The 230,686-nt window shown below is 43.7% G+C and carries 195 protein-coding genes, 2 tRNA genes, 1 other RNA gene, 1 pseudogene, 2 riboswitches and 2 other annotated features (3 of these 203 cut by a window edge); of the genes and pseudogenes, 172 read left to right on the top strand and 27 right to left on the bottom strand.

Translation table 11 applies throughout. From position 1 onward, the window contains the following. Positions 1–5 carry the 3' end of a competence type IV pilus major pilin ComGC gene (comGC, locus tag ACSYSH_RS03200; protein ID WP_252774427.1) on the top strand. The gene continues 319 nt to the left of window position 1, outside the view, so 5 of the gene's 324 nt are visible here — the last part of the coding sequence; the start codon falls outside the window, past its left edge; its stop codon occupies positions 3–5. Then, positions 1–387: the 3' portion of a hypothetical protein gene (locus ACSYSH_RS03195; RefSeq protein WP_252773595.1), read on the top strand. 12 nt of this gene lie to the left of the window's left edge; only the last 387 of its 399 coding nucleotides appear in the window; the start codon falls outside the window, past its left edge; its stop codon occupies positions 385–387. Before comGC ends, ACSYSH_RS03195 begins: the two co-directional genes overlap by 17 nt. Positions 388–421: 34 nt before the next feature. Then, positions 422–622 carry a hypothetical protein gene (locus tag ACSYSH_RS03190; protein ID WP_252773596.1) on the top strand — a complete coding sequence of 67 codons (201 nt, stop codon included), beginning with the start codon at positions 422–424 and terminating at the stop codon, positions 620–622. Next, positions 603–1,067 carry a hypothetical protein gene (locus tag ACSYSH_RS03185; protein ID WP_252773597.1) on the top strand — a complete coding sequence of 155 codons (465 nt, stop codon included), beginning with the start codon at positions 603–605 and terminating at the stop codon, positions 1,065–1,067. Before ACSYSH_RS03190 ends, ACSYSH_RS03185 begins: the two co-directional genes overlap by 20 nt. Next, entirely contained in the window at positions 1,057–1,377 is a 321-nt protein-coding gene (locus ACSYSH_RS03180) for a hypothetical protein (RefSeq protein ID WP_252773598.1), read from the top strand. Before ACSYSH_RS03185 ends, ACSYSH_RS03180 begins: the two co-directional genes overlap by 11 nt. Before the next feature lie 37 nt (positions 1,378–1,414). Then, on the top strand, positions 1,415–2,419 hold the full coding sequence (locus ACSYSH_RS03175) for a class I SAM-dependent methyltransferase (protein WP_252773599.1): 1,005 nt from the start codon (positions 1,415–1,417) through the stop codon (positions 2,417–2,419). 42 nt (positions 2,420–2,461) lie between these two features. After that, positions 2,462–3,694 (top strand): acetate/propionate family kinase, encoded by a 1,233-nt coding sequence (locus tag ACSYSH_RS03170; RefSeq protein ID WP_489815924.1) that lies wholly within the window; start codon positions 2,462–2,464, stop codon positions 3,692–3,694. 171 nt (positions 3,695–3,865) lie between these two features. Further along, positions 3,866–5,083, top strand: coding sequence for a glycoside hydrolase family 73 protein (locus tag ACSYSH_RS03165; RefSeq protein WP_252773601.1), 1,218 nt, complete (start codon positions 3,866–3,868; stop codon positions 5,081–5,083). 126 nt (positions 5,084–5,209) lie between these two features. Beyond that, positions 5,210–6,154, top strand: coding sequence for a GRP family sugar transporter (locus ACSYSH_RS03160; protein WP_252773602.1), 945 nt, complete (start codon positions 5,210–5,212; stop codon positions 6,152–6,154). A gap of 143 nt (positions 6,155–6,297) precedes the next feature. On the opposite strand, the gene greA is transcribed toward ACSYSH_RS03160, so the two are convergent. Continuing rightward, a complete protein-coding gene (gene greA / locus ACSYSH_RS03155) occupies positions 6,298–6,789 on the bottom strand; it encodes a transcription elongation factor GreA (RefSeq protein ID WP_252773603.1) in 492 nt (163 codons plus the stop codon). Positions 6,790–6,851: 62 nt separating this feature from the next. Then, positions 6,852–9,482 (bottom strand): YfhO family protein, encoded by a 2,631-nt coding sequence (locus ACSYSH_RS03150; RefSeq protein WP_491702396.1) that lies wholly within the window; start codon positions 9,480–9,482, stop codon positions 6,852–6,854. 99 nt (positions 9,483–9,581) lie between these two features. On the opposite strand from ACSYSH_RS03150, the gene ACSYSH_RS03145 reads away from it, so the two are divergent. Then, positions 9,582–11,621: a peptidoglycan D,D-transpeptidase FtsI family protein gene (locus ACSYSH_RS03145; protein WP_252773605.1), complete on the top strand. Its 2,040-nt coding sequence runs from the start codon at positions 9,582–9,584 to the stop codon at positions 11,619–11,621. An 80-nt stretch (positions 11,622–11,701) separates the two neighbouring features. Here the strand turns inward: ACSYSH_RS03145 and ACSYSH_RS03140 are convergent, their stop codons facing one another. Continuing rightward, a complete protein-coding gene (locus ACSYSH_RS03140) occupies positions 11,702–12,106 on the bottom strand; it encodes a Fur family transcriptional regulator (protein ID WP_252773606.1) in 405 nt (134 codons plus the stop codon). Positions 12,107–12,362: 256 nt separating this feature from the next. Between ACSYSH_RS03140 and ACSYSH_RS03135 the strand changes: the two genes are divergently transcribed. From ACSYSH_RS03135 to ACSYSH_RS03115, 5 genes are all read left to right on the top strand, one after another. Beyond that, positions 12,363–13,037, top strand: coding sequence for a VIT1/CCC1 transporter family protein (locus tag ACSYSH_RS03135; RefSeq protein WP_491702397.1), 675 nt, complete (start codon positions 12,363–12,365; stop codon positions 13,035–13,037). 14 nt (positions 13,038–13,051) lie between these two features. Continuing rightward, on the top strand, positions 13,052–13,768 hold the full coding sequence (locus ACSYSH_RS03130) for a VIT1/CCC1 transporter family protein (protein ID WP_252773608.1): 717 nt from the start codon (positions 13,052–13,054) through the stop codon (positions 13,766–13,768). 122 nt (positions 13,769–13,890) lie between these two features. Then, on the top strand, positions 13,891–15,258 hold the full coding sequence (locus ACSYSH_RS03125) for an FAD-dependent oxidoreductase (RefSeq protein ID WP_420842361.1): 1,368 nt from the start codon (positions 13,891–13,893) through the stop codon (positions 15,256–15,258). Positions 15,259–15,339: 81 nt separating this feature from the next. Beyond that, on the top strand, positions 15,340–16,203 hold the full coding sequence (locus ACSYSH_RS03120) for a YihY/virulence factor BrkB family protein (RefSeq protein WP_491702398.1): 864 nt from the start codon (positions 15,340–15,342) through the stop codon (positions 16,201–16,203). Next, on the top strand, positions 16,196–16,789 hold the full coding sequence (locus ACSYSH_RS03115; RefSeq protein ID WP_252773611.1) for a DUF1054 family protein: 594 nt from the start codon (positions 16,196–16,198) through the stop codon (positions 16,787–16,789). Before ACSYSH_RS03120 ends, ACSYSH_RS03115 begins: the two co-directional genes overlap by 8 nt. Before the next feature lie 88 nt (positions 16,790–16,877). Here the strand turns inward: ACSYSH_RS03115 and ACSYSH_RS03110 are convergent, their stop codons facing one another. Beyond that, positions 16,878–18,950: a cation:proton antiporter gene (locus tag ACSYSH_RS03110; RefSeq protein ID WP_489815922.1), complete on the bottom strand. Its 2,073-nt coding sequence runs from the start codon at positions 18,948–18,950 to the stop codon at positions 16,878–16,880. Positions 18,951–19,140: 190 nt separating this feature from the next. Here ACSYSH_RS03110 and ACSYSH_RS03105 point away from each other — a divergent pair, with 190 nt between their 5' ends. Further along, positions 19,141–21,693, top strand: a complete 2,553-nt coding sequence (locus ACSYSH_RS03105) for a M1 family metallopeptidase (protein ID WP_491702399.1) — start codon at positions 19,141–19,143, stop codon at positions 21,691–21,693. A gap of 356 nt (positions 21,694–22,049) precedes the next feature. Here ACSYSH_RS03105 and ACSYSH_RS03100 read toward each other — a convergent pair whose 3' ends face one another. After that, complete coding sequence (locus ACSYSH_RS03100) at positions 22,050–23,396, bottom strand: HD domain-containing protein (RefSeq protein WP_252773614.1); 1,347 nt, start codon at positions 23,394–23,396, stop codon at positions 22,050–22,052. An 81-nt stretch (positions 23,397–23,477) separates the two neighbouring features. Between ACSYSH_RS03100 and ACSYSH_RS03095 the strand changes: the two genes are divergently transcribed. The 3 genes from ACSYSH_RS03095 (at position 23,478) to ACSYSH_RS03085 (ending at position 24,661) form a co-directional block, all read left to right on the top strand. Next, on the top strand, positions 23,478–23,918 hold the full coding sequence (locus tag ACSYSH_RS03095; protein WP_491702400.1) for a YwiB family protein: 441 nt from the start codon (positions 23,478–23,480) through the stop codon (positions 23,916–23,918). A gap of 25 nt (positions 23,919–23,943) precedes the next feature. Next, positions 23,944–24,504: a DNA-directed RNA polymerase subunit delta gene (gene rpoE / locus ACSYSH_RS03090; protein WP_489815919.1), complete on the top strand. Its 561-nt coding sequence runs from the start codon at positions 23,944–23,946 to the stop codon at positions 24,502–24,504. An 83-nt stretch (positions 24,505–24,587) separates the two neighbouring features. Beyond that, a tRNA-Lys gene (locus tag ACSYSH_RS03085) sits at positions 24,588–24,661 on the top strand. A 148-nt stretch (positions 24,662–24,809) separates the two neighbouring features. On the opposite strand, the gene nadE is transcribed toward ACSYSH_RS03085, so the two are convergent. Beyond that, on the bottom strand, positions 24,810–25,631 hold the full coding sequence (gene nadE, locus ACSYSH_RS03080; RefSeq protein ID WP_489815918.1) for an NAD(+) synthase: 822 nt from the start codon (positions 25,629–25,631) through the stop codon (positions 24,810–24,812). After that, complete coding sequence (locus tag ACSYSH_RS03075) at positions 25,628–27,070, bottom strand: nicotinate phosphoribosyltransferase (RefSeq protein ID WP_491702401.1); 1,443 nt, start codon at positions 27,068–27,070, stop codon at positions 25,628–25,630. Before ACSYSH_RS03075 ends, nadE begins: the two co-directional genes overlap by 4 nt. Positions 27,071–27,340: 270 nt before the next feature. Here ACSYSH_RS03075 and nrdD point away from each other — a divergent pair, with 270 nt between their 5' ends. The 32 genes and pseudogenes from nrdD to udk all read left to right on the top strand — a co-directional run bounded on the left by nrdD (position 27,341) and on the right by udk (position 61,869). Beyond that, positions 27,341–29,551 (top strand): anaerobic ribonucleoside-triphosphate reductase, encoded by a 2,211-nt coding sequence (gene nrdD / locus ACSYSH_RS03070; protein WP_491702402.1) that lies wholly within the window; start codon positions 27,341–27,343, stop codon positions 29,549–29,551. Next, a complete protein-coding gene (nrdG, locus tag ACSYSH_RS03065; protein WP_489815915.1) occupies positions 29,487–30,068 on the top strand; it encodes an anaerobic ribonucleoside-triphosphate reductase activating protein in 582 nt (193 codons plus the stop codon). Before nrdD ends, nrdG begins: the two co-directional genes overlap by 65 nt. Before the next feature lie 231 nt (positions 30,069–30,299). Next, entirely contained in the window at positions 30,300–31,088 is a 789-nt protein-coding gene (gene sufC, locus ACSYSH_RS03060) for a Fe-S cluster assembly ATPase SufC (RefSeq protein WP_489815914.1), read from the top strand. 1 nt (position 31,089) lies between these two features. Beyond that, positions 31,090–32,280, top strand: a complete 1,191-nt coding sequence (gene sufD, locus ACSYSH_RS03055) for a Fe-S cluster assembly protein SufD (protein WP_491702403.1) — start codon at positions 31,090–31,092, stop codon at positions 32,278–32,280. Next, positions 32,261–33,475: a cysteine desulfurase gene (locus tag ACSYSH_RS03050; RefSeq protein WP_491702404.1), complete on the top strand. Its 1,215-nt coding sequence runs from the start codon at positions 32,261–32,263 to the stop codon at positions 33,473–33,475. The genes sufD and ACSYSH_RS03050 overlap by 20 nt, the downstream gene beginning before the upstream one ends. Further along, on the top strand, positions 33,472–33,975 hold the full coding sequence (gene sufU, locus ACSYSH_RS03045; protein ID WP_489815911.1) for a Fe-S cluster assembly sulfur transfer protein SufU: 504 nt from the start codon (positions 33,472–33,474) through the stop codon (positions 33,973–33,975). Before ACSYSH_RS03050 ends, sufU begins: the two co-directional genes overlap by 4 nt. Before the next feature lie 2 nt (positions 33,976–33,977). Beyond that, positions 33,978–35,408, top strand: a complete 1,431-nt coding sequence (gene sufB, locus ACSYSH_RS03040; protein WP_491702405.1) for a Fe-S cluster assembly protein SufB — start codon at positions 33,978–33,980, stop codon at positions 35,406–35,408. A gap of 3 nt (positions 35,409–35,411) precedes the next feature. After that, complete coding sequence (locus tag ACSYSH_RS03035; RefSeq protein WP_489815909.1) at positions 35,412–35,720, top strand: metal-sulfur cluster assembly factor; 309 nt, start codon at positions 35,412–35,414, stop codon at positions 35,718–35,720. 400 nt (positions 35,721–36,120) lie between these two features. After that, positions 36,121–37,137, top strand: a complete 1,017-nt coding sequence (locus ACSYSH_RS03030; protein ID WP_491702406.1) for a HoxN/HupN/NixA family nickel/cobalt transporter — start codon at positions 36,121–36,123, stop codon at positions 37,135–37,137. 84 nt (positions 37,138–37,221) lie between these two features. Then, positions 37,222–37,443: a binding site (T-box leader), on the top strand. Positions 37,444–37,493: 50 nt separating this feature from the next. Then, positions 37,494–38,873: an amino acid permease gene (locus ACSYSH_RS03025; protein WP_491702407.1), complete on the top strand. Its 1,380-nt coding sequence runs from the start codon at positions 37,494–37,496 to the stop codon at positions 38,871–38,873. Positions 38,874–39,231: 358 nt separating this feature from the next. Continuing rightward, complete coding sequence (pyrG, locus tag ACSYSH_RS03020; RefSeq protein ID WP_491702408.1) at positions 39,232–40,851, top strand: CTP synthase; 1,620 nt, start codon at positions 39,232–39,234, stop codon at positions 40,849–40,851. Between the two features lie 106 nt (positions 40,852–40,957). Next, positions 40,958–42,751, top strand: a complete 1,794-nt coding sequence (gene uvrC, locus ACSYSH_RS03015) for an excinuclease ABC subunit UvrC (RefSeq protein WP_489815905.1) — start codon at positions 40,958–40,960, stop codon at positions 42,749–42,751. A 274-nt stretch (positions 42,752–43,025) separates the two neighbouring features. Then, entirely contained in the window at positions 43,026–44,342 is a 1,317-nt protein-coding gene (gene obgE, locus ACSYSH_RS03010; protein ID WP_491702409.1) for a GTPase ObgE, read from the top strand. Between the two features lie 142 nt (positions 44,343–44,484). After that, positions 44,485–45,855 carry a DEAD/DEAH box helicase gene (locus ACSYSH_RS03005; RefSeq protein ID WP_491702410.1) on the top strand — a complete coding sequence of 457 codons (1,371 nt, stop codon included), beginning with the start codon at positions 44,485–44,487 and terminating at the stop codon, positions 45,853–45,855. A gap of 294 nt (positions 45,856–46,149) precedes the next feature. Then, positions 46,150–46,980, top strand: a complete 831-nt coding sequence (gene mutM, locus ACSYSH_RS03000; RefSeq protein ID WP_491702411.1) for a bifunctional DNA-formamidopyrimidine glycosylase/DNA-(apurinic or apyrimidinic site) lyase — start codon at positions 46,150–46,152, stop codon at positions 46,978–46,980. Positions 46,981–47,107: 127 nt separating this feature from the next. Continuing rightward, complete coding sequence (locus ACSYSH_RS02995; RefSeq protein WP_489815901.1) at positions 47,108–47,818, top strand: DUF975 family protein; 711 nt, start codon at positions 47,108–47,110, stop codon at positions 47,816–47,818. Further along, entirely contained in the window at positions 47,815–48,417 is a 603-nt protein-coding gene (coaE, locus tag ACSYSH_RS02990) for a dephospho-CoA kinase (RefSeq protein ID WP_491702412.1), read from the top strand. The genes ACSYSH_RS02995 and coaE overlap by 4 nt, the downstream gene beginning before the upstream one ends. After that, a complete protein-coding gene (locus ACSYSH_RS02985) occupies positions 48,417–49,919 on the top strand; it encodes a DnaD domain protein (RefSeq protein ID WP_491702413.1) in 1,503 nt (500 codons plus the stop codon). Before coaE ends, ACSYSH_RS02985 begins: the two co-directional genes overlap by 1 nt. Positions 49,920–49,927: 8 nt before the next feature. Then, positions 49,928–50,884, top strand: a complete 957-nt coding sequence (gene dnaI / locus ACSYSH_RS02980) for a primosomal protein DnaI (RefSeq protein WP_489815899.1) — start codon at positions 49,928–49,930, stop codon at positions 50,882–50,884. 97 nt (positions 50,885–50,981) lie between these two features. Continuing rightward, positions 50,982–52,070 carry a YibE/F family protein gene (locus ACSYSH_RS02975; RefSeq protein ID WP_489815898.1) on the top strand — a complete coding sequence of 363 codons (1,089 nt, stop codon included), beginning with the start codon at positions 50,982–50,984 and terminating at the stop codon, positions 52,068–52,070. Beyond that, positions 52,067–52,846 (top strand): YibE/F family protein, encoded by a 780-nt coding sequence (locus ACSYSH_RS02970; protein ID WP_489815897.1) that lies wholly within the window; start codon positions 52,067–52,069, stop codon positions 52,844–52,846. Before ACSYSH_RS02975 ends, ACSYSH_RS02970 begins: the two co-directional genes overlap by 4 nt. Then, on the top strand, positions 52,830–53,132 hold the full coding sequence (locus tag ACSYSH_RS02965; RefSeq protein WP_489815896.1) for a hypothetical protein: 303 nt from the start codon (positions 52,830–52,832) through the stop codon (positions 53,130–53,132). Before ACSYSH_RS02970 ends, ACSYSH_RS02965 begins: the two co-directional genes overlap by 17 nt. 86 nt (positions 53,133–53,218) lie before the next feature. After that, positions 53,219–53,289, top strand: a tRNA-Cys gene (locus ACSYSH_RS02960). 377 nt (positions 53,290–53,666) lie between these two features. Beyond that, the gene (locus tag ACSYSH_RS02955) at positions 53,667–53,981 is read left to right on the top strand and encodes a SemiSWEET family transporter (RefSeq protein WP_059393695.1); all 315 of its coding nucleotides are present in this window, start codon (positions 53,667–53,669) and stop codon (positions 53,979–53,981) included. 240 nt (positions 53,982–54,221) lie between these two features. Then, positions 54,222–56,255, top strand: coding sequence for an ATP-dependent DNA helicase RecG (gene recG, locus ACSYSH_RS02950; RefSeq protein ID WP_491702415.1), 2,034 nt, complete (start codon positions 54,222–54,224; stop codon positions 56,253–56,255). 42 nt (positions 56,256–56,297) lie between these two features. Continuing rightward, positions 56,298–57,326 carry a phosphate acyltransferase PlsX gene (gene plsX / locus ACSYSH_RS02945; protein WP_252774428.1) on the top strand — a complete coding sequence of 343 codons (1,029 nt, stop codon included), beginning with the start codon at positions 56,298–56,300 and terminating at the stop codon, positions 57,324–57,326. Positions 57,327–57,389: 63 nt separating this feature from the next. Beyond that, entirely contained in the window at positions 57,390–57,638 is a 249-nt protein-coding gene (locus ACSYSH_RS02940; protein ID WP_252773634.1) for an acyl carrier protein, read from the top strand. 109 nt (positions 57,639–57,747) lie between these two features. Continuing rightward, positions 57,748–58,194: pseudogene (locus tag ACSYSH_RS02935) on the top strand (SprT family protein); the annotation flags it as partial. A gap of 57 nt (positions 58,195–58,251) precedes the next feature. Further along, complete coding sequence (locus tag ACSYSH_RS02930) at positions 58,252–58,467, top strand: hypothetical protein (RefSeq protein WP_489815893.1); 216 nt, start codon at positions 58,252–58,254, stop codon at positions 58,465–58,467. A 99-nt stretch (positions 58,468–58,566) separates the two neighbouring features. After that, the gene (locus ACSYSH_RS02925; RefSeq protein ID WP_491702416.1) at positions 58,567–59,583 is read left to right on the top strand and encodes a substrate-binding domain-containing protein; all 1,017 of its coding nucleotides are present in this window, start codon (positions 58,567–58,569) and stop codon (positions 59,581–59,583) included. 123 nt (positions 59,584–59,706) lie between these two features. Further along, positions 59,707–61,050, top strand: coding sequence for an MFS transporter (locus tag ACSYSH_RS02920; RefSeq protein ID WP_489816525.1), 1,344 nt, complete (start codon positions 59,707–59,709; stop codon positions 61,048–61,050). A gap of 183 nt (positions 61,051–61,233) precedes the next feature. Beyond that, a complete protein-coding gene (gene udk, locus ACSYSH_RS02915; RefSeq protein ID WP_252773636.1) occupies positions 61,234–61,869 on the top strand; it encodes a uridine kinase in 636 nt (211 codons plus the stop codon). Positions 61,870–61,958: 89 nt separating this feature from the next. On the opposite strand, the gene ACSYSH_RS02910 is transcribed toward udk, so the two are convergent. Next, entirely contained in the window at positions 61,959–62,810 is an 852-nt protein-coding gene (locus ACSYSH_RS02910; RefSeq protein WP_252773637.1) for a MurR/RpiR family transcriptional regulator, read from the bottom strand. A 152-nt stretch (positions 62,811–62,962) separates the two neighbouring features. Between ACSYSH_RS02910 and gnd the strand changes: the two genes are divergently transcribed. From gnd to ACSYSH_RS02830, 16 genes are all read left to right on the top strand, one after another. Then, entirely contained in the window at positions 62,963–63,871 is a 909-nt protein-coding gene (gene gnd, locus ACSYSH_RS02905; RefSeq protein WP_252773638.1) for a phosphogluconate dehydrogenase (NAD(+)-dependent, decarboxylating), read from the top strand. A gap of 153 nt (positions 63,872–64,024) precedes the next feature. After that, positions 64,025–65,563 carry a gluconokinase gene (gene gntK / locus ACSYSH_RS02900; RefSeq protein ID WP_489815890.1) on the top strand — a complete coding sequence of 513 codons (1,539 nt, stop codon included), beginning with the start codon at positions 64,025–64,027 and terminating at the stop codon, positions 65,561–65,563. A gap of 48 nt (positions 65,564–65,611) precedes the next feature. After that, positions 65,612–66,994 carry a gluconate:H+ symporter gene (locus ACSYSH_RS02895; protein WP_252773640.1) on the top strand — a complete coding sequence of 461 codons (1,383 nt, stop codon included), beginning with the start codon at positions 65,612–65,614 and terminating at the stop codon, positions 66,992–66,994. A gap of 144 nt (positions 66,995–67,138) precedes the next feature. Further along, a complete protein-coding gene (locus ACSYSH_RS02890; RefSeq protein WP_489815889.1) occupies positions 67,139–68,749 on the top strand; it encodes an APC family permease in 1,611 nt (536 codons plus the stop codon). A 191-nt stretch (positions 68,750–68,940) separates the two neighbouring features. Beyond that, positions 68,941–70,368: an APC family permease gene (locus ACSYSH_RS02885; protein ID WP_489815888.1), complete on the top strand. Its 1,428-nt coding sequence runs from the start codon at positions 68,941–68,943 to the stop codon at positions 70,366–70,368. 99 nt (positions 70,369–70,467) lie between these two features. Continuing rightward, positions 70,468–71,802, top strand: a complete 1,335-nt coding sequence (locus tag ACSYSH_RS02880; RefSeq protein WP_491702417.1) for an aspartate aminotransferase family protein — start codon at positions 70,468–70,470, stop codon at positions 71,800–71,802. A gap of 279 nt (positions 71,803–72,081) precedes the next feature. Next, positions 72,082–74,763, top strand: coding sequence for an alanine--tRNA ligase (alaS, locus tag ACSYSH_RS02875; RefSeq protein WP_491702418.1), 2,682 nt, complete (start codon positions 72,082–72,084; stop codon positions 74,761–74,763). A 135-nt stretch (positions 74,764–74,898) separates the two neighbouring features. Beyond that, positions 74,899–75,150, top strand: coding sequence for an IreB family regulatory phosphoprotein (locus ACSYSH_RS02870; protein WP_252773645.1), 252 nt, complete (start codon positions 74,899–74,901; stop codon positions 75,148–75,150). After that, entirely contained in the window at positions 75,150–75,581 is a 432-nt protein-coding gene (gene ruvX / locus ACSYSH_RS02865; protein WP_252773646.1) for a Holliday junction resolvase RuvX, read from the top strand. The genes ACSYSH_RS02870 and ruvX overlap by 1 nt, the downstream gene beginning before the upstream one ends. A 45-nt stretch (positions 75,582–75,626) precedes the next feature. Beyond that, on the top strand, positions 75,627–75,926 hold the full coding sequence (locus tag ACSYSH_RS02860) for a DUF1292 domain-containing protein (RefSeq protein WP_252773647.1): 300 nt from the start codon (positions 75,627–75,629) through the stop codon (positions 75,924–75,926). A gap of 444 nt (positions 75,927–76,370) precedes the next feature. Continuing rightward, entirely contained in the window at positions 76,371–77,303 is a 933-nt protein-coding gene (locus ACSYSH_RS02855; RefSeq protein WP_491702419.1) for an aspartate carbamoyltransferase catalytic subunit, read from the top strand. Continuing rightward, positions 77,300–78,568 carry a dihydroorotase gene (locus ACSYSH_RS02850; protein ID WP_491702420.1) on the top strand — a complete coding sequence of 423 codons (1,269 nt, stop codon included), beginning with the start codon at positions 77,300–77,302 and terminating at the stop codon, positions 78,566–78,568. Before ACSYSH_RS02855 ends, ACSYSH_RS02850 begins: the two co-directional genes overlap by 4 nt. A 4-nt stretch (positions 78,569–78,572) precedes the next feature. Further along, positions 78,573–79,658 (top strand): carbamoyl phosphate synthase small subunit, encoded by a 1,086-nt coding sequence (locus ACSYSH_RS02845; RefSeq protein WP_491702421.1) that lies wholly within the window; start codon positions 78,573–78,575, stop codon positions 79,656–79,658. A gap of 1 nt (position 79,659) precedes the next feature. After that, positions 79,660–82,830, top strand: a complete 3,171-nt coding sequence (gene carB, locus ACSYSH_RS02840; protein ID WP_491702422.1) for a carbamoyl-phosphate synthase large subunit — start codon at positions 79,660–79,662, stop codon at positions 82,828–82,830. Between the two features lie 3 nt (positions 82,831–82,833). Continuing rightward, positions 82,834–83,769, top strand: a complete 936-nt coding sequence (locus ACSYSH_RS02835) for a dihydroorotate oxidase (RefSeq protein WP_489815881.1) — start codon at positions 82,834–82,836, stop codon at positions 83,767–83,769. Between the two features lie 158 nt (positions 83,770–83,927). Further along, positions 83,928–84,584, top strand: coding sequence for a glycoside hydrolase family 73 protein (locus ACSYSH_RS02830; protein WP_491706154.1), 657 nt, complete (start codon positions 83,928–83,930; stop codon positions 84,582–84,584). Positions 84,585–84,678: 94 nt separating this feature from the next. Here the strand turns inward: ACSYSH_RS02830 and ACSYSH_RS02825 are convergent, their stop codons facing one another. After that, positions 84,679–85,857, bottom strand: coding sequence for an ATP-binding protein (locus ACSYSH_RS02825; protein ID WP_489815879.1), 1,179 nt, complete (start codon positions 85,855–85,857; stop codon positions 84,679–84,681). A 199-nt stretch (positions 85,858–86,056) separates the two neighbouring features. Between ACSYSH_RS02825 and pcrA the strand changes: the two genes are divergently transcribed. The 3 genes from pcrA (at position 86,057) to ACSYSH_RS02810 (ending at position 91,652) form a co-directional block, all read left to right on the top strand. Next, the gene (gene pcrA / locus ACSYSH_RS02820; RefSeq protein WP_491702424.1) at positions 86,057–88,306 is read left to right on the top strand and encodes a DNA helicase PcrA; all 2,250 of its coding nucleotides are present in this window, start codon (positions 86,057–86,059) and stop codon (positions 88,304–88,306) included. A gap of 82 nt (positions 88,307–88,388) precedes the next feature. After that, the gene (gene ligA / locus ACSYSH_RS02815) at positions 88,389–90,428 is read left to right on the top strand and encodes an NAD-dependent DNA ligase LigA (RefSeq protein ID WP_491702425.1); all 2,040 of its coding nucleotides are present in this window, start codon (positions 88,389–88,391) and stop codon (positions 90,426–90,428) included. Positions 90,429–90,506: 78 nt separating this feature from the next. Continuing rightward, the gene (locus tag ACSYSH_RS02810) at positions 90,507–91,652 is read left to right on the top strand and encodes a CamS family sex pheromone protein (protein WP_252773656.1); all 1,146 of its coding nucleotides are present in this window, start codon (positions 90,507–90,509) and stop codon (positions 91,650–91,652) included. A 54-nt stretch (positions 91,653–91,706) separates the two neighbouring features. Here the strand turns inward: ACSYSH_RS02810 and ACSYSH_RS02805 are convergent, their stop codons facing one another. Then, complete coding sequence (locus ACSYSH_RS02805) at positions 91,707–92,585, bottom strand: hypothetical protein (RefSeq protein ID WP_489815875.1); 879 nt, start codon at positions 92,583–92,585, stop codon at positions 91,707–91,709. A 64-nt stretch (positions 92,586–92,649) separates the two neighbouring features. Beyond that, a riboswitch (SAM riboswitch) is annotated at positions 92,650–92,734 on the top strand. 80 nt (positions 92,735–92,814) lie between these two features. Between ACSYSH_RS02805 and metK the strand changes: the two genes are divergently transcribed. Next, a complete protein-coding gene (gene metK / locus ACSYSH_RS02800; protein ID WP_489815874.1) occupies positions 92,815–93,972 on the top strand; it encodes a methionine adenosyltransferase in 1,158 nt (385 codons plus the stop codon). Positions 93,973–94,085: 113 nt separating this feature from the next. Here metK and ACSYSH_RS02795 read toward each other — a convergent pair whose 3' ends face one another. The 4 genes from ACSYSH_RS02795 to ACSYSH_RS02780 form a co-directional block, all read right to left on the bottom strand. Next, positions 94,086–94,979, bottom strand: a complete 894-nt coding sequence (locus ACSYSH_RS02795; RefSeq protein ID WP_489815873.1) for a hypothetical protein — start codon at positions 94,977–94,979, stop codon at positions 94,086–94,088. A gap of 480 nt (positions 94,980–95,459) precedes the next feature. Continuing rightward, positions 95,460–96,977, bottom strand: a complete 1,518-nt coding sequence (ppcA, locus tag ACSYSH_RS02790) for a phosphoenolpyruvate carboxylase (protein WP_489815872.1) — start codon at positions 96,975–96,977, stop codon at positions 95,460–95,462. 150 nt (positions 96,978–97,127) lie between these two features. Continuing rightward, the gene (rnjA, locus tag ACSYSH_RS02785) at positions 97,128–98,810 is read right to left on the bottom strand and encodes a ribonuclease J1 (protein ID WP_489815871.1); all 1,683 of its coding nucleotides are present in this window, start codon (positions 98,808–98,810) and stop codon (positions 97,128–97,130) included. Then, on the bottom strand, positions 98,810–99,025 hold the full coding sequence (locus ACSYSH_RS02780) for an RNA polymerase epsilon subunit (RefSeq protein ID WP_252773662.1): 216 nt from the start codon (positions 99,023–99,025) through the stop codon (positions 98,810–98,812). The genes rnjA and ACSYSH_RS02780 overlap by 1 nt, the downstream gene beginning before the upstream one ends. A gap of 355 nt (positions 99,026–99,380) precedes the next feature. Between ACSYSH_RS02780 and efp the strand changes: the two genes are divergently transcribed. From efp to ACSYSH_RS02710, 14 genes are all read left to right on the top strand, one after another. Beyond that, entirely contained in the window at positions 99,381–99,941 is a 561-nt protein-coding gene (gene efp, locus ACSYSH_RS02775; protein ID WP_047975283.1) for an elongation factor P, read from the top strand. A gap of 78 nt (positions 99,942–100,019) precedes the next feature. Next, a complete protein-coding gene (locus ACSYSH_RS02770) occupies positions 100,020–100,469 on the top strand; it encodes an Asp23/Gls24 family envelope stress response protein (protein WP_489815870.1) in 450 nt (149 codons plus the stop codon). Next, entirely contained in the window at positions 100,469–100,879 is a 411-nt protein-coding gene (gene nusB / locus ACSYSH_RS02765) for a transcription antitermination factor NusB (protein WP_252773664.1), read from the top strand. The genes ACSYSH_RS02770 and nusB overlap by 1 nt, the downstream gene beginning before the upstream one ends. 199 nt (positions 100,880–101,078) lie before the next feature. Continuing rightward, complete coding sequence (locus ACSYSH_RS02760; RefSeq protein WP_491702426.1) at positions 101,079–101,873, top strand: TatD family hydrolase; 795 nt, start codon at positions 101,079–101,081, stop codon at positions 101,871–101,873. Continuing rightward, on the top strand, positions 101,866–102,450 hold the full coding sequence (rnmV, locus tag ACSYSH_RS02755; protein WP_489815868.1) for a ribonuclease M5: 585 nt from the start codon (positions 101,866–101,868) through the stop codon (positions 102,448–102,450). Before ACSYSH_RS02760 ends, rnmV begins: the two co-directional genes overlap by 8 nt. Further along, entirely contained in the window at positions 102,434–103,321 is an 888-nt protein-coding gene (rsmA, locus tag ACSYSH_RS02750) for a 16S rRNA (adenine(1518)-N(6)/adenine(1519)-N(6))-dimethyltransferase RsmA (protein ID WP_491702427.1), read from the top strand. The genes rnmV and rsmA overlap by 17 nt, the downstream gene beginning before the upstream one ends. Positions 103,322–103,418: 97 nt before the next feature. Further along, entirely contained in the window at positions 103,419–103,649 is a 231-nt protein-coding gene (locus ACSYSH_RS02745) for a Veg family protein (protein ID WP_252773668.1), read from the top strand. Positions 103,650–103,718: 69 nt separating this feature from the next. Then, a complete protein-coding gene (locus tag ACSYSH_RS02740) occupies positions 103,719–104,441 on the top strand; it encodes a metal ABC transporter ATP-binding protein (RefSeq protein ID WP_489815866.1) in 723 nt (240 codons plus the stop codon). Further along, positions 104,434–105,219 carry a metal ABC transporter permease gene (locus ACSYSH_RS02735; RefSeq protein ID WP_489815865.1) on the top strand — a complete coding sequence of 262 codons (786 nt, stop codon included), beginning with the start codon at positions 104,434–104,436 and terminating at the stop codon, positions 105,217–105,219. Before ACSYSH_RS02740 ends, ACSYSH_RS02735 begins: the two co-directional genes overlap by 8 nt. 155 nt (positions 105,220–105,374) lie before the next feature. After that, on the top strand, positions 105,375–106,208 hold the full coding sequence (purR, locus tag ACSYSH_RS02730) for a pur operon repressor (RefSeq protein WP_489815864.1): 834 nt from the start codon (positions 105,375–105,377) through the stop codon (positions 106,206–106,208). A 6-nt stretch (positions 106,209–106,214) separates the two neighbouring features. Beyond that, positions 106,215–107,591, top strand: a complete 1,377-nt coding sequence (gene glmU, locus ACSYSH_RS02725) for a bifunctional UDP-N-acetylglucosamine diphosphorylase/glucosamine-1-phosphate N-acetyltransferase GlmU (RefSeq protein ID WP_252773672.1) — start codon at positions 106,215–106,217, stop codon at positions 107,589–107,591. 124 nt (positions 107,592–107,715) lie between these two features. Beyond that, on the top strand, positions 107,716–108,318 hold the full coding sequence (locus ACSYSH_RS02720) for a YdhK family protein (protein WP_491702428.1): 603 nt from the start codon (positions 107,716–107,718) through the stop codon (positions 108,316–108,318). 27 nt (positions 108,319–108,345) lie between these two features. Further along, entirely contained in the window at positions 108,346–109,689 is a 1,344-nt protein-coding gene (locus tag ACSYSH_RS02715; protein ID WP_489815861.1) for a dihydrolipoyl dehydrogenase family protein, read from the top strand. Positions 109,690–109,765: 76 nt separating this feature from the next. Continuing rightward, on the top strand, positions 109,766–110,287 hold the full coding sequence (locus ACSYSH_RS02710; protein ID WP_491702429.1) for a hypothetical protein: 522 nt from the start codon (positions 109,766–109,768) through the stop codon (positions 110,285–110,287). A 59-nt stretch (positions 110,288–110,346) separates the two neighbouring features. Here ACSYSH_RS02710 and ACSYSH_RS02705 read toward each other — a convergent pair whose 3' ends face one another. Continuing rightward, positions 110,347–110,598 carry a hypothetical protein gene (locus tag ACSYSH_RS02705; RefSeq protein WP_252773676.1) on the bottom strand — a complete coding sequence of 84 codons (252 nt, stop codon included), beginning with the start codon at positions 110,596–110,598 and terminating at the stop codon, positions 110,347–110,349. 376 nt (positions 110,599–110,974) lie between these two features. Here ACSYSH_RS02705 and xseA point away from each other — a divergent pair, with 376 nt between their 5' ends. Genes xseA through recN form a run of 5 tightly spaced genes read left to right on the top strand, consistent with a single transcriptional unit; the run spans position 110,975 to position 115,882 of the window. Beyond that, on the top strand, positions 110,975–112,243 hold the full coding sequence (xseA, locus tag ACSYSH_RS02700) for an exodeoxyribonuclease VII large subunit (RefSeq protein WP_491702430.1): 1,269 nt from the start codon (positions 110,975–110,977) through the stop codon (positions 112,241–112,243). A 1-nt stretch (position 112,244) separates the two neighbouring features. Further along, entirely contained in the window at positions 112,245–112,472 is a 228-nt protein-coding gene (locus tag ACSYSH_RS02695) for an exodeoxyribonuclease VII small subunit (protein WP_252773678.1), read from the top strand. Beyond that, the gene (locus ACSYSH_RS02690; RefSeq protein ID WP_489815858.1) at positions 112,465–113,343 is read left to right on the top strand and encodes a polyprenyl synthetase family protein; all 879 of its coding nucleotides are present in this window, start codon (positions 112,465–112,467) and stop codon (positions 113,341–113,343) included. Before ACSYSH_RS02695 ends, ACSYSH_RS02690 begins: the two co-directional genes overlap by 8 nt. After that, positions 113,344–114,174, top strand: coding sequence for a TlyA family RNA methyltransferase (locus ACSYSH_RS02685; RefSeq protein ID WP_491702631.1), 831 nt, complete (start codon positions 113,344–113,346; stop codon positions 114,172–114,174). Positions 114,175–114,199: 25 nt separating this feature from the next. After that, a complete protein-coding gene (gene recN / locus ACSYSH_RS02680; RefSeq protein ID WP_489815857.1) occupies positions 114,200–115,882 on the top strand; it encodes a DNA repair protein RecN in 1,683 nt (560 codons plus the stop codon). A 73-nt stretch (positions 115,883–115,955) separates the two neighbouring features. Here the strand turns inward: recN and ACSYSH_RS02675 are convergent, their stop codons facing one another. Together ACSYSH_RS02675 and ACSYSH_RS02670 are read right to left on the bottom strand one after the other, a co-directional pair. Continuing rightward, positions 115,956–117,263 (bottom strand): NCS2 family permease, encoded by a 1,308-nt coding sequence (locus ACSYSH_RS02675; RefSeq protein ID WP_491702431.1) that lies wholly within the window; start codon positions 117,261–117,263, stop codon positions 115,956–115,958. A 261-nt stretch (positions 117,264–117,524) separates the two neighbouring features. Beyond that, a complete protein-coding gene (locus ACSYSH_RS02670; protein WP_489815855.1) occupies positions 117,525–118,046 on the bottom strand; it encodes an HdeD family acid-resistance protein in 522 nt (173 codons plus the stop codon). Between the two features lie 307 nt (positions 118,047–118,353). Between ACSYSH_RS02670 and ACSYSH_RS02665 the strand changes: the two genes are divergently transcribed. From ACSYSH_RS02665 to ACSYSH_RS02620, 10 genes are all read left to right on the top strand, one after another. Next, positions 118,354–119,631: a collagen binding domain-containing protein gene (locus ACSYSH_RS02665; RefSeq protein ID WP_491702432.1), complete on the top strand. Its 1,278-nt coding sequence runs from the start codon at positions 118,354–118,356 to the stop codon at positions 119,629–119,631. A 183-nt stretch (positions 119,632–119,814) separates the two neighbouring features. Beyond that, on the top strand, positions 119,815–120,888 hold the full coding sequence (gene pepA, locus ACSYSH_RS02660; protein WP_491702433.1) for a glutamyl aminopeptidase: 1,074 nt from the start codon (positions 119,815–119,817) through the stop codon (positions 120,886–120,888). After that, positions 120,888–122,072: an FtsW/RodA/SpoVE family cell cycle protein gene (locus tag ACSYSH_RS02655; RefSeq protein WP_489815852.1), complete on the top strand. Its 1,185-nt coding sequence runs from the start codon at positions 120,888–120,890 to the stop codon at positions 122,070–122,072. The genes pepA and ACSYSH_RS02655 overlap by 1 nt, the downstream gene beginning before the upstream one ends. Positions 122,073–122,082: 10 nt before the next feature. Beyond that, positions 122,083–122,550 (top strand): YlbG family protein, encoded by a 468-nt coding sequence (locus ACSYSH_RS02650; protein WP_489815851.1) that lies wholly within the window; start codon positions 122,083–122,085, stop codon positions 122,548–122,550. Beyond that, a complete protein-coding gene (gene rsmD / locus ACSYSH_RS02645) occupies positions 122,550–123,116 on the top strand; it encodes a 16S rRNA (guanine(966)-N(2))-methyltransferase RsmD (RefSeq protein WP_489815850.1) in 567 nt (188 codons plus the stop codon). The genes ACSYSH_RS02650 and rsmD overlap by 1 nt, the downstream gene beginning before the upstream one ends. Positions 123,117–123,124: 8 nt before the next feature. Continuing rightward, positions 123,125–123,601, top strand: a complete 477-nt coding sequence (gene coaD, locus ACSYSH_RS02640; protein ID WP_489815849.1) for a pantetheine-phosphate adenylyltransferase — start codon at positions 123,125–123,127, stop codon at positions 123,599–123,601. A gap of 110 nt (positions 123,602–123,711) precedes the next feature. After that, positions 123,712–124,431, top strand: coding sequence for a helix-hairpin-helix domain-containing protein (locus ACSYSH_RS02635; RefSeq protein WP_491702434.1), 720 nt, complete (start codon positions 123,712–123,714; stop codon positions 124,429–124,431). Next, the gene (locus tag ACSYSH_RS02630) at positions 124,431–126,767 is read left to right on the top strand and encodes a DNA internalization-related competence protein ComEC/Rec2 (protein ID WP_491702435.1); all 2,337 of its coding nucleotides are present in this window, start codon (positions 124,431–124,433) and stop codon (positions 126,765–126,767) included. The genes ACSYSH_RS02635 and ACSYSH_RS02630 overlap by 1 nt, the downstream gene beginning before the upstream one ends. Further along, positions 126,736–127,731, top strand: a complete 996-nt coding sequence (gene holA, locus ACSYSH_RS02625) for a DNA polymerase III subunit delta (RefSeq protein ID WP_491702436.1) — start codon at positions 126,736–126,738, stop codon at positions 127,729–127,731. Before ACSYSH_RS02630 ends, holA begins: the two co-directional genes overlap by 32 nt. A gap of 286 nt (positions 127,732–128,017) precedes the next feature. Continuing rightward, positions 128,018–129,751 carry a BspA family leucine-rich repeat surface protein gene (locus tag ACSYSH_RS02620; RefSeq protein ID WP_491702437.1) on the top strand — a complete coding sequence of 578 codons (1,734 nt, stop codon included), beginning with the start codon at positions 128,018–128,020 and terminating at the stop codon, positions 129,749–129,751. Positions 129,752–130,003: 252 nt separating this feature from the next. On the opposite strand, the gene ACSYSH_RS02615 is transcribed toward ACSYSH_RS02620, so the two are convergent. Continuing rightward, the gene (locus ACSYSH_RS02615) at positions 130,004–130,963 is read right to left on the bottom strand and encodes a Dyp-type peroxidase (RefSeq protein WP_489815844.1); all 960 of its coding nucleotides are present in this window, start codon (positions 130,961–130,963) and stop codon (positions 130,004–130,006) included. A 214-nt stretch (positions 130,964–131,177) separates the two neighbouring features. Here ACSYSH_RS02615 and ACSYSH_RS02610 point away from each other — a divergent pair, with 214 nt between their 5' ends. The 30 genes from ACSYSH_RS02610 to ACSYSH_RS02465 all read left to right on the top strand — a co-directional run bounded on the left by ACSYSH_RS02610 (position 131,178) and on the right by ACSYSH_RS02465 (position 172,390). Beyond that, positions 131,178–131,978, top strand: coding sequence for a RecX family transcriptional regulator (locus ACSYSH_RS02610; protein WP_491702438.1), 801 nt, complete (start codon positions 131,178–131,180; stop codon positions 131,976–131,978). Positions 131,979–132,085: 107 nt separating this feature from the next. Beyond that, entirely contained in the window at positions 132,086–132,655 is a 570-nt protein-coding gene (gene ntdP, locus ACSYSH_RS02605) for a nucleoside tri-diphosphate phosphatase (RefSeq protein WP_047975116.1), read from the top strand. Between the two features lie 73 nt (positions 132,656–132,728). Next, positions 132,729–136,334: a PD-(D/E)XK nuclease family protein gene (locus tag ACSYSH_RS02600; protein ID WP_491702439.1), complete on the top strand. Its 3,606-nt coding sequence runs from the start codon at positions 132,729–132,731 to the stop codon at positions 136,332–136,334. Further along, complete coding sequence (gene addA / locus ACSYSH_RS02595) at positions 136,327–140,451, top strand: helicase-exonuclease AddAB subunit AddA (RefSeq protein ID WP_491702440.1); 4,125 nt, start codon at positions 136,327–136,329, stop codon at positions 140,449–140,451. The genes ACSYSH_RS02600 and addA overlap by 8 nt, the downstream gene beginning before the upstream one ends. A 97-nt stretch (positions 140,452–140,548) precedes the next feature. Then, complete coding sequence (locus tag ACSYSH_RS02590; RefSeq protein WP_491702632.1) at positions 140,549–140,794, top strand: YqgQ family protein; 246 nt, start codon at positions 140,549–140,551, stop codon at positions 140,792–140,794. Positions 140,795–140,985: 191 nt separating this feature from the next. After that, a complete protein-coding gene (locus ACSYSH_RS02585; RefSeq protein WP_252773701.1) occupies positions 140,986–141,966 on the top strand; it encodes an ROK family glucokinase in 981 nt (326 codons plus the stop codon). 140 nt (positions 141,967–142,106) lie between these two features. After that, entirely contained in the window at positions 142,107–142,682 is a 576-nt protein-coding gene (locus tag ACSYSH_RS02580; RefSeq protein ID WP_252773702.1) for a GTP pyrophosphokinase, read from the top strand. 62 nt (positions 142,683–142,744) lie between these two features. Then, positions 142,745–143,554 (top strand): NAD kinase, encoded by an 810-nt coding sequence (locus ACSYSH_RS02575; RefSeq protein WP_489815839.1) that lies wholly within the window; start codon positions 142,745–142,747, stop codon positions 143,552–143,554. A gap of 89 nt (positions 143,555–143,643) precedes the next feature. After that, on the top strand, positions 143,644–144,549 hold the full coding sequence (locus ACSYSH_RS02570; RefSeq protein WP_491702441.1) for an RluA family pseudouridine synthase: 906 nt from the start codon (positions 143,644–143,646) through the stop codon (positions 144,547–144,549). Positions 144,550–144,631: 82 nt separating this feature from the next. After that, positions 144,632–145,999, top strand: a complete 1,368-nt coding sequence (mgtE, locus tag ACSYSH_RS02565; protein ID WP_491702442.1) for a magnesium transporter — start codon at positions 144,632–144,634, stop codon at positions 145,997–145,999. A gap of 194 nt (positions 146,000–146,193) precedes the next feature. After that, a complete protein-coding gene (locus ACSYSH_RS02560) occupies positions 146,194–146,613 on the top strand; it encodes a hypothetical protein (protein WP_491702443.1) in 420 nt (139 codons plus the stop codon). Positions 146,614–146,628: 15 nt separating this feature from the next. Beyond that, positions 146,629–148,929, top strand: a complete 2,301-nt coding sequence (locus ACSYSH_RS02555; RefSeq protein ID WP_491702444.1) for a GH25 family lysozyme — start codon at positions 146,629–146,631, stop codon at positions 148,927–148,929. A 116-nt stretch (positions 148,930–149,045) separates the two neighbouring features. Beyond that, positions 149,046–150,080 (top strand): acyltransferase, encoded by a 1,035-nt coding sequence (locus ACSYSH_RS02550; RefSeq protein WP_491702445.1) that lies wholly within the window; start codon positions 149,046–149,048, stop codon positions 150,078–150,080. Positions 150,081–150,112: 32 nt separating this feature from the next. Next, complete coding sequence (locus ACSYSH_RS02545) at positions 150,113–151,555, top strand: flippase (RefSeq protein ID WP_491702446.1); 1,443 nt, start codon at positions 150,113–150,115, stop codon at positions 151,553–151,555. A gap of 64 nt (positions 151,556–151,619) precedes the next feature. Then, entirely contained in the window at positions 151,620–152,252 is a 633-nt protein-coding gene (locus ACSYSH_RS02540) for a sugar transferase (protein ID WP_491702447.1), read from the top strand. Between the two features lie 34 nt (positions 152,253–152,286). After that, complete coding sequence (locus ACSYSH_RS02535; protein WP_491702448.1) at positions 152,287–152,913, top strand: YveK family protein; 627 nt, start codon at positions 152,287–152,289, stop codon at positions 152,911–152,913. 5 nt (positions 152,914–152,918) lie between these two features. After that, positions 152,919–154,310, top strand: a complete 1,392-nt coding sequence (locus ACSYSH_RS02530) for a hypothetical protein (protein WP_491702449.1) — start codon at positions 152,919–152,921, stop codon at positions 154,308–154,310. Continuing rightward, positions 154,307–155,077 (top strand): DUF4422 domain-containing protein, encoded by a 771-nt coding sequence (locus ACSYSH_RS02525; RefSeq protein WP_491702450.1) that lies wholly within the window; start codon positions 154,307–154,309, stop codon positions 155,075–155,077. Before ACSYSH_RS02530 ends, ACSYSH_RS02525 begins: the two co-directional genes overlap by 4 nt. Continuing rightward, on the top strand, positions 155,077–156,267 hold the full coding sequence (gene glf, locus ACSYSH_RS02520; RefSeq protein ID WP_489815830.1) for a UDP-galactopyranose mutase: 1,191 nt from the start codon (positions 155,077–155,079) through the stop codon (positions 156,265–156,267). Before ACSYSH_RS02525 ends, glf begins: the two co-directional genes overlap by 1 nt. Before the next feature lie 59 nt (positions 156,268–156,326). Next, the gene (locus ACSYSH_RS02515; protein WP_491702451.1) at positions 156,327–157,268 is read left to right on the top strand and encodes a glycosyltransferase family 2 protein; all 942 of its coding nucleotides are present in this window, start codon (positions 156,327–156,329) and stop codon (positions 157,266–157,268) included. 1,307 nt (positions 157,269–158,575) lie between these two features. Continuing rightward, positions 158,576–159,481: a glycosyltransferase family 2 protein gene (locus ACSYSH_RS02510; RefSeq protein WP_491702452.1), complete on the top strand. Its 906-nt coding sequence runs from the start codon at positions 158,576–158,578 to the stop codon at positions 159,479–159,481. A 153-nt stretch (positions 159,482–159,634) separates the two neighbouring features. Beyond that, positions 159,635–161,356, top strand: coding sequence for a hypothetical protein (locus ACSYSH_RS02505; protein WP_491702453.1), 1,722 nt, complete (start codon positions 159,635–159,637; stop codon positions 161,354–161,356). A gap of 32 nt (positions 161,357–161,388) precedes the next feature. Further along, positions 161,389–163,149, top strand: a complete 1,761-nt coding sequence (locus tag ACSYSH_RS02500) for a hypothetical protein (protein ID WP_491702454.1) — start codon at positions 161,389–161,391, stop codon at positions 163,147–163,149. A 210-nt stretch (positions 163,150–163,359) separates the two neighbouring features. After that, positions 163,360–163,794: a GtrA family protein gene (locus tag ACSYSH_RS02495; protein ID WP_491702455.1), complete on the top strand. Its 435-nt coding sequence runs from the start codon at positions 163,360–163,362 to the stop codon at positions 163,792–163,794. Between the two features lie 185 nt (positions 163,795–163,979). Beyond that, the gene (locus ACSYSH_RS02490) at positions 163,980–164,705 is read left to right on the top strand and encodes a hypothetical protein (protein ID WP_491702456.1); all 726 of its coding nucleotides are present in this window, start codon (positions 163,980–163,982) and stop codon (positions 164,703–164,705) included. 804 nt (positions 164,706–165,509) lie between these two features. Continuing rightward, entirely contained in the window at positions 165,510–167,045 is a 1,536-nt protein-coding gene (locus tag ACSYSH_RS02485) for a glycoside hydrolase family 68 protein (RefSeq protein ID WP_491702458.1), read from the top strand. 1,509 nt (positions 167,046–168,554) lie between these two features. After that, entirely contained in the window at positions 168,555–168,719 is a 165-nt protein-coding gene (locus tag ACSYSH_RS02480) for a hypothetical protein (protein WP_491702459.1), read from the top strand. 214 nt (positions 168,720–168,933) lie between these two features. After that, the gene (locus ACSYSH_RS02475) at positions 168,934–169,101 is read left to right on the top strand and encodes a hypothetical protein (RefSeq protein WP_491702460.1); all 168 of its coding nucleotides are present in this window, start codon (positions 168,934–168,936) and stop codon (positions 169,099–169,101) included. Positions 169,102–169,384: 283 nt separating this feature from the next. Beyond that, positions 169,385–170,725: a DUF3329 domain-containing protein gene (locus ACSYSH_RS02470; RefSeq protein WP_491702461.1), complete on the top strand. Its 1,341-nt coding sequence runs from the start codon at positions 169,385–169,387 to the stop codon at positions 170,723–170,725. A 741-nt stretch (positions 170,726–171,466) separates the two neighbouring features. Next, entirely contained in the window at positions 171,467–172,390 is a 924-nt protein-coding gene (locus ACSYSH_RS02465) for an aldo/keto reductase (RefSeq protein ID WP_489815818.1), read from the top strand. 141 nt (positions 172,391–172,531) lie between these two features. Here the strand turns inward: ACSYSH_RS02465 and rpsT are convergent, their stop codons facing one another. Then, positions 172,532–172,783, bottom strand: coding sequence for a 30S ribosomal protein S20 (gene rpsT, locus ACSYSH_RS02460; protein WP_047974211.1), 252 nt, complete (start codon positions 172,781–172,783; stop codon positions 172,532–172,534). Between the two features lie 46 nt (positions 172,784–172,829). Further along, the gene (gene rpsO / locus ACSYSH_RS02455) at positions 172,830–173,099 is read right to left on the bottom strand and encodes a 30S ribosomal protein S15 (RefSeq protein WP_047974261.1); all 270 of its coding nucleotides are present in this window, start codon (positions 173,097–173,099) and stop codon (positions 172,830–172,832) included. A 298-nt stretch (positions 173,100–173,397) separates the two neighbouring features. Between rpsO and gatC the strand changes: the two genes are divergently transcribed. The 23 genes from gatC to ACSYSH_RS02340 all read left to right on the top strand — a co-directional run bounded on the left by gatC (position 173,398) and on the right by ACSYSH_RS02340 (position 202,773). After that, the gene (gene gatC, locus ACSYSH_RS02450) at positions 173,398–173,706 is read left to right on the top strand and encodes an Asp-tRNA(Asn)/Glu-tRNA(Gln) amidotransferase subunit GatC (RefSeq protein ID WP_489815817.1); all 309 of its coding nucleotides are present in this window, start codon (positions 173,398–173,400) and stop codon (positions 173,704–173,706) included. Further along, the gene (gene gatA / locus ACSYSH_RS02445; protein WP_491702462.1) at positions 173,706–175,169 is read left to right on the top strand and encodes an Asp-tRNA(Asn)/Glu-tRNA(Gln) amidotransferase subunit GatA; all 1,464 of its coding nucleotides are present in this window, start codon (positions 173,706–173,708) and stop codon (positions 175,167–175,169) included. The genes gatC and gatA overlap by 1 nt, the downstream gene beginning before the upstream one ends. 11 nt (positions 175,170–175,180) lie before the next feature. Further along, on the top strand, positions 175,181–176,632 hold the full coding sequence (gene gatB, locus ACSYSH_RS02440) for an Asp-tRNA(Asn)/Glu-tRNA(Gln) amidotransferase subunit GatB (protein ID WP_489815815.1): 1,452 nt from the start codon (positions 175,181–175,183) through the stop codon (positions 176,630–176,632). Positions 176,633–176,785: 153 nt separating this feature from the next. After that, positions 176,786–177,850, top strand: coding sequence for a diacylglycerol kinase family lipid kinase (locus ACSYSH_RS02435; RefSeq protein WP_489815814.1), 1,065 nt, complete (start codon positions 176,786–176,788; stop codon positions 177,848–177,850). A gap of 2 nt (positions 177,851–177,852) precedes the next feature. Then, positions 177,853–179,238: a 23S rRNA (uracil(1939)-C(5))-methyltransferase RlmD gene (rlmD, locus tag ACSYSH_RS02430; RefSeq protein ID WP_491702463.1), complete on the top strand. Its 1,386-nt coding sequence runs from the start codon at positions 177,853–177,855 to the stop codon at positions 179,236–179,238. Positions 179,239–179,307: 69 nt separating this feature from the next. Then, positions 179,308–179,904, top strand: a complete 597-nt coding sequence (locus ACSYSH_RS02425; protein ID WP_489815812.1) for a GNAT family N-acetyltransferase — start codon at positions 179,308–179,310, stop codon at positions 179,902–179,904. A 93-nt stretch (positions 179,905–179,997) separates the two neighbouring features. Continuing rightward, positions 179,998–182,730, top strand: a complete 2,733-nt coding sequence (gene mutS / locus ACSYSH_RS02420) for a DNA mismatch repair protein MutS (protein ID WP_491702464.1) — start codon at positions 179,998–180,000, stop codon at positions 182,728–182,730. Further along, positions 182,723–184,882 carry a DNA mismatch repair endonuclease MutL gene (gene mutL / locus ACSYSH_RS02415; protein ID WP_491702465.1) on the top strand — a complete coding sequence of 720 codons (2,160 nt, stop codon included), beginning with the start codon at positions 182,723–182,725 and terminating at the stop codon, positions 184,880–184,882. Before mutS ends, mutL begins: the two co-directional genes overlap by 8 nt. A gap of 86 nt (positions 184,883–184,968) precedes the next feature. After that, a complete protein-coding gene (locus ACSYSH_RS02410; protein WP_489816523.1) occupies positions 184,969–185,454 on the top strand; it encodes a YehS family protein in 486 nt (161 codons plus the stop codon). 129 nt (positions 185,455–185,583) lie between these two features. Continuing rightward, positions 185,584–186,462: a UDP-N-acetylmuramate dehydrogenase gene (gene murB, locus ACSYSH_RS02405; RefSeq protein WP_489815809.1), complete on the top strand. Its 879-nt coding sequence runs from the start codon at positions 185,584–185,586 to the stop codon at positions 186,460–186,462. Between the two features lie 3 nt (positions 186,463–186,465). Further along, positions 186,466–188,565: a cation:proton antiporter gene (locus tag ACSYSH_RS02400; protein ID WP_491702466.1), complete on the top strand. Its 2,100-nt coding sequence runs from the start codon at positions 186,466–186,468 to the stop codon at positions 188,563–188,565. A 2-nt stretch (positions 188,566–188,567) separates the two neighbouring features. After that, positions 188,568–189,392 (top strand): diadenylate cyclase CdaA, encoded by an 825-nt coding sequence (gene cdaA / locus ACSYSH_RS02395; protein WP_489815807.1) that lies wholly within the window; start codon positions 188,568–188,570, stop codon positions 189,390–189,392. After that, positions 189,389–190,402 (top strand): CdaR family protein, encoded by a 1,014-nt coding sequence (locus tag ACSYSH_RS02390; protein WP_489815806.1) that lies wholly within the window; start codon positions 189,389–189,391, stop codon positions 190,400–190,402. The genes cdaA and ACSYSH_RS02390 overlap by 4 nt, the downstream gene beginning before the upstream one ends. Positions 190,403–190,459: 57 nt before the next feature. After that, positions 190,460–191,824, top strand: coding sequence for a phosphoglucosamine mutase (gene glmM, locus ACSYSH_RS02385; RefSeq protein ID WP_252773733.1), 1,365 nt, complete (start codon positions 190,460–190,462; stop codon positions 191,822–191,824). 119 nt (positions 191,825–191,943) lie between these two features. Then, entirely contained in the window at positions 191,944–192,645 is a 702-nt protein-coding gene (gene rnc / locus ACSYSH_RS02380) for a ribonuclease III (protein WP_489815805.1), read from the top strand. Positions 192,646–192,669: 24 nt separating this feature from the next. Then, positions 192,670–196,227, top strand: coding sequence for a chromosome segregation protein SMC (gene smc, locus ACSYSH_RS02375; RefSeq protein ID WP_491702467.1), 3,558 nt, complete (start codon positions 192,670–192,672; stop codon positions 196,225–196,227). A 19-nt stretch (positions 196,228–196,246) separates the two neighbouring features. Then, the gene (gene ftsY / locus ACSYSH_RS02370; RefSeq protein ID WP_491702468.1) at positions 196,247–197,563 is read left to right on the top strand and encodes a signal recognition particle-docking protein FtsY; all 1,317 of its coding nucleotides are present in this window, start codon (positions 196,247–196,249) and stop codon (positions 197,561–197,563) included. A 3-nt stretch (positions 197,564–197,566) separates the two neighbouring features. Beyond that, the gene (gene ylxM, locus ACSYSH_RS02365) at positions 197,567–197,908 is read left to right on the top strand and encodes a YlxM family DNA-binding protein (RefSeq protein ID WP_059393500.1); all 342 of its coding nucleotides are present in this window, start codon (positions 197,567–197,569) and stop codon (positions 197,906–197,908) included. A gap of 40 nt (positions 197,909–197,948) precedes the next feature. Beyond that, positions 197,949–199,424 carry a signal recognition particle protein gene (gene ffh / locus ACSYSH_RS02360; RefSeq protein ID WP_489815803.1) on the top strand — a complete coding sequence of 492 codons (1,476 nt, stop codon included), beginning with the start codon at positions 197,949–197,951 and terminating at the stop codon, positions 199,422–199,424. A 115-nt stretch (positions 199,425–199,539) separates the two neighbouring features. After that, entirely contained in the window at positions 199,540–200,349 is an 810-nt protein-coding gene (locus tag ACSYSH_RS02355) for an HAD-IIB family hydrolase (RefSeq protein WP_491702470.1), read from the top strand. Between the two features lie 262 nt (positions 200,350–200,611). Next, complete coding sequence (locus tag ACSYSH_RS02350; RefSeq protein ID WP_489815801.1) at positions 200,612–201,373, top strand: class A sortase; 762 nt, start codon at positions 200,612–200,614, stop codon at positions 201,371–201,373. 36 nt (positions 201,374–201,409) lie between these two features. After that, positions 201,410–202,033 (top strand): Holliday junction branch migration protein RuvA, encoded by a 624-nt coding sequence (ruvA, locus tag ACSYSH_RS02345; RefSeq protein ID WP_252773740.1) that lies wholly within the window; start codon positions 201,410–201,412, stop codon positions 202,031–202,033. 107 nt (positions 202,034–202,140) lie between these two features. Then, positions 202,141–202,773, top strand: a complete 633-nt coding sequence (locus ACSYSH_RS02340; RefSeq protein ID WP_252773741.1) for a deoxynucleoside kinase — start codon at positions 202,141–202,143, stop codon at positions 202,771–202,773. A gap of 50 nt (positions 202,774–202,823) precedes the next feature. Here ACSYSH_RS02340 and mscL read toward each other — a convergent pair whose 3' ends face one another. From mscL to rpmF, 3 genes are all read right to left on the bottom strand, one after another. After that, complete coding sequence (mscL, locus tag ACSYSH_RS02335) at positions 202,824–203,276, bottom strand: large conductance mechanosensitive channel protein MscL (protein WP_491702471.1); 453 nt, start codon at positions 203,274–203,276, stop codon at positions 202,824–202,826. A gap of 40 nt (positions 203,277–203,316) precedes the next feature. After that, a complete protein-coding gene (locus tag ACSYSH_RS02330; protein ID WP_491702472.1) occupies positions 203,317–205,029 on the bottom strand; it encodes an Rqc2 family fibronectin-binding protein in 1,713 nt (570 codons plus the stop codon). Between the two features lie 132 nt (positions 205,030–205,161). Further along, positions 205,162–205,335: a 50S ribosomal protein L32 gene (gene rpmF, locus ACSYSH_RS02325; RefSeq protein ID WP_047974236.1), complete on the bottom strand. Its 174-nt coding sequence runs from the start codon at positions 205,333–205,335 to the stop codon at positions 205,162–205,164. A gap of 224 nt (positions 205,336–205,559) precedes the next feature. Between rpmF and ACSYSH_RS02320 the strand changes: the two genes are divergently transcribed. The 7 genes from ACSYSH_RS02320 (at position 205,560) to tuf (ending at position 212,290) form a co-directional block, all read left to right on the top strand. Beyond that, complete coding sequence (locus ACSYSH_RS02320; RefSeq protein WP_252773744.1) at positions 205,560–206,210, top strand: DUF1361 domain-containing protein; 651 nt, start codon at positions 205,560–205,562, stop codon at positions 206,208–206,210. 61 nt (positions 206,211–206,271) lie between these two features. After that, positions 206,272–206,396: a sequence feature (ribosomal protein L20 leader region), on the top strand. A 33-nt stretch (positions 206,397–206,429) separates the two neighbouring features. After that, positions 206,430–206,948: a translation initiation factor IF-3 gene (infC, locus tag ACSYSH_RS02315; RefSeq protein ID WP_047974237.1), complete on the top strand. Its 519-nt coding sequence runs from the start codon at positions 206,430–206,432 to the stop codon at positions 206,946–206,948. Positions 206,949–207,007: 59 nt separating this feature from the next. Continuing rightward, a complete protein-coding gene (rpmI, locus tag ACSYSH_RS02310; protein ID WP_047974238.1) occupies positions 207,008–207,205 on the top strand; it encodes a 50S ribosomal protein L35 in 198 nt (65 codons plus the stop codon). 43 nt (positions 207,206–207,248) lie between these two features. Continuing rightward, entirely contained in the window at positions 207,249–207,668 is a 420-nt protein-coding gene (rplT, locus tag ACSYSH_RS02305; protein ID WP_252773746.1) for a 50S ribosomal protein L20, read from the top strand. 277 nt (positions 207,669–207,945) lie between these two features. Then, a complete protein-coding gene (locus ACSYSH_RS02300) occupies positions 207,946–209,856 on the top strand; it encodes a ribonuclease J (RefSeq protein ID WP_491702473.1) in 1,911 nt (636 codons plus the stop codon). A gap of 161 nt (positions 209,857–210,017) precedes the next feature. Further along, positions 210,018–210,929, top strand: a complete 912-nt coding sequence (locus ACSYSH_RS02295) for a type I restriction endonuclease subunit R (RefSeq protein WP_252773748.1) — start codon at positions 210,018–210,020, stop codon at positions 210,927–210,929. 173 nt (positions 210,930–211,102) lie between these two features. Then, positions 211,103–212,290, top strand: coding sequence for an elongation factor Tu (gene tuf, locus ACSYSH_RS02290; RefSeq protein WP_059393490.1), 1,188 nt, complete (start codon positions 211,103–211,105; stop codon positions 212,288–212,290). A 123-nt stretch (positions 212,291–212,413) separates the two neighbouring features. Here tuf and ACSYSH_RS02285 read toward each other — a convergent pair whose 3' ends face one another. Both ACSYSH_RS02285 and ACSYSH_RS02280 read right to left on the bottom strand, forming a co-directional pair. After that, positions 212,414–212,545 carry a hypothetical protein gene (locus ACSYSH_RS02285; protein WP_256470326.1) on the bottom strand — a complete coding sequence of 44 codons (132 nt, stop codon included), beginning with the start codon at positions 212,543–212,545 and terminating at the stop codon, positions 212,414–212,416. 63 nt (positions 212,546–212,608) lie between these two features. Continuing rightward, on the bottom strand, positions 212,609–213,133 hold the full coding sequence (locus ACSYSH_RS02280; RefSeq protein WP_491702474.1) for a hypothetical protein: 525 nt from the start codon (positions 213,131–213,133) through the stop codon (positions 212,609–212,611). Between the two features lie 317 nt (positions 213,134–213,450). Between ACSYSH_RS02280 and leuS the strand changes: the two genes are divergently transcribed. From leuS to guaA, 6 genes are all read left to right on the top strand, one after another. Continuing rightward, a complete protein-coding gene (leuS, locus tag ACSYSH_RS02275) occupies positions 213,451–215,883 on the top strand; it encodes a leucine--tRNA ligase (RefSeq protein ID WP_491702475.1) in 2,433 nt (810 codons plus the stop codon). 114 nt (positions 215,884–215,997) lie between these two features. After that, positions 215,998–218,154, top strand: coding sequence for a putative polysaccharide biosynthesis protein (locus ACSYSH_RS02270; protein ID WP_491702476.1), 2,157 nt, complete (start codon positions 215,998–216,000; stop codon positions 218,152–218,154). 178 nt (positions 218,155–218,332) lie between these two features. Beyond that, positions 218,333–219,307 carry a YitT family protein gene (locus ACSYSH_RS02265; protein ID WP_252773752.1) on the top strand — a complete coding sequence of 325 codons (975 nt, stop codon included), beginning with the start codon at positions 218,333–218,335 and terminating at the stop codon, positions 219,305–219,307. A gap of 76 nt (positions 219,308–219,383) precedes the next feature. Then, positions 219,384–219,480: riboswitch (purine riboswitch) on the top strand. Between the two features lie 88 nt (positions 219,481–219,568). Next, the gene (gene guaB, locus ACSYSH_RS02260) at positions 219,569–220,681 is read left to right on the top strand and encodes an IMP dehydrogenase (RefSeq protein ID WP_491702477.1); all 1,113 of its coding nucleotides are present in this window, start codon (positions 219,569–219,571) and stop codon (positions 220,679–220,681) included. A gap of 35 nt (positions 220,682–220,716) precedes the next feature. Further along, positions 220,717–221,676 carry an IMP dehydrogenase gene (locus ACSYSH_RS02255; RefSeq protein WP_489815793.1) on the top strand — a complete coding sequence of 320 codons (960 nt, stop codon included), beginning with the start codon at positions 220,717–220,719 and terminating at the stop codon, positions 221,674–221,676. Between the two features lie 3 nt (positions 221,677–221,679). Next, the gene (guaA, locus tag ACSYSH_RS02250; protein ID WP_489815792.1) at positions 221,680–223,221 is read left to right on the top strand and encodes a glutamine-hydrolyzing GMP synthase; all 1,542 of its coding nucleotides are present in this window, start codon (positions 221,680–221,682) and stop codon (positions 223,219–223,221) included. A gap of 462 nt (positions 223,222–223,683) precedes the next feature. On the opposite strand, the gene ACSYSH_RS02245 is transcribed toward guaA, so the two are convergent. Continuing rightward, entirely contained in the window at positions 223,684–224,718 is a 1,035-nt protein-coding gene (locus ACSYSH_RS02245) for a branched-chain amino acid aminotransferase (protein WP_491702478.1), read from the bottom strand. 146 nt (positions 224,719–224,864) lie between these two features. On the opposite strand from ACSYSH_RS02245, the gene recU reads away from it, so the two are divergent. The 5 genes from recU to ACSYSH_RS02220 all read left to right on the top strand — a co-directional run bounded on the left by recU (position 224,865) and on the right by ACSYSH_RS02220 (position 228,865). Continuing rightward, a complete protein-coding gene (recU, locus tag ACSYSH_RS02240; protein ID WP_489815790.1) occupies positions 224,865–225,572 on the top strand; it encodes a Holliday junction resolvase RecU in 708 nt (235 codons plus the stop codon). After that, positions 225,569–226,126, top strand: coding sequence for an SLOG family protein (locus ACSYSH_RS02235; RefSeq protein WP_491702479.1), 558 nt, complete (start codon positions 225,569–225,571; stop codon positions 226,124–226,126). The genes recU and ACSYSH_RS02235 overlap by 4 nt, the downstream gene beginning before the upstream one ends. 259 nt (positions 226,127–226,385) lie before the next feature. Next, on the top strand, positions 226,386–226,769 hold the full coding sequence (locus ACSYSH_RS02230) for a DivIVA domain-containing protein (RefSeq protein WP_491702480.1): 384 nt from the start codon (positions 226,386–226,388) through the stop codon (positions 226,767–226,769). Positions 226,770–226,825: 56 nt separating this feature from the next. After that, positions 226,826–227,194, top strand: an RNA gene (gene rnpB, locus ACSYSH_RS02225) — RNase P RNA component class B. Between the two features lie 183 nt (positions 227,195–227,377). Beyond that, positions 227,378–228,865: an ABC transporter substrate-binding protein/permease gene (locus tag ACSYSH_RS02220; RefSeq protein WP_489815787.1), complete on the top strand. Its 1,488-nt coding sequence runs from the start codon at positions 227,378–227,380 to the stop codon at positions 228,863–228,865. Between the two features lie 117 nt (positions 228,866–228,982). Here the strand turns inward: ACSYSH_RS02220 and ACSYSH_RS02215 are convergent, their stop codons facing one another. Continuing rightward, positions 228,983–230,014, bottom strand: a complete 1,032-nt coding sequence (locus ACSYSH_RS02215; protein WP_491702481.1) for a lactonase family protein — start codon at positions 230,012–230,014, stop codon at positions 228,983–228,985. A 229-nt stretch (positions 230,015–230,243) separates the two neighbouring features. On the opposite strand from ACSYSH_RS02215, the gene ACSYSH_RS02210 reads away from it, so the two are divergent. After that, positions 230,244–230,686, top strand: the beginning of a protein-coding gene (locus tag ACSYSH_RS02210) for an AI-2E family transporter (protein WP_489815785.1). 718 nt of this gene lie beyond the right edge of the window; 443 of the gene's 1,161 nt are visible here — the first part of the coding sequence; its start codon is at positions 230,244–230,246; its stop codon lies beyond the right edge, outside the window.

Genomic DNA, 230,686 nt, shown 5'->3' with positions numbered 1-230,686 from the left:
TTTAAATCGTTTACCTTGGTCGAATCCGTGATTGCCCTCAGTCTGGTATCACTTTTGCTCGGACTTGGGTTGGCCTTACGACCGAAGCAAAATCAGCAGAGTTTTGAAGATTTTCAACAGCAATTTGCTGCCTATTTTCAACGAGCCCGTCTATTAGCACAAGCACAAGAGATTGAAAGTGTTCTCAATTTTCAATCAGACCGCTTGGTGATTGGTCAAGAAGTGCTTTTTTATCCAGACAACAGCAAAATTGGTCAAACAACAAAAGTCGTGATTAAGCCCAGTGGCTATGTGGCCCCAGGTCATATTTCCTGGTCTCAGGGGCAAGTAACCTGGCGTCTTATTTTTCAATTTGGAGGTGGTACCTATCGTTTTGAGAAAGTTTAGCAAATCGTCAGGGTTTGTCCTCGTTGAGGGAATCATGGCACTGACGTTAATGACAGGTGTCGTCGTTTTTGAACTAGAAACATTGCACAATTATCAGCAAAAGCAGCAGGAATTAATTTTGCAAAATCAGGTGGCCAATCAAGAAAAAAGAAAAGCATTAGAGAGATGGCAATCTTTTGTTGACCAAACACAAAAACGGAAGGAAGAGGGCAATCATGACGGTCATTGCCAGTAAAAATAACCAAAGTAGCTTTACTATGGTAGAAGCAATCATGGCCCTGGCGGTGGCCGCAATGGTCTTTGAAGCGTTAATGGTCATTTTGCCACAAAGGAAGAAGGGGCAGACACAAGATTTATCGACTGATGTTCAGGCAGCTTTAACCCAGTTAGGTCGGCAACACTATCAATTGGATCAAGTTCAAACTCGTGAAATTCATTTGAGGAAAACTAGTGGTAAGCCGGTAACGTTGAGAGTTTTCAAGAATTATTTAGTTTTGGATGGGCCACATAACGGTCGCGTATTTTTATTACGAGGAATTGACGATTTACGGGTTGAAAATTTTGGAACCTACCAGCGTTTGACTGTTTTGTCTCAGGGACACAAGAAAGCGAGCGGAATCCTCTTTTTACCCAAGACCAAGCAGACTATTGTAAGTAGAGAGGGAAAAGATGGTCAATAACCGACAACGCCAGCATCGAAACCGTCAGCCGGCTTACTTATTGTTACCCACCATTTTGACATTGACACTCATTGGCTTGATGTTTTTTTTACAAACAAAAATTTTTCACCAAAAGCTGCATACGCAATTATTGCTGCTGAAAATAACGACTATCGATACGAAACAAATTGAAGCATCACGATTGTTTTGCCAAGATAACCAACAATTTGGCCAAATTCAGGGTGATTCTTGGGTAATTGAGCCGGAGAAAAGGCAGATTAAAATTACTTCGAAAAATCAGGATTACTATCGGCCACTTTTAACCCCTTAGCCTTGTCTAGACCAGCAAAAAGGGCTAGAATAAGACCATGATAAATCGACAAATTCCTGCATATTTTGAAAAAATTGATCGAGCCGTCATGACGGTGAAAGATCAAGAAAAAACTACCAATCGAGTAGCCCTTGTAATGGCTTTAGAGAGGCTGAATAAAAAAGAAATTCTTAGCTCCGACCATGACCAATTAGCTGCTGATTCTAAAAAGGCATTACAGTCGTTAGAGGAAGTTGACTGGACAAGCTTGCCTTTTAGCGACCGACGGAACATCTTGCAACTTTTGGTTCTGAAAGCTGATCGAGAGGATAAGTTACCAGCTAACCTTCAGTTAACCCCAGATGGGATTGGTTATCTCTTGGGCGAGCTGATTTACCAAACAGCTAACCCTAATGAACAAACGAGTATCACGGACATGGTCGTTGGCACCGGCAACCTGCTATGGACAATCGTTGAAAGCTTTAGTCGCCATGGCCTTTCGGCTACCGACTCAACCGGCATTGATAACGATGAGAGTCAGCTTGCTTTGGCCAGTGAATTAGCGACCGCACTGCAAGAAGATCCAACACTGCTTTTTGGGGATGTTATTAGCTTGGCAAAAGAGAAAATCGCACCAGCTGATGTTGTAATTGGTGACTTACCAATCGGTTACTACCCGCAAGCGGCGCCGGAAAGTTTTGTCACAGCCTTTTCGGAACAAGATGGGAAATCTTATGCTCACTATTTGATGATTGAAAAATCATTAGACTTAGTGAAGGATGATGGCTGGATTTATCTCATTGTGCCAAATGATTTATTAACAGGGTCACGGCATGAGTCTATCTTGAAATTATTCTCAAAAAAGGCTCAATTAAAGGCCTTTTTAACACTGCCAGCTGAGTATTTTCAAAATCAGGAACAGGCGAAAGCTTTCTTGGTTTTGCGGAAGAAAAATGCGCTGCCAAAGCAAGAAGTTTTGATGGGACAGTATCCCTCTGTTAAGGACCAAAAGGCCTTGCAAGAATTTTTGCAAGATATCCGAGCCTGGGGTAAACTAAAGTAAGTTAGAAATGAATTAAAAAATAAAGATAGGTGGATTTTTTTCATGGCAAAGATTATGGCAGTGAATGCCGGTAGTTCTTCATTGAAGTTTCAGCTCTTAGAGATGCCACAAGAGCAAGTAATCGCCCAAGGGTTAATTGAACGAATTGGAATGGATGACGCCATTGTAACGATCAAGTTTGCAGCCAATGATCAAGCGGCTAAAAATGATGACGTTGAGGTATCTGGTGACAAGGCTAAGTTTAAGACTGTTACTGCCATCAAGGATCACCAAGTTGCCATTAACTTGATGCTTGAAAAGTTATCAGAGTTGGATATTATTCAAGACTTTAACGAAATCGTTGGTGTTGGTCATCGCGTTGTTGCTGGTGGTGAATACTTTGATAAGTCTGTTTTGGTTAACGATGATGTCTTAGCTAAAATTGATGAATTGGCTGATTATGCACCATTGCACAACCCAGCAAATGCATTGGGAATTCGTGCCTTCCAAAAGTTATTGCCAAACGCAACTTCTGTTGCCGTCTTTGATACTTCTTTCCATCAGACAATGCCAAAGGTCAACTACCTTTATTCATTGCCTTATGAATACTATGAAAAGTATGGTGCACGTAAGTATGGTGCTCATGGAACTTCACACCGCTACGTTGCTGGCCGCGCTGCTGATATCTTAGGTAAGGATTTGAAGGACTTGAAGTTGATTACCTTGCACCTTGGGGCCGGCGCTTCAATCACGGCTGTTAAGGGTGGTAAGTCATTTGATACATCAATGGGCTTCACACCATTGGCAGGCGTGACGATGGCGACTCGTTCAGGTGATGTGGACGCTTCTTTGGTGAACTTTATTCAAACCAAGGAAAACTTGTCAAATGAAGAAATGTTGACCATTTTGAACAAAAAGTCAGGGTTGCAAGGGATTTCACAGGTCTCAAGTGACATGCGTGACCTTTTGGCTGCTCGTAAGGATAATGAACAGGCTGACTTGGCCATTAAAATCTTTGTTGACCGTGTTGTTCGCTACATTGGTCAGTACATTGCTGAAATGGGTGGTGCTGATGCCCTGGTCTTTACTGCCGGAATTGGTGAAAATGCTGATTGGGTTCGAGAAGAAATTGTTGACCGTCTAGGGTACTTTGGTATTAAGATTGACCAGGATAAGAACACTGGTTGCCGTGAAGAGGCTGATGTTTCAGCTGCCGATGCAAAGATTAAGACACTGGTTGTGCCAACTGATGAAGAGTTGATGATTGCTCGTGATGTGCAAGAATTGATGGCCTAATTGTATAATGACTTAGCCAAAAGAAAACATAATGAGTACAGCGTTATCGCACTCATTATGTTTTTTATTATATTTTCTTAGCAAGGGGAGTATACTAAGAGTTACTGGTTAAATTCCCGTACAAATCGAGTTGACCAGGCGAAATAAGATTGAAGATTGGAAACATTACAAATGGAATTTGAAAAACGTCGGCAATCGTCAAAGAAAACAAAAAAACATAGTTGGCGGTTCCGAATTATCATGATCCTATTCGTTTTGCTATTGGCAGCAGGTGGGGTCTTCTGGTTCAATCGCCAAGGATATCAGGCTAAGAATCCAAATGACACCACGGTAACAATGGTGACAGTCAAGGATAAGGCGAGCGTCAAGCAAATCGGTGCCCAGTTACAAAAAGAGGGGATTATCCGCAACAGTCACTACTTTGTTAGTTATGCAAATAAGTATGGGGCTAAGAATATTGCGGGTGGCACTTATCCGTTGTCACAGGTTCAAGATATCGCTGAGATTTATCAAGAATTAACAGAGGGTTCTGGAGCTGAACCGGTCTTGTCTTCTGACTATACCTTTATTTCAAATACGAAGACAGCAGATCAGACAGCACAAACGATTGCTGATGCCGCTGGTGTATCAAAGTCTGATTTATTGGCTGCCTATAGTGATAGTGATTTGATGGCGCAGGCTAAGAAGGAATATCCACAGTTATTCTTAAACGCCAAGAGTGACCAAACTTTGTATGATTTCGTTTACCCAGGAATCTATCGTTTCAAGAAAGAAAAGTCGGCTAAAGACTTGGTCATGACCATGTTGAAACAGACGAATAAGACCTTAAAGCCGTACTATGCCCAGTTGAAGGCCAATAAAATTCCAGCATCAACTGCTATTTTACTGGCAGAAAATGGTGGTAAGAAAGAATTTGATCGTCGTTTAGCCTTTATTAAAAAGATTGCGCCATACAGCCAGAATCTGCAATCCCAGTATGGGATCTTGGCATCAATTTCAATCGCTCAGGCCATCCATGAATCAAACTGGGACGATTCTGCGTTGTCATCAAAGTATAATAATTATTATGGTGTGAAGACGGATGATACTACGGCTGGTAAATCAGTCGTTTTGCAGACTCAAGAAGTTGAAAACGGTCAAACGGTGACGAAGAATGCTCGCTTTGCAGTTTATGATTCTTATCAAGATTCGATGAAAGCGCACGCTAAGACAATCGCCAATGGCAATACTTGGAATGCTAACCAGTTTGCTGATGTTTTGGCCGCTAAAAATTACAAGGATGCTGCTCAAGCATTGTCAACTGATGGTTATGCTACAGACCCTAGTTATCCAAAGCTGATTATCCAAATTATTGAAAATTGGAACTTAGCTCAGTACGATAAAAATTAACCTTTGAAAGCCTGCTTTGTCAGGCTTTTTATTATTTTTTGAAATTTTTTTGTAAAAAAAGTTGTGTAACCGTTTACATTCGTGTAGAATATAGCTTGTAAGATAAGTGAAAGGAACTTAAACATTATGAACTTTGCAATTTTAATTGCCTTGCTCCCAGCTTTATTCTGGGGTTCAGTTGGGCTTGTATCAACAAAGATGGGCGGATCAGCCTCACAACAAACTTTTGGAATGTCAATCGGAGCATTGATTTTCGGAATGCTGACACTCTTCGGTTTTGTATTGCCACATGGCTTCTACCTTGGTTCTGAAATTTGGGTTGTTGGTATTTTATCAGGATTGGTTTGGGCCATGGGAATGGTTTTCCAGTTTTTGCTCTTCAAAGAAATGGGTGTTTCATTAGGAATGCCTTTGTCAACAGCCGGCCAAATTATCATGAACGCCTTATTGGCTGCCACTCTCTTGGGCGAGTGGGAGAACGCAGCTATGTGGATTGTCGGGGTTATCTCGATTGCCCTAGTTGTGACTGGTGCGACCTTTATTTCAAAGCCAGATAAGACTGCAGCAACGCCTTCAAAAATCGATGCTAAGGGAATCTTCTACTTAGTCATGTCAACTGCGGGCTTCATGCTTTACTTCGTTTTGCCTAACTTTTTGTCAAAGATTGGTTATATCTCAGAAGATATTAAGTCTGCTGGCCATGGCTTGAATTATATGACGGCGATCGTTGGTCCTCAGGCCATTGGTCAGGTTATTGGTTCACTGATTATCGTGCTCTTTGTTTTCCGCGAAGGAAAGCAAATGTTCTCAAAGCCAACTTGGAAGAACTTGCTAACTGGTTTGGTTTGGGCCTTTGGAAATATCTTCATGTTCGTTTCATCTGCTAACCCAGCCGTTGGTCAAACAATTGCCACTGCTTTGTCACAGTTGAGTATCGTAGTTGGTACCTTTGGTGGTATCTACATCCTGCATGAAAAGAAGACTTCTACTCAAATGAAGTTTATCATTGCCGGAACGCTCTTGGTGTTGGTTGGTGCCATCTTGATTGGTAACATTCACTCCTTTTCATAATTCATTAATTGATTACCATCAGCAACATAATATAAATCAAAAAGGCAGGCGCTTCCAAGAAGGGAAGGGCCTGCCTTTTACTTTGCTGATTTTACCTTAATATTAGAAAAAACCACTCAAAGCAAATTGAGTGGTTTTTTGACTTAGTCTTGCTTTGCCTTAACAGACAAGATTTCAACTTGAATTTCAACGTTGTTAGGTAACGGCACCTTGACAGTGTCGCCCTTATGCTTGCCAAGCAAGGCAGCAGCCATTGGTGATTCATTTGAAATTTTACCAGCCATTGGGTCTGCTTCAACAGAACCAACGATGGTATAGGTTTCGGGATCTTCATCTGGCAGTTCCTTGAAGGTTACTTCCTTACCCAACGTTACTTCATCGCTGTCAGAGTTGTCAGCTGAAATGATTTCAGCGTTTTCAATCATCTTGCGAACAGTAACAATCCGTCCTTCAACAAAGGCTTGTTCGTCCTTCGCTGATTGGTATTCAGAGTTTTCAGACAAGTCGCCGTAGGAACGTGCGATTTGAATGCGGTTAGTAATTTCTGGACGTTGCTTGGTGATTAAGTCGTCAAGCTCCGCTTGCAATTTGTCACGACCTGCGGCCGTCATTGGGAATTTTTTTTCTTCCGCCATGGTTCTCTTCCTTTCAGTGCCATGTAGCACAAAAAATACAGCACGTTGAATATATCACGGTCCTAGCCTCGGCGCAAGGTTTCTCGTCGATTCTTTTTAAAGGATGCAGCGGCAGCGATTAAGAGGGCTGTTAGGATTGATAAAAAGAGACCGGGAACTAGCAGCGGTGGTGTATAGCTTAAGGTCAAACGATGTTTACCAGGGCTTGTTGGGATCGCAATCAGACCTTGGAGCACCGTCTTTGTTTTGACCACCTTGCCATCAACCTTGGCCTGCCAACCCGAGGCAGCTGGAATACTAGTCATAATTAAGGGCTGGTCGGCTGTTGTGACAATCGTACCACTAATTTTGCGTGAGTTGGCTTTTTTAATGGTCAGTGAGTGCTGCTTTAGTTTTGCTAGATCCTGGTTAACGGCTTGCTGATCGAAGTAGTAGATGGCAAAGTCGTCAAGGTAACGCGAATCGGCGCCAGCATTTAAGGTAATCGTTAAGATTTGAGTCTGGCCCTGCTTGTTGGTATTGAGATTCAAGGCCACAGTATGGTCATATGAACTTGACTGGGTCAGAAGTTCACCATTTAGTCGGAGGTCGACTGAATCGAGGTTGATTGCACCACCAATATTAAGATAGTAAGAATCATTAGTTGTTGGTGTGTAAGCTAAGGTTAAGACGGCTTTCTGATCTTTATTGACCTTTTGAATTGTCCCACCGGTCAAATCTGCTGTCGTTGTTAGGTTTTCAGTTTTGAGTACTCGGAAAGGCTCTCGGTATAGTAATTGCTGCTTTGATTGACCGGCAAGATTGGCGAGGAGGTTGGCTTGGTTGACTAGGGGATAACGTAGGGATAGTGGGGTAGTCAAGGCTTGATTTGAAGCTGCATAGGCGAGGCTGAGAGCTGTTGGATTCTCTTTTAGCGCCCAATTCTTGCCATTGGCAACGGTTTTTTGTTGATCGTAGTCGGGCCGATTGCTTTGCTTCAAATAAGCAGCACTAGTATTTAGGTGGCCAGTTGTTTTGATGAAGTATTTAAAGGCTAGCAGGGAATCTGTGATGGTCGTTCCATTAACATAGGAAATTTTTGAATCGCCTTCGATTTGGCCGATGTTTTGGTAAAACTTACCTGTAGTGGCAGGGAGCAGGGATGAAAAATGGCTGCCGGCCTTAAAATTAGCCGAAAAGCCATCGTTATTGGTCCGACTGAGGCCCTGGCTAATGCGATACCAAGAATTATCGTGTTGAGTGGCTGCCTTGGAAACCGCTGTGAGTCGAGTGACACCAGCCTCATAGGTGGCCTTTGTTAGATAGGAAAGATTGTTTAACGTTTTACCGGCATTGAAAATCAGGTAACCCGTGGTCACAATCAATAGGAGTAACATCTTCACTTGCTTATCGTCGTCTAGCACAATTAAAATTAGGATTGTTAAAAGATAACCGCAGAGAAAGCCGAGAAGGGCGTTTTTATCTAGGTAAGAAACTTTCAGCAACTGGCTAGATCCCCAAATTGTCAGCGCTAAAACAGCCACAAGGTAAAAAGTACGGGCGAGCAGGCCGGGCTGCCAAGTTGGTTGAAAACCCTTGGCAGCTAAGACAATTAAAAAGAAAGAAATTAAAAAAGAGAACCGAGCTGGATACCAAACGGGGTACTGTCCGCCATGGAAAAGTAAGATCAATGGCGCAAAGGTCGTTGCCAAAATTAAAATCACTAAGATGAGGCCGGCCATCAATTTCTCGCGAAGTAAAACCTTCTTGCTAGCAAAAAAGGCCCAGAGGGCAATTAAAATTAATGGTGCTACTAAAAAATTAGCTTGACCGGTTTGCATTTGATCAAAATCAAAGGACCCCGGCATTAACTTCAGAAATAATAAGAGCGGGTTATTATCAAATTTGAATAACCAGGTGGAATTGTGGGTCGTTTTCCCCATCTTTAGTTGGGCATAGGTTGGTAGCCAGAGCCAAGCGGTTAACAAAATGCTTAAGAGTCCTGATTTTACCAATGTGAAAATGATTTTTAGCCGATTTTTGTTTTGACTATCAAGGAGGCGAAAGGGCACGTAAAGAAATAAGAAGAGCCCCACCATCCAAGCAATGTAATAGTTGGTGATAATCGTTGCCACCAACATTGCTAAAAAGGCTCCAGAACCATGGTGAGCCAGAAGTCGTTCCAATGAAAGAATCAGCAAAGGGAAAATGGCAGCGGTATCCAGCCACAGCAAGTTTAAATCGTTAGCGATAAACCAGGCTGAGAGCGGGTAATTAATGGCGAAAATCAGAATCCAGTAGCCCGATAACCAATTCATCTTCTTAATTAAAAGCGCCATGGAAAAGCCGGCCAAACCAATTTTTAAAACGGTAACGACTAGAATCCAAATCGGCATGGTCTTCGTTGAGGCGAGTAAGAAGAGTAGGTTAAATGGTGACATTAAATAATAAGACCACTCACCAACCATGTCACCACCAATTCCGGATGAAAAGGAATAAAAAAAGGCAGATGGGTCAGATAGAAGTGTATGCTTAAACTGAATAAAGTAATCCAGGTATTGCTGGCCTAAATCAACCGTTAAAATGGTTGATGAACCAAAGGGGGTCATCCCGCGACCAGCAAAATAAGCAGTCATTAAAATAACTGGAATCAGAAAAGAAAGTGTGACTGGAGAAAAAAGGTATTTTTGAGCGATTTGTCTGTAATTATTCATGCCTCTAGAATAACAAAATTCGGTTGAAATTTAGCGATAAATTCGCTTTTTATGGTAAAGTAGAGAGAATCATAATGAACATAAATGGAAAGAATTCAAATGAAGCGCAATCCTTACCTTGAAGACCGTGATAAAAATGATGCTCGAGCAAACTTGCCGTCCCGGCTAAAGTTACTTTTAGGCGTCGTCATTGCTTTAACATTGGCATTGATTATTCAATTGGCCTTTTTGACAATCAAACAGGGGCCAGCCTTTGAAACAGAGGTGAGCAAGTCTGATGAAACAGTTGAATTAGGCAGTGCTCAGCGTGGCCTGATATATGATAGTACCGGAAAGGTCATTACCGGCAATAAACCCGAGGCAGCTATTACCTATACGAGAGGTAAATTAACGACTTCGACCCAGATTGCTAAGATTGCCAAGACGCTATCAAAGTATATTTCAATCGATACTAGTCGTTTAAGTGACCGGGCGAAGGCTGATTACTACCTCGCGACAAACCCAACACAAGCGACAAAGATTCAAACGAAGTTACAAAAGCAATATGGGAAGACTGCTGATAGTTGGTCGTCTACTCAATTAAGTACTTACCAAGCTCAGTACGTGATGAATCATAATCTGGACAAGGATATTGATGCCAATCAGGCAATGATTTTCCAAAAGATGTCAGGAGCCTATGCGCTATCGACAACTTATATCCAAGAATCAGGTGTTTCTGATAAGGCTCAGGCTGAAATTGGCGAACGGTTGTCCGATATGCCTGGTATCAAGATTGGTGAGTCTTTCTCTCGTGATTATCCTGAAGGTAATGATTTCGAACCAATGGTTGGTACGGTAACCAATGAATCGACTGGTTTGCCGGAAGACAGGTTGCACATACTATTGGCACAGGGTTATTCACAAAATGAACCAGTTGGTAGCTTTGCTCTTGAGAAGCAGTATGAATCGTTATTGAAGGGCTCACCGTCGCAAACGGTCATTTCGACGATGAATGGTGTCAAGAGTTCTGATATTAAGTACGAGGGGCAGGCTGGTGACTCTTTGAAGTTGACGATTAACTCTGCCTTTCAAAAGAAAGTACAACAAATTTTGGAAGATAATTTACCTGGTGGTGATGTGCAGGGGGCTTATGCGACTGTTATTAATCCCTATACTGGCGCAATTTATGCCATGGGTGGGGTTAGTCGTGATAGTAAAACTGGAACGAAGACGGCTAATCCGTTAGGAAACATTAATGCTGCCATCGTCATGGGGTCTGTTGTGAAGCCAGCCATTCTAGCCACTGGTTTCCAAAAGGGTGTGGTCACACCAACAAACAATACGATGTATGATCAGGCGATTAAGATTCAAGGAACGCCAAACATTACTTCGTACTGGAACCAGGGCGGTAGTCCGGTTGCCGTTGATGCACCAACGGCCTTGGAGCGGTCTTCGAACACCTATTTCGTTCAATTAGGAATGAAAATTGGTGGCCAGACTTATTCTCCCGGTGAACAGTTGAAGCTTCGTTCGGATGCTTTCCAAACGTTGCGCAATGGTTTGGCACAGTTTGGCTTAGGGACAAAGACTGGGATTGATATTGATGGCGAAACAGCCGGTTATCGTGGACCGACAAGTGGTGCTAATATTGGAAAATATTTGTACGAATCATTCGGGCAGTACGATTCCTACACGACAATGCAATTGGCCCGTTACGTTTCGGTCATCGCCAATGGTGGCTACTTAGTTCAGCCACACTTGGTTGGCTCGGTCTTGCAAAGTGATGTTTCGGGTAAGAACCAAAAGACCGTTTGGACGGCGCAGCCACAACTTCAAGGTCAAGTTTCTTTGACGACTGACCAGTGGAACGTCATTAAGAATGGAATGTACCGAGTGGCCAACGGTTCGGATCCGCATAACACGGGCTCTAGTTTGCATGGCTTGTCGCCAGAGGTCTATGCTAAGACCGGAACTGCTGAAACAACGACCAATGGTCATTCAACTTATACTGAATCAATGGTGGCTTATGTTCCTGGTCAACCATTTGCTATGTCTTTGGCTATTCCAGGATTGAATTCCTATCTGGATGGAACGAATGGTCGTATCTCAAAGGAAATTATTAATGCCTTCTGGGATACTGTCATGAATAAGCCAAGTTAAAATGACTTAAAAGACAAGCGGCATCAAAAAAACCAGTACTGAAATTTTTCAGTACTGGTTTTTTGTGTTGCAATTGTTAATTAGTCGTTTACATTTGGTTTGACGCCATACAAGTCAATTCGATACTCAGTAATTTTTAAACCGGTTGCAGCTTGGGCAGCCTTGATCAAGGGCGCAGGGTCAAAGTTAGCTGCATCGATAATCTCGTTAGTCTGCGTATTAATGACGTGATAATGGGGATGAGAAGCGGCATCATAGTGACGCTTACCATCTGAAATTCCCTCAATCACGACGACTAATTTAGCATTAACAAATTTCTCTAAAGTATTATAAACAGTTGCTAGAGAAATATCTGGTAAATCATTATGAATCATTTCCGCCGTAGGGTGGGTATCGTGACTCATCATGTACTCTAGTAAGGTCAACCGTTGATTAGTTGCCTTAAGTTTGTGTTCTTGTAAAACGGATTTCAGCTGATCAAGCATATTTTCCCCTCCTAATGTATCGAATACATTACGATTATAACATGTGCTTAGAACAATTCAAAGACTTCTTGTCAAATATTTTAAAATTTGTAGTTATTTGCCAGAATTATTCTTAACTAATTATATAAATAAGAATAAAGTGGACATTAATGACTTAGAAAAGATACTTATTTGAACTGATAGATATGCTTGACAAACGAAAACGGAGCTGATAAACTATATTAGAACCATTCTTAATTAAGGAGGATTATTGAGAATGAAAAAGAAATCATTAATGGCCCAAAACAACTTGGTTCGTGCGGGCGTCATGGGAGGCAATGATGGGATTTTATCGGTTGCCGGGATCATTATTGGTGTTGCCGGTGCGGGCCAGAGCTTAACGGCCGTAATGCTATCTGGTTTTGCCGGAACGCTAGCCGGTATGGTCTCGATGGCGATGGGGGAGTATGTCTCGGTTGAATCGTCCAGGGATGCTCAGGATCGGGCTCGAAAAGAAGAATCGAAGATTTTAGACCAAGATTACGACAAAGAATTTAATTTTGTCAAAGACAAGTATCAAGCTGATGGCATTTCAGCTCAGATGGCTTTGCAGGCGACAAAAGAAATGATGGCAAAGGATCCTTTAGAAACAATGGTGCGTGAACGCTTTGGCTTTTCGTTAAATTCCAAGGTTTCTGCGGGTGGTGCTGCTATCGTCTCTTTTTTCGCCTTCCCAACCGGAGCAGCCTTTCCAATGACATTGATGGGCTTAGCAAAACCAGAGTGGCGGATTGCAGCGACCTTTTTAGCAGTCTTAGTGGCATTATTAATTACGGGTTATTTAGCTGCCGTGATTAATGGTGCTAACCGCTTGCGAGGCGCCCTAAGGAACCTTGTCGCGGGAATATTAACGATGGCTGTGACGTTAGCAATCGGTTCACTCTTTCGCTAATGGAGGAGAAAAAGATGAAAAATGTTTGCAGTAGAGTTACTGATCGTTTTGAGAAAAAAAAGAACGGTCAAACCATGGAAGAGCGGCTAAATGCGATTCGAGCCGGAATCCTCGGTTCAAACGACGGCATCTTAACCGTTGTTGGGGTTGTTTTCTCAGTTGCGGCAGCGACAACCAACCGGCTGGTCATCGTCATTGCCGCCTTGTCGGACTTACTGGCCTGTGCCTTATCAATGGGATCGGGTGAGTTTGCAGCCGTTTCCTCGCAGTCTGATAGTGAGCGGGTTGCCGTTGATCGTGAACGTGTGGCGCTAAAAGAAGACTTTGATGAACAGTTGACAATAGTTCAAGCCTATTATGAAGACCGGGGTGTGACAACCGTAACAGCCAAGGCCATTGCGATTGAATTGTTAGCACAAAAACCATTAGAAACGATTTTATCCGTTAAATATGATATGACCCTTGGTCATTACGTTTCACCAATTGAGGCCTCTTTTGCTTCAACATTCTCGGCAGCTCTTGGTGGTGCCTTACCATTGCTGGCGTTACTCTTATCACCAATGAAGTATCAATATATTGCAGCAATTTTGGCAACGGTAATGGCGGTTTCTTTGACCGGTCTTATTTCGGCTCTCTTATCGAAGGGAATGGTGAAACGAGCGATTATCAGAAATATTTGGATTGGGCTTTTAACGATTGTGATTCACTTTAGCATTGGTCAGCTATTTTAAAACAAGGGGTCCTAAAAATGGTCTAACTGAAATTTTTTAAAAAAGTCTTGGCTTCACGCTGAAAAAATTTTATAATGTATGTGAAGTTTTGTTATAGCAAATTGATGTTATTTTAACGGAGGATGAAAATGAAAGTTGTTGTTGTTGGTGCCTCTCATGGTGGTCATGAAGCCGCACATGAAGCTTTAACTAGGTACCCAGATGCACAAGTTACTGTTTATGAAGCAGGCGACTTTGTGTCCTTTATGTCTTGTGGAATGGAATTATTCTTAGAAGACAAGGTGACAAACCGTGATGATGTTCGCAACTTTAAGCCGGCTGATTTGGAAAAGTTTGGTGGCAAAGTTTTGACGCAACATGAAGTGACTGGGATTGATACGGATGCTAAGAAGGTAACCGTTAAGAACTGGGCGACCGGTGAAGTTTTGGAAGACTCATATGATAAGTTGATTTTGTCTTCTGGTGTAATGCCAGCGACAATCCCAGTACCTGGTGCTGATTTGGATAATGTTTATCTGATGCGTGGTCGTGATTGGGCAACTAAGATTTACGATAAGTTGCACGATGATGCTGTTTCTTCCGTTGTTGTCGTTGGAACTGGTTACATTGGAATCGAAGCTGCTGAAGTCTTTGCGAAGGCAGGCAAGCAGGTCACAGTCATTGACTTGATTGACCGCCCATTGGGGAATTACCTTGATGCTGAATTAGCTGAAAAGGTCCGGGTTGAATTGGAAAAGAATGGAGTGAACTTGCACCTCGGTCATACGGTTGCTGCTTTTGAGGGTGATGGTACGTTGGCCAAGGTCAAGGACGATGCCGGTCAAGTGTTTGATGCTGATTTGGCAATTGTTGCGGCTGGGGTGAAGCCAAATACGAAGTACTTGCAAGGAACAATCGACTTAGACCAACGTGGTTGGATTAAGACGGATCCATACTTGCGAACATCTGCCGAGGATGTCTACGCGATTGGTGATGCAATCTTGCCACTCTTTGCTCCAGCTGGCCAGCCAGCACCGATTGCTTTGGCTTCAACTGCTCGTCGCGAAGCACGCTATGTAATCGAAACGATGACGATGGATAAGCCTGCTCGTTCATTTGCTGGTGTTAATGGTTCATCCGCTTTGCCAGTCTTTGATTACAACCTGGCAACAACCGGTGTGAACGCCAATAATGCCGCTAAGATGAACTTAGAAATTGCTTCCTCATTGTATGAAGCGACCATCCGACCTGAATTCGTCAAGGAAGGGAACCCAGAAATTAGTGTTAAGCTGATTTTCAACCCTAAGACGCATGCGATTTTGGGTGGCCAGGTCTTGTCAAAGGCCGAAGTTACCGCCCATGCGAACACGATTGCCTTAGCAATTAAGGGCAAGATGACCTTGGAAGACTTGGCCGAAGCCGACTTCTTCTTCCAGCCTGGTTATGACCGTCAATGGTCTGTCTTAAACTTGGCAGCCCAGACTGCTTTGGGTCAAATTCCATCTGTTTAACTTTAAAATTAGCTTTTTTCAACTTAAAAAGACCTCAAACTGTGAGGTCTTTTTGCTTGTAATTATGGCATAATAGGATTTATGAAAAAACGTTTAAAAAAAATCTGGGCTTATCTGGACCACCGTTTTCGGGCTGATGCTCTAGTGACTTATTTTACCCGTGCACAGTTAACGTTAGTTGGGCCAACTTTTGCCTACTATGTGGTTTTGACACTGATTCCACTGTTGATCATGTTCGTGTTGACAATTGCGGCATTGAATTTGAAAACAGAGCATGTAGTGGTTGTTTTGGCACAGATGTTGCCTTCTTCGATTGCTAACTTTTTAACACCAATTGTGAATTCGGTTGCCCATACTAATACAAAATCTTATCTTTCTTTTTCACTAATTTTTATTGCTTGGTCGCTATCACAAGTTTTGGCCGTTTTGCGCAGTACCTTCAACAAAATTGCTGATAAGGAAGAAGTGGGGTTACCAATTCTTTCAAGACTTTGGGCCTTTCTATGGTTAATCGTCATGTTGGTAACCGTTGCCGCCATCATTTTGATTGGGAATATTACGGCATTGCTGATTAACCATTGGACCGGGATTGTGATTGCCTCACCAACTCGCTGGCTGGTCATTATTGGCTTGTGGATTTTTTTGATTTGGGTAAACTACCGCTTACCGGTAAAGGCTGCCCGTCCGTCCTTTTTAGCAGTGATAGTGGGGACATTGATTGATCTATCGTTATTAATGCTCTTAAACCGCGTTTTTGTTTGGTTTGCTGATATCCAGTTCCATCGATCCGGTGTTTACCAGTCCTTGGCGTCGATTGCTGTTTTCTTGATTTGGTTGGACCTTTTGGCAACGATTTTGGTCGTGGGCTTTATTCTAATGACATGGTTAACGGAATTCCCGTTCTTTAGTAAGGACGATCAGGAAAAGGAGAAAGAAAATGTTTAACCAACAGGATTTTCTTGTTTTTGCCGATCCAACTTTGGATGGACGGATGGATAAAATTCGCGCAATTATTGATCCGAAGTTCGAGGACTTTGCCGATTTGGCATTACCAATTTTAAAAGAAGATGGTCAGGAGTGGTATGCACACGTCGCCAAGCATAAAATGCGTAAGACCAATGCACCAGATAATACTTGGGTGGCCTTTGCCCCGAATAAGCGGGGCTATAAGATGATGCCCCATTTCGAGTTGGGTTTGTGGGCGGATAACTTGTATCTTTACCTGGCCGTTGAGGAAAATATGAAGCCCAAGGATTTGGCTAACATTTTGCCAAAGCTGCGGACGGTGGTGGACCAAGTGACTCAGCTACCAAGAGAGTATTGCCTATCATTAAACCATATGGTAAATGAAAATCAGGAATTGGCCAGCTATTCGAATGCGGTGGATCGCTATGAAAAGGTTAAGGCGGCTGAGATTTTGGTTGGCTTGAAGGTACCGGCTGATTCGCCATTAATGGGCCAGGAGAAGCTAACAGAAACCTTGATTCATGCCCTAAAGACGCTGCTACCAATTTACGAAAAATTGCGCTAAGGGCCAAGTAGGGCAATTAGAAGAATAAAAAAACCAGGCGTTTTGCTTTATTGCAAAGTGCCTGGTTTTTTATGTGCGATGCTTAGTCTTAATTAGCAGTGAAGTCCATTAATTGGAGAGTCTGGGCTTGGTTAATTTCGTGATAAAGTTGGTCACCAAGGGCTGGTGAAATTGCTTTTTTCTCCAATTCGCTAGTGACAAAACGGTATTCATGTCCGAATGCGTGAATGTAAGCTTCGGCAGGCACCGTGACATTAACGTGTTGATAATCATGCGCAACCAAATCAAAGAAGCGATCTAAGAGGGTCCTGACCTGGTCGATATTGCCGGTTTCTTGGCCAGCAATCATTTGTTCTGCCAAGTGCTTGGCGAGCAGCTGGTCAGCATAACTTTGGGTATCAGCGTTTAAGGCCCAAACAGCGTGACGGTTATCACGGAAATTAGCCATCATTCGTTGCTGTTTGGGACGTGCTTTAAGGTGCTCTTGCTGATAACGAGCACGTTGTTTACGGGTAAAGGTACGAGTCTTTATGTGGAACCGGAGTTCCCCTTGCAACCGTCGGAGTTTACGGACCAAGTGCATCAATGGATGCCGCTTGGTAGCTGGGTTAATCAGGCCACGTTGAATAATCTTAGAATAGATGGCAATCGTGTTCTCAGCAAAGTTCTGTTGAACGTGATCGGAATCCAAATAGTCGTTCAATTCATCGAAGACAGCGTTCATGAGTGGCAGGACGGCCGTCGTAAAATCAGCTTGAGCCAATCGACGACCATTGGTAAACTTTTGCGTTTGCAAGGTTTGACTGAGCGCTTTTTTAATGGCGTGTTTTGCTGAGGACTGTTCGACAGCAATAATGGCCGTGTCAATCATTTGCTTGCGGACGCGATCGAGATCCTCCGGGCTAAACTCTGCCGTTTCTGGTTTCAGCAAAAGGGGCAGAGACACGCTGGCAACAGCAAGGGAAAGCAAAATCACGAGGGTGGCCACAATTTGAATTTCATCTAAGAAAGGCAGGGGGCGACCATTGATTTTGGTTGGTAATGACATTGCCAAGGCCAAGGTAACGGCCCCGTGGACGCCAGAAAGGCCAAAGAGACGGGCGCGAATTCGACGGTTTTTTGTATGTTTTTTACCAAAGAACTCGGTTAGGTTTTGATCACTTTGGAGTGTCACCCAAAGAAAGCGACCTAAAAACATCGCCAGGTAGATGGCTGCAGCCAGGGCAAGCAAAATCAGTGAGCCGATCCAGCCAAAGTGGGTCATCGTTTTGAAAATGGCTGGTAGTGCTAGACCTAAAATTACAAAGACGATCCCGTTCAAAACGGTTGTTGTGGTCTGCCAAATGGTAGCGGTCACGATTTGACTTTCGGTGGCGATGAGCTGCAGTTTTGAATGTTCCCAGTTATGCACTAAGCCGGCCGCAACGACGGCTAAAATACCGGAAGTGCCAAGGTGCTCAGCGACAATATAAATAACAAAGGGAGTTAAGAGGTTTAAGGGAATGGTTGTTGCCTGAGCAGAAGTTGCGTGGAAGTTTAAATACATCCGTAACCCAACTACTAATAAAGAAAGGATAGCGCCAACTAACAGGCCTCCTAAGGATACAAAAAGAAAATAGCCGATACCTGTCATCGGTGACAAAGACCCCTTAGTAAAGAATGAAAGGGCTAGGTCCAGTAAAACAATTCCGGTTGCATCATTAAAAAGCGACTCTAGTTCAAGTGACTTATTTAATCCCTTAGGCATGGTTAGGCCCTTGGTCATTGACTTAACGGCCACGGCATCCGTTGGGACAACGATCGCTGCCAAAGCAATCGTTAAGGCCAATGGCCACTTAGTGGGGAAGTTGGCGTTGACTAAGGCAACTAAGACCATCGTAAAAAGCGCCAATACGACTGACAGTTGGATAATGGTCTTGGCGTGTTTGCGGATGGTATTGTAAGGGTGGCTTTGTCCCTCTTGAAACATGATGGGAGCAATAATCAAGAATAAAAAGAACTCGGAATTGATTTGAAAGCCGTGAAAGGTTGGTAGGATGGAAAAAAGGGCACCGATTACAATTAAAATCAGTGCTTCTGGAATACGCTTGACAAAGGGTTGAACAATGTTAGCCGCAACAACGGCACCCACGAGCAAGGCGATAATCAATAAAATCGACATGGGCTTCTCTTTCTCATAAATGGATTGACCATTGAAAGGTCTTCTTCTTAATAATTATAGGGCTTTCCAGATTATGAGGCAAGCGTTCGCCTTTCCGCATTTGCTTACTATCTTTTATCTCATTTTTTAGTTATAATGGCATTGTTGTTAATTATATATTAATAAATTTTTAATAAAAGGTAGGTGCCTCATGGCTGCAATTCCACGTCTTTATGAAACATTCCAACCCAATCATTATGATTTGTTTTTGGATATCTCACGCGAAAATAAGTTGATTGTTGGAAAAACGACAATTACGGGTCACGTGACGACGACTGATTTAGCATTACATCAACACGACTTAGTGGTGGAAACATTAAAAGTCAACGGTCAAGCGGTTGACTTTACAATGGACAATGACCAAGATCAAGTGACTTTTAAGGCTGATCAACCTGGTGAAATTGAAGTTGAGGTTACTTACCATGCTCCCTTAACGGACAATATGAATGGAATTTATCCATCTTATTACAATGTTGATGGCCAAGCCAAGCAATTGGTTTCCACACAATTTGAAACTTACTTTGCCCGCCAGGCTTTTCCAAGCATCGATGAACCAGAAGCCAAGGCAACGTTCTCTTTGGCCATTAAGTTTGATGAAAAGCCAGAGGAATCAGTTATCTCAAACATGCCAGAGCAAAAGGTCGAAGAGGGCGTGCATTATTTTGACAAGACAGTCAAGATGTCTACCTACCTCCTAGGCTTTGCCTTGGGTGACTTGCAAAGCAAAAAGACCAAGACGAACTCTGGTGTTGAAATTGGGGTTTTTGCTACCAAGGCTCACCCTGCTGATAACTTGGACTTTGCACTTGACATTGCAAAGCGGTCAATCGAATTCTTCGAAGACTTCTATCAGACACCGTATCCATTGCCACATTCTTGGCAAGTGGCCTTGCCTGATTTTTCGGCTGGCGCCATGGAAAACTGGGGTGTTGTGACTTATCGTGAAGCTTGCTTGCTCGTTGATCCAAAGAATTCTTCGACGGCAACCAAGCAATATGTGGCGACCATCGTGGCTCATGAATTGGCTCACCAATGGTTTGGTGACTTGGTGACCATGAAGTGGTGGGATGAGTTGTGGCTGAATGAGTCCTTTGCCAATATGATGGAATACGTAGCGACAGACTTCTTGGAACCTGACTGGCATATCTGGGAATCCTTCAACGCTGTTGAAGTTCAAAAGGCGCTTCACCGTGATGCCATTTTGGGTGTTCAGCCCGTTCACGTCGAGGTACATCATCCAGAAGAAATCGATGCACTCTTTGACCCCGCCATTGTCTATGCCAAGGGTGGGCACTTGTTGGTCATGGTCCGTGCCTTGATTGGAGACGACGCCTTGCGCAATGGTTTGAAGCAATACTTTGCCAAGAAGAAGTACGGCAATGCGACTGGTGATGACCTCTGGGCCGCCTTGGGTGAAGCATCTGGCAAGAACATTGGTGCGATCATGCATTCTTGGTTGGAACAACCAGGTTATCCAGTTGTTTCTGTCAAGGTGGAAGATGGTCGCGTTAAGGTTAGCCAAAAGCCATTCTCAATTGGTGGTGACAAATCAGCTGTGCCAAATGCCGATAGCCGGATTTGGCAGGTACCGTTGGCTGCCTCTGCCGTCTCGGCACCAGATTTGTTGACGACTGAAACCATGGATTTAGGTGATTACGAAACACTGCAACGTGAAAGTGATGGCGCCTTTACATTGAACGTTGGCAATACTGGTCATTATATTGTGCAATACGATGACACACTTTTGGCCGAACAGGTGGCAAATTTGGAAACGGCCAACGCCATTTCGCAAGCCCAATTCTTGCAAAACAACTTGTTGTTGGCCCAAGCTGGTCAAGGCTCCTTTGCTGATTTGCTTTGGGTCTTGCCAAAGTTGGCAGACTCAACGTCTGAATTGGTTCAGTCACTGATTTATCAAGTAATTGCTCAGGTCAAAGCCTTTGCGACAGATGGTTCTGATTTGGAAAAGAACTTGCAGACCTTTGTCAATGACCTTTCAAAGCAACAATTGATTCGTCTTGGCTTTGACAAACGTGCTGGTGAAAGTGTTGACGATGAAATGGTACGAGCTGAAGTCCTGTCAGCAGCCCTCTTTGCCAAAAATGCTGATTTGGTGGCTCATGCTCACCAAGTCTTTGAAGAGACTGGTGGGGATGTTACGAAGTTGCCTGCCAATGGTCGGGCAGTGATTTTGAAAAACGAAATCCAAAATTTCAACACGCAAGAAAAGTTCAACCAATTCTTGACGGACTACCAAAAGACGGCGGAAGCGGCCTTGAAGTCTGATTTGGAAGCCGCTTTGGTAACGAGCCAGGATGAAAGTCAGTTGGAAACCTTGGTTGCCAACTACCAGAATGCTGATGTGATCAAGCCACAAGACCTCCGTGGCTGGTTCCAAGGTATCTTGGGCAATGACAAGGGTCAAGCTTTGGCCTGGGACTGGGCAAAGAATAACTGGGACTGGTTGGAAGATCGCCTCGGTGGTGACATGTCCTTCTCATCTTACGTAACGGTGATTTCGCGGATTTTCAAGACAGCGGAAAACTTGGCCGAATTCAAGGACTTTTTCACGCCTAAGTTGGGTCAGCCAGGTTTGGCTCGTGAAATCGTGATTGACCAAGCGGTGATTGAAAACCGGGTGAAGACGATTGCCGACCAGACAGCTGACGTTGACCGCGCTTTGGCCTTGTTGGCACAAAAGTAAGCCTTTAAGCACAAGCAAATTTGCATAAAATAAAAAGTGTTGCCCTTTGATATGAACCCCGAAATTTAGAAAAAATTTCGGGGTTTTACTAGGTCCAAGTAATCAAAAAGACAAAATTACAAGTGGTTATCTTTAGCAAGGGTCGGATGATGGTGCCAAACAGATTACTCAAGAAGACAAAATGGATTAAGTGCAAAGAAAAAGGACTGTCACCAATCGAATAGCGGGTGTCAGTCCTCAGGTCACTCAATGATCTGCTTTGATTTTTGATTTCCAGCAGACCATTCATAGATAAAATGGGTTTGATTGTGTGGAAAATCTGTGGTAGACAGCGATTTTTTCACCGTCATTGCTTTTTAATGTTCACCAGGGATGAATGTATCATTTTTAATTAGTGAGCGAAAATTTTGGTGAACCTGGGAGAAGAGGTCGTCTGGGCCATTGTTGAGCATTTCCTTTGGGAAAAAGAAGCGTTGGTCCAAGGAAGCACGCCCCTTAATGGAGGCAACAAGGGCCGAGAGTTGTGATAACTCACGGTGGCTACCGTCGCTTAAGACAAGCTCGATTTGGGTCCGTGGCTTCTTCTCGCTTGGCTTATAATCATCGTAAGGAAGGTCATAGGCGTCATTTTGAGCGGTGTAGTAGTCTGGGTCGAAGCCGGCATCCTTAACGATTTGCTCGAGTTCAGCTAGATAGGGTGCCGACTGGTCGTTAATTTGGATGGACTTGAACGGCCGACGGTTTAAGAATCGAGATGAGAGGTCTGCTAAGATTTGGTCAGGATAGTCCTGCCAACCATTGATGGCCGTCATAAAGAGGTTGTCATCAAGGCGTAGGTACTCATCAATGGTTAAATCATGGTCGGGCTGAAAGACAGGCGCCAGCAAAGGACCAACCAAATCGCCAGTATTGTGTCCCTGTGAAAGAAGCTCTTTGACACGCCCTAAGAGATGTTCTAGGATAACTTCCATCCCCCGTGAAACCGGGTGGAAGTAGACTTGCAGATACATCTGGTAGCGGGAGACGATGTAGTCTTCGACAGCATGCATACCAGCAATATCGTAGACAATGCCGGTTTTGCAAGGCTTCATCGTGCGCATTATCCGGTCGATATCGAACTCACCGTAAGTTGCACCGGTGTAATAGGCGTCGCGGAGAAGGTAGTCCATTCGATCTACGTCTAATTGGCTGGAAATTAGTTGGACGATCTGTGGGTTTTCATAGGTTTTGGCAATCACTGAGGCGACTTTGTTGGGGAAATCAGGACTGTATGACTGCAAAATCCGATTAATCTCGGTGTCGCCAGTAATAATGTCCTGGGTCATCTGTTCATGGTTGGTGTGGAAAAGGTGCTCAAAAGTGTGTGAAAAGGCACCGTGGCCAACGTCATGTAAGAGAGCGGCGACGACCGTCAGCATCTGTTCCTCTGGGTTCCAAAGGCCGTCACCGGGTGTTTTGCTGCGATAGTATTCGTTAAAGTAATCGGTAATCCGTCGAGCTAGTTCGTAGGCACCGACTGAATGGCCGAAACGGTCATGGACGGCCCCGTGGAAAACAAAGGCAGTGACGCCAAGTTGTTCAACCCTGCGGAGTCGCTGAAACTCAGGCGTATTAATCAGGTCTAAGACTAATTGGTCTTGGATGTGAATGAATTTGTGAATTGGATCGCGGAGAACTTTTTCGTGTGCTAATTTTTCCGACATATTTGACCTTTCCCTTCGTACTTTTTCTTATTATAATAGACTTTAGCTGTTTGTGAAAATATTAGGAGCAATTTTAGCCAAATGAGCCAAAAAGAAGTACAAGTAAAAATTAGTCACCAGGTCTTTCAAGATGCAGGTGACGAGCGGTATGAAATTGAAACAACCGGTGTATTAACCATCAAGGGTGATAGTGTATACCTGGCCTACACCGAAAAGATTGACGATCAAGGTGAGACCAATGTCGTCTTTAAGTTTAGCGAAAATCAAATCAGCCTCAGCCGCCACAACGTGACGAAGACCCGGATGGTCTTCCAACCTGGTTTGGTTGAACACCAACCCTATCAAACAGTGGCAGGCATGATGCTGCTTTCAACCAATACCAGCCAGCTTGACTTTACCTTTGATGAAGTTCAGCTAGCCGGGTCTTTAGATTTAGCCTATGCCTTGTCTGCCAATGATCAAGTGGTTGGTCAATACCAGGTTGCCTTGCAATTTGGGCCAAAATCCAGTATACTCAACTAGTTAGAAGCGCGAAAGGACGAGAGCCATGTCAAATTTAGAAAACGGTCAACTCAAGGAAGAGATGTCCTTGGTGGAAATCGCTACGGCCATTTTAGCAGAAGAAAAGAAGGCCATGGCCTTTACTGATTTAGTAACGGCCATCCAAAACTTTTTGGAAATCGATACGGATGCGTTCCAAAGTCGATTGTCACAATTTTATACGGACTTGAACACTGACGGTTCGTTTATTTCCTTGGGAAATAACGAATGGGCTCTGCGTTCATGGTATCCAGTCGATGCAATCGATGAATCAATTCACGAAATTGATGATGAAGAAGAAAAGCCAAAGAAGAAGAAGGCCTCTAAGAAGGTTAACGTCTTTGCTGATTCTGCATCAGCCGATGACGACGTGATTGACTATAACGATGATGATCCAGAAGACGATGACTTTGATGACCTTGAAGGTCACAATGCTAAGACTGGTGATGGCAATGATGCCGAAGATGACGACGATGCTGAAAAGGACGAAGCCATCGAAGATAACCTGACGGAATTAGCCGGTTCAGATGACTTGGATGACTTATCTGATGGGGATGAAGAGCAATAAAAAAAGTAAAAATATTTTTTAAAAGGTATTGCTTTTTTACTCTTGCTTCGGTAATATATATAAATGTGCTAAGGCACAGGATTGCTTCCGTAACTCAGTTGGTTAGAGTAGGGGATTTTTAATCCCAAGGTCCTCGGTTCGAATCCGAGCGGGAGCACTGAGTTAATCAGGCGACCTTGGGAGATTCCAAAGAAAAGCAAAACTTGAAAAAGTTTTGCTTTTTTTTTGCCGAAAAAAAACAGTATAAAAGGACTTCAGAATTTACCATGTGGTAGAATCTGGAGTCCTTTTTTTGCTGTTAATGATTAATAAAACCAAGTGTCATAAATCGTAATTGGTTCATGTCGCTTTTGCTGGCTATTTAAGTAGAGTGATTCAATTTTTTCGGCATCACTAGTTGCAACCTGCTTGCCTTCCAAATAGTCGTCTATGGCCTTGTAAGCAACCCCTAGGGCAACTTCGTCTGGTAGCTGTGGCCGGTCGTCTTCTAAATCAGCTGTTGGTGTCTTTTCATACAAATGAGTCGGAGCTGAAAGAGCTTCAAGCAAGGACCGTCCTTGGCGCTTATTTAACCGCCAGAGGGGGTTGATATCCGTGCCACCATCACCGTACTTGGTGAAAAAGCCGGCAATGGCTTCGGCCGCATGATCGGTACCAATCACAACTGCCTGGTGTTCTCTGGCAACCGCATACTGAGCAATCATACGCATCTTGGGCTTAATTGAACCCCGGCTTAAGTCATCAACGACTAAACCAGCCGCGCGTAAAGATGTCACCATGGCATCGGTCGCTGATTTGATATTGGTTGTAATCGTCTGATCAGGATTGATGAAGGCAAGCGCTGCTTTTGCGTCGTCTTCATCTTGCTGCTGCCCGTAAGGCTGGCGGATGGCGATGAATTGATAATCTTCTTTTGTTTCTTCTCTTAGCTCGTCAATGGCCATTTGGCCTAATTTACCAGCCAATGTTGAATCCTGCCCACCAGAAACGGCCATGACCAATCCTTGATAGACACTATGGGTCAAATACTGCTTTAAGAAGTCAACCGACCGTCTTATTTCGGCCTGCGGATCGATCACGGGTTGTACGTGTAGTTCGGCGATAATTTTGGCTTGAAGAGGTCTCATGCTTTCATCTCCTTGATTTGTTGACGGATGGTTTGAATTAAGTCGTTTTTGGCATCGTAGAGGTCCTGTGCCAAATCAACTGGGTAGGTTTCCGGATTTAAGATGCGTTTGTACTCATCCCACAGATTATCCAGTGAGTTTTTGGCGTAGGCCTTAATTTCTTTGATAGTAGGCAGGTCGTAGACTAATTTTCCATTGACGAAAATGTCATGGAGAATAGGCGTTGCCTGAAAATCAGTGACCTCTTTGGAAAGAAGGGGATGGTTCGGATCAAACATGTGGAGTGTCTCGACTTGATTTGGATCCTGGCCAAAGAAGGTCAAATAATCACCTTCTGACTTGCCATCCTTCTTATCAGTAATCCGCCAAATTTGTTTTTTACCGGGCGTGGAAATTTTTTCGACGTTATTGGACAACTTAATGGTGTTTTGCCCATCGATGTTGACCATTTTGTAAACGGCACCAAGGGCTGGTTGGTCGTAGGCGGTAATCAGTTTCGTACCGATGCCCCAAACATCAATCTTGGCCCCCTGACTTTTCAAATTCAAGATGGTATTTTCGTCCAGGTCATTGGAGGCGTAAATTTTGGCATTGGGGAAGCCAGCTTCATCGAGCATTGTCCGAACCTTCTTTGATAGGTAGGCCATATCACCTGAATCAATCCGGACTCCTTGGAAGTTGATTTTGTCGCCAAATTCCTTGGCCACCTTGATGGCATTTGGCACGCCTGATTTTAAGGTGTCAAAGGTATCAACCAAGAAAACAACATCATGGTGGGTCTTCGCATAGGCAAGAAAACCTGCATAGTCACTTTGGTAGGCCTGAATCAAAGCGTGAGCATGCGTCCCTGAGATTGGAATCTGGAAAAGTTTGCCCGCCCTGACGTTTGAACTGGCATCAAAACCGCCAATATAAGCAGCTCGAGTTCCCCAGAGAGCAGCATCAAGTTCCTGGGCCCGTCTGGTTCCAAATTCAAGCAAGGGCTGACCATCGGTAACTGAAGCGATTCGGGCTGCTTTAGTTGAAATCAGTGTCTGGAAGTTGATGATGTTCAATAAGAGAGTTTCTAACAATTGGGCGTCCACTAACGGTCCATCGACTTGGATTAATGGTTCGTGGTTAAACATGACCTCGCCCTCGATAGCCGAGCGGATGGTCGCCGTTAACCGCCAATCCTTTAAATAGTGCAAAAAGCCCTCTTCATAGAGGTTTAAAGACCGTAAGTAATCAATATCAGCATCAGTAAAGTGAAGGTTTGTTAGCGCCTTAACGAGTCGTTCCAACCCAGTGAAAACAACGTAGCCGTTGTCAAAGGGCATCTTGCGGAAATAGGCTTCAAAGACCACTGGCTTTTGATCGATTTTGTCTTTCCAATAGGTGTAAATCATATTGATTTGGTATGCATCAGTATGCAATACCAGTGAATCGTCTGTGTACATAGTTCCGTCCTTTTTTCTCCTATTATACGCAGAATTGGTTCATTGTTAAAAAAGTTTTGTGAAGAATTTCAATAACAAATAGTTATTTTTTTGTTGCTAATTTTTTCTGATTGTAAACAAAAAGTAATTATCATTCTAAACTCCTTGTGCCCTAAGACTAAGAGCACTTGAAGGGACTTTTTTCACAAGCGAACATCTGTTCTAAAAAACGAAATCGTTGTAGTATTTGAGTTACCCCAAAAAACAAAAAACAGGAGGGAGTAATTTAGAATGGTACAGACAATCGAAAAGAATCAATTGAAACAACTAACCGTGATCAAGCAAAGTGGTGAAGCAATGGCCTTTTATGCTTATAAGATTGATTTTATCTTGGATCACCTGAATTTATCGATCGAAACTGCTCAAGCCATTATGGCAGAATTGACCAAAACTTTGGCCAAGACCAAGAAAGTCACAACTGCAGAAATTCGAACGCTTTTGAATGCTTGTTTAGAAAAGTATGGTGAAGAAGAGGCCGTTAACCAGTATCAAACATATTGGGAAAAAGACAAACAAAAGTTCGCTGATGCTTCCAATGTTCAAAAGCGAATTGAAAAATTATTCGATCAGGATGCATCCGTTGTTCATGAAAATGCGAATAAGGATAGTCGGGTCTTCAATACCCAGCGTGATTTGGAAGCTGGTGCCGCTAGTCGCGCATTAGGAATGCAAATGCTACCAAAGATGGTTGCCAAGGGTCACATGCGTGGTGACATTCACTGGCATGATTTGGACTATTCGCCCGTGACCCCTGCTACTAATTGTTGCTTGATTGATTTTGACAACCTTTTGAACAACGGGTACAAAATTGGTAATGCCTGGGTTGACTCACCCAATTCCATTCAAACGGCAACGGCACAGATGTCACAAATCATTGCCAATGTTGCTTCCTCCCAATATGGTGGTTGCTCGGCTAACCGAATTGACCAATTGTTGGCCCCCTTTGCCAAGAAAAATTATGACAAGCACTTAGTCGATGCGAAAAATTGGGTCACGGAAGAAAAGCAAGCGGCGTATGCCAAGAAAAAGACCGAAAAAGACATTTATGATGCCATGCAGGCTTTGGAGTATGAAATCAATACTTTGTATTCTTCCCAAGGACAAACGCCCTTTACAACGATTAATTTTGGCTTAGGAACAAACTGGATTGAACGAGCAATTCAAACGGCCATCCTGCAAATTCGAATCAAGGGGCTTGGTAAGGAACGACGCACAGCAATCTTCCCTAAGCTGACTTTTACGGTTAAGCGCGGTTTGAACCTTAATCCCAATGATCCCAATTATGATATCAAGCAATTGGCACTCGAATGTTCAACGAAGCGGATGTATCCTGACTTGCTGATGTACGACAAGATTATCGACATTACTGGCTCCTTTAAGACGCCCATGGGTTGTCGGTCCTTCTTACAGGGTTGGGAAGATGAAACCGGTCAGGAAGTTAATTCCGGCCGCATGAACCTGGGTGTTGTCACGGTTAACCTTCCTCGGATTTCACTTTTTGCGAAGCAAAATCGGGAACTTTTTTGGCAAATCTTTGATGAAAAGATTGCCTTGACCCATCAGGCCTTGGCTTATCGAATTGAACGAACGAAGGAAGCCGTGCCAGAAAATGCACCACTCTTGTACATGTATGGTGCTTTTGGCAAGCGCTTGAAGAAGACTGATAGCGTTGATGAAGTCTTTAAGAATGGTCGGGCTACGGTTTCGTTGGGTTATATCGGCCTGTATGAGACGGTTGCTGCCTTTTATGGTTCTAACTGGGAAGGAAATCAAGAGGCGCACGACTTTGCCGAGGAAATTGTTAAGCGAATGCATGACTACTGCGTTGAATGGGAAAAGGAGAGTGGTTACCATTATAGTCTCTATTCCACGCCAGCCGAATCGCTGACGGATACTTTCTGTGAGGCTGATATTGAAAAGTTTGGCAGGATTGAAGACATCACGGAAAAGGAATACTACACGAATAGTTTCCACTATGATGTCCGTAAGCACCCAACGCCTTTTGACAAAATCAGCTTTGAAGAAGCCTTTCCTAAGTACGCTGCTGGCGGCTTTATTCACTACTGCGAGTACCCAAATTTGCGTCAAAATCCCCAAGCTTTAGAAGCTGTTTGGGATTGGGCTTATGACCATGTTGGCTATTTAGGAACTAATACGTCAATTGATAAGTGTTTCAAGTGTGGTTTTTCGGGTGACTTTCAGGCTACTGCCAAAGGATTTGCCTGTCCACAATGCGGTAACCATGATCCGCAGCTGTGTGATGTGGTCAAGCGGACCTGTGGTTACCTTGGTAACCCACAACAACGTCCAATGGTTCATGGCCGTCACGTTGAAATTGCAGCCCGAGCAAAGCATTTAACACAGGAGATGATTACAGATGTCGCAAGCTACCAGAAAACCAAACAATCCGATGCCCAAAGAATGGACCGCAGCAGAGCTTAGTCAAGGATTTATTGCGGACTACAAAGCCTTTAACTTTGTTGACGGTGAGGGTGTGCGGTGTTCCTTATATGTTTCTGGCTGCAAGTTTATGTGTCCGGGCTGTTATAACGTGGTTGCACAAAACTTCCATTATGGTCAGCCCTATTCAATGGCACTCGAAGACCAAATTATTGAAGATTTATCCAAGGATTATGTTCAAGGTTTGACACTATTGGGTGGGGAACCTTTCTTGAACACTCAAGTCTGCAGCCAATTGGCCAAGCGGATTCGCCAGGAATTTGGTCATACAAAGGATATCTGGTCTTGGACCGGTTATACCTGGGATGAGTTAATGAAAGAAACCGATGACAAGCTAGAATTATTGTCTTTAATTGATATCTTAGTGGATGGTCGGTTCTTAGAAGAAGAAAAGGACCTCACTCTTCAATTCCGTGGTAGTGCTAACCAGCGCATTATCGATGTGCCAAAATCACTTGCTTCGGATGAAGTGGTTATCTGGGATAAATTAGTGCACTGATTTTTTTGGTCAGCGGATTGAGCAGATTAGCTGATCGTAATCTTTGAAAATGAGTGGCTCAACAGTTTCTAACTTTTGGGAGCAAAATAGTGATCTTTAGGGGACTGCAACACCCTGCTGGTGGGGAACAGTGACATGGTGTTGTGGTTCTTGTCATCTCGTCTTAGATTTTGTTCCAAGTAAGTTGATGATAATTAGAAAATAATGATATTTATGGGGATGCGATGACCAATGCAGACGCTAAAAATTGAAGACCTTCACGTTCAAATCGATGGCAAAGAAATTTTAAAGGGTGTTAACCTCACGGTTAATACGGGCGAAATTCACGCCATTATGGGACCCAACGGTACCGGAAAATCAACCTTGTCGCAAACCATTATGGGCCATCCGGCTTATCAAATTACCCAGGGGACCATCGAACTTGATGGCCAAGACTTAAGTGAAATGAGCGTCGATGAGCGCGCTCGAGCGGGCTTGTTTTTGGCGATGCAATATCCGGCTGAAATTCAGGGCATTACGAATTTTGAGTTTATGCGCTCGGCCGTGAATGCCAGGCGTGCCGATAACGACCAAGTGGATGTGATGACTTTCATGAAGGAACTGGAAGAAAAGCGAAATTTTTTGTCGATGAACGCTGAGATGGCCAGTCGCTATTTGAATGAAGGCTTTTCTGGTGGAGAAAAAAAGCGGAATGAAATTCTGCAAATGTTGATGATTAAACCAGCGATTGCGATTTTGGATGAAATTGATTCTGGTTTAGATATTGATGCCCTAAAAGTCGTTTCAAAGGGTGTCAATAGCATGCGCTCGACTGATTTTGCCACCTTGATGATCACGCATTACCAACGCTTGCTTGACTACATCGTGCCAGATTATGTGCACGTGATGATGGACGGTAAAGTCGTGAAGACAGGTGGCCCTGATTTGGCCAAGCGCTTGGAGGGTGAAGGTTATGCGGCCCTGCGCGATGAATTAGGCCTTGAAATTACGCTGACAGACGAAGATGTACCGGTGGTGTGAGATGGAAGAGGACAAAAGACAAGCGATTACTGAATTGCCCCTACCAGACTTTCCCAAAGTCCGGTTTCAACACTGGGGTTTGACGGATTTAGTTCCTGGTCAAGGGCAGGTAAATCAGCCCCTGCTGGCCAAATCCGGTGATGTCGGCATCGAGCTCGCGGGTCTGAGCCAAAGCTATTATGATTTGCCAAGTGATTTGGTTCAGGCTGGTGTTTTACTGCTACCACTAAAGCAGGCACAGCAAGACTATCCGAACTTAGTTGAACAAGTTTTTGACCGGATGGCTGAAACAAAGGACCGCTTGACGGCAGAAAATCAGCAAAGCGCCAACACAGGTCTCTTTGTTTACTTGCCGGCCGGGGTGACTGTTAGTACGAACTTGAACCTTTTTTTGGCTCATTTGGGTGCAGACGGTGACTTGGTTGGCCGAGTAGTGATTTATGCTGATCGAAATAGTCAAGCACGAATCGTCAGTCAATTAGAGACGGTTACTGCAGGCATCAGCAATGTTTCCTTAGTGGTTGAGGTTTTGGCCGCTGCCGGTGCCAAACTGACGCTGGTTAACTTCGACCACTTCGACCAGGAGACGACTGGCTTTATTAATCGACAGGCTGTTGTTTTGCATCAGGCGGAGGTCAACTGGGTCAACGCGGCCTTTAATGACGGCAATGTGATTAGCCAATTGACGACCAAACTGGTTGAAGAAGGTGCTCAATCAGAAACCGGGGTCGCCGCGTTTACTTCAGGTAAGCAGGTCCAAGGTTTTAATACGGAAATCCAAAATATCGGTCGGCACACGGTTGGTCATATTTTCCAACGTGGGGTAATTTTGAATCGTTCAAGCCTAATTTTTAATGGAATGGGCCGGATTATTAGGGGAGCCAAGGGGTCCGATGCCCAACAAGAATCACGCGTTTTGATGCTATCAAAGCGTGCCCGTGGTGAGGCCAACCCGTTGCTTTTGATTGACGAAAGTGATGTCACTGCTGGGCATGCGGCCTCTGTTGGTCAGGTCGATGACCAGCAATTGTACTATTTGATGAGTCGCGGTTTGCCGCTAGAAGTTGCTAGACGGTTAGTAGTTCGCGGCTTTGTAGGTGAAATTCTCGCTAAAATTCAGGACCAAAAGGTCGAAAATCAGGTTGTTGCGGCAATTGAAAGAAAGTTAAACAATGAAAACGGTACGAGATGACTTTACAATTTTAAATCGGCAGGTCAACGGTCACCCGTTAACTTACCTTGATGGGGCGGCGACGAGTCAAAAACCAATCCAGGTCTTAGACCAGATGCGGGCCTATTATGTGAAAGAAAATGCGAATGTTCATCGTGGCGTTTATACGCTCTCGCAAGAGGCGACAACTAACTATGAGGGTGCGCGGGCCAAGGTTGCGGCCATGATTGGTGCGACTTCTGCCAAAAACATTGTCTTTACCAGGTCGACGACCGAAAGTCTGAATTGGCTGGCCCAGGGCTATGGACGAAACCGGCTGAAGGTCGGGGATGAAATCTTGTTAACTCAGCTCGAACACCACTCGAACATTGTTCCTTGGCAGGTACTGGCAAAGGCGACCGGGGCTAAGTTACGCTATGTTTCCCTGACAGCCGACGGGGAAATTGACCTGGTTGATTTTAAGAACAAACTCAGTCAGAAAACGAAAATTGTTTCCTTTGCCCACGTTTCCAATGTGCTGGGTAGCCTGGCACCCGTTAAGCCAATGGTAGCGCTGGCTCATGAGGTTGGCGCGACGGTCATTGTTGATGGCGCTCAGGCCGTTGGCCATTTTCCAATTGATGTTTCAGATTTGGATGTTGATTTTTATGCCTTTTCTGGTCACAAAATGCTGGGTCCCACAGGAATCGGGGTGCTGTACGGGAAAGCTGATTGCTTAAAGGCCATGACACCGGTGCAATACGGTGGGGAAATGATTGAACGGGTAACGTTAACAGAAGCAACCTTTCAGGAAGTTCCCTGGCGCTTTGAAGCTGGGACGCAAAACATTGCCGGCGCCATTGGCCTCGGGGCAGCTGTCGATTACTTGACCGAGGTTGGCTTAGAGACAATCGCCAACCGAGAGGAAGAGTTGATGGCAGCTGCTCTGTTAGCCCTGAAAAAAATTCCCGACGTGACCATTTATGGGCCAAAGACTGCTAAAAAACACCATGGTGTTTTGTCCTTTAACCTAGCAGGCATTCATCCGCATGACGTTGCCACTGTTTTGGATATGGCTGGCGTAGAGGTCCGGGCGGGCCACCATTGCGCTCAGCCATTAATGGATTATTTGGGCATTCAATCGGCCGTCCGGGCCACCTTTGCCTTTTACAACAACCAAGAAGACCTTGATCGCTTCGTTTTGGCTTTGCGTCAGGCCCGGGAGTACTTTGCATGAATCAAGCAGACTTAGGAACTTTATACCGGCAGGTCATTTTAGACCATGCCAAAAATCCGCACCATTTCCAGACGCTACCAGCCTCTGTAGGCCAACAGGTTGAGAAATTCAACCCCAGCTGTGGGGATGTTTTACAAGTACGAATGATTGTTTTGGAAAATCAGATTCGCGATATGTCCTTTGATGGAGCGGGTTGTGCCATTTCGATAGCCGCTGCTTCGATACTGACTGAGCAGTTGATTGGGGAAAGTTTGCCGGTGGCCCGGAGAAAATTAGCGGCATTTTCTGAATTATTAGTGGCTGATCGGGACCCAGTCCAAGGTAGTCTGTTTATTGGTGATGGCCAATCCGTTGAGGCTGAAGGTGGCAAAGTCCAGGAAGTTGATCTTGGTGAATTATCAGCTTTGGCCGGCGTTCGTCAGTTTCCAACCCGACTCAAGTGCGCCACTCTCGCCAGCCATGCGGTGACTGATTTAATAGCCAAAATCGAGGGAGAGTAAGAATGGAAATCAATCGACAAGAAGACCTGCAGCGAACGCGGTCAGCAATTGGAGCCGATGAGGAGTATGCTCATGGTTTTCATGATGACTACCAGGCAGTCTATTCGACCGGGCAGGGGCTTAATGAAGACGTTATTCGTAAAATTTCAGCTAAGAAACAAGAACCAGCTTGGATGCTTGATTTTCGTCTTCAGTCTTACCAGGCTTATTTGAAAATGCCGATGCAGGATTGGGGCCCAGACCTGTCCGAGTTAGATTTTGATGAAATTTATTACTATAACAAGCCAACCAATGGTAAATACCGGGATTGGGATGCAGTCCCCCAAGAATTAAAAGACACATTTGAACGGTTGGGCGTTCCGGAAGCCGAGCGAAAGTGGCTGGCCGGCTCGTCTGCCCAATATGAGTCTGAGGTGGTTTACCACCGGATGAAAGAGGAGTTCGAGAAGACGGGGATTGTTTTCACGGACACCGACACGGCTGTGCAGGAATATCCCGAACTAGTTCGAGAATACTTGGGTTCATTGGTGAAACCTACCAATAATAAATTAGCCGCTTTAAACTCGGCCGTCTGGTCCGGGGGAACCTTTATTTATGTACCAAAGGGGGTTCATGTCACGACACCCATCCAGTCTTATTTCCGGATTAACACGGAAAAGGAAGGCCAGTTTGAACGCACCTTGATTATTGTCGATGAGGGCGCCCATGTTGATTATGTTGAGGGGTGCTCTGCACCAACTTACTCGCAAGATTCCCTACATGCGGCCGTGGTTGAAGTTATCGTGAAAAAGGACGGCTATTGCCGCTATACGACTATTCAAAACTGGTCGAACAACGTTTATTCACTGGAAACAAAACGATCAGCGGCCGAGGAAAACGCCACAATGGAATGGGTCGATGGTAACTTTGGTTCAAAGACAACGATGAAATATCCATCGGTTTATTTGAATGGTCAGGGAGCCAGGGGAACCATGCTTTCGATTGCTGTTGCCGGTGCAGGGGTTAACTTAGATTCTGGTGCCAAGATGATTCATAATGCTCCCAATACGTCCTCTTCGATTGTGTCCAAGTCGATTGCTCATGATGGTGGCTCAACTGATTACCGGGGAACAGTCAAGTTTAATCGGAATGCGGCCGGTTCTTTTGCTCACGTTGAATGTGACACCATCTTGGTTGACGACCAATCGTCAGCAGATACCATTCCATACAACACTGTCTTGAACGGAAATGTCTCGATGGAACATGAGGCAAAAGTTTCCAAGGTTTCCGAAGACCAACTTTATTACCTGATGAGTCGAGGGATTTCGGCTGAAAAGGCAACCGAAATGATTGTAATGGGCTTTGTGGAACCATTTACGAAAGAATTGCCGATGGAATACGCGGTGGAATTGAACCGTTTGATGAAGTTTGAAATGAGTGGATCGGTAGGTTAAAAAATGGATGCAGGAAAAAAAGAAGAAATCATGTTGGCCTTGAGTCAGGTGATTGACCCGGATTTTCGTGTGGATGTTGTTAATTTGGGTTTTATTAACGAAATTGATTTAAATGACCAGGGCTTGTGTACGGTCAATATGACTTTGACAGTGATTGGGTGTCCGATTATGGGTACTTTAGAAGAAATGGTTGTTCATGCCTTGGACGTCCTTGATGGCGTTGAGCAAGTTAAGATTGAATATCGTTGGGAACCGGCTTGGTCGGTTGAAAGGCTCTCACCATACGCCAAAGCAATGTTGGGCCTAAGTTAGAAAATAACGCTAAAACTTAATATTTTAATTGACAGCGTCTGAGCAAGCCCTTTGTAGCAAGCGTTAGTCCAAAAAAGAGTGGAAAAAAGCGCTACAAGAATGATCAAGATGCTGCCAAAGCAAGTGCAATGGAACGGGAATATTCAAAAACCATGACTATTTTGTAGAAAGGTAGGGGGATGGCTCAATTGCCAGCTGACGGTTGCCAAGAATTAATCATGAATCAACAATAGGTAGATTGCTTGATTATCCAATTGGGCCCTTCAAGCGAAAAATGACCAAGGACTTGCGATTAATCAAATGATGGTCAACATGGCGCTGATTTTTACGAGTTTGGCTTAGTACCATGGATTTTATGACTGAAGTAGATTTTAGAAAATAGAAAAGAGGAACAGTATTTATGACAGATAGTCACAGTTGGAAGTTCGATATTAGCCGATATGGGGCCTTTATTCTTTGCATCTTGGCCCTGGGGACCATGTTTTTGAGTACTGGGATGGACAAGTATCCTCAGTTACTCGGGATGGCCGGCATTTCGTTTACCTTTGGCCTACGCCACGCTTTTGATGTTGATCATATTGCTGCCATCGACAACATGACCCGGAAAATGTTAAATGACCACAAGAATACGAGAGGGGTTGGGTTTTCCTTTTCCTTCGGGCATTCTTTGGTCGTAGTGTTGTTAACTTTATTGACGGTACTTTTTGTTGAGTGGGCTGATCATTCTTTGCCAATTTTGGAGTCCGTTGGTGGCATGTTTGGGACTATGATTGCCGCTGTGATGTTGTTAATGCTGGCTTGCTTTAATACCTTTATCCTGCGTGGTATTTGGAAAAATTTTAGGCAAATGAAGAAGGCGGCTTTGGACCCCGATAACGAGCAATTAGCCGCTGAGTCAAAGGTTTACAGCTTGTTTATGAAGATGTTGAACTTAGTTAACCATAACTGGCAAGTGGCCATTGTTGGTTTCTTATTTGGTTTGGGTTTTGATACGGCCACGCAGGTGGCCGTTCTGGCCACCTCGGCGACGGCAACGACTGCCGGTGTTCCCTGGTACGCCATCTTATCCGTGCCCCTGTTCTTTACCGCAGGAATGTGCTTGATGGATACTTTGGACGGCTTCTTCATGTCAACAACCTACAATTGGATTATTTCCACTTCTTACCGTAAGGTCTATTTTAATCTGATTTTGACTAGTATCTCGATTATTGCTGCCGGCTTTATCGGCATTGTTGACTTGATTCAATCGATGGCAGCTATGTTCCACTGGGAAAACTTCTTGACCAAGTGGGCGGGAGCCCTTGATTTCAACGAATTGGGTATTATTTTAGTGGTTATTTTCGTTGTTGCCTGGGCGATTGCTTTGCTGATTTGGAAGTTGATGAACCTGTCGAAATATGAGCAAGCTGGATCGTAATCTTTGGAAAAAACAGGATGACAATGGCTACCGCCGGATTGTCTTTGATAAAAGTACTTGCAATTTTTTTCAGATACGCTTACAATTATCACATTCATGAGGACGAGTAATCGGTACAAGTCTGCTAGAGACGTCACGGTTGGTGAAAGTGATGGGCGAAGCCGGTGAAAACTCCCTCAGTAGTGGCCTTTGAGTAATGCGTGAAATGAAGCCCGGTTGTCAGCCGTTATCTTGGCAAAAGAGTGTTGTCTAGGTCTTTTTACTTAGGCAAAACACGGGTGGTACCACGCAACAAGCGTCCCTAGAGATTTCTAGGGGCGCTTTTTTGTTTGGCCAACCGCGTGAAGGAGAAACAGATGGAAAATGGAAAAGAATTAAAGCGGTCATTGTCGTCGTTCCAGATGGAAATGATTGCCCTTGGTGGAACGATTGGTGTTGGACTCTTCTTGGGGTCATCATCGACCATCAAATGGACGGGGACGTCCGTCCTGCTGGCTTACCTATTGGCCGGTTTGGTCTTATATATTGTGATGCGGGCATTGGGTGAAATGCTCTACGTGAAACCAATTGTTGGATCATTTGCCAACTATGCAACGAAGTATATTCATCCGGTTGCTGGTTATCTAACCGTATGGGCGAATGTCTTTCAGTGGTTGACGGTTGGAATTTCGGAAACAATCGCCGTTGGCGATTACATGCATTACTGGTGGCCGGGTGTGCCAACCTGGGTAACGGGTGTGATTGTCTTAATCCTGTTGACGTTAACGAACTTGGTGACGGTGAAGGCCTATGGTCGATTGGAAGCCTGGTTCTCAATTATTAAGGTTTTGACGATTGTCTTTATGATTATCTTGGGTCTGTTGATGATTGTCTTTGGCTTTGGTAACCATGGCCATGCAATTGGCTTTTCAAACCTTTGGTCACACGGACCATTCTTTGCCCATGGCTTCAAGGGCTTCATGTTTGCCTTGTCAATTGTGGTCACTTCTTACCAAGCCATCGAGATCATTGGTATTACGGCCGGTGAAGCGGCCCATCCACAAGAAGCAATCGTCAAGTCGATTAAGTCGATTGTTGCGCGAATCTTGATTTTCTACGTTGGGGCAATCTTTGTGATTGTGACGATTTATCCTTGGGACAAATTAGATACGGTTGGTTCACCATTCGTTGAAACTTTTGCCAAGGTCGGTATCACGGCTGCTGCTGGAATCATCAATTTTGTTATGTTGACGGCGGCTGCATCGGCTTTGAATTCCGGTCTATTTTCATCATCACGAATGCTGTACACATTGGCACAGCAAAAGGAATTGCCACCAGTCTTCTTGAAGTTGTCAAAGAACCGCGTGCCAGACGTTTCCGTTTTGGCCATGTCTGTTGGAATTCTGCTGGGAATTGTTCTAAATGCCGTCTTACCAATTTTCTGGAAGGGGTCTGAGAACATTTTTGTCTTGGTCTACTCGGCTTCAACCTTGCCTGGCATGGTGCCATGGTTTGTCATCTTGATTTCGCAAATTAAGTTCCGGAGGGAAAATCCAGACCTGATGAAGGGGCATCCGTTCATGTTGGCCTTGTCACCATGGTCGAACTACTTTGCAATTTTCTTCCTATTAATTACTTTGGTTTTCATGGTGATTAACCCAACGACTCGGGTACCACTGGCCATTGGCTTTGCTTTCTTGTTCTTCATGGGGCTCTTGTACTTCTGGACGCACCGTAACCAGCAAGAAGTTAAGTAAAAGTTGGCTTTTCTGACAGGGACTTTTTGTTTGCTGAAAACCTCAAGATTGATAGTGTTATACCAAACACCGATTGCTTGCCTGTCAGCCTTTCTTTCAAAACACTTTAGCCCTGGTGTTGTTGTGAATGGTTGGGTATCTTCTGCCTTGAAAACTGCAATGCTTTGGTCTAGATAATTATTTTATCTAGTGTTGACATTCAAGGGGGCAGTCTGTAATATATATTAGGGCTCACATTTAATGTGAAAATCTTTTATGGCTCCCAAGCTACCGCTTGGGAGCCTTTCTATTTTATTTAATGAATTTTGGCTAAAACCATAGCAAAATTCAGTGTGTCAGGCAAAACATAGGAGGCATTATGGCAAAGAAGCAAACCAAGTATATTTTCGTTACCGGTGGGGTCGTTTCGTCCCTTGGAAAAGGGATTGTAGCAGCTTCTTTGGGTCGTTTGTTGAAAAACCGCGGCTTGAAGATGGCAATTCAGAAGTTGGATCCTTACATCAACGTTGACCCAGGTACCATGTCTCCATACCAACACGGGGAAACGTATGTTACGGGAGATGGCCTTGAAACTGACTTGGATATGGGTCACTATGAGCGGTTCATGGACATCAACACCAACATATACTCAAACGTGACGACTGGTCGAATTTATTCAGAAGTTTTGGCCAAGGAACGTAAGGGTGATTACCATGGTGCAACTGTCCAGGTCATCCCACATATCACGAACGCTATCAAGGAGAAGATTGTTAAGGCTGGTGAATCAACTGATGCTGATGTGGTCATCGTTGAAGTTGGTGGAACGGTAGGCGATATCGAATCATTGCCATTTATTGAAGCCTTGCGTCAGATGAAGTCAGACTTTGGTAACGAAAACGTCTTCTACCTGCACACATCATTGATTGTTTACTTACAAGCTGCTGGTGAAGCAAAGACAAAGCCAACGCAACATTCTGTGACGACACTGCGTTCATTGGGTATTCAGCCTGATATGTTGGTTCTGCGGACGCAAAACCCATTGACGGATGAAATGAAGGAAAAGTTGGCAACCTTTACGGATGTTAACCCACAAGCGGTGATTGAATCACGCGATGTGGATACTTTGTATGAAATTCCTTTGAACTTACAAGAACAAGGAATGGACCAAGTGGTTGTCGACAAGTTGAAGCTGGACGTTCCTGAAGCCGACATGACGGAATGGAAGGCCATGGTTAATGCCATCGAGAATCCAAAGAAGACCATCCATGTTGCCGTAGTTGGTAAGTATACTGACTTGCAGGATGCTTATATTTCAGTGAACGAGGCTTTGAAGCACGGTGGTTATTCACAAGACACTGATGTTCAAATTGCCCATATTAATTCTGAAACGGTGACAAAAGAAAACGTTGCTTCCTTGTTGAAGGATGTCGATGGTATCATGGTTCCCGGTGGCTTTGGTCCTCGCGGAACAGAAGGTAAGATTCAAGCAATTCGCTATGCCCGTGAAAACAACATTCCATTTTTGGGTGTTTGCTTGGGAATGCAATTGGCCTCTGTTGAATTTGCCCGTGATGTCTTGGGTTATGCAGATGCCAACTCAATCGAGTTGAATCCTGAAACAACCCACCCTGTCATTGCCTTGATGGATGACCAAAACCAGGTTACCGATTTGGGTGGTACACAACGTCTTGGCTTCTATCCAACTTGCTTATTGGAAGATACCAAGACTGCTGCTGCTTATGGTAACAAGTCCGAGGTTGATGAGCGTCACCGTCACCGCTATGAATTTAACATTAAGTACCGGGACGAATTTGAAAAGGCTGGTATGGTCTTCTCAGCAACATCACCTGATAACAAGTTGATGGAAGTTATCGAATATCCAAAGAACGATTTCTTTATTGCTGCCCAATACCATCCAGAATTTATTTCACGGCCAAACAAACCAGAAGGTTTGTACAACAGCTTTATCACTGCGGCTGTGGCCTATAAAGAAAAGTAAGCACCAAGCTAATTTCTTAATGAATGCTTTGTTTTGAAAATAAAAAGGTCGCCAAATTGTTTGGCGGCCTTTTCGTACATAGAAGTCACGGGGGTATAATAAAGTTATGTTAGCCAATATCTCAAAACACCTTGAACAAAAACTGCTCCTCTTACCAGCCGAACCAGGTTCTTATCAAATGAAGGACCGCTTAGGCAAGATTATTTATGTTGGTAAAGCCAAAAACTTGAAGAACCGTGTGCGGTCATATTTTAAGCAGGACCATACTGGTAAGACGGCCGAATTGGTTGCCAACATTGTTGATTTCGACTTTATTGTGACCAATTCCGATAAAGAAGCCTTCTTGTTGGAAAACGAGTTAATCAAGAAGTATAAGCCTTATTACAACATCCGTCTCAAGTATGGAACAGGCTATCCATACATCAAGATTACCCGCGAAACTGATCCACGAATGGCTTTGGTTTCAGAAGTTAAGAAGGATGGGGCCTTTTATTTTGGTCCCTATCCTAACGTTTATGCCGCCCAGGAAACGCTCCATTTCTTGGAGAAAAATTATCCACTAAGACGGTGCAAGGGCCGCCAAGGGCGCCCTTGCCTTTACTATTCGATGGGCCAGTGTCTTGGTGCTTGTTTTCGGGATGTCCCTAAGGCAGAGTATACAGCTCAGGTTGATCGGATTAAGCGCTTTTTGTCAGGCGATACTAAGGTCGTTAAGCGTCAAATTGAAAAACAAATGGGCCAAGCAGCTGAAAATTTGGAGTTTGAGCGCGCAGCTGATTTACGCGACCAACTGAAGTACATCGACGAAACGGTTGAAAGTCAGCGGATTTTGTCGAATGATTCAACGCCACGTGATATCTTCAATTTTTACCTGAACAAGGGCTGGATTACAGTTTCCGTGATGTTTGTTCGGCAGGCTCGCTTAATCCGCCAAAGTAAGCAAACCTTTGCCGTTGTTGGTGACGGAATCGATGAATTTACGACTTTTATTCAGCAATTTTACCTACAGAAAAATATTCAAAAGCCAAAGGAAATTTTGGTACCACAGGGTGTTGACCACGACCTTTTAGCTGCTGCCTTGGATGTTCCGGTACGAACGCCCGTCCGCGGTGAAAAGAAGGATTTGTTAGACTTGGCAGAAAAGAACGCGAAGATTGCCTTAGATGAAAAGTTCCGCCTGATGGAACTCAATGAGCAGAAGACTTCGGGGGCAATGAAGGAAATCACCGATGTTCTTGGAATTTCGATGGGCCATCGAATTGAGGCTTTTGATCATTCTCATACCCAAGGGGAAGAAATTGTGTCGGCAATGGTGGTTTTTGAAGATGGGCGGCCAAACAAGGATATGTATCGGAAGTACAAGATTAAGTCGACCGACCATGCTGATGAGTGGTTGGAAACGCAGGAAGTCATTCGTCGACGTTATTCTCGCCTATTGAAGGAGGGAGCTGAAATGCCGGACTTAATTTTAATGGATGGAGGGATTATCCAGCTCCATGCGGCCAAGGAAGTTTTGGAAGATGAGTTGGGCCTGGATTTACCAATTGCAGCTATGGTTAAAAATGATAAACACAAGACTGCTGATTTGATTAATGGTCAGACTGAGGAGGTCGTGCGTTTAGATCACCAGTCCCAGGGTTTCTTCTTGGTTCAACGAATCCAAGATGAGGTCCACCGTTTTGCCATTACTTTCCATCGTCAGTCGCGGTCGAAAAAGTCATTGTCCTCGCGTTTGGATGCGATTACGGGTGTTGGCCCTAAAACCAGGCAGAAGCTGTTGACGAATTTTGGCTCCATTACCAAGATTGAAGCGGCAAGCATCGAAGAGTTGGAAGCCTTGGGATTGTCGTCTAAGGTTGCTCAGCTGGTCCATTGGTCACTTTCCGAGCAAAAGTCTTAGGAAAAATCAGTTTGATTGGCCAGTGAAATGAGCGTGTTTTGAAATCATGTTGGCGGATCATTGGCGCTTTACCTTTAATTTGCAGTATATTGGTAATGTTGATGCATTTGGCGCTCACCGTCAAAATTTTACTACGGCGAAAAAATTGGGTCGTTTTTGTCCTGATTTATCGTCTTAGAGACAGAAGTGTAGGCAAAGAGAACTTTCTGTGATACACTTAACTCTCTAGATTCATTGGATTAAAAAAGGAGTAGCGCATTGCGCGCGAATACAGATGGCGTTTGTTGATCAAGCACAAGTTGAGCTAAAAGCAGGTAAGGGTGGCGATGGAATTGTTTCCTTCCGTCATGAAAAGTTTGTGGCCATGGGTGGTCCCTTTGGTGGGGACGGTGGTCATGGTGGATCCATCATCTTAAAAGTGGATGAGGGGCTGCGAACTTTGATGGATTTCCGTTATAATCGTCACTTTAAGGCCCAGTCTGGTGGCAATGGTGGGACCAAAGGGATGACCGGTGCGTCTGCTGACGACCGGGTTATTAAAGTTCCCCAAGGGACTATTGTGACCGATGTTGATACCGGTGAGGTATTAGGTGACTTAGTGCGCCCTGATCAGACACTATTGGTTGCTCGTGGTGGTCGTGGTGGTCGCGGAAACATCCGCTTTGCCACACCAGCTAACCCAGCTCCTGAATTATCAGAAAATGGGGAACCGGGTCAAACGCGACAAATTAAGTTAGAGCTGCGGGTTTTGGCTGATGTTGGTTTGGTTGGCTTCCCGTCCGCTGGGAAGTCAACATTGTTGTCCGTGGTTTCAAATGCGAAGCCAAAAATTGCAGCTTACCACTTTACCACCATTGATCCCAATATTGGGATGGTCCGCTTAGGTGATCACCGTGACTTTGTAATGGCTGATTTGCCAGGATTGATTGAGGGGGCTTCGCAGGGTGTTGGCTTAGGTTTCCAATTCCTACGCCACGTTGAACGTACGCGTGTGATTTTACACCTGGTTGATATGTCTGGCATTGAAGGACAGGATCCTTATATACAATATAAGAAGATTTTGACTGAATTAAAGGAATATGATCCAACAATTTTGGACCGACCACAAATCGTTGTTGCCACTAAGATGGATATGCCTGACTCCAAGGATTTGTTTACGAAGTTCCAAGAACAGGTTCAAGCAGATTCTGGTTTGGCCAAGACGCCTGAAATTGTGTCAATTTCAGCTGTCACTCACGATGGTGTTGACACACTTTTGCGTAAGACAGCGGACTTGTTGGATCAGGCACCAGTCGCAACGGCTTACCAGCAGGAAGAAGAGACAACGGAAGAGAAGATTTACCAGTACAAGAAGCAGGTTCCTGTCATTTCCGTTGACTGGGATGATGAGCTGTCTTGCTGGTTGATTTCTGGACCGGAAGTCGAAAAGCTTGCCGCAATGACGAACATGCAGCGTGAAGCAACGATTATGCGTTTTGCGCGTCAACTTCGCCATATGGGTGTGGATGATAAGCTGCGTGAAGCTGGCGCCGAAGATGGCGACGATGTTCGAATTAATAATACAAACTTTGTCTTTGAATATTCTGAATAGGCCAAACAATCTTGGCTACCATTCAGTCGAAAAAGCCCACCTACAAAAATCGTAAGGCGGGCTTTTGTTATAATAGAAGTCAATGCTAACAATTGGCCGCTTGCCGTCAAAAGGTAGTCGTCAAAAATAAGGAAAATAAAGAATGATTTTACCGGAACTTGCTAATTTATTTTATGAACACTTTCAGGAAGAAACGCCAATTCAAAAGGCTCTTTTTGACCGAATGACTGCTGGTGAATCCGTCTTTGGCCTGGCACCGACTGGTTCTGGAAAAACGCTGGCTTTTGCTTTGCCGGTGCTGTCTAAGATTGATCTCACAGCCAAGCAGAGTCAGGTTCTGATTTTAGCACCGTCACAGGAATTGGGCGCTCAGTTAGCCCAGGTCATTCGCCCGTATGCCAGTGAGGTCGGTGTGAAGGTTGCTGCCTTAATTGGTGGGGCCAATGGGAAGCGGCAGGCAGATAAGTTGAAGAAGGAGAAACCGGCAATCGTGGTTGGTACACTTGGCCGGATTTTGTCGATGATTGATGGTGGGGCGTTGAAAACCAAGCACCTGAAGACCCTAATTGTCGATGAGGCGGATGCCACCTTGACTGAAGAACACCAAGAAGACTTAAACATCTTAGCAAATGCCTTGCCTGAATTGGACCAAGTTGCTCTGTTTTCAGCCACCTCGGGTGTCGACTTGGCCTGGGTCAAGGAACTCTTTGGTCACTCTGTGAAGCCGGTTTCCGTGGAAAATCAGGCACCGAAAACCATTGATCACACATACTTGCACGTTGATGCCAAGGCTAATCACAAAGTTTTAATTGAGTTAGCTCGCCGACACCAACAAGCCTTAGTTTTCTTTAACACCATTGGGGCATTGGTGGCCGCCCAGGCCGCCCTACGTCATGAACATGCATCCGTCATGTCCGTTGGCAACAATGAGAAGTCACATTTAAAGCGGGCAGATGCCCTCCAATCATTTAAGAAGGGCAAGCTCGACTTGTTGCTGGCGACTGATGTTGCTGCCCGTGGTCTGGATATCCTGGGCTTGCCATTAGTCGTCAACGCACAAATTCCGAATAACTTGACCACCTACCTCCACCGGACTGGCCGAACAGGGCGCGCGGGCCTTGCTGGTCAAGTATTGAACCTTGGTAACGATCATGATATCCGAAAGTTAAAGCAGTACTTACCAGAAGAAATCAGCCTGGAAAAGTTCGACTGGGCCAAAGCCGATGAAAAGCAGCAGGAAGCCAAAAAATTGCAGAAGGCCAGCGCAACGGTGGCTGACGATGGTGCTGATTTGGATATGAAGCAACAGCTACGCGTTGAAAAGAAGCAGGCTGTCAACCGATTAGATGGCAAAAATCGTAAGGCGGATAAGAAGAATCGTCAAAAGCAGTCCGAAGAAAAACGCGAATTGACTGCTAAAGAAGCTGCTAAGTCGAAAAAGAAGCATCAGGCCCGAAAGAAGAAGAATAAGGGCAAGCCCAAGTGGGCCAGCCGACCTCAGGATTCGAAGTAATTTAAGCGGTTCGCCGTTTTTTCCAGTGTGCCAATGGGTAGATGGCTAACGACAGTCAGTCCAATCGTTGGCAATCGTGCCTGTGCTATAATGAAAACAATATGAACTTTATTGACAGATTATCCAAAAGATAGTCGGGCAATTGTGCCTGGCTATTTTTTGTTATAATATTTCTTGAAAAATATTAATGAATTTGTTGATTTAACCAGGAATTGTCAAGGTTAGGCTAAAAGTTAGCCCAAGAGTCAGTCCATGAAATTAAAAACGTTGCTATGAAGGGAGTTATAAACCCAAATGCCAGAATTACCTGAAGTTGAAACTGTCCGCCGGGGGCTAACTGCTCTTGTGCAAGGGGCAAAAATTAACAGTGTGGCTGTGCCGTATCCAAAAGCTGTGGTTTCTGATTTAACCGACTTTCAGACCGACTTAGCCGGGGCCACGATCAATCAAATTGACCGGCGAGGCAAGTTTTTGCTTTTCCGGCTTTCAAATCAGAAAACCCTGGTTTCCCATCTACGGATGGAGGGCCAGTACTCGGTTGAGCCTGAAGGAGCAACTCCACATAAGCATACGGAGGTTATTTTTACTCTAGATGACGACCGCGACTTAATGTACAATGATACCCGCCGCTTTGGTCGGATGCAATTGGTGCCAACAGGTCAAGAATACCAGGAGGTTTCTGGCCTAGCAAAAATGGGGCCGGAACCCACTGAAGCCGATCTAGATATTACCTATTTGACTTCGATTTTAGCCAAAGCTCACCGCAAGATTAAGCCTTTTTTGCTCGACCAGTCCAACGTGGCAGGACTTGGTAATATCTATACGGATGAGGTTCTTTGGCAGACCGAGATTCACCCAGAGACCTTAACTGATCACTTAGCGGCTAAAGAGGTAGTAAAACTGCGGCAAAATATTATTCAAGAGATTAACCGGGCGACAGTTCATCATGGCACGACCGTCCATTCTTTCTCTAATGTTTTTGGCGAGGTTGGAAAGTTCCAAAACGAACTCGATGTCTATGGTCGGGCAGGTGAACCTTGCAAACGCTGCGGGACGCCCCTCGTCAAAATTAAAGTTGCCCAGCGCGGAACGACCTATTGTCCAAAATGCCAGGTGCAAAAGTAAGAACAAACCTGGCTTGTCTTTTGGTTTTGATTAAACTATAAAAAACAGCACGATTAATGGCTTTTTCATTTTATTGATCTTTAACAACCCAGCAGGGGATAATTGTGCCTTCTCGCGAAAGGAACTCATGACAGAAATCACACCAATCTCGCAAAACCGTGTTAAGTTGACTGCGAGAATACATCTACAAAAAAATTTTTTTGCAGCCATCAAGGCTAACTGGCTTGTCATTTTATTTAATCTTTTTCAAACCGCTTTAGTGCTGACGACGACCTACCTTGTGTTGCTGAACTATCATCAAACCGGTCAAATGGTTTACCTTAACCAGCGCAGTGCTTATTTTAGTCAGACGATTGCCAGTACAATTGCCTTAGTCTTTTCTTGGTCTGCCAAGTGGGCGATTGTGGACCAATTTCAAGAACCAAAGGCCAAGGTAAAATGGAAGCAGAGTATTCAAGCTTTTCGCTTTGGTCGGTTCTTTGCCACCTTTATGCTTGCTTTCGTGCAAAACATTCTGCTCTTTTTGTGGTCAATATTGGTGATTCCGGGCTTCGTTAAGTCCTTTTCTTACTCACAGACCTATTATGCCTTTAAAATGGATAGCCTGTTTGGTCGTCAGCAGAAATCCTTGACCGATTATATTTCGATTTCTCGGCGAGTTATGTCCGGACGTAAAATGGAATTGTTTCAACTCGAACTTTCCTTTTTAGGCTGGCACTTGCTCGGATTTGTGACTTTTGGGTTAGCCTATATCTACGTGACACCATATTTGAATACGGCACGGGTTGTCTATTCAAGCCAAGTCTTTGCGCAAGCTTTACAGAAGGGGGAAGCATGAAAATCATCGGTTTAACAGGAAGTATTGCTACTGGAAAGTCAGCGGTCACCAAAATTGTGACAGCTGCTGGTTACCGGGTGATTGATGCCGACTTGGTTGCCCGCGAAGTAGTCGAACCAGGGACCTTTACCCTGGAAAAGATTAAGGATGTTTTTGGTCTGAATATCGTTGAAAACGGGGTCTTGAACCGTAAAAAGCTCGGGCAAATAGTCTTTCAGGATCCAGGTAAGTTAAAGGAACTGACAGCGATTACGAGTCCAGCCATTTACTCGGCGATTGAGGATAAGGTCAATTTTTTTAAAAATCGTGGTGAAAAGGTGATTTTTGTCGCTATTCCGCTTCTTTTTGAACAAAAGTACGATGAGTCTGGGTGGTTTGACCAAATTCTGGTGGTCGCAACCGACCCGCGGATTGAGCTTGACCGATTGATGGCTCGTGACCACTTAGATGAATATGCGGCTCAAAGCCGAATTAAGGCCCAAATTCCAATTGAAAAGAAGGTCGAAAGTGCAGACGTTGTTTTTGATAATAATGGCACTGAAGCAGAGCTGAAGGCGCAAGTCGAAAAGTATTTAACTGATTTAAAGAAGGAAGAATAATGGCTGTTTCCAAGCAGACAATTGAATTTCAGGCAAAAGAGTCGGCCTATTTGAGTTTGCAGACATCGATTAGTCTTGCTGATTTGAACCGAGTTTTTAGTTTGTATTTGCCTTTTTTGGGTGCCAAAGCTTATGCCCTTTATCACTTCATGGTTCAAGAGAGTCAGGCCGGTACAAAAAAATGGTCTGATCACTACTTGCTGCTAGATACATTAACCCTCTCATTGCCTGATTTCGTCCATGCCCGCAAGGCGCTGGAGGCAGTCGGGTTGTTGAAAACCTTCTATCAGGAGGTGGGTGGTTTTGCTGGTTATACTTACCAAATTCAGTCACCAATGCTGGCAAAGGACTTCTTTAACGAGGATTTGCTGGCGGGCCTCCTCTTTTACTTTGCCGGTGAGGACCGTTTTCAAGTCCTAGCTGACCGCTTTGCGGGTCAGTCGGCCGGTCAAGTCAGCGGTGCCAACGTTGTTAACCTTTCGGCTAGCTTTTTGGAATTCTTTGATAATCCGGTTGCAGGCCGTCAGCCAAAGGTTGAATTGGCAGGACCTTCGTCGCTGGACGATTTGGACTTTAGTTCGCAGCGTTTTGACTACGATGCAATGGTCGCCCTGATACATGGCACAACGGCCACCAATTTAGCATCTGACCGGCAATTAATCATGACCCAGCAGGTTCTTTACGGGCTGAACGAGGCTGAACTAGCAACGGCCATTACCCGTAGCATTAACCTCGATGACCATCGCTTAAACCGAGCTGCCTTTATGTCTTATTTGCAAAATCAGTGGGGCAAAAGCGCCGAAAAGACAAAATTAGCCAATCGGGGTAACCAAGCCGAAACGACTGCAGCTGGTCGTGGGCAGGGTAATCAAGCAAGTGGTTTAGAAAGCCGGCAAGCTGGTGGAGAAAAGGAGCAGGTGACTCAGAATTTAAACGGTCAGCACCTGACTGGAGTCCAGGGCCAGCCAACAGGTCAGATGTCTGGTAGTCAGAGCCAGGCCAATCAGTCGATACCAAAGCAATCAAGAGCACTGCAATCGCTTTATCAGGCGGCTGATTTCTTAAGCCCAATTGACTTTTTACGGCAAATTAAAGAAAATAATCATGGTTACGTAACGAAGTCCGAGAACCAGTTACTAAGCAACCTGGTCCAACAAAATATTTTGCCAGTTCCAGTGATCAATATCCTGATTTATCAGGTCTTGGTAAATATGGATAATTCGGATTTGAAGCGGAACTTGGTTGATTCGATTGCCAATGACTGGGCGAAAAACCAGGTTGATACTGCGCCAAAGGCGGTGGCTGCTATTAAAAACCACCAGAACCAGCAGAAGGCACGCACGAGCACGAATCAAAGCCGTTATCAAAGTCGGTATAGCCGGTCTGGGCAGAAAGTTGAACCTAAGATGGCTCAAAATGATCAGTTAACTAACCAGGCCAGTCAGGGTGATGATGCAGCGGCCATGATGGCACTGTTGAAGGATCGTAAAACTAAGAATTGAGGTTTGTAATGAAAGATTTAGGGTCAGCCTTAAAAGATTTTCAAAAAAAGTATCCCCAAGTTTCCAATGCCCGTTTGGCACAAACCCTTGAAATTATCAAGAATGATCAAGATGTTCAAGATTTTTGGCAGGCACATCAAAAAGAGTTGAAACCCGATGCTTTTGCAGTAGCAATGATGGACCTGTTTGAGTATGTTAACCAAAAACATCAGAGTAAAAATCCTGCTAGTGGGCTTTTTCCTGGTTACCATCCCATTCTCACGATTGAAAAGGGATACCCACATGTAACTTACCAAGCTAGTCCGAAAACCCAGGAATTTTTAATGCAGAAAAAGATGTTGAAAATGTTTTCGGTGCCAAAGGATGTGCGTCAGGCTGATTTGAAGCAATTAGTTGCAGAGGTGGGCCAACATCCTGGCCGCCAGGCTGCTGTTTCAGCTGCTGTTCGGCTGTTTGACGCCTTGGTTTCACAGGATAAAGGACACCAGCACGACTTTATTCAAGGCCTTTATCTTTATGGGGATTTTGGTGTTGGGAAAACCTATTTGATGGGGGCCTTGGCCAATGCCTTGTCCGCCAATGGCATTTCGGTCATGATGGTCCACTGGACATCGATGATTGAGGATTTGAAGGCTGGCTTCAACAAAAATAGTACTGATCAAAAAACAGACGATATTATCGCCCAGGCTAAGCAGGCTGAAGTGCTGATTTTGGACGATATGGGAACGGATAATCTGACTGCTTGGGCGAGAGACTCAATTTTGTCGGTTATCTTGGAATACCGGATGCAAAATCAGTTGACCACTTGCTTTACTTCTAATTTTGATTTAACCTCTTTAGAGGAGTATTTGAGTCAAACAAGAGAGGCCAAAGAGCCGGGCAAGGCGGCTCGCTTGATGCAACGAATCCTTTTCTTGGCCCAGCCAGTGGCCGTGGCCGGCGAAAATTTGCGGTTGCACCGTTAAAAAAATTCTGTTGGGGCTGGACAGTTACTGTGACAGCCCTTTTCTTTTGTAAGTTCTAATTTTGTCCTTTTGAGGAGGGCAAGAGGGGATATTGATCATGAAAAAACAGCTAGGGCGTTTGGCCATTATTGCTGTTGTAACCATTCTGGCCTTTTTCTTGGCCCGTTTTGATAGCTTTTTGTACGCTGCCCCTATTGGCCAAGTAACAGCTGTCAAGCAGACCAGTCAGGAAACAACGACGGATGAATTTGGCAACCAGGACGGTCAATTTACTCAGAACCTGACGGTTAAACTACTCAACCGCTCGGGCCAAACGGTTAAGATTCAAAATCAGGTGATGGCCTCGCAAACGATGACCACTGATTATCAAGTTGGTGACCAGATTCTGCTCAAGGAGTATTCTGGATCTTATCAAATCGACACGATTAAGCGTGATTCAACACTTTTAGCCTTGATAGTCTTACTAGTCTCAGCCACTGTGATTTATGTTCGTTTTAAAAAAACCAGCTTTTTGTTACTATCGGTTGTATTGAACGCTGCCGTTTTTGTGCTGGCATTGGTTGTTGACGTCCATGTTAAGAGTTTGCCAGTTATTCCCTGGTTTGCCCTGGTGGCGGTTGCTTTAGCGGCTCTTTCGCTTTACCTGGTCTTAGGACGCGGCCGGCAGGCCCATATTACGTTAGCAGCGACTGCTATCACAACTGCCTTGGCGGTTTTCGTCATGTGGTTTGTCCTGCTCATTACTGGTGGAATTGGTGTGCATTTTGAAACCATGTCCTTTGTGACCCAGGTTCCTGCCCCAATTTTTTATGCACAGACGATTATTGGTGTTTTAGGGGCGGTAATGGACGAGTCGGCTGATATTGTTGCCGGCCTCTTTGGCCTTCATCGCGAATCGCCTCACCGGCCCTTCCGAGATTATTGGCAGGCAGGTTTGTCGGTTGGTCGTGAAATTTTGGGCACTTTGACCAACGTTTTGTTTATGATTTTTATTGCTGAGACGATTCCGATGGTGATTTTGATGCTACGAAATGGTAATAACTGGTCGTATATTTTGGATCAGGTCATGAACCTCGGCATCTTGCAGACAGTTGTTTCTGCGCTGGGAATTGTTTGGGCAGTCCCACTCACGGCCGGCCTGACAGCCTGGAAATTACGTCATCAAGAAGAGGAGGCGGCAAAATGAATACAATTTTTGTCTTGATTGTGATTCTTCTTCTTTCATTAATGATTGTCGGTGGTCAGCAAGGACTAAAAACTTTTTTTGGGCTGGTCTTGAACTTTTTCCTGATTTTTACGTTGATTATCCTTGTTAATTGGGGCTTTAATCCCTATATCGTGACGGCCATTATTTCCTTGATGATTCTTTCAGTGGCCATCTACCTTTCGGCTGGCCGAAGCAAGGTCATGGCAATTGCCTGGCAAAGTTCTTTGGTGGTGACGACTGTTGTTGGCTGCTTGTCTTTTTTAACTCAACACTTTGCCCAGGTTCAAGGCTATACTCTCGAAAATTCGGATGAATTAGAGGGCTTGTCGTTAAATATCGGTATCAATTTTAGCCATTTAGTTGTGATTGTGATGGTCATTTCGGCTTTGGGGGCGATTGCTGAAGCTTCGATGGCAATTACTGCTGATTTATTTGAGGTGATTGATCGCTCGCCTGATATTACCAAAGACTCTTTAAGCGAGCACGCGAAAACAATTGGAAGTCAAATTTTAGGAACGGCAGTCAACACGCTCTTCTTTGGGATGTTAGGGGCTAATATTCCGCTCTTAATTTGGTACCTGCGTTTGCATTACACATTGGCAGAATTTATTAATGCTAAGCTTTTAGTAATGGAAGTGGCCACGATGCTACTAGGTATGATTGGGATTTTGTTATCGATTTGGCTGTCAACTTATCTGGTCGAACGCCGTTATCAAAGGGAAGGACGGAACTTGTTAGATGAATCAGACCTTTAATTTGATTGAAGAAATTACTCGTAACGATGGTACGGTTTACTATGAATTAGGAAACATCTCCGAAAACTCTCGAGCAGAGTACGCTGCTGAGCATGGAATGATTAAGGAAGTGAGGATTTTAAAGATGAACATTCCGCGCTCTTCCCACGTGGAAAAAGTGGAAGACTTTATTAATCATCACTATGATTTTTTGCCATTGGAAGCTGATCATTTTGATGAGTGGGTCAAACCAGATAATATTCAAGCGGAGATGAAACAAATTCTCTTGGATAATAAATTAGGTTAAATCAGCTCGTGCAAGCACTTTGATAAAGGTATTGTAATTTAGACCAATTTTCTTTATAATTATAAGCGTTGTTTAAACGCTTTGTTGGTGGCATAGCCAAGTGGTAAGGCATGGGTCTGCAACACCCTGATCGCCGGTTCGACTCCGGTTGCCACCTTTTCGGCCGTTTTCTAGGAATATCTAGAGGACGGCTTTTTTGTCTCTAAATACTGGTATAAAGGCATTTGTAGAACTTTTTTTATTTTCGACAGTTTTCGTCAATATACCCTGATTTTTAGACCATTTAGACCAAATTTAGGCCAAAATAAGCTAATTATAAAAAAGAGATGTACATGCTCAGCATTTTTATAATCTCCTTCATAAGTTTAACCAAGATAACTTAGCTACTAACATGGCCAAAAGTTCTTGCAGATTATTACCTGGCGAATAATTCGCCGAGCCTTTTTTCAATTGTCCTTGCTCTTTTTCTAATTGTGTTATAATTGGCACAATCATTCGAGCGAATGATGGAATAGGAGATACAAAATCATGGGCATGCGTGTTGATAATTATGTTTCACCAGAAGAAAAAAAACAGGTAGATGAGAAGCGGATTAAGATGTTGAAGATCTTTTCTAAGGTCGCAACCGTGATGAACATCTTGATGTACGTTTCATACTTTCCACAGATTGTTTCTAACTTTAGTGGGAATCCAGTTAACTGGCTCCAACCAGCCGTTGCGATGGTCAATGCTACGCTATGGACTGGTTATGGTTGGCTGAAAACTTATAAGGATTGGCCAATCATCATTTCCAACGTTCCTGGAATCTTCTTCGGAGCGATTACGTTCATCACAGTATTTATTCATTAAAAAACAAAAGTCGCCATTGGCGTCTTTTTTTATGGTTAAAAATGAGATGGTCAGTGTTTCTCTGACTAGCAATGATAGAAAAACAAGACAAAAAAATTGGCGGATTTCCTTTTGATTTTGTTGGCAAAAGTGACAGTGTTATTGCCAAAGAGATGATGACCTGCTTACTAGCGGAGGCGATATTTCCTTTCACTCTTGAAAATGGTAAAATATTGTTTATCAAAAAGAGGGGATAGACTCATGTCATTGGCTTTAGAAGACCCGGTTTCAGCACTGTCCGGTGTCGGGGAAAAGAGACAAGCTGCGTTACGCGACTTGGGTATTTTTACAATCGAAGACTTGTTGACTTACTATCCTTTTCGCTACGAGGACTTGGGTGCAAGGAGACCATCGGAAACACTTGATGGGGAAAAGGTCACGTTCAAAGGGGTTGTTTCCACACCCGCCGTGGTTCGCCGCTTTGGAAAACGGTCGCAAACCGTTTTAGGGCTGTTGATTGACCGTGAAAATATTCGCGTAACCTTCTTTAACCAGCCCTGGGTTGCTAAAAACATTGAAGTCGGACAAGAAGTTGCCGTTTATGGAACCTATAACGCAGCCAAGGCGGCCCTATCTGCTATCAAATTAGTTCCGGCCACAACCGATGCCTTGGATCCAATTTATCCGGCCTCCAAGGGGGTCAAGGCGAAGACAATTGCTGACTTGGTTGAGCAGGCCTGGGGGCAATTGCGCGGACAGATGCCAAACCTGGTGCCGCAACACTTACGTGACAAGTACCGTCTGCTTGACAAAAATCAGCAAATCGAGTGGGCTCATTTTCCTAAGGATTCAGCGGAAGCCAAGGCCGGTCGTCGGTCGGCTGCCTTTGAAGAGTTCTTTATCTTTCAGATGCGCCTTCAATTAATTAAACAGGCGGACCAAGCCTTTGGTGGTCAACCACTTCATTATGATAAAGAGGCGGTTTTCACATTGATAGACCGCCTTCCTTATGAGTTAACCGCTGCTCAAAAGCGAGTGGTCGGCGAAATTTTAGCCGACCAACACGACGGACGACACATGAATCGTCTCCTACAAGGCGATGTTGGTTCTGGAAAAACGGTAGTGGCAGCCATCGCCATGTATGCAACGGTGACTGCTGGCTGTCAGGCAGCCTTAATGGCGCCAACTGAAATTCTGGCTCAGCAACATGCTAAGAGTCTGGCAAAGCTCTTTGACCAAGCGGGGATTGACCTGCGGGTGGAACTGTTGACTTCCGGCCTGAAGGCTGGCCAGCGCCGTCAAATTTTAGCCGATTTAACTAATGGCGAAATTGACATTGTTGTTGGTACCCACGCTCTGGTGCAAGATGACGTTTACTTCCATCACCTCGGTTTAGCAGTCATCGATGAACAACACCGTTTTGGTGTGAAGCAGCGATCAAAGTTACGTGAAGGGGGAATGAACCCTGACATCCTGGCCATGACGGCGACACCCATTCCCAGGACCTTGTCTATTACAGCCTATGGCGAAATGGAAGTTTCCGTGATTGATGAATTGCCAGCTGGACGGAAACAGATTATGACGAGTCAGCTTTCTCAAAGACAGTTTGACCAGGCTCTGGCCTTAATGAAGGCGGAATTGGCTAAGGGGGCCCAGGCGTATGTCGTCACGCCCTTGATTGAAGAATCTGAGACTTTGGATGTCCAAAACGTTACCGAAGTATACCAGCGCTTACAGGTGGCCTTACCGGACTATACGGTTGGACTTTTACATGGTCGGTTGAAAAAAGACGACAAGGACACCTTGATGCAGGGCTTCAAGGACAATCAGGTTCAAGTTTTGGTTGCGACAACTGTTGTTGAGGTTGGGGTCGATGTGCCCAATGCTTCAATTATGTTAATATTAGATGCTGACCGTTTTGGTTTGGCCCAGCTCCATCAATTGCGGGGCCGGGTTGGCCGCGGCGACCGCCAGTCTTATACGGTTTTAGTGGCCGATCCTAAGACCGACTATGGTAAGGAACGACTCAAGGCCTTGGTCGATACAACCGACGGCTTTGAATTGGCCCAGCGCGACTTGGAGCTACGGGGCGCAGGTGATATTTTAGGGACGAAGCAGTCGGGGATGCCTGAATTTCAGGTGGGCGATCCGGTCAAGGATTTGACGATGCTGACCATTGCCCAGCAGGAAGCCTTAAGCCTGGTGCGTGAGTCTGGCTGGGATAACCAGGTGGATAATCAGCCCCTAGTAACCTACTTATCCAAAACCATGGCGCAGTTCCGCCATTTTGATTAGCAAATTTAAAAATAAGACGATAATTTTAGGAGAAAAATTGTGATTAAGATTGCCATTGATGCGATGGGGGGGGATTTTGCCCCCGATGAAATTGTTAAGGGAGTTGAAATGGCCCGTGACCGTTATGCCGGTTTGGAATTTCAACTGTTTGGCACTGAAGCTAAGGTCCGTCCATTGATTAAAAATAGTGACCGAATTACGCTGATTGCAACGACAGAGGAAATTGAGATGGGTGAAGAACCCGTGAAGGCAATGAAAAATAAGCCGGACTCTTCTTTGGTGCGCGCTGCAATGGCTGTAAAAAATGGAACGGCCGATGCTCTGTTCTCTGCTGGAAATACCGGTGCCATCCTGTCTTCTGCTATCTTTATTGTCGGCCGGATTAAGGGCGTTGACCGTCCGGCCTTGGCTTCTGCTATTCCATCATTTGGTGGTCCCAATGATTCATTTGTTTTCATGGACTTGGGAGCCAATGCTGAAAATAAGCCAGCGCACCTTTATCAATATGGTATTTTGGGTAGCTTCTATGCCCAGTCTGTTATGGGGATTCAAAATCCCCGTGTTCGTTTATTAAATAACGGGGGCGAAGAAGACAAAGGAGATGAAACCCACAAGGCAGCTCACCAGTTGATGAAGCAGGCAACTGCCTTTAATTTCTTAGGCAATGTTGAGGCCCGTGAAATTCTGGAAGGTACCGCCGATGTTGTTGTCGCCGACGGTTTCTCAGGAAATGCTGCTTTGAAGGCCATGGAAGGAACAGCTTTGACGATGATGGACCAATTGAAGGATTCTATCAAATCAGCCGGATTTCGTGGGCTGTTGGGCGCCCTCATGATGAAGCCAGCCTTGCGCTCCTTGAAGCATAAGATGGACTTTAATGAACAGGGTGGTGCCGTGGTCTTGGGTGTGAAAGCACCCGTGGTTAAGACCCATGGTTCGGCTAAGGCTAATGCTGTCGCCAACACGATGGGTCAGATTCAAACGATGGTTCAAGAAAACTTGGTTGAAAAGACCACGAACTTTATTAAAGAAAATGCCGACGCTTTGAAGGCAAAGAAAATTGAAAAATAAAAATCAGCTTGACGGTCGTGAGTGCTATTGGTCACGCACCGCTAACTGCTGAGGGAGTAACAAATGGCATTTACAAAAGAACAGATTTATGACCGGTTAGCAAAGGAAGCCGCACAACGGTTTTCATTAAAGGCTGAGAAGGTTAGTCCCAATCTGAACTTTGCTCAGGATACATCGGCTGATTCAATTGACGTGGTTGAGTTGGTCTTAGAGGTTGAAGATGAATATAATATGGAAATTCCAGACGAAGCGTTGGATTCCTTGACGACGTTACAAAAGGTCGTGGATTACGTCTATGTTCACCAGGCGTAAGCGTCAGCAGGTTCGCGCGGGGATGCAAGCGTCACGGCCGACAGCTGCATACCGAAAATCAGCAGCGGCTAAAGGAAGTGAGCTTGGTCGTGGCTTTGAATCAGCAGAACTAAGGCAAGACGATTTACAGGCCTTTGTTGAAAAGGTCTCTTTAGAGTCCTTTGGCCGGCCGTTTAGGCACCAAGCAATCTATAATAATCGGTTGCAAACCACCGGTGGTCGCTACCATCTGGCTGATCATCATATTGACTTTAACCCGAAGATGGCGCACCAGGACGATTTTATCGGGGTTGTCAAGCACGAACTAACCCATTACCACCTCCACCTAGCGCACCGAGGCTACCGGCATAAGGATGCTGACTTCAAGTCCCTCTTGCAGCAGGTCGGTGGGTCACGCTATGCACCAGCTTTGGGGCCGACAAAACAGCAGACTGTGAAGTGGCATTATCGTTGCCAAAACGGTCACGATTTTTATCGCAAACGACGAGTGGATACGAAAAAATACCGCTGTGGTCAGTGTCGAACGCAACTGACCTTGGTTGAGGAAATGCGTTAGCGTTTGAAAAAATTGGTCATGAGACCATCATTTTTGCTGAATCAAAGGAAAGAAACCATGACCTTACTTAAAGTTGGCTGGAGTTTGCTCATTTTACTGGCCTACCCAATTGTATTTTTGTGGGCAACTAACCATGGCTGGCCAACCTGGCTGACCCTTGTTGCCGCATTTTTTTTAATGCTTGTTGGTAGCTTTGGCTTTATGGGCATTGCTTACTGGCGATACCGTCAACAAGAATTGGTTGATACGCACCAAGATGAAAATGACTTGTAATATAAATGAAAGTGAAAAGGCCGTGTAAGCGTTTGCACAAGCGGCCTTTTTTTGCTATGATTGAATTTTAGAAGAGGCTTTATATAAGGAGTTATGGCGATGGCAGAGCAAAAGAAAAACGCAACAATTTATGATGTCGCCGAAAAGGTTGGGGTTTCACTGGCCACTGTTTCCCGAGTTGTTAATGGTAATGATAATGTACGTCAGTCAACCAGAGACAAAGTATTGAAGGCAATCGATGAGCTAGCCTACCAGCCCAATGCGGTAGCCCGTGGCTTAGCTTCCAAGAAAACAACCACGATTGGTGTTGTGATGCCGGATGTGACGAATATTTTTTATTCTGAATTGACTCGTGGTGTTGATGACATCGCCCAAATGTACCAATACGATGCTTTGCTAACGAATACCGATGATGAACAGGACCGGGCGGTTACTGCCATTAAGAACTTGTTAACGAAGCAGGTGGACGGTATTATTTATATGGGCACCAAGCTTTCAACTCCAGTTATGTCAGTGATTCAATCAGCTGGGGTGCCAATTGTCTTGGCTGGATCAGTGGCAGAGAATGAGGCTTTACCATCTGTCAATATCGATTATGTGACCGCCTTTGAAACGGTCACATCAAAGTTGCTCGCCCGCGGCCATCGAAGAATTGCCCTGGTCCTTGGTTCAAGGGATCGAGCAATTGATCAAGATTTTCGTTTGGTTGGTTATCAACGTGCTTTGCAAGAAGCAGGAATTGACTACGATGATCAACTCGTTTTTGCTAAGGCACGGACCTATGAGGCCGGTCAGCTACAAGCTGCGGATTTAATGGCCCAGAACGTGACGGCCGTGGTTGCTTACGATGACGAAATTGCTGTCTCCGTCTTAAACTATTACCAGGACCACGGATACAAGGTGCCAGAAGACTTGGAGATTGTGACATCAAACAACACGAATTTTTCAATTGTTTCTCGACCGGAGCTTTCATCAATTAACCAGCCTAAGTACGATATTGGCGCAGTTGCTATGCGGATGTTAACGAAGTTAATGAATGGTGAAAAATTAAAGGAAACACAAATTAAGTTGCCATACACGTTGATTAGTCGAGGATCGACAAGAACTCAATCATGATTGCAGGAAATCCGTTCTAGGGTTCCTTTTTTATTTAGAATCATTATAAATAACTTGCCATTTTTAAATTTTTTCTATAAAATAAAGTGATAATCAACAAAGGGGGAATTTTCCTTGAAAAATATGAAGCGTTTGTCGCCATTTTCATTGGTCTTGTTATTGACATCCTTTACGATGTCAATCTCACAGTCAACGATGACGACAGCCTATCCAATTTTAATGAAGCAGTTTGGAATTAACGCTGCTAATGTCCAGTGGGTGACCTCTGGCTTTATGGTTGCTATGACCTTAGTGATGCCGTTGTCGCCCTGGTTACTAGATAACATTCCGTTGAAAAAATTATTGAATTTAATCGTCGGTGTTTTTCTTATTGGAACGCTGTATGCAATGGTCACACCAAACTTTCTTGGTGTTGTGATTGGTCGCTTACTTGAAGGAGTCGCTGTTGGGGCACTTTTTCCAACTTACCAGGCGGTCATCCTGGAAAATACACCAAAGGATGACCGTGGTGTGGCGATGGGGACCGTTGGTCTGGTCATGGGTTCAGCACTGGCCGTTGGTCCAATTGTTTCCGGTATCGTTTTGCAGTGGGGATCATGGCGGATTTTGTTTGGTTTATTCTTTATCGTTTTGCTGGTTTTGATTACCACAATGCAATCCAAGATTGAAAATACACACAAATTAGAGCCACGTAATTTTGACTTTTTGTCAGCCTTTCTTTTAATCGGCTTTGCGGGTATCCTCTACACAATCTCGGTTTTGCCCGCCACTGGTTGGAATTGGACATTGAGGCTGATTTTACTACTTTCAGTTATTTTCTTGTTAACGTTTGTTATCCGCCAATGGAAGGAAGAAACACCCTTTTTGGATTTACGGGTTTTCAAGTATCGGGGCTATTTACCGGCCATGTTGCTCACAGGAATGTCTTATTCTGGCTTAATTACCGCGACGGTTTTGATGCCGTTGTACTTCCAAAAAGTTTATCATCTGGTACCGGTTATCTCAGGTTTGTTGATGATTCCTGCGGCAGTCTTCTTGTCTTCTATGAACCCACGGGCTGGCCTGTTGCTCGAAAAGATTGGTCTGCGTCCCTTGGTCTTGCTCGGTTCAACGATGATGGTCTTAGGCTACTTGGACTTAGCTGTTTTTGGAACTAAGCACATGTTATTAGCCATCATCGGTGCCATGCTCTTGGAGGGGGGGAACGCCTTCATCATGATGCCAGCGGTTACGGCAGCTAACAATGCCTTGCCTAAGCACCTGGTTTCCCACGGTACAGCTATTATTACGACTATGCGTCAGCTGATTGGGGCAACATCGATTTTGGTTGCCAGCATTCTGATTGGTGTGTTTATCAGGACAACTTCGTATGGAGCTGCTTTGAATCACACGGCTGCCTGGTTTATTTTGATTCCGTTTTCTGGCTACTTATTGGCCAGTCGGATTCGTGTACAAAAAGAAGATTAAAAATTAGAAAAAGGTTTGCCTTAATTTGAAGCCTGAAATTTGACAGACAAATTTCAGGCTTTTTATGTCATAGATTTTCCGTTTTAAAAGAAAATGATACTAGCTTTTAGGGCTGTTATCACGTAAAATAGGTTGGATAAGAAAAAAATGATTGAGTGGGCTTTTTGGCCCTTGGAGGCAATTTTGGCAAAGAAACCGTTACTAATTGGTATTACAGGTGGGTCTGGCTCTGGTAAGACCACCGTTTCCAAGGCGTTAATCACTCGTTTAAGTGCAAACCAGCCAGTTTTGTTGCAGCAAGACGTTTACTACAAGGACCAATCGGACAAGCCAATGTCTGAGCGGGTTAAAACGAACTATGATCATCCGGATTCGATTGAAACGGATCGATTCGTTGCTGATTTGGAAAAGTTGATTGACTACCAGGCAATTGACATTCCAGTTTATGATTATGCACAGCATACGCGGTCAAGCGAAACGGTACATATTGAACCGGCCGATGTGATTATTGTTGATGGCGTTTTGCTTTTCAATGATGCTCGTGTTCGTCATTTGCTTGATTTGAAGGTCTTTGTTGCTACGGATGACGATATTCGTTTTATCCGCCGTCTTCAACGCGATACGCATGAGCGTGGCCGGACAGTTGAAGGGGTGATTGAGCAATACTTGGCAACCGTTAAGCCGATGCATAATCAATTCGTTGAGCCAACAAAGCGTTATGCAGACATTATCGTACCAGAAGGTGGTGCAAACTTTGTGGCAATCGATATGTTGATGAACCAGGCAATTGCGATGGTTGAAAAAGAAGAGCAAGAATAACCAATAAAAACGCACTGTTGATGAAACAGTGCGTTTTTTATTGACTAATGCTGATTTTTTGCAGCGGCAAATTGTTCCGTGCAGTCTGATTAATGAAGGCGAGTGCTTTCGATGACGTCACGCATGGTATCGACGACGTGTTGCGTTTGTGTTGGTAACTTTGATCCAGCAAGGGTGAAAAGTGTGTCGATTATGGTTAGCTGGGCAACCAAGGAAGACATTGATTCTGATCGAAAGTTAATTTCTTCAGCTAAAGAGAGAAAGACTAAATTAGCCATTTCAGCCAAGGGAGAATCAGCGAAGGAAGTAATCGCGATAAAGGGCACTTGATTGTCTTTTAGCTTTTGGGCAACAAAGAGGGTATCTTCGTTGCGACCGGAGTGGGAAATCACGACGGCAGTATCTTGCGGCGTTAACTTGACTGCTTGCATCAATTGGATGTCGTAATCAGGGTGTGAGATGACATCAATTGGGGTACGCAAGAACTTGTGGTAGGCATCAAAAGCGGCAATTGAAGAGCCTCCGATGCCAAAGAAGCCGACGCGCTTTGCCGAAGTCAGCCACTTAACTGCCTGGTCTAATTTTTCGGCGGTCAAATTGTCGATTGTCATTGAAAGGGCATTTTGAGCGCCGGCAAAAACCTTTTTCGTAATAGCGGCAGTGTCGTCGGCATCTTCAATCTCACCAAACAGATCGACTGGAGGTTTTCTTTGATTATAAGAGGCGAGAGCCACCGAAAAGTCGCGATAGGAGGCAAAACCGATTTTTTTAACAAAACGAGAAATCGAAGCGGTGGATACGCCAGTTTCTTCAGCCATTTCACGGATGGTGCCGGTTGCAGCTTCGGCGGGTTTGGCTTTAATATAAGTAATCAGTTTACTTTCGGTCTGATTATAACCGGATGGACTTTGTCCAAGTTTAGCAAAAATTGAATTTGGCATAATTGTCTCTCTTTATTATTGAAGAACCTAAGAATATAAATACTATACCTAAGTTGAAATTTATTTTCAATTATCACTTGCATCATGTAAATGATTTTCATATAATAGAACTTGTAGTTTAAATAGAAGAATTTAAAAAAGAGGTAATACACATGAAGTTTGCCATGATCGGCCTTGGTAAGATGGGTCTTAACTTGGTTAAGAACGCCGTTGACAATGGTCACGAAGTTGTTGCATTCGACTTGAACAAGGATTTTGTTGCAGAAGCAGATGCTTACTCAGACAAGGTTGAAGGCGCCAGCTCAATCGATGACATGTTGGCTAAGTTGCCATCACCAAAGGTTGTTTGGGTAATGGTACCAGCCGGTGTTCCAACAAACTCAACAATCGATACTTTGATTGAAAAGATGGATAAGGGCGACATCATCATTGATGGTGGAAACTCAAACTACAAGGACAACTTGGAACAAAACAAGCGCACTACTGCAGCTGGTTTGAAGTTCTTTGATGCTGGTACTTCTGGTGGAATGTCAGGTGCTCGTAACGGTGGAAACTTCATGATTGGTGGCGATGACGCCCAAGCATGGAAGACAATCGAACCATTGTTTGCTTCAATTGCCTTGGAAGATGGTTACTTGTACACTGGTCGTTTGGGATCAGGTCACTACTTGAAGATGGTTCACAACGGAATCGAATACGGTATGATGCAAGCCATCGCCGAAGGCTTCGAAGTATTGGAAGCTTCACAATTCGATTACGACTACGAAGCAGTCGCAAAGTTGTGGAACCACGGTTCAGTTGTTCGTTCATGGTTGATGGAATTGGCCGAAGAACAATTTGCTAAGGATCCAAAGTTGTCAAAGATTTCTGGACGGATGCACTCATCTGGTGAAGGAAAGTGGACAGTTGAAGAATCACTTGACTTGGAAGTTCCAGCACCAGTTATCTACTTGTCACTTGCAATGCGTTACCGTTCATTGCAAGAAGACACGTTCACTGGAAAGGTTGTTTCAGCATTGCGTAACGGCTTTGGTGGACACGCAATGGACGCTGCTAAGTAATTTAAGATTTGTTTTGAAACTTGCTCCCGTTACTTGGGGGCTTTTTCTTTGAAAAGCTTATTCTTTCAAGCATCTTGCTATTCTAGATTACGTTGATTAATCAGAAAGAAACCCGAGTGGCCTTTTTTCTGGAATTGTGATGGAGAAATAATCATGGATTATATGATTGGTATCGATTTAGGAACGACCTCGACTAAGGCCGTTTTGTTCGATGATCAAAACCAAGTGGTGGCCCAATCGAATGTTGGTTATCCCTTATATCGGGATCAAACGGATATGGCGGAAGAAGACTTAGAAGAAATCTTTGTCGCTTTTACCAACGCCCTAGCTGCTGTTGTTCGTAAGGCCAATTTGAGTGAAGGAAACAAAATTACAGCTGTTTCCTTCTCATCAGCAATGCACTCATTGATTGCTTTTGATAAAGACTGGAAGCCACTGACACGTGTTATTACTTGGGCCGATACTCGTGCCGTTAAGTATGCTGATGAATTGAAGGAATCTGGTCAAGGGATGGAAATTTACCAAAAGACCGGAACGCCAATTCATCCAATGGCACCTTTGTCCAAGTTACTTTGGCTGAGAAATGACCAGCCAGATATTTACAAGAATGCTGCTCATTACTTAGGCATTAAGGAATATTTGTTCTTCCGTTTGTTTGGTGCGAACAAGATGGATATTTCAATTGCCTCAGGAACTGGCTTGTTCAACATCTTTAACTTGGACTGGGATGAGCAAGCTTTGTCAGTAACCGGTTTATCAAAGGATCAGTTGCCTGAACCTGTTTCACCATATGAATATGAAACAAAGATGAAAAGCGATTACGCGACAGTGCTTGGTTTGCCTGCGGATACACCATTTGTTTATGGTGCCGGTGATGGCCCATTGTCAAACCTTGGTGTTGATGCTGTTCAACCTGGTGTCGCAGCAATCACGATTGGAACTTCTGGTGCCATCCGTGTTGTTTCTGATAAGCCCGTTATCGATCCAAAGGGCCGGACATTTACTTATGCCTTGGACAAGGATCACTGGGTTGTTGGTGGACCTGTTAACAACGGTGGCGATGTCTTCCGTTGGGCCCGCGACAATCTCTTTGATGCCGAGAAGTCAACCGCTGCACTGCTTGGGCAAGACGCTTATGACTTGATGACTGAAGTGGCATCAAAGATTCCTGCCGGTTCAGATGGCTTGCTCTTCCATCCATACTTGGGTGGTGAACGAGCACCAATTTGGGATGCAAACGCGCGTGGTTCATTCTTTGGCTTGAACCATTCACACACTCGTGCAAACATGATCCGGGCCGTTTTGGAAGGTATTACCTTTAACGTCTACATGGTCTCTTTGGCCTTGGAAGAAGTTGTTGGTTCATTGAAGTCCATCCAAGCAACTGGTGGTTTTGCACGCTCGCCGTTGTGGCGACAAATGTTTGCTGATATCTTTGAACAACCAGTGACAGTGCCACAAGCCTTTGAATCGGGTGCGTTAGCTGCGGTTGTTGTTGCCCAAAAGGCCTTGGGTCAAATTGATGATTTGTATGAAATCTCAAAGTATGTTGGTAAGTCAAATACTTACCAACCAGACCCAGAAAACTTCGAAGCTTATCGGGAATTGGCACCAATCTTCATTCGCTTGTCACGCCAATTGCAAACTGAATATGATAACATTGCCGACTTCCAGCGTAAGCACATGAAGTAAGGCGCAGAGATAATAGGAGAGAAAGCCAGGTGGCTTTCGTATGGATAAATGGAATTTGTTATGTTATTCGTGTCCATCTTACTCTTGTTGGTTTTAATCACCAAGTTTAAGTTGAATACCTTTGTATCGTTGGTCATTACGGCCTTCGTTTTGGCCCTCTTATTGGGCATGAACCCATCAAAGATCCCAGATGCCGTTTTGGGTGCCCAGGGAATGGGAAATATCTTGGGATCAAACGCCGTTATCTTCATCTTTGGTGGAATGATTGGCCGTTTGGTTGCTGATGCTGGTGGTTCTTATCGAATCGCTAAGACCTTGATTGCTTGGTTCGGTTTGAAGCGCTTGCAATGGGCTGTTTTGTTAGCTTCCTTTATCATTGGAATTTCAATGATTTTCGGAGTTGGCATGGTTTTGTTGATTCCAATCGTTTTTGCCGTTGCCATTGAAGCGGGTGTCCCATTGCTTTATTTGGGAATTTCAATGACGGCTGCCTTGTCATCTGCACAAGGCTTCTTACCACCACAACCAGCTCCAACTGCTGTTGCCTCACAATTAGGCGCAAACGTTGGTTTAATGTTGATTGTTGGTTTGGTTGTTTCAATCATCACAGCTATTGTTGCCGGCCCTGTTTATACAAAGTTGGCGCAAAAGTTTGCCCCTGATGCTTTCCAATTCAAGGAACATATTGAAGCGGTTGGTGAAGTCAAGGAATACGACTTGGATAAGTCACCAAGCTTTGCCATGTCAGTTTTGACTTCTGTCTTTCCATTGATCTTTATGATTATCGCCACTGTTTATAAGTTGGTGGTTTCAGGCGGCAAGGCCCCAGCTAACCCTGACATGGTTTACCGAGTAATTGATTTCTTGGCAAACCCTGCCGTTGCGATGACGATTTCTTTGGTCTTTGCCATCTTTGCGATGGGACCAGGACAAAAACGTTCAATGAAGGAAGTTGAAACTTCATTGACTGAAGGTTTGAACTCAGTTGCCGGCATCTTGTTGATTGTTGGTGGTGGTGGTGCCTTGCGTGGTGTTTTGGTAACATCAGGTATGTCAAACCAAATCGCACACTTGTTCCAATCATCAGGTTCAATGTCGCCAGTCACAATTGTTTTGTTTGCTTGGGCAGTGGCTTCATTGCTGCGAATTGCCGTTGGTTCAGCCACGGTTGCTGGTATCACGGCGGTTGGTGTCGTGAATGGTATTTTAGCTGCTAACCCACACGGTGATTTGTTACTTGTGTTGGTTGCTTTGGCCATTGGCGCTGGCTCATTGATTGCTTCTCACGTTAATGATGCTGGATTCTGGATCTTTAAGGAATACTTCGATTTGACGGTTAAGCAAACCTTCCAAATTTGGACGGTTTTGGAAACAGTTATTTCTGTAACCGGTTTAATTGTGATCTTAATTATTACAGCACTTTTTGTTTAAATTAGTGCAAAAAAACTGTTGGTATGAATAACCAGCAGTTTTTTTATATAATAGAGTTGCAATTTGTAATCGTTCTGGTACAATAGTGACCATTGGTGGTTCACTTGTAAGTGGTCACTTTGATAAATGTGACGGAAGGATATTATGAAATCTCATAAAATTGGTTTACTACAACTTGTTCTTTTGGGACTAGGATCATTGATTGGTTCTGGTTGGCTGTTTGGTTCTTGGGAGGCAACTCGTGTTGCTGGGCCAGCCGCTATTATCTCATGGGTGATTGGGGCAGGCGTGATCGGTGTGATTGCCTACACCTATATTGAATTGGGAACAATGTTTCCGCAGTCGGGTGGAATGTCAAAGTTTGCCCAGTATACTCACGGATCACTCTTAGGCTTTATTGCCTCTTGGGCAAACTGGGTATCACTGATTACTTTAATTCCAATCGAAGCGGTGGCAGCCGTTCAATATATGTCAACTTGGCCTTGGAAATGGGCAAATTGGACCCACCATTTCTTAAGTAATGGTCAAATCACGACACCTGGATTGCTCGTTGTCTTTGGCTTTATTGCGGTTTTCACGTTGCTCAACTACTGGTCTGTGACCTTGTTGACTCGCTTTACTTCAGCAATCTCATTCTTAAAAATTGGGGTGCCATTGTTGACGATTGTAATGTTGACCATTTCAAGTTTCCATCCTGGAAACTACGGTTCAACGGTTCACCAGTTCATGCCGTATGGAACAGCACCAATCTTCGCGGCAACAACTGTTTCTGGTATTATCTTTTCTTTTAATGCCTTTCAAACAATTATTAACTTTGGTTCAGAAGTTAAGGATCCAACAAAAGATATTTCTCGAGGAATTGTGATTTCCTTAGGAATCGCAGCAATTTTGTACATCTTGATTCAATCAACCTTTATTACGGCGATTGAACCGTCTGAAATTGCTAAATTTGGTTGGCACGGAATCGACTTTCAGTCACCGTTTGCTGATTTGGCCATCTTACTTGGCTTAAATTGGTTGTCAATCTTGCTGTATACGGATGCCTTTGTTTCACCATTTGGAACCGGTGTTTCCTTTGCGGCCTCAACCGGTCGTGTCTTGGCTGCCATGGCTTCCGATAAGCACATTCCACAATACTTGGGTAAGATTAACAAAAAGTACGGAATTCCACGAATGGCCATGGTAACGGACGCTATCTTGTCAATGATTATGGTAACGGTTTTCCGGTCATGGGGAACTTTGGCGGCTGTTATTTCAACTGCTACCTTGATTGCCTATTTGACGGGACCAGTTACGGTCATGTCATTACGCAAGATGGCACCTGATTTCAATCGACCATTTAAGTCAAAGAGTATGAAGTACATGGCTCCTCTAGCCTTTGTATTGGCCTCATTAGCAACTTATTGGGCAATGTGGCCAACCACAATCGAAGTTATTTTGATTATTGTCTTAGGATTACCATTCTACTTCTTCTACGAGTGGAAGCAGGGATGGTCAATGGACCGCGCTAAGCAACAAATAAAGGGGTCTTCCTGGTTGCTTTGGTACTTGGTTGCTTTGTCAATTGAGTCTTATATTGGTTCACACGAATTTAATGGAATCGGCCTGGTGAAGTATCCATTGGACTTTGTGATGATTATTGTCGTTGCTTTGGCCTTTTACTTCTGGGGAACTGGTTCACGTTTGGTTACTAAGCATTTCCGCCGCGCCAAGAAGATTAATGATACAGTTGAAGTCGAAGAACCTGAACTTTAATATTGATTTAAACAAAAAGAATCGGTTAATCCGGTTCTTTTTTTTATTCAGCAAGAGATTCTTCTGATAACAAGGCGGTAAATGAGAAAACAGTCAATTTATAAAGTTAGGATTAATAAAGTGTTTGACATTTAAATTAGAAAATGCTAATATTTTTGATAGTTTATAAATTAAGAAAGTAGGAGATGCTTATGGCAGATAAAAGCGGAATGGGCTCTTGGTTTAGGAGAGCTGATCCATCAGCATTCGAACAAAGTGATGCCCATCTGAAAAAAACACTGGGTGTGAAGGAAATGTTGGCCTTGGGGGTTGGAACAATTGTTTCCACGGCCATCTTTACCTTGCCAGGAATTGTGGCCGCCAACCACGCTGGTGCAGCCGTTAGTTTGTCCTTTGTGGTTGCTGCGATCGTTTCTGGTTTGACAGCCTTTGCCTATGCGGAGTTTGCTTCTGTTTTGCCATTTGCCGGTTCCGTTTATTCTTGGGCCAACGTTGTCTTTGGTGAAGTGTTCGGATGGATTGCCGGTTGGGCTTTGCTGGCTGAATACTTTATTGCCGTGGCCTTCGTTGCTTCTGGTTGGTCGGCCAATTTCCACCAATTCTTAGCTAATTTCGGCCTGTCATTGCCAAAAGCCTTGAATGGCTCTTTTGCCGCCGGAAACGGTGGGGTGATTGACCTCTTCTCACTGTTGGCGGTTTTGATTGTGGCCACTTTGCTTTGGAAGGGTACGAACACAACGGCCAAGGTTGAAAATACTTTGGTGGTCTTGAAGGTTTTGGTAATCTTGCTCTTTATCGTTGTGGGGGCCACTGCTATTCATCCTTCAAACTATGCTAACTTTATTCCAGCTCATAAACCAGGAACAACTTTTGGTGGTTGGCAAGGAATTTCAGCGGGCGCTTCACAAATTTTCTTGGCCTATATTGGCTTTGACTCAATTGCTGCTAACTCTGCTGAAGCAAAGAACCCACAAAAGACAATGCCTCGTGGTATCATCGGTTCTTTGGTTGTTGCCACGGTCTTGTTCGTGACAGTTGCCTTGGTTATGGTTGGAATGTTCCATTATACACAATATGCTAACAATGCTGCGCCAGCTGCGTGGGCCTTGGAAAAGGCTGGGCACCCACTTGTATCAAATATTCTTTCTGTTGTTGCCTTGGCTGGAATGTTTACGGCCATTATCGGTATGATGTTGGCTGGCTCTCGTTTGCTATATGCCTTTGGTCGTGATGGTTTGTTGCCAAAGGTCTTGGGTGACGTTAACGGTAAGGGTTTGCCAAACAACGCTTTGTTAGTTTTGACGGTCATTGCCGTTTTGGTTGGTTCTGTTTTCTCATTCAACGAATTGGCAGGTTTGATTTCAGCCGGAACATTGATTGCCTTTATCATGGTTTCTGTTGGAGTTTATGCCTTGCGTCCACGAGAAGGGAAAGATTTGCCAGTACCTGGCTTTAAGATGCCTCTTTATCCAGTTTTGCCTGCTTTGGGTGCCTTGGGTGCCTTTTATATCTTCTGGTCATTGGACATTCAGGCCCGTGTTTATGCTGGCTTCTGGTTCATCTTAGGATTGCTGGTTTATCTGTTCTATGGTTCACGCCATTCACGTTTGCAAAAGTAAAGCAACATGACTCAACTCAATATTTTTTCTTGAAAGCCCGGAATTTTCCGGGCTTTTATTGTATAATGATTAAAAATAAATGAGAAAAAGAGGTTGGGTATGAGCAGAAATTTAGATATTTTAGCCGAAGAGGATCAAAACAGAAATGCAGCGGCCCGGATTAAGTACTTTGATTTAGTCGTGCAATCTGGTTCTGGAGCAACAGTGACGGATGCTGATGGCAAAACCTACATTGACTTGTTGGCCTCGGCTTCTGCCATTAACTTTGGCCATTGCCATCCAAAGGTGGTTCAGGCCATTAAGGACCAGGCTGAAGAGCTAATTTTATATACGCCAGCTTACTTTGCGAATACGACCACGGCTAAACTTTTGGACCGGCTGTCTCAACTGACGCCGGGTAATTTTGACAAGAAGGTCGCGTTGGGAAATTCTGGCTCAGATGCTAACGAGGCGATGATTAAATTTGCTAGGGCTTACACGGGTCGGCCCAATGTAGTGACCTTTACCGGGGCTATGCACGGATCGACTTACGCAGCTTCAATTGCTTCAGCGATTTCATTGAATCAGGTCCGCAAAATTGGTCCGTTGATGCCCGGTTTTTACAAGGCACCCTTCCCAGACAGCCATGACCGATTACAGGGCGAGAATGAGCATGACTTTTCTTTGCGTAAATTTGCTGAATTTAAGCAACTTTTTGAAAGTTATCTACCGGCGGATGAGACGGCGTTGGTTTTAATTGAACCCATTCAGGGTGACGGCGGAATCGTGAAGGCCCCACAAGAATACCTGGACCTGGTTTATCAATACACTAGGGAAAACGGCATTGTTTTTGCTGTGGACGAGGTTAACCAGGGATTAGGCCGGTCTGGCACGCTGTGGTCCATTGATCATTTCGGGATTGTACCCGATTTACTAGCCATTGGAAAATCAATTGCCTCCGGTTTACCATTGTCTGCTGTCGTTGGGAAAGCTGAAATTATGGATGCCTTGCCTGCACCGGGCCACCTCTTTACGACTGGGGGCAACCCGGTAGCGGCTGCAGCGGCCCTGGCTGGCTTAGATGTCTTAAAGGAAGAAGACTTAGTGGGCCGGTCAATGCGGCTGGGCCTGCGAGTGCAAGAATACTTTGATCAAGCTCAGAAACGCTACACCTGTCTTGGTGATGTCCGCATTTACGGTCTTGACGGTGGCATTGATATCGTTAATCAAGATGGGCAACCAGACGCCCAATTGGCGAGTCAAATCATTTTTAGACTCTTTGAGTTAGGGGTCGTTATGATTACGCTTCGTGGCTTTATATTGCGTTTCCAGCCACCTTTGGTGATTACAGACGAACAGCTAGACCAGGTTTTTGCAATCTTTGACCAGGTCTTTACGGAGGCTGACAATGGCACTTTGAAGCCACTGCCAAAAGACCGTGCAATTGGCTGGTAAAGAGACTTTCGCCAAGAAAAAATTGTGCTATAATTATCCTTAGTAACTGGATATGCGGTCTTATAGCTTCTTTTTAGCAAGGTGTTGGTTGATGGAAAACACTAGGAACATGAGGGCGTGCTCCCAGGATAAATGCCAAAAAATGGCCGCATCCTAGCGTTATCAGGAATTAAAGGTAAAGATTTGAAAGATCATTACAAACAGCGGTGGTACCACGGTCACGCGTCCGCTCTTTGTTTTGGTCTTTTTTTTAATTAGCCGAAAACCAAAGGAGAATTCATGAAAGAATTATCATCAGCCGAAATCCGGCAAATGTTCTTAGATTTTTTTGCCAGTAAAGACCACTTAGTTGTACCGGCCAAGTCATTGATTCCAGAAAATGATCCATCACTATTGTGGATTAACTCTGGGGTGGCTACTTTAAAAAAGTACTTTGATGGCTCTGTTGTTCCACCAAAACCTCGATTAACGAACGCGCAAAAGGCCATTCGGACGAACGATATTGAAAACGTTGGTAAGACTGCCCGCCACCATACGCTGTTTGAAATGATGGGAAATTTCTCAATTGGAGACTATTTTAAGGCAGAAGTCATTCCTTGGGCCTGGGAGCTCTTGACGTCACCAGAATGGTACGGGTTGGACAAGGAAAAACTATATGTCACAGTTTATCCAAAGGACCAAGAGTCACGCAAAATCTGGGAAGAAAAGACTGATTTGCCAGCTGGTCACGTTTACGAAGTCGAAGATAACTTTTGGGATATCGGTGAAGGCCCTTCAGGCCCCGACTCTGAAATTTTCTATGACCGCGGTGAGGCCTTTGCCGATTTGCCAGCCGATGATCCTGAAATGTATCCAGGAGGCGAAAATGAACGCTACTTGGAAATCTGGAACATTGTTTTCTCACAGTTTAACCACTTACCTGGATTAACGGACAATAGCACCTACCCGGAATTACCACATAAAAACATTGATACGGGTATGGGACTCGAACGACTGGTTTCTGTTTTCCAAAATGGCCGGACAAACTTCGATACGGACTTATTCTTGCCAATTATTCATGAAACTGAAAAATTAGCTGGTGGGGCCAAGTACGACGAAACCAAGGATACGGCTGAAAACGTTTCCTTTAAGGTAATTGCCGACCACATTCGAGCAATTTCCTTTGCCATTGCTGACGGAGCCAAGCCAAGTAATGAAGGCCGTGGTTATGTTATCCGCCGCTTACTGCGACGAGCTGTTTTGCACGGCCAAAAGTTGGGTATTCAGGGTGAATTCTTGGCAAAATTGGTACCAGCCGTGATTAGTACATTGGACTCTTATTATCCAGAGCTAAAGGCTAATCAGGCTGAAATTGAAAAGACAATTTTGGCGGAAGAAAAGCGCTTTAACAAAACTTTGAAGGCCGGTTTGTCACTCTTGGACGAGGTCATTGCTCAAGCCAAGAAGAATGGCCAAAAGGCGATTGCGGGAGCAGATGCTTTCAAGTTGTCTGATACGTATGGTTTCCCAGTCGAATTAACGGAAGAACAGGCCGAAGACGCTGGTCTGTCAGTTGACTTAGCTGGTTACCAAAAAGCTTTGCAAGAACAGCGTGACCGCGCTCGGGCTGCCCGTTCAACGGAGAATGCGATGGGCGTGCAAAACGCTGCCTTAACGGATTTGAAAGTGCCATCAGCCTATGTTGGTTGGACTGACAAGACGGTTCTTGGCGCTAAGGTCGTGGCCGTTTTGGTTCACGATGAAAATGGTGTGGCCCAAGTAGCAACAGAATCTCATGCTGGTCAAACAGCTTGGTTGGTCTTTGATCAGACGCCGTTCTATGCTGAAATGGGTGGTCAGGTTGCTGATTTTGGAACGGTTAAGGATGAAAATGATCACATCTTAGCCCAGGTGACGGATGTTCAAAAAGGGCCCAATGGTCAGCATATCCATACAGTACAAATGATGGCGGATTTGAAGGTTAACCAGGTGGTTGACTTGGCCATTGATTTGGATCGTAACCGGGCCGTGTCCTTGAATCACACCGCGACCCACATGTTGGATCAAGCGTTGCGGAATGTGATTGGTGGGGATGTCCACCAGGCTGGTTCTTTGGTGGAACCAGAGTATTTGCGCTTTGACTTTAATCATGAAGGACCGGTTGACCAGGCCACGTTAAATCAGATTCAAGACCAAGTCAACGAGCAAATTGCCAAAAACTTGCCGGTTACTTGGGAAGAAATGTCCCTTGAGAAGGCCAAGCAGGTTGGCGCTGTTGCAGTCTTTGATGATAAGTACGGTGACACGGTTCGCGTGGTTTCCATTGGTGACTATAACCGGGAATTTGATGGTGGTACCCACGCTCAGTCAACAGCTGAGCTGGGACTCTTTAGGATTGTTTCTGAATCCGGTATCGGGGCGGGGGTTCGCCGAATTGAGGCGTTGACTTCAATTCCGGCCTTAACTCGCTTTGAAGCAGAGGAACAGACGCTGGCAGCCATTGCTAAGGGCTTGAAAGTACCAAACCTTTTGGCCGTGAAGGACAAGGTTGAAGAAGTACAAGCCGATTTGAAGGCAGCTAACCAGCAAATCGAAGCGATGCAGGCACAATTAGCCGCTCTGCAGGCTGGTAAACTCTTCAATAATCCAAGGCAAATTGGCCAACTGACGGCTGTGATTGCCCAAGTTAAGGTTGATAATGCCGGTGGCTTACGCCAAATGGCAGATGCTTGGCGCGATCAGGGTGCGTCAAACATCTTGGTTTTGGCTGCTGCCATTGGTGACAAGGTCAATTTGCTGGTTGGTGCTGATAAGACAGCCAACGCTTTAGGTATTAAGGCGGGTGATCTGGTCAAGGGGATTGCCCCAACTGTCGGTGGTGGCGGCGGCGGCCGACCTGATTTGGCTCAAGCCGGTGGAAAGGACCAGAGCAAGATTACTGAAGCGCTCGATCAGGCTGAAAAAATTATTGGTCAAGTTTAATATTTTCTTTGATAGCAGGTCGACTAAAGGCAACTGGCAAATTGGTCAGCTTGGAATTTAGTCGGCTTTTTGCTTGGAAACGTGTTAAACTAAAGACACGTAAAAGTGAAAACTATGAAGAAAGGAGTGTGTACGATGAGTGTGAACGATGAGACTGCGATTTTTGACTTCGGTAACCAGGCACCAAAGGATATCCATGAAACGATGGTATTGGTTTATGCCGCTTTGGAAGAAAAGGGTTACAATCCAATCAATCAGATCGTTGGGTATTTAATGTCTGGCGACCCAGCTTATATCCCCCGACTCCATGACGCGCGTAATTTAATTAAGCGCCACGAGCGCGATGAAATCATCGAGGAGCTCGTACACGCCTATTTAAATAAGTAATGCGGATACTAGGACTTGATGTAGGCTCAAAAACAGTTGGTGTGGCCGTTTCGGACCCAATGGGATGGACGGCCCAAGGGGTGGAAATCATCCGAATCAACGAGGACGAAAAAGTCTTTGGCTTAGACCGTTTGGGTGAAATTCTCCAAGAAACAGGCGCAAAAGGCGTCGTTTTAGGTCTGCCTAAGAATATGAATAATACCGAGGGCCCTCGTGCCCAAGCAGCGCGATCGTATGCTAAGATGGTGGAAGACCGTTTTAGTTTGCCCACTGATTTTCAAGATGAACGACTGACGACGGTTCAGGCTGAACGAATGCTAATCGAAGAGGCGGACGTTTCTCGTAAGAAGCGTAAAAAGGTCATCGACAAGATTGCCGCAGAATTCATTTTGCAAAATTATTTGGACGCTAACGGCAAGTTGACCAAGTAAATTTTTTTACTTTGGTGCAATCGTAACAATAACAAAGGATTTTTTATGGCTAAGCAAAACCCAGAAATTGACAAGATTACTCTGATTGATGAGAATGGTGACGAAACTTTATACGAAGTTTTGTTTACTTTCCATTCAGAGGAATTTGATCGTTCATACATCTTGCTCGTTCCAGACGGCGTTGAGGAAGATGAAGAGGTTGATGTACAAGCATACATTTTCAACCCGGCCGAGGATGGTGAAGCAACGGAAGAAGATTTGCTGCCAATTGAAGATGATGCAGAATGGAACATGGTTGAGGAAGTGTTGAATACTTTCTTGGATGATGATTCAAACTTTAATTAAGCATGTTGTTTAGTCACCACATTGTCGTGGTGACTTTTTTATTGGCAAACGTAAATCATTGATGAACCAAAGCTGTTAAGACTAAAAATTAGCAGTGACCATTGTTAGCTTTTCTAACAAAAGACAAAAATTGACCTTTATACCCTTTTCTGTCAGAAAAGCTTGCCAAAGGTATTTACAGGTGCTAAAATACCAACAAGCAAATAAAAGTTGCAATCCTTTAAAGCAGACCGGAGAGTCGCTAAGGTGGACAAGCAGCAAGGTAATGGTTGGAAGAAATTTCAGACCCCTGGGCGAGACCCTGGCAATCCTTGACAAAAAGGCTGACAAAAACGGACGAAGTGCAAGCTAATTGAGTCCAGTCAACCACCACTGACGCTCTGATCTTATGATCAGGGCGTTTTTTATTGGAAAATTGCAGCGGGAAAATCAAGGGGCATTGAGATGACGAATTGGAACAACTGCCTAGACCTAGCAGATTTATCAGCAACGCAATTACAAGAAGTTTTGGACTTAGCCCAAGACTATCAGGCAGGGAAAAAAGCACCAGCGTTGAAGCGTCCGGTATACGGTGTGAACCTCTTTTTTGAGAATTCCACCCGAACCAAGTCATCTTTTCAGATGGCGGAGAAGAAGTTAGGTATTGACCTAATTGAGGTTAATCCGGCAACGTCTTCTGTTCAAAAGGGCGAAACGCTGTCGGATACGTTGCGCACACTGGAAGCAATCGGCGTTGACTTTGCCGTTATTCGCCACGGCCAAACCGGTTGGTACGAAGAATTGATGGAAAATCCTTATGTAACACTGGGGTTATTCAACGCTGGCGATGGCGCTGGAGTCCACCCATCACAAACACTCTTAGATCTATTAACGATTGAAAATGAATTTGGTCGAATTGATGGCCTAAAGGTTGGTATTATTGGTGATTTGGCTCACTCACGAGTGGCAAAATCAGACGCTAAAATCTTAAAGTCGTTGGGGGCAATACTTTACTTTGGTGGACCTGAGTCCTGGTACAGTCGGGACTTTGATGATTTGGGCACATTTGGCACGCTGGCAGAAATTTTACCGGAATTAGATGTGGTGATGATGCTCCGGGTTCAATTAGAGCGCTTCGATGAGGCTAACCGTGATGCCTTCACGGCCGTTGATTATTATCAACAGTTTGGCTTAACACAAAAACGAGCTAAGCTTTTGCCAAAACAAAGCATTATCATGCATCCAGCCCCAGTTAACCGCAATGTTGAAATTGCCAGTGAATTGGTGGATGGCGACAAATCGCGGATCTTTACTCAAATGGGCAACGGGGTTTTTGCCCGGATGGCGATGATGACCAAGGTCCTACAGGCACGCGGCTTAATGGAGGTTGACAAATGAGAGTATTAATCAAGCATGTAGCAATTAACAAGCGCTGCCTGGACATCTTAATTGTGGATGGCAAGATTGCAAAAATTGCCCGTGGAATTGAGGTTCCAGCTGACGAAGAAATTAACGCCCATGGTGCCACGGCCATTCCTGGTTTGATTGATGTTCACGTCCACTTCCGCGAGCCAGGACTAACTTACAAAGAAACCATTGAAACCGGCTCTCAGGCAGCCGCTCACGGGGGGTTCACAACGGTGATGACCATGCCAAATGTCAAGCCGGTCGTTGATACTGCCGAAAAGGTTCGTCACCAGGTTTTGCTCAATCAGGAAAGTAGCCTGGTGAAGATTGGCCAATTTGGTGCACTATCGGCTGACCTGGTTGGCGTTGGCGCAGCTGATTTACAAAAAATGGCTGATGCCGGTGCCATGGCCTTCTCCAATGATGGTCATGGGGTGCAGGATGCACAGACGATGCTGGAAGCCATGAAAGCAGCTCGGCAGGCTGACCGCGTAATTTCGGCTCACTTGGAAGATGATTCCTTAATCCAAGGGGGAGTGATGAATGCTGGACCGCAAGCCAAACGATTGAACTTGCCCGGGATGACAGGTTTATCTGAATCAACTCAATTAGCTCGTGACCTGGTGATGGCACAAGCAACCGGGGTGAAGTACCACATCGCCCATATCTCAACCAAGGAATCTGTTGCTCAGGTTCGTTTGGCCAAGCAAATGGGCCTGGCCGTCACAGCGGAAGTATCACCACACCACTTGTTCTTAGATGACAGTATGATTGAAACTGATGACCCAATGTTCAAAATGAACCCGCCATTGCGGTCAAGAGCAGACCGATTGGCCCTAATCGCTGGACTTTTGGACGGGACGATTGACATGATTGCGACCGACCATGCGCCACATAGCGCAGAGGAAAAATCGGGCTCCATGAACGATTGCTCATTTGGCATTGTCGGATTAGAAACGGCTTTGCCACTAGTTTATACCCGCTTTGTTAAGAGTGGCTTAGTCGACCTGGATACTGTCCTTGATTGGATGGTTCGACGACCAAAGCAAGTCTTTAACCTCGTATCGGCGGGTGAATTACGGGTTGGGGATGCAGCCGATATTGCGCTGGTTGATTTCATTCACCCATACAAGATTAACCCAGCAGAATTTGAATCAAAGGGAAAGAATACCCCATTTACTGGTCAAGAGGTTTATGGCAAGGTCTTAAAGACCTTGGTTGACGGCCACTTGGTCTATCAAGCAAAGAAGGAGTAAGGCAATGCAAGGATACTTAGTATTGAAAAATGGATCAGTTTATGCCGGTGAGCGTTTTGGCTCCGAAAAAGATCTGCTAACAGAAGTAGTCTTTTCAACCGGAATGACTGGCTACCAAGAAACGATGACCGATCCCTCATATTTTGGACAAACAATGGTCTTTACCTACCCTTTGATTGGTAATTATGGCATTAACCTGGACGATAACGAAGGGACAGGCAGCAAGCCCGCAGTTGATGCCATTATCGTCAAGGACCTGGCCCGCCGTCCTGCTAACTTTCGTTCTGTGATGACCCTTGCTGATTTTGCCAAGGAAGAAGATTTGCCAGGGTTGACAGGCGTTGACACACGGAAATTAGCCACGGAAATCCGTGACCATGGCTCCATGCCCGCCGTCTTGGTTTCTGAATTAAATCAGGAAAAGATTGATGCCCTTTTTGCTCAAGATTATCCATCATTGTTGTTGGCCCGGGCAAAGAAGGAAGAGGAAATCGAGACCTTCGTTGGTGAAGTGGGTGGTCCAAAGATTGCTCTGTTGGACTTTGGCTTGAAGGGGTCAATCGTCAAGGCGCTGCAAAAGCGTGGTGCAACCGTAACAGTTTTCCCTGGCACAACGCCAGCGTCTGTTATTGAGGCCAGCAAGCCTGACGGGATCTTACTATCAAATGGACCTGGCGACCCCACTCAGTATGGTTATGCAACGAAGACTATCCTTACATTGCAAAATCAGTACCCAATCATGGGTATTTGTTTAGGACACCAACTTTTTGCCATTGCCAACGGTGCTAAGACTTACAAGATGAAGTTTGGCTACCGTGGCTTTAACCACGCCGTGACGGATGTCGATCACAAGCGGAAATACTTCACCTCACAAAACCATGGTTATGCCGTCGACCGGGCTTCATTGGCCGGGACGAATTTAGAAGTAACCCACGAAGAAATTAATGCTGAAACGGTTGAAGGCGTTCGGTTGAAAGATAAGGAAGCATTTTCAGTCCAATTTCATCCGGATGCTTCGCCAGGACCACACGACGCCGAATATATCTTTGACAACTTCATTAACAAGTTGACGGACAAGAAGGGAGCCTAAGATGCCCAAGCGAAATGACATTCATAAAATTTTGGTAATTGGTTCAGGACCAATTATCATTGGTCAAGCGGCCGAATTTGACTATTCCGGTTCACAGGCCTGCCTTTCATTAAAAGAAGAGGGCTACCAGGTGGTGTTGATTAACTCCAACCCTGCTACGATCATGACGGACCAAGAAGTTGCCGATCAGGTGTACTTGGAACCAATTACTTTGGATTTCGTCAAGGAGGTTTTGTACCGAGAAAAGCCGGATGCCATTTTGCCAACCTTAGGGGGCCAAACCGGCCTAAATATGGCAAAGGACTTAGCCGATTCAGGTATTTTGCAGGAACTAGATATTGAATTGCTGGGGACAAAATTGCCAGCCATCGAACAGGCTGAAGACCGGGAACTTTTCAAGGATTTGATGGAAGAATTGAATGAACCAGTACCGGAATCGCAAATTGCCACAACAGTCGCTGAAGCAGCTGATTTTGCAGGGGAAATCGGGTACCCTGTGGTTGTTCGTCCCGCCTATACGCTTGGTGGAACTGGTGGTGGCTTTGCTAATAATTTGGCTGAATTAGAAGAAATCACCGCCCATGGCTTAGAATTATCACCAGTGACCCAGGTTTTGATTGAAAAGTCGATTGCCGGTTATAAGGAAATCGAGTTTGAGGTGATGCGTGACGCCGCCGATAACGCTTTGATTGTGGCGGGGATGGAAAACATTGACCCAGTTGGCGTGCATACCGGTGACTCCATCGTCGTTTCGCCAACGCAGACTCTATCAGACCGGGACTATCAAATGATGCGGGATTCCGCTTTAAAGATTATCCGAGCCTTGAAAATTGAGGGTGGCGTGAACATCCAAATGGCTTTGGACCCAAAGTCTTTCCAGTATTACATCATTGAAGTTAATCCCCGTGTTTCTCGGTCATCAGCCCTAGCTTCAAAGGCAACAGGTTACCCAATTGCTAAGATGGCGGCCAAAATTGCCGTTGGTTTGCATTTGAACGAAATTAAAAATCCCGTGACTCAAACGACTTGGGCGGCCTTTGAACCAGCCCTTGATTACGTTGTGACCAAGATTCCGCGGTTCCCATTTGATAAGTTTGAACATGCTAACCGCACGTTGGGGACACAAATGAAGGCGACCGGTGAGGTCATGGCGATTGGGCGGACGCTGGAAGAATCATTGTTAAAGGCGGTTCGTTCACTTGAAGTCGATGAAAAGGATTTGAGTGCTGGGTACTTTGACGGGGTTTCAACAGAGGACCTGCAGGCACAATTGATGCCAGCCAAGGACGACCGCCTCTTCGCCATCGCCGAATTGATTCACCGTGGTGTAACGATTGAAGCAATCCATGATATTACACAGATGGACTTGTTCTTTTTGGACAAAATTTTGCACATTATCGAAATTGAACGAGCTGTTCAGGCAGATCCGGACAACTTTGAGAAAATTAAGACGGCCAAGGAATATGGTTTCTCTGATGCCTGGTTGGCGAAGTTGACTGGCAAAACGGAAGCTGATTTCCGTTTTTGGCGCAAGAAACAAGGCTTGTTACCAACCTTTAAAATGGTTGATACGGTTGCCGGTGAATTTGAATCGAAGACGCCCTACTACTACGGCACGTATGAAGACGAAAATGAATCAATTGTCACGGATCGACCTTCCGTTTTGGTGCTTGGCTCTGGTCCAATCCGGATTGGCCAGGGAGTTGAGTTTGATTATGCCACTGTGCATGCAGTGAAGGCCATCCAACAGGCCGGTTATGAAGCCATTATTCAAAACTCAAACCCCGAAACGGTTTCAACTGATTTTGCTATTTCCGATAAGCTTTATTTTGAACCATTAACCCTAGAAGATGTCTTGAACGTGATTGACCTCGAGCAACCCTTAGGTGTGGTTGTGCAATTTGGTGGCCAAACGGCCATTAACCTAGCTGCTGGTTTGGAACAGGCCGGCGTTAAGGTTTTGGGAACAACCGTGGCCGATTTGGATCGCGGCGAAGACCGAGATGAATTTGCCAAAGTGATTGATCAGCTTGAATTGCCAAAGCCAAAGGGTGAAACGGCTACTACCAAAGAGGGAGCCTTGAAGGCCGCCAATGACCTTGGTTATCCGGTTTTGATTCGACCATCTTATGTGATTGGTGGTCGGTCAATGGCCATCATCGATTCCGATGATGACTTGAAGACCTATATGGAACAGGCAGTTAAGGTTTCAAACGACCATCCCGTTTTGATTGATGACTACCTCACTGGTCAGGAAGCTGAAGTTGACCTGATTTCAGACGGCACGGACGTGTTGATTCCAGGAGTGATGGAGCACATTGAACGCTCTGGTATTCACTCAGGTGATTCTTTTGCGGTTTATCCAACGCAACAAATGTCTGCCAACGTGAAGGCACAAATCGTTGAATCTGCTCAAAAGTTGGCTAAGAAATTGAACGTGATTGGCTTGATGAATATTCAGTATGTGATTCATGATGAAATCGCCTACGTGATTGAAGTTAACCCACGGGCATCCCGGACATTACCATTCTTGTCAAAGGTGACGGAGATTCCAATGGCTCAGGTAGCCACACAAATTATGTTGGGCAAGTCCTTGAAAGACTTGGGTTACCAATCCGGTTTGGTTCCGGAACCAGTTACAGTTCACGTGAAGGCACCGGTTTTCTCATTTGCCAAATTAGCCGGCTTGAATTCGACGGTAGGGCCAGAAATGAAGTCAACTGGTGAAGTCATGGGAACTGCTGACAACTATGATCAAGCACTCGCCAAGGCGCTGGTTGGTGCTGGTTTACCAATTTTGCATCAGGGTCGAATTCTTTGGGACTTGGCTAAAGCAGACCAGCAAGAGGGCTTGGCCTTGGCTAAGCGTTTTGCAGCCCTTGGCTTTGACTTGGTTGCTGCTGACGGCAATTGGACTTTCTTGCAGGAAAATGGTGTTGCAGTTGAAGCAGCACCAGTTGATTTGCCAATGGCAATGGCTAAGCAAGAATTGCAAATCATGGTCAACACACTTGACCAGGCTGACCAGGCTTTGGCAGGGGAGAGCCCCGTCCGAGCAGCAGCCATTGTCAACGAGGTGGCCTTATTTACCGCCTTGGATACCGTCGCTGCTTATTTGACGGTTTTGGAATTACCAGAAGAAACACACTTTGTAAAAGCATTGGGAGAATAATTGATGACCGATATTGATTTGAACGCCGACCTCTTTGGGCAAACTTTAACGAGTCCATTGCTCAACGCCTCTGGGGTCCACTGTCAGACCAAAGAAGAATTGAATGATTTGGCACATACGAGCAACTTGGGTGCTATGGTAACAAAATCAGCAACACTTCAGGCTCGTGCAGGGAATCCAAACCCACGGTACTATGATCTCAAAAATGGTTCGATTAACTCGATGGGGTTGCCAAACTTAGGCTATGATTTTTACCTTGATTATGTTTTGCAAGAACAGACAAAGCCAACAATTTTGTCTGTTGCTGCTTTGTCAGCGGCTGATGCGATTACCCTGCTAAAAGACTTGCAGGATTCTGACTATCAGGGACCGACTGAATTGAACTTGTCTTGCCCAAACATTGTTGGAGAACCGCAATTAGCTTATGACTTTGAGGCCACCGACCGGGTCTTAAAAGAAGTCTTCAGTTTTTACACGAAGCCATTGGGCGTGAAGTTACCACCATATTTTGATCTAGTTCACTTTGACAAGATTGCTGCTGTGTTGAACAAGTACCCATTGACCCACGTGAACACGATTAATTCTGTTGGTAACGGCCTGTGGGTCGATATTGAACAGGAACAAGTGGTCACAAAGGCCAAGGGTGGCTTTGGTGGCTTGGGAGGAACAATGGTGCTGCCAACGGCTTTAGCCAACGTTCGCGCTTTGCGCCAACGCTTGCATGACAGCATTAAGGTCTTGGGAACCGGCGGTGTGACTTCCGGGGAAGATGTTTTTGCACACATTCTTTGTGGGGCTGATTTGGTTTCAGTTGGTACTCAGGTGATGAAGGAAGGCTTGGGCGTTTATGACCGTCTTGCTGAAGAATTGCAGGCGATCATGGCCCATAAGGGTTACCAAAGTTTGGCAGATTTCCGTGGCAAGTTAAAAGAACTGTAAGGCGGTTTTGTTAAAAAATAAGTCAGCCTTTCGACTGGTAAAACGATTTAACCAACAGTGATGTTGGTTTTTTCTTTTTTGGCAAATAAAATAGAAAGGCGTATACTGGCTATATTCAATTTCAGACAGCAATGATTCTAATGAAAGGGGGTGTCTAGGTGGCTAAAAAGCGGAAAAAGAAAAAATGGTTTTTTCTGCCAAAAGCGAAGAAAAAACGACGAATGTACTTGATGATCTTGCTTGTTTTTCTAACATTAATTGCTTTGACCGTGGTGATGAGCCGATCAATGACGACTAAAAAAGAGCAAATTATCTATCAAGATGAAGCTAAGCAAAAGCAGCTGCAAATATGGGCCCCCTATGCACAAAAGATGCAATATAAGTACCGCATTTTTGCTTCGATTTCACTGGCACAGGCCATTTTAGAATCGGATTGGAACCAGTCTAGTCTGTCAAAAGATTATAACAATTTGTACGGGATGAAAGCATCGGCAGGCCAGGCCGGAGTGGTCGTTCCAACCAATGAGTATGAGGACGGTCATTGGATTGTAGTGGATCAAAAATTTGCCTCCTACCAGACCTGGCAGGAATCGATGGAAGCCCATGCCCAGCTAATTTCAAAGGGGACCCACTGGAATCCCAACCAATATGAGCATGTGCTGGCAGCCAAAAATTATCAGGCCGCGGCGCAGGCCCTTGTCCAAGACGGGTATGCGACCGATCCAACCTATGCAGCAAAATTGGTGGCAGTGATTGAAACTTGGAATTTAAAGCGCTTTGATTTAACGGTAAAAATGGGCAATGCCAACGCTTAATGGTTTAGTTTAGGAGATTTATTAGAATTGTTTCAATTAAAAAGAGAACCGGATTACGCGCGTTCATGAACGCGAGTACGGTTCTCTTTTTGCTTTATTGTTTGTTTGGGGATGCAAAAATCGTGACGGTTCGATTCGGTTCCTGGCTAACTTTGATTAGTGCTTGCCCAGTTTGTAGCTGACCTAATTTTTGCCCAGCTTTAGCAGAGTTGGCTAGGAGGGGCAATGCTTGCCATTCCTTTTGATTCGTCAGCCGATGGGCAATTGTGGCTGAAAATTGTCCTAGTAGAGCAGTTGGCAGGTCGAGTGGCGACTGGGAAGCAAAGGCCACCTGGAGGCCTTCCTTGCGTCCCTCACGCAGAATTTGCGCTAAACCACTGTCTTTGTCTTGCTCGGCTTGGTTGTTTTTCAAAAGGAAGCGGTGGCCCTCGTCGATTAAGAGGTAAACCGTCGCCTTATGGGTGCTTTTGGCTTGAAAGCTGAGCAGCTGGCGCCAGACGGTGGACATGATGGTGGCTTGGAGGGCACCGAGGTCTTTCAGCTGAGCCAGGTTGATACTGATTTTAGCGCCGAAATCAGCCTTAGCCGTTGCTAATTTGAGCAGGTAAAGCAAGTCGTACTTGGTTGTTTTTACCTGAGTATTTGGTGCAATGGCCTTTAGGCGCGGATCCGCGAGGCGGTCGGCTAGTTGGTCGATGGCCGTCAACAAATCAGGATCAGTGCTGGCCAAATTCTCTTCTTGATCAATAAACCCTTGGTGGGCTAGCAAGCGCAATTGGGGGGCGAGGAGGCTCAATGAGAAAGACCATTGACTTTGATAGAGTTGACTTTTTAAAGCATAAAAGGCATCGGCGGTTAGGGCTTTAGTGTTTAAAATGACCTTTTGCTGTTGGTTAAGATTGTAGTTAATCCGTAAGGCTGTTTGAGCTTGTCCTAGTAGCAGCTGCCACTTGGTTGGCCAGGTCAAACCAAGCGCAGTCAATAAGTCTTTTGGTGCTAACTGGCTGAGATCAAAGTAGACGTTTTGGCCAACGCTGTAGGAAACCTGCTGGTCGTCTGCTCGGCTAAACTCGCCGGTTGGGTCGAAAATGATTTGCCCGAGTCGATTTTCTTGTAACTGTTGGCTAATTTGTTTGAGGGTTGTTGATTTGCCAGACCCAGTTTGCCCAACCAAAAGAAGGTGTGGGGCGAAAAGCGTTGTGGCCGCTGGTTGGTACTTGTTTTTGAACCACCCCGTTTGGCCCAAAGTGAGTAAGTGTTCGCTAGTTTGCATGATTTTTCCACCTTTAATTATAGTTACCTTACCAAAAAATCAGACAGACTGTAAATGGTTAATTGCTGGTAATCAAGGCCAAACTGTTGGTATTTTGTCGACGCACGAATTAGATTAGGGCAGTTTTTTGTCCTAGCCTGATTTTCCTTGAATTATGATAAAATAAGAGCAGTGAACAAAAACGATTTAGGATGGCAAAATGACTGTTGAAGAATTAACCAAGGGTATGAATAGCAAGCAAGCGGAGGCGGTCAGGACGACAGAGGGACCGCTTTTAATTATGGCTGGTGCCGGATCTGGGAAGACCAGGGTTTTGACGCACCGCGTTGCCCATTTAATTGAAGATTTAGATGTGGCGCCCTGGCGGATTTTGGCCATCACCTTTACGAATAAAGCTGCCCGTGAAATGCGGGAACGAATTGGTAAATTAGTCGATGAGCAGCTAGCCCAATCCGTTTGGGTTTCAACGTTCCATGCCCTGGCTGTTCGAATTTTGCGTCGAGATGGTGAACGGATTGGCTTGGGCAAGAACTTTACGATTTTGGATAGTTCTGCTCAAAGGACGCTGGTTAAACGGGTGATTAATGATTTGAATTTGGATTCAAACCAGTATGATCCACGGACAATCTTAGGGACCATTTCCAATGCTAAAAACGATTTGCTAACTGCCAAGGATTACCGAGAGCAGGCCGCTAATTTTTATGAAGAACGTGTAGCAGAAGTTTATTCTGCTTACCAGAAAGCTTTGCGTCAGGCTCAGTCAGTTGATTTTGATGATTTAATTATGTTGACGATTGAACTCTTTGAAAAGGCCCCTGATGTTTTGCAACGCTATCAAGACCAGTTCCGTTACCTCCACGTCGATGAGTACCAGGACACCAATGATGCCCAGTATAAGATTGTCAACATGCTGGCTCAAGGTTCACAGAACTTAGCCGTTGTTGGGGATGCCGACCAGTCAATCTATGGTTGGCGTGGTGCCAACATGCAAAATATTTTAAACTTTGAAAAGGATTGGCCTCAGGCACAATCAGTTTTCTTGGAGCAAAATTATCGGTCAACTCAATCCATTTTGGATGCTGCTAACGATGTGATTAATCACAACAACGAGCGAGTGCCGAAAAAACTCTGGACCGAAAACGGAGCCGGAGACAAAATCACCTATTATCGGGCTCAGTCTGCCCAGGATGAGGCCTATTATGTGTTGGGCCAAATTCAAAAGGGGCAACGCGAAAACCATCAATCTTTGTCCGACTTTGCAATTCTTTACCGAACGAACGCTCAGTCCCGGGCCATGGAAGAGTCTTTGGTCAAAGCAAACATCCCTTATACCATTGTTGGTGGTCATAAGTTCTATGACCGTAAGGAAATTTTGGACGTGATGGCCTACCTGTCTTTGGTCGCAAACCCGGCTGATAATGCGGCCCTAGAACGGATTATCAATGTTCCTAAGCGGGCGATCGGTCAGTCAACAGTTGACCGGCTTTTTACCTTTGCTAACCAAGTTAACTTACCAATGTTGGCGGCTATCGATCAAGTCGAAATGGCCCAGGATATCCGCCCAGCAGCGGTGACAAAGTTGCTTTCCTTTGCCGAAATGGTGCATAACTTCCGCCAACAAGCAGAGTTCTTAACTGTTTCGGAGTTAACGGATTTGATTTTAGAACAGTCCGGCTATCGCCAGGAATTACAGGCAAAATCAGACCCTGAGTCGCAATCACGACTGGAAAACCTGGATGAATTTTTGTCTGTTACCAAGGAATTTGATGACAAGTACGATGCTCAGGCGGACGACGCAGTCAATCCGTTAACTGATTTCTTAGGTTCGACGGCCTTGATGGCCGACCTGGACAATGTCGAGGAAGATAGCGGGGTGGTCACGTTAATGACCTTACATGCCGCAAAGGGGCTTGAATTTCCGACGGTCTTCTTGATTGGCCTAGAAGAGGGCTTATTCCCATTGGGCCGGGCGGCACAAGACGAGGATCAATTAGAAGAAGAACGACGTCTGGCCTATGTCGGTATTACGCGAGCTGAGCAGAAACTTTATTTGACGAATGCTTTCTCCCGTTTGCTATATGGCCGGACACAGGCGAACCAACCTTCTCGCTTTATTGATGAAATTTCACCCGAATTGATTGAGCAGGCCTATCCGGCAAGCGGCTCTGGCGTTTCTGCCGGTTTGTCCTCGAAGTTTCTCCGGGCAACGAGTACTACTTACCAGGGGTCTGCGAAGGCTAGTCCGGTTCAAAAGAAATCAGCTGAAACCACTGGTGCTGAAGGGGTCATGTGGCAGGCTGGCGACAAGGTTTCTCATAAGAAGTGGGGAATTGGGACGGTTGTTTCAGTTACCGGTGACCAAGCTGACCAAGAACTTAAAGTCGCCTTCCCGGAAGATGGCATCAAACAACTCTTGGCTGCCTTTGCACCAATTACACGAGTTGATTAAGCGGCAAGGAAAACACTGATGCTTTTTTCTTGGTACAGCCATTGTGACCAACAGCTAACTGACCGTGTAGAAAGGATTTTTTATGGCAAGTAATCCACAACCAACGAATATGTCGACCAAGGATGCGCAAGTCGCAATCAGTCAGCTACAAGACGAGTTGACCGATTATGGAATTGCCTATTACGAGCAGGATGCGCCAAAGGTTGAAGACCACGTTTATGATGAAAAGTATGCCCGGTTGGTGGCCTTGGAACAGGCCTTTCCACAATTTGTGACACCAGACTCGCCAACGCAAAATGTTGGTGGCGCCCAGACCAAGTCCGGCTTGGAAAAGGTGCAACATCCGGTGCCAATGCTTTCTTTGGGGGATGTTTTTTCATTAGACGAACTTCAAGAGTGGGAGAATCGTACCATCAAAGCGTTGGGGCAACAGCCGGCCTATAACTTGGAATTAAAGATTGATGGCTTGGCAGTTTCTTTGAAGTACGAAAATGGTCGCTTAATGCAGGCCTCCACTCGAGGCAATGGCCTGATTGGTGAAGATGTCACGGCTAACGTCAAGACCATTGCAGATGTGCCCCAAGAATTAAAAGAGCCCTTAACAATCGAAGTTCGTGGTGAGATTTATATGCCAAAGGCTTCCTTTGCGCATTTGAATGAAGAACGGGAAAATCAGGGTCAAGAACCCTTTGCCAACCCACGTAATGCGGCGGCGGGTTCGTTACGTCAACTAGATGCACGCGAAACCAAGAAGCGCCAGCTGTCTGCCTTTATTTACTATACGGCCGAGGCCGATACGTTGGGTGTGACCAGGCAATCAGAAGTCTTGCGCCGTTTTGCCGAACTTGGTTTGCCAACCAACAAGGATAACCGTGTCATTGGCCAGATGAAAGAGATTGCGCCCTATATCGCCGAATACACCGAAAAACGTGACGGCCTGCCTTATGGAATTGATGGCGTTGTCGTCAAAGTGGATGATATCGATTCCGAAATTGACTTAGGCAACACGGTTAAGGTACCCCGATGGTCGATTGCCTATAAGTTTCCACCGGAAGAGGAGCAGACGATTGTCCGTGATATCGAATGGACGGTCGGCCGAACGGGTGCAGTGACACCAACGGCTGCCATGGACCCGGTTTTCTTGGCTGGGACAACGGTGCAGCGGGCTTCCTTGCATAATCCGGACTACCTCGAGGAAAAAGATGTTCGCGTTGGCGATACAGTGACCTTGCACAAGGCCGGTGATATTATCCCAGAAATTGGGCAGGTCATCCTAGACAAACGCCCAGCAGATGCCAAAAAGTATCAAATTCCAACGACTTGTCCTTCCTGTGGCGCTGATTTGGTCCATGTTGAGGGTGAAGTGGTGTTACGTTGTATTAATCCGGCTTGTCCAGCGCAACTGCAAGAGGGGTTGACCCATTTTGCCTCGCGCAATGCGATGAATATTGATGGCCTTGGCCCACAGATTGTTAGCCAACTTTTGGACAAAAAATTGGTGACCGATGTGGCTTCGATTTATTCCTTGACGGTTGAGCAGTTACTATCTTTAGATAAGTTTCAAGAAAAATCAGCCAATAACTTGGTGGCTGCCATCCAGGCTTCCAAAGCCAATTCCGCCGACCGCTTGCTCTTTGGCTTGGGTATCCGCTTGGTTGGGGCGAAAGCGGCGAAAACTATGATGGCAAGCCTACAAGACTTACCAAGCTTGGGACAGGCCAATGCGGAACAAATTGTCGCCATCGATGGAATTGGTCAAGCGATTGCGGATTCGGTGGTGAAATACTTCGCTGAACCCCAGTCGCAAGCCCTTTTGGCCGAATTGGCCAACGCTGGTGTGAACCTGGAATACTTATCCGAAACGGGTCCAATTGATGAAAATTCATTTTTCTATGGTAAAAAGATCGTTTTGACTGGTAGACTAGAACAGAGTTCACGTAGTGAAATTGCTGCCTGGTTAGAAGCTCACGGGGCCAGCGTCACTGGATCAGTTTCGAAGAAGACTGATTTAGTGATTGCCGGTACCGATGCGGGGTCAAAACTGACCAAAGCAAACGATCTTGGGGTCACTGTCTGGAATGAACAAGAATTCTTGTCAGCCCAGCAAAATGAGGCCGGTTAAAGCAGTCGGCCGTGGTCAGAAAAACTTGCCGGTGGTTGTACTTGGCGTTTTCAGCCAAACTGTCAAAGAGGAAGAACAATGTTAAAACGGATTTCAAAGCGGGGCTATATCCTAATCGGCCTCGCGCTTCTGATTATTTTAGGAGCCTTTTTTTACTTTATTAATATCGCTTCGGTCACACCCAGTGTTTCCAAAACAAAGGGTGTTCAGTTAACCCAAAGTTCTGCGGGGGATTATCAAACGGTCATCAAGGATGGGCATTATTTGACATCAGCCGCTCGGGGTATTACTGCAACATCTTTGAACAATTCTTTGGATGTCCAAGATTTTGAAACGTCATTGTTGAATTTGTCTAAGTCGCACTTTAAGACTGGTCGCTACATCTTCCAGGAAGGTCAGTACCTTGATGCTGACACCGTTAATGGTCTCTTAGCCCGTCAAACGGATAGTAATGCAACTGGCTTGAATCCAAAGGATAATGGCAAGACGGATAGTTCGAGAAATCCGATTTACGTTCAGACGTTAACAGAACAAGATTTCATGACCAAGAGCGGCAATAACCTGCAATTAGCTGGAATGGTTGTGGGCGTGGCGATGAATAGTCAAGATGCTTACCAAAAGGAACAGTATGGTGCGACTTATTATCAGACGATTTCAGATAAGGATCGGATTGCTTACGGGCAAAAGATTGCGCCAAAGTTGATCAAGACGATTCGTGAGCAACAAGGTGTTGGCAAGAACATTCCAATTGTCTTGGCCATGTATGACACTGCTTCTCAGGATTCATTGGCTCCAGGTTCTTTCTATGCCGAAGCCACCTCAAAGTCAGGTACTGATATCGGTAGTTGGTCAGATATCAACGAAAAGTCGATCGTTTTGCCAAAAGAATCTGATGACACTTCGAGCCTTGGATCTGATGAAAATACTGGCTTTAATAACTTCAAGACTGATATTTCTAACTTCTTCCCAAACATTGCGGGGGCAACAGCTTCTGCTAAATTTACGAATAATAAGTTGTCTTCTATGAACGTAACGGTGACAACGCAATTCTATTCACCAACCGAAATTGAAGCCTTCTCCAACTATGTTGCCACCTCTGCGATGAAGTTCTTACCTTCATCAGCTCCTGTACAAATCAAGATTCAAACGGCTAATGAAATTCAGGCTTTGCTTGTTCGTAAGGCCGATGATAAGTCCTATACGATTACAAAACTTGATCAATAAGTTTGATTACAAACTAAAAACGCTTAGAATCGCTTCTAAGCGTTTTTTTGTTTTTTAATGGTAGTAGGACATGACGGTAACAATTAGTCCGAAAATGGCCACTAAGGGCTGAATTTGATAGGTTAATGGCCGAATAAAGGTTAAGAGATACGCAGCTATGGCGAAAACGATTGTGATCAAGGCGATTGGTGAGAAGCCTTCCAATATGAGGGCGGCGAGGATAAAAAGTGGACCGGTTATGAGTCCTAATTTTCGTCCTTTAACTGTGGGTAGGAAGAGGGGAGTGAAGTAAAAGGCCGTGGCAAAGACTAAAAGCCATGATTGCTTCAAAAAATCAGGTTCAACATAGTTGTTGGCCAGATAGTTGATGCAAATTGGCACCGAAAAGGTCAGCAAGATGCTCAAACCGGCTAAACCAAGCGGGTTCTTCAACTGAAAGGCTCGAAAGGGTAAAATCAGCAAGAAGCAAATAAAGAGCAGGAGGAGGGCTAAAACTTCAAAGCGCGACCGTAATTGTGAATTGAAAAGCACAATTAAAGAAGCAGCTAAGGAGGCCCAAACATGCCAGTCGGCCTTGGCAAACCGATTTTTAACGAGGAAACCCAACGTCATTGCAGAAAAGATTGAATAGGCAATTAAGGACCAAATTTGCCAGTTACCAGCATTTTGCCAAACTTGATGGTAGATAAGGGGCTGTTGCCACCAGATGATGTTTAAACCGACTGCAATCGCTGGAACCGTATAGCGATGAGGGGCTGGTAGGGCAGCGACTTGGCCTTGGTTAGCTTGTTGGTGCTGTTGTTTTTGTTCTTGGCGGCGTTGTGACCGGGAGAAAAAATCAGCCGTTTTTTCCTGGAGTGGTTCGTCACTTGCGCCATTCAGTGGCGTGCTGGTTTGTTGATCAGGAGTGATTGTTTCATTTTCTTTTGTCATCAGAACCTCGAAAGTCAATTGCTATTTCTTATTCTATCATGTAGAATATAAATTATAAATTACATAACTATCAAGAGCAGGGAAGTGATACAGCACGGTGAACCTGCACCAACCGGCATTTGCACGGTGGTAATTCTGTAAGATAGGCAACTTGCAAAGCGCTTTGGGTTGTCCAAGGTGCTTTTCTTTTGTCTCTATATTGTTAGTTAATTTAAAGGAGAAAAAGAAAATGACAAAATTTTTTACTGCTGAATCAGTTGCCAATGGCCATCCGGATAAGGTAGCGGACCAAATTGCTGATGCCATCTTGGATGCTGTGTTGACAGAAGATCCAAAGGCTCGGGCCGCCATTGAAGTGACCACATCAACGGGCGATGTTTCGATTTTTGGTGAGTTGTCAACGACTGCTTATGTGAACGTCCGTCAAATTGCCGTTGATACGATCAAGGCCATTGGCTACAATCAGCCGGAATTTGGTTTTTCAGCTGATTCAATCAATGTTTCGAACAAGATTGTGGAACAATCACCAGATATTGCTCAAGCTGTTGATGCGGCCGAAGATGATCCAGACCAATTAGGTGCCGGCGACCAGGGAATGGTTTTTGGCTATGCCACCAATGAAACGACTGATTACTTGCCATTAGCTTTGGACTTGTCCCATCAGTTAATGCGTAAAATTCGTCAGGTACGAAATGACCAAGAATTGGCTTACTTACGCCCAGATGCCAAGGGTGAAGTAACACTAGAATTGACGGATGATGGCCAGGTTAAGCGTATTGCGGCCGTTGTTTTGTCAACTCAGCACGATGCAGAAGTAACATTGGAACAATTACGTGCTGATATAAAAAAGTTCGTGGTTGATCCGGTCTTGCCTGCTGATTTGGTTGATGACCAAACGAAGTATTATATTAATCCATCCGGCCGCTTTGTCTTGGGTGGTCCTCAAGCCGACTCTGGTTTGACAGGCCGTAAAATTATCGTCGATACTTATGGGGGGGCAGCCCACCACGGTGGTGGTGCTTTCTCAGGAAAGGATGCCACCAAGGTTGACCGGTCGGCCGCTTACTATGCTCGCTATGTGGCCAAGAATTTGGTGGCTGCTGGCTTGGCTGACAAGATTGAGCTCCAGGTAGCCTATGCAATTGGTGTTGCCAAGCCGGTTTCGTTGAATATTGAAGCATTTGGGACTGAAAAAGTCGCAGAAGACAAGATTGAAGCCATCGTTGAGAAGCTTTTTGACTTCCGTCCTTTGGCAATCATTAATAGCCTAGACCTTCGTCGGCCAATTTATAAGCAAACAGCTGCTTACGGTCACTTTGGTCGTCCTGATTTGGACTTGCCATGGGAAAAGTTGGACCAGGTTGAGAAAATCAAGGCAGAGTTGTAGGCCAAGTTTCTTTAGAAAAATCAAAATTATTTGGATTGAATTTCGATAAGATCAACCAATAAAAGACCTGAATGCAGTCAAAGGACGCATCCAGGTCTTTTAATTTGTGTTGATTAGTTTTCGGCAACTCCCATGATTGGGTAAGTCCCCGCGATTGTCATGGTGAAGGAATAGGCCCCGGATTGAAGGGGGCGGCCATCAGTTTTGACCGACTGAATATCTTTGATATGAAAATCGGCAGGAATGGTTAGGGGAATGGTTGTAAAGCCCTTTCGACTAGGATTTTCCACGCCTTTTTTACCACGTAGATAGGTCAGCATGATTTGTGGCCAAGGCAGTTGGTTAACTAGGCGGATTTCGGCTGTGTTGCCATCTTTGCTCGGAATAATTTGTAAACCGAGTGTCTTGGAATGGTTTTGATAGGTCTGACCAAAACGAAGGGTCCAAGAAAAACTGATTTTGTTTTGGTTGCGGGAAGCCTGGCCCCAAAAAGAAAATATTTGCTGAAAGGCATGTTTCCATGCAAATTTTTGATTGAATTCAGGTAAAATGGCTGAAAAATCAGGACCAACTTGGAAGGTATCCAAGAAGTATTGCTTACCCTGCTTTGGAACAGAGCCCGTTACTAGTCCAAGAGAAACCTGCCGGATAGTTTGGGTATTTAAAGCAGTTAAAATTTGATGCACAAGATGACTGGATGAGTGGTTTTTATCCCCCCAGTTAATTAACAAAAGTGGCCAGCGCAGGGTATCATCAAAGTCTAAAATTGCGGCTAAAGTTGCATTCAAGGAAGCCGAATTACCAATGACGACGATTGGGAGGCTGGCTTCTGTTTGCATGGTCTTAGCGATTTTGCGGGCAAGGCTGTAGACCGAGATGTGCGTAGAGGCCTTTTGAAAACTTGTGACCGCTTGGGCGGCTGTTAATTGACTTTTGATTTGATCCAAGGCTCCAAGATCTTTTGGGCGAATCAAGGTTGTATCAATAATAAAGTGTGCTGATGTCATAATTTTAAGTCTTTGCTATGTCGTTAAAAAAGGCATGCCAGTGCATGCCGGATACCCAAACGGCGGGCATCATTTTACGTTTATCAGAATACGTCGATTATAGCAGAAAATCAAGGTTGGTGATGATTTTTTTCTTGACATTTGTTTTGCTGTCGGTCTTTGGTATAAAGAAATAACGAGCAAAGTAAAAAGACTAAGTTGAGTGATATGATTCCCCAAATTTAGACAGACCAATTGCGGGTATTGACTATATTCAAATGAGTCAAAGCAGACCCGATTAATAGTCATTATCTTTGCAAAGTTAGTATGATTGTGCCAAAGAGATCAATCAAGAAGGTAAAAGCATTCAGAACAAACAAAAAGGACTGACGCCAATTCAATAACGGCCGTTAGTCCTCAAGGCCGCTCAATGAGCTGACCTAATTTTTTTGCTTTAAATCATCAGGTAGTCTTTATGGTGATTGAACTTTAATCGTTTGCTTAACCCAAGAAATGACGCAATTGGGCCATACGATTAATCAAGGCGGTAATGGCCACGGAAGCGCCTTCCTTGAATTCAACAACTTGGAGGGCAATTTCGGCGTGTTGTTGCTCAGCCATTGTTTCTGGTCCAATGTGGAGGTCAAAGGCATCCTTGAGGATGACGATGTCTTCTTCGACATCTTGCCAGGCTGGGCTTTGCGTCTTCAAAATTTGAAGGGCATCCCAATTGATATAGTGAGCTAATTCACCAAAATCAGCGCGCATACTTGGGTAATAGCGGTTCAAGACAGCTAGCTGTTCTTCATTGAGGCTTTCATATGCCCGGCCAAAACCAATAAATTCGGGTGGTACACCGATTGAATAAAAGGCGCCGGTAAAATTAATGGCTCGGGGTAATTCGATGTTATCAACGGAACGGGAATAGCCCAAAACCCCCACGTGCTGACGACGGTCACGGCGCTTTGGGAAGGCCTTGAAGATTGGTTGGACGTCAGGAACTAATTGTTCGAGTGTTTCCTGGTAGAAGGCTGCTGATTTTTGGGCGATATCGGAAAGAATGGCTTCGTCTTCAGCGCTAATTACCAATGGCTTTGCCTTTGGTAATTCTTCTTTCAAGTACTTGATGCCGGCCCTTGTTTCGTCGATGGAGAAGTCATAACGGAATGCTGACTGAACAGTTGCTGTTCTGACACCAGGGAATTCACGGACATAGCGTTTGACACGTTGAGGTGAAAGGCCACCACGGAAGATGGCAGACCCCGTTCCAGAAATTGGGTAGATGGCGATACCTTCCTTCTCGGCAAATTGGTGCAAGCGCGCTAAGGCTAACTTATTTCCAATAATGGAAGACATAAAGCCGGCTGAAAGAGCAGAATCAGAACCGGCTAAAAAGACACGCAGGTGCTTTGGCCGGAAGCCAAAGTGTTCTTCATGTAGGTTCAAGTATTCCTTTAAAATTTCTGGTGCGTGGTATTGCGTTTCAAAGTCTTCGAAGAGTGGAATCATCTCGATGTAAGCCTTGTTGTCTTCCGTGGGTGTAAAGGTTGCATCTTTGAACTGGGCCAGCTTTTCAAACAAAAGCTGCATTTCAATGATTTGATCAGCACGTTGAGCCATTGGTAAAATGGCTTCAAACAAGGGGCGTTGGTCAAAACCAAGGTCATTGGCAAAGTCTTCGGAACTTAAAAAGGCCGTCATGGCTTGCATTAAGTTGTAGCCTTTTTCTTCCCAAATATTTGGGAAACGGAACGTCAAAAATTTGTCACGACCAAGTTGGTGTTCCTTAAAGTATTCATAGTGGGTTGAGAAAAGGCGGTCGATGACTGCCGCATCGGCGTGTTTCCCTTCCCAGTCCCACATGTATTCATCAACATCGAGGGTCTGGTAATTTTGAAAGGCTTCATCAGTTTCCCGGTAAGCACTGATGAAAGGTTGTTGTGCGGTGTCCCAGAAGGGGGCGTTGGCGTTATCAGGGTGTTGTGTTCCCATAATCGCCGGAATCTTGCGTTCTGTCATCTCTTAAAGCTCCTTTTTGGGATAGAAACGGATAATTAATCGTTAAACAAGTAAAACCCTAAACAAAATGTTAACGATACCCTTTAATAATAGCAGATTTTAGTCTGAAAAAAACGTCTAAACGATAAAATCATTTAGACGTTTTGTGTTTTAAATCATAATCAGCATTGGCAAAATCATTGGCTTACGAGCCGTTTCTTTATGCAAATATTTGGAAAGATCATCAATGATGACCTGACGAATATCGGATTCACTAGCATTCTTTGCAGACATTGCCTTACGAATCGTATTGAAAATGACATGACGACCATCATTAATGAGGTCACCAGATTCACGCATGTAAACAAAACCACGGGATAGGATATCAGGTCCGGAAAGGATTTCCTTCTTTTTTAAGTCAATCGTCGCTGTGACGATGACCAAACCATCTTGTGACAATTTTAAGCGGTCGTGTAAGACGATCGAACCAATATCACCAATTCCTGAGCCATCGATATAAGTATCTTCGGCAGGGAAGTGTCCGGCAATCCGTGGTGGATTCACACCGTCAAGAGCGAGGACATCACCGTTTTCTAGGATAAAGGTATGGTCCTTTGGAATATCCAACTCTTCGGCTAGGCCAGCATGGACTTTGAGCATCCGGTATTCACCGTGGACGGGCATAAAGTATTCAGGCTTCATTAATGATAACATCAACTTTTGTTCTTCTTGGCCACCGTGACCAGAAGTGTGGATATTGTTTAACTTACCATGAATAACGTTAGCGCCACCTTCTTCTAGTTTATTAATTACAGCGTTAACAGAGGCTGTGTTCCCAGGAATTGGGGAAGAAGAAAAAATCACGTTATCGTTTGGCTTTAAGCGAACCTGCTTGTGCGTCCCATTAGCAATTCGTGCCAAAGCGGCCATTGATTCTCCCTGTGATCCGGTTGAGAGAATCAAAAGTTCGTCATCTGGGATATTTTTAATCTGTGACTGCTCAATCAGAGCATCGTCCGGGATGTTTAAGTATCCAAGGGCTCGCCCGTTCGTCATGGCTGATTCCATTGATCGGCCGAAGACGGCAATCTTACGACCATGAGCAATGGCTGCATCTGTTGCCATTTTGATTCGGTTCATGTTGGAAGCGAAAGTAGCAAAAATAATCCGGCCGTGCTTGAGTTGTTCAAAAAGTTTTTGAACAGTTTTTTCAACCCAGGCTTCTGATTTTGTCCACTCGGGCCGCTCAGCGTTAGTTGAATCGGACATTAGTAACAAAACACCTTCTTCGCCAGTACGAGCCATTGACCAGAGGTTTGGTTTTTGCTTGGTGGTTGGTGTTAAATCAAATTTGAAATCACCGGTTTCAACAATCGTTCCAACGGGTGTTTTGACTGAAACGGCAAAAACGTCTGGGATTGAGTGAGTGGTGCGAATGAATTCAACTGACATTTGGTTAAATTCAATTACCGACCCATCCGTAATTTCATGGAGTTCAGCGCGGTTTAAGAGCTGCTTTTCTTCTAACTTGTTACGAATTAAGGCCATTGCCAGTGGGCCAGCATAAACTGGTACATTGACGGCTTGTAAAAAGTAAGCAATCGCCCCGATGTGGTCTTCGTGTCCGTGGGTAATCACCAGAGCTTTTACTTTGTCAATGTTTTCGACTAAGTACGAATAGTCTGGAATGACATAGTCAATTCCTAAAAGGGAGTCCTCCGGAAACTTAATTCCGGCATCCACGACGATAATTTCGTCCTGGTATTGGATTCCATATGTGTTTTTTCCAATTTCGCCAAGTCCGCCAAGGGCGTAAACGCCGACTTCGTTTTCCTTAATATCAACTGCTGACATTAGGCGAAGGTTGTTAACTTAAATTCCGGGTTAGCCTGTTCGTACACCAGTGCTGCATCGGATAATTCTTCAACATCTTCGATGTTAAATTCGGTATTTGCTTGCGCAGCTGCGAGCGCGGCTGGCTTTGATTCGGCCTCAATGTAAAAGGCCTCAGTGTTTTCCCGCTTTGGATTGCGGTCGAAATGACTTTGATAGTAAACTTTGTAAACCATGTTTGTTCCTCCAAGTTTAATTTTTAATTGATCACGAACGAAAACCTTAACTTTTATTTTACCACAGCTGGCAGGGGATGGGGCGGTTTCTTAAGAAGGCGTAGCCTTTGTCAAAAAAATAGTTGTTGGTACGAATCGTTTTGTCATTAATAATCAAATTTTTTTGTGTTTAATTTTTAGTAAATACCAAATCAATGTCTTGGAAAGTATTTATATATAATGGAAACTGGTGCTGGTTTAATCTTTTGCTGACAAAGCGAGTTGATATAAAACCGTCATTTTGAAAGAAGAGTGCGTATTGACTAAAAATTTGTTATAATAAAATACAATTACTTAACGAACGAGGGATATACTCATGGCAATTGGCATGAATGATTTGAAGACAGGTTTGACGATTGAATACTCAAACTCAATCTGGCGTGTATTGGAATTCCAACACGTGAAGCCTGGAAAGGGAGCAGCCTTTGTGCGCTCTAAGTTGAAGAACTTGCGGACGGGTGCGGTTAACGAAGTAACCTTCCGTCCTGGTGATAAGTTTGAACAGGCCGAAATTACAACGCGCCCAATGTCATACTTGTACGCCGAAAACGACGGTCGTGTCTTTATGGACACTGAAACTTACGAACAAATCAACATTTCAGATGATAACTTGCAAGAAGCCTTGAAGTTCATGCTTGAAGGAATGGAAGTTAAGATTACGATGTATGGTTCAGAAGTCTTGGGGGCAGAGTTGCCATCAACTGTTACTTTGAAGGTAACGGAGACGCAACCTGGTATCAAGGGCGCAACAGCTACTGGTTCAGGCAAGCCTGCTACTGTTGAAACTGGTGCCACTATTACAGTGCCAGATTTTGTTAACGAAGGTGAAACCATCATTGTTAATACTGAAGATGGGTCCTACAAGGGTCGGGCCTAAGGTTGCTTAGGCTGCTTTCTTGATGAAGCAGTCTTTTGTATTTATTGGTACCGATTTTATCGGTTGATTGGAGGAACAATGGTCAAGCAAGCCAACTTAGCGAATAAGAACTTTTTACTATCCGCTGAAAAAATGGAAGATGGGCAAACAATGGTTGCTCGGCACGCCTTGGAATTGATTGCACAGGCAGCAACCCTTGAGGTTGAGGGTGTCGCGGCCATGCAAACAAATGTCTACGACCATTTTCCAAAATCTTTAACCAATATTGCCAAAACAAAGGGTGTTTTATTGGAAAACGATGAAGATGGTTTGAATTTTGACGTCTCTGTTGTTTTGCATTACGGTGTTGTCGTACCAAAGGTGGCTTTTGCTATCCAACAATCAATCAAGAAAAACTTGGCTGATTTGACTGGCTTAACGGTTACGGAAGTGAACGTGAATATTGCCGATTTGGTCCCCGATGAGACAAACAATACCCTGGACCCAGACCATTTGTTTGATCATGACCTGGCAAAGGAGCCCAGCTAATGACTCAATTATCACGACATGAAGAACGGCAAGCGGCCGTCCAGATTCTCTTTGCTTGCGCCAACAAGACGCCAGATGAAGCTGAAATGGATTTGGTCTATGACTTAGTTGTCGGTGATCAAGATTATCATGCTTTTTTGCCCCAACTGGTTAACGGTGTTTTAGCGCGAAAAACACAATTGGATGCTGATATCGCAAAACACTTAGCCTTAGGCTGGAAGGTTGACCGAATTGCACGGGTTAACCTTGTTATTTTGCGCATCGCAGTTTATGAATTGCAGATGCCAGAACCGGCACCCTACAAGGTTGTAGTGGACGAAGCGGTTGAACTTGCCAAGGAATTTGCTAGCCAGCAAGATGCTCAGTTTGTTAACGGTGTCTTGAAGAATTATGCACCAGTCGGTGCTTAAAATGAGGACTGCTCAGTTCAAAACCTCGCTTTTTGGGGGATAAGTTGCTGAGTAGTCTTTTTTTATCAACAGGCCACTAGTTCACATATCAGCACGGGAATTAGTATTTTTTGGTAATAATGTTTGTCTATTTCCTCACGAATTCAAAAGAAAAATGCCATCCTGTGCTAGAATAGAGGAAGTAAAAAAGGAGGCCATCATGGCGATTTACCATCCAAATGAACAACCAGCACCATCATATGACAGTCATACACATTTGAATGACGATGAACTGTACTTTGATGTGCCAGCATACTTAGCGCGGGCACATGAATTCCAAGTAGTTGAAATGAATGTTGTCGGCTATAACGCAGTTGGCAATCAACGGGCTTTAGCCATTGCAGAAGAAAATGACGGCGTTTACGCTATCTTAGGCTATCAGCCTGAGGATACACCTGATTTTGATGAGTCGGCTCTTGCGACGCTTACCAAACAGTTGGACCAAGATAAGGTTGTTGCCGTAGGTGAAACCGGCTTGGATTATCACTTTGATACCGATAAAGATGTTCAAATGAAGGCCTTTTTAGCACAAATTGGTTTGGCAAAAGAAAAGGATTTACCGGTTGTTATCCATAACCGAGAAGCCTTCGATGATGTTTACCGTGTTTTAAAGGAGCAGAAGGTGAAAAAGGCGGTCATTCATTCCTTCTCCGGTACCAAAGAACAGGCCAAGGCGTTCGCTGATTTAGGTTATTATCTTTCCTTTTCTGGTGTGGTGACCTTCAAAAAAGCGGAAGAAGTTCGAGAAGCAGCCAAGGTTATCCCATTGGACCAAATTTTGGTGGAAACAGATGCACCATACCTGGCGCCAAGTCCAAATCGTGGTAAACGCAACGAACCTGGTTGGACTAAGTTTGTGATTGATGATTTGGCCAAAACACTTTCAATGTCAGCTGATGATCTGGCAACACGAACTAAGCAAAACGCTGAACGGGCTTTTTTGAACCATGACTGACCGACCCAAAATTAAGGCGATGGTTGTCGTGGAAGGGTGGTCGGATACAAAGCGCTTAAGCCAAGCGGTTGATTGTGACACGATCGAAACCAGGGGAGCAGCCCTGGGCGAAGAGGTTATCGTTCGCATTCAAAAGGCGGCTTCAGAGCGGGGGGCCATTGTACTAACTGATCCGGATTTTAATGGAAACCGGTTACGGCGATTAATTACTGAAGCAGTGCCGGAAGTTGCTCAAGCAACAATTAGCCAGGAGCAGGGTCGGGCACAAAAGGACAATCCCCACAAATCATTGGGGGTGGAACATGCACCGTTGAGTGTTTTGTCTGCCTGCCTGGTGGCGGCTGATCGGCAAGTTGGTCGATCTCGACCGAATTCTGACATTGATCGGGACTTTCTGGTGGATTTGGGCTTAATTGGTGGGCCAACTGCCAAGGAACAACGAATTTTACTAGGGCAAAACCTACAAATTGGTTATGCTAATGGCAAACAACTGTATCATCGCCTTTTAGCCTATGGCATTATGCAAAAGCAGGTTGTGGCAGCCTTGAAAGGAAACATTAATGGAAAAGTCAATTAAAATTGCCAATCCAATGCGGACTCAAGCAATTTTAAATCAGTATGGCCTGCGGGCTAAAAAAAAGTTTGGTCAAAATTTTTTGACTGATCAAAATATTCTAACTGGGATTGTAGCTGCAGCAGAGTTGAGTAAAGAGGACGCCGTAGTCGAGATTGGCCCTGGTATTGGTGGGTTAACCGAATATTTGGCCCTGGCCGCCGACGAGGTCCTCGCCTTTGAAATTGACCGGGACATGGTCAAGGTCTTAGGTGAAACCTTGGCACCGTATGAGAATGTCACGGTTCAAAACGATGATGTCTTAGAGGTTAACTTGAAGCAAACGTTAGCTGAACATTTTGGACTGAATCGTTCGGTCAAGGTGGTTGCTAATTTGCCGTACTATATCACGACACCCATTCTTTTAGGTTTATTGCAGGCACAGATTAACTGGTCCCGACTAGTGGTAATGATGCAAAAGGAAGTGGCTGACCGCCTAACGGCTGAGCCGGGGACGAAGGAATATGGTGTTTTGTCGATTACTTTGTCTTACTACGCTAATGTTCAGACTGCCTTAACAGTGCCACGAACTGCCTTTAATCCGTCACCAAATGTGGATTCGGCTGTTGTTTCTCTAACTCCAAGAGAACCTGACCAACCAGTTGATAATCCTGATCAACTGTTCTCGCTAGTTAAGGCGACATTTGCTCATCGACGGAAGTCACTTTGGAATAATCTTCTACAACGTTTCGGCAAGGAAGAAGCAATTAAGGAGCGGCTAAAAAGTGCTCTAGACCAATCGAATATTCAACCGGGGGTTCGAGCTGAAAAACTAACCCTCAACCAATTAACGGACTTGTATTTAGCCCTGATGGAACAGGGATTCTATGCGTGATAACTGTTAACGCCAAAAACCGCAATGTTTGCTAATATTGAACTTTTGTTACTAATGTGTTATAATAGTTCTTGTTTAATGAGAAAGGCGGTCGAAAATGTCAACTTTGGAAGATATTAAGTCGCGCTTGGACGCGCACATAGGCGAAACAGTCACTGTAGTTTCTCAAGCAGGTCGTAAGAAATTTACGGAACGTTCCGGAATCTTGCGTTCTACTTTCCCATCACTGTTTGTGGTTGAACTAGATGAAGAAGCTGATTTTGAGCGTGCTTCATACAGTTACACAGACGTTTTAACGAATAACGTGGAAGTCACGTTTGCCGATTAAGGAAATACATAAAAAGCCCGTCAGGGCTTTTTTTGTTGGTCTGGTTTTAAAACGAAAGAGGAGAATGCCATGAGTGCGCAGATTGTTGTTAAAAACTTTACCGCTGCCTTTGGTGATCGTCTGATTCTAAAGGATGTTTCCTTTAAAATTGATGAACACCGCTTTACTGTCATTGTTGGTGAAAATGGAACCGGCAAGACGACTTTAATTAAGGCCTTGATTCAAGAGGTCATTGGTCAAAAACATTTGGGCCATGAAAACAAGAAACAGAAGGCGATGATTGAGGTCAACAGCCAGAGCTTGGCCTACGTACCACAGTTTCGTGATTTAGGGGATGATTACCCACTGACGATTCGGTCCTTTATCGCCCTAGGCTTAAAATCAGGGCTACGTCCCTGGCTCAATGCTCATGAAAAATCAGCCATTGAACAAGCTTTGAAGCAAGTTGACTTAGCTGATTTAGCCGATCTACGGCTATCGGATGCCTCTGGTGGGCAGAAGCAACGGGCCTATATTGCTCAAGCACTAGTCCAAGAGCCTGATTTGTTGATCTTAGATGAGCCGACCGCTGCTTTGGACGCTAACCATGCCTTAGCATTGGTAAAGAGCGTCCGCGCCTTGCAGCAAAGGCGCCAAATTGGTGTTTTGTGGATTTCACACGATACCTCTTGGATCAAAGAGTATGCAGATGGTTACCTTTGGTTATATGACGGCCAAATTCAAAGTGGTCGAGCAGCTGATTTACCAGATGCGGCTGCTTCACAACACCGCCAGGAGGTAAAATATGTTTGATCAAGTTTTTATGCAAAATGCTTTTATTGCCGGCACGGTGATTTCAATTGTTGCTGGAATCGTGGGAACTTTCGTGGTGGCTCGGTCATATAACTTCTTGAGCCATTCTTTAAGTGAAATTGCGTTTGCTGGTGCGGCCTTTGGTTTCTTTATTGGTTGGCCACCACTCTTGGGGATGGTCATTTTTACCATTTTGGCTGCGTTATCAATTGGGGGGCTTGAAAATGCCAAGGTCCGCCAGGACAACGTGACTTCTGCCGTTTCAGCCTTTGCCATCGCCTTAGGAATTCTTTTCTTGGCCCTTGGCCATACTGCCAACTCGGCGGCAACCGGCATTTTATTTGGTTCCGTGCTGGGGATTTCTCACACTGATTTGCTAATCTTGGCGGGGATGGCTCTGGGAGTCTTTGTCGTTATTTTCTTGTTTTACAAACCATTGCGCTTACTGGCTTTTGACGAGGCAGGACTATTACTTTCACGAGGGAAAAAGACCTGGTTGAAAATCCTTTTCTTAGTAGTGATGGCACTATCCGTAGCCATTTCTTCACAATTAGTTGGCTCATTATTAATCTTTGTCTTGGTTACTTTGCCGGCAGCTTCAGCCCGCTATTATCAGGGTTCTGTTGGTCGTTTGATGGCTTTATCGGTCTTCTTTGCCTTGTTCGGAACTTGGATTGGATTGGCTTTGGCCTACGTAACGAACCTGCCAACCTCTGCCTTTATTGCTGGGATTGAAGTGTTGATTTATCTGCTTTCAATTTGGTTAGCTAAGGAATAAAATGATTAGGTCAACCTTTTTGTAACAAATATTAATAAAAACCGGAGTTAAAAACGAATGTTCGTTTTTAACTCCTGGTTTTATGCTATAATAGTTGCGATGGAAATTAATACTCTGAGGAGGAAAGGGCAGCCTTTTTGCCCACAAAAATACCTATGAAAACACGTCGAGCTGACCGTTTGGTCGATATGTCGCATTATTTATTGGACCACCCGCGCCAACTGATTTCACTGAACTTTTTTGCTGATCGCTATGAAGCGGCAAAATCGTCAATTTCCGAAGATTTGTCAATCATTCGCCGGACCTATAAAGCACGTGGAACAGGTGAAGTCAAAACCTATCCAGGGGCAGCCGGAGGAGTTTACTATACACCCTTAATGGCAGCTGGCGAAGCCAAAGACTTTGTTGATGGTATTTGCCAAATTGTCAATGATGAATCTCGCGTTTTGCCGGGCGGCTATGTTTACTTATCTGATTTGTTAGGACAGCCAAATGTCTTACGACAGACCGGACGATTGATTACAACTCAGTATGTTGGGGAAGAAATTGATGCAGTGATGACCGCTGCAACGAAGGGAATTCCTTTGGCTCAAGCAGTTGCTGACCAGTTAAATGTGCCTTTTGTGATTGTTCGTGATGATGCTAAGGTGACCGAAGGCTCGATGATTTCAGTTAATTACTTGACTGGGTCCTCAAAGCGCGTTGAAAAGATGGCCTTATCTAAGCGGTCTTTGAAGGCCGGCGCCCGCGTCTTGATTGTCGATGACTTTATGAAGGCTGGCGGAACCATTCAGGGAATGCAAACTTTGGTCCGCGAATTTGGTGGTACTGTTGTTGGGACAGCTGTCTTTGCTGAAGGTCGGTCAAATGTCCGTTTGTTAGAGGATTATACTTCTTTGTTGCACGTTGAAACCAACTTGGACTCTGGTCAGTCGATTAGTGTGCAGCCAGGAAACTATTTTGCAGAAATTTATCAAGGTAAGGAATAAGAAACGATGCAAGCCACAAACGTTGTCATTTTGGCGGCCGGGAACGGTTCGCGGATGAAATCAGACCTGCCAAAGGTCTTGCACCAAGTTGCCGGTCGGGCAATGGTTGATTGGGTAGTTGCTGCGGTGGCACCATTGAAGCCAAATAAAATTTTAACGGTCACCGGCGTCGGGGCCAAGCAGGTTCAAGACCACTTAGCCGGGAAGACCGACTTCGTTGTTCAAGAACAGCAATTAGGAACCGGTCACGCTGTCTTGCAGACGAAGCAGGCATTAGCTGATAACCAGGGGGCGACACTGATTTTATCAGGGGATACGCCACTCTTTACAACGGAAACGCTGCAGGCGCTTTTGGATGAGCACGCTCGGACCAAGAATGCTGTTACGGTTTTGACGGCCTTTGCAGAAAATCCAACGGGTTATGGTCGGATTGTCCGTGGTGAGGACGAAATGGTCTTAAAGATTGTTGAGGAAAAGGATGCGTCCGTCACGGAACGCCGTATCCAAGAAATCAATACAGGTGTTTACATTTTCGATAATCAACTCTTGTTTCAAGCTCTTTCTCAGGTTGGTAATGATAATGTTCAAGCCGAATATTACCTGCCTGATACGCTCGACATTTTGCGGGAAATGGGGCAACAGATTGGGGCCTACCAGACGATGGACTTTTCCGAATCGATGGGGGTCAACGATCGCGTTGCCTTGGCTGCAGCCAATAAGATTATGCGAATGAGGATTAATCAGGGACACATGCAAAATGGTGTTGAATTAATTGATCCTGATAATACCTATATCGATGCAGGTGTTCAAATTGGCCAAGACACGGTGATTGAAGGCAACGTGACCTTGAAGGGAAAGACGGTGATTGGTCAAGAAAACGTTTTGACAGCCGGCACCCGAATTGAGGATTCAACAATTGGGGATGAAAACATTATTACTTCCTCGCAACTTGAAGAAGCACTAGTGGGAAACAAGACAACAATTGGTCCCTATGCTCATCTGCGGCCATTGGCTGATATCAAAGACCAAGCACATTTGGGAAACTTTGTTGAAGTCAAGAAGGCAACAGTTGGCCTTGGAGCTAAAGTTGGTCATCTTTCTTATGTTGGTAATGCTCAATTAGGAGCAGATGTGAACGTTGGGGCCGGAACGATCTTCGTCAATTACGACGGCGTGAATAAATTTGATACGATAGTCGGTGACCGTGCCTTTATCGGATCAAATACGAAGATTATCGCCCCCGTGACTTTAGCTGATGAAAGCATCACGGCAGCGGGTTCAACGATCACAGATGATGTTAACTTTCATCAAATGGGTATCGCGCGTAGTCGACAAGCAAATAAAGATGATTTTTGGGACAGAATGCCCCATAAAAAAGGATAGGGAAACCTATTCTTTTTTTATTTGGAATAAAAAGACATTCCTTGCCTATATAATTGAATTTGTTTATAATTAAAACGTTGTTATTTAAACTATACCAATATGAAAGTCGAAGAAGGAGCAGAAAATGCAGAAGAAAACAATTGGTTGGTTATTGGCCCTGGGACTAGTCTTTATCTTGGGTGTGGTGCTGGTTTTGGGAATGGGAAAAAAGGATAAGCGCCATACCCAAAAGATGACCATGTCTAGTAGTCAGATGCAGATGTCCTCATCATCAGCGATGGTCATGTCGTCTTCGATGTCTGGCATGGACATGGATGAAAGTTTACCAACTGATTTACCAAATGCTAATCAACCGAAGTACCCGGTTGGCTCAAAGATTACTTTAGAGGCTGACCATATGACGGGAATGAAGGGCGCTAAGGGAACTGTCGTGGCCGCCTATGCTGTCAAACTCTATGAGGTCGATTACCAGCCAACTAATGGCGACAAAAAGGTCAGCGGTCACAAGTGGTTAACCAAGGAAGACTTTTCTGACATGATGGATCACCAAGTAGGTGATATGGTCACGTTAACAAGTACTCATATGGCCGCAATGAAGGGGGCTAAAGCAACCATCACAAAGGTGGTTAATGGTCCTGCTTATGTAGTTAGCTATCAGCCAACCAATGGTGGTAAGATGGTCATAAATCATAAGTACTTGGTTGAAAGCGAAATCAAGTCTCGATAATCGAGTGAAATGAAAGGATGGAACGCAATGGATTTTTCAGTACTATACATTGGCAGCGGACAGGCAAGCTGGAACGGCGCGGTCCCACTGGCTAAGTCTGGCGCTAAGGTGGCCGTGATTGAAGAAAGCCAATACGGGGGTGTGTGTTCGAATAAGGGTTGCAATGCCAAGATTATCTTGGATAAGCCTTTGGAATTAATTAACCGAGTCAAAGACCTTCAGGGTCGGGGCATTGATGGTGTCCCAACTGTTAACTGGGAAGATTTGATGGCCCACAAGCACGAATTGATTGTGCCACAGGATGCCCACGGCAAGGAACGGTTGGATAACGTTGGCATCACGACAATCACCGGCCATGCCGAGTTTGTTGATTCACATACGGTTGCTGTTGATGGCACAACCTACACGGCCGATAAGATTGTCATTGCTACTGGGTTACGTCCCCACGTCTTGGATGTCCCAGGCCATGAACTTTTTGAAAATTCGACTGACTTTCTTTCCTTGCCACATATGCCCAAGCATGTAACTATTTTGGGTGGTGGCTTCGTGGCCATTGAATTTGCGACGATTGCTAACGCTGTGGGGGCTCAGGTTGATGTGATTACCCGGTCAAACCGTTTATTGCGTCAGTTCCCGGCCAAGTATGTGGCCGAAGTCCAGGCTGATTTGAAGGCCCGTGGTGTTCGCTTTATTCCCGATATGAACATCAAGAGCGCTGAAAAGAGTGCGGCTGGTCAAATTACCTTGACCGGCGACCATGAGTTCCAATTGACAACTGACTATGTCTTGGATGCAACCGGCCGCGTGCCAAACCATGATCAGTTGAACTTGGAGGCAATCGGGGTCGAAGCCAACCAGCGTGGGATTGTGGTAAATGAATACTTGCAAACGTCGGTTGAAAATATTTATGCAGCCGGTGATGCTGTTGACAAGCAGATACCAAAGTTAACGCCAACCGCAGCTTTTGAATCCCGATATTTGACTGCTCGTTTTAAGGGAGACAACGACGGACCAATTGCTTATCCAGCAATTTCAGAAGTTGTCTTCACCTCACCAAGAATTGCCCAGGTTGGGGTTCACCTTGACCAGGCCTTGGCAGAACCTGATCGTTATGAGGTTGTGGAAGCCTCTTATGATGGTGACTGGTATCGTCAGGTAGAAAATGAGCAGGGGGCGAAGCTTTCACTGATTTTTGATCAGAACAGCAAGGCTTTGGTTGGCGCAGCGGAAAAGTCGAATAACGCTGACAATACCATTAATACGATTGTGCCTTACATTCAAATGAAGATGACTAAGGAACAGTTGAACGACTTAGTTTATGTTTTCCCATCAATCGAGTACACTTTGCAACGGCGCTTGCCACTCGTCTGATTTTGATAAAAGTGTTTAATGAGTATAGCGGATTATGCTATACTTTTTTTATTAGAAATAAGGGGAGTGACAGACTATGTCAATCAATGGCCAAGCCATTATCGATCAAATTGAAGAGCAAAATTATGTTCAAGAAACCTTAGCAGTCAAGGATGGCCAGAGCATTGATTTAGATGCCCTTTTTTCAGCTTTTTTGCCTCTAGCCCAAAAAGAAAATTTGGCGATGGCAAAGGCAGATATTGACGGTGGCATTGAGGAGGGGGGCACAACTTTTTCTTTGGAAGTCAACGTGATTAACTTGCCATTGCGTTATGCCAACCAGGAGAAGAAATTGGTTTATACCGATCAGGACTACGACCTGCAGGTTTATACAATCGTTGATAACCCAAACGTCTCCAAGTCACGGTTAAAGATTGCTAAATTGTCTTCATTAGCAGCCCTGCTAGATGACAGTGATGGCGTCTTTGCCAAGGCAGCTGCCTGGTTCGATGACCAGCTGCAGGTTATCATGGAAAATCAGCAACAAGCCGAGCAGGAGGCTGTTGAAGAACCTACTAAAGCAGACGAAGCTGATGCAAAGGGTGTTAGTAAAAAATAAATAAAAACAGCTTATAACACCTGCTTTCTAGCGAAGTACAGATGTTACAAGCTGTTTTTTTACTCCAATCTGATTTTAGCAGACAAGTGGTAGGAAGCATGGTGCTTTTCTACGGTGGCCTTTAGAATCTTTGGATTGGCTGTATGGGCTTGGGAAATTAGTTCACCGAGGTCGTAAGCCTCAATGACTTCCTTGACCAGGTCCTTTGGACTTTGGTCCATGTCGGGGACGGCTAAGTCTTCCCAGTCACGGTCTTTTGCCGGGCCCATTTGGACCAGTTCTTTTGTTTTAATCTGTTCAATGATAATCATGTGCCTATTATACGGTTTGCCAGTTTGCCTGTAAAGCACTGGTTTGGTTGGGGATGCTTGCTTTTTGCCGAGGACTCTGGCATAATGAAAGTATGCGATGAGTCGAATGCGTTTTTAGAACGCACACGCGGCCTACTGTATTAAATTACCAGCCACGGATTTGGCGTAGGTGATAATGGTATTGTGGAATGCCATTATCTCACCATGACTAACAGTCTTTGACTGTGGTGACGTAGACTTACTTGAACTTTGTTCAAGTCGCCCGTCAGAGCGAATCTGGCATGCCAAACTAAGCAGCTAACTTCGGTTAGCTGTTTTTTTATTGAATGATTTCTCTGGTATAATATGAACTAAGAATGCGTTCTAGGAGGCCTTAATGGCAGATTCGTCACAGTACCTGACAGTTGGTGCGTTAACCGGCTATTTGAAAGCAAAATTTAACCGTGATCCATACTTGGCCAAGGTTTATTTAACGGGAGAAATTTCAAACCTAGGCAATCGAAAGGGGCGCCACCTGTATTTTTCTTTGAAGGATCCAGATGGTAAATCAGTCATTCGAGCAACGATGTTTTCCTATGCGTCAAGATTGAAGTTTGAGCCCAAGGAGGGGATGAAGGTTCTGGCAATTGGTCGAGTGCAGATTTATGAACCATCTGGTTCTTACTCGATTATTTTAGACCAAATGACGCCTGATGGTATTGGTGACCTTTTCTTAGCCCTCAATCAGTTGAAGGAAAAATTGAGTCAAGAAGGACTGTTTGCCCAAGAAAAGCAGGCCTTGCCATTACTACCCAAAAAGATTGCCGTGATTACTTCACCCACGGGAGCTGTGGTTGAAGACGTTGCTAAGACGGTTGAACGGCGCTTGCCGGATGCCCAGGTAATCTTGTTACCGGCGGTTGTCCAGGGTGAAGGGGCGGTGCCATCGTTACTGAATCAGCTGAATCGAATTGACGACCTTGACTTCGACACGGTCATTATTGGACGAGGTGGTGGGTCAATTGAGGACCTCTGGGCCTTTAATGATGAAGCTCTGGTACGTAAGGTGGCGGCATTAAAAACACCCGTGATTGCTTCGGTTGGTCATGAAACGGATAATACGCTGGTCGACTTGGTTGCTGACCGCCGGGCAGCAACACCAACGGCAGCAGCAGAACTCGCAACACCGGTGACGCGGCAAAACATCCTTGATCGCTTGTTTGAGTTGAAGACACGCTTGGTGGTTGCTGGACGGCAAACCATTACCCAACGTCAGCAGGTCTTAGACCAAATTGTCAATCGCCCAATTATGCAACAACCAGACCGATTATACGCCGCCTACCAGCAGGAAGTTGACCAATTAACGAGTCGCCTTGGTCGTGGCTTTAATCGTCAGCTCGAACAAAAACAATACCGCTTTCAACAGGCAAAAAATGGCCTAGTCAAAGAGCAAAAGCAATTGTTACGACCTTACCAGGAGGCTCTTTCCCTAGCCAGCACGAAGTTGGACTTGGTGTCACCACTGAAAATCTTAGCGGCGGGTTACACGATTGTGAAGGGACCAAAAGATCAGGTTATCAAGCAAAAAGCTGATTTACAAGTTGGGGACCAGGTCCACTTAACTTTTGCGGATGGTGAAGTGCCCGCTCAAATTACAGGAGAATAAAATGGCTGAAAAAGTATCATTTGAAGATAAGTTAAAACAACTCGAAGTTATCGTATCGGCTTTGGAAAAGGGCGACCGTCCCTTGGAAACCGCTTTAACGGACTTTCAGACGGGCGTTTCCTTGGCCAAGGACCTGCAGAAAACCCTGCAGGATGCTGAAAAAACTTTGGCTAAGGTTATGGATGATGATGGCAATTTGACTGATTTGGAACTAACCAACCATGACTAAATTTAACAATTTTTCAAAAAAATATCAGCCACAGGTTAATGCGGCTTTAAAAGCTGAGGTTGATCAGCAAGGACCAAAAAAGTCCTCCAGTGACTGGAAACAGATGCTGACCTATGCACTCTTAACACCCGGAAAACGCTTGCGACCATTGTTAGCCTTGGCCGTGATTGATTCCTTTGGCCAAGAAATCACGGTGGATGCCATTCAGGCTGCCACGGCCCTTGAGTGGGTTCATGCTTATTCCTTGGTCCACGATGATTTGCCGGAAATGGATAACGATGCCTACCGTCGCGGACAACTAGCTGTTCATGCCCTTTATGGCCCAGCCAGCGCCGTTTTGGTGGGGGATGCGTTGCAGACGGGAGCCTTTGCTCTCTTGACCGCTCTGACGGGCGTGAATGCCGAGCAAAAGGTCGCCATGGTGGCAACGTTAGCTGAAAAAGCTGGTGCTAACGGGATGGTTTTGGGTCAGGTCTTAGATATGCAAAATCATGATATCAATGAGGACCAGGTCGCCTTAGCAGCTGTTTTGGATCAAGTCTACCAAAAAAAGACGGCTGATCTCCTCCAAGCGGCTGCTTTGATTGGTGGCCATTATGTCAACCTTGCTGCAAAAGATTTGAACCATTTGGCTGATTTTGCTGGCGCATTTGGCCTACTTTTCCAAATTCAAGATGATTTGGCTGATTATGATCAAGATCAAGAAGAAGGCGTTGTCTCCTTGGTTCACTTAGTTGGGCGAGACCAGGCGCATGAATTGGTGGTCCAGTTAACAAAGCGGGCTAAGCAGGCTCTTTCTGATTTAACTCAGGAAAATGAAAACTTTGATTCAGAATTATTAACGAGCCTTTTGGCTAAAATTGGAGCGTAAATCGTGGCAGTAGCAAAAGAACGTGTGGATGTCTTACTCGTCCAACAGGGACTCTTTACCTCTCGAGAACAGGCAAAGCGAGCCATTATGGCCGGGCAAATTCTTGGCGAAAATGAGCAACGGCTGGATAAGGCGGGTGAAAAGATCCCGGTTACAACTGAATTACACTTTAAGGGTGAACCATTGCCCTTTGTTTCGCGTGGTGGCTATAAATTAGTAAAGGCAATCGAGACTTTTGGCCTGGCCATGGCCGACCAAATTGTTTTAGACATCGGTTCTTCCACGGGTGGTTTTACGGATGTGTCGCTGCAAAACGGTGCTGCTCATGTGTATGCCTTGGATGTTGGGACCAACCAGTTGGCTTGGAAGCTGCGAATTGATGACCGTGTGACGGTCATGGAAAATACTAATTTTCGCTATGCTAAGTTGGTTGACTTTTTGGAGGGCCAACCTACGCGGGCAACTATCGATGTTTCCTTTATTTCTTTGTCGCTGATATTACCGACCTTGAAGGACATTATTGCCCAGGGTGGAGAAGTGGCAGCCTTGATTAAACCTCAATTTGAAGCGGGTCGAGAAGCAGTTGGGAAGCACGGCATCATCAAGGATCCCGTTGTTCACCGTCAGGTCTTGGCTGCAACTTTGCCAATGATGGTGGAAAATGGCTTTACCGTTGCTGGTTTAACCTACTCACCAATAAAAGGTGGGCAGGGAAATATTGAATTTTTGGCTTGGCTCAAGCGGTCTGATGAGGCTCAAATTGATTCAAGTGTTGCGATTGATGAAGTAGTTGCTGCTGCCCATGGCCAGTTAGACCAGGCTGGCAACTGAAACTGACTGGTAGAAAGGATGCAGGATGCTTGAACAATTAACCATACAAAATTTTGCGATTATTGACCAAGTTGACTTGTCATTTGACGACCAATTAACCGTTTTAACGGGTGAGACAGGTGCCGGAAAATCAATTATTATTGATGCTTTGGCCATGGTCACCGGTGGCCGGGCCAGTACGGAAATGATTCGTAAGGGGGCCGACAAGGCCGTCTTACAGGCCGTTTTTTCCCTTGTAGGCGACCGAGCTGCTGGCTTACGAGAACAATTGAGTGCTGCTGGGATTGAACTAAGTGACGACCAAGTTGTCATTTACCGCGAGTTTAACCATAAGGGGCGGTCAATTGTGCGGATTAACGGGGTGATTGTGCCTCTCAAGGTGCTGTCTGAATTTGGGGCTCAGTTGGTTGAAATCCAGGGCCAGCATGATACCTCACTGCTGTTAAATCAGGACCACCATTTAGACCTGTTGGACCAGTTTGCCGAAACTGATTTAAGCCGGTCTAAAGACGAATATCAAGGGCTTTTTGACCGTTATCGTGATCTGACCCGCCAGATTGATCAACTAAAAAATCGAAGGCAGGATATTAACCAGCGGTTGGACCTGCTGTCTTTTCAGCAAGAAGAGCTGAAAGAAGCCAACCTACAACCGGGAGAAGAAGATCGGCTCTTGGCCGATCGGAGTAAGCTCGCAAACCATAAAAAGATTGCGGATGCCCTAGACCAGGCACAGCAGGCCTTGAATCCAGGTTTGGATGGTGGTGCGATTGACCTTTTGGCTGCCGCTCATCAAGCAATGACCCAGGCTGCCTCCTATGACCAAGACTTTGAAAACTTGGCTCAATCGTTGTCCGAGGCCTACTATGCTGCGCAGGATGCTGGTCGTGATTTAGACGAGGCAGTTTCTGATTTGACCTTTGACGAGGGGGCTTTGGTGGAAATCGATGATCGTTTGCAGGTTATTCATAACCTAAAGCGGAAGTATGGCGACTCTGTCGATGAAATTTTAGCCTTCCAGCAAAAGGTTGATCGCGAACTAGCCGATTTAGATGGTGGCTCTTTTGATTTGGAATCATTGACAAAGGAAAAGGAAGCGATCAAGAAGAAAATTGTTGCCGCTGCTCAAGCACTGACCAACAGCCGACAAAAGGTGGCTAAGAAGTTGGAGAAAGCAGTTAACCGTGAGTTGGCAGACTTACTGATGGAACAAGCCTATTTTGAAGTTCAATTCACCCCCGTTACAGGCTTTTTGCCTAGCGGAGCAGACAGGGTTGCCTTTTTTGTTCAAACCAACCAGGGGGAAGGAACGAAGCCACTAGAAAAGGCAGCTTCCGGTGGTGAGGCTTCACGGCTGATGTTGGCTTTAAAAACGATTTTCATTGCCCAACATGGCCTACCAACGGTTGTCTTTGACGAAATTGATACTGGTGTTTCTGGTCGAGTTGGTTCCGCCATTGCTAAGAAGATGCAAACAATTGCCGAGAAGACTCAGGTCATGGCCATCACCCATTTACCCCAAGTGGCCGCAGCGGCTACCCACCACTTCTTGATTGAGAAGTTTAATCTGAACGATCGGACGGTGACACAGGTTAAAGATCTGCCGGAAAATCAACGTGATCAAGCGATTGCGATGATGCTTTCTGGTAATCAGGTAACCGATGCCGCCCTGGCGAATGCCAAGGATTTGCGGGCAAAGGCCCAGGGATAAGATTGATAAAAGCAAAGAAAAAGCGTTGGAAGATTAATTCCAACGCTTTTTTTGTCGTCAGCATCAAGCCGATTTAGCTATGAGTTGAGTACAAGAATAAGACGAAAATAACGGCTAAGAGGTACATCAACCAGTTAACTTCCTTTGCACGCTTTGTAGCAACCATCGTGATTGGGTAAACGATAAAGCCAAGGGCAATACCATCTGAAATTGAATAAGTTAATGGCATACCAACAACAACCAAGAAGGCCGGTGCGGCAACAGCCAAATCATCCCACTTAATCTTTTGTAAGTTCTTGGCCATCATGATTCCAACGATTACCAAAGCAGGGGCAGTCACGGCATCCGTTACCACTGACAACAATGGTGAGAAAATCAGGGCAGCGAAGAAGAGCAAACCAGTTACAACCGAAGTCAAACCAGAACGGCCACCAACGGCAATTCCTGATGATGATTCAACGTAAGCTGAAGTTGGTGAAGTTCCCAAAACTGCACCGGCGGTCATTCCAACGGCATCGGCCATCAAAGCCTTACCGGCACGTGGCATCTTGTTGTTTTCCATGAAGCCAGCTTGTTCGGCCAAGCCGATCAACGTTCCAGCCGTATCGAAGAAGGTCACAATCAAGAAGGTCAAGACGACAACCCACATTTGGAAGGTATTGATGTGACCGAGGTAGTTGATTGATTCTCCAAAAGTTGGCTTTAAGGAAGGAACAGAACCAATGATTGAACTTGGCATCTTAATCAAACCGAAGATGAAGCCAACAATTGTTGTACCAATCATCCCAACGAAGATGGCAGCTGGTGTGTTAACGGCCAGCAAAACTAAGGTCAAGACGATTCCAAAAATAGCTAGGAGCGTGTTGGCGTTGGTCAATGAGCCCATTGCAACCATCGTATCCTTGTTGGCTACAATCAAACCAGCATTGTGCAAACCAATGAAGGCGATAAAGAGACCGATTCCAGCAGCGATAGCAATTTTCAAATCCGAAGGGATGGCATCGATGATTTTTTCACGAATCTTAAACATGGTTAAGAGCAAAAAGATAACGGCAGCAACTAGGATACCAGCCATTGCAGTTTGCCACTTGACGCCCATACCAATAACAACGGAATAAGCGAAGAAAGCATTGACACCCAAACCTGGGGCAATTGCGATTGGGTAACGGGCCACCAGACCCATAAAAATTGTCGCAATTCCAGAGGCTAAGGCAGTGGCCGTAAAGACGGCCCCCTTGTTCATACCAGCATCACCAAGGACGGTTGGATTCAAGAACAGGATGTATGACATGGCTACAAAAGTAGTCAAGCCGGCGACCACTTCTTTTCTGAAAGAAGTGTCCAGTTTTTCAAACTGGAAATATGACGAGAGAAAGGACATAAGTGACTCCTTATAATATTTTTCCTACCTGAATATTTTAGCAAGAAATGTTTGCTTTGTCTGAGTGAAATGAACAAAATTCCTCAATAAAAACGAACATTAAATGAAGTTAAAATTAATTGTTCGCCGTTTATAATTTTAAATTTTAATAATCGTCATTTCAATCTCAGAAAAAGGAGTAAATCGCCTATCTCTGGGAGTTTCTTTTTTTTTTACGGAATCGATGCTAATTTGATCGAATATTGTGATGTAGTAAAGAATTTAAAAACGGAAAAACATCAAAAGCCGGTAGACCCCAAGAACGATGAGGCTAACCCCTAACCATATCCACAATAAGGCCCCACCAAAGAGAGGGCTAGCCATCAACAAGACACCGGCAATAAGATGCAAGACAGCTGAAAAGCTTAGCCAAGATTGGTGATCAACGAGGCGGCTAACGACCGAAAGTTGGATAACACCCTCAAACAACCAGGCAATTCCTACCATTAGACCAACAACCATAAAGACAGAAACTGATGCAACGTGCATATTAATAAAGATAATTAAACCAGCCAAAATATAAATAAATCCCAGCAGACTAGCACCAATCTTGTTCCAACCAGTTAGTGCGGTGTTTTTGATAGCATGAACAATTTTAAATAAACCGGAAGCAACCATCATGACACCAATGATAGCCGCAGCAACGGTTGCCGTATCGGTGGGTAGAACGACAACTAAAAGACCAAAGATAATGGCTACAAGGCCATCAATCCCCATAAAGTAGCGTAATGAATGACTCGACATAATTTTCTCCTTTTTATTGCTTATATGACTATTATAACGTTATTGTGTAGCATTTGAAATAAAAAAATCATTAGTTAAAAAGTTCATTTTGGGATAAAAATATTGATACTATACCCTAGATACTGATGTGATGGCTTAAAATAGTAATAATAGGCCCTAGGAAGCAATAGCTAGACTTAATTTTTAGTTTTAAAAAGAAACTTATTTGGATTAAAAGTGTCATATTTAAGAATTAAATGTTAAAATATTGGTAATTATTGTTGCTTATATGACAAAAAATCATGAGATGACTTAAGTGAGGATAGTTATGAAAACGATTGATTTTAAAAATGGGTCTTTACTGGTCTTTTTTGCTAGTTTCTTGTTAATGCTCGGAATCGGTGTTGGGCCGGCAATGACAAAAGTTTCTGCTGGAGATGTTTCTTCGGCCTACATTACCAGTGCTTCTGTTTATAAAACCAGTAATCATCAAACAGATAATTTTGATCCTTACGATGATTTAACGGTTCGATGGAATTTCGACATTCCTAAGGGGGCTGGCATTGCGACCGATCAACCCATTACAGTGGTGGTTCCTGACGTTTTTCAGATACCAAATTCGCTTGATTTTCAAATTCATGAGCAAAATGGTGGCGTGATTGCCAATGCTCATCTGGATAAGAATACCCGAGAAATTACGGTCCATTTCACCAGCGATGGTGCTGCTGCCAATGTTAGTCGTGCCTTATCTGGCTATTTCGAAATTAATTCTAACTGGGATTTGTCTAAAGTTTCCTTGAATACGAAAAACACCATTAATTGGCAACTGGACCACAGCGTTGTTCCCGGTGCTAGCACCGATATTTACATCAATCAGGGGAGTGCTCCTGACAAAACCGAAGTTCTATCAAAATTTGGCTGGTTTGATTTGAAGGATCCAACACTGTTGCATTGGAAGGTTCGAATTAACTATCGTAAGCAAAACATTCAAAATGCGGTAGTTGTTGACCAGTTGGATGGTCATTCAACCTTTGTGCCAGATAGTTTTGGTTCGACGGTTGACTCATCTGATGGTGGGGCGTTGCCGGTTGATTTGTCTAGATTAACGTTGGATTCTGATTCTAAGTTCCATATTGATTTTGGAGATATTAATCAAACCTATGTATTGACTTACGAGACCCGTTTGAAATCAGGTGCCCAGGCTAGTTCGTACGGAAATACCGTTAATTTGACTGGTGATAACTTGTCAACACAATCTAAGACTGTGATGGTTGAAAAGATTGATGGTGGTGGGAATGCTTCTCTTGGACCAAGCACGCCGTCAAAACCAAGTACGCCAAATTTAACTCCAGAAACTGGCACAACAGTCTCTACGCCAGTAGACAAAAAGTCACAACCAGCAGCTACCAGCCAACCAAGAAGATCGCAAGCCAGCACAGCTGTACCTGCTTTTGCACCAGCGGAAATTGCGGCACAACCGGTTGCCAAGGTTGCCTTACCAAAGACTGCTCGCTTTGTAGCTAGTCACTTTCAGGCTTTCATTTTGGCTGCCATTGCTGTGTTTTTGACCAGCCTGACGTTGATTTTGAAAAAACAGAAGCGTTGATCATTTTGCTTATTATAACTATCAATCCTCGATAAAGTCCTTATCGGGGATTTTTGATTGTCTTTTCAAAAGTTATCTGCCAAGGAGACTTCAGCTTTTTCAACGAAGCTGAAACTTTGCCAGTCCCCCTCAACTAAGCTATAATAAAGTAACTTTTATATTAAAAACCTTGAGGAGGGCGTTATGGATCAACATACTTGGGAGCAACTCGTCAAATATACGGAATTGCAGGGAACATCTGGTCAGGAAAATCAGGTTCGTCAAGCATTCAAACAGGACTTAACGCCTTTAGTTGACGAGGTTTACCAAAACAAGCTTGGTGGTGTTTTTGGTGTGAAAAACCAACAGTCCAATGGTCCCCGTGTGATGTTTGCTGCTCACATGGATGAAGTTGGCTTTATGGTCTCTGGCATTCTACCAACCGGGGCTTTGCAAGTGGTTGCCTTGGGTGGTTGGAACCCCATGACTGTTTCTGCTCACCGCTTTACACTCTTTACCAAAGATGGCCAATATCCAGTGGTATCATCTTCTGTTTCGCCACACTTGTTGCGTGGTCAGGCGGGTGGTCAAGGACAATTGACGATTGATGATATTCTTTTTGACGCTGGTTTTGAATCTGCTGACCAGGCCCAGACTTTTGGCGTTCGTCCAGGAGACTTTATTGTGCCAGCCACCAAGACAGCCCGTCTTGCTAATCCTAACCGGGCGGTTTCCAAGGCCTATGATAACCGCTTTGGTATGGTAACAATTTTATCTGCTCTAGAAGAATTGCAAGGAGTGGAAACGCCAAATACTTTGATTGCCGGGGCAAATGTTCAAGAAGAAGTTGGTCTTCGCGGATCTAAGCCTGCTGTTAATCAGTTGAAGCCAGATGTTTTCTTTGCAGTGGATTCTTCGGCAGCAAATGACGTTGATGGTACGGTTGGTCGTCAAGGAGTCATGGATCAGGGAACGCTGATTCGCGTTTTTGATCCGACAGTTGTTACGTCGCCTCGCTTAAAGGAATTTATTTTACAAACAGCAGAGGATAATCATATTCCTTACCAATACTTTGTTTCAAAGGGTGGCACTGATGCTGGTGGCGTCCAAGGTCAAGGCTTCGGTCTTCCTGCTGTTGCTTTGGGTGTAGCATCTCGTTACATTCATACTCATGAAACGGTTTGGTCAATCCCTGACTTTGAAGCGGCTCAGGCCTTAGTGGTAGCGATTGCAAAGTCCTTAGATGAAAGTGTTTATCAAGATATTTTGGAGCGGTAATGTTTAAAAAGCTAGAACGTTTGGATTACTGGATTGCGGTGCCTTATGCCGTGCTATCGGCCATCGGGATTGTGATGGTCTTTTCGGCGACCCAAAATGCTTATTTATCACCCATTATGTCTTTTTCAAAGCAGGCGATATTTGTGATTGTGGGTTGGTCAATTGCCTTTGTTACTTTCCGATTGAATCGCTCTATTTTGCGATCACAAAGCGTGCTCAATTTTTTAATGGTTGGAACCACCGGTTTACTGATTGTCGCACGTTTAGCACCGGCCATTAACGGGGCTCATGGGTGGATTAACCTGGGACCGGTGACCTTGCAACCAGTTGAGCTATCAAAGATTGTGCTGATTTTGTATTTTGCCCATTGGTTCGATAAAAAGCCCTGGTTGCCACGAGCAGGCCTCAGGCGTCAGATTCGTCAATGGACCGCTCCTGGTATGTTACAAAAGCTCTTTTTACCAGCCGTAATGTTGTCGATGAACCTTTTAATGCCCGATTTGGGCAACCTATTTATTACTTTAGCCGTCTTGTTAATGATGATGATGGCAGCGGGAATGTCCTCTCGGGCTTGCGCCATTTGGTTACTTCTATTCTTTATTGTCTTGGTCTTTTTGCCGGATATTATCGGCTTTTTCCATCTAGGAAATTCGTCTTCTTATGCCATCAGACGTTTGACAAACTTTGTCAATCCTTGGCATAACGTTGACCAGAGTCGGCAACTATTGTACTCTTACTACGCAATTTCGCATGGTGGTTTGTTTGGTGTCGGACTAGGAAATTCATTGCTGAAGCCTTACCTGCCAGAATCTAACACTGATTTTATTATGGCTGTTGCAGCAGAAGAATTGGGAGCCTTGGCCATCTGTCTAGTTTTGTTGATGGTATTAATGTTAATCGGTCGTTTAGTCTATTTAGGAATCAAGCAAAAGGGGCAGTATAATCGTCTCTTCTTGTATGGGCTTGCCAGTCTCTTATTAATGCAGTCCTTTGTTAACTTGGGCGGCGTCTTGGGATTATTGCCCATTACTGGGGTTGTTTTCCCCTTTATCTCAGGTGGTGGTTCATCCTTTGTCTTTTTCTCGGCAGCTATTGGCATTGCCTTGAACGTCTCGGCCAAGGACAAGGAACTAATCCAACCAAATCCGCAAGATTATGCGGCACGAAGGGAATTAAAACGTTAAGATGTTTACCATGAAAGAACGCCGAGCCGTGTATGTTTTTTTACGCGGTTTGAAGCATATTGAACAATTAAAAAAATTCGGTGATATTAGCTACATTTCTAAGAGAATGGGCTATGTTGAACTTTATCTGGATGAAGTTGATGTTGAAAAAACGATTGATAAGCTGAACCAGTATCGGTTTGTTAAGACAGTCAAAGTTTCACCGCGGCCCGATATTGATCCTGATTTGGGTGATGTCCATGATGATGTTTTCTTTGAAGCTTACGATCAGACCCAAGAAGATACTGGAAAGGATCAACCTGACGCAAAAAAAGCGAAGGCAAACAATCAGGGAAAAGACCGGGAAACTAAAAAAGCGACAGCTGGCCAAGCCCAAAATCAGCAAGGGAAAAAAAACGGTCGCCAGGGTCATGAACAGCAGGATGGCCAAACTGTGCACCAGAATCAAGAAACGGCTAAAAAGGGAGGAAAGTCCTAATGCGTGTGATTGCAGGAAGGTTTGGTGGTCTGCGCTTGGATGCCGTCAAGGGACGGGAAACACGGCCAACAACGGATAAAATTAAGGAAGCTATTTTTTCGATGTTGATGCCTTATATCAATGGTGGCCAGGTGCTGGACTTGTATGCTGGGACGGGTGGTCTAGGTATCGAAGCAGTTTCACGGGGGATGGACCATGCAGTCTTAGTAGACCGCCAGCGAGCGGCCATCGAAGTCATCGAGAAAAATATTGATAAAACCCATGCTGGAGAGGCCTTTACGGTCTTGAAGGTCCCAGCCACTGCTGCTTTAAGTCGTTTAGCCGGTCAAGGAAGGTCTTTTGATTTGATTCTACTGGATCCACCGTATGCTCAGGAAAAGCTAAAGGCTGATTTGACGGCAATGGAAGATGGTGGGTTGCTTGCAACCGGGGCCATTATCATGATTGAATCCGACCAAGTTGCTGATTTACCAAAGACAGGTCCTAACTTAAATTTATTGAAGCAAAAGGATTATGGGATTACTCGAGTGAGCCTTTATCGGTACGAACCTCAAGAAAAAAAGTGAGTGGGAAAATGAAAAAAGCAGTCTTTCCAGGGTCTTTTGACCCGTTGACCAACGGCCACTTGGATATTATTCAACGCGCTTCTGAAATTTTTGATGAAGTTGTTGTGGCTGTGGGAATTAATACGAATAAAAAAGGGTTGTTCACACCGGCTGAACGCTTGGAGTTGGTGGAAGAGGCCGTAGCCGATTTACCAAACGTTCAGGTTGGCCAAGTCGACGGCTTGACTGTTGACTATATGAGCGAAATTGGTGCGAGATACTTAGTCCGTGGTCTCCGGAATGCCAAGGATTTTGAGTACGAACGTGATATTGCGGAAGTCAATTCTGTCTTGGCTAGTGTTGAGACAGTCTTGCTCTTGGCAAAACCGGAAAATCAGAATGTCTCATCATCGATGGTGAAAGAAATTGCCAAATTTGGTGCTGATAAGCTTGATGCTTTCGTTCCAGCGGTGGTGGTAACCGCCTTACAAAAACATTTTCAATAATCAACAGCCAACAGCTCGTTGGTACGTATCCAAAAAAATTGGCTATTCGTACTAAAAAGTGGGTTGGCTTTTTGTTTGCGCCTCGTCTAATTGGCCAGGAGGTCGAGCAGATGACGTACAAAAAATTATTGACTTGGATGATGGAAAGTTTGATTGATTACTGGCGCTATTTGATTGTGGCTGGTTTGGGTTTATTGGCAGTGATTGTTGTCTTTTTTCGATTGAACTTCTTGGGGGCCGAGCGGGAAGTCAAGCAAGATAGCTCCGTTCCCAGGCTATCCTCTGCGGTCAATGAAAAACAAGAAAAGATAGTGAATAAGAATGAAAAGGGAAAAATCAATGCTAATGGTCGCGTGATGGTTGATCTCAAGGGTGCGGTTAATCACCAGGGAGTGGTCGACTTGCCAACGGGGAGTCGTCTCCAAGACGCTATCCAACAGGCTGGTGGCTTAACGGATCAAGCCGACCGTAATCGTATTAATTTAGCCCAATTATTGGTCGATGGCCAGGCGCTTTATATTGAACAAGTTGGCGAAGAAGGGCCCAGTCAGCTAGGAGGCAACGGCTCTAATGGAGTTGCTAATGCTAGCGGTGTTCGAGCAGGCGTAACGGCAGGTTCTTCAGGAAATAGTGGGGGAACACTCGTGAATTTAAACACCGCTAGTGCCAAGGAGTTAGAGACTTTGGCTGGCATTGGTCCCAAGAAGGCGGAGCAGATTGTGGCTTTTCGTGAAGAAAAACACCGTTTTCAGTCGGTTGAGGATTTGAAAGAAGTCGGTGGCATTGGTCCTAAACGCTTTGAGCAATTGAAAAATCAGGTAACAGTTTAATGACGCTGCAGGCAACGTTGAAAGCTGCTTGGCTGGTGGGCGCTTTGTCATTATTGGTTTACCGGTCGAATTTGTTGACCATCTGCTTGGCATTATTGTTTACTTTGCTTGCTCTTTTCACAGTGCGTGGCAGGGACTTGTTGATCGTGTTTGTCTTGTCATTGGCTTTTTTATTGTATTTTTTGATCGATCAAAAAACATTAGATCGTCAGGCTAATCTTCCCGATAAAAAAGGACAGTCATTTGCGATACTAGCCTATCCAGACGAACAAACTACTAATTCTGAGGGGCGTGTTGCTGGCATTGGCCGCTTAAAAAGTTCTGGTGATCGTGTCTATTATTACTACCAGGCACATAACCCGGAAGATTTAAAACGATTTCGGTCGATGGCTTGCCCGACTCTGTTACATGGTCGGGGAGATTTTACGCCAATTATGCCGGCGACTAATTTTTATCAATTTGATTTTAAAGATTTCGCTAAAACAAAGAGAATCACTCATCAAGTTCGCTTTCAAGAAGTAGACTTACGGTTAAATCTTACAGCTAGCTGGTTTGACCGACTGAATGCTCAATTTCACTATTGGCACGCAATTTTGTCAGATCGTGCTAAGGCACTGCCTAACCCAGTAAGTAACTATGCCTTGGCACTCTTACTCGGTTCAAAGGATCAGACTTTGTATGATGATAACCCTAAAATTCAGGAATTAGGCTTGATTCATCTCTTTTCACTATCAGGCTTCCATGTCGCTTTTTTAATGGCTGTCATTCGTTGGCTGGGGCGTTTGGCCGGCCTTTATCAGGAGATTACTTTGGCCATAATGGCTCTTTGTTTGATTGCCTTCTATTGGCTGACGGCCTGTCCGCCAATTCTTGTTCGTGCAGTTATTACTGGTGAAAGCAGGATTTTTGCGCAAGCATTTAACTACCGGTTTACCTCGATTCAAATCTGGTCATGGTCGTTATTATTGACGTTGTTTGTTCATCCCCAGATTTTATTGACTCTGGGGGGGCAGCTGTCATTTTTCTTAACTTTGGCCTTAGCAGTTTTACCTGAAAATTGGTCGGCTTGGCAAAAGGGACTTTTTTTATCAGTTTTGTCCTTTCCCCTCATCGTGGCCCAGCAGTATACTTGGAATATTTGGCAAAGTCTTGCTAATTTGATTGCTATCCCAGTTTTTTCGCTAGTGATTCTACCCGTTGTGTTGTTTGCTTTTTTCGGCCAGGTGATACCGGGTCTGGCTGACATAGCCAATTGGCCGGTGACAATATTTGACCAAACCGTCTACTGGATGGGCAATCTTCCAGGAAAAATTGTTATCGGCGCACTGCCTTGGCCAATTTTACTGACTTTGGGGTTGGCTCCATGGTTTTTATTGGGGGCCGAGAAAGTTGGTCGTCGGTGGGTGGTTGCTACTTGGCTGTTTGCTTTTTTAACTGGATTTTTTCTAGTACACTTTTCAAAAACTGGCGAGTTTACAACCTTTGATATCGGCCAGGGGGATGCGGCCCTGCTGAAAGAACCATATAATCAATCGGTGACTTTAATCGATACAGGTGGCAAGGTCTCATTTCAAAAATCAGGCTTTTCTAGCCAGGAAACGGTTGAAAACAGACTCCATCGAAACCAGAGTTGGCCGAAAAATCAGGAGGGGCAGGCACGGTCAGTGATCGTACCATACTTGCATGCACGTGGGATTAGCCGCATCAATACGTTATCGTTGTCTCACCAGGATCAGGACCACCTTGGCGATGCTCGAGTGATTTTGACGATGTTTCAAGTTGACCAAGTTTTATTACCAGCCGGGATGACGGAGCAGCCAGCTTTTTTGAAAAAGGTTCAGCCTTATTTGGGACGAACCAAGGTTATTTCAGTGACTGATCAGGTACAGCCAGCTAACTTGCCATTGCGGATTTTGCACCCGTTTCGACAGGGAAGTGGGGAAAATGAAGATTCCATTGCCCTGGGTGGTCGGATTGGTCCGCTGGTCTTATTTACTGCTGGTGACTTGGATCAGGCTGGGGAGAAAAGGATCTTGGCTAGGTATCCAGATTTTCGTCCGGATGTGGTTAAGTTTGGTCATCACGGATCAAAGACAGCGACAAATCCAACTGTGATTGCTGAGTGGCAGCCGACCTATGGCCTGATTTCTGCTGGTCGAAAGAACCGTTATGGCCATCCAAATCAGGAGGTTCTAGAAATTGCTGCTAGACAAAAAATGATTGTCTATGATACCAGGCGTCAAGGTATGCTAAGATATGTATATGAAAATCACGAAAAAGGACATTTCCAGGTAAAAAGCACCAATGACCTTACAAACAGTAAAACAACAAATTGATCAGGGGGCATTGCCAAACCTGTACTTGGTGACCGGTAACGAGCCCGCGTTAATTCAAAAAGCCCACCGATTATTTGCTTCGATTATTGATCCGGCCGAGCAAGAAATGAACCAATCGACTTATGATTTCGCTGAAGTGGGCCTGGACCCAATTCTTGATGATTATTTAAGTGCTCCTTTTTTCGGCGATCACCGCTTAGTTTTGGTTGAAAATCCGTCCTTTTTAACGGCTGGATCGAAATTGACGGCCAATCAAGAAAAGGCTTTGCAAGAAGCACTGGCCCAACCAGTGCCTGGAAACCTCTTGGTTTTGTTTGCCAATGAGGCCTCTTTAGACAAACGCAAAAAGGTGACCAAGTTCGTTTTGAGTCGAGCTGAGCTGCTTGATTTGCCAGCATTGGATGAACGCCAAACCCGCCAGGCTCTGCACCAGTTCTTAGGCCAGCGACGAGTTGAAATCAACCAAGAGGCTGAGGCAGAGTTACTGTTAAGGACTCAGGCCTCTTACTCGCAAGTCTTGGCTGAATTGCCCAAACTCTTGGCTTACGCTAGTCAAACAAAGACGATTGATTTAACAGGGGTAACAGGACTAGTTTCGAAGGAGTCAACGGCGCAGGCTTTTGACTTGGCCGATTTGGTTTTGAAACAGAAAAAAGCCGAAGCCCTGCATCTGTACCATGACCTCATCAAAAATGGTGAAGCACCGTTACGGTTAAATGCCCTTCTGCTTGGCCAATTTCGTCTGTTATTACAGGTTGCTGGTTCAACCGGAAGCGACCAGTCGTTAGGAGCCACTTTGAAAGTGCATCCTTATCGGGTAAAGTTGGCACGGCAATCATTAAGTCATTATCGGTTGGGGCAGGTTCGAGCCGGATTCTTAAATATTTTGCAGATGGAAATTAAGATGAAGTCCGAAACGGTTGATCCACTCTTTTTATTTGAACAGTTTCTGTTAGAGTTTTAAAAAAAGGAACAAGCAGGGTAACAACATTGCTGGTGATAGGTGGTAAAGCTCCCAGCGTTAAGTTTTGATAGTTTCCCAGAATGTTTGAAAATTGCTATGCCGATATTTTTTAGACTGGCAGCAGTTTTTTTATTGCAATTGTTGATTTATGTTACTTGAATAAAATCGGTATATTTAAATATACCGATTTTTTATTGAAATAATTTAATTATAAATATTTTTTAAGATATTTTATATGGTATTTTCATTTCGAAAGTATTACGATAATTAACGAAGGGAGCAATTTATGAAACGAATGTTAAATAATTTAGATGAAAAAAATGAGCGCAAAGTTTTGCATAAAGTTAAGAAAAATTGGGTTGTTTTATCTCTACTTTCATTTACGTTGTTCGGTGTAAATATTGCTTTACAAAATGAACATTCCTTTTTATCATTTGGAACACAGCAGGTAAGTGCTGCTGATGTGAGTGTCAGTGGCTATGATGGTTCTGCCCACTGGTCTTACGATGCGTCAACGAAGACGTTGACTTTTGATGGCGCAGGGACTTTGGCAGGTGGTTCGCTTTTTTATGGACACAATATTCCAGTGGAAGTGGAACATATTGTTTTCGCTCAAAAAGTCGCTGCAGTAGCTGATTCTAGTTATCTCTTCTCGACCCTTGAGGGGACTGGATCACACTTAGAGAGTATTGATCAACTTGAAAATCTTGATACTCAAAACGTTACGAACATGGCTGGTATGTTTTCTGGAGATAGTGCCCTCACATCATTAAATTTAATGAGTTTGGATACTCGAAATGTTACGAACATGGCCGGCATGTTTTATGGCGTATCAAAGCTGACTTCCTTAGATTTATCTAATTTTGATACCAGCAAGGTCAATGATATGTCGAATATGTTCCTATATGATTCTTCCCTAGAGTCACTAAATATCAGTAGCTTTAACACAGAAAATGTAACGACAATGGAGAGGATGTTCTATAATGATGTGACATTGAAATCCCTCGACTTATCAAACTTTATTACTAAAAATGTGACGAACATGGAAAGCATGTTTGGAAAAACAACTGGGTTAACGGATTTAAACATTGCTAACTTTGATACAGATAATGTTACTAGTATGGTAAATATGTTTACTTCAATGGGGAATGACTTTGATCGAGTCGCCGTGGTTTTACCCCAACAGCATTTTGATACGAATGCTGAAATTGGTAGTGGTTTTCAATTTATTACTGCTGCTTCAGCTCGGGATGGTGGAACGGCTGCACAGCCTAAAGGGCAACAGTTGACAACTAGCCAGTACCAGGAACGTTTTAACTCGGGTACGGCCGCTGCTGATACTTATATCTTTGGTAATACTCAGGATGAATTGCAAGATTCGACCGATAATCGGGATGTTCAAGAAACAATTCACTATCAGTATGCAGACGGCAGTCAAGCTGCAAAATCAGTGACCCAAACGGTCACCTTTAAGCGGCCAGTTACCACTGATATAGTAACTGGTTTGAAGACCTATGGCACATGGTCACCCGACCAAAGTTTTGCCGCAGTATCGAGTCCAATGATTCAGGGGTACAGCACCGATCAGAGTGAAATTGCTAGTCGAACAGTAACAGCGACAGCGCAAAACTTAGCTTACACGGTGACCTATACCAAGGACGCACCAAATTCGAGTCATTCTGGTTCAAACACCAACGGTTCAAACGCCAACGGTTCAAACGCCAACGGTTCAAATACCAACGGTTCAAATACCAACGGTTCAAACGCCAACGGTTCAACCACCAATGGTTCAACCGCCAACAATTCGAACATGGAGGTCTTGCCAGAGAATCATCAAACTGCAAAGAAAACAGTGACTAATCACTCCGGTTCGAATACGACAGCTGATGATGCTGACCAGTTGCCAACATTACCATTAACTGGAAAGCAGACTCAATCCTTCGGGGGTATATTCTTGATGATAGTTTCCGGTCTAGTGACAGTAGTTTCTTTCTTGGTAAACAAGAAAGAAAAGAATTAAGAAAGTGTTGCACTGCTTGTTGAGTGATCGATAATAACTGCTGCAAGAAAATTCGTCGAATTTAAAACTCCACAAATTAAAATTGCCAGCTAAGTGGCTTTTAGCAATTAAGTTTCGATAAAAGATTGGTCCTTAGTTGCTTTTTTGTTGGTATTAAAATTGCTGCTGACGTAAAATCAAAAAAACCACAAAAGAATTATCTTTTGTGGTTTTTTGCTTGCCAAACTGGGTTGAACAGTTTATTTTAATTTTTTAATCAAAATCATCGTCAGCAATTTGTGCTAATGTATCGCGGGATGGGATGAAGAAAAGTTGACCTGACAAAAGTTCTGAGAAGGTCAATAGGAAGTCGGACTTATCAACCATGTTTTGCAACATGCCCTTCGTTACTTCCCAATGACGGGCGTAGCCCATGAAATAGGTGCCGGTATTGCCGGTAGCAGGGTCAGAATAAGGGACGTTCATGCGAATGATTTTCTGTTCAACGCCATTTGGTTCGTACTTAGAAGTGACGTTATGGGCATTTTCGTACTTCTGGTCGTCTTCCAATTCCAAATCAGAAAACTTTTCGCGCCCAACAGCTTTTTCCTGTTGCTCGGTCTTCATTTTATTCCAGAAGTCCATGTTGTGACGCCATTTTTGCGCAAAGGCGTATGAGCCATTTTCAAAAGCAGCGTCTTCATCGCCAATCAGGGCATAGTCGGCAGAATCTTCCGGTGCCGGTGCTTCGGTTCCATCAATGAAACCAATAATAGCACGACCTTCGAAATAGCGGAAACCCTGGGTCGAATCAACAACCTCAGTAAAGTCTTTCAAGAACTTCATAAATTGGGTTTGAGCTTCGACGACAATGGCTTGGTTATTGGCACGAATATGGAAGAAAAGGTCACCTTCGGTGGCAGGCATGCTATATTTTGGTCCCTTCATACCGGTGAAGGTTTCAAGTTCCTTTGGCTTGGCAGACTTTGGGAAAAGTAGTTCCCAAGCGTGACTGGAGAAGCCGATGGCAACCTTCAACGTTGAAGGGGAACCGTCGTTTTGGCCATCGCGGATTCGTAAGGAGCGGATGATGGCTTGTGAGCGGTCCGCAAAATCGACGATGGCATCATGCAGGTCGCTTTGTGGCAAATCTTTAAATTTCAATACGGTAAACTGGACGCTTTGCCCGATGTCTTTCCAGACATCTTGGGCGACTTTCGGATTAATTGGCATTGTAGCAATTCCTCATTTCCTAATTTTACTTTTTTCATTGTACCGCTCTTTTGCTTGAAACGCTATAAATAAGATTGATTCTAATTAATTTGAATATTTTCTAATGAAAATCAGTTGAAAAACTTTGCTGTGAGTCTAATTTGAACAGCAATTGCTTGTCGTTGTTGGTCTTGCATGACTGGTATTTTTAGGCAAAGCTTCGTAAAATAGACCTATGAAAACAATCACGAAAATTGCTACACAAAAGCGAAATGGCCGCTATAATATCGAATTAGATGGGCAGTTTGCCTTTGGGCTGTCCGAAAATGTTTTGGCAAAGTTTGGTCTTTTGAAGGGCCGTCAACTTGATGATGCTATGGTTGACGAACTAAAGAAAGCGGAAAAGGTTGACCAGGGTCTCAAAATTGCGTTGAACTATTTGAGTTCTGCCTTGCGGACTGTTCGCCAGGTTAAAGATCGGCTGAGGCAAAAGAAGGTCGAAGCTGGTGTCATCGACCAAGTCATCAGCCACTTGGGCCAGCAGGGACTATTAGACGATACGGTTTATGCTAAGCATTATGTCGCCACGAAACAAGTCTTCAATCCTAAGGGACCAAGGGGGATTGCGCAGGATTTGAAGCAGGCCGGTGTCCAAGAAGACATTATCGAAAACGCTATCTTAGACTTTGCAGAAGAAGACCAAGTTTTAGTTGCAACAAAGATGGCAGAAAAATTAGCGCGGACCCATCGACGGGATTCGACAGTAGTTCGTCAACAAAAAGTTGCGCAAGCTTTGGTGCAAAAAGGTTTTGCCTATGATTTGGCTAATCAGGTGATCAATGATTTAGATATTGCAAATGATGTAGACGATGAGCAAGAAAATGCCAACAAGCAGGCAGAAAAGCTCGCTCGCCATCATCAGCGCCTTGCTGCTCGAGACCGATTTTATAAGGTGAAGCAGGGTCTGTATGCCAAGGGTTATCGCGGTGAGGTAATTGAGCAGGCTCTGGAAACAATTGATTTTGAAGAGGAATAACAAGGTACTTGCATCCTCTTCTTAGAAAAAATTGACCATATTAGCCAACTGATTTTAAAATTATGGTATAATTGAAAAGGAATTTTTGTCAGAAAAGTGGGACGAGCATGATTGTTGATAAGCCAAGTCGCGGACCGCGCGAAGGGGATGTCATCACGATCAAAAGCTATAAGCATGACGGCTCGCTGCATCGAACCTGGCGTGACACGATGGTGTTGAAAACCAGTGAGAATGCCATTATTGGTCTAAATGACCATACTTTGGTGACAGAAGATAATGGTCGGCGCTGGGTAACTCGCGAACCGGCTATCTTGTACTTCCATAAGAAGTACTGGTTTAACATCGTCGCGATGATTCGCGATAACGGGATATCTTACTACTGTAACTTAGCCTCACCATACACTTTGGATAAAGAAGCGCTCAAGTATATTGATTATGATTTGGACGTTAAGGTTTTCCCAGATGGGGAAAAACATCTCTTAGATGCGGATGAGTATGCGGCCCATAGTAAACAATGGCATTACCCTAAAGAGGTTGATCAAATTTTAAAGGCACACGTTAAAATTTTGGTTGACTGGATTAATAACGAAAAAGGACCATTTTCGCAAGGGTACGTCGATGTTTGGTATTCTCGTTACCAATATTTGATGCAACAGCGGTTAAAAGATCGTCGTTGACTAAGTTAGAAGAACACGGAAGCGTGTTCTTTTTTTGTATAATAAACATAACTAAAATAGATTAGGGGATAACATGGCGGTTACGATTTTATTGACACCGGGTGAGGTAGACAGCCGGCAACAACTGGTTGAACAAATTCACAACCAGCTGGTCCACCAGGACCGGCGTGATATTTATTACGTGGTGCCTAATCATGTGAAGTTTGATGCGGAAGTTGACGTCTTAAAACGGTTGGCTCGGGCTCAGGGTTATTCGGCAGACCAAGTTTTTGCACAATCTCAGGTTCAGGTTTACTCGTTAACCCGGTTAGCTTGGCGTTTTTTACAGGCAGAAGGGAAGGTCCAGCCACCAGTACTGGGAGAGGCGGGTCTTTTTGTGCTGGTTTCTCAAATTTTAAAAGAGAATGCCAGCCTCTTGCCAACTTTTGCCCGAATGCAAGCCAAGAAAGGTTTTGTGCAAAATTTGGTTAGTCAGTTAGCTGAATTACGTGGCGCAGAAATCAGTCCTCAGGATTTGCTGGCTATCTTGGACCAGGTCCAGGAAAGTGGGCAAACGAATCCCTTGCAGACCAAAAACTTGAACCAGAAGCTCCGCGATTTGGCAATTGTAGCAGACGCCTTCAACGAGGCCTTGGCGGAGCGCTATTTGTTGGCCCAAGAAGCCCTACCTTATTTTGTTGAGCAAAGCGAGAACTTGGACTTAAGTAATACTGTCATCTATCTTGAAGGGTTTACCGGTTTTACGGCTGGTGAATGGTCCGTGATTCATTTTTTGATTGAAAAAACTGATTTGACCTTGGCCATCTTGGGTGACAAAGACCAGTTGACCACGTTTGAGTCTGGGGATGTTTATGCCAAACCGCTGACAACAGCTTTGACCATTATCAAACGCGCCAAGCACAAGGAAATTGATATCACGGTTTTGGATGGCCGGCAAAGGCAGCCTTTTGACTTGGTGGCTGATCGCCCTGTCGAACCTGCTGAAAAGCAGGCTGCAACTAAGTCGGTATCAGAAAACAAAACAAGAAAAACTACGAAGGAAATCCTATTACCGGTTTGGGCTAAGTTAGGCTCCTATCAAGAGCCTGAAGAAAAACAGGTTGAACCTGATTTACAAGCCTTTGTGGCGGATAATACTGTGACGGAATTAGAAGAGGTGGCTCGGCGGATTCGTCAAGATTTACAAGAACAACCCGACCTTCGTTTACGGGATATTTTGGTTTTAGCCCGCGACTTGGGCCCTTATAGCAAGCATTTACCGGCAGTGATGAACCAATTTGACCTGGCGTATTTCTTAGATAATGACATTAAGATGGGAAACCATCCCTTGGTTGAATTGGTGACGAAGTTGCTTGGTCCTGCCAATCAGGCCTTTTATCCGGAAAATATTCTCACAATTTTGAAAACTGGTTTCTTGCGTCCCAGTCAAGACGGCCAGTTGATTAGTGATGATATTTATTTTGAAACCGTGGCCTACCTGGATAATTATTTGGCTGGCCATCGTCCCTCTGCACGAAAATGGCATGACCGGCAGGCACAGTTTATTTTATTTGAGGATAACGGTGAGCCCGATCGCCCTGGCTTTGACCAAGATCAACGGGTTAACCACCGTCTGAACTTGTTGAAGGGTTTCGTGGTGGAAGCTCTCGATGCCATGCACCAAGGATTAAAGCAAGCGAAAACGTTAAGCGCTGGGGCCCGTTTTTTGATGGCTTACCTTGATCAATTTCAGGTTAAAAAGGCGATTATTAACCATCGGGATGCTTTGGTGGCAGCTGGTGACTTGGTTAAGGCACAACAGGTCATGGAAGTTTGGCAGCTCTTTATTAATATTTTGGACCAAGTGGTCCAGGTCGCCGGTGAGCAAGCCTTTGACCGCCAGGTTTTTTTGGCAGCACTACAATCAGGCTTTGCCGGAGGGAAGTTTACCGGGATTCCTAACCAGTTAGACCAGTTAACCATTTCAGAGGCTGGAATCGTGCAGAGTCAAAAGTACCGAATTTTGTACTTTATTGGAGGGACCCGGTCGGCTTTGCCAGCACAGGTTAAGAATAAGACCGTTTTGACGGATCAAGACCGTCTGCTCGTTCAGCCGGCATTGGCCGAACAAGAAACACCACGTTATTTGCGACAAACCGCTGCAGCCCAGATGGCCGAAGAAAACTTGGTTTTCTATGGAGCGCTACAGGCCGCTTCGTCAAAGGTCGTTTTGTCCTACCCACTGTTAAATCAGGAAGGTCAGCAAAATGAGATGTCGCCTTACTATAGTCGCCTGCTAAATTTCTTTTTGGTACCAGTGCAGCCTGTAGCAGGGCAGGCCAAGAATTTGGCTGATTTAACGGCGCATTACTTGGGTACACCAGCAGCGACGCTTTCGCAATTGGCTAAGATGACTGATATTGTCGGCCAGGAAACTGATTTTCAAATTGTCCGAGATACTTTGGCTGATACCGGTTTAGGCGGCCAGGTTGACAGGGTTTTGTCGAGTCGCCACTACCAAAATCAGGCCCGGATTTTGACCCCTGCTTTGGCCAATGAGTTATTTCAGCGGCCCCTGCGGGTTTCAATTTCACAAATTGAAGCCTTTTATCAAAATCCCTATGAATACTTCTTGAAATATGGTTTGCACTTGCAGGAACGGCCAAGTGCCGAGCTAGATGCTGCTTCGACGGGGATTATTTATCATGACCTCTTTGAAAAGGCAATTTTCAACCTGATTGAAAAGAAGGAAAGTCTCCGCGACCTGACACCAGCAGAGATTAAGACAGTTGTTCAAGGTGAATTAGAGCGGCTAGTCCAGGAACCGCCATTTGCTGAGTTAAATGAGGATGGGCAAGGTAAGACAGTGGCCAAGTATTTGGACCAGGTTGCCCAGGAATTGCTCAAGCAGTTAACGCAGGCAGCTCAAACGAACCAGTCTGTCCCAAACAGGGTTGAAACGCTCTTCGGCTTTCCTCAGGGTGATTTGATGGCCTTGAGTTTAGGTGAGGGGGACCGGGAGGTCATTGTCCGTGGTAAGATTGATCGATTAGACCGACAAGATCCAGCTGGGAACTTTGCCACTTTGGTTGATTACAAGACATCCAAAAAAACTTTTAGTTATCGTGACGCAGCCAATGGCCTGCAGCTACAATTGCTGACTTACTGGCAGGCTGTTCAGGAAAACGCCAAGCAGTTGGGCATTCAAAACGTTGGCGGGGCTTTCTTTGCCCCAATCCAGCAAGAGGTGATTCCACTGGCTAAATTCCGCGGTGATGTGGATGAATTGTTGGCTGGTAAAGCCACTAGTCAAAGCTTTCAGTACCGGGGCTTGGCCTTGGATAATCCTGATTACCTAGACGAATTGGAACGACTGGCGCCAAAGGAAAAGGCGCGCTATTATCAGTTAACGATGTCAAAGGATGGACAGCCAACGGCCACATCGGAAACGATTGCCGCTGCTGATTTCGCGCTATTAGCTAAGAAAAACCGAGAACTCTTGCAAGAAGCGGCCGCAAAGATTCAGGCTGGACAATTTCCAATTCGACCGGTTGAAAGCGCCCTACAATATTCCGCCTATCAGGACATCATGCGCTTTGATAAGGTCTTGGGGGACCATTACCAGGTGCCGAAGTATACCGGTCGGAAGCAAGCAGTTATCAAACAGTTACAAGCAGAAGAGGATGGTGAAAATGGCTAGACGATACACCGAAAATCAGGCCAAGGCAATTAGCCATAGCGGCCACAATATCCTAGTGGCGGCCTCGGCTGGTTCCGGTAAGACAACGGTCCTCATTGAACGCTTAGTTCAAAAAATTTTAGCCGGTGCCAGTGTTGATGAATTTTTAATCGTGACCTTTACCAACGCGGCTGCTGCGGAAATGAAGGAACGGTTAGAAGTAGCGCTTACGGAACAAATTGGCCAGGTGACAGATGACCAGCAAAAACGTTTTTTGCTGGATCAGTTGGCACTTTTACCCGTTGCGAATGTCTCGACTATCGACTCCTTTGCGTTGAAACTCATCGATACGTACTACTATAAAATTGGTCTCGATCCTAGTTACCGGCTCTTAGCCGATCAGGCGGAGCTGAACCTGCTAAAGGACCGGGTGATTGGGACGGTCTTTGCTGATTTTTATGACCAAGGCCATCCTGACCATGAAGCTTTTTTGGCCTTAGTCAATAACTTTGCTAATCCAAATCAGGATCAGAACCTCAAAGAAAAAGTCTTAAAACTGGCTGATTTTGCCTTAGCCCGGCCGGACGGTTCAAAGTGGCTGGCCTCTTTGGCGGGTGACCCTGACAACGGTGAGTTGCAGAGTCAGCCGGCCTCGATGAAAGCCACTAACAGCGGTAGTTTACAGACGAAGTTAGCCTTGGAGACTGAGACAGATTCAGAATCAGTGGCTGCTTCAAGGCCAGCGCTAGTTGACCAGAACAACTTTCAAAAGTTGTTAGCACCAAAAATTTTGGCAACTTTTAACCAGGCGGACCAGGTTTTTACTGGAATCTTGCAAGACATCGAGGGTATTAGCGAGTTAGAAAAGACAGCCAATTTTGTCCAGAATACCTTGGATAGGGTCCATCAAATTCAACAGGCGTTAACCGAACACCAATCCTTTGATACTCTACGGGGGTTGATTGCAGCCGAATGGGGCAAAATTCCACAAGCGAAGACGGCCAAGGTCTTTAAGGAGGATCCTGACTTAGCAGCACTGTTGGATGAAGCTAGAGCCGGCTTTAGCACCTTTTTTGCTAAATCTGGTCGTGTTGGCGCAGTTATTAACCTGAACCAAACTATTTTTGCTTTGACAGAAAATCAGTGGCAACAGGTCAATGTGGCCGGTGACCGGTTAGTGAGAACGCTGGTGACGGTGACGCAGACGTTTTTGACTGCTTTTGCTGCTAAGAAGCGGGAGGAAAACTTGCTGGACTTTTCAGATGCCGAGCAGTTGTCCTTGCTGATTTTACAGCAAGAAGATGTGTTGAACTTGGTGCAAAGCCAATTTCAAGAAATCCTGGTTGATGAATACCAGGATATTAACCGACTCCAGGAAAGCTTCTTGAAAAGCTTGTCAAACGGTGAAAATATGTACATGGTCGGGGATGTCAAGCAGAGCATTTACGGTTTCCGTCAGGCAGATCCGTCGCTCTTTACCGGTAAATACTTTGACTTCGCCAGGGAGGACAGCCCAGATGAACGAATTGAATTGGCTGAAAACTTTCGATCAGAAAATAACGTGACGACAGTGATTAACCAGATTTTCACCCAATTGATGGATGAGGAGCTGGGTGATATTCCATACCAGGATTCTGCTAAATTGATTGCCGCAGCCTCCTATCCGGAAATGGTGCCAGCGATTTTTCAGCTGGATATCATCGAACAGGCAAAACTGGAGGAAAATGCCTTTGTGACTGATGATCGTGGTGAAAATCAGACGGGGGTAGCAGCCGATAATAACGAAAAACGGGCCAGTCAGTACCGCTACTTAGCACAAAAGATCCAGGGATTGATTCAAACCGGGGAAGTCTATGATCAAACGGCCGGTTTGATGCGTCCAGTCAAGTTTTCCGACATCGCGATCTTAACGCGGTCAAAGACTGGTTATGTTGAATTATTGCGCACGTTAAATCAGGCTGGTATCCCAGTCCAGTCGGATGGGGTTGGAAACTACTACCAGGTCATGGAGGTGTACTTAGTCCTTGACCTCTTGCGAATTGTTGATAATCCTCATCAGGATATTGCCCTTGCGGCCGTCTTGCGATCACCAATTTTTGCCTTTGATGAAAATGATTTGGCGGAAGTTCGCTTGGCTGACCGCCAGCACGATTTCTATACCGCCGTGGTAGCGGATGCCCAGCAGCATGCCCGCAGCCAAAAATTCTTGGAGATGCTCGGTTCCTGGCAATCATTGGCTCGGCAAAATGATTTGGTTGGCTTGGTTTTGGCGATATACCAGGATACCGGTTGGCTGGATTATGTTGGTGGCCTGCCCGGCGGGAACCAGCGGCAAGCTAATTTGCACGCCCTGTATGAAAAGGCCGGTGCTTTTCAAGAGAACGGCCAATCAGGGCTGTACGCCTTTATCCAATACATTGAAGAAATTCAAAAGAACGGCCAGGAAGTGGGCGAAGTCGCCCAAGAAGCGGCCGAGGAAAGTGTTGCCTTGATGACCATCCATGCTTCTAAGGGGCTGGAATTTCCAATCGTAATTTTGCCAGAGCTTGAAAAGGAGTTGAATGCCCGCGATATGCAAGGGGACTTCTTAGTGCAAAAAGATGCCGGTGTTGGTATTGATTACTTGGAACCAAATGCCAAGGTTAAGGTAGCGACAATGGCAAAGTATGCCGTCAAGGAAGCTTTGCAACGACAGGCTTGGTCAGAGGAGATGCGCCTTTATTACGTGGCCTTAACTCGGGCCAAACAGCAGCTCTATCTGGTCGGTACTGTTGCTAAGCAAGAAGATGAAAGTGCCCGGCCACGGGCGCTTTATCTTGAGGCGCGGTCAACAACTGGGCAGTTCTTAGGTCGCGACTTACGTCTTCGGTCCAAGTCTTACTTGGATTGGACGTTGATCACTTTGGCTCGGTTGCAGGTGCCAGCGCTGACTGAGTGGCTGGGCGAGGTCCAAACGCCACGGTTGCCATCAACTCAAACGCCACAAACTGGCATAATTCAAGTCGCCATTATTCCAGAAGAAGAAGTTGGCCCCTTGAAGGTGGAATCAGCTGGCTCGTCAGCCATATTACCGGCTGCTGGACCAGCAAATGCTGGCACATCGAAGCAGCCAATTGACAGCGACCTTCTGCGTGACCGTTTGAATTACCAATATCCTAACTGGCCAGCGACCCAAACAGCCGCCTATCAATCAGTCTCTGAAATTAAGAGTCTCTTTGAGGATCCGGACCAAAGTCAATTGGCAAAGTTAACCTTGGATCAGGCCGGTCACCAAATGCCATGGCCGTCTCATTCTGCTGAGAGTGAAAATAGCGCAACATCCCAGCAGCCGGTGGCGGAAAAGTGGCAGCGATTCGAAGAGAGGACCACGAACAAGCAGCAACTATCCCGAGGCAATGCTGTCTTGGATAACAGTAGGAAAAGCGAGCCCAACTGGTTTGCTCAGTCGGCAAGCGAAGAAAGTGCCAGCCACCGTCCTGACCAGCGTGTCTTGGATCCGACGGCTCATGTACTCACGACCGATACCTTACCGGTACCAGCCTTTGAAGAGGACGGTCAAGTTAAGCCAGCGCCAACTGCGGTGGGGACCGCGACCCATCTGATTTTACAGTTGATTGATTTTAACCAACCCTACACGTTGGCCGGCCTTGAAGAGCTGTTGGCTAGTTTGGTGACGGATGGCAAGGTTTTGGACCAGGTGGCTACTCTGGTTGATTTGGATCAGATTCTGGACTTCTTACAGACGGACATGGCACAAACAATTGCTCGTCATTCAAAAACACTGCACCGGGAAAATCCATTTTCAATGTTGGTGCCTGCTAACCAGGTCTATCCTGATTTAACCGAAACGGAACCAATTTTAATTCATGGAATCATTGACGGTTACTTTATTGATGACCAGCAAAAAACGATTACGCTCTTTGATTACAAGACAGACTATGTGGCGAAAACGCCAGGGCCAAAGCAAAATGAGGGCTTGGCCAAGATTCGCCACCAATATACTGGCCAAATTCGTCTCTATCAGTCGGCTTTGCAGCAGGAATATCCTGGCTACCAGGTCCAAAATGGACTTTTAATTCTTTTGGCTGGTCATAAAACGCTTGAAATTTCGGCTAGGCGGCCGGTGGGACTTTCGTAATCGGCTTTGTCAGCGTATAATGGCAGGCAAGTCAGGTGGGTTTCGCCGACTGTTTGTTAAGGCCAAAAATTAGGTCTGCATGAAACGGGGAATTTTGATGAAAAATTTTTACGATATTTTACAGTACTTAAAAACTTATGACGTGTTCATTCACTTAGGCAAGCGTCTCTGGGATATTGAAATGGCCGCTTTGGAAGTTGATAACCTTTACAAAGCCGATGTGCTTCCAAAAGAAGACTACCAAAAAATGAAAGTTATCTTGGCCAAGGAGCATGACCAGGAGGCAAAGCTGACTGGGGATTATTCTGGTCCGGACTTTTTAGCCGCAAGTAGTGTGCAATAAATTTTATGGTCGGCTGATTTTTCTTTAGTTGGATTGATTGGACAATCAGAATAATATTGTTTGAAAAATAACTTATGTTGTTTTTTTGTAAACGCTTGCATAAGGTGGACAACCTTTGTTAAAATAACTGAGTAATCTAAGATACAGGAGGAATGTTCTGTCAGGCCACTGCGGCAGAGCTACAGTAAATTATGGCAAAAGATAAATTAATCGGGGTTGACCTCGGTGGAACTACCATTAAGTTTGCGATTTTGACTGACGAGGGTGAAGTCCAACAAAAGTGGTCAATTCAAACCAACATTTTGGAAGACGGTAAGCATATCGTCCCTGACATTATTGAATCAATTAATCATCACTTGGACTTGTACCAATTGGACAAGAGCCGCGTGATTGGCATTGGTATGGGAACTCCTGGAACAGTTAACCGTGAAGAGGGAACTGTTCAGGGTGCCTACAACTTGAACTGGGCACAAGAACAAGCGGTCAAGGAGCCAATCCAAGCTGGAACTGGTTTTGACTTAACCATCGATAACGATGCCAACGTTGCTGCCTTAGGTGAAGCCTGGAAGGGTGCTGGTAACAACGATGCCGATGTTTCCTTCATTACTTTGGGAACTGGTGTTGGTGGTGGCTTGGTTGCCAACCATGAATTGATTCATGGGGTTGCCGGTGCTGGTGGTGAAGTTGGCCACATTATCGTTGAGCCAAATGGTTACTTGTGTACTTGTGGTAACTATGGCTGCTTGGAGCAATACGCTTCTGCAACCGGTGTTGTTCACTTGGCACAGGACTTTGCTGAACAGTATGCTGGTGAATCAAAGTTAAACCGGATGATTGATAATGGTGAAGAAGTAACTTCAAAGATTATCTTTGATTTGGCCAAAGAAGGTGACTATTTGGCTAACGAAACGGTTGATAAGTTGGCTTACTACTTGGGTTATGCAGCTGCCTCCATTTCAAACATCTTGAACCCATCAGCTATCGTGATCGGTGGTGGTGTTGCTGCAGCAGGTGAATTCTTGCGCGAACGTGTTGAAAAGAACTGGACAAAGTTTGCCTTCCCAACTGTTCGAACTTCAACTGTTGTTAAGTTGGCTGAATTGGGCAATGATGCTGGTGTTATTGGCGCTGCTTCATTGGCTAACAAGAACAAAAAAGAAATTTTGCTCTAATTAACGTTTAAATATTCAACAGAAAACAAACAACTGACCGGTTGTTTGTTTTTTATTATCTCAAGGGGCCAGCAAACTTATGGTAAAATAGGAAGTGATCTTGGTAAGCAAATTGCCAACGTTTCAAGGAGGACCGAGTAGTGGAGTGGGAAAGTTTTTTTGAACCATACACCCAGGCCGTCGCAGAGCTAAAAGTGAAGTTGAATTATCTCAGCGCACAGTACCAAAAGGACGGACAGCCAACGCCGGTTGAGTATGTTACGGGTCGGGTGAAGTCCCAAGCGTCAATTGAAGAAAAAATTGTGCGTCGGCACTTGCATGAAGACCGTCTGGCCCTCGATTTGCAAGATATTGCCGGTTTGCGGATTATGACCAAATATATTGAAGATATTTATGCGGTTGTGGAAATCTTACGCAAGCGGACTGATTTTACCATTTTGGAAGAACGCGATTACGTGATGAACGCTAAGCCTTCAGGCTATCGGTCATACCATATGGTGATTGAGTACCCTGTTTCCTTATTAGATGGGGAACACAAGGTTTTAGCAGAAATTCAAATCAGAACCTTGGCAATGAACTTCTGGGCAACAATCGAACATGATTTGCGCTATAAGCATGGTGAGATTTCACCGGAGATGGCCGAAGAATTAACGGAAATTTCCAATCAGACCTTTTCACTGGAACAAGAATTTTCAGAAATAAAGGCCAAAGATTAAGAAGAGCCGGCTTAGGCCGGCCTTTTGATTAGCAAGCAGAAAAAGATCTTAGAGGAGCAGGCATGAAAGTCGCCTTATACAATAATGATCAGGCCCAGTCGCTTGCCATTGTGGCCGACCTGAAAAAAGAATTGAAAGCCCAGGGAATTGCTTTGGACCGGGAAAACCCCGATTTAGTGATTTCTGTTGGTGGGGATGGCACCTTACTTGGAGCCTTTCAAGAATATATCGATGGCAATGACGACCTACGTTTCGTTGGTTTACATACCGGTCATCTTGGATTTTATACTGACTGGCTGGGCAGTGAGGTCAAGGAACTGGTGAAAAGCTTAGTCCAAGATGAAGGCCAGCGTGTTTCTTACCCGTTGTTGAAGATGACAACTGTGATGGCCGATGGTGCCAGGCAGGAATATTTGGCCTTGAATGAGGGGACGATTAAACAGCCAGTTGGCACAATGGTCGCCGATATTTGTTTAAGTGGCCGGCTCTTTGAGGGCTTTCGGGGGGACGGTGTCGCCATTGCAACGCCAACTGGATCAACTGCTTACAATAAGGCCAATGGTGGGGCAGTCTTACACCCATCATTAAAGGCAATCCAAATGTCTGAAATTGCGTCGATTAATAATCGGGTCTTTCGAACGTTGGGATCACCATTAGTGGTCCCGGCGGGACAGAAGATTACCATTCGACCCAAAACCAAAGCTTTTTTGTTGACCTGTGATCAGTTAGAAATTTTGGCCGAGGGCATTGAGGCCGTTGAATTTGAGGTGGCCGAAAAAGAAGTTCATTTTGCTTCCTTCCGTCATTTAGACTTTTGGAGTCGGGTGAAACAGGCCTTTATCGCTGACAGCAGTGATGAAGACGTTGAATAAGTGGCAGGGTGGTGTCTGGTTGAACAAAGATACTGCTTTTGCATGGAATTGAAAGGAGCTGGTTGACAGACCGGCACAGATAAATTAGTATGAAATTTTCTTGGACATATCAGGGAAAAGAAGAACGGAAGGTCCGCTCTTTCTTACAAAGTCACGGTGTTTCACACCGGATGTTTTCACAAATGAAGCATAATGGCGGTGCCATTTTAGTGAATGACCAACAGGTTTATACCTCCGATTATATTCAGGATGGCGACCTAGTCACGATTGTGATGCCGGTTGAAACGGGCAATGACTTGGTCGTTCCCGATTTCACGCCATTGGCTGTGATCTATGAAGATGAACATTTTTTGGCTGTTGATAAGCCATACGGTGTTACCACTGTCCCAGGACATGCCGATCGACTACATACGTTGGTCAACCAGGTGAAGGGGCACTTGCTTGATGAGGGCGCCGAAGATTTGGTCCCCCACGTCGTAACCCGTCTTGACCGCGACACTTCCGGGATTGTACTGTTAGCCAAGCACCGTTTTGCTCACGCCGTTTTGGACCAACAATTGCAAGATCATTCGGTGGAAAAGTTCTACACAGCCTATGTTTCTGGCCACTTGCCAGACGATCATGGCCTGATCGAGGAACCGATTGGCCGTTTGCCGGGTGACTTTATCAAGCGCACGGTTACACCCGACGGTAAATTATCAAAGACGGAATATTGGGTAGAACATCGGTACACTAATAATGAAAATCAGCCGATAACCCGGGTTAGGGTTCAGTTGCATACCGGACGGACTCATCAAATTCGTGTTCATTTTGCTCACATCGGCTTTCCGTTGGTGGGAGATGACCTGTATGGCGGACCTTTGTGGTATGGGTTGAAGCGTCAGGCCTTGCACGCCTACCAAATGACCTTCTATGATCCTTTTATTGAAGAAAACCGTCATCTGCAAACGGATTTACCGGCCGATTTACAGGCATTAAAGGACATTCAAGGGTAAAAACGTATACGAATGAGGTTGAAGCTAAGCTGATTTTGTAGTATTTTCAAGGAAGATAAACGAAGTGGAAAGGAATCCTTTCATGGAATTAGACAATGAGCAGCAAGTCCAACAAGCTGTCCATGCCTTAACGGATTTGCTCGAAAACGGACAAGACGATGATTTTATGACCGAATTTATGACCCTGCACGACTTTGAAAAGGGCCAGGTTTACGCTAGCTTTTCGAAGAATATTCGGGAGGTTGCCTGGCGGGTCATGGATGACGAAACGCTTGCGACTGTTTTTGATAACTTGGAAGGCGATGCTGAAGAAGTCGTTGATCTTTTGCAGGAGGTGCCACCACAAAAGGGCGCCAACATCCTCGTTGAAATGTTTGCCGATAATGAAGCTGATTTGTTCCAAGCCATGCCGGCCCGGTTAGCTTCAACGTATTTGGCATTGATGCCTGATCGAGAAGCTCAGGAAATCAGAAATTTGATTAAGTATGAGGACCAGACGGCCGGGGCCCTAATGGCGACTGAATACTTGGCAGTAGCTGCTGGCTCAGTAGTCAAAGACGTTCTAGCCCAAGTAAAAAAGCAGGCAGAAGAGGCTGAGTCAATCATTTATGTTTATGTGGTTGATGAAAACCATCGCCTGGTTGGAATTGTTTCCTTGCGGGACTTACTCACACATCCGGATGAGATGACGATTGAGTCAATTACTAATACCCGGGTTATTTCGGTCAAGGCGGGTGATGATCAAAAAGAAGTTGCCCAAGTCGTGGCCGACTACAACTTCTTTGCTATTCCGGTGACCGATGACGATCAACATTTGTTAGGAATCATTACAGTTGATGATATTGTTGATGTGATTGACGAAGAAGCAGTTGAGGAGTACTCAGGTTTAGCTGCCGTCGATGTTTCTGATACCGATGATAGTCCCTGGCATTCTGCTTTGAAGCGGATGCCGTGGTTCTTGGCACTGTTGGTTTTGGGCCTGATTTCCGTCGCCCTCGTCGCTAGCTTTGAGCACACGATCCGTCAGGCACCAATTCTGGCAGCATTTATCATGGTTATTGCTGGGATTGCTGGTAGTGCAGGGACGCAGTCCTTGGCTCTGGCTGTCCGCCACTTTGGTTCAAGCACGGATAAGTCGTTTTGGAAGAATCTGATTTCTGAGTTGCTGTCTTCCTTTGTGTTAGCCATCTTAGCGGGTGTAGTCCTTTTCGGCTTTGTTTTCCTTTGGCAAGATAATGAAGGTTTGGCCCTAGCCGTTGCCTTGTCTGCAACCGTTGCGATTCTGCTTTCAGCCCTGTTGGCTTATTTGGTACCGGCAGCACTGCGTAAAGTGAATTTGGATCCAGCATTGGTGAATGGACCGTTGGTGCAGACCGTGGTTGATTGGGCGGCTATCCTGGTTTACTTTGGGATTGCTACTAGTATGTTGAATGAATTTATTGGAAAATAGTGTTGAAGCGCTGTCATGAATCAATGACAGCGCTTTTTTAGTTCGGATTACTTTTATTTTATTAAATGAAAATTAAGAATAGCTTGAAACCTGCAAAAAAAGAGTTCGATAGTGTAGAATATTCAGTGATAGGCTTGGCTGACTTTCTTAGGCTAGGTCACCTTTGAAAGAACGATTACTCAAGGAGAATTTTTATGAAAAAAATTGGGACAATTATTGGTTTTATTTTAGTCGTAGTTGCCGTTGCTATGGGTGGCTATGCGTTAGGGACTAATCACAATTCAAAACAGTCAGCAACTTCATCGAATTCGGCTTCAACCTCTTCAGCAGTGTCATCTGCAACTAAAAGTGCTAGTTCAAGTAGCTCAGCATCATCTTCTGCAACCAGTCAAAAGGGTGCCAACCCAGAAACATCAGCTAGTTATGATCCAAATAAAACATTGAATGGTCAAACGGTTGATTCATCAACGATTCAACAGGTAACAGCTCAGTTGAAGGCGGCTGGTTTGCCAGCTGATCAGTGGGCACCAAGTGATATTAAGCAAATTATTACGCAAGCATCACAACAGGGAATGTCACCCGTTGATTATGCTAAGCAAAACTATCATCAATAAGGAATTAAAAGAAACATGAATGTAAAAAATGGGTTACTGACATTAGCCGCTATCTCAACCTTTGGATTAGTGGTTGACCAAAATCAAATACAAGTACACGCTGACGGTGTGCCAAGAGTTACGGGGGGGCAAGCTGGCTTACCCCGAATGGATGTTGTGGATGTTTCTTCAAACAATGGTTACCTTTCAACAAACGACTTTCAAATCATGAAAAATAATGGTGTTAGAGGTATTATTGTTAAGCTGACAGAAGGGACATACTATCGAAATCCGTATGCCTCGAGTCAGGTTAATAATGCGCGTGCTGTTGGTTTGAAGGTCTCAGCATATCACTACTCTACTTTTAATAATCAAAATAATGCCCGATCAGAAGCAAATTTCTTTGCCGATTATGCCAGCCAACTCGGTTTTAACAGCAGCGATTTAATGGTTAATGACTTGGAAGATAGTTCGACGACGGGCGGAGATGTCTCTGGAAATAGTTGGGCTTTTAATGACCAACTTAAAAATCGTGGTTTTACAAACGGAGCACTCTATACGTATACGTCTTATAAAAATAATAATGGTTTAAATACTTGGTTTCTGGCAAATGACCATATCTGGATGGCCGCTTATCCATATTATCCGTCAATCAATAGTTTATGGAATAGTCAATATGGTATGTGGCAGTGGTCGTCTAACGCTGGCTTTGGCGGTATAAGTGGTACTTTTGATGTTTCCATCGATTATAGTGGGATTGCTAGCCAGCTATTAAATGGTTATGTGTATGATGGTTCCCAAGGCCATGATGGTTACCGCTGGTATGATAATGGTCAATTAGGAACAGGATTCCGATATTGGGCTGGTAGTTGGTATTGGTTTGATAATGGTGAACGTAGCGATAATTCTTGGCATAATGCCAATGGATACACGTTCTATACAGGTTCTAATGGGGCTACAGTGGAAGGGCTTCAAACGATTGGCAATTCACAATATTACTTTGGAAATGATGATTCATATTTCTTAAGAACAAATCAAAATGTTACGATTAATGGTAGCGCATACAAAGCTGATGCCAATGGGGTTTTAACATTAATTAAGAATGGCTATCTATATGATGGGTCTGCGGGACATGGTGGCTATCGATTTTATGACAATGATGTTTTAGCTAATGGATTCCGATATTGGGCTGGTAGTTGGTATTGGTTTGATAATGGTGAACGCAGTGATAATTCATGGCATAATGCTAATGGATACACATACTATACAGGTTCTAATGGCGTCGCAGTGGAAGGGCTTCAAACAATTGGTAATTCACAATATTACTTTGGAAATGATGGTTCATATTTCTTAAGAACAAATCAAAATGTTACGATTAATGGCAGCTCATACAAAGCTGATGCCAATGGGGTTTTAACATTAATTAAGAATGGCTATCTATATGATGGGTCTGCGGGACATGATGGCTATCGATTTTATGATAATAATGTTTTAGCTAATGGATTCCGATATTGGGCCGGTGGATGGTATTGGTTTGATAATGGTGAACGCAGTGATAATTCATGGCATAATGCTAATGGATACACATACTATACAGGTTCTAATGGCGTCGCAGTGGAAGGGCTTCAAACAATTGGTAATTCACAATATTACTTTGGAAATGATGGTTCATATTTCTTAAGAACAAATCAAAATGTTACGATTAATGGCAGCTCATACAAAGCTGATGCCAATGGGGTTTTAACATTAATTAAGAATGGCTATCTATATGATGGGTCTGCGGGACATGATGGCTATCGATTTTATGATAATAATGTTTTAGCTAATGGATTCCGATATTGGGCCGGTGGATGGTATTGGTTTGATAATGGTGAACGCAGTGATAATTCATGGCATAATGCTAATGGATACACATACTATACAGGTTCTAATGGCGTCGCAGTGGAAGGGCTTCAAACAATTGGTAATTCACAATATTACTTTGGAAATGATGGTTCATATTTCTTAAGAACAAATCAAAATGTTACGATTAATGGTTTGATTTATAAAACGAGTGCTGACGGATTATTAAAGCCATGGTATGGTTATATATGGGATGCTTCTTCTCAGAATAATGGATATCGTTTCTATGTGGATGGACAATTAGCAAATGGTTTTCGTTATTGGGCTGGAGGCTGGTATTGGTTTGATGATGGTGTTAGAAGTGACAATGCATGGCATTCTGCTTACGGATATCGCTATTACACTGGACCTAACGGTGTTGCAGTTCAAGGTTATCAAACTATTGCTGGTCAACGATATTACTTTGGAAATGATGGCTCCTATTTTTTGAGATAGTAACAGATAAAAAGATGATCAATTTTTTGATCATCTTTTTTCTGTTTATAATATTATTTTGTAGTAAACTTATATAGTTAATGATTTTTACTAAATAAATTTCGGAGCCGAAGAAAATGAAACGTTATTATTATATGGATGTATTAAATATTTTAGCTACATTTGCAGTTGTAGTATTACATTCATCTGGATTAGCATTCTTAAATACAGGCGGATATAGTTGGAACTTAGCAGTAGTTATTCAAATTCTATTTATTTGGGCTGTACCAATATTTTTAATGATTTCTGGTGCAAATATATTAGACTACAGACGTCGAAATGATACTTTGTCTTTTTTTAAGAAAAGAATGAATCGAATTTGTATTCCATTTATTTTTTGGACGATTGCTTGGTTTATATACTTTAATTTTGAACAGTATCATTATTCAATGAAGAGTATCAATACTTATATGATCTTATTTGATGGATTCGTGCATAATACTATACAGCCAATTTTTTGGTATTTCTATATTATTATTGGCTTTTATTTATCAGCACCGCTGTTAACAAAAATTACTAACAGGGAAAATAAAAGGTTAACAGAATATTTATTATTAATTAACTTCGTATTTGTTGGCATTATTGGCTATTTTTTTCAGATTAAAAATCAGCCTGATGCCACTATTAATCAGTGGATAAACATTGGAACTACAGGATCTATTGGATATGTTACTTTAGGATGGTATCTTAAGAATTTTCCATTAGAAAAAAAATTAAGAAAGATTTTATATATCGTTACTGCTATATTTGTGCTAATTATGATGATTCTTACTTTTGTATTTTCAGTAAAAAGAGGTGTCTACCAGCGAAATGCTTATGATGTTTGGGGGATTGGTGTAATTTGCCTATCTGCAACGGTTTTTACGTTTATACAAACTCATTTTAATAATTGGTTACCTTCTGAAAAAAATCAAAAATTATTAAGGTCTTTATCCTCTACTTCACTTGGTGTGTATGTTATTCATTATTTTTTTGTACATTATGCAGAGGTATACTTACACAGTGAAGCCTCTCTTTGGCATATTTTAGGCTTACCCGTTTTAGTTTGGTTATTATCTACAATAATCGTGCTAATTATAAAAAAAATACCTTATTTACGACGGATAGTTTAAATTATTTAATTCGAAAGTGAGTTTTTACTCCTATGCAAGTTGCAAAGAACTATTTATATAATGCAGCCTATCAGCTACTTAATATTATTGCTCCAATTATTACGTTGCCGTATTTGGCACGTGTGTTGGGTAAGAACGGTGTGGGTGTTGCTTCTTGGACAAATTCATTGGTAACATACTTTTTATTGATTGCTAGTTTGGGGATTGTTACTTATGGTTCTCGAGAAATCGCTTATGTTCATAAGAACGAAGCATTACGGCAAAAAAAGTTTTGGGAAATTCAGACGATTCACTTTATTGCAGGTTTTGTAGCCTTGATTTTGTATGTGCTATTCATTTATGCCGGTGGTGCGTTTAATCACCGAATCCATCAAAATGAACTTTTTTTGTGGTATCAAATTTGGGTGATTTTTTCAGGTATTGTTGATATTTCCTGGTACTTTATCGGTCTGGAAGACTTCAAAAAAACTGTTTTACGAAACATGATGATTAAGTTAGCGATGACTGTTTTGATTTTTGTTTTGGTGAAAAAGCCAACTGATATCGGTGCCTATATATTGCTACTAGCCTTGTCACAGGTTTTTGGTAATCTTTCGATGTGGTTCTATTTGATTGGCAAGTTCCGTTGGCCAAAATTGAAAGAGCTTAATTTAAAGTCACACTGGCATCCAGTTTTTATGATGTTTTTACCCACGATTGCGACGCAAATTTATTTGCAGCTAAATAAGACAATGCTGCCATTTATTACCGGGGCAACTGCTTCATCCGGTATTTACGATAATGCGGATAAAATTATTAAGGTTTGCCTGGCTTTGGTTACATCAGTGGGAATGGTTATGTTACCACGGATGTCGGCCCACTATGCTGCTGGTGAACACGATCAGATGAAGAAGGCAATTCATTCATCAATGGATTTTGTGTCAGCAATTGCCGTGCCATTGGCCTTTGGAATTGCGGCAGTTGGGCCAACGGCAATGCTTTGGTTTTTAGGGAAATCATGGGGAGACGTTGGCTCGGCCCTTGTTCTATTGACACCAATCATTGTTTTCATTGGCTGGTCGAATGTTATTGGGAACCAGTTCTTAATTCCTACGAAACGCCTGAGTGAGTATACTTGGTCAGTAACCTTTGGTGCCGTTTTAAATGTTTTTCTGAATTTTTTCTTAATCTTTATTTGGGGCGTCAAGGGGGCTGCATTGGCAACAGCTATTTCAGAATTTGCTGTTATTGCTTATCAACTATTTGTGACCAGAAGTGATATGAAAGTTCGAGCCCATTTCGTAGGGCTATGGCGCTATCTATTGGCCGGACTGGCAATGTATTTTGCGGTACTATACTTTGTTGCTAACCATGGTATCGGTATCAAGAGCACATTGATTGAAGCGGTTATTGGTGGTTTTGTTTACTTGCTTGTGCTCGTTATTCTTAGAGCTCCGATTTTAAAGCAGTTATTGAATTGGCGTTCCTTCCGCTAATAGGGTGATTCTGGTATAATAAGAATTGTTGTGCACTAAATTTTAAATATTGGAGGATGGGGTTTTGAAACAGTTCCTGTTTTATCGCCTTCCCAAACGAATTTTAGATATTGTTGTTTCCTTGGTAGCTTTAATTGTGTTTTCACCAATTTTTTTGGTAATTGCGGCGATTATTAAGTTCAACAAAGATACAAGTCATGTTTTTTATGCCCAAGACCGTGTCGGTCAGGGTGGCAAGCATTTTAAAATTTATAAGTTCCAGTCCATGGTTGACAATGCTGATCAAATTCTTAAATCAGATAGCCAGTTATATCAAAAATTTGTTGATAATGGTTATAAGTTGCCAACTCGAGAGGACCCCCGAATTACGAAAATTGGGGCGATTTTGCGTAAAACGTCACTCGATGAATTGCCACAATTCTGGAATACTTTAATTGGGAATATGTCAATTATTGGCCCACGGCCAGTGGTTGAGAGTGAATTGGTTGAATATGGCGACGAAAAACGAATTCAAAAATTTTTGTCTGTCAAGCCCGGTGTTTTCGGCCTCTGGCAAGCTTCCGGGCGATCTAATATCGGATATCCAGAGCGGGCTGAAATTGAACTTGACTATGTTGATCGTGCAAACTTAGGTTTGGACTTTAAAATTATGTTTCTAACAGTTGTTGCAATTTTCAAGGGCGATGGAGCCTTTTAAATAAAACTGTATTTTCCAACGAGGAGAAGTAAAAATGGAATTTTCATTAACTGACTTGGCTAAACGCTTTTGGCATTTTGCTTGGTTGATTGTACTGTGTGTCATTGTTTTTGCTGGTTCAGGGTTCTTGTACGCTAAATCTGGAAAAGTTATTACTAATTTTTCGGCTAGTCGAACAGTGTTAATTGCTAAGAGTAATACAGATGTCCGTGATCCGAATTCGCGTGTTCAAGCTGATAAGGCATTGATTCCAACTTATCAAAAGGTCGCTCAGGACGATGCCGTTGTAACTGCTGTTCAAAAAGCGTTGCCATTTGAAATGAGTAAGAGTGATATTTCATCTGCCGTGAACGTTCAAAGTCCGACAGATACTGTGGCACTTTCATTCCTAGCTTCTGGGTCGACGACCTATCGAGCAAAGACATTAGCAAACGTTTATGCAGAAACATTTGCTACGGTTGGGCCAACGCTGTATTCTGACATGGGTAAGCCTGATGTGTTGTCAAAGGCAACAGGATCTGATGTTACTCGTTCAGCATTAAAAAATGCAAAGAAGTTAACGATTTTTGGCGCCTTATTTGGTTTTGTTATTTCAGTATTTTGGATTTTGATTTCAGGAATCCGTTCTAATTATTTAATCGCAAAAAACAAGGATAAGTAGTAATAATGGTTAATTTTTTACTGCCAATAACTTTTTTTTCAAAAACATATAGCTATTCGCTTGCTGAACCAATGGCGATGATTTCAATGCCCTTTTTTATTGCTACTATTTTGGTTCAACTTTTTCGATTTCCACAACGAGTAAAAAATATCATTCCGTCAATCTCTGCACTTGGTCTGGGACTTTTTTTCTGGTCACTACAGTTATTGTCAATGTTTGTTTCATATGGTTCAACAGGGGAAAGTAAGCTTACATCTGGAATTGTCCATTCATCAATTATTTTATTTGGATGGACTCTTGCTGTGTACGTGGCATGGGCAGTCATTCAAGTAACAGTAGTGAATGAGCGAGATGAAAAATCATTTATTAAGTCAGGCCTGATTGGTCTTTCGTTTTATTTGCTTTTAGTCGTTTTTCCTCAGTTTTTAGTCAGCTTCCATTTTAGTACTTTTGTAACCTATGTTAATGGCATTGCTGGAATTTTTGAACAACGATGGCGTACGATGGGGGGGTACGATATATATTCTAATGGATCATATGTTACGTCACAGGGTAGAATAAATGGTTTGGAACCAGAGTCTTCTTATCTAGCTAATTTATTAGGAATTGTTTATTTACCAATATTGATTGGCTTGACTGTAGGCAAGAAAAATATATGGAATTGGGTATCTTCACAGAAGAAAAATATATTTTTAAATAGTGTATTGGCTCTGAATGTTTTATTAGTGTTAGTCTTAGCTAAAACAACCACTGGTATTCTAACGGCCTTTGTTGCTTATATACTTTGGATTATCTGGTCAAAGGGTAAATTGCGCACAAGTTTGTTGATAACGGCAGCATCTGGATTGATGTTATTGACAATTGCTTATCTGACGGTTCCGATTGTTCATTTAATTTTCAATCAATTTCTTTTTGCAAAGCAAGGAACGGATAACCGATTAGGGGGAACAATCGCTTTAGCAAGCACTTTTTTGCAACATCCTTTCTTTGGTGTTGGTTCCGGCTTTACGTCCTATTTTATTATTCAAAATGTGCCAATTTCAACTACCCAAAATTTTGAGTTTCAGCATCTTTACTCACAATATGGTTTTCCAATTTTATCGGATTTTCTCGGCTGGTTGGCAACCTACGGATTAGTCATAATGATACCGGCTTTTTATTTGTTATTTAGGTTGATTTCAAGGGATTTTTTGACTCAGTATGGATTAAAAAATAGAAATGATTTAAATATAGATAAAAGCTGGTCACGCGGATTACACGTGAGCTTTATTACTATGGTTATATTGATTGCGTTCTCATCTATTTTTATTATTAAAGTTTATTTGTGGCCGTATCTTTTAATGTTCTTCTTTTATCGGAAACATATTATGCGTTTGGAGGAGGAACTGAAGCAATGAAAGTTTATATTGCAACACACAAACCATATGAAATGCCCAAGGATAAGCTTTATCAACCATTGATGGTTGGTTCATCTTTAAGAGAAGAAATTCCAACTGGTTATCAGCGCGATGACCAGGGCGAAAATATTTCGACTAAAAATCCGAACTTTAATGAATTAACTGGCATTTATTGGATGTGGAAAAATGCCGAAGAAGATTCAGTCGGTTTGGTTCATTATCGCCGTTATCTAGGCCAAAAAGGTGGCCATGATTACGCTAAACGGCTCAATCACAAAAACATTGAAAGTTTGTTGAGTCAGTTTGATCTGATATTGCCAAAAGAACGCAATTATTACATTGAAAATCAGCGGAATCATTATCTTCATGCTCATGCTCATGAACCTTATGCGATAATGGAGCAGGTTATTCAAGAGGATTACGCAGACTTCTATCCGGGATTCCAACGGATGGAGCGATCAACAAAGGCGCATCTGTTTAATATGTTTATCATGAAAAAAGAAGTTTTTGATGATTACGCAGATTTTGTTTTTGGTGTTTTGGGAAAAGTGCAAGAAAAAGTGGACTTGTCCACTTTGCATGGTCAAGATACTCGTGTTTTTGGTTTTTTGTCAGAACGGTTAATGGATACTTGGCTCAATACTCGAAACTACTCTTATACGGAAGTCCCGGTGATTAGTCTTGAAAAGACGAATTGGCTGGACAAGGGCACGCAATTTTTGAAACGTAAGTTTCTTCCAAATTCTAAGAAAAAGGTACATTTCTAATGGCAAATAAGTTTAATACTAAAAATTATGATTACTTAATCGTTGGTGCTGGTCCCTTCGGGATGACTTTCGCCTACGAAGCAGCAAAGCGTGGTAAGCGTTCGTTGGTTGTTGAAAAGCGCCCGTTTATTGGCGGTAATACACATACGCACGTGGAAAACGGCATCACTGTTCATGATTTTGGTGCTCACATTTTCCATACTGATAACAAGGAAGTTTGGGATTACGTCCAAAACTTTGCTGAATTTAACAACTTCCAAAACCAAGTTGTTGCCAACTACAACGGTAAGCTCTTCAACTTACCATTTAACATGAACACGTTCTATCAAATGTGGGGGACAAAGACACCTGCCGAAGCTAAGGCTAAGATCGAAGAACAAAAGTCTGCTGCTTTAAAGGAGTTGGGTGATCGTCAACCACGTAACTTGGAAGAACAGGCGATTTCATTGATCGGAACGGACATTTACCAAGCTTTGATTAAAGGTTATACCGAAAAGCAGTGGGGTCGTAAGGCAACTGAATTGCCAGCATTCATTATCAAGCGTTTGCCAGTTCGTTTTATTTACGATAACAACTACTTTAACCACCGTTACCAAGGAATTCCTGTTGGTGGCTATACACAGATTTTTGAGAACATGGTTAAACGTTCAAATGGATTGATTGATGTCCTGACTGATACTGATTTCTTCGATCACAAGGATGAATTTATGACAGAATTCCCACGTGTTCTTTACACGGGAATGATTGATCAGTTCTTTGATTACAAGTTTGGTGAATTGGAGTATCGTTCATTGCGCTTTGAAAGCGAAACGATTGACTCCGATAACTACCAAGGAAATGCCGTTATTAACTATACGGATGCTGAAACACCATTTACGCGTCAAATGGAATGGCGTCACTTTGATGGTTTGGCAGATGAAGGAAAGACCATTATTACGCGTGAATACCCACAAGACTGGGATCGCACGAAGGAAGCTTACTATCCGGTTAACGATGATAAGAATACTGAATTGTATAAGCAATATGTGAAGGCTGCTCGTGAAGAGGCACCTGAAGTACTATTTGGTGGTCGTTTGGGTAAGTATCGTTACTTTGATATGGACCAGGTTTTCAATGATGCCTTTAACACTGTTCGCCAAGAATTTGGTGTGGCAGATGACTTTAACTTTGCACATGATGATGTGAAGTAAGGAAAAGGTTGCCCTATTTTTGGCGGCCATACATATTTGTTTTAAAAGGGAGAGCAGTGATGGACATCAAGGAACAATCAACGGTATTATCACTCATTGTGCCGGTTCATAATGAAGAAGATACGATTCAAATTTTTTATGATGCCATTCAGAATGTTAAGCCAGAAGTTGCAGCAAAGATTGATTTTCATTTTATTGATGATGGTTCAACAGATGAAACATTAGCAATTTTGCGTCACTTAGCAGACCAAGATGATCATGTGCATTACGTTTCTTTTTCACGTAACTTTGGTAAGGAAGCTGGCTTATACGCTGGATTACAACAAGCTACAGGTGACTATATTGCAGTAATGGACGTCGATCTGCAGGATCCTCCTGAGTTGTTACCGCAAATGTTAGCAGAAGTTCAAAGTGGAGAATATGATGCCGTCGGTACTCGTCGTGCAAATCGCAAGGGTGAGGCTAAGCTACGGTCATGGTTTTCTGCCCAGTTCTATAAGTGGATGAACAAGGTATCGCAGACTCATCTGGTTGATGGTGCTCGAGATTATCGGGTAATGACAAGACAAATGGTGAATGCCATTCTGTCGCTGTCTGAAAATCAACGTTTTTCAAAAGGAATTTTTACCTGGGTCGGTTTTAAAACAAAATATATTCCATATGAAAATCGAGAACGCGTTGCTGGAACTACTTCTTGGTCATTTTGGAAGCTAACCAAATATGCTATTGAAGGGATTGTTTCTTTTTCTACAATGCCATTAACAATAGTGGCCTTCCTAGGTTTACTATCGTTTGGCGCTTCAATCGTAGCAGGAATATTTATTGTTATTCGAGCTTTAATTTCAAATAGCTCTGTTGCTGGTTGGCCATCGATGGTAACGATAATTCTCTTTATCGGTGGTATTCAAATGTTAAGCCTTGGTATTATCGGTCGTTATATTGCAGCTATCTTTATGGAAACAAAGAATCGACCAATTTATATTGCTAAGGAAACAAGATAGATTAATAAATAATTACCTATTTATATATCGAAAATAAAATAGTTAAACTGTAGGTCAATTACCGATGTTAATCGGTAATTTTTTTATTTTGATTCAAATAATTTTATTCTTTCTAATTTTTTACTTAAATTAATTTTTCAAAGTATTTCGTTTTGCATCAATTATGTAAATAATCCTTATTTATGTCCTGCTAGGCGCTTTAATATTTATCTAACAGAAAAATCACTTTCATTCAAACGTTAATTATAATTAACGTTTGAATGAAATGTAGTATTTAAATAAGAATGTATTTCAAATTTTTATTGTTAAACGTGTATAATGCTCACGCAGTATTCGTATTTTATGACAGAAGGATTAATCATGCATAAAATTGAATTTTCTAATCTTAATTATGCTATTTGAAAACAACATTTTTTTGTTCGAGCACTAATTAATTTGAACATGTTTGACTATTTATCAAATGGGTTTGATAATCATGGCGGTTAAATCATTTCAAAGGGTTCTTTTGTTTTAAGATCTTGATCAAATTTCTGATAATGCGGATATGTTTAATGATATTTTAAAATAAGGTAGATATGTTAAAAAATGAAAAAAATTATAAGTGGTGTTACTGTTTTCTATATATAATTTAACCAATATTAGTAGTTAATCTTAACTATAACAAAATGCTAAATGTGCTAGAAAAGCTCAATAAAAACTAACGTAATTGTAAAGAAGGGATTGGCTCCATGTATGAACCGTTAAATGCAATTAAGAAGGATGGAAAGACATAAATGGACATAGTAGATTATCAATGAAGTTTTAGGAAATATTATAATTTAATATGATTGATAAAGACAAAGACGATTGGTAATATTTGTACAGGTGAATTGTGCCCATGAATATAGGATTGAAAAGCTTCAGATTCTGGTAAATATTTTCGTATCAATTATTATGGATAGTTTAAGTCCGAATTTGGTTACTTCTATATTTTGAGGTGCGGTATTATTGATTATCATGTCGAATTATGTTGTATATAATTGGAAAGTTCATTGAAAATAACTTATTATGAATCTCATCCGTAAAATGTGTAGGTGAATTTTATAATTAAACCAGTAAGGAAGTGCGTAAGGTATTTTGGTCCTTGAAGGTAAACTATTAGGTTGTTAATTAAGACGTTTTATTAGTAAAAAAATCAAATTTGTCCATTTTATTTATTATTTTGATAATTATTATAATTAGTTGATAGATATTTTGAATTATATTGAATAAGTTATACTTGAGTGTGATATAATTTAAAGAGAATTTTTGTAGAAAGTGAATTATCAATGGAAAATACAAAAAAAGTAAGTGCAGTCATAGTAACTTATAATCGTTTAGATTTACTTAAAGAGAGCATAGATGCTCTTTTCAATCAGGACTATAAATTATCTCATATTATTGTTGTGGACAATAATAGTAATTTAGACACTAAAGAATACTTGGAATCACTTGGAAATAAAATTGATTATTTACGACTTCCAGAAAATATTGGCGGTGCGGGTGGATTTAATAAGGGAATTCGGTATTTTGTTGAAAATACAGAGGACGATTATCTTTGGCTAATGGATGATGACACGATTACCCATCCTGATTCTTTGTCTTCATTTATGGAGTATGCTCAGTGTAATTCTGATTTTTCGTTTTTAGCTTCTAAAGTTCTATGGAAAGATGGAACAATCGCTAAAATGAATTTGATGGGCTATATGAATGGCCGACGCATTCCAGATTCAGAAGGAAGAGTTGTTGAGACAAGAAATGCTACTTTCGTTTCACTTTTATTAGATCGGGAAGTTGTTGTTAAAATTGGACTCCCAATTGTTGATTTCTTTATCTGGGGTGATGACATTGAATACACAGAACGAGCAGCTCGTCTTCGACCTGGATATTATGTTCCTAGTTCTCAGGTGACGCATGCCACAAAGGGAAACTTTGGATCATCTTTGTTAAATGATTCGTCAGATAGGACTCCTCGCTATTTTTATCACTATAGAAATAAAATGTACTACGCTCGTCAGCGAAAATTATATCGTAAGCTAAGAGCCGAGGTACGTCCTTGGTTAGATTATGTAAACATTTTGTTTTCTAAAACAGATAATAAAAAAGAGAAGCTAGCAATTATTCGCAAAGGCGTTAAAGCTGGACTGAAATTTGATCCAACAGTTGAGTTTGCTAAGGATAAAAGAGAAAAATAGTTTATGATTAAAGCCCTGAGAGTTTTAGAAACTTTTGGGGTTTTCTTATGATTAAATTTTTTCATATTAGTGATATTTTATTTTTTTTAAATTCGGAATATGCTACTATTGTAAATATTGCTGTTTAGAAATTAATATATTTTGGAGAGAATAATGGTTTGTTATCGAATAAGTATAACTGTAAAAGACGTTAAAAAAATATTGAATGAAATTTGGCCTATTATTTTTTTAATGATTGCTTCGCTAATAATTTTAAATAACACAATTTTAAATCCAGTTAAATTGCCAATTGATAGTTATTATCATTTATCGAGAATTGAAAATTTAACGGGAAGTTTTTATCAATTTTTATATCCACAAAATTTCTTAAGCTTGGGACAAGTTGGAGTTGCTAGCAATATATTTTATCCTGCAATTGGGATGCAGTTAATTGTTAATATTATTCCCCATAGTTTAGGAATATATTGGATATATAAAATTTTTATTGTGCTTTTGTGTTTTATCAGTGCATTGGTATCATATTTGGTATTAAGATTTAAAGTTCAAACATCAAAAGTTGTATCTATTGCACTATCATTATTGTGGAGCTTTTTAGTTTTTCCTTCGTCAAATATTGCTGAAGCTTTAGCTAAAGTAGGAATTCCATTAATTTGTTATGGATTAATCCATAGTCAAAATAGAAAATCTTATAAGTATGTAGTTGCCGGACTGACAATTTCTTTCATGTCTCACATATTAACTAGTGTGTTTCTTGTAGGCTTTGTAGCAGTGTATTACTTAGTAAGTTATGCGTTAAATAAAGAAAAAAAGGAGGGATTTAATTTACTCCGGGTTGGATTATATACTCTTTTCACGACAGCATCTGTAACCATCCCACTTGTATTTACTTCATTTAGCAATCATATTAAATCACCAACATATAGTTCGTGGCAATTTCAAACATGGTTTGATTCAATTGATGGTTTATTCTCAGATAAAAGTTTTTTAATTTTTTTAATTATGATTCTGTTCTTTTTAGCTTCAATGGTTCTTTTGAAAGATGTCTTTTTAGGACAACAAATTTCATTTCTTCTTGCTATTTTTGGGACAGGTGCAATAGGTTGGCAAAGGTTTTTGCAACATACACCACTTTCAGTGATTCAAATTCCTGGTAGAATTTTTTACTATGGTATGACAATTTGTTTTTGCTTTTCTATTTTTTTGTTTGCAGCAGGGAAATGGTCTAAAAAATCTGAAAAAATATTGACGATGTTTGTTATATTAATTTTAGCAATTGTAGCATCAATTGATCGATCAAATAGTCAACCTGACGTTAATTATAGCGGTCAATACAATGTTTTATCTAAACGAAGTGTTAATCAATATTATTTAACTGGTCATGATGGATATGGTTTGGATAAAATGGGTGCTTTCAGTCAGGAAACGATGTCTAGTCAGTATATGTGGCAGTTAATGAATTATGCTGATTATTCTCCAAAAGAAGTTTTTATTAATAAAGGTACTGGATTTCTTCGTAATGATGCTGGTACAAAAAGTGTTGCTGAACATAAATTGATGAATCAAAATGGAGAAAGTATTGATACCACAAATTATAAAATTGCATCGAATAGTATTACTTTTCAGTCTGTAGAACCAGTTGAAAAAGGAAATATTAAGTTACCCGTATTTTATTATAAGAACTTTTTAAATGAAGTTTTAATTAATGGTAAAAAACAAAAGTTTAAGAATGATGATGGCTTAATAACTGTGAATAGAGAAAATGGATTGAGAACAAATGACATTGTTCAAGTTAAGCAATTCATACCAATTTGGGAGATTATTGCTATGTTTATATCAGTAGTTTCGATTATTTGGATATTCATCTTTAAAAAGTAGTGTAGATTATATCTTGATAGAAGGATTGTATAATGAACAATAGTAATGTAGTAAAAATTTTAAATATAAAAAAAATAGTTTTAGAGATATTGCCTATTTTGGTGTTGTTTTTTGCTTCAATAATGATCCTAAATCCATTTTTATTTAATCCTATAAAGCTTCCAATTGATACATACTATCATCTTTCAAGAATTCATAACTTAAGTGGTAGTTTATTTCAGTTTTTGTATTCACAAAATTTTGTTTCGTTAGGACAGGTTGGCATTGCTAGTAACGTTTTTTATCCTGCCATTGGCATGCAAGTTATCGTTGACTTAATTCCAAAGTCATTCGGATCATTAATAATTTATAAGTTGTTTATTTTATTATTATGCTTTATTAGTGCTTTAGTTGCTTATTTATTAATCCGGTTTAAGTATGCTCAGATTAGATCACTATCAGTTGGACTGGCTTTGTTATGGTCATTTTTAATCTATCCTTCTTCTAGCATAGGAGAAGCAGTTGCTAAAATAGGATTTCCACTGCTTTGTTATGGATTATTGAATTTTCAAAAAAGTGGAGTATATAAATATATAGCTGCTGGATTAATAATTTCATCCTTATCCCATCTTTTAACTACTATTTTTCTATTATTCTTTGTGCTCTTTTATTATTTTAGCTTATTATTTCTAAATCGTACAAAAGAAAAATGTATATTCTTAACCATGAATATATTGAAAACGGGAATTTATAGTTTTTTAGGAACATTATGTGTTTCAATTCCTCTTATCTATACAACGATTAACAACCGTGTAAAAACGCCGAACATATTTTACTCCCAATTTCAAACATGGGTAGTCAATATAAATACTTTTTCAGATGATTTTAGAATATATGTATTTATAATGATGCTTATCTTTTCTTTAAGTGTTATTTTGCTTATGAAGAAAGTTTCATTAGCACAGGCATTGTCATTGATTTTTGCAGTGTTTGGCACTAGCGCAATTGTATGGGAAGGATTTGTTCGTACTACCGTCTTGTCAAATATTCAAATACCTAGTCGAATATTTTACTATGCAATTTCATTATGTTTTTGCTTTTCAATTTTACTTTTGGCCAACCGAGGTATGTCAAAGAATGGAAAAAACGTTTTGTTAATGTTTATTTTTGTTTCCATGTCTATTATTGGTACTGTGATATATAAGGATAGTTATCCATCGATAGATAATAATGGAAATTATATAGTTACATCCCCAAAGCAGTTAGAGACGTATGTATCGCAGGGAAATGACGGATATTCGATTGCTGGATTAGGAGCGTTTGATGAGTACACAATGGACCAAAATATAATGTGGTCCATTATGAATTATTCAGATTATGTACCCAAAAATTCAATTAGCAACCAAACTAGTAGCTTTTTGCTGCAGGATGATAAAGGCAAGAAGCTAGTTAACCATGAGTTAAGTATTTCTAATGGTCAAAGTGTAATGACATCGAATTATATAGCAAAGCCTAAGTCTGTATCATTTTATTCTACTCAAAATATAGTTAATCAAGAAATATCTTTACCAGTTGTTGGATATAATAAATTTAATACATTTGTATATATTGATAACCGAAAAATAGATAGTTATATTAAAAATGGAAGAATAACTATTAATGCTTCATTGGATGTAAAACAGAAAGTAAGTGTTCGTCAAACAATGTCCTGGTGGGAAGTTAGTCCTTTTATTGTTTCAATAGTTAGTTGGTTAATAATGATTGTTTTACCATGTGGCACAAATAAAAATAGACTTCAAAGTGTGAGAAAATAGGAAATTTTGGAGTGAGTTATACACATAGTGAAAGAATATTTTTGTCTAAATCTAAATTCTAATGGCGTCAATTCAAAGGTTATTATTGTTTTGGACTCGTGATTTAAAAAAATAAATTATCTTTTAGTATGTGACTGCTTAAGAAATTCAGTAAGCAATTTGTTATTATTATATGGTTGAAGAACAATCAATATAAATTGGAGAATCCTAATGGTTGATCTTTTTAAAAAATATCGTGAAACTATTCTTTATCTTTTTTTCGGAGGAGCTACTTTTGTTGTTTCAGTTGTAACTTACTCTTTGTTCTCAGCATTTTTTCATTGGGGACCAACGCTGTCATACATTTCATCTTGGTTCTTAGCCGTATTGTTTGCATACCTGACTAATCGAATTTGGGTTTTTCGTTCTCAGGTCTTTGATTTTCAAGGGCTGCTTCGGGAAATTTGGCAATTCTACTTAGCACGAGTTGTTACTGGTGTGATTGGTTGGTTGATTCTGATGTTTGGTGTTAATCTATTACATCAGAATGATCTCATTTGGAACGGCATTCAAAACGTTTTTGTTATTATCTCAAATTATGTTTTAAGTAAGCTTTACATTTTTAAAGAAGTAGAAGAAGTAATTGAAGATAAAATTAATAAATAGTTTGGCAAAAGAGCTTGCAATTGCAGGCTCTTTTTCTTTAATCTAGCAGTTAAAAAATATTTTTAAGATAGTCAAATAAGCGTTGACCGATAGTAACAATCGCTATATACTCAAGACGTCAGTTACATTTATGTTGCAATGCGATTAAAGTGTAGGAGATAATACGCATTTAAGGAGTCTGCAAGATGTTTAGAAAGAAAAAAATCTTGCTAACAATGACAGCGGTGGCTGTCGTTTTAACACTGGGGGCCACTACTTTTATTGTTAATGCTGTTACAAACCCAACTAATCAACAACTTGGATTTATAACTAAAAAGAAAAGCAGTTCGGCCCAGTCTTCTAGTCAAAAAAGTGTCGCTTCCACAAATCAAAAGACCCAGTCAGTTACTACCAGTGGTAACCAGCAAAGTGCCGCAACTGGTACTAGTACCGGTAACCAGGAGGCTAATGCTAGTGTGAGTGAGAACTCCAATACAAAATCAGCATCATCTGCTCTCAATTCAACCTCAGCATTAAGCAACACGCTTACTCAGGATGATTTTCGTTCTAGTGATGATTTAGCTTATCGGATGATTGCTCTCTATGGTTTGGCTCATGGTGATGATCAATGGCAAAAATTAAATTTGATGCAGTCAAAAGGAATTGTTTTGACGCAAGTTGCTAATCAGTCGAACCCAACTTTTATTGCTAAGGCTGTTGGTGGTGCTGATAATGATGGTGCTTATTATAAGTACTTAATGAACGATATTAGTTCGTCAAGTCAAAGCGTGACAAAGCCGATGTCCTTTAGTCAAAATAATACCACCAATTATCGAGCATCAATTACTGATGTTTTGAATTATGTGAATTCAATTGGTGGACGTTCAGTAGTACAGAAATTGAAGTTTCAATTGGTTGAGGCGTCAAAGTAAATTTTATGCGGCTAGCAAGAAATTTGCTCAGCATAAAAAGAGCGCCAATGCGATCAGGTTCGATTAGCAATATGTTGCTACCTTATTGATGCAAAAAGTACTAGCTCACAAACTGAGTTTAATCCGTGATGTGCGTTTTATCGCCTGCATCTTGTTAGATGCACTGAGCCAATATCAAAAGTCAGCATATTTGAATAGTGATATGGGAAGTGAATATACCAGTAGTGTCTATGAGAGAATCAAAGCATTTCATTCGATTTTGAAAAGAGAGTTAATTTATCTCAATCAGTTTAGGGACAATTTTGAGCTGATTTCACGAATTCTGCGTTATATTCGTCGATATAATTACGCATGGATTCGTGCTTATGAATCAAGCCCGGCGATGTAAAAAAGCGTTCAACTTATCGAGATATAAGCACTTATGTCTTTTTAATTCTTCCTAATAGTGACCAATTCAAAAATCAATTTGTTGTTACTTCTTATTTAGTTGTACGTTTGATTGCATCAAGTTTCTTGTTGGAAATAAATGGTAATCAAACAAAGGTTATTAATAATAAGCTATCAGTTATTCTCCCATGGAGCATTAGTAGATATTGGTTTCCACTATAGTGCGGTTCTGCAAACAATTTCTAAAAACATCGAGACGCATTTAGAGGCGGATGGCAACACATTCTACTTGCGTTAATCAATCTAAAAAGTCTGGGGTAACCTAGACTTTCTTTCCTAAACTTTTTAAAGATTTTGCTCCTATAATTTTGATATAATTTTAAACGAGTTTGTATTGAAATTTTAGGAGAAATAGTTGTGTTTAAAAGCTTAACAGCCAGTGAGCGTCTATTTGATACGAAGAAAAAGAAAGTTATTTGGTCCATGACGACCTTGCTCGTTTTGGGTCTGGGTTACGGTGGCTACCGAATTCAAAAGCATTACCACTTTTTAGGAGATGGGGTGACCCACGTCACTTGGGCGGACATGGATTCTTTTTCCAGGTCGGTGCGGAATACGAGTACGCGGATGCCGAAGTTTGAGCAAAAATCTTTGTTATCAAATATTCCCTCATCCAAGATAACGGATCCGACAACGGGGCAGGAAATTCCGATTGCGGTTTGGGATTCTTGGCAGGTGGCAAATCCTGATGGCACGGTGGCAGACTTCCACGGTTACCGCTTGGTTATTGGATTGACATCTAAGTACCAGCGTGACGATGCCAATGGGGCTCATTTGGGATTGTATGCTCAAAAAATTTCGGCCGATTCCAATGATTTGTCCAGTTGGCAATACTTAGGTAATGTCTTTGAGACTTTCGGCGAAGGCGCGCCCAATGGCAAACCGGACAAATACCTTAAACAAATCAAGGGAGAATGGTCTGGTTCAACCGTCATGATGAATTCTAAGACGAACACGCTTCGTGTTTTCTATGCCAACGCCATGAAGGATTCACAGGCCTTGATGACGGCACAAATTACGGTAGAACCGAAGACTCCCGGTGACTGGAACTCTGGTTTGACGATTAACCACAAGAAAACAAAGGATCACCGAACGGTCTTTGCGGGGGACGGTTACTATTACCAGACGGCTTCACAAAACCCGGGCCATGCGGACAAGCACTCTGAAGAATTAACCATGCGGGACCCACACTTTGTCGCCGATGGGAAGAATTATTACTTGGTCTTTGAAGGAAACACTGGCTCAAAGTATGGTATCCAGGGTGATCGGAACTTCTTGAACTATGCTAACTATGGCAACTGGACCACCTACCGATACATGAAGAAGCAACTCTTGAATAACAAGGATGGTGAGCAATATGGTAAGGCATACTACGCTAACGCCGCCATTGGAAAGCTCGAGCTGGACTCCGACTTTAAGGTGAAGAAAGTCATGAAGCCGATGGTCGTGGCCAACCTGGTTAATGATGAAATTGAGCGGGTTAACCTCTTCCAGTTCCAGGGAAAGTGGTATCTGTTTGCGACATCTTGGGGTGGTAAGTTCTCTTCTACTGACCCCAATTACTCAAACAAGACGTTTTTACTTGGTTATGTATCGGATAATGGCATTAACGGGCGCTATAAAAAGTTGAACGGAAACGGGGTAGTGATGACGTCAAACATCACCAACGATCCGGACTTTACCTATGCCCACCTCGTTGTGCCTCATAAGGACCAAAAGAACAACAAATTTGTCGTGACCTCCTTTGAAGATTCCCGTACCTTTGCGCCTAGTTTCTTGTTGGAAATTAAGGGGTACAAGACAAAAGTCATTAACGATAAGGTACTTGGCCAGGGAGCTTTGGTCGATAACGGACACTATTATAAAGCGTCCCCACAAAAGCTGAATAATTAAATAAGGGTTAGTCAGAAGTCATTCTGACTATTTTTTTGAAATCGAATTTTGTTTTTGCCTTCTTGAAGTGATTGAATGAAATGGTGTATCTAATAAGTAGAAGGATTTAACATGACAAAGCAAAACAAGAGGGTCCGTAAAATTGGAAAGGAACAGCACGCATTCTGGATATTGCTCATTGTACTGGTGCCTTCAGTGACTGTCGACACATTGCTGACGATTTCACGCTTTAAATAAAAGAGCAAGAACACGCAGCTCACTAGTCAGCAACAATAATCCATTTTGGCAAAAGGAGAGGATTCTCCAAATAGCAAGATTTTCTAGAAACAGCAGGTCGTTAAGCCAACGTCAACGGACTATGGCTTCGATGTGTCTATCCAACGAGCAATTCCCAGCAATCACTGATTTGAAAAAGTGGCCGGATAGCAAGGTAAAAAGTATCATATCCTATATTAAGAAGTAGTCCGTTTGTCTGTCCATGACGTCTGGAATCATTAAGGCCGCTTCGAAGGAAGATACCAGTGTGGCTTTCCAAAACGGGATTACGTCCTGGCACAGCAAGTTAACCATTGATGGATAGTTGCAGAAGGTCGCGGTCGGCCTATATTGGTAGCGGTGCTTACGAAGTCTTCACTGCCAAGCCAACGGATAAGAACTATAGCTTTGGTAGTGAAAAGGTTCAAGGAGTTGATAATTTTGATGATATATCGAATATAGTCAAACGCAGCGTTATTAAGAGCAGGATGTATCGGTTAATTAAAAGTTTTCCGTTTCGTTTTTTTGAAGGCTGCTTATTGTCTTAATCTTCCTTTTATTTGTTCGCTATAATATTTAAGAAACTTTTCTAGCAGGTATGCCCATGCAAAAAATAATGAAACTATACAAACAATACGAAGAAAGTATCCTTTATCTCTTCTTTGGTGGGACGACTTTTGTGGTATTGGTCGTTACCTACGCCTTATCTCGGCTACTTTACACTGGGAATATATGCTATCATACATTGCATCGTGGTTCTTATCTGTGTTTTTTGCACACCTGACTAATCGAATTTGATTTTTTCGTTCACAGGTATCTGATTTTCAAGGGTTGTTTCTGGAAGTTTGGCAATTTTACCTAGCACGAATCATTATTGGTGTAACTGGTTGGATGATTCTTATGTTTGGTGTTCACCTATTACATCAGAATGATCTTGTTTGAAATGAAATTCAAAACATTTTTGTTATTATTTCAAATTATGTCTTAAATAAGTTTTGCATTTTTAAATAATTAGAAGAATAAATTGAAAAAATAATAAATAGTTTGTTAAAAGAGCCTGAAATTACAGTTTTTTCTTTAATTTGAAGCTTAGAAATTGTTTTAAGACGGGCAAATAAACATTGATCTATGTTAACAATTGATATATGACGAACACATCACTTACATTCATGTTGTAACTCAATTAAAGTGTAGGAGATAATAAGAAATTAAGAAGTCTGCAAGATGTTTAGAAACAGGAAAATCTTGCTAACTATGGCGGCGGTGGCTGCCGTTTTAATACTGGGGGCTACTACTTTTGTTGTTAATGCAGTTATGAATCCAATTAATCAAGAACAAGGATTTATGACTAAAAAGAAAAGTAGTTTGGCCCAGTCTTCTAGTCAAAAAAGTGTTGCTTCTACTAAGCAAGAAAGCTAGTTTGCTACTAGCGGTGGTAACAACCAAAACGTTGTTAATACCAATAAACAGGATGCTAATAGTAGTTCAAGTGTGGACGCCAATACGCAATTGGCATCGTTTGCTCCGAGTTCAACTATATCGTTAAGTAACACGCTTACTCAAGACAATTTTCGTTCGATGATTTAGTCTATCGAATGACTACCCTTTATGGTTTGGCTTATAGCGATGACCAATGGCAAAAGTTGAGTTTGATACAGTCCAAATGAATATTTTGACCAAAATTTCTAATCAGTCAAATTTGACCTCTACTGTGAAAGTTGTTGGTGATACGAAAGCCATGCACGGTGTATACTATTATTTTGTTATGAGTGATTTTAACCACCGCACAGTCGAACGCTAAGTGAAGGAGTTTCAGCCAAATTGATGTAACACGGTATCGTGAATCGATTACAGATGTTTTGAATTATGTAAACCCGGTTTGTGGTCGGAAAGCTATTCAAAAGTCTAGTTTTCAGTTAATTGAGAATGCAAATTAAAGAGTCCTTAGGGCTCTTTTTATGATTACTAGGAATGTTGCATGAAATGATCTATTTGAAAGAGATTAGCACATAAAAATTAATAAAATTATATTATAATGTAAGTATTGTTTTAAAAATAAAAATTAATAATTTGGGGAGAATAACATGAAAACAGGGCGTCGCAAAATTTTATATTTTCTGACGATGGGATTATTATTACTTTTTTTTGTTATAGTAAATTATGATACGCCATTATTTGATGATGATTTATATATTGGGCATCATCAGACAATAGTATCTCTTTATAACCAGGCCTATGGTGATTATATGCATTGGAATGGACGCGCAGTTGGCCAAACTTTTTGGAGGATACTTTCTTCTAGTAATCAACTAATTGCTAGCATTCTGATAGCAATAGTTTCGGTAGCGTTGATAGTTTTAGTTTATTATTTTGGCAAAAATAAAAAGCAGTTATCATACAGTTGTTTTAACTTAACTCTATCATCTGCATTAATTTTTTTGTTTGCTCCAGTACTTGGACAAACAATGTTTTGGAGAGCCGGAGCTGGTAATTATTTGTTCACCACGACCTTGATTTTGTTTATTATTTTATATTTTTATCAGTGGTATCATCAAAAAGAACCATTTAAAAACAAATTGTGGTTTGTTTTACCTTTGTTATCATTTTTAGCCGGTTGGTCAAATGAAAACACTTCTGGTGGAGCTTTACTTATTATTTTAGTTTATACACTGTTAGGTAAGTATTATAAAGGCCTCAAGTGTACAATGAACCAACTTATTAGTCTTGTTACTTATTTGCTTGGCTATCTATTTTTGGTATTGGCCCCAGGAAACGCAATCAGAACGAAACAGACAATGTCTCCATCTTGGTTCGATGAAACTGCCTTTGTTCACTTTAAGTCAGGATTTATTGCGGTTACCAAGTCGTTGATTCATCATTACTTTGTTTTGATTTTGCTGATTGTTATATTAATATTTGTTTATTTTCTCCGAGCCGACTTTGAAAAATCAATTGAGAGTCTAATTTGGTTTGGATCTGGTATGGCAACACTATACGCCTTAGCACTCGCACCATTGGGGCAAGATGGGGGACGTTCTTTCTTCGGTGGGGCAATCTTTTTAATTATTTCCTTACTTTTGCTTATTAATAATAATAATGAACTGGAAACTGGTGGGAAATCGCATACTGTGATTATCATTTTTAGTCTTATTTTAATTCTTTTAGCAGGAATAAAGACAGCTTTGGGTGTTATTGATGCGCATAAATCTAACGAAGCATTAAGGGCACGTTATTCTTATATTGAAAATCTAAGCGATAAAGAGAAGAAACAAGTAGTCCAAGTACCTGCACTTAATCATTATCCTAGCAAGTCATTTTCTGTCGATTATGGTTTGGAAGAAATACATACAGATAATCCGCATGTATTTCCAAATGAAGGATACAATATTTATTTTAAATTAAATGGGATTTTGCTAAAAGAATAAGCATGCTCAAATTTTAATTATTAAAAGTATTCCGATATTTAAATATTGGAATGCTTTTTTAAAAAATATTTTAGTTACTTTAGATCTGATGTGGAAGGCTTATTAAGGCGATATATTATCATTTGTTTTTATAAAATAGCGTAAACATGTAATTCAATTTACAAACAATCACCCTAGTAAAACCGTAAAATACAACGTAGGCGTTATTTAACTGTGCAAGACTTAAGAGAGAATGGAATACAAAAGGGAGAGAAACATGTTATTACCAATTATGATACTGGTTTTTGCAATTGGGATTTTTGTGTATTTAATGCTTTTGATTGGTTATGTAGCATACAAAATCATTTTTTTAATTTTGAAATTAGTCGGGAATGTCATTCGCAACCATCTGTCAAGGCGACGGACTAGAAGGAAGTCAGAAAAAGTGGAAGAGTAGGCTGATTATGCAAGTCCTCATAGCGAGGGAGAGGCTTGAATTTAATTGAAATCGCAATGCAGGCGCCGTCAATTAAAACTCGTCATTGTTTTGATTTGAAGATCAACCTAAGCGCCGTCAGTCAAAATTAACGCCTGTGTGGATTTAGAAATTCAATTTGTTCCTACAAAAAAGTCAATCACCATGATGATTTTCAAAGAAAATATTTTCAATCACACCCTTTCAACGTCAAGTCTGTTAGTTTACAATACGTATGAACGATTTTTTAAAACAACAAAAGTAACCGATTCAGGAGGAAGAAACGCATGGCAAAAGAAGTGACAATTGGCAAGACTGATGTGAAGACCACTAAGCTTGGTTTGGGGACTAACAAAGTCGGTGGTCACAACCTTTTTCCTGGTTTGAAGGATGAAGACGGCTATGCCTTGGTCAAAGAAGCCCTGGACGCAGGGGTCGTCTTGATTGATACTGCCTATATGTATGGGGAAGGCCGGTCTGAAGAAATTATTGGTGATGTTATTCAAGACTACGACCGGTCAAAGATTGTGATTGCGACCAAGGGGGCTCAGGATGCCAGCAACGGTAATAAGCCTAACAACAGCCCAGCATTTTTGAAGCAAGCCGTTGAGGACTCCTTGAAGCGTTTGAAGACCGATTATATCGATATCTTCTACATCCACTTTCCAGATGAAGCAACGCCAAAAGACGAGGCCGTTGCGGCATTGAACGAATTGAAGGAAGCCGGTAAGATTCGGGCAATTGGGGTGTCAAACTTTAGCCTTGAGCAGATTAAAGAGGCCAATAAGAATAACCAGGTTGATATTGTCGAAGATCACTACAGCTTGGTTTACCGTGGGGCCGAAAAGGATGAGTGGGCTTACTTAAAGGAAAATCAGATTTCCTTTGTTCCATATTTTCCATTGGCATCTGGCCTTTTGACGGGTAAGTACACGAGGGATGACTACACCAAGTTTGAAAAGCAATACAGCCAGGACCAATTTACTACTATTTTGTCTGCCTTGGACAAAGTTAAGACGATTGCCGCTGGCCATGGCGTAACTGTGGCCCAAACAATCCTGGCTTGGTACATTAAAAACCCTGCCATTGGGGCCGTGATTCCTGGTGCGCGCAATGCTGATCAGGTTAAGGCAAACGTTCAGGCGTTGGCTGTTGACTTGACGCAAGCTGAATATGAACAAATTGATCAGGCATTTGCAGCTTTTAAGTAATTGCGATTGGAAAGTAGTGGGCTGTCTTTAGTTGTCAAAGTCATGGCTGGCAGTTTTTAACTGGCGAATCAACAATTAGCTCAACAAAAAAATCCCCCAACTCAATTGAGTTGGGGGATTTCGTTTATCAATTTTAATTGATTACTTTACGTACTTAGCCAAACGTGACTTTTGACGTGAAGCCTTGTTCTTCTTAATCAATCCCTTTGATTGGGCGTGATCGATAGCTGATGATACTTGCTTGTACATTTCAGCAGTATCAGCAGATCCGGCCTTGGCAGCCTTCAAGAAGCGCTTAACGGCAGTGCGGTAAGCTGACTTTTGTGGTTCGTTACGATCGTGCTGCTTAGCACTCAAACGAACTCGTTGAATTGATGATTCAATAATTGGCATATGTCCGTCTCCTTAAATTTGATTCTGGTTATTTGTAAGCAAAAGCTTAACGACGCAAACCTAAGCGCTTGATCAATTCACGGTAACGCGTAACGTCAGTACCACGGAGGTAACGGAGCAAGTTACGACGGCGACCGATCTTCTTCAAAAGACCACGTTGTGAATGAAAATCATGCTTGTGCGTTTCCATGTGACCGTTCAATTCGTTGATGTCAGCAGTTAAAACTGCAACTTGAACTTCCACTGAACCAGTATCGCCTTCATGGCGGGCATATTCCTTCATGATTTCGTTCTTACGTTCTTGTGTAAGGGCCATAATCATTTCCACCTTTCTTAAATGTCTCCAAGTGCTGAGAGAAACGACGGTGAGACGTCAATCTAAGGACTTGGACAGTTGTTTTGACAACATGACTAATTATACGGGTTTTTCAAAAAAAATCAAGGATGCTTGACATGCAAGCAAAAATCAGCTTTGTCATTTTCTTAATTGGCAAGCATTCTGCCATTTAGCAGGGGCAACTAAGGGCTTTTATGGTAGAATAGAACAGTAATTACATCAGAAAGGATAGCCTTGAAAAAGACGGAAAAATCCACTTTTTCAGGCAGGTGACCCCATGGCAACATCAATTTCAAAAGAAGAAGTCGCTCACGTTGCAGACTTGGCCAAACTGAGTTTTTCCGACCAGGAACTTGAGCACTTTACTGGACAACTCCAGGAAATCGTGGCAATGTGCGAGAAGATGGCAGAGGTGGATACAACCAATGTCGAACCAACTTTTTCAGTAACACCGAATGTGAACCATTTACGAGAAGATGTTGCGGATAATTGGCATGAAAAGAAGGCCTTGTTGGCCCAAGCACCAGAAGAGGCAGCCGACTTAATTAAGGTACCCGCTATTTTAAACGGGGAGGATGAAGCATAATGACTTTTAATTATTTTGACAAGACCTTAGCCGACTTGAATGCTGATTTGAAAGCTGGCAAAATCACGGCCGAAGAATTGACCAAGGAAACTTTGGCAAACATCCAAGCAACTGATGAAGACTTGCAGGCTTTCGTCCGGATGCACGCAGACGAAGCTTTAGCTAAGGCTCGTGCCGTTGATGAAAAGGGTGATTTTTCAAATCTCTTGGCTGGTATTCCGATGGCCATCAAGGACAATATTGCCACTAATGGTTTGGAAACAACGGGGGCTTCCCACATTTTGTCAGGGTTTAAGCCAGTTTATGATGCAACGGTGACAACCAAGTTGAATGATGCTGGTGCAGTCATCGTTGGTAAGGCCAACATGGACGAATTTGCCATGGGTGGGTCAACTGAAACTTCTTACTACAAGAAAACGAAGAACGCCTGGGACCACACCAAGGTTCCAGGTGGTTCCTCTGGTGGATCGGCTGCTGCTGTTGCCGCTGGTCAGGTTCCTTATGCCCTTGGTTCTGATACCGGTGGATCAATCCGCCAGCCAGCCGCCTTTAATGGTTTGGTGGGGATGAAGCCCACATATGGTCGAGTATCACGTTTTGGTCTTTTCGCCATGGCCTCCTCTTTGGACCAAATTGGTCCATTGACCCGAACCGTTAAGGACAACGCCTTCGTTTTGAATGCCATTTCTGGTTTTGACAAAAAAGATTCCACTTCTGTTGAATTGGAAGTACCTGATTTTGCTGAAAAGATTGGTCAAGATATCAAGGGCATGAAGATTGCCGTGCCGGAAGAATACTTCCAAGAAGGAATTTCAGTTGAAGTTGCCACACAAATTAAGGCTGCCATTGCTCAATTAGAAGCCCTGGGGGCAACTGTTGATACGGTTTCATTACCACACACACAATATGGGGTTGCTGCTTACTACATCTTGATGTCATCAGAAGCTTCGTCAAACTTGCAGCGTTACGATGGTATCCGTTACGGGTTCCGTGCACCAGACGCTAAGTCACTGGAAGAAGTTTATAAGAACACCCGAACTGCAGGTTTTGGGGATGAAGTCAAGCGCCGGATTATGTTGGGAACATACTCGCTTTCAGCTGGCGCTTACGATGCCTTCTTCAAGAAGGCTGCTCAAATTCGGACATTGATTATCGAAGACTTTAACCAGGTTTTTGCTGACTATGATTTGATTGTTGGTCCAACGACACCAACCCAACCTTATGGCATTGGTGAAGAAATCGGTGACCCAAAGACCATGTACTTGGGCGATGTTTTGACGATTCCAGTGAACTTGGCTGGTTTGCCAGGATTGTCAATCAATGCTGGTTTTAATGGTGGCATGCCAGTCGGCTTGCAATTGATTGGAAAGCCATTTGATGAAGCAACTCTTTACCAAGTTGCTTATGCCTTTGAACAAGTAAACCACTTCTATGACCAACATCCGGTTGTAGCAGGGGAATAAGGAGGAGACAAATGGCAAACGAAAACTTTGAAACAACAATTGGACTTGAAGTCCACGTTGAAATGCAAACGAAATCCAAGCTCTTGTCACCTTCGCCCGTCCACTATGGGGATGCACCGAATGAAAATACCAACGTGATTGATTGGGGTTATCCCGGGGTTTTGCCAGTTGCAAACAAGGGTGCGATTGAATACGGGATGCGGGTGGCCATGGCCTTGCATGCCGAAATTACAGAAGAGATTCGTTGGGACCGGAAAAACTACGTTTATCCGGATAACCCAAAGTCATACCAGACAACTCAAACGCGAACACCGTTAGGCCGTCATGGTTATTTAGACGTTAACATGCCTGATGGTAGCGTGAAGCGAATTGGGATTGAAGAACTCCACGTCGAAGAAGATGCTGGAAAGAATACGCACGGTACTGATGGCTATTCTTACGTTGATTTGAACCGGCAGGGAACACCATTGGTTGAAATCGTGTCGAAGCCTGATTTGTCTTCGCCAGAAGAAGCCTACGCTTATCTGGAACAATTACGCCGAGTGATCTTGTTTACAGGTGTTTCTGAAGCCAAGATGCAAGAAGGACAGATGCGAGCTGACGTTAACGTTTCATTGCGTCCACGAGGATCAAAGACCTATGGAACGCGAGTGGAAATGAAGAACATTAACTCATTCCACTATGTTCAATCTGCTTTGGAATTTGAAGAACGCCGTCAGGCACAGGTTATTCGTTCTGGTGGCAAGGTTCGCCAGGAAACTCGTCGTTACGATGAGCCAACCAAGTCAACGCTTTTGATGCGGGTCAAGGAGGTGGCGGATGATTACCGTTACTTCCCAGAACCTGATTTGTCACCGATTCATATTGATCAAGCTTGGATTGACCGTGTTCAAGCTGAACTGCCAAAGTCAGCTGGCGACCGGCAAGTGTCCTATGTCCAAGACCTTGGTTTGGAACAATACGATGCCGAAGTTTTGACACAAACGTTGGCAATGGCGAACTTCTTTGACGCCACTGTCAATGCTGGGGCCGAATCAAAATCAGCTGCAAAGCGCGTTGCCAACTACTTAATCGGTGACGTGAACGCCTACTTGAACAAGAACCAGATTGAATTGCAGGATACTGATTTGACACCTGAAAACTTGGCTGGCATGGTGAGGTTGATTGAAGACGGTACCATTTCAACTAAGCAAGCCAAGAAGGTCTTTGAGGCCATTATGGAAGGGAAAGAACCAGAAGCCTACGCGAAGGCGGAAGGTTTGGTTCAGATTTCGGACCCAGCCGTTTTGACACCAATGATCAATGAAGTCTTGGATGACAACCCACAGTCAATCGAAGACTTTAAGGGTGGTAAGGACCGGGCAACAGGTTTCTTGATTGGCCAATTGATGAAGAAGTCCAAGGGCCAGGCTAACCCTGGTGTCTTGAATAAACTTTTGTTAGCCGAATTGAACAAGCGCTAACCAATAATCAAGCAGTAATTGTCGGTTGACCGAAGTAGTTGGTCAGGTTACTGTCATAAAAGCACCGCTTTGCGGGCTTTTGTACATATACTTTAGGAGGAAGTCGAGGCTTTACTGATTTGAGGAATGGTCGGGAAGCTTCGCAGGTGAGCCATGAAACGAGCACGAATTATTTATAACCCCAGTTCGGGTCGGGAAACAGCGAAACGCGAAATGCTAGACATTATCCGGGTGTATGAAGAGGCGGGGTACGAAACATCGACCTATGCGACTACTCCAGAACCTTTTTCAGCCCAAAAGGAAGCGACTCGAGCCGCCTTTGAGGGCTTTGATCTGATTGTGGCTGCTGGTGGAGACGGCACAATTAACGAAGTTGTTAATGGGATTGCGCCTTTGAAGCGTCGGCCGAAAATGGCAATCATTCCCGCCGGCACAACCAATGATTACGCCCGCGCCCTGAAGGTTTCCCGTGATGATCCATTGGAAGCTGCCAAGGTAATTTTGAAGGGGCAGACGATTAAAATGGACATTGGTCGAATTTCGACTCGCGGTGGCTTAGTGGAAGCGGACGGGCAGATTTTGGCCCCAGCTGATGCCCGCTACTTCATGAACATTGCTGCTTTAGGTACGCTTTCGGAAGTGACCTATGCCGTACCATCCGTGATGAAGTCACTTTATGGCTACTTGGCCTATCTTGTTAAGGGAGCTGAGTTATTGACCCGGTTGGAACCGGTTCAGGCCAAGGTGGTTTATGATGATGGCGAGTATGATGGCGATATTTCGATGATTTTCTTGGCCCTAACGAATTCGGTTGGTGGCTTTGAATCCATCGTGCCCGATGCTAAATTAGATGACGGTCAGTTTACGTTACTGATTGTAAAGGCCGCTAACTTGTGGCAGATTACGCAGTTGGCTGCTCAAGTTTTGAATGGTTCTCACGTGAATAATCCACAGTTAATTTATAAAAAAACGTCAAAGGTTGAAATCACACCGCTATCAGATGACCATCCAATCAAGGTCAACCTTGATGGCGAGTATGGTGGGGATGCCCCAATGACTTTTGAAAACTTAAAACAACATATTGAATTCGTTGCAGATTTGTCAGCGATTGATGTTGATGCAACGAACGCCAAGATTCAAGAAGAGTTCGTCGAGCAGGTCGAAGCTCTTGAGGCGACCCAGCACGAACCTAAAGCAAATGAGAAGGAAAAGAACTAAGCATGGCTAAAGCCAACCGCACAATTAAACAGGCCGCTCCAATTCATAAAAATGAAGTCATCACTGCTTCGGTGACCGATTTAACCTATCAAGGTCTGGGCGTAGCGAAAGTGGATGGGTTTCCGCTCTTTGTAACCAATGCGCTGCCAGGTGAAAAGGCCGACATTTTGGTGACAAAGGTCCTAAAAAATTACGGTTTTGCCCGTGTACAACGGTTGTTGGAAAAATCAGCGGACCGAGTGGAGTTGACAGATCAGTTGGCCTTAACGACAGGGATTGCGCCATTAGCCAACTTAGCTTATCCGGCTCAGTTGGCTTGGAAAAAGTCTCAGGTACAGCAATTATTTAAAAAGGCCCGACTTGACGTGGAAGTGGCCGATACAATTGGGATGGCCGATCCAACCCATTATCGTAATAAGGCACAAGTACCGGCCAGAATGCTGAATGGTCGTCTAGAAACCGGTTTTTTCCGTCGTGGGTCGCATAAGTTGATTCCGACCGATTCCTTTTACATTCAAGATCCCGCCGTGGATGAAGCTATTCGTGTGACCCGGGATGTCTTACAAGAGTTTGGTATTTCTGCTTACGACGAAGAAGAGGACCGTGGTGTCATCCGTCACGTCATGGCTCGCATTGGAAAAGCGACTGGTGAATTAATGGTCGTTTTGGTGACGAAAACCAAGAAGTTACCAGAAACTGGGGCAATTGTAGCCGCACTAAAGGCTCGTTTACCAAAGCTTAAATCGGTCATTCAAAATGTCAATCAGTCCCAAACAAACGTGATTATGGGTTATCAAAATCAGGTATTGTGGGGAAAGCCAGCCATTGAAGATATTTTGCTGGGCAAGAAATACCTGATTGGCCCTAATTCTTTCTATCAGGTTAATCCCGAAACAACCGCTAAGCTTTACCAATTGGCCAAGGAAAAGGCCGAATTGAAAAAGACGGATACCGTGATTGATGCCTATTGTGGTATCGGGACAATTGCGTTGACGGTGGCCAACGATGTTTTTGAGGTCTACGGAGTCGAATTAGTCGAAGCGGCCATCGATGATGCCAAAGAAAACGCCCGCATTAACCAAGTTACCAATAGTCATTTTGTTGCGGCTGATGCGCCAAGTCAGATGCTCCAGTGGGCTGAAGAGGGCCTAAAGGCGGATGTTGTCTTTGTTGATCCGCCGCGGAAAGGCTTAACAACTGATTTTATTGAGGCCGTTAGTACAATCAGCCCAAAGCGCCTGGTGTATGTTTCATGTAATCCGGCGACAATGGTGCGTGATCTTAAGGAGTTGGTAGATCATGGTTATGCCCTTGAGGGTCCTATCCAACCGGTCGACCAGTTCCCACAAACAACTCATGTTGAAGCAGTGGCAGTGCTGACAAAATAAGCCTAGTTGTCAGTTTGACAGGTAGGCTTTTCTTGTTTCGAATAACTTTTAGGATGAGGTATCACTCTTATGGCAACAGATCAAATTATTTTTCGTCCAGCAACAGCAGCTGATGCGGCCGAATTATTAGCTATTTATGCACCCTACATTCGTGAAACGGCGATTACCTTTGAGTACGAGGTGCCCACGGTTGCTGAATTTCAAGCACGCATTGAAAAAACGTTGAAGACACACCCATACATCGTGGCCGTTTTAGATGGCGTGATTTTGGGCTATGCTTATACAAGTCCGATGGGCTCTCGTCAAGCCTATGCCTGGTCGGTTGAAACCTCCATTTATATTCGCCAGGATGAGCGCCATCATGGTTTGGGTAAGCGCCTTTACAAAATGATTGAGCAAATTTCGCGTGATCAAAACATTATCAATGTCAATGCCTGCATTGCGGTGCCAAAAATCGATGATGAACATTTGACAACAAATAGTCGTGATTTTCATGAGCATTTGGGTTACCGCTACGTTGGCGCCTTTGACCGGATTGGCTATAAGTTTGATACTTGGTATGACTTAGTTTGGATGCAAAAGGCGGTTGTGGATTATCCGGTTGAGCCCAAGCCAGTGGTCAGCTTTGCTGATTTATTAAAAGAGGGTTATCAACTTACCGAATAAAAAAGTCTTTTGTCAATCTGACTCGTCAAATGGCAGTGAAAGGCAAGAAAAACGGTAACATCGCTTCAAAACTGTTAAGAGGAGGGCCATAATATGGCGACAAAAGAACCAACCCCGATGATGGTGCAATACCATCAAATTAAGGATCAGTACCCCGACGCCTTTGTTTTTTATCGAATGGGCGATTTTTATGAGCTCTTTGAAGATGATGCGATTAAAGGGGCCAAAATTCTTGAACTAACATTAACGGCACGGAATAAAAATTCAGCTGAGCCGATTCCGATGGCCGGAATTCCCCACCATGCCGTCTCAGCCTATATTGATATCTTGGTTGATGCCGGTTACAAGGTAGCAATTGTCGAGCAAATGGAAGATCCGGCAACGGCTAAGGGCATGGTCAAACGGGATGTTGTCCAGTTAATTACGCCAGGAACAAAGCTTTCCTCCAAAAATGGGGATGGCAAGGATAATAATTTTTTGGCTGCAGTGGTAGCGACTGGATCACGTCTTGGGGATGCTGATCAGGCGGCTTTTGCCTTGGCTTATATTGACCTTTCGACTGGCGAATTGAAGGCAACGGAATTAATGGATGAGAGCGCCGTTTTGGATGAACTTGGTGCTCTGGAGGTTAAGGAAGTTGTTTTAGCAAAAGAGGGTGATTTTTCAACACCAGCATTGGCGGCTGCTATTGGCGAAAAGGGCCTGGTTGTCTCTTATCAGGGTCCGGTTCAGCCTTCCGCTACGATTACCTATCTAACAAAAGATTTAAAGAAACCTGCCAAGCAGACAGTTACAGGACTGCTTCTCCAGTATCTATTTGATACGCAAAAGCGGTCTTTGGACCACATTATGCCGGTGCAAACATATGAGCGCCAGGCTTATTTGGTCTTTAACCAGGTGACACGGGTCAACCTTGATTTGGTTGAAAATGCGCGGACCAAGCAAAAAGCTGGTTCTCTTTTCGCACTCTTAGATCAAACGAAGACGGCTATGGGTGGGCGGTTATTGAAGCAGTGGCTGATTAAACCCTTGAAGGATTTGCAGAAAATTCAGGCTCGGCAAGAGGCCGTTGCTGCCTTTAAAGATGATTTTTTCACTCGAGGAACGGTCCAGGATCAGTTGAAGTACGTTTATGATTTGGAGCGTTTAGCCGCAAAAGCTGCCTTAGGAACCATTAATGCCCGTGATTTGGTGCAATTAAAGCGTTCGCTTCAGGCAGTACCGGATATGCAAGCCGCTTTGCAGGCTGAGCACGTTAATCCAATCTTGCAGACTGCTGGGGCAGAAATTGATCCCTTGCTCGATTTGGCAAGCCTGATTGAACAAGCCATTGTCCCTGAACCACCAATTTCGGTTCGTGATGGTGACTTAATTCAACCGGGTTATGATGATTTGGTTGATTCTTATAACCAGGCCTTAGCTGATAACCAAGATTGGCTCGCTGCTTATCAAAAGCAAGAACAGGAAGCAACTGGGATTTCGACTTTAAAGGTCAAATATAACAAGAACTTTGGTTACTTTATCGAAGTAACTAAGGTAAACCTCGACAAATTAGAAGAGGGACGTTATCATCGTAAGCAAACATTGACGAATGCTGAGCGATTTACAACGCCTGAATTGAAGGAACATGAAGACCTGATTTTTGCAGCGCAGACAAAACGTTTTGACCGCGAATATGATTTGTTCTTGGCTATTCGCGCCAAAGTTAAGGAAGAAATCAGTCGCTTGCAGACATTAGCACAAAAAATTGCCCGACTTGACGTTTTGGCGGCTTTAGCTGATGTCGCTGAAAACCGACATTTTACGAAACCAGAGTTTAAAACGGATGGTGACCGGGCACTAACAATTAAGCAGGGCCGCCATCCGGTGATTGAATCCCTCTTGGGACCTGGCGAATATGTTGCTAATGATGTCTTTTTTGATGAAAAAACCAAGATTCAACTGGTAACCGGTCCGAATATGGCTGGTAAGTCTACTTACATGCGCCAGGTCGCCTTAATTGTCGTGTTAGCTCAGATGGGGTCCTTTGTGCCTGCAGATGAAGCGACTTTGCCAATCTTTGATCAAATCTTTACCCGAATCGGGGCCAATGATGACCTCGTTAACGGTCGATCAACCTTTATGGTTGAAATGGCCGAGGCCAACTCGGCGCTTCAGGGGGCAACCTCTCAGTCATTGATTTTATTTGATGAACTGGGACGTGGTACAGCCACTTACGACGGAATGGCCTTAGCACAGGCCATTATTGAGTACTTGGATCAGAATCTTCACGCGACGACGATTTTTGCTACTCACTATCATGAACTAACGGCTTTGGCGGCTAGCCATCCTGCCATTCAAAACGTCCATGTTGGGGCACAGTTAACCGATGATGGCGCTTTACACTTCTTACATCAGGTTCAGCCAGGAGCGGCTGACCGTTCTTATGGGATTCAGGTAGCTGCTTTGGCAGGGTTGCCGAAATCACTCTTAACAAATGCTGAGGCAATTTTAAGAGCCTTAGAAGCCCAAGGGGTAGGGCAAGTTGAAGGTGTAGAAGAGACGGTGGCAAAGCGTTCGAGTGCTGCTGTCAAAGATACTGTTAGCCCGGCAATGAGAAACGCTTCGACTGAAGCAACGCCAATTGGGGATGGTCTGGCACAGGACATTCCACTTTTTGAAATTGCCTCTGCTCAAGAGCTTCCAGCAGCGGAAATGGAGTCAATCAATCCGGCTGACCAGAAGGCCCTTGATGAACTTGATCGGGTTAACCTTAACCAATTGACGCCATTGGCGGCTCTCAACTTAATTGCCAAATTACAGGAAATGAGGCAAGAAAATGACTAAAATTCATGAACTGCCTGAATTATTGGCCAACCAAATTGCGGCCGGTGAGGTCATTGAACGTCCTGCCTCAGTGGTCAAAGAATTGGTTGAAAATGCTATTGATGCCAATGCGACTCAAGTAGAAGTCGTGATTGAAAATAGTGGTTTAGATTTAATTAAAGTAATCGATAATGGTCAGGGGATTGACCAAGTAGAAGTACCGTTGGCCTTTGTTCGTCATGCCACTTCGAAAATACAAGATCGGCATGATTTGTTTAATATCATGACTTTGGGCTTCCGTGGTGAAGCCTTACCATCGATTGCAGCGGTTGCAGATGTCACTTTGCAAACCAGGACAAAGCTTGCTGACACTGGCTTTCTTTACCAGGTCAAAGGTGGACAGGTGGCCCAGGAGGGGCCAACGGCTGGTCGCTTTGGAACCATTGTTGCCGTTCGTTCGTTGTTTTACAATACGCCAGCTCGGCTCAAGTATTTGAAAAAACCACAGACCGAGCTGTCGTTGATGGTAGAAACGATCAATCACTTGGCCATGGCTTATCCAAATGTTGCCTTAACGCTGAGCCATAACGGGAAAACTCTGGTGAAGACACCGGGTAACGGTGATTTGCGGCAAGTATTAGCAGTTGTTTATGATCGCAAAACGGCTGAAAAAATGGTTGCTTTTGAGGGGGCTTCCGACCATTTTAAGGTCAATGGTTACTTGTCCTTGCCGGAACAGACTCGGTCTTCTCGGTCTTATTTTGCTGTTTTGGTAAACCACCGCTTTGTTAAAAATTTCTCTGTTTCAAATGCTATTAGTGCGGGTTATGGTTCAAAGTTGATGGTTGGCCGTTTTCCAATCGGTGCCATTAATATTGAGCTGGACCCACTGCTGGTTGATGTCAATGTGCACCCCCAGAAGGCTGAGATTCGGTTGAGTGAAGAGGGAGAACTGACGGAATTGATTACGCAGGTTATTGCTAATCGTCTTCGTGGTGAAAACTTGATTCCTGCAGCGCTTGATAACCTGGGTCAAGGGGAAAAAGAAAAAAAACCGACCGCTGCGGTAGAAGAACCCAGTGTCTTCGTGAAAAATCCAGCCACAGAGGTTCTTTCGGTCCCGGTTAAGGCTGACCGGGTAGTTGAAATTCATGATGAAGGTCAACTGGCCGATGCGCCAGTCGCTAATTTTGCCAGTCGCTATGCCAAAGAAGAGTATCAGCCGATCTTTATGGAAGAAAATCAGTCTCAGCCAAAAATTGCTGAACCGTTAGCAGCTTATCAGCCAGATACTTCTATCGACCTGTCAACTAGCGCCGCCAAAGAAAATGGAGGCTTATACAACCATGCCGATACTGGCTTGGCTGCACTAGCAAATCAGGCTATGGGCCTGGGCATTGAACAGAGTACACAGCCAGAGGACTCACAGACAAAACAGCAGCAAAATGATTGGTTGAGTGGGCAGCAACATCAGGCTCAGACTATAGTCGCGACCCCTAAGCCGGTTAACCAAGATTTGGACTTAAGTGATCAAGCTAGTAAAAAGACCGGTTTTCCTAATCTGGACTACATTGGTCAGATGCATGGAACCTTTCTCTTTGCCCAAGACCAGGATCATTTGTACTTGGTTGATCAGCACGCCGCCCAGGAACGGTTGAATTACGAATATTATCGGCAGGTGGTTGGCCAGGTAGGCGAAGACCAGCAGCAATTGCTGGCACCGATTACGCTGACGTATTCTACGGCCGATATGTTAAAGATTGCTGATTTTCATGAGATTTTTGAGCAGGTGGGCCTTCATTTGGAAGAATTTGGCCCAAACACGATTGCTTTGTATGAACATCCAGCCTGGATTTTAGCTGACCAAGCTGAAGGCACCATTAAAGAAATGATTGATTGGGTTCTTCATGATGGTAAGCTGACTGTGGCAGCCTTTCGAGAAAAAGCTGCGATTATGATGTCTTGTAAGCGAGCGATTAAGGCCAATTGGCATATTTCGGATGAAGAGGCGAAGACGCTCTTACGTGATTTAGCACAAGCAGAAAATCCCTATAACTGTCCTCATGGCCGGCCAGTTTTGACCTCGTTTACTATCAAAGAAATGGAGCGAATGTTTAAGCGCATCCAGGATTCACATGAATCGTGGCAAACGTACGATACCCATCCATTTTAAACTGGGTTGCAACGATTATTAATGATGAACTTTTTAACGCGGGCGCTAAAGTACGCTCGATAAGCAGTGCTTTCAAAGGAAAATTAATGAACTATAACGATATAATAATTCGATTGCGCTATGCACTTGATTTATCTAACCAAGAGGTTATTCGACTTTTTACCTTAGGTGGGGTCAAAATGACGCAAAAGGATTTGGACCGAATTTTGACAAAACAAGAAGAGGATAGTCAACCGGATCAGGCGCTTTCAGCCCATGATTTGGAGGCCTTTTTGAATGGCCTAGTGATTGATCGGCGTGGTGAGCGCTTAGATAAAGATGGACAAGCCGTGCCACCAACTTTTGATATGGCCAAAGCTGATTTGGTCAATAATGTGGCCATCAAGAAAATCAAAATTGCTATGGCTTATACATCGGATGATTTACAACAATTATTGGCTTTGGCAGGGGCTAAGGTTTCTAATGGCGAATTGTCGGCAATTTTGCGTCGCCCTGACCACCGGAATTATCGACAAGCTGGTGATCGTTATTTGCGTAAGCTATTAGCGGGCATGGGTAAAAAGTACCGGTAAGACGGTCTTTTGTCTGAATAGTTGAGATGAATTCAAGAAAGACGACGCATTTGCGCCGTCTTTTTTCTTCCTAATAAAAATAGTAAAGTTTGGTATGATAGAGAAAGTAGGATACTAATGGAGATTACTATGAAAATTGCCCAAGGTTTAATACAAAAAGAGCAAGAAATTGCACCTTACGCCTACACCCAAGCCGGTGGCGTAACGGATTATTTGGCGATTCCGACCTCAATAGCTGAGTTGACCGCCTTGCTAGATTGGGCCAAACAAGAAAGCTTGCCTGTTCATGTTTTTGGTCGACTGTCCAATTTGGTCGTTCGTTCAGGTGGACTGCGAGGTTTGGTGATTTTAACGACTGAACTAAAGGCTGTTCGACAGGAGAACAATCAATTGTTAGCCCAAGCTGGCTGTGACATTATTTGGTTGGCTGCTTTAGCTCGCGATAAGTCCTTAACTGGCTTGGAATGGTCGGCTGGAATTCCTGGATCCGTTGGTGGCGCGGTCTTCATGAACGCCGGTGCTTATGGTGGACAAGCCGATATGGTCGTTTCCTCCGTGCTAGCGGTGATGCCTGATTTAAGCTTAAGGACTTTTACAAAAGATGAATTAGCGTTTGGTTACCGCCATTCTGTTTTTCAAGAAAATGGCGGGGTTATCGTTCAGGCAACCTTTGATTTGGCACCTGGTGACCAACAGGCTATCCAAGGGAAAATGGATCAGGTTAACTTGGCCCGTGCCAATAAGCAACCCTTGTCATGGCCATCGAACGGTTCCGTCTTTAAGCGGCCAACTGGTTACTTTGCCGGTAAGCTGATTATGGATGCCGGATTGCAAGGTACACGTGTTGGTGGGGTTGAAGTTTCGAAGAAGCATGCCGGCTTTATGGTCAACGTGGACCAAGGAACGGGTAACGACTACGAAGACTTAATTCACCTTGTGCAAGCAAAAGTTTTTGAGGAGTACCATGTTCGCCTGGAACCTGAAGTTCGTATTTTAGGAGACCGGTAGCCTATGGATATTATTGAGTTAATGATTGTCTTAGTGATTGGTGTTGCTATCTCAAGCATCATCTCTCACTTTGTTCCAGCCGTCCCAATTTCATTATTTCAAATTGCGATTGGCTTTTTATTGGCAACGATTGGTGGAACCTATATTGAGGTGGATTCCCACTGGTTTATGATGCTTTTTGTGGCTCCAATCCTGTTTAACGATGCCTGGCGGTTTCCAAAAAGGGAATTGTGGAAATTACGGGTACCAATTTTGATGAATGCCATTTGGCTCGTCTTGGTGACCACGATTTTGGGTGGCTGGCTGATTCACTTTTTGATTCCAGAGCTACCAATTGCTGGTTCACTAGCCTTGGCAGCTGTGTTATCACCAACGGATCCAGTTGCGGTTCAAGCGATTGCAAAACGGGTGAAGCTTCCAGAAAACCTCTTACACGTGGTGACGGGAGAGAGCCTGGTAAACGATGCGACCGGGTTGGTTTCGTTTAATACGGCTATTAAAGCAGTAGTAGCCGGGACTTTCTTATTGACGGACGCTTTGTTAAACTTTGCTTGGATGACCCTGGCTGGGATTGTGACCGGCGTTGTGATTGGGGCCATCATTATCTGGTTGCGTGATTCTGTTTCACGCTTTGGTTTAGCTGATGTTGTATTCTATACGGTGATTACAGTTTTGCTACCCTTTATTATTTATTGGGTGGCTGAATACCCCATGCACGCTTCTGGCTTGATCGCTGTTGTGACGGGTGGAATCACTGCCAAAATTTTAAATGACCGCCACGTTGGCCTTTTATCGGCCGAAGCAACGATTGTTTCAGTTCATGCTTGGGAGGTCTTAGTTTACGTCTTAAATGGTTTAATCTTTGTCTTACTTGGTGTTACCTTGCCAAACGCCTTGCATAATATCTTAGAAGACACCAATATCTCCAACATCCAGGCCTTGACTTATAGTTTAATTGTCTGGTTCATTATCTTTTCTTTACGCGTGTTGTGGGCTTTGGCTATTCAAATCAGTCAGAGGTTCCGGCATCAGGCGAAAGTAGTTTCTTTTAAATCAGCTATTGTGTCGGGCTTGACGGGGGTTCGCGGCGCCGTTACCATGGCTGCGGTCTTGACTATTCCTGTAGTCACCAACAAAGGCACAATGTTTATTGGCCGTGATTTAATGATTTTTATCGCGGCGGTAGTGGTCATCTTTTCTTTGGTAGTGGCTTCTGTCATGCTACCACTAGTGACAAAGCAGACAACGAAGCACGATTTCACTCAACCGGAGGGCGCAACGGAGGTTGATGAGGCTTTGCCGGAGGACCACCGGGCTGATTTATCAGAAGATCAGGCCCGTCTATGGATTATGCGAATTGGCATTCAAGCATTACGGGATGTCCAAAATAATCAAAATCGGCGAATTGCCCACGAACTAATTACTCGTCGGCAAAAAAAGGTCCGCCAATTACGACGGAAGCTCCATGAAGATCAGGACCAGCATGATTTTGCGGCCGAGAAAGACCTGGAGTTGCAGGAAGTTGCTTTGAAAGCGGAACGTAATCGTCTTCAACAACTATTAGTTGATGAAGAAATTACGCCGATTACTTATTCTTTGCAGGATAGACGCCTTGATCAAATTGAAGCTGATTTGGGAACAACTCGTGAATTCTTTGCTAATAAGCGTTTGAAGTGGTTGTTGCGGCGTTTGGCCGTTAAGGTCCGCATTTGGCTGGCTGAGGAAGAAAATGATCGGGTCCAAGAAGAGGCCGACCATGCTACTCGTGAACTACTGAAGGCTGCTATTGCGGCCATCTCAGCATATGTAGAAAAACAAGTCGGCGATACCGTCATGCAGCGCGTTTTACGGCAAGAAGCGTATAATTTAATTGTGATCTACCGTTTTCAAATTGAAAAGACCAAGGCGATCTCGACATTTGATCAACAAGAAGAAGACGATCGCATGCGATTGGAGCTCGAGTTAAAAGCGTTAAATGCGGAGCGGGATTTCATCCAGCAACTCTATGAACAAAAACGGATCTCACGGCAAACGAGTATTAATTTAAGACAAGTAATAAACTATGCGGAAACCAGAGTCTTGGTTGGCCGCAACGAGGAGTAGAAATGGGAATTTGGGCATACATGACCAGTAGCAATCTGGTTCATCTATTAGATGTATTGATTATCTGGTTCTTGTTGTATAAGGTCATTACCTTTGTTGAAGGAACCCGCGCATTACAAATCCTTTTTGGGGTTGGTGCCATTATCTTAATCAAAGTCGTCGCTTGGTATACCGGTTTGGTGGTCGTTTCTTGGTTAATGGATCAGTTAATCACTTGGGCACCAATCGCTTTGGTCGTGATTTTCCAACAAGAAATCCGACGTGGCCTCGAAAATTTGGGTCGGCGCCTAACGGTTCGTCGCCATCACATCGACAATGAACAGGCTCGCGAATTGATTAAGGGCTTGGACATGGCTTTGGAATATATGTCCAAGCGGCGAATTGGCGCTTTGATTACGGTTAATGGGAAAGATACCTTAGAAGAGTATATTAAGACTGGTATTACTCTCGATGCCAAGGTAACAGGGCAATTACTGATTAATATCTTTATTCCCAACACGCCTTTGCATGATGGGGCGGTTATCATCAATAATGACCGGGTAGCAGTGGCTGCTGCTTATCTGCCACTATCAGAATCAACGAGAATTCCAAAGGAATTGGGAACTAGGCACCGGGCAGCTGTTGGAATTTCAGAAGCAACAGATGCCGTCACAGTGGTTGTTTCAGAAGAAACTGGTGAAATTTCCATTACTCAGCGGGGAGACTTATTGCGAAATATGGATCGTGACTCTTACTTAAACTTCTTTGAGAAGCAGTGGATTGATCCAGTTGGTAAGAAGAGCAAGAAATCCTTGTTGGGACAATTGTTCCGGGGGAAGAAATTATGAGTAAGTGGACTTCATCAAAGATCGTGAACGTGGCCTTTTCATTTTTGTTGGCACTTTTAATTACCGCTTACGTTTTGTCAACAAAGCCGAGCTACTCGGGATCGAATAATAACCAATATACATCGTTGTTGCCAGAAAAAAAGGCAACGATTACGTCACCCTTGACGGTACAATTTAATTCTTCAGATTATGTCATTGTCGGGGCGCCAAGTTCTGTTGGGGTGACCCTTCAGGGGTCATCAGCCTTAGTAACTGCGGCTCAAAATCATAATGAAATTCAAGCTGTGGCTGACTTGCGTGGTTTAGGAGTTGGACAACATACTGTTAATGTTGCTTTGACTGGTGTCAGCTCGTCGTTGACTGCGACCGCTAGTCCTCAGACTGTAACAGTTACCTTGGCAGAAAAAGATTCTGCTAAGAAAGATGTTCAAGTTCAATATGACGACTCAAAGATTGCTTCTGGCTATCAGGTAACTAACACAACGGTTGATCCAAAGACGGTGACAATCACTGGACCAAAAGAAAACGTGGATGCTGTTGATCATGTTGGTGCCGATGTGACCCTAAACAAAAGTACGAAAGCGAACGTCACACAATCGACTAAATTGACGGCTTATGATAAGAATGGCGACGCTGTTCAGGTAACCTTATCGCAGCAAACGGCACAAGTGTCAATGACAATTTCTAGTTCCGGATCGAGTTCAAGTGCAAGCTCCAGTAGCAGTTCACAATCAAGTACGAGTGGGTCGTCTTCGACGACTAAGAAAGTGAGCTTAGTAGGCCAGGCGAGTGCCGGTTCGACGGACAATTTTAACATTAGCTTCAGCCCAAGTGCCGTGACAATTACTGGTTCAAGTGATACACTAAGTAGCATTGATTCTTTGCCTGTTAGTCTGGACCTGTCCAATATTACTAGCAAAGTGACCAAGACCGTGAGCCTGACGAAACCGAGTGGCGTTGATAGCCTGTCGGATCAAAGTGTTCAGGTGACAATTAGTCCGAAGTCGTAAGGTCTGATTTGTTTGTGCTGAAATTATTGGCCAACCATAAGTGGAGATAAATAAAAAATGACAGAATCGCAGTTAAAATACTTTGGAACAGATGGGGTCCGAGGCATTGCCAATGAAGGTTTAAAACCTGAATTGGCCTTGAAACTCGGTCGTGCTGGTGGGGCAATTTTAACTCGCCACAATGATAATCCTGATCGACGCCCAGTTGTAATCGTTGGTCAAGATACTCGAATTTCTTCTGAAATGTTGCAAGAGGCTTTGATTGCTGGCTTGCTTTCTGTGGGTGTTGACGTGTTGAATTTAGGCGTCATTACTACGCCAGCCGTTGCTTACTTGGTTGAAGCGTTGGAAGCAGATGCTGGAATTCAGATTACCGCATCACATAATCCAGCCGCTGATAACGGGATTAAGTTCTTTGGTCGAGATGGTTTTAAGCTTTCAGATGAACTTGAGAACGAAATTGAAACCCTCTTAGACGGTGATGGCTATGAGCAATTACCTCGACCAAGTGCTAAGGGTCTGGGTGTTGTTTCTCATTATCAAGAAGGTGCTCAAAAATATTTGGCCTTCTTACAAAAGACGATTCCCAGTGACCTATCTGGCTTTAAGTTAGCCTTAGATGGAGCCAATGGGGCAACCTTTGACCTTCTGCCACGTCTGTTTGCAGACTTGGGAGCTGATTTCAAGACGATGGGGACAGAACCCGATGGCTTGAATATCAATGACCAGGTTGGTTCGACCCATCCAGAAGCTTTGATTGATATGGTTAAAGAAGGTGATTTCTCAGCTGGTTTGGCCTTTGATGGGGATGGCGACCGTTTAATCGCCGTTGATGAAAACGGTGAAATTGTCGATGGTGATAAAATTATGTATATCACTGCCCGTTTTATGAATAACCAGGGTCGTTTGAAGCACCAAACTGTGGTCTCAACTGTGATGTCTAACATTGGTTTCTATAAAGCATTGGAAGCTCAAGGAATCAAATCTGTCCAGACACAAGTCGGCGATCGCTACGTAATGGAAAAGATGGTTGAAGATGATGATAACCTTGGTGGGGAACAGTCTGGTCATATTATTTTCCGTGACTGGGCTAAAACCGGGGATGGTTTGTTGACGGCTTTGCAACTACTCTTTGTGATGAAGGAAACGGGACAATCACTGTCTGAATTGGCAGCCGATGTAACGCTATATCCACAAAAATTAGTGAACGTGAAGGTGCCAGATAAGCAAGCAATGATGCAAAATCCAGTCTTGCTGGCTAAGATTGACCAGGTTGAAAAGCAGATGGCCGGTGACGGCCGGGTGCTGGTCCGTCCTTCTGGGACGGAATCAATTGTGCGAGTAATGGCGGAAGCCAAAACCGAAGAGTTGGTTAACGCTTATGTTGATTCAATTGTTCAAGTCGTTGAAGCTGAAAAATAAAAGTTAAAAACCAAGGTAAGCCAAAGCGCTGATCCTTGGTTTTTTGTCCTTTTTTGCAACAAAAGCTGACCTGAAAATCTGTTATAATAAAAACAACTGAATTTTGAAAGGAAAACACCTTGTCACCATCTGACTTTAGTAACTTTTTAAGAGAAAAGTTTCAAATTAGTTTTAATAACTTAAACCTTTTGCAAGAGGCTTTGACCCAACGCAATTACTTGAATGAACATCCTCAGGAACAGGGCCGGGATTATCAACGACTCGAATTTTTGGGTGATGCCATCATGCAGGCAACGGTGACGGAATACCTCTTTAAGCGCTATCCTGATTGGGATGAAGGTCAATTGACTGAAATGCGAATCACCATGGTTCAAACAAAGTCCTTTGCTCACTTCGCCCAAGTCATTCACCTGAACGAGGCCATTCGTTTAGGTAAAGGTGAAGAAATGAATGGTGCCCGGTCACGTCCTTCACTTTTGGAGGATATTTGGGAAGCCTTTATTGGCGCCTTGTTCTTAGATCAGGGCCAGGCTGCCGTCGTTTCTTTGTTGAACCAGACGGTCTTTGCAGCCATTGATGAAAACTTCTTTGACCAATTTATTGACTTTAAGTCCCGCTTGCAAGAAAAGTTGCAAGCTCAGGGGTCCGTTGACATTACTTATCAAATTGAAAATGAAATCCGTAACGAAGATAACAGTCAGCTCTTTGAAGTTTTCGTTGCGGTTGATGGCAAGACTTTGGCTTATGGGTCAGGACAATCCATCAAGGATGCGGAAAAGGCGGCCGCACAAAAAGCTTATCAAGATTTAACCGCCAAATAACACACAAGAGTATACAAAGCGCCCATGAAATTAAAGACACTGGAAATTATTGGCTTTAAGTCTTTTGCCAATAAAACCGTGATTGACTTCCAGCAGGGAATGACTGGGATTGTTGGTCCAAATGGTTCTGGAAAATCAAATATTATTGAAGCCATCCGTTGGGTGATGGGGGAACAGTCGGCTAAAGATTTGCGAGGCAATAAAATGGCCGATGTCATTTTTGGTGGAACAAAGAACCGCAAACCCTTAAACCGGGCGGAAGTTTCGATTACCTTTGACAATGCTGATCATTATATTGCTTCTGATTTTACCGAAATTCGAATTACTCGAAGGTTGTACCGGACAGGAGAATCCTCGTATCAATTAAACGGGACGGAATGCCGGCTCAAGGATATCCATGAACTCTTTATGGATACCGGTCTTGGTCGGGATGGCTTTTCAATTATTTCCCAAGGTCAGGTTGAAAAGATTTTTTCAGCGAAGCCGGAAGAACGACGGGGAATCATTGAAGAAGTCGCTGGCGTCTATAAGTACAAGCAAAATAAGGACAAGGCCGAAAAGGACTTGGCTGCCACGGAAGATAACTTGGACCGTGTTGATGATATTATTGCTGAAGTAGAGGGGCGATTAAACCCTTTGGCTGACCAGGCTCTCAAGGCCAAAGACTATTTGGTTAAGCGCGAAAGTTTTGAAAAATTAGACCAGGTGCGATTGACCCGATCGATTTTGTTGCTGCAGGGACAAGTGGCTGAACAAAGTCAGGAGGCCGGTAAAACCAAGGAAGCTGTTGCTTATCAGCAAAAACAGGTGAGCTTAATTCAGGATAATCTTGGTCAAAGTCGTGGCCAATTAGAGGCTATCCAGCACGACCGTGACAGCTTACAGGCAGAGATTGTTGCCAAGGCTCAGGAAAAAGAACGGTTGATTGGGAATCAGAAGCTGGCCTCACAAGAGCAGGCCACACTGGTTCGTGATTTAGCCCATTTAGTTGATCAACAAAAAGACGAACAGGTTCAAGTCGAAAAAACGCAGGCTGAGTTAACTCAGGTACAAAAGCAACTGGCGGCCTTAGTCGACCAAGAACAATCATTAAAACAGACTATCAAGCAAATTGACCAGGAGCATGGTGCCACCAAGGTTGATGCAGTGCAAAATGAACTGGCTGAAAACCGCAATGCTTATGTGACCACGATGCAAGCGATTGCTTCCTTACATAATAAGCTGACTTATCAAGAAAAAGCCTTGGCCCAAACGGAAGCACAGTTAGCTTTGAAAAAGACGGCGATGACAAAGGCCCAGGATGATTTAAAAGCGGCAGAAAGTGCCTTGGCAGCTTATCAAAAAGAACATCCAGACCAAACGACTGGTGAAAATCCTTTTGAGGACCAAGTGGCACAGGCAAAGAATGCTTTAGCAGATGCCAAGGTAGCGGCTCAGGATCAACAAAAAAGTTGGCAAGAGGCGGCCTATGCCCTCGATCAGCAGCGGTCGCGTTATCAGGCAGAAGCTTCATTAGATGATTATGCTGGTTTTTATCAGGGTGTTAAGAACCTGATGGTGCCTGCTGTGCGGCAAAACTTTCCAGGCATCAAGGGCGTCGTTGCGGAATTGTTAACGGTTCCAAAATCCTACACGAAGGCGATTGAAACTGTCTTGGGTGGGGCGTTACAGCAAATTGTAGTGGACACGACTCAAACGGCTAAGTCGATTGTTGCCTACCTGACTAAAAACAAAAAGGGTCGGGTAACCCTTTTGCCGATTGATACCATTCGCCCTCGTCAGGCCCGTGACATAGCCGCTGCTAGCCGTGAAAATGGCTATATTGGCTTAGCTACTGACTTAGTTTCCGTGCCGGCTGGGATGGAAAATATCCTCTCTTCATTGCTGGGGACAACCTTGGTTGTTGAAGATTTGGCGGCGGCTACCCAGGTTGCTCGGGCTTGTCAAAATCGTTTGCGAGTTGTTTCATTGGACGGTCAGTTGGTCAATGCCGGTGGTTCTATTACTGGTGGTGCTAACTTTCGTCAAGGGCCATCTGTTCTGTCCCGGCAGGCTGATTTAAAGGAAAAAGAAGCGGCGTTAGCCAAGCAACAGGGGCTGGTTGCCGACCTGGCTGAAAAGCGTAATCAAAGCCAAAATCAGGTCAACACCTGGCAAGAAAAATTGGCGGACTTGATGCAACAAAGTCGAGACTTTGTTGCCCAGGGGCAGCAAGTTGATTATGAATTGGCCAGCTTAAAGGATACCGTTGATCGCCACCAAACCAGCGTGCAAACCCTATCTTTGGATCTAGCAGATTTGCAGGTTGCTAAAGAGGACGCTGAACAGGAACAGGCAGCGGCCCAAACGGCATTGACTGAAAATGAGGATAAGAAGGGGACAATCGAAGGGAACACCGCTGATTTGACCGCCGAGTTGGACCAGTTAACTAAGGACCAACAAGCTTATCAGGGCCAAAAAGCCGAATTCCAGGCAGAACTCGCGAAAGTTTCCGCTCAGCGTTCGGCTCAGGAGGAAAATCAGCACCGCTTGACCGAAACTTTGACAAAGGGGCAAGACCACTTATTGTCACTGCAAGAGCAGGCTGGGCAGATGCAGGAAAACCTCGACCAGGCAAAGAGCGCTGAAGAACTGAGTCAGGCGGTCACTGATTTGTCGACTGCCTTAACAACGGCCCAGGAAAAGGCTGATTTGTTAGCTGATCAATGGGCCAAATTATCAACGACGGTCAAGGAAGAGGAAGAAAAACTTGCCTTGGCCCAAGAAGAGTTGAATAACGAGGTTGTTGACCAGTCAGCTGCTAATCATCGTTTGCAAAGTAGCCAAGAACGCCTGGCTAAGCAAATTGCAACGTTGCGCCAGACCTATGGCCTGACCGTAGAATCAGAGAATGACGTGGTTGCTTCTGATTTGTCTGACCAAGAAGTTGACCAAACCTTGGCTGAGACCAAGAAGGCCATCGATGCACTGGGGCCAGTGAACATCGCGGCCATCCAGGAGTATGATGAAATTAAAGATCGCCACGACTTCTTGACCAGCCAAGCAGAAGATCTGAAGGCAGCCAAGGAGACCCTGCAGGATACAATCGATGAGATGGACCAAGAGGTTCAGATTCGTTTTCAGGAAACCTTTGATGCCATTGCAGCTAATTTCTCAGATGTCTTTACGAAGATGTTTGCGGGTGGCCAGGCCCAAATTGAGTTGACCGACCCAGAACACTTGCTAACGACTGGAATTGACATTAAGGCGCAACCGCCTGGCAAAAAATTCCAGCAAATGTCGTTGTTATCTGGTGGTGAAAAGGCCTTGACTGCCATTTCGTTGTTGTTTGCGATTTTGCAGGTTCGCCCTGTACCATTTGCCGTCTTGGATGAGGCTGAGGCAGCCTTGGATGAGGCGAACGTCGACCGTTTTGCGGCTTATTTGAAAAATTTTGCTGGCGATACCCAATTCATCACGATCACGCATCGCAAGGGAACGATGGTTGCTGCTAAAATCTTGTATGGTGTTACAATGCAAGAAGCAGGGGTGTCAAAGATGGTCGCGGTTAACCTGGAAGAGGCACACCAACAACTCGCTTAATCACATAGGAGAGTAGTCTATGGGACTTTTTGATATTTTTAAGAAAAAGAAGGAAGCTCAGGAAAATCAGTCGGCCGAAGTTGGTCAGCAGACAGCACCTGAGTCAACAGCAAGAGACTCAGAAAAGCAGTTAACTGATGCAAATCAAGATCAGCCGGCCGAGAAAAGAGCAAAGGCAGTAACAGAGGATCAACAGGACCAGCCCGCTACAAAAACAGCTACTGAAACAACCGGACCGGCAGGGGCTGACAAAGACAAAGCTGACCAAGAGTCTGCTCAAGTGCTTACAGAGGATAGTGACAACGAACGTGAATTTGATCAACCTGTCACTGCTGAGCATAAGCAGAGTCAGGACCAAGGGCAAAAGCAAGATCAAAACGCGGACCAAGGCCAAGACGAGCAATCCAACCAGGAGGTCTATGACCGCGGCTTGAAGCAATCTCGTCAGGGCTTTGCTGACCGATTTAACCGCTTTTTAGCCAACTTCCGTTCGGTTGATGAAAACTTCTTTGAGGAGTTGGAAGATACCTTAATTGGGGCTGATTTAGGCTTTGATTTGGCAATTCAAATTTCCAACCAAGTTCGTGAAGCTGTTAAGGTGCAAAATATTAAGGATAAGGGCCAAATTCGTTCTTTGATTATTGAACAGATGGTGGCACAATATGACGCTCAAGGTCAAAATGAAGATCAATCCATGCATTTTGCACCAGCAGGTCAACCAACCGTGATTCTCTTTGTTGGAGTAAATGGTGTCGGCAAAACGACGACCGTGGGGAAATTAGCTTCAGCCTATCAAAAAGAAGGTAAAAAGGTCCTTTTGGCAGCAGCGGATACCTTCCGTGCGGGTGCGGTGAAGCAACTGCAGGAATGGGGTAACCGGGCTGATGTACCGGTTGTGGCTGGGCCTGAAAAGGCCGATCCGGCTTCTGTTGTCTATACGGCGGTTGAACGAGCCAAAGAGGAGCACTATGATGTCTTGTTCGTTGATACGGCCGGTCGCTTACAAAATAACGTCAACTTGATGCAAGAGCTAGCCAAGATCAATCGAGTTGTTAAGAAGGTCTTGCCAGATGCCCCACAAGAGGTTCTGCTGGTTTTGGATGCAACGACGGGGCAAAATGCTTTGCAACAGGCCAAGTTGTTCCAGGACTCTTCTGATGTGACCGGGATTGTCTTAACTAAGATGGATGGGACAGCTAAAGGTGGTATTGTTTTTGCCATTCGTGACAGCCTACATTTGCCAGTCAAATGGATTGGCTTTGGTGAAAAGGCAACTGATTTACGCGTCTTTTCGGCTGAGGACTTTGTTTATGGTATGTTCAAGGACTTGGTCTAGGCGATGGATTTAGACAAAAAAAATCAGGTGAATGCTTTATTACCGTTTTATGGACCGTTATTGACGGTTAAGCAACAAAATTACTTGCGGGCATATTTTGAGGATGATTATTCCATCATTGAGATTGCCGAGGCCGAAGTTGTTAGCCGGCAAGCCGTTTCGGATAACTTGAAGCGTGGCGTTGATTCTTTGGAACACTACGAGGCCGTTTTAGGGCTCTACAAGGATTCAGTCCACCGGCAGGCGCAAGAACAGGATTTGCTGGATTACGTTGCCGAGCACTATCAAAACGATCAACATTTAAAGCAAATTTTAGACCAACTGGTTAACCAAGAAATTAATTAAGGAGGAAGCCGGAGTCCCGAAGTGGCCCGGCCAAGCAATCATGGCTTTTGAAAACTTGACACAGCGCCTCTCCAAGACGTTGAAAAATCTAACCGGTCAGGGCAAGATTAAAGAAGAAGACCTACAGGCCTCTCTTCGTGAAATCCGTTTAGCCTTACTGGAAGCCGATGTTTCTTACTCGACAGTGAAGAAGTTCATCGACCAAATTCGCCAAAGGGCGAAGGGCCAAGAAATCCTGGAAGGGCTGAATGGCGCCCAACAGGTTATCAAAATTGTTAATGAGGAGTTAACAGCCTTGATGGGGGACCAAGCGGTTCCACTCAATAAATCAGAAAAGATTCCGACAACCATCATGATGGCTGGTTTGCAAGGGGCTGGTAAAACGACCACCATTGCCAAATTAGCTTATAAGTTAAAGCGCGAAAATAACGCTCGTCCACTTTTGATTGCAGCCGATGTTTATCGTCCAGCCGCCATTGATCAGTTGGAAATCTTGGGAAAAGATTTGGAGGTTCCAGTCTTTTCACAGGGGACAGATGTTGATCCACGTGAAATCGTCAAGGCTGGGTTAGCCCAGGCCAAGGAAAACAAAAATGATTATGTCTTGATTGATACGGCCGGTCGTTTGCAAATTGATGCCGAATTGATGGCTGAGTTGAAGGACATCGAAACGATTGCTCAACCAGATGAAGTGCTCTTGACGGTCGATGCGATGACCGGACAGAACGCAACTGAAACAGCCCAAGGCTTTGCCAACGAGTTGCACTTGACCGGTGTCGTTTTAACTAAGTTGGATGGTGATACCCGTGGTGGTGCTGCCTTATCAATTCGTGATGTCACGGGTCAGCCAATCAAATTCGTTGGTCAAGGTGAAAAGCCAACCGACCTGGATGTATTTTACCCAGACCGAATGGCTTCACGAATTTTGGGCATGGGGGATATGCTGACCTTTATCGAAAAGGCTCAGCAAGAAGTGGACGAAAAGAAGCAGGCCGAGCAGCTTGAAAAGATGCGCCTGAACACTTTTGACTTCAATGACTTTATCGACCAGCTGCACCAGGTTCAAAACATGGGACCAATGGAAGACTTACTGAAGATGATTCCTGGAATGGCCGGAAATCCAGCTTTAGCGAACCTGCAAATTGATGACAAGCAGTTTGCCCATATGGAAGCGATTATCTCCTCAATGACGAAGGCTGAACGGGAAGATCCCGACTTGTTGAATCCATCTCGCCGTCGTCGTTTGGCAGCGGGTGCAGGGCGGCCAATTGTGGAAGTCAACAAGATGATTAAGCAATTCGACCAGATGCGCAAAATGATGAACCAAGCTTCAAACGGAAACTTCTCCGGCATGGAATCCATGATGGGGCAAACCGGAATGGACATGTCTCAAATGATGGGGGGCATGGGTGGTGGTATGCCAAGTGGCAACTTTGGCCAAAAGGTTCAAAATTTTGCCATGAAGCAAGCAGCCCGGAAGATGAAGAAGTTAAAGAAGAAACGTGGCAAAAAATAATTAGTGCCTGTTGTTAGTGAAACGATACGATAGTAGGTGACCGGTGGCAGTCATTGCCTATGGTAGAAAAAGAGGCGACATACCCCAGTTATGGAACGTAGCTACAGATAGGAAAATGATGACGATTAAACTAATTGCAACTGATTTAGACGCCACCTTTTTACGAGCGGACAAGAGTTTTGACCGCCAGGCTTATCAGGTAATGGTCGATTTAGCCAAGAAAAAGAATGTAACCTTTGTGGTCGCAACAGGTAATCATCCAGATAAGGTGGCCAAATACTTTGCTGGGGCTAACCAGGACTTTATATTGATTGCTAACAATGGCGCTGAAGTCGTTGAAGAGGGTGAGATTATGAAGACTTACCCAATTGAGCCGGCCGTTTTTCAGCCAATTGTGGAAACCGTTTTAGCTAATCGCGACAGAGTCTCAATGGGCTTAGTCTTTACTGGCGTCACCCAGGCATTTATGCTGAAAGAAATGGCCGCTTTGGGGTATGGTGACCGTAAGGCACAGCAATATTTCCAGGATTTGAAGATTGTGGATAATTTGAGTGAAATTAACGAACCAATTTTGAAGATGACGGTCGATCTACCAGACTTTGAACGTCCTTTCATGGAAGCGGTTAATAACCATCAGCTGCCAATCCACGTCACAACTTCGGGTTATGGTGCCGTCGACTTAGTCAATCCAGCTGTGAACAAGGGTGTGGCCTTAAAGGATTTAGGCGATCAGCTAGGTATTGCGCCAGAAGAGATGGCCGCTTTTGGTGATGGCTTGAATGATTTGGAAATGTTGCAATTGGTTGGTCATCCCTTCGTGATGCCGAATGCCGATTCTGAACTCTTTACTTACGAGTTTGAGGAAGCGGTTGCTGATTCCAACAATGATGGGGTTTTGAAGACTATTTTAGCTAATATCCTTTAAGCAGAGGGAAAACTAGTCATTGATTTTTACTAAGTAATTGGTACAAATGAGCCGTTGGTTTATTAATCAACATTTAAAAGCAATCGAATGATTGCTTTTTTTTTTAGTGCTGAAACTACGTTTTTTAGGTCAAACGGGACCGGCTAGACCAATCTGTTTTTATGCTATAATAGTGGCATTAAGTCAAACGGTTTAATGCTGATTTTTACTAAAAAAATCAGTATCATGAGACAACGAAAAACTGTCAGGAGGATGCAGCCAAATGACTGACCGCATGAGGAAGTGGGTGCAACGCCTGCTTTGGTTAATAATTATCGGAATAATTGCTTTGTTGGGCTATCGTTGGGCTGAATCACAGCCCGCATTAAGTCCAGTAAAAACGGTGCCAAAACAGCTGTTTGGTCAAACAAAAATTTATAGTCAAAATGATCGACAACAGATTGCCGGCAAAATTAGTGCTCAAGATCAAAGCGCTAAAGGATTAACAAAGCAAGGCTTTGTGGCGATTCCCAAGTTATCGATTTTACTACCAATTTACGATAATGCCTATTCAGCCGTTGCCTTGAATGTAGGGGCTAATACGGCACAAAAAGGTACCCCTGTACCAACAATGGGACAGGGAAACTATACGTTAGCTGCTCATAATTGGGATAATGGTTATACAGCCTTTTCGGCTTTACAACAGAAACTTAATCAAAATGCACCTTATTATCAAAATGGTCAAGCGGGAAATTCAAGCTGGTTAAATGGTCAGTCAATCTACCTGGCTAATGGTGATGGGGTCTTTACTTACCAGATTACCGGTCAGGTTGGTGTTGATGAGAATGATGGCTCTGTTTTGAATCCTGATGACCGTGATGACGATAAGGCAAAAATTACGATTATTACCTGTCTCTTCCCTGATACGACGAAGCGTATCATTACCAATGCTAAGTTCATGAAGTTTGAATCTTGGGCCGATGCTAGCAATGATGAAGTTGGCTATTTTGATACGAAAAAGCAAAAAATTAACTTAGTTCCGTAATCTGCTTTACGGTAAAATAGATATCCAGGAGTTATTATGTATGAATATTTGCGGGGCGTGATTACCCAGGTTTGGCCAGGTTATATCGTCTTAGAAAGCAAAGATGGTATTGGCTACAAGATTTTTCCGGCGAATTCCTATCACTACACTGTTGACCAGGAAGCCCAAGTTTTCGTCGAACAAATTGTTCGTGAAACGGAGTTAACCCTTTATGGTTTTGCCTCGATGACGGAAAAGGGACTGTTTAACAAGTTGTTAAATGTTTCAGGCATTGGGCCTAAATCAGCTTTGGCAATCCTAGCTGGTGCAGACCCAGCTTCCTTGGTGGCAGCCATTGACCAAGATGAAGTTGGCTATTTGACGCAGTTTCCCGGGGTGGGAAAGAAAACCGCGCAACAGATTATCCTGGATTTGAAGGGGAAAATGGCGGACTTTGCGAACTTAGCTCAAGATCAAGAGCTTCGCTTAGGCCTTGACCTGTCAGATTCTGCTCGCTTGGTTGCCAGTGATAGCCAAAATCTGGCCGATGCCATGGCGGCTTTGGAAGCCTTGGGTTATGCCCAAAAGGATATTAAAAAGGTCAAGAAGGCCTTGGCCGGCGAAAAGGGCAAGACAGAGGAGCTGATTTCAAAAGCTCTGGCCCTGCTAGTTTCAGCATAAAGAACTGGTTAAATGCGGTGTAAGCAACCGTTTGTCACAAGAGCGCAAGCTGGGGTTTTCTTTTCAGCAATGAGGGAAGGCCATGGTAACAAAACAGAGGAGCATGTATGGTGATTATTACAGCAGGAATGATTGGTGTTGGGAAAACAACGTTGACTGGTTTGATTGCAGACCATTTTGAAACGCAGGCCTTTTTTGAACCAGTAGGGGATAATCCGGTTTTGCCACTGTATTACAAGGATCCAAAGCAGTATGGTTTTTTGCTCCAAATTTTTTTCTTAAACCGTCGTTTTGAGATGATTAAAAAGGCGTTGGCTGATGATAACAATGTTTTGGATCGGTCAATTTATGAAGATGAACTCTTTACAGAGGAAAACCATAAGGACGGCAATATTTCTGATATGGAAATGGACGTTTATCATAATTTATTGACGCGCATGATGGACGAACTGCATGCTTTGCCGAAGAAGGCGCCCGATTTGATGGTTTATGCTGATGCCGATTTTGAGACAATTTTGGCTCGAATTAAGAAGCGTGGCCGAGATTACGAACAGTTTGATGGTAATGATGAATTGAAGGCCTACTACCGCAAGATGTGGGAAGCTTATCAGGGGTGGTTTGACTCTTATGACCAATCACCAAAGATTAAGGTTAACTTGCAGCAGTATGATTTGGAAGATCCAAAAAATCAAGAAATTGTCCTGGGTCAGATTGATGATGCTTTGAAGGCAATCCGTTAATTACCCGGATAAAAAAGCCTGTCTTTTAAAGACAGGCTTTTTTATCTACTTTATTGATTGCTAGTAGATTGGGATTGTGAGTCAGTTCCATCTGTTGCTGTAGTTTGGGCGTTGGTTGTTTGCTGTTGATCAGCTAAAATCTTTTTGATGTCTTGAAGTACAAGCAATTCATCGCTTGGAGCTGGTGCGGGTTTTTGCTTTGGCTTAATAATGTACTTGCTGATGATCTTAATCAGAAGAAAAACAACAAAGGCTGTAATCAAGAAATTGATAACATCATTCAAAAAGGCGCCATATTTGAATGTCAGGTGCTTGTAGGGAACCCACTTTAAACTGTTTAAGTCGTTTCCCCCACCAGTGAAAAAGCCAACCAAGGGGTTAATCAGGTTTGTTGTCAATGATTTGACTAAACCAGAGAAAGCACCACCAATGATTACCCCAATTGCTAGGTCAATCATATTACCACGATTAATGAAGGCCTTGAATTCTTTGATGAAATGCATATTACTTACTCCTTACATGATTCAGAATAAGTCTATTTTATCACGAATGTTTCAATTTTTGCACTAAAAGTGGGTCAGGTGTGACGTAAGTAGTCGATTGGCCTTCAAAAATAACGTAACCGGGTTTGGCGCCGTTTGGCTTCCGCAATTTTCCTGCTGGTAAGTAATCAACGGGCACATTGGCTGAATCGCGGGCCTTTGAGAAATAAGCAGCTAATTTAGCAGCTTCTTCGATGGTTTCTTGTGATGGATTGTCAGAATGGATAATGACATGAGAACCAGGTAACTTCTGTACGTGCAGCCAGATGTTCTGGCGGTTAGCCTTTTTTAGGGACAATTTGTCATTTTGGAGATTGTTTTTGCCAATCTCAATCAGCGTGCCATCACTAGCCGTAAATTGGTCGGGAGCAGATAAAACATGTTTTGGTTTTTTCGTCTGTTTTCCCTTGGTCTTGATCTTGACTTTTTCGCGTAGGTAGCCCTGTTCAATCAATTCAACCTTGATGTCAGCAACGTCTTTGGGCGAAGCCACTGCCAATTGGCTAGCGATTTGATTAAAGTAGTCAATTTCTGCTGCAGTAGTTTTCAGCTGCTCTAAGACATAGTCCTTGGCTGAGCGGAGCTTACGGTACTTACGGAAATAACGGTTGGCATTTTGTAAACCGTCAAAGCGTGGGTCGAGGTCAATAGTCAGTAACTGGTTATTGTCATAGTAATTTTCGATTTCAACCGAATGCATGCCTTTATGAACGAGGTGCGGATAAGTAATCAGCAAGTCGCCCTTGACCTTAAAGCTTTCAGCATTTTTTGAATCTGTCAGGGTCTGTTGGAGCTTTTTTTCCTTGGTTTGATTTTTTTTCAATTCGTTTTTAACCAGGCGAACTAAGGTCCCGGCCTGCTGGTTAACGCGGTCGGCTTCCGCCTGACCCTGGAAGTAGGCATCCAATAAATCACCGAGTGTATCATAAGGCTGGCCTGCTTGTTCAGAATCCCAATCAAAAGCGGCAAAGGTATATTTGTTGTCTACTTGATAAAGGGTCGGCTGTGGTGAGTCGAAATGAGCCAACCAGTCCTGAGCTGTTTGCATGGCATTTGCCCCAGTTTCCAAATGCTTGGCCAAATTCTTGGCTGAAAGAGTGGCAAATCCCTGGTAGGTTTGCTGAATGGCTTTTGGCCAGTCAACCTTGTCCATGTCTAGTAAAATTTTAGCCAAAGCCGTCAAATCTTGGCCAAATGGATTGGTCATATTTTGGGCAGGGGGCAGGGTATAGGTCGCACCGGGAATCAATGACCGGACACGGTTTTGGTCAGCTGGGACGTGTTTGATTAGTTCCAAAATGCGCTGATCTTTTTCTCGAACTAAAAAGAGGTTTGAATGCCGACCCATCATTTCAATCGTTAAAATCAGTGTTTGATCATCGCCCAGTTCATCGTGTGTACTAATCGAGAAGTGAAGAATTCGGTCATTTTCTACCTGTGCAACCGAACTTAACCGGGCTCCTTCTAAGTTACGACGCAAGAACATCGCAAAATTGGGCGGCGTAGCCGGATTCTGATAGGGAATTCGAGTCACTTGGGCTCTGGCATAGGCTGGGTTAGCCGAAAGCAAGACCGGATAGTTCTGACCATTATTGCGAACGACCATTATGATCTCGTTCGGGTAAGGCTGGTGAATTTTCGTAATACGGCCACCAGCGAGTTGTTCATTTAATTCTTTGGCCAACGAATGGACAAAGAGGCCATCAAGGGGCATTGTCTTTCCTCCTTCAAAGGGGTATCAGTTCTATTATAACGAAATCAGCATCGAAAAAGTGATGAAAGCAAGGAATTGGGCACTGATTTGGTCACAAAAAAACCTCACTACACAGAGTGAGGTTTTTAAAACTTACTTATTTTCGGTCACTTGCTTACCGTTGTACATCCCTGATGGAGAGACGCGATGAGCAACGCGGTATTCACCAGTAGTCTTGTCCAAAACAATGTTTGGCACATTCAAACCGATGTGTCCGCGGCGGTTACGCTTGTGAGACTTAGAATTTTTGTTTGATGGGGTAGCCATGCTGGCACCTCCTTTCGGTTCAATTTATCAACCTGTTAAGTTTATCTAATTTATAAGGGAATGTCAACTGGTGGAATCTTTTTTCCTTGTAAAATCTTTGAAATAATCGGCTAAAAAGGCTTAACGAACGGCCTTAGTTCTGTTAAAATAGATGATATTAAATTATCTCTTCTCTTGGCGTTTAAAGGGGGAGTCAAACGAATGTAATGGGGTACAAAAACGCGATGACGAAACGAAATGTAATGAATATGCTAGTTGTTCACCTGGTCGTCTTGGCCTTTATTTTGTTCGTTTTAGTGACGCCAACCCATTTTGACTTCTTAATGTGGAACGTCTTTTTGGCTTTGTTGCCATTGGACTTCGCCTTGTTGGTGCTCATTTTTAAATCGAAGCTGCTACAAGCATTTTTTTCCTTTCTCTGGTTGTTGTTTTTCCCAAATACCATGTATATGATCACGGATTTTATTCATTTGCAATATATTAGCGATTCATTGGACGTTCGTTATCAGTATTTTAATTATTCAGTTTTATCAGCTGGGATTTTTATTGGTGTTTATCTAGGCATTCTTTCATTGGAATTACTAATTCAAAAGTTCTTTATTAAAAGAAGCGGGTTAACCGTCTTGGTGCTTTTGGCCATTGTTTCACTGGTGTCGTCCATTGGTATTTATCTGGGACGGTTCTTGCGGCTAAATTCTTGGGATGTCTTTACAAACTTTAAGTTTGTACTGGCCAATACACAGGATGCCGTTTCGGCCCACATGGTTGCCTTTGTCCTGCTTTTTGCGGCTGCTCAGTTTGCGATTTTAGTTGTTTATCACTTTGGTGATCGCTTATTGGCTAATTTGGCTGTTGAAGGTAGCCAGCACGATTGAGCTTGAATAAAAATTAGAAAAGTCTTGACTTAAAGATGAAAAGTGCGTATAGTATTGATTGTTGAACAAGTAGGAGCACCCGCTTCTCGCCTCGTGACGATTGCTGTTGCTAGGCAGATACACGTTGTACTTTTTGTACAGTCAGGTAAAGTGGGTGAACTTCGGTTTGCCCATTTTTTTCTTCGTTGTTCACAACAAAATTTTTGGAGGTACCTAGCCATAGCACGTCAACCACGACAAGTTGATTTAGTCAACGATAATATCCGAGCAAGTCGGGTTCTATTAATTCATGACGGTAAGCAAGAGGAAATGTCAACGCGTGATGCACAAAACATTGCCGATGACTTGGGACAAGATTTGGTGCTTGTCCAGGCCAATGCTGTACCACCTGTTGCCAAAATCATGGATTGGGGAAAGGCCAAGTTCGAAGCGCAAAAGCGTCAAAAAGAACAACGCAAGAACCAAAAGGTTGTCCAGGTGAAGGAAGTCCGGATGTCACCAGTGATTGATTCTGGTGATTTCGAAACGCGGAAGAAAGCTGCCATTAAGTTCCTTGAAAAGGGAAACAAGGTGAAGTTGAACTTGCGTTTCCGTGGCCGGATGATTACTCACCAAGATATTGGACGCGAAGTCTTAGAACGAATGGCCAACGAATTGGACGATATTGCCAAGGTTGAACAACGTGCTAAGATGGATGGTCGCCAGATGTTTTTGGTCTTAGCTCCTAAAAAGGGTTAAGCACGATTCATTTTGACCGGTCGCTAGATACTTGAAAAACGATAGGAGAATATGGACTCATGCCCAAGATGAAGACTCACCGCGCTTCAGCAAAGCGTTTCAAGAAGACAGCTAAGGGTGGCTTTAAGTCAGCCTCAGCTTACACATCACACCGTTTCCACGGTAAGACAAAGAAGCAACGTCGTCAATTACGTGGTACTCGGATGATGAATAAGACAACCATCAAGAAGTACGCCAAGTTGTTGTCTACCCTCTAATTTAAAGGGTCGTTTAATTAATACTATTTAGGAGGAATTACCCATGCGAGTTAAGGGTGGTACAGTTTCACGCGCACGTCGCAAAAAGTTTATTAAGTTGGCTAAGGGTTACCGTGGCCAACGTCGCATCAATTATAAGGTTGCTAAGCAACAAGTCTACAAGTCATACTTGTACGCTTACCGTGATCGTAAGAACCGCAAGCGCGACTTCCGTAAGTTGTGGATTGCTCGGATTAACGCGGCAGCCCGGATGAATGGTTTGTCATACTCAAAGTTGATGCACGGTTTGAACATGGCTGGTGTCGAATTGAACCGTAAGATGTTGGCTGATTTGGCCGTATCTGACTTTGATACTTTTGCTAAGTTGGCTGACCAAGCAAAGCAGGCCTTGGAACAAGGTTCTGTCTTGGTTCAGGAACGTACAGCAGCAACAACTGAAACAACTGTTAAGGTTGAACGTTAATTTTAATGAACGCCTATCAAATCAGACTTAGAATATTCTAAGTCTGATTTTTATTTTCAGCCCAAGCCGTTTCAGGCTTGGGCTTTTTCTTTTTTTGATGTGCATTTTCTAATTTTTTTGCCAATTTTTGCGTTGAATCGGGTCGCTTTTGCCCAAGCTAGGGGATTTTATGTTAAACTAGATGTAATTGAAATCGAGACAAGAAGAGGCCAATAATCCAAGCTGCCTTTTCAAGATGATTCGCTTTAAAAAAGTAGTAACGACAAAAGGATAGAACATGACAGATTTAAGAATAATTCCCTTTGGGGGAGTGCGTGAAAACGGCAAAAACATGTATGCCGTTTCGGTCAACGATGAAATTTTCATCTTAGATGCCGGACTCAAGTACCCCGAGACGGAACAACTCGGGATTGACGTTGTCATCCCTGATTTTGAGTACCTCGTTAATAACCAAGAAAAAATTGCTGGAATCTTTTTGACACACGGTCATGCAGATTCGATTGGTGCTTTGCCATACTTGTTGCAACAGCTGCAGGTGCCAATTTTTGGTTCTGACTTGACCATTGCTTTGGCGAAATTAGCCATCCAAGCAGAAGCTGATTTAAAGGCTTTTGATGATTTTCACGTGGTTAATGAAAATACTGAAATTGATTTTGGTGCCGTTAAGGTTTCATTCTTCAATACCACGCATACCATTCCCGAAGCTTTAGGAGTCGTTTTGGGAACGGATGAGGGTCAGATTGTTTATACTGGTCATTTTAAGTTTGACCAAACAGCAGAAGATTCTTATCAAACAAATTATGCTCGTTTGGCTGAAATTGGTGCTAAGCCAGTTTTGGCATTGTTAGCTGATGCGGCCGGAACTGAAGATATTGGCAAGCCAATGGTGAGCGAGAAGAAGATTCATCAGTATGTTGAAGACAGCTTTGTGGCTGCCAAAGGCAAGCGAATTATTGTCGCTGTGGTCGCTTCTAATATTCAGCGTGTCCAGCAGGTTATTGACGCTACGGCCAAGACTCATCGTCGCTTGATTTTTTCTGGGCAAGATGTGGAACAAATCGTTCATGCTGCTTTGAATTTGGGAAAGTTGAATTTGCCATTGCCAAAGGAAGAACTTTTTGCTGATTTGAAAGATTTAGAGACATTGCCGGCAGGCCAAATCGTTGTTTTGGAAACCGGTAAAATGGGCGAACCCGTTAAAAATTTGCACAAGATGGCTAAAGGTGAAAATCCTAATATTAGCTTGGGCGCTGCTGATTTAGTCTTTATTGCAACAACACCGTCTTTTGCTGTTGAGTCTTATGTGGCCCAAACACGAAACTTGCTCTTCCAACAAGGAGCCGACGTCAAACAGATTTCAGCTGATTTACGGTCATCTGGTCACGGATCAGCTGAAGACGTGCAGATGATGATTAATTTCATGAAGCCAGAATTTTTCTTCCCTGTTTCCGGTGAATTCCGAGTGATGGTGACGGCAAAAACTGCCGCCGAGGAAGTCGATATTCCAGCAAAAAAAATTATCATGGCTAAGCGTGGTGATCAGTACGTTTATGATGGCCAAACTTTTGAAAAGAAGGGTGGCTTTACGATTGGGGAAACCATGATTGACGGTGATTCTTTGAATGACATCGGTAATGTCGTTCTTCGTGATCGTCGGATTTTATCTGAAGATGGTGTCTTTGTCACAGTCGTAACAATTGATCGCAAGAAGCGCAAGGTTGTTTCAAAGCCAAAGATGACGTCTCGGGGTTTTGTTTATGTTAAGGCAAACCGCGACTTGATGAAGGAGGCTGGTAAGCTGACGATTGATGCCATTGAAGACTATTTGAAGAATGCGAAAGCCTTTGACTGGAATGAACTTAAGAATGGTGTTCGGGAATCATTGTCTCGTTTCTTGTTTAATGAAACTCGTCGCCGGCCAATGGTAATGCCCGTGGTGATGGAAGTCAACCAAAACCGCCGACCACACCATTCAAAGGGGCAAGAAACTGCTGGTCAAAAGGGGAAGAAGACCAACGGGAATAAAGACCAAAAAAAGGGTCAAAAAAAGTCGGGACAAGGTAACAACCAAAAGAAACAAAATAATCAAGTAAAGCAAAATAAGCCCAAGAATCCGGGAAATAAGGGCAAGGGTCAAAAGAACCAAGCCAAGCAACAACAAGCCAAGCAACAAGCTGTCAACCAATAATTAAAATTTTAGGTGGTTAAACGGGGTTAATTCCTGACATTGGCATTTGCAGCAATTGGCAGTAATAGTTATCAATCATTTTGAAAAAAGACCCGTCAGGGCCTTTTTTCTTTGTTAGAATAGAGGCGCAAGTTGCCTTATTAGAGTAAAAGGAGTTTCACTTGGAAAAGACATTGATTGAAATCAAAGACCAGGCTGAGGCCGAATTTAACCAGGAACACTACCATCAGGCAGCTGGTCTATTTGTGACAGTTTACCAAGAAGAGCAAACTTTGACCCTCAACCGCCAGTTGGTGCTGGCGCTAAAAGAGGACCAACAATACCAATTAGCCAAAGATTATGCTTCTGATTTTTTGTCCGATTATGCGCAACATGAAAATTTGTTCTTGTTGTACTTTGACCTGCTTTTGCAAATACAAAACTTTGTGTCCGCCCAACAATGGGCTTTGCAGAGTCCAAACCAGGAACTAATCGAAGGTCTGTTGGTACAAATTCGAGACGGTGAAAGGAAGGCCGAAAACCAGCAGGGGCAGACGCTTAAGACGATTGCCCAGCATTTTTACCATCTTAGCGACGAATCGATGGTGGCACAACAGGAACGCTACCAACAAGCCTTACACTTGCCCGTAGCTACCTTTGTCACAGGGGCGAAATTCTTACTAGTTGATCCCTTTGCCAGTCCGCTGATGCGCAGTACGCTTTTGAGTGACCTACAGGAGCTTGGGGAGACTGGGGTTGTGACCTACCAATGGCTTGATCAAGAACGCCATCAAATTGATTTGCAGGCTATCTCGCCCGTGTTCACCAATCAGATCTTTCAAAAACTTGTTGCGGCTTTGGATGACCAAGTTGGTCAAGAAGATCCAATTGCCTACCAGGCTTTGTTTGACCAGCTACGTTTAGAAGCCATGCTATTGTTTCCGCGATTAGAAGAAAGTATCTTGGATGCCATGGCCTGGGTGGATGCTGACTTGTCAGCCTTTTACCAAGAGCAGGCACCAGAAGAAGAGACTAAACAAAAACAGGTACACGACTTGGTTTTGCAGGCATTGGCTGAGCTGGCAGGGCAGTAGACTCCTTAGCAAATGGGTGTTTACAAAAATTCGAGAACTTAGTATAATAAGTGTCGGCTTAAGTGCCAGAAAAACGCAGTTTAATGGTTGCCTTTATGGCCCAGGCGTTGTAAAATATAAACATACGATTTTCTCGGGACAAAAACTGAGAGATAAAATTGGAGGAAACTACATTGGCTAAGGAAACTTACGTTCGCAATAAGCCCCACGTTAACATTGGTACGATCGGACACGTCGATCACGGAAAGACTACTTTGACTGCTGCTATCTCAAAGGTATTGGCAGAAAAAGATGGTGGAACTGCTACTGATTTCGCTGAAATCGATAACGCTCCTGAAGAAAAGGAACGTGGTATCACGATCAACACGTCTCACATCGAATATGAGACTGATGCTCGTCACTATGCCCACATCGATGCCCCTGGTCACGCGGATTACGTTAAGAACATGATCACTGGTGCTGCTCAAATGGATGGTGCCATCTTGGTTGTTGCCGCAACTGATGGTCCTATGCCACAAACTCGTGAGCACATCTTGTTGGCTCGCCAGGTTGGTGTTGAACATTTGGTTGTCTTCTTGAACAAGACTGACTTGGTTGACGATGAAGAATTGATCGACTTGGTTGAAATGGAAGTTCGTGAATTGCTTTCAGAATATGATTTCCCAGGCGATGACATTCCTGTTATCAAGGGTTCAGCTTTGAAGGCTTTGGAAGGTGATGAAGAACAAGCTAAGGTCATCATGGAATTGATGGACGCTGTTGATTCATACATCCCAACTCCAGCACGTGAAGATGACAAGCCATTCTTGATGCCTGTCGAAGACGTATTTACGATCACTGGTCGTGGTACTGTTGCTTCTGGTCGTGTTGACCGTGGTGTTTTGACTACTGGTACTGAAGTTGAAATCGTTGGTTTGAAGGATGAAATCCAAAAGACTACGGTTACTGGAATCGAAATGTTCCGTAAGACTTTGGAAGAAGCTCAAGCTGGTGACAACATTGGTGCTTTGCTCCGTGGTGTTGACCGTGACCAGATCGAACGTGGTCAAGTTTTGGCTGCTCCTGGTTCAATCAAGACTCACAAGAAGTTCATGGCCGAAGTTTATGTTTTGACTAAGGACGAAGGTGGTCGTCATACACCATTCTTCACTAACTACCGTCCACAATTCTACTTCCACACTACTGATGTTACTGGTGTTGTTGAATTGCCAGCCGGTGTTGAAATGGTTATGCCTGGTGACCAAGTAACGTTCGACGTTGAATTGATTGCACCAGTTGCCATTGAAAAGGGATTGAAGTTTACTGTTCGTGAAGGTGGTCACACTGTTGGTGCCGGAACTGTTACTGAAATCGAAGAATAATAATTTATTATTTCTTCAAAAGCCCACTTTAGTGGGCTTTTTCTTTTGCTTAAAATTGCACGTTCCAAATTAAAACCCGCTACTGTCAGTAATTACTGAACAGCCAGCGGGCTTTTTTAAGTTTTATTTGTCTTTTTTAATACCCAAAGCCTTGTCTCGCGCTTCCTTATCTTGCTGTGTATCAAGAATGGGTAGGTCGATGAGTTCTTCTAAGGGTGTGTTAATGTGCTCTTCTTGGTTGACAATTCGTCCCATGAATTTTGCCTCCGTTTTATTGATTGGCGTTATTATACCATTTTACCAGTTGATATGCTGGGACTAACGGTCTTTGCGTTCAATCAAATAAGTTAAATCAGAATGGGTTTGGTAGCTGGCCTTATCTGTATCATTTGTGATGGAAACATCGAAGTTGGCTGCCTGCTGGTTCCGGGTTAAGTTGACAATCAAGAGGCCATCATCCTTAAGGTGGTCCCAAAGAAGGGTAATTTGTTTGTTGAGTGTTTCTCGGTTCGGAAGGGAAGTGCCGGTGTCGGATCCATAATCAAGGATGGCAAGGTCAAGTTTTGAAATTTTACCAATTTGTGCCTGCAACTTGTCTTGAGTCAAAACGCCGTTGATAACATCAACGCGGTCTTGTAGGCCGGCCATAAAAAGAGAAGAAACGATTTGGTTCGCATTTTCTTTCTCTTCGCTAAAGGTCAAGACTTGGCCCTGTGAGCCCACACGGCTTGATAAAAAGCGTGTGTTTAAGCCGATACCAGCAGCACCATCGACAACGAGGTTACCAGGTGCGACTGTTTCTTCAAGTGTACTTTGAATAAAATGTCGATTTGAAATTTGCATCGCGAGCTCCTTTTTCTTTTCTAATCTATAGTATACGAATTTTTACTGATTTATGCTATAATGAAGGTACTTTTCAACAATAGTAGTGATTGCGGAGCGTCAGAAAGTAAGCGGGGCTGAAAGCTTGCCAACCAAAATCATGAACTCGGTTGAAACCCCTACCGGTGAAGTGGAGTAGTCGGTACGTCTTGCTGCGTTAAGGCAACTTCGAGGTTCAAGCAATTGAACAAAACGTAGGTGGTACCGCGATGATAATCGCCCTATGTTAGGCCCAAGTGGCTTAACATAGGGCGTTTTTTAGTAGATGGAGGAATAAAATGGGATACGATCACAAAACAATTGAGAAAAAGTGGCAAAATTTTTGGGATAAGAATCAAACCTTTGCAGCATCAGATAAATCAGATAAGGAAAAGTTTTATGCCTTAGACATGTTTCCCTATCCATCTGGCCAAGGATTACACGTAGGTCATCCAGAAGGATATACAGCCACAGATATCGTATCGCGTTTTAAGCGCGCTCGTGGCTTTAATGTTTTGCATCCAATGGGTTGGGATGCTTTTGGTTTGCCAGCCGAACAGTATGCTTTAAAGACGGGTCACAATCCCGCAACCTTTACGGACCAAAACATTCAAACTTTTAAGAACCAAGTGAAGTCATTGGGCTTTTCTTACGACTGGGACCGTGAAATTAAGACAACGGATCCTAGCTATTACAAGTGGACGCAGTGGATTTTTGAAAAGCTCTATGAAATGGGCTTGGCTTATGAAGATGAAATCATGGTCAACTGGGCTCCTGATTTTCCAGGTGGTGGCCTGGTCGTGGCCAACGAAGAAGTGATTAACGGCAAGACGGAGCGTGGCGGATATCCAGTTTACCGTAAGCCAATGAAGCAATGGGTTTTGAAGATTACGGCCTATGCTGACCGTTTGATTGATGATTTGGATGACTTGGATTGGCCTGAAGCGATTAAGGAGCAACAGCGCCACTGGATTGGTCGCTCAATTGGTGCCGCTATTCGCTTTGCAGTTGATGGGCATGCCGGTCAGCAGATTGAAGTTTTCTCAACTCGTCCAGATACTTTGTTTGGCGCTTCTTACCTGGTTTTGTCACCAGAACATGATTTGGTTGACCAGATTACGACTGCTGATCAAAAGGCAGCCGTGGCGGCTTATCAAGAAGAAATTGCCACTAAGTCTGACTTGGAACGAACTGATTTGAACAAGGATAAGTCAGGGGTTTTCACTGGAGCTTATGCGAAGAACCCGGTTAATGGCGAATTGTTGCCAATCTGGATTGCCGACTATGTCTTAGCTTCTTATGGAACTGGTGCTGTGATGGGCGTGCCAGCGCATGATCAGCGTGATTACGACTTTGCTAAAAAGTTTGACTTGCGCATTCTTCCAGTTATTAAGGGTGGCAATATCGACAAGGAAGCTTATAGTGGCGAAGGCGTACACATTAACTCAGGCTTTGTCGACGGCTTGGGTAAGCAAGAGGCTATCGATAAGATGATTGCTTGGTTAGAAGAAAATGGTGCTGGTGAAAAGAAGGTTAACTACCGCTTGCGTGACTGGATTTTCTCTCGTCAGCGTTACTGGGGTGAACCAATCCCTGTTATCCACTGGGAAGATGGCACACAGACGTTGGTCCCAGAGGATGAATTACCATTGCGTTTGCCAGAAATGACAGAGGAGCAATTGAAGCCTTCTGGTACTGGTGAATCACCATTGGCCAATGCTAAGGACTGGTTGGAAGTGACTCGTGAAGATGGCATGAAGGGTCGCCGTGAGACCAATACCATGCCACAATGGGCTGGATCATCATGGTACTTCTTACGATATATCGATGCAAAGAATGACCAGGCTTTGGCTGATCCTGAGAAATTAGCTTACTGGAAGAATGTTGACCTGTATGTCGGTGGGGCAGAACACGCTGTTTTGCACCTCTTGTATGCTCGTTTTTGGAACAAGGTCTTGTATGACCTTGGCGTGGTCAAGGAAAAGGAGCCATTCCAAAAATTAGTAAACCAAGGAATGATTTTGGGTGCTAATCACGAAAAGATGTCCAAGTCGAAGGGCAATGTCGTTAACCCTGATGACATCGTCAACGAGTATGGAGCCGATACGCTTCGAATTTATGAAATGTTTATGGGACCTTTGACTCAGAATAAGCCATGGTCTGAAGAAGGGGTGACGGGATCTCGTCGTTGGTTAGACCGTGTTTGGCGCTTGCTCATCAATGAGGATGGTTCTGTAACGGACAAGTTGACGGATAAAACCGATGACACGCTCAAAAAGGAATACAATTTGACGGTCAAGAAGGTGACGGAAGACTTGGAAAACATGCATTTCAATACTGCTATTTCAACGTTGATGGTCTTTGTTAATGATGCCTATAAGGCCGACAAGCTTCCAGCTGCCTACATGGAAGGTTTCGTGCAAATGTTAGCACCATTTGCACCACATTTGGCCGAAGAATTGTGGCAAAAGTTGACGGGTTCAAAGGAATCAATCACTTATGTTGCTTGGCCAACGTATGACGAAAAGGCCTTGGTCGACGATACAAAGGAAATTATTTTCCAAGTGAACGGTAAGGTTCGTTCAAAGCAGGTTTTGTCAGCTGATGCCAGTCAGGACGACTTGATTGCAGCAGCTCAGGCTGATGAAAAAGTTCAAAAGAACTTGGATGGTTTAGAAGTCAAAAAAATTATTGCCATTCCAGGTAAGTTCGTTAATATTGTTGCGAAGTAAGAGCGAACGTGTTATCTTGGTGTTTAGCTGATTTAATTGAAACAATCCAAGAATAGCCCGTTAGGAAGATGGATTTTTCTTCCTAATGGGATACATATTAAAGGTGATATCGGTATGAGCCAGGATTTTTACAACAAACAAGAGGGTGACCAAGAAAAAAAGGATCTGACGCCACTTGATGAAAAACATCTAACGGCTGACGAGTTGCTCGCCAAGTTAGAGCAAAATCTTCGTCCCAAAACCAAGCAAGAAAAAATGGTTGCTTTTTGGCCAAAACGGTCGCAACGACAAAAACAGAATTTGAATCATAGCGGCCCAAAAGATAATCCAAAAAAATTGTCTGAATCCGAGCTTGAAGTCAAACGACCAGCAGTAGCAACAAAAAAATCAGCCTTCTTGAAGCGCCGGTCAACGCAGTCGGCCAACCAAAAAGATAGTGATGAGAACCAGCCAGTTGATGACGTCACAACGGCTTTGGCAGACCAAACAGTGGCTTCGTTGGGACGGTCTGCCAGTGATGAACAGGCGCTGGACCAAAGCCAAGGCGGTGGGAATACTGCCTTGGTCCGGGGGTCCTTTTGGCTATCATTGGGAAACATTGTTTCTCGCCTCTTAGGAGCAGTTTATATCCTGCCGTGGTTGGCCATGCTTGGCAAGGCAGCTAACCAGGGCAATGCGCTCTTTTCGCAAGGGTATAATATCTATGCCATCTTACTTTCAATTGCGACCTTTGGTTTTCCATCAGCCATTTCCAAGGTAATGGCCCAGCTAATTGCTAAAAAAGATCAGGATGGATTGTGGGCCCTTACTAAGCGCTCACTACAAATCGGGGTAGTGCTTGGCATTATCTTTTCGACCTTGCTGTACGTTGCAGCGCCACTCTTATCGAACGGCAATGCCCAGGTTGTGCCAGTTTTGCATTCTTTGGCACCGGCTGTCTTGGTCTTTCCAGTGATGTCGATGGTCCGGGGAATTTTCCAGGGCCACCAATTGATGCATATTTCAGCCTTGTCTGATATTTGGGAGCAGGTTGGTCGTGTGATTTACTTGCTGTTAGCTACCTGGATCGTCTTAAGCCATGATAGTAGCAACTGGACCGGTGCCGTTGTTCAATCAACCTTTGCTGCCTTTATCGGAGCACTCTTCTCATTGGCTGTCTTGGGTTATGGTTGGGTGCGCTATGCACGATTGATTCATCCAGTTGCCGGCGTGCCGGATGAACAAGCCGCTTTGGCACAAATGAGTGCTGCCAACCAGCCAGCAGTTGCTGAAAAGCAAACAGCGACTGACCAACCTTTGCATCGCCATCAGCAACAAGATGAAAGGCAAGACCAAAAGGCTCAGCCAACTGGGCCGAAAGCATTATCGCTGGTCATCAATATTTTGAAAGAATCATGGCCATTTGTTGTCATAGGTTCCTCAACGAATTTGTTCTTGTTCGTTGACCAGTACACGTTCTTTCCATTGATGAAGGCTTTTTTTCATACGAGTCTTAGTCAGTTACAGATTGATTTTGCCTTGTTTTCGGCCAATCCGAATAAATTAGTGATGATTGTCATTTCTTTTGCCACCAGTATTGCGGCCACGGCTTTGCCAATCTTGGCAGCCAAAAAGGCGGCTAAGCAAATGGGCGCCCTAAAGGAACAGCTAATTGCTGTCTTGCGGTTGACCTCCTTAGTCTTAGTGCCATCTGCTCTTGGTATGTATGCCGTTTCGGATCCTTTATACCGATTTTTTTACCCAATTGATCAAACGGTCCAAGCCGGGGTTTACTTGCTCCAGTTCTCAGCTGTTTTGACGATTATTATGTCCTTCTTTATGCTGTTAGCCTTTGTTTTGCAGGCCTTATCACATGGTAAAGAAGTAATGCGGGCCTTTGGTTATGGCTTGTTCATTAAGGTTGTGATTCAAGCACCGTTGATTTACCTCTTCCAAGGTATGGGAGCTTTGATTGCCACAGCCCTTGGCCTAGGTTGGTCGCTCTACTTGATGATGAAGTACTTAAAGGAACATTACCAAGTTTCGTTGAGAACGATTCAGGATACTTGGGTCAAGACTTATCTATCAGCGGCCGTCATGGCTATCGTTGCCTTTGTGTTAACTTGGCTTTCAAAGACCTTCTTGCTGACAACGGCAACAAAGGTCGGTGCTGGTTTAGCAACTGCTTTAGGTGTTGTCGGTGGACTGGCCGTTTTGCTGGTTTTATATCGCCGTTTTGGCCTGTTAAATCAGGTGTTAGATCGTGGGCATGAGCCAGACCAAGTTGAATAATTTAATTAATTGTTAGTCAGACCTTTGTCTGGCTTTTTTTATATCAAGAATCAAATCATCATGGTTTTTCTCATCTCTGCTTTTGTTTGGAAAAAGTTGGCTACTAGGCTGAAGATATGGGTCTTCTATGATATTATGAGAGACAGTGATAAATTCTTTTTTGAAAGAGAGGCTCGCCATGCAAGCTTTAACAAAATCTTGGCGTAAGGCCGCACTGACAAGTGCTGTTTTCGTAATCTCCGTTGGACTACAGGTTTTTGGATTGAATTATTTCTTAATCCCCAATAGCATTTTTTCTGTTGGAATTAATGGAATTTCGCAATTGCTGTCCCTGTTGGTCTTTGATGCTTGGCATTTACGGATTCCAACTGGATTGTTCTTTTTGATTTTCAATATTCCAATTGGTGTGATGGGCTGGAAATTAATTGGTGGTAAATTTACCATCCTCTCCTTTATTAACGCGATGGTGGTGGCTTTGGCTCTGATTTTCGTGCCAGTCCATCCTTTTACGACTCAACCGCTCTTGGCCTCACTCTTTGGGGGCCTCTTAGTTGGTGCTTCGGTTGGAGTTGCTTTGCGGTATGGTTTTTCAACTGGGGGCTTTGACATTATTTCGATGGTTGTGCAAAAGCGAACTGGAAAATCAATTGGCGCCTTTAACAACGCAGTTAACTTTGTGATTGTCTTGATTGCTGGTTCCTTTATTGGTTGGCAAAATGCTCTGTACACGTTGATTGGCATTTATGCCACTGGACGAGTAATCGATGCCATTTATACCGGTTACCAAAAACTCACAGCTTTAATTGTCACAAGTCGGGGACCGGAAGTCATCGACGCTTTGCACCGTGATTTGATTCGTGGCATTACTATTTTGCCTTCAGAAGGTGCTTATACGAAGCGGGAGTCAACGACATTGATGATGGTGCTATCTCGTTTTGAACTCTTTGAAATGCAGGAAACTGTTCGCCAAGTTGACCCAAAGGCCTTTATTAATTTCTTGTCAACGGTTTCCGTTGCGGGTGAGTTTTGGGATGCCGACCGGCAATTACAAATGAAAAAGTCAATGGGACCAAAGGCGGTGACAATTGATGCTCAATTGGAGGCTGAACAACAGTTGGCCGATCAGTTGGATCAACTAAAAGATGAGGATTAAATTCTCATCTTTTTATAATTTAATGTTCGGGAATTTTTATTGCTAAATGAGAAAAAACCGAGTACAATTATCAATAATAATTTAAGAGAAATTTACAGATATATCGCTGGAAAATGGCCAGCAGTCTCTACCGCGCCCCAAAAGTCGTGACTATCCGTGAATGCCAATCAAGGTTTTTTGAGGGAGCATTTTGCGGAGCTGTGGTAGCTGCAAAGTGCTCTTTTTTTGGTCGATCTTGTAAGCAGGATGGTGAGGAGAATCATGGCAGAATTTAAGATTAAAAATAAGTTCGTCCCAATGGGTTTGACCTTTGAAGATATGAAAATGGTCGCCAAAAAGCAAGACGAAATTTCAGTTGATGCCGTTTCTTTGGAAACGGAATTGACGCCTACACTCAAGCTGAAGATTCCTTTGCTATCAGCCGCAATGGATACTGTCACAGAAGCTAATTTTGCCATTACCCTGGCACAGTTTGGTGGCTTAGGTGTTGTTCATAAAAATATGACAATCGCTGATCAAGCCGGTGAAATCAAGAAGGTGAAGGAACACCAAGTTGATTTGAATCAATTCCCCAATGCAGCTTTGGATGCCAAGGGTCGTTTGCTTGTTGCCGGTGCCGTTGGGGTAACCAATGACACGGTGGACCGTGCTGGTGCAATGGTCGCTGCGGGTGCTGATGCCATTATTTTGGATTCTGCTCACGGTCAATCAGAAGGGGTTTTGCGTAAGGTTCGCGAAGTTAAGAATGCTTTCCCTGACGTCAACATCATTGCTGGCAACATTGCCACTGAAGGCGCTGCTTCTGATTTGTATGATGCGGGTGCTGATGTCGTCAAGGTTGGAATTGGACCTGGATCGATCTGTACAACACGTGTTGTTGCCGGAATCGGTGTCCCACAGTTGTCTGCCATTCGCGATGCTGCTACGGAAGCTAAGCGCCGTGGCAAGGCAATCATTGCTGATGGTGGTGCTAAGACGCCCGATGACATCATGAAGGCTATTGCCATGGGGGGGAACGCCGTGATGCTCGGTTCAATGTTCTCAGGCACAAAGGAAACCCCCGGGGCAGTCTTTGAAGACAACGGCCAGAAGTTTAAGTTTTACCGTGGTATGGGATCCATTGCTGCTATGGAAAATGGTTCAAAGGATCGCTACTTCCAGGGCGAAGTTAACGAAGCGAAGAAGATGGTACCAGAAGGAATTGAAGCCCGAGTTGCCTATAAGGGTACTTTGGCTGACATTTTGTTGCCAATCTTGGACCACTTACGCAAGGAAATGGCCGAAATGGGTGTGCACAACGTGCAAGAAGCCATTGACCAGGCCGAAAACGTTGAGAAGACGACCGACGTCTTTGACTACCAGGCTTCTTTGTAATTTTTACGAACACAAACCTTTGATCGGGAGAAATTATGACTGATATGAATACACGACACGGCTTGGGGTACGACGAAACCCTTTTGGTCCCAGCAGCTTCAAACGTTTTGCCACATTTAGTCGACTTGAAGACGCATTTGGGCGTATTGGCGTTGAATAACCCATTGGCAGCTGCAGCAATTAATCCAGCTGCTAATCAACAAGAAGTCGTTTTGGCTGTGGCTCAATCTGGTGGATTGGGCTTGGTTGCTGCTAGTGAAGCTGTTGCAGATCAAGTGGCAGCTGTTGAAGCTGTGCGTGCCGCAACTGTTGATTTGGATCAGCACCCACGGACTTTGGCAACTGAAGATGGTCACGTGGCCGTTGGTGCTGAAATTTGGTTGGCCGCTGATGTGAAGGAGCGCGCATTGGCACTTGCTGGTGCTGGCGCTTCTGCTTTGTTCCTATATTTAAATGATGATTTGACGGCTGATATTGCCGCTGAAATTAAGGACTTGAAGGCGGCCTTGAGCCACGTTATTTTGGCCGTTGGCACCATTGAAGATCCTGCAGTTGCTAAGGAACTCTTCGACTTGGGTGTCGATGCCGTGATTGCTGGTCGTTCAGTTCATTCTGACTGGCCTGATGACATTCACTACCCATTCTTGACGACTGTGATGGGCATTGCTGAAGTGGCAGACTCAATGGATAAGACGGTTATCGCTCAGGGCGGTATCCATTATTCAGGTGATGTTGTTAAGGCCTTGGCCGGTGGCGCTGATTTGGTCATGGTCTCTGATTACCTTGCCAAAGAAGACGTCGCCGAAGACGCTGTTTTCCAAATTGATGGTGGTTTACGGGCCGGAATGGGGTATACTGGTTCACATACGGTTGCTGATTTAAAAGAGTCCGCACAATTCGTTCAAATCACAGATAACGGCTTGAAGGAATCACATCCCCATGATGTGGAAATCACTAAAAAAGCGCCAAATTACGTTGAACAGGAAAGAGACTAAGCCATGACCACAGGTAATGACAAAATCTTAGTATTGGACTACGGGTCCCAATACAACCAATTGATTACGCGACGCGTTCGAGAACTCGGCGTTTTCTCTGAATTGAAGTCATCGAAGATGACGATTGATGAAATTAAGGAATACAACCCGAAGGCAATTATCCTTTCGGGTGGTCCAAAATCAGTTTACGATGACGATGCTTATCCAATTGACCCTGAAGTATTCAAGTTGGGAATTCCAGTCTTGGGTGTTTGTTACGGGATGCAATTGATGGCCCAACATTTGGGTGGTAAGGTCGAAGCAAACCCTGGAAACGGGGAATTTGGTCAGACTGTCATCAAGCAGACTGCCCCTTCAAAGCTCTTTGCTGGTACACCAGAAGAGCAAGTTGTCTTGATGTCACACTCAGACAACGTCACAAAGTTGCCTGACAACTTTGTTGTGGCTGCCGGTTCTGAAAAGACGCCAATTGCAGCGATTGCTAATGATGATGACCGTCTGTACGGCGTTCAATTCCACTCTGAAACAACATTGTCTGAACACGGTAAGGAAATCATTAAGAACTTTGTCATTGATATTGCCGGAGCGGACGCTTCTTGGACAATGGCTGGTTTCATTGATGAACAAATCGAAAAGATTCGCGCCGAAGTTGGTGACAAGAAGGTCTTGCTTGGTTTGTCTGGTGGGGTTGACTCATCTGTTGTTGGTGTCTTGTTACAAAAGGCCATCGGCGACCAATTGACTTGTATCTTTGTTGACCATGGTTTGTTGCGTAAGAACGAAGCACAACAAGTGATGGACATGTTGGGTGGCAAGTTTGGTTTGAACATCATCAAGGTCGATGCACAGGATCGTTTCTTGTCAAAGCTTGCTGGTGTTACTGATCCAGAGCAAAAGCGTAAGATTATCGGTAACGAATTTATCGAAGTCTTTAACGATGAAGCCATCAAGTTGAAGGACGTTGACTTCTTGGCCCAGGGAACGTTGTATACGGATGTGATTGAATCTGGTACGGATACGGCCCAAACAATTAAGTCACACCACAACGTTGGTGGTTTGCCTGAAGAAATGAACTTTACTTTGATCGAACCTTTGAACAAGTTGTTCAAGGATGAAGTTCGTGCCTTGGGTGAAGAGTTGCAAATGGATCACGAGTTGGTCTGGCGTCAACCATTCCCAGGACCAGGTCTTGGTATCCGAATCATGGGTGAAATCACTGAGGACCGGTTGGAAACTGTCCGTGAATCCGACTTTATCTTGCGCGATGAAATCGCCAAGGCTGGTTTGGAAGGTGATGTTTGGCAGTACTTCACTGTCTTGACAAACAATAAGTCTGTTGGTGTCATGGGTGATTACCGGACGTATGAATACACGATTGCTGTCCGTGCCATCACTTCTGTTGATGGTATGACAGCGGACTTTGCCCGCTTGCCATGGGATGTGTTGCAAAAGGTTTCTTCACGAATTGTCAACGAAGTGGATCACATCAACCGCGTCGTGTACGACATTACCGCTAAGCCACCTGCAACGGTTGAATGGGAATAAATAATTATAAGGCGCAGAACTCAAAGTGAACAGCGTAATTTAATGGCATTTTAAGCAAAGTGCACTTAATAAAGTTTACTTGGTTTGTGGCCAATAGCTCGTTAAATTTTAAAGCCAGTTCTGAGAAATCAGAACTGGCTTTTGTAGTTGCTATAAAAAATGTTGCTAGACGATCAAAAAAATTGACTATACAAGAAACACATAAACATTATAAGAAAATTGTTAACTTTGCAACAGCAAAGGCTATGGTGATTACGGATCATCAGACTTTCATTAGTGACAAAACCGGACAACTGAGCAAAAATAACGTTAAATTGAATCCAGCCATTCGGCTGTTTTTTATTTTGTAGCGCTGGTTTATGTAGATAAAAAATCAGAACGAGCCACACGGCTTGTTCTGATTTATCTGACATCAAATGATTTAGTTGGTTAACCTGATTTTTTAAGTTGTAAAATCGGCTATTAGACCAAAGGGACGTCTTGGACCCAACCTTCAGGACCTTTTTGGTCGCCGTATTGGATACCAATCAAGCGGTCATAGAGGGCTTGGGTCTTTGGGCCAACTTCAGTTTCTGAGAAAAAGACATGCTTCTTTCCTTCATGGGTAATGGAACCAACAGGTGAAATGACGGCCGCTGTTCCCATGGCCCCAGCTTCGGCAAATTGATCCAAATCATGGATTGAAATTGCTTCCTCCACCGGATTCATGCCCATTTCTTCGGCCAAGGCCAAGAGGGAGTATTTTGTAACAGAAGGGAGAATTGATGGTGACTTTGGCGTCTTGAATTGGCCATCCTTGGTAATACCAAAGAAGTTTGCAGAACCGAGTTCCTCGATATACTCATGTTCGCGTGGGTCCAAGTAAACAACATCGGAATAGCCGGCCTTGTGGGCGTTGTCACCAGGCAACATCGAAGCGGCATAGTTACCACCAACCTTGGCTTGTCCGGTTCCACCGTGGGCAGCACGGTCAAATTCAGAAGTTACAAAGGCTGTTGGCGTCAAGCCACCTGGATAGTAGGCACCAACTGGCATGGCAAAGATGGTGAACAAGAAGTCGTGGCCAGGGTGGACACCAATTTCAGGCGAAGTCGAAAGCAACAATGGTCGCAAGTACAAAGAGCCACCCGACTCGTAAGGTGGGATGAAATCTTGGTTAGCCTTAACCACTTCCTTAACGGCTTCAACAAACTTATCTTCTGGATAAGGCGCCATTAACAAACGTTCTGCTGAGTTATGCATTCGATGGGCGTTACGGTCAGGGCGGAAGATGTTCACACCACCATCCTTACGCCGGTAAGCCTTCAAGCCTTCGAAAACTTCTTGCCCATAATGCAAGGCGACAGCTGATTCGCTCAAATGGAGGGTTGAATCAGTAGTCAATTCGCCTGGTTGCCACTGACCATCGTGGTATTCGGCCTTATAGCGGTAGGGCAGGTCATGATAACCAAAACCCAAGTTATTAAAATCGAGGTCGCTTGCTTTTGCTTTCGTCATAATAATTCTCCTTCTTTTACTCAATGATTAATCTTATATTAAAATAAAATGAGAAAAAGTCAAGGGGTTTTATGAGATTTCCATCAATCTGCCTGATTGATGGAATATGTTAAAATAAGCGTAACTTAAAATTTCGAGGAAACACGATGGTGAATTATCCTAAGGGTGTCCATGGCGATGGACAGCAAGTGCAAAATCAAATTCAACGTGGCAAGAAGACACAGAAGGGTCTCCTCTTTGGTCGGCGGGGGATGGCTTTAGAGAGCCTGATTAACGATGCCAATGAATACTATTTGGCCAACCACCTTGCCGTTATTTATAAGAAACCGACACCGGTGACGATTGTCAATGTTGATTATCCAGCCCGATCAGCAGCCAAAATCACGGAAGCCTATTTTCAGCAGCCATCAACAACCGATTATAACGGCGTTTATCAAGGCCGTTATGTTGATTTTGATGCGAAGGAAACCAAGAACAAAACTTCGTTTCCAATGAAGAACTTCCATGAACACCAAGTCCGTCACTTATCCGAGGTGGTGGCACAGGGAGGCGTTGGATTTGTCCTCATCAAATTCACGCTCCGAGATGAAACCTACCTGTATCCGGCACCAGACTTGATTTACAATTGGCAAGCCCTGAATGGCCACCGGTCATTGCCATATGCCGATGTCGTAGCAGCAGGTTACTTGGTCAAACCAAGTCTGATGCCCAGCCTGGATTATTTGCGGGCGCTTGATGATTACTTAGCAGATTTGTCGGTTGGCAAGCGGGTAGGTCAGCCCAATCAGTCTCAAGCAGTGGGCGGTGATCGTCTAGTCAAACAATCGCAATCCGACGGACGGCACCCGCTATGAGTCGGATTTGGATGACGGGTTATCGGACCTACGAATTGGGTATCTTTAAGGAAAAGGATCCCAAGGTTCAAGTTTTGAAGTATGCTATCAAAAAAAAGATGATAGAACAGTTGGACCTGGGTCTGGAATGGGTAATTACAGGCGGTCAACTCGGAGTAGAGACCTGGGCGATTGAAGTTGCGTTGGATTTGAAAAGGGATTATCCAAATTTGCAGGTTGCTTTACTTTTGCCCTTTGGTCACTTTGGATCACAGTGGCAGGAGGCGAGCCAGACGCGGCTGGCTAATTTAAAACAGCAGGTGGATTTTTACGCCGATGTTCATCAGGAAGACTATCAGGGACCATATCAATTGCGCCAGTATCAGGAATTTGTCTTAAACCACACGGATGGTGCGGTGCTCTTGTATGATGCCGAATTTCCGGGAAAATCTCAGTACGATTATCAAGCCATTTTAAATTTTCAGGCGCAGTCCCCATATCCACTGGAAATGGTTAGTATGGATGACTTGCAAGAATTTGCCAATGATTACCAGGAAAATCAGCATGACCAATGAGGAGGCGGAGATTTCTGAGATAAGAGGCGGAGCAAACTGATCGATTCGTCTTAAGACGACTTTATCCTGAGTACTAGGTGTTTTTCTGGCTTTAATCTATCCAGAAGCGACAAAAAGTTGGATAAAATGGCGAAAGTTAACGTTTGTTTAATCTGAAACAATTACATTAGTATTACTAGCATGACTGTCAAACTTGCTACTGCCAGATTTTCCTGGTATTATTAGCCTAGTTCAATTAGAATTTAAAGGAGTGTTTCTTGTGGCTCAAGTAAAGTATACTCAAAAAGATATTTACAACCGTGTTTTTAAGGAAAAGCGCGTTGGTGTTGGTTATGATCCCAATGATGTTGATGGTTTCTTGGATGACATCATTTCTGATTACGGTGTTTTCACTAAGCGGATTGAAGAATTGCAGACACAAGTCGGCCAATTGCAGACTGCTTTGAAGCAGACTCAAGAAGAGTTGAGTGCTGAAGATCACGTTCGTGAAGCTCAACCGGTTGCACCAGCACCGGTCGTTGAGGAGGTGCCAGCACCTGCTCCAGTTCAAACGCCAACCGCAACACCAACTAATCTGGATCTCATTAAGCGCGTCGCGAATTTGGAACGAGCTGTATTTGGTTCAGAAAATGGTGCAAACTAAGTTAAAAAGTGGTAAAATTTTACTGCGATTAACAATGGTTTAATTGTTTAATAGCAGGTACCGAGTAATTGCGCATGATATTTCTCATGTGAGGAAGGTCCATGCTCGCACACTCTGCGATGGGTGTAGTGTTTGTGCTGGGATAAAAAATAAACCCAGGCATGGTGAAAACCATGACGGCGGCTGAAATGGCTACGGCTTTGCTATGTCAAAATAGGTCTGAAAGTGCCATAGAAACGGATTCCTAGGTGAAAATTTAGGACTTGAGACGAGGTAAACCCCACAAGCGGGCAACCCAAACTTTGGTAGGGGCGGCTGACCTAGTGAACTGAAATGATGGTCGGTATGGCGGCAACGCTTAGATAGATGATTACTGAAGGTGCTTAATCCCTGGTAAGTACTGGAACAAAACATGGCCTACAGGTACCTGTTACAGGGAGTCCACACTTGGTGTGGGCTTTTTTTTATGGCTTTTTATTGGTAGAATAGGTAAGTGCGAAAAGAGCTTGACCATTTTGCGAGCTCTTTTTTGATGTCAGCCATTGCAATGAATGGTCAGATAACAAACAAATAAAACTGTTGGTCTGTGACTGACAAAAGGATTGAATATGTTCAAAACACTTAGCAAAAAAATGCTGACTTGGTTAACCTTGGCCATCTTAGTCTTGCCCCTTTTACTAGCATCCGCAACAGCCTTCACGACTAAGGTGAATGCAGCTGAAACGGATCCTACTTTGGAACGAATTCAAAAGAAGGGAACGTTGGTCGTTGGCTTGTCAGCCGACTATGCACCTTATGAATTTCATAGCCAAATCGATGGTAAGGACCAAATCGTTGGTTTTGATGTTTCCTTAGCAAAGGCGATTGCTAAGAAATTAGGCGTAAAAATTCAAATTGAAGACATGGGCTTTGATGCTCTCTTGGGTGCTTTGAAGACCGGAAAGATTGATATGATTGCTTCTGGTTTCTCAGCAACGCCAGAGCGAGAGACACAAGTCGACTTTTCCCATGTTTACTTGAAGTCACCGCAGACGATGATTGTGCTGAAAACAAACAAAGCCAAGTATGAAAGTGGTGAATTGTCAGCCTTCTCCGGTCAAAAGATTGGGGCACAAACGCAAACTATCCAGGAAGATGCTGCTAAGACAATTCCTGGGGCAACAGTTGTTTCACTGCAAAAATATCCCAACCTGATTTCTCAGTTGTCACAAGGGGTTGTGGCGGGAGTCGTGGCTGAAAAGACGATTGCCCAAGCCTATGCGGATCAGAACCCCAAATTTGCCATGGTTGAACCAAAGTTTTCAACGGATTCCACGGGACAGACGTCGATTGCCGTTCCTAAGAATTCACCAGCCTTGGTTGCTAAGGTTAACCAGGTGATTGATAAAGTGACGACCAATGGTCAGTTTGATGGCTGGAAGAAGCAAGCTCAAAAGCAGATGTTTGCCTCCAAGGACAAGTCCTATTGGCAAAAGTATGGCCACTACTTTGTTGAAGGAACTGGCATTACTTTGGCCTTAGCTGTGGTTGGTGTCTTGATTGGGACCACTTTGGGAACTTTCTTTGCCCTCCTGAAGCTTTCATCTGTCTTTATCCTGAAGGCGATTGGTAATATTTACGTTGAATATATAAGGGGAACACCTTTGCTGGTCCAGGCCTTTATGGTCTTCTTTGGAACACAGGCGATTGGCTTACACCTATCGGCCTTTGTAGCGGGTTCACTGGCAATGGGTTTGAATTCTGCTGCTTATGTGGCCGAAATCATCCGTTCTGGAATTGAATCGGTTGATCAGGGGCAAACAGAAGCTGCCCGGTCTTTGGGACTTTCCCATGCCAAAGCGATGCGCTTAGTAATCTTGCCACAGGCTGTCCGAACAATTTTGCCAGCTTTGGGTAATGAATTTGTTTCGGTCATCAAGGAAGGATCTGTTATCTCTGTTATTGGCGTTGGCGAATTAATGTATGAAACGGGCGTTGTCCAGGGAGCTTCCTTTGAACCATTTATGCCACTGGTGATTGCCTCATTGATTTATTTCGTGTTGACCTTTACTATTTCGCGCGTATTGGGCTATGCTGAACGGCGCATGGATCGTTAATTGAATATTTTTATTGAAGGCCCTTGCGATAGCAAGGGCCTTTTTTCGATGGTTTTAATAAAAAAGGACGTAAAAAAAGAGCTGCCAGAGCAACTCTTTGAAAAAATCAGTTTGATTTTAGCCTTCGAACTTTACTCGGACACCTTCAGGGATGGCGAAGTCTTTTTGAACTAGCGTCAATTCACCGGTTTCTTGGTCACGTGAGAAGACGGAAACGTTATTTGTTTTTTGGTTAGCGACAACCAAGAATTTTTCGGCGGGGTCAAAGTTCATATCGCGGGGGAATGAGCCTTCAGTTGAAACTGTTTGAATTAATTCAATTTCTGCTCCCATGTTGGATGTTTGGAAGACAGAAACAGAATCGTGACCACGGTTTGACGTGTAGATGAAGCGGCCGTCTTCCGTCAAGCGGATAGCAGCAGCACCATTGTGTTCATCCCAGTCAGAAGGGATTGTTGAAATTGTCATGACATGGGCAAATGAGCCGTCTTCTGCGTCGTACTTCAACACGGAAAGCAAAGATGACAATTCCCCTAGGACATAAGCATACTGTCCGTCAGGTGAGAAACGCAAATGACGTGGTCCAAAACCGTCTTCTGCCTTATAGCGAGCAACATCGGTCAACAAGCCGGAAGGGTCGACAGCAAGGGTAATGACTTCATCGGTCCCCAAATCAACAACAGCCAAACGGTTGTCAGGTGTTAGGTTGACATAGTGGACATGAGAGCTGTCTTGTTCTGGTCGAGGACCAGAACCGCTGTTATGCCAAGTGTCTTTTAAGACTAAGGAACCATCGGGTTGAATGGCATATACTTCAACTGTACCGCGGTGGTAGTAGCCGGCAAAGACTAATTGGCGGTCTTCATCAACGGCAATGTAAGCGGGGGCAGAACCCTCAGTTACATTCAAACCAATTTCAGACATTGGGCGAGTCGCGTTATCGAGTGAAACTACACCAGCTTCATCGCCACGCTTTTCGACGGCGTAAACAACGTTTTCCTTGGAAATTGCCAAGTAGGTCGGATTCGTGCCAGCAAAAACCAAGCGCGCATCGGACAATTGGCCGGTTGCTTCGTCAAAATCAGCTTCGTAAATGCCCTTTGAACTTTGGCGGGTATAAGTACCAAATAGTACGTGATGAACAGTCATGTTCAGTGTCACTCCTTTTTTAATATTCTAATCAGGGTTATTGTAGCATATTTTTGCAATGGGCTCGACAGAGTAGCTAAAAAAGTAACGACATGTTGATTCCTGATTTTTTAAGGAGAGGGGCTAAGTTACCATAGAATTACCAGGTGGAAAGCGTGGCTAAGGCTCTTTTTGAGGCAATGCTATGGTAAAATGTTTAGTAATAGAAATGTCATGAAAAGGAGCAACTATGCCAAAAGAAAATGGAAAAAAATCGATTGGGTTGACATCGGTTAAGGGACTTAAAACTTTGACCGCAGTGGTCTTAGTCCTATTAATCATTTGGTTAGCCTACCAGGTACGCTTTATTTTTGGACCGATTGAGTCCTTGGTTGCTGCGGTTGGAGCACCTATCTTGATTGCTGGAGTCTTTTACTACCTATTGAACCCCTTGGTCACGAAATTAGAAACGAAGTTAGGCTGGAAACGCAAGCACATCGTCTTGGTCGTGATTGTTCTTTTCTTGCTAATCATGGTGGCAGCCATTGCCTTTTTGGCACGGGTAATCACGGTTCAAGTAACGGAACTATTAACCCATTGGCCAAGTTACTTGCGTGAAGGTCAAAACTGGATTAAAGAGACTTTTGAAGGGCAGCAGTATGATCAGTTACGCAATATTCTAGTCACGTCGAA

It is taken from the genome of Fructobacillus sp. ESL1117 (genome assembly GCF_058508565.1).
The sequence above is the reverse complement of the archived record's forward strand: the minus strand, read 5'-3'. Positions and strand labels throughout refer to the sequence as shown.

Bases quoted from the DNA above. Each gene is read 5' to 3' on its own strand.
- ACSYSH_RS03190 (WP_252773596.1), top strand. From the start codon at position 422: ATGGCACTGACGTTAATGACAGGTGTCGTCGTTTTTGAACTAGAAACA.
- ACSYSH_RS03185 (WP_252773597.1), top strand. From the start codon at position 603: ATGACGGTCATTGCCAGTAAAAATAACCAAAGTAGCTTTACTATGGTA.
- ACSYSH_RS03180 (WP_252773598.1), top strand. From the start codon at position 1,057: ATGGTCAATAACCGACAACGCCAGCATCGAAACCGTCAGCCGGCTTAC.
- ACSYSH_RS03175 (WP_252773599.1), top strand. From the start codon at position 1,415: ATGATAAATCGACAAATTCCTGCATATTTTGAAAAAATTGATCGAGCC.
- ACSYSH_RS03170 (WP_489815924.1), top strand. From the start codon at position 2,462: ATGGCAAAGATTATGGCAGTGAATGCCGGTAGTTCTTCATTGAAGTTT.
- ACSYSH_RS03165 (WP_252773601.1), top strand. From the start codon at position 3,866: ATGGAATTTGAAAAACGTCGGCAATCGTCAAAGAAAACAAAAAAACAT.
- ACSYSH_RS03160 (WP_252773602.1), top strand. From the start codon at position 5,210: ATGAACTTTGCAATTTTAATTGCCTTGCTCCCAGCTTTATTCTGGGGT.
- greA (WP_252773603.1), bottom strand. From the start codon at position 6,789: ATGGCGGAAGAAAAAAAATTCCCAATGACGGCCGCAGGTCGTGACAAA.
- ACSYSH_RS03150 (WP_491702396.1), bottom strand. From the start codon at position 9,482: ATGAATAATTACAGACAAATCGCTCAAAAATACCTTTTTTCTCCAGTC.
- ACSYSH_RS03145 (WP_252773605.1), top strand. From the start codon at position 9,582: ATGAAGCGCAATCCTTACCTTGAAGACCGTGATAAAAATGATGCTCGA.
- ACSYSH_RS03140 (WP_252773606.1), bottom strand. From the start codon at position 12,106: ATGCTTGATCAGCTGAAATCCGTTTTACAAGAACACAAACTTAAGGCA.
- ACSYSH_RS03135 (WP_491702397.1), top strand. From the start codon at position 12,363: ATGAAAAAGAAATCATTAATGGCCCAAAACAACTTGGTTCGTGCGGGC.
- ACSYSH_RS03130 (WP_252773608.1), top strand. From the start codon at position 13,052: ATGAAAAATGTTTGCAGTAGAGTTACTGATCGTTTTGAGAAAAAAAAG.
- ACSYSH_RS03125 (WP_420842361.1), top strand. From the start codon at position 13,891: ATGAAAATGAAAGTTGTTGTTGTTGGTGCCTCTCATGGTGGTCATGAA.
- ACSYSH_RS03120 (WP_491702398.1), top strand. From the start codon at position 15,340: ATGAAAAAACGTTTAAAAAAAATCTGGGCTTATCTGGACCACCGTTTT.
- ACSYSH_RS03115 (WP_252773611.1), top strand. From the start codon at position 16,196: ATGTTTAACCAACAGGATTTTCTTGTTTTTGCCGATCCAACTTTGGAT.
- ACSYSH_RS03110 (WP_489815922.1), bottom strand. From the start codon at position 18,950: ATGTCGATTTTATTGATTATCGCCTTGCTCGTGGGTGCCGTTGTTGCG.
- ACSYSH_RS03105 (WP_491702399.1), top strand. From the start codon at position 19,141: ATGGCTGCAATTCCACGTCTTTATGAAACATTCCAACCCAATCATTAT.
- ACSYSH_RS03100 (WP_252773614.1), bottom strand. From the start codon at position 23,396: ATGTCGGAAAAATTAGCACACGAAAAAGTTCTCCGCGATCCAATTCAC.
- ACSYSH_RS03095 (WP_491702400.1), top strand. From the start codon at position 23,478: ATGAGCCAAAAAGAAGTACAAGTAAAAATTAGTCACCAGGTCTTTCAA.
- rpoE (WP_489815919.1), top strand. From the start codon at position 23,944: ATGTCAAATTTAGAAAACGGTCAACTCAAGGAAGAGATGTCCTTGGTG.
- nadE (WP_489815918.1), bottom strand. From the start codon at position 25,631: ATGAGACCTCTTCAAGCCAAAATTATCGCCGAACTACACGTACAACCC.
- ACSYSH_RS03075 (WP_491702401.1), bottom strand. From the start codon at position 27,070: ATGTACACAGACGATTCACTGGTATTGCATACTGATGCATACCAAATC.
- nrdD (WP_491702402.1), top strand. From the start codon at position 27,341: ATGGTACAGACAATCGAAAAGAATCAATTGAAACAACTAACCGTGATC.
- nrdG (WP_489815915.1), top strand. From the start codon at position 29,487: ATGTCGCAAGCTACCAGAAAACCAAACAATCCGATGCCCAAAGAATGG.
- sufC (WP_489815914.1), top strand. From the start codon at position 30,300: ATGCAGACGCTAAAAATTGAAGACCTTCACGTTCAAATCGATGGCAAA.
- sufD (WP_491702403.1), top strand. From the start codon at position 31,090: ATGGAAGAGGACAAAAGACAAGCGATTACTGAATTGCCCCTACCAGAC.
- ACSYSH_RS03050 (WP_491702404.1), top strand. From the start codon at position 32,261: ATGAAAACGGTACGAGATGACTTTACAATTTTAAATCGGCAGGTCAAC.
- sufU (WP_489815911.1), top strand. From the start codon at position 33,472: ATGAATCAAGCAGACTTAGGAACTTTATACCGGCAGGTCATTTTAGAC.
- sufB (WP_491702405.1), top strand. From the start codon at position 33,978: ATGGAAATCAATCGACAAGAAGACCTGCAGCGAACGCGGTCAGCAATT.
- ACSYSH_RS03035 (WP_489815909.1), top strand. From the start codon at position 35,412: ATGGATGCAGGAAAAAAAGAAGAAATCATGTTGGCCTTGAGTCAGGTG.
- ACSYSH_RS03030 (WP_491702406.1), top strand. From the start codon at position 36,121: ATGACAGATAGTCACAGTTGGAAGTTCGATATTAGCCGATATGGGGCC.
- ACSYSH_RS03025 (WP_491702407.1), top strand. From the start codon at position 37,494: ATGGAAAATGGAAAAGAATTAAAGCGGTCATTGTCGTCGTTCCAGATG.
- pyrG (WP_491702408.1), top strand. From the start codon at position 39,232: ATGGCAAAGAAGCAAACCAAGTATATTTTCGTTACCGGTGGGGTCGTT.
- uvrC (WP_489815905.1), top strand. From the start codon at position 40,958: ATGTTAGCCAATATCTCAAAACACCTTGAACAAAAACTGCTCCTCTTA.
- obgE (WP_491702409.1), top strand. From the start codon at position 43,026: ATGGCGTTTGTTGATCAAGCACAAGTTGAGCTAAAAGCAGGTAAGGGT.
- ACSYSH_RS03005 (WP_491702410.1), top strand. From the start codon at position 44,485: ATGATTTTACCGGAACTTGCTAATTTATTTTATGAACACTTTCAGGAA.
- mutM (WP_491702411.1), top strand. From the start codon at position 46,150: ATGCCAGAATTACCTGAAGTTGAAACTGTCCGCCGGGGGCTAACTGCT.
- ACSYSH_RS02995 (WP_489815901.1), top strand. From the start codon at position 47,108: ATGACAGAAATCACACCAATCTCGCAAAACCGTGTTAAGTTGACTGCG.
- coaE (WP_491702412.1), top strand. From the start codon at position 47,815: ATGAAAATCATCGGTTTAACAGGAAGTATTGCTACTGGAAAGTCAGCG.
- ACSYSH_RS02985 (WP_491702413.1), top strand. From the start codon at position 48,417: ATGGCTGTTTCCAAGCAGACAATTGAATTTCAGGCAAAAGAGTCGGCC.
- dnaI (WP_489815899.1), top strand. From the start codon at position 49,928: ATGAAAGATTTAGGGTCAGCCTTAAAAGATTTTCAAAAAAAGTATCCC.
- ACSYSH_RS02975 (WP_489815898.1), top strand. From the start codon at position 50,982: ATGAAAAAACAGCTAGGGCGTTTGGCCATTATTGCTGTTGTAACCATT.
- ACSYSH_RS02970 (WP_489815897.1), top strand. From the start codon at position 52,067: ATGAATACAATTTTTGTCTTGATTGTGATTCTTCTTCTTTCATTAATG.
- ACSYSH_RS02965 (WP_489815896.1), top strand. From the start codon at position 52,830: ATGAATCAGACCTTTAATTTGATTGAAGAAATTACTCGTAACGATGGT.
- ACSYSH_RS02955 (WP_059393695.1), top strand. From the start codon at position 53,667: ATGCGTGTTGATAATTATGTTTCACCAGAAGAAAAAAAACAGGTAGAT.
- recG (WP_491702415.1), top strand. From the start codon at position 54,222: ATGTCATTGGCTTTAGAAGACCCGGTTTCAGCACTGTCCGGTGTCGGG.
- ACSYSH_RS02940 (WP_252773634.1), top strand. From the start codon at position 57,390: ATGGCATTTACAAAAGAACAGATTTATGACCGGTTAGCAAAGGAAGCC.
- ACSYSH_RS02930 (WP_489815893.1), top strand. From the start codon at position 58,252: ATGACCTTACTTAAAGTTGGCTGGAGTTTGCTCATTTTACTGGCCTAC.
- ACSYSH_RS02925 (WP_491702416.1), top strand. From the start codon at position 58,567: ATGGCAGAGCAAAAGAAAAACGCAACAATTTATGATGTCGCCGAAAAG.
- ACSYSH_RS02920 (WP_489816525.1), top strand. From the start codon at position 59,707: ATGAAGCGTTTGTCGCCATTTTCATTGGTCTTGTTATTGACATCCTTT.
- ACSYSH_RS02910 (WP_252773637.1), bottom strand. From the start codon at position 62,810: ATGCCAAATTCAATTTTTGCTAAACTTGGACAAAGTCCATCCGGTTAT.
- gnd (WP_252773638.1), top strand. From the start codon at position 62,963: ATGAAGTTTGCCATGATCGGCCTTGGTAAGATGGGTCTTAACTTGGTT.
- gntK (WP_489815890.1), top strand. From the start codon at position 64,025: ATGGATTATATGATTGGTATCGATTTAGGAACGACCTCGACTAAGGCC.
- ACSYSH_RS02895 (WP_252773640.1), top strand. From the start codon at position 65,612: ATGGAATTTGTTATGTTATTCGTGTCCATCTTACTCTTGTTGGTTTTA.
- ACSYSH_RS02890 (WP_489815889.1), top strand. From the start codon at position 67,139: ATGAAATCTCATAAAATTGGTTTACTACAACTTGTTCTTTTGGGACTA.
- ACSYSH_RS02885 (WP_489815888.1), top strand. From the start codon at position 68,941: ATGGCAGATAAAAGCGGAATGGGCTCTTGGTTTAGGAGAGCTGATCCA.
- ACSYSH_RS02880 (WP_491702417.1), top strand. From the start codon at position 70,468: ATGAGCAGAAATTTAGATATTTTAGCCGAAGAGGATCAAAACAGAAAT.
- alaS (WP_491702418.1), top strand. From the start codon at position 72,082: ATGAAAGAATTATCATCAGCCGAAATCCGGCAAATGTTCTTAGATTTT.
- ACSYSH_RS02870 (WP_252773645.1), top strand. From the start codon at position 74,899: ATGAGTGTGAACGATGAGACTGCGATTTTTGACTTCGGTAACCAGGCA.
- ruvX (WP_252773646.1), top strand. From the start codon at position 75,150: ATGCGGATACTAGGACTTGATGTAGGCTCAAAAACAGTTGGTGTGGCC.
- ACSYSH_RS02860 (WP_252773647.1), top strand. From the start codon at position 75,627: ATGGCTAAGCAAAACCCAGAAATTGACAAGATTACTCTGATTGATGAG.
- ACSYSH_RS02855 (WP_491702419.1), top strand. From the start codon at position 76,371: ATGACGAATTGGAACAACTGCCTAGACCTAGCAGATTTATCAGCAACG.
- ACSYSH_RS02850 (WP_491702420.1), top strand. From the start codon at position 77,300: ATGAGAGTATTAATCAAGCATGTAGCAATTAACAAGCGCTGCCTGGAC.
- ACSYSH_RS02845 (WP_491702421.1), top strand. From the start codon at position 78,573: ATGCAAGGATACTTAGTATTGAAAAATGGATCAGTTTATGCCGGTGAG.
- carB (WP_491702422.1), top strand. From the start codon at position 79,660: ATGCCCAAGCGAAATGACATTCATAAAATTTTGGTAATTGGTTCAGGA.
- ACSYSH_RS02835 (WP_489815881.1), top strand. From the start codon at position 82,834: ATGACCGATATTGATTTGAACGCCGACCTCTTTGGGCAAACTTTAACG.
- ACSYSH_RS02825 (WP_489815879.1), bottom strand. From the start codon at position 85,857: ATGCAAACTAGCGAACACTTACTCACTTTGGGCCAAACGGGGTGGTTC.
- pcrA (WP_491702424.1), top strand. From the start codon at position 86,057: ATGACTGTTGAAGAATTAACCAAGGGTATGAATAGCAAGCAAGCGGAG.
- ligA (WP_491702425.1), top strand. From the start codon at position 88,389: ATGGCAAGTAATCCACAACCAACGAATATGTCGACCAAGGATGCGCAA.
- ACSYSH_RS02810 (WP_252773656.1), top strand. From the start codon at position 90,507: ATGTTAAAACGGATTTCAAAGCGGGGCTATATCCTAATCGGCCTCGCG.
- ACSYSH_RS02805 (WP_489815875.1), bottom strand. From the start codon at position 92,585: ATGACAAAAGAAAATGAAACAATCACTCCTGATCAACAAACCAGCACG.
- metK (WP_489815874.1), top strand. From the start codon at position 92,815: ATGACAAAATTTTTTACTGCTGAATCAGTTGCCAATGGCCATCCGGAT.
- ACSYSH_RS02795 (WP_489815873.1), bottom strand. From the start codon at position 94,979: ATGACATCAGCACACTTTATTATTGATACAACCTTGATTCGCCCAAAA.
- ppcA (WP_489815872.1), bottom strand. From the start codon at position 96,977: ATGACAGAACGCAAGATTCCGGCGATTATGGGAACACAACACCCTGAT.
- rnjA (WP_489815871.1), bottom strand. From the start codon at position 98,810: ATGTCAGCAGTTGATATTAAGGAAAACGAAGTCGGCGTTTACGCCCTT.
- ACSYSH_RS02780 (WP_252773662.1), bottom strand. From the start codon at position 99,025: ATGGTTTACAAAGTTTACTATCAAAGTCATTTCGACCGCAATCCAAAG.
- efp (WP_047975283.1), top strand. From the start codon at position 99,381: ATGGCAATTGGCATGAATGATTTGAAGACAGGTTTGACGATTGAATAC.
- ACSYSH_RS02770 (WP_489815870.1), top strand. From the start codon at position 100,020: ATGGTCAAGCAAGCCAACTTAGCGAATAAGAACTTTTTACTATCCGCT.
- nusB (WP_252773664.1), top strand. From the start codon at position 100,469: ATGACTCAATTATCACGACATGAAGAACGGCAAGCGGCCGTCCAGATT.
- ACSYSH_RS02760 (WP_491702426.1), top strand. From the start codon at position 101,079: ATGGCGATTTACCATCCAAATGAACAACCAGCACCATCATATGACAGT.
- rnmV (WP_489815868.1), top strand. From the start codon at position 101,866: ATGACTGACCGACCCAAAATTAAGGCGATGGTTGTCGTGGAAGGGTGG.
- rsmA (WP_491702427.1), top strand. From the start codon at position 102,434: ATGGAAAAGTCAATTAAAATTGCCAATCCAATGCGGACTCAAGCAATT.
- ACSYSH_RS02745 (WP_252773668.1), top strand. From the start codon at position 103,419: ATGTCAACTTTGGAAGATATTAAGTCGCGCTTGGACGCGCACATAGGC.
- ACSYSH_RS02740 (WP_489815866.1), top strand. From the start codon at position 103,719: ATGAGTGCGCAGATTGTTGTTAAAAACTTTACCGCTGCCTTTGGTGAT.
- ACSYSH_RS02735 (WP_489815865.1), top strand. From the start codon at position 104,434: ATGTTTGATCAAGTTTTTATGCAAAATGCTTTTATTGCCGGCACGGTG.
- purR (WP_489815864.1), top strand. From the start codon at position 105,375: ATGAAAACACGTCGAGCTGACCGTTTGGTCGATATGTCGCATTATTTA.
- glmU (WP_252773672.1), top strand. From the start codon at position 106,215: ATGCAAGCCACAAACGTTGTCATTTTGGCGGCCGGGAACGGTTCGCGG.
- ACSYSH_RS02720 (WP_491702428.1), top strand. From the start codon at position 107,716: ATGCAGAAGAAAACAATTGGTTGGTTATTGGCCCTGGGACTAGTCTTT.
- ACSYSH_RS02715 (WP_489815861.1), top strand. From the start codon at position 108,346: ATGGATTTTTCAGTACTATACATTGGCAGCGGACAGGCAAGCTGGAAC.
- ACSYSH_RS02710 (WP_491702429.1), top strand. From the start codon at position 109,766: ATGTCAATCAATGGCCAAGCCATTATCGATCAAATTGAAGAGCAAAAT.
- ACSYSH_RS02705 (WP_252773676.1), bottom strand. From the start codon at position 110,598: ATGATTATCATTGAACAGATTAAAACAAAAGAACTGGTCCAAATGGGC.
- xseA (WP_491702430.1), top strand. From the start codon at position 110,975: ATGGCAGATTCGTCACAGTACCTGACAGTTGGTGCGTTAACCGGCTAT.
- ACSYSH_RS02695 (WP_252773678.1), top strand. From the start codon at position 112,245: ATGGCTGAAAAAGTATCATTTGAAGATAAGTTAAAACAACTCGAAGTT.
- ACSYSH_RS02690 (WP_489815858.1), top strand. From the start codon at position 112,465: ATGACTAAATTTAACAATTTTTCAAAAAAATATCAGCCACAGGTTAAT.
- recN (WP_489815857.1), top strand. From the start codon at position 114,200: ATGCTTGAACAATTAACCATACAAAATTTTGCGATTATTGACCAAGTT.
- ACSYSH_RS02675 (WP_491702431.1), bottom strand. From the start codon at position 117,263: ATGTCCTTTCTCTCGTCATATTTCCAGTTTGAAAAACTGGACACTTCT.
- ACSYSH_RS02670 (WP_489815855.1), bottom strand. From the start codon at position 118,046: ATGTCGAGTCATTCATTACGCTACTTTATGGGGATTGATGGCCTTGTA.
- ACSYSH_RS02665 (WP_491702432.1), top strand. From the start codon at position 118,354: ATGAAAACGATTGATTTTAAAAATGGGTCTTTACTGGTCTTTTTTGCT.
- pepA (WP_491702433.1), top strand. From the start codon at position 119,815: ATGGATCAACATACTTGGGAGCAACTCGTCAAATATACGGAATTGCAG.
- ACSYSH_RS02655 (WP_489815852.1), top strand. From the start codon at position 120,888: ATGTTTAAAAAGCTAGAACGTTTGGATTACTGGATTGCGGTGCCTTAT.
- ACSYSH_RS02650 (WP_489815851.1), top strand. From the start codon at position 122,083: ATGAAAGAACGCCGAGCCGTGTATGTTTTTTTACGCGGTTTGAAGCAT.
- rsmD (WP_489815850.1), top strand. From the start codon at position 122,550: ATGCGTGTGATTGCAGGAAGGTTTGGTGGTCTGCGCTTGGATGCCGTC.
- coaD (WP_489815849.1), top strand. From the start codon at position 123,125: ATGAAAAAAGCAGTCTTTCCAGGGTCTTTTGACCCGTTGACCAACGGC.
- ACSYSH_RS02635 (WP_491702434.1), top strand. From the start codon at position 123,712: ATGACGTACAAAAAATTATTGACTTGGATGATGGAAAGTTTGATTGAT.
- ACSYSH_RS02630 (WP_491702435.1), top strand. From the start codon at position 124,431: ATGACGCTGCAGGCAACGTTGAAAGCTGCTTGGCTGGTGGGCGCTTTG.
- holA (WP_491702436.1), top strand. From the start codon at position 126,736: ATGACCTTACAAACAGTAAAACAACAAATTGATCAGGGGGCATTGCCA.
- ACSYSH_RS02620 (WP_491702437.1), top strand. From the start codon at position 128,018: ATGAAACGAATGTTAAATAATTTAGATGAAAAAAATGAGCGCAAAGTT.
- ACSYSH_RS02615 (WP_489815844.1), bottom strand. From the start codon at position 130,963: ATGCCAATTAATCCGAAAGTCGCCCAAGATGTCTGGAAAGACATCGGG.
- ACSYSH_RS02610 (WP_491702438.1), top strand. From the start codon at position 131,178: ATGAAAACAATCACGAAAATTGCTACACAAAAGCGAAATGGCCGCTAT.
- ntdP (WP_047975116.1), top strand. From the start codon at position 132,086: ATGATTGTTGATAAGCCAAGTCGCGGACCGCGCGAAGGGGATGTCATC.
- ACSYSH_RS02600 (WP_491702439.1), top strand. From the start codon at position 132,729: ATGGCGGTTACGATTTTATTGACACCGGGTGAGGTAGACAGCCGGCAA.
- addA (WP_491702440.1), top strand. From the start codon at position 136,327: ATGGCTAGACGATACACCGAAAATCAGGCCAAGGCAATTAGCCATAGC.
- ACSYSH_RS02590 (WP_491702632.1), top strand. From the start codon at position 140,549: ATGAAAAATTTTTACGATATTTTACAGTACTTAAAAACTTATGACGTG.
- ACSYSH_RS02585 (WP_252773701.1), top strand. From the start codon at position 140,986: ATGGCAAAAGATAAATTAATCGGGGTTGACCTCGGTGGAACTACCATT.
- ACSYSH_RS02575 (WP_489815839.1), top strand. From the start codon at position 142,745: ATGAAAGTCGCCTTATACAATAATGATCAGGCCCAGTCGCTTGCCATT.
- ACSYSH_RS02570 (WP_491702441.1), top strand. From the start codon at position 143,644: ATGAAATTTTCTTGGACATATCAGGGAAAAGAAGAACGGAAGGTCCGC.
- mgtE (WP_491702442.1), top strand. From the start codon at position 144,632: ATGGAATTAGACAATGAGCAGCAAGTCCAACAAGCTGTCCATGCCTTA.
- ACSYSH_RS02560 (WP_491702443.1), top strand. From the start codon at position 146,194: ATGAAAAAAATTGGGACAATTATTGGTTTTATTTTAGTCGTAGTTGCC.
- ACSYSH_RS02555 (WP_491702444.1), top strand. From the start codon at position 146,629: ATGAATGTAAAAAATGGGTTACTGACATTAGCCGCTATCTCAACCTTT.
- ACSYSH_RS02550 (WP_491702445.1), top strand. From the start codon at position 149,046: ATGAAACGTTATTATTATATGGATGTATTAAATATTTTAGCTACATTT.
- ACSYSH_RS02545 (WP_491702446.1), top strand. From the start codon at position 150,113: ATGCAAGTTGCAAAGAACTATTTATATAATGCAGCCTATCAGCTACTT.
- ACSYSH_RS02535 (WP_491702448.1), top strand. From the start codon at position 152,287: ATGGAATTTTCATTAACTGACTTGGCTAAACGCTTTTGGCATTTTGCT.
- ACSYSH_RS02530 (WP_491702449.1), top strand. From the start codon at position 152,919: ATGGTTAATTTTTTACTGCCAATAACTTTTTTTTCAAAAACATATAGC.
- ACSYSH_RS02525 (WP_491702450.1), top strand. From the start codon at position 154,307: ATGAAAGTTTATATTGCAACACACAAACCATATGAAATGCCCAAGGAT.
- glf (WP_489815830.1), top strand. From the start codon at position 155,077: ATGGCAAATAAGTTTAATACTAAAAATTATGATTACTTAATCGTTGGT.
- ACSYSH_RS02515 (WP_491702451.1), top strand. From the start codon at position 156,327: ATGGACATCAAGGAACAATCAACGGTATTATCACTCATTGTGCCGGTT.
- ACSYSH_RS02510 (WP_491702452.1), top strand. From the start codon at position 158,576: ATGGAAAATACAAAAAAAGTAAGTGCAGTCATAGTAACTTATAATCGT.
- ACSYSH_RS02505 (WP_491702453.1), top strand. From the start codon at position 159,635: ATGGTTTGTTATCGAATAAGTATAACTGTAAAAGACGTTAAAAAAATA.
- ACSYSH_RS02500 (WP_491702454.1), top strand. From the start codon at position 161,389: ATGAACAATAGTAATGTAGTAAAAATTTTAAATATAAAAAAAATAGTT.
- ACSYSH_RS02495 (WP_491702455.1), top strand. From the start codon at position 163,360: ATGGTTGATCTTTTTAAAAAATATCGTGAAACTATTCTTTATCTTTTT.
- ACSYSH_RS02490 (WP_491702456.1), top strand. From the start codon at position 163,980: ATGTTTAGAAAGAAAAAAATCTTGCTAACAATGACAGCGGTGGCTGTC.
- ACSYSH_RS02480 (WP_491702459.1), top strand. From the start codon at position 168,555: ATGGCGGCGGTGGCTGCCGTTTTAATACTGGGGGCTACTACTTTTGTT.
- ACSYSH_RS02475 (WP_491702460.1), top strand. From the start codon at position 168,934: ATGGCAAAAGTTGAGTTTGATACAGTCCAAATGAATATTTTGACCAAA.
- ACSYSH_RS02470 (WP_491702461.1), top strand. From the start codon at position 169,385: ATGAAAACAGGGCGTCGCAAAATTTTATATTTTCTGACGATGGGATTA.
- ACSYSH_RS02465 (WP_489815818.1), top strand. From the start codon at position 171,467: ATGGCAAAAGAAGTGACAATTGGCAAGACTGATGTGAAGACCACTAAG.
- rpsT (WP_047974211.1), bottom strand. From the start codon at position 172,783: ATGCCAATTATTGAATCATCAATTCAACGAGTTCGTTTGAGTGCTAAG.
- rpsO (WP_047974261.1), bottom strand. From the start codon at position 173,099: ATGGCCCTTACACAAGAACGTAAGAACGAAATCATGAAGGAATATGCC.
- gatC (WP_489815817.1), top strand. From the start codon at position 173,398: ATGGCAACATCAATTTCAAAAGAAGAAGTCGCTCACGTTGCAGACTTG.
- gatA (WP_491702462.1), top strand. From the start codon at position 173,706: ATGACTTTTAATTATTTTGACAAGACCTTAGCCGACTTGAATGCTGAT.
- gatB (WP_489815815.1), top strand. From the start codon at position 175,181: ATGGCAAACGAAAACTTTGAAACAACAATTGGACTTGAAGTCCACGTT.
- ACSYSH_RS02435 (WP_489815814.1), top strand. From the start codon at position 176,786: ATGAAACGAGCACGAATTATTTATAACCCCAGTTCGGGTCGGGAAACA.
- rlmD (WP_491702463.1), top strand. From the start codon at position 177,853: ATGGCTAAAGCCAACCGCACAATTAAACAGGCCGCTCCAATTCATAAA.
- ACSYSH_RS02425 (WP_489815812.1), top strand. From the start codon at position 179,308: ATGGCAACAGATCAAATTATTTTTCGTCCAGCAACAGCAGCTGATGCG.
- mutS (WP_491702464.1), top strand. From the start codon at position 179,998: ATGGCGACAAAAGAACCAACCCCGATGATGGTGCAATACCATCAAATT.
- mutL (WP_491702465.1), top strand. From the start codon at position 182,723: ATGACTAAAATTCATGAACTGCCTGAATTATTGGCCAACCAAATTGCG.
- ACSYSH_RS02410 (WP_489816523.1), top strand. From the start codon at position 184,969: ATGAACTATAACGATATAATAATTCGATTGCGCTATGCACTTGATTTA.
- murB (WP_489815809.1), top strand. From the start codon at position 185,584: ATGAAAATTGCCCAAGGTTTAATACAAAAAGAGCAAGAAATTGCACCT.
- ACSYSH_RS02400 (WP_491702466.1), top strand. From the start codon at position 186,466: ATGGATATTATTGAGTTAATGATTGTCTTAGTGATTGGTGTTGCTATC.
- cdaA (WP_489815807.1), top strand. From the start codon at position 188,568: ATGGGAATTTGGGCATACATGACCAGTAGCAATCTGGTTCATCTATTA.
- ACSYSH_RS02390 (WP_489815806.1), top strand. From the start codon at position 189,389: ATGAGTAAGTGGACTTCATCAAAGATCGTGAACGTGGCCTTTTCATTT.
- glmM (WP_252773733.1), top strand. From the start codon at position 190,460: ATGACAGAATCGCAGTTAAAATACTTTGGAACAGATGGGGTCCGAGGC.
- smc (WP_491702467.1), top strand. From the start codon at position 192,670: ATGAAATTAAAGACACTGGAAATTATTGGCTTTAAGTCTTTTGCCAAT.
- ftsY (WP_491702468.1), top strand. From the start codon at position 196,247: ATGGGACTTTTTGATATTTTTAAGAAAAAGAAGGAAGCTCAGGAAAAT.
- ylxM (WP_059393500.1), top strand. From the start codon at position 197,567: ATGGATTTAGACAAAAAAAATCAGGTGAATGCTTTATTACCGTTTTAT.
- ffh (WP_489815803.1), top strand. From the start codon at position 197,949: ATGGCTTTTGAAAACTTGACACAGCGCCTCTCCAAGACGTTGAAAAAT.
- ACSYSH_RS02355 (WP_491702470.1), top strand. From the start codon at position 199,540: ATGATGACGATTAAACTAATTGCAACTGATTTAGACGCCACCTTTTTA.
- ACSYSH_RS02350 (WP_489815801.1), top strand. From the start codon at position 200,612: ATGACTGACCGCATGAGGAAGTGGGTGCAACGCCTGCTTTGGTTAATA.
- ruvA (WP_252773740.1), top strand. From the start codon at position 201,410: ATGTATGAATATTTGCGGGGCGTGATTACCCAGGTTTGGCCAGGTTAT.
- ACSYSH_RS02340 (WP_252773741.1), top strand. From the start codon at position 202,141: ATGGTGATTATTACAGCAGGAATGATTGGTGTTGGGAAAACAACGTTG.
- mscL (WP_491702471.1), bottom strand. From the start codon at position 203,276: ATGCATTTCATCAAAGAATTCAAGGCCTTCATTAATCGTGGTAATATG.
- ACSYSH_RS02330 (WP_491702472.1), bottom strand. From the start codon at position 205,029: ATGCCCCTTGATGGCCTCTTTGTCCATTCGTTGGCCAAAGAATTAAAT.
- rpmF (WP_047974236.1), bottom strand. From the start codon at position 205,335: ATGGCTACCCCATCAAACAAAAATTCTAAGTCTCACAAGCGTAACCGC.
- ACSYSH_RS02320 (WP_252773744.1), top strand. From the start codon at position 205,560: ATGACGAAACGAAATGTAATGAATATGCTAGTTGTTCACCTGGTCGTC.
- rpmI (WP_047974238.1), top strand. From the start codon at position 207,008: ATGCCCAAGATGAAGACTCACCGCGCTTCAGCAAAGCGTTTCAAGAAG.
- rplT (WP_252773746.1), top strand. From the start codon at position 207,249: ATGCGAGTTAAGGGTGGTACAGTTTCACGCGCACGTCGCAAAAAGTTT.
- ACSYSH_RS02300 (WP_491702473.1), top strand. From the start codon at position 207,946: ATGACAGATTTAAGAATAATTCCCTTTGGGGGAGTGCGTGAAAACGGC.
- ACSYSH_RS02285 (WP_256470326.1), bottom strand. From the start codon at position 212,545: ATGGGACGAATTGTCAACCAAGAAGAGCACATTAACACACCCTTAGAA.
- ACSYSH_RS02280 (WP_491702474.1), bottom strand. From the start codon at position 213,133: ATGCAAATTTCAAATCGACATTTTATTCAAAGTACACTTGAAGAAACA.
- leuS (WP_491702475.1), top strand. From the start codon at position 213,451: ATGGGATACGATCACAAAACAATTGAGAAAAAGTGGCAAAATTTTTGG.
- ACSYSH_RS02270 (WP_491702476.1), top strand. From the start codon at position 215,998: ATGAGCCAGGATTTTTACAACAAACAAGAGGGTGACCAAGAAAAAAAG.
- ACSYSH_RS02265 (WP_252773752.1), top strand. From the start codon at position 218,333: ATGCAAGCTTTAACAAAATCTTGGCGTAAGGCCGCACTGACAAGTGCT.
- guaB (WP_491702477.1), top strand. From the start codon at position 219,569: ATGGCAGAATTTAAGATTAAAAATAAGTTCGTCCCAATGGGTTTGACC.
- ACSYSH_RS02255 (WP_489815793.1), top strand. From the start codon at position 220,717: ATGACTGATATGAATACACGACACGGCTTGGGGTACGACGAAACCCTT.
- guaA (WP_489815792.1), top strand. From the start codon at position 221,680: ATGACCACAGGTAATGACAAAATCTTAGTATTGGACTACGGGTCCCAA.
- ACSYSH_RS02245 (WP_491702478.1), bottom strand. From the start codon at position 224,718: ATGACGAAAGCAAAAGCAAGCGACCTCGATTTTAATAACTTGGGTTTT.
- recU (WP_489815790.1), top strand. From the start codon at position 224,865: ATGGTGAATTATCCTAAGGGTGTCCATGGCGATGGACAGCAAGTGCAA.
- ACSYSH_RS02235 (WP_491702479.1), top strand. From the start codon at position 225,569: ATGAGTCGGATTTGGATGACGGGTTATCGGACCTACGAATTGGGTATC.
- ACSYSH_RS02220 (WP_489815787.1), top strand. From the start codon at position 227,378: ATGTTCAAAACACTTAGCAAAAAAATGCTGACTTGGTTAACCTTGGCC.
- ACSYSH_RS02215 (WP_491702481.1), bottom strand. From the start codon at position 230,014: ATGACTGTTCATCACGTACTATTTGGTACTTATACCCGCCAAAGTTCA.